At 68.0% G+C, this 224849-nt stretch carries 226 protein-coding genes, 3 tRNA genes and 7 pseudogenes (2 of these 236 running past the window's edge); 118 read left to right on the top strand and 118 right to left on the bottom strand.

Annotation, left to right across the window (positions count from 1 at the left end; translation table 11 throughout):
- The 4 genes from B4V04_RS13920 to B4V04_RS13905 all read right to left on the bottom strand — a co-directional run.
- Nucleotides 1–176: the 5' portion of a TenA family protein gene (locus B4V04_RS13920; protein WP_498232341.1), read on the bottom strand. It extends 562 nt beyond the left edge of the window; the window shows 176 of its 738 coding nt (coding positions 1–176); it begins with the start codon at nt 174–176; its stop codon lies off the left edge, out of view.
- Nucleotides 173–832 carry a thiaminase II gene (gene tenA, locus B4V04_RS13915; protein ID WP_498232340.1) on the bottom strand — a complete coding sequence of 220 codons (660 nt, stop codon included), beginning with the start codon at nt 830–832 and terminating at the stop codon, nt 173–175. Before tenA ends, B4V04_RS13920 begins: the two co-directional genes overlap by 4 nt.
- 143 nt (nt 833–975) lie before the next feature.
- Entirely contained in the window at nt 976–1527 is a 552-nt protein-coding gene (locus B4V04_RS13910) for a hypothetical protein (RefSeq protein WP_498232339.1), read from the bottom strand.
- A complete protein-coding gene (locus B4V04_RS13905; RefSeq protein ID WP_498232338.1) occupies nt 1524–2837 on the bottom strand; it encodes an NRAMP family divalent metal transporter in 1314 nt (437 codons plus the stop codon). Before B4V04_RS13905 ends, B4V04_RS13910 begins: the two co-directional genes overlap by 4 nt.
- Before the next feature lie 163 nt (nt 2838–3000).
- On the opposite strand from B4V04_RS13905, the gene B4V04_RS13900 reads away from it, so the two are divergent.
- The 5 genes and pseudogenes from B4V04_RS13900 to B4V04_RS13880 all read left to right on the top strand — a co-directional run bounded on the left by B4V04_RS13900 (nt 3001) and on the right by B4V04_RS13880 (nt 6631).
- Nucleotides 3001–3930, top strand: a complete 930-nt coding sequence (locus B4V04_RS13900) for a thiamine-phosphate synthase family protein (RefSeq protein ID WP_498232337.1) — start codon at nt 3001–3003, stop codon at nt 3928–3930.
- Between the two features lie 48 nt (nt 3931–3978).
- Nucleotides 3979–5340 carry a bifunctional hydroxymethylpyrimidine kinase/phosphomethylpyrimidine kinase gene (gene thiD / locus B4V04_RS13895; protein WP_498232336.1) on the top strand — a complete coding sequence of 454 codons (1362 nt, stop codon included), beginning with the start codon at nt 3979–3981 and terminating at the stop codon, nt 5338–5340.
- A 68-nt stretch (nt 5341–5408) separates the two neighbouring features.
- Nucleotides 5409–5507 (top strand): annotated as a pseudogene (locus B4V04_RS13890) (DUF7568 family protein); the annotation flags it as partial.
- 71 nt (nt 5508–5578) lie between these two features.
- Nucleotides 5579–5973, top strand: a pseudogene (locus B4V04_RS13885) (DUF7567 family protein).
- An 82-nt stretch (nt 5974–6055) separates the two neighbouring features.
- Nucleotides 6056–6631 (top strand): hypothetical protein, encoded by a 576-nt coding sequence (locus tag B4V04_RS13880; RefSeq protein ID WP_498232335.1) that lies wholly within the window; start codon nt 6056–6058, stop codon nt 6629–6631.
- 13 nt (nt 6632–6644) lie between these two features.
- On the opposite strand, the pseudogene B4V04_RS13875 reads toward B4V04_RS13880, so the two are convergent.
- Together B4V04_RS13875 and B4V04_RS13870 are read right to left on the bottom strand one after the other, a co-directional pair.
- Nucleotides 6645–6893, bottom strand: a pseudogene (locus B4V04_RS13875) (RING finger protein); the annotation flags it as partial.
- Between the two features lie 177 nt (nt 6894–7070).
- Nucleotides 7071–8687, bottom strand: a complete 1617-nt coding sequence (locus B4V04_RS13870; RefSeq protein ID WP_498232334.1) for a sodium:solute symporter family protein — start codon at nt 8685–8687, stop codon at nt 7071–7073.
- A gap of 524 nt (nt 8688–9211) precedes the next feature.
- Between B4V04_RS13870 and B4V04_RS13865 the strand changes: the two genes are divergently transcribed.
- Entirely contained in the window at nt 9212–10678 is a 1467-nt protein-coding gene (locus tag B4V04_RS13865; protein WP_498232333.1) for an FAD-dependent oxidoreductase, read from the top strand.
- Between the two features lie 732 nt (nt 10679–11410).
- Here the strand turns inward: B4V04_RS13865 and B4V04_RS13860 are convergent.
- Nucleotides 11411–13576 carry an alkaline phosphatase PhoX gene (locus B4V04_RS13860; protein ID WP_498232332.1) on the bottom strand — a complete coding sequence of 722 codons (2166 nt, stop codon included), beginning with the start codon at nt 13574–13576 and terminating at the stop codon, nt 11411–11413.
- Between the two features lie 249 nt (nt 13577–13825).
- The gene (locus B4V04_RS13855; RefSeq protein ID WP_498232331.1) at nt 13826–14245 is read right to left on the bottom strand and encodes a hypothetical protein; all 420 of its coding nucleotides are present in this window, start codon (nt 14243–14245) and stop codon (nt 13826–13828) included.
- Between the two features lie 347 nt (nt 14246–14592).
- Here B4V04_RS13855 and B4V04_RS13850 point away from each other — a divergent pair, with 347 nt between their 5' ends.
- Together B4V04_RS13850 and B4V04_RS13845 are read left to right on the top strand one after the other, a co-directional pair.
- Entirely contained in the window at nt 14593–15075 is a 483-nt protein-coding gene (locus B4V04_RS13850; protein ID WP_498232330.1) for an arsenate-mycothiol transferase ArsC, read from the top strand.
- Between the two features lie 258 nt (nt 15076–15333).
- Complete coding sequence (locus B4V04_RS13845; RefSeq protein WP_498232329.1) at nt 15334–16101, top strand: halo transducer protein; 768 nt, start codon at nt 15334–15336, stop codon at nt 16099–16101.
- Between the two features lie 47 nt (nt 16102–16148).
- Here B4V04_RS13845 and B4V04_RS13840 read toward each other — a convergent pair whose 3' ends face one another.
- From B4V04_RS13840 to B4V04_RS13815, 6 genes are read right to left on the bottom strand one after another with little or no spacing between them, the layout of a single operon-like run.
- Nucleotides 16149–17168, bottom strand: a complete 1020-nt coding sequence (locus B4V04_RS13840; RefSeq protein WP_498232328.1) for an AbrB/MazE/SpoVT family DNA-binding domain-containing protein — start codon at nt 17166–17168, stop codon at nt 16149–16151.
- Between the two features lie 2 nt (nt 17169–17170).
- Nucleotides 17171–17848, bottom strand: coding sequence for a phosphate signaling complex protein PhoU (phoU, locus tag B4V04_RS13835; RefSeq protein WP_498232327.1), 678 nt, complete (start codon nt 17846–17848; stop codon nt 17171–17173).
- On the bottom strand, nt 17845–18759 hold the full coding sequence (gene pstB / locus B4V04_RS13830) for a phosphate ABC transporter ATP-binding protein PstB (RefSeq protein WP_498232326.1): 915 nt from the start codon (nt 18757–18759) through the stop codon (nt 17845–17847). The genes phoU (B4V04_RS13835) and pstB overlap by 4 nt, the downstream gene beginning before the upstream one ends.
- The gene (gene pstA / locus B4V04_RS13825) at nt 18756–20324 is read right to left on the bottom strand and encodes a phosphate ABC transporter permease PstA (protein WP_498232325.1); all 1569 of its coding nucleotides are present in this window, start codon (nt 20322–20324) and stop codon (nt 18756–18758) included. The genes pstB and pstA overlap by 4 nt, the downstream gene beginning before the upstream one ends.
- On the bottom strand, nt 20321–21445 hold the full coding sequence (gene pstC, locus B4V04_RS13820) for a phosphate ABC transporter permease subunit PstC (RefSeq protein WP_498232324.1): 1125 nt from the start codon (nt 21443–21445) through the stop codon (nt 20321–20323). The genes pstA and pstC overlap by 4 nt, the downstream gene beginning before the upstream one ends.
- A 44-nt stretch (nt 21446–21489) precedes the next feature.
- Nucleotides 21490–22656, bottom strand: coding sequence for a substrate-binding domain-containing protein (locus B4V04_RS13815; protein ID WP_498232323.1), 1167 nt, complete (start codon nt 22654–22656; stop codon nt 21490–21492).
- Nucleotides 22657–23133: 477 nt separating this feature from the next.
- Between B4V04_RS13815 and B4V04_RS13810 the strand changes: the two genes are divergently transcribed.
- Complete coding sequence (locus B4V04_RS13810; RefSeq protein WP_498232322.1) at nt 23134–23313, top strand: DUF7511 domain-containing protein; 180 nt, start codon at nt 23134–23136, stop codon at nt 23311–23313.
- A gap of 212 nt (nt 23314–23525) precedes the next feature.
- Here B4V04_RS13810 and B4V04_RS13805 read toward each other — a convergent pair whose 3' ends face one another.
- The 3 genes from B4V04_RS13805 to B4V04_RS13795 form a co-directional block, all read right to left on the bottom strand.
- Nucleotides 23526–23831 (bottom strand): DUF8036 family membrane protein, encoded by a 306-nt coding sequence (locus B4V04_RS13805; RefSeq protein WP_498232321.1) that lies wholly within the window; start codon nt 23829–23831, stop codon nt 23526–23528.
- Nucleotides 23832–23862: 31 nt separating this feature from the next.
- Nucleotides 23863–24138 carry a winged helix-turn-helix domain-containing protein gene (locus B4V04_RS13800; RefSeq protein WP_498232320.1) on the bottom strand — a complete coding sequence of 92 codons (276 nt, stop codon included), beginning with the start codon at nt 24136–24138 and terminating at the stop codon, nt 23863–23865.
- 116 nt (nt 24139–24254) lie between these two features.
- Nucleotides 24255–25670: a ferritin-like domain-containing protein gene (locus B4V04_RS13795; protein WP_498232319.1), complete on the bottom strand. Its 1416-nt coding sequence runs from the start codon at nt 25668–25670 to the stop codon at nt 24255–24257.
- Between the two features lie 327 nt (nt 25671–25997).
- Between B4V04_RS13795 and B4V04_RS13790 the strand changes: the two genes are divergently transcribed.
- Entirely contained in the window at nt 25998–26993 is a 996-nt protein-coding gene (locus B4V04_RS13790) for an AbrB/MazE/SpoVT family DNA-binding domain-containing protein (protein WP_498232318.1), read from the top strand.
- Nucleotides 26994–27014: 21 nt separating this feature from the next.
- Nucleotides 27015–27234, top strand: a pseudogene (locus B4V04_RS13785) (hypothetical protein); the annotation flags it as partial.
- Nucleotides 27235–27367: 133 nt separating this feature from the next.
- On the opposite strand, the gene B4V04_RS13780 reads toward B4V04_RS13785, so the two are convergent.
- The 3 genes from B4V04_RS13780 to B4V04_RS13770 form a co-directional block, all read right to left on the bottom strand.
- A complete protein-coding gene (locus B4V04_RS13780; protein WP_498232317.1) occupies nt 27368–27586 on the bottom strand; it encodes a DUF7837 family putative zinc-binding protein in 219 nt (72 codons plus the stop codon).
- Nucleotides 27587–27673: 87 nt separating this feature from the next.
- A complete protein-coding gene (locus B4V04_RS13775; protein ID WP_498232316.1) occupies nt 27674–28648 on the bottom strand; it encodes a DUF3179 domain-containing (seleno)protein in 975 nt (324 codons plus the stop codon).
- Nucleotides 28645–29004, bottom strand: a complete 360-nt coding sequence (locus tag B4V04_RS13770) for a winged helix-turn-helix transcriptional regulator (RefSeq protein WP_498232315.1) — start codon at nt 29002–29004, stop codon at nt 28645–28647. The genes B4V04_RS13775 and B4V04_RS13770 overlap by 4 nt, the downstream gene beginning before the upstream one ends.
- A gap of 62 nt (nt 29005–29066) precedes the next feature.
- Here B4V04_RS13770 and B4V04_RS13765 point away from each other — a divergent pair, with 62 nt between their 5' ends.
- Nucleotides 29067–29300 (top strand): isochorismatase family protein, encoded by a 234-nt coding sequence (locus B4V04_RS13765; protein ID WP_498232314.1) that lies wholly within the window; start codon nt 29067–29069, stop codon nt 29298–29300.
- Nucleotides 29301–29346: 46 nt separating this feature from the next.
- On the opposite strand, the gene B4V04_RS13760 is transcribed toward B4V04_RS13765, so the two are convergent.
- Nucleotides 29347–30645 (bottom strand): RNA-guided endonuclease InsQ/TnpB family protein, encoded by a 1299-nt coding sequence (locus B4V04_RS13760; RefSeq protein ID WP_498232313.1) that lies wholly within the window; start codon nt 30643–30645, stop codon nt 29347–29349.
- Nucleotides 30646–30896: 251 nt separating this feature from the next.
- Here B4V04_RS13760 and B4V04_RS13755 point away from each other — a divergent pair, with 251 nt between their 5' ends.
- The 3 genes from B4V04_RS13755 (at nt 30897) to B4V04_RS13745 (ending at nt 34298) form a co-directional block, all read left to right on the top strand.
- A complete protein-coding gene (locus tag B4V04_RS13755) occupies nt 30897–32435 on the top strand; it encodes an ATP-binding protein (RefSeq protein ID WP_498232312.1) in 1539 nt (512 codons plus the stop codon).
- Between the two features lie 112 nt (nt 32436–32547).
- Nucleotides 32548–33696 (top strand): DUF3179 domain-containing protein, encoded by a 1149-nt coding sequence (locus tag B4V04_RS13750; RefSeq protein WP_498232311.1) that lies wholly within the window; start codon nt 32548–32550, stop codon nt 33694–33696.
- A complete protein-coding gene (locus B4V04_RS13745; RefSeq protein ID WP_498232310.1) occupies nt 33693–34298 on the top strand; it encodes a hypothetical protein in 606 nt (201 codons plus the stop codon). Before B4V04_RS13750 ends, B4V04_RS13745 begins: the two co-directional genes overlap by 4 nt.
- 263 nt (nt 34299–34561) lie before the next feature.
- On the opposite strand, the pseudogene B4V04_RS13740 reads toward B4V04_RS13745, so the two are convergent.
- Nucleotides 34562–35346, bottom strand: a pseudogene (locus B4V04_RS13740) (TSUP family transporter).
- A gap of 179 nt (nt 35347–35525) precedes the next feature.
- Here B4V04_RS13740 and B4V04_RS13735 point away from each other — a divergent pair.
- The 4 genes from B4V04_RS13735 (at nt 35526) to B4V04_RS13720 (ending at nt 37803) form a co-directional block, all read left to right on the top strand.
- The gene (locus B4V04_RS13735) at nt 35526–36041 is read left to right on the top strand and encodes a redoxin domain-containing protein (protein WP_498232309.1); all 516 of its coding nucleotides are present in this window, start codon (nt 35526–35528) and stop codon (nt 36039–36041) included.
- Between the two features lie 130 nt (nt 36042–36171).
- Nucleotides 36172–36603, top strand: a complete 432-nt coding sequence (locus tag B4V04_RS13730; RefSeq protein WP_498232308.1) for a hypothetical protein — start codon at nt 36172–36174, stop codon at nt 36601–36603.
- Between the two features lie 3 nt (nt 36604–36606).
- Nucleotides 36607–36888 carry a hypothetical protein gene (locus B4V04_RS13725; RefSeq protein WP_498232307.1) on the top strand — a complete coding sequence of 94 codons (282 nt, stop codon included), beginning with the start codon at nt 36607–36609 and terminating at the stop codon, nt 36886–36888.
- A gap of 3 nt (nt 36889–36891) precedes the next feature.
- The gene (locus B4V04_RS13720; RefSeq protein WP_498232306.1) at nt 36892–37803 is read left to right on the top strand and encodes a sulfite exporter TauE/SafE family protein; all 912 of its coding nucleotides are present in this window, start codon (nt 36892–36894) and stop codon (nt 37801–37803) included.
- Nucleotides 37804–37851: 48 nt separating this feature from the next.
- Here B4V04_RS13720 and B4V04_RS13715 read toward each other — a convergent pair whose 3' ends face one another.
- Nucleotides 37852–38295 carry a VOC family protein gene (locus B4V04_RS13715; RefSeq protein ID WP_498232305.1) on the bottom strand — a complete coding sequence of 148 codons (444 nt, stop codon included), beginning with the start codon at nt 38293–38295 and terminating at the stop codon, nt 37852–37854.
- Nucleotides 38296–38398: 103 nt separating this feature from the next.
- Here B4V04_RS13715 and B4V04_RS13710 point away from each other — a divergent pair, with 103 nt between their 5' ends.
- The 3 genes from B4V04_RS13710 to B4V04_RS13700 all read left to right on the top strand — a co-directional run bounded on the left by B4V04_RS13710 (nt 38399) and on the right by B4V04_RS13700 (nt 40970).
- Nucleotides 38399–39859 (top strand): dihydrolipoyl dehydrogenase, encoded by a 1461-nt coding sequence (locus B4V04_RS13710; RefSeq protein ID WP_498232304.1) that lies wholly within the window; start codon nt 38399–38401, stop codon nt 39857–39859.
- A gap of 68 nt (nt 39860–39927) precedes the next feature.
- Nucleotides 39928–40512 (top strand): hypothetical protein, encoded by a 585-nt coding sequence (locus B4V04_RS13705; protein WP_498232303.1) that lies wholly within the window; start codon nt 39928–39930, stop codon nt 40510–40512.
- A gap of 101 nt (nt 40513–40613) precedes the next feature.
- Nucleotides 40614–40970 (top strand): DsrE family protein, encoded by a 357-nt coding sequence (locus B4V04_RS13700; protein WP_498232302.1) that lies wholly within the window; start codon nt 40614–40616, stop codon nt 40968–40970.
- Between the two features lie 39 nt (nt 40971–41009).
- On the opposite strand, the gene B4V04_RS13695 is transcribed toward B4V04_RS13700, so the two are convergent.
- Nucleotides 41010–41279, bottom strand: coding sequence for a HalOD1 output domain-containing protein (locus tag B4V04_RS13695; protein ID WP_498232301.1), 270 nt, complete (start codon nt 41277–41279; stop codon nt 41010–41012).
- Between the two features lie 143 nt (nt 41280–41422).
- Here B4V04_RS13695 and B4V04_RS13690 point away from each other — a divergent pair, with 143 nt between their 5' ends.
- Nucleotides 41423–41728: a putative quinol monooxygenase gene (locus B4V04_RS13690; RefSeq protein ID WP_498232300.1), complete on the top strand. Its 306-nt coding sequence runs from the start codon at nt 41423–41425 to the stop codon at nt 41726–41728.
- 20 nt (nt 41729–41748) lie between these two features.
- Here the strand turns inward: B4V04_RS13690 and B4V04_RS13685 are convergent, their stop codons facing one another.
- From B4V04_RS13685 to B4V04_RS13665, 5 genes are all read right to left on the bottom strand, one after another.
- Complete coding sequence (locus B4V04_RS13685) at nt 41749–42468, bottom strand: SDR family NAD(P)-dependent oxidoreductase (protein WP_498232299.1); 720 nt, start codon at nt 42466–42468, stop codon at nt 41749–41751.
- Nucleotides 42469–42536: 68 nt separating this feature from the next.
- Nucleotides 42537–44060, bottom strand: coding sequence for a carotenoid oxygenase family protein (locus B4V04_RS13680; protein ID WP_498232298.1), 1524 nt, complete (start codon nt 44058–44060; stop codon nt 42537–42539).
- Between the two features lie 80 nt (nt 44061–44140).
- Entirely contained in the window at nt 44141–44569 is a 429-nt protein-coding gene (locus tag B4V04_RS13675) for a dCTP deaminase/dUTPase family protein (RefSeq protein WP_498232297.1), read from the bottom strand.
- A gap of 98 nt (nt 44570–44667) precedes the next feature.
- A complete protein-coding gene (locus B4V04_RS13670) occupies nt 44668–45957 on the bottom strand; it encodes an MFS transporter (RefSeq protein ID WP_498232296.1) in 1290 nt (429 codons plus the stop codon).
- Nucleotides 45958–46237: 280 nt separating this feature from the next.
- Nucleotides 46238–46312, bottom strand: a tRNA-Val gene (locus B4V04_RS13665).
- A gap of 83 nt (nt 46313–46395) precedes the next feature.
- Between B4V04_RS13665 and B4V04_RS13660 the strand changes: the two genes are divergently transcribed.
- Complete coding sequence (locus B4V04_RS13660; protein ID WP_498232295.1) at nt 46396–46917, top strand: hypothetical protein; 522 nt, start codon at nt 46396–46398, stop codon at nt 46915–46917.
- 42 nt (nt 46918–46959) lie between these two features.
- On the opposite strand, the gene B4V04_RS13655 is transcribed toward B4V04_RS13660, so the two are convergent.
- From B4V04_RS13655 to B4V04_RS13620, 8 genes are all read right to left on the bottom strand, one after another.
- The gene (locus B4V04_RS13655) at nt 46960–47241 is read right to left on the bottom strand and encodes a DUF7553 family protein (RefSeq protein ID WP_498232294.1); all 282 of its coding nucleotides are present in this window, start codon (nt 47239–47241) and stop codon (nt 46960–46962) included.
- A gap of 135 nt (nt 47242–47376) precedes the next feature.
- Nucleotides 47377–47910 carry a cob(I)yrinic acid a,c-diamide adenosyltransferase gene (locus tag B4V04_RS13650; protein ID WP_498232293.1) on the bottom strand — a complete coding sequence of 178 codons (534 nt, stop codon included), beginning with the start codon at nt 47908–47910 and terminating at the stop codon, nt 47377–47379.
- Nucleotides 47907–48146, bottom strand: a complete 240-nt coding sequence (locus tag B4V04_RS13645) for a glutaredoxin family protein (RefSeq protein ID WP_498232292.1) — start codon at nt 48144–48146, stop codon at nt 47907–47909. Before B4V04_RS13645 ends, B4V04_RS13650 begins: the two co-directional genes overlap by 4 nt.
- Nucleotides 48147–48193: 47 nt before the next feature.
- Nucleotides 48194–48592, bottom strand: a complete 399-nt coding sequence (locus tag B4V04_RS13640; RefSeq protein WP_498232291.1) for an acyl-CoA thioesterase — start codon at nt 48590–48592, stop codon at nt 48194–48196.
- Between the two features lie 91 nt (nt 48593–48683).
- Complete coding sequence (gene phoU / locus B4V04_RS13635; RefSeq protein ID WP_498232290.1) at nt 48684–49358, bottom strand: phosphate signaling complex protein PhoU; 675 nt, start codon at nt 49356–49358, stop codon at nt 48684–48686.
- Between the two features lie 132 nt (nt 49359–49490).
- Nucleotides 49491–50870, bottom strand: coding sequence for an MFS transporter (locus B4V04_RS13630; RefSeq protein ID WP_498232289.1), 1380 nt, complete (start codon nt 50868–50870; stop codon nt 49491–49493).
- Nucleotides 50871–50945: 75 nt separating this feature from the next.
- Nucleotides 50946–51638: a TetR/AcrR family transcriptional regulator gene (locus B4V04_RS13625; RefSeq protein ID WP_498232288.1), complete on the bottom strand. Its 693-nt coding sequence runs from the start codon at nt 51636–51638 to the stop codon at nt 50946–50948.
- A 196-nt stretch (nt 51639–51834) separates the two neighbouring features.
- Nucleotides 51835–52029 carry a cold-shock protein gene (locus B4V04_RS13620; protein ID WP_092566404.1) on the bottom strand — a complete coding sequence of 65 codons (195 nt, stop codon included), beginning with the start codon at nt 52027–52029 and terminating at the stop codon, nt 51835–51837.
- Between the two features lie 153 nt (nt 52030–52182).
- Here B4V04_RS13620 and sdhC point away from each other — a divergent pair, with 153 nt between their 5' ends.
- From sdhC to B4V04_RS13590, 6 genes are all read left to right on the top strand, one after another.
- A complete protein-coding gene (sdhC, locus tag B4V04_RS13615) occupies nt 52183–52608 on the top strand; it encodes a succinate dehydrogenase, cytochrome b556 subunit (RefSeq protein WP_144796692.1) in 426 nt (141 codons plus the stop codon).
- A gap of 1 nt (nt 52609) precedes the next feature.
- Nucleotides 52610–52981: a succinate dehydrogenase/fumarate reductase transmembrane subunit gene (locus B4V04_RS13610; protein ID WP_144796694.1), complete on the top strand. Its 372-nt coding sequence runs from the start codon at nt 52610–52612 to the stop codon at nt 52979–52981.
- Between the two features lie 7 nt (nt 52982–52988).
- The gene (locus tag B4V04_RS13605; protein ID WP_498232287.1) at nt 52989–53879 is read left to right on the top strand and encodes a succinate dehydrogenase/fumarate reductase iron-sulfur subunit; all 891 of its coding nucleotides are present in this window, start codon (nt 52989–52991) and stop codon (nt 53877–53879) included.
- Nucleotides 53880–53931: 52 nt separating this feature from the next.
- Nucleotides 53932–55761, top strand: a complete 1830-nt coding sequence (locus B4V04_RS13600) for an FAD-binding protein (RefSeq protein ID WP_498232286.1) — start codon at nt 53932–53934, stop codon at nt 55759–55761.
- Nucleotides 55762–56026: 265 nt separating this feature from the next.
- A complete protein-coding gene (locus tag B4V04_RS13595; RefSeq protein ID WP_498232285.1) occupies nt 56027–56245 on the top strand; it encodes a helix-turn-helix domain-containing protein in 219 nt (72 codons plus the stop codon).
- A 76-nt stretch (nt 56246–56321) separates the two neighbouring features.
- A complete protein-coding gene (locus B4V04_RS13590; protein ID WP_498232284.1) occupies nt 56322–56957 on the top strand; it encodes a uracil-DNA glycosylase in 636 nt (211 codons plus the stop codon).
- A 77-nt stretch (nt 56958–57034) separates the two neighbouring features.
- On the opposite strand, the gene B4V04_RS13585 is transcribed toward B4V04_RS13590, so the two are convergent.
- Entirely contained in the window at nt 57035–58210 is a 1176-nt protein-coding gene (locus B4V04_RS13585; RefSeq protein ID WP_498232283.1) for an NAD-binding protein, read from the bottom strand.
- Nucleotides 58211–58333: 123 nt separating this feature from the next.
- Between B4V04_RS13585 and B4V04_RS13580 the strand changes: the two genes are divergently transcribed.
- The 6 genes from B4V04_RS13580 to B4V04_RS13555 all read left to right on the top strand — a co-directional run bounded on the left by B4V04_RS13580 (nt 58334) and on the right by B4V04_RS13555 (nt 62888).
- On the top strand, nt 58334–59629 hold the full coding sequence (locus B4V04_RS13580) for a potassium channel family protein (protein WP_498232282.1): 1296 nt from the start codon (nt 58334–58336) through the stop codon (nt 59627–59629).
- Nucleotides 59626–61026, top strand: coding sequence for a cation:proton antiporter regulatory subunit (locus tag B4V04_RS13575; RefSeq protein WP_498232281.1), 1401 nt, complete (start codon nt 59626–59628; stop codon nt 61024–61026). The genes B4V04_RS13580 and B4V04_RS13575 overlap by 4 nt, the downstream gene beginning before the upstream one ends.
- 22 nt (nt 61027–61048) lie before the next feature.
- The gene (locus B4V04_RS13570) at nt 61049–61333 is read left to right on the top strand and encodes a ubiquitin-like small modifier protein 1 (RefSeq protein ID WP_498232280.1); all 285 of its coding nucleotides are present in this window, start codon (nt 61049–61051) and stop codon (nt 61331–61333) included.
- Between the two features lie 39 nt (nt 61334–61372).
- Nucleotides 61373–62413: a deoxyhypusine synthase gene (locus tag B4V04_RS13565; RefSeq protein WP_498232279.1), complete on the top strand. Its 1041-nt coding sequence runs from the start codon at nt 61373–61375 to the stop codon at nt 62411–62413.
- A 62-nt stretch (nt 62414–62475) separates the two neighbouring features.
- Complete coding sequence (locus tag B4V04_RS13560) at nt 62476–62676, top strand: hypothetical protein (protein WP_498232278.1); 201 nt, start codon at nt 62476–62478, stop codon at nt 62674–62676.
- Nucleotides 62676–62888, top strand: coding sequence for a DUF8015 family protein (locus B4V04_RS13555; protein WP_498232277.1), 213 nt, complete (start codon nt 62676–62678; stop codon nt 62886–62888). Before B4V04_RS13560 ends, B4V04_RS13555 begins: the two co-directional genes overlap by 1 nt.
- A 22-nt stretch (nt 62889–62910) precedes the next feature.
- Here B4V04_RS13555 and B4V04_RS13550 read toward each other — a convergent pair whose 3' ends face one another.
- The 3 genes from B4V04_RS13550 to B4V04_RS13540 form a co-directional block, all read right to left on the bottom strand.
- Nucleotides 62911–63945 carry an MsnO8 family LLM class oxidoreductase gene (locus B4V04_RS13550; protein WP_498232276.1) on the bottom strand — a complete coding sequence of 345 codons (1035 nt, stop codon included), beginning with the start codon at nt 63943–63945 and terminating at the stop codon, nt 62911–62913.
- Nucleotides 63946–64101: 156 nt separating this feature from the next.
- Nucleotides 64102–64278 carry a 50S ribosomal protein L37e gene (locus B4V04_RS13545; RefSeq protein ID WP_144796717.1) on the bottom strand — a complete coding sequence of 59 codons (177 nt, stop codon included), beginning with the start codon at nt 64276–64278 and terminating at the stop codon, nt 64102–64104.
- Entirely contained in the window at nt 64275–64517 is a 243-nt protein-coding gene (locus tag B4V04_RS13540) for an LSM domain-containing protein (RefSeq protein WP_498232275.1), read from the bottom strand. The genes B4V04_RS13545 and B4V04_RS13540 overlap by 4 nt, the downstream gene beginning before the upstream one ends.
- A 312-nt stretch (nt 64518–64829) precedes the next feature.
- On the opposite strand from B4V04_RS13540, the gene B4V04_RS13535 reads away from it, so the two are divergent.
- The 3 genes from B4V04_RS13535 to B4V04_RS13525 all read left to right on the top strand — a co-directional run bounded on the left by B4V04_RS13535 (nt 64830) and on the right by B4V04_RS13525 (nt 68280).
- On the top strand, nt 64830–66182 hold the full coding sequence (locus tag B4V04_RS13535; protein ID WP_144796721.1) for a ribonuclease J: 1353 nt from the start codon (nt 64830–64832) through the stop codon (nt 66180–66182).
- Complete coding sequence (gene idsA3, locus B4V04_RS13530) at nt 66179–67225, top strand: geranylfarnesyl diphosphate synthase (protein WP_498232274.1); 1047 nt, start codon at nt 66179–66181, stop codon at nt 67223–67225. The genes B4V04_RS13535 and idsA3 overlap by 4 nt, the downstream gene beginning before the upstream one ends.
- A gap of 128 nt (nt 67226–67353) precedes the next feature.
- On the top strand, nt 67354–68280 hold the full coding sequence (locus B4V04_RS13525; protein WP_498232273.1) for a DMT family transporter: 927 nt from the start codon (nt 67354–67356) through the stop codon (nt 68278–68280).
- A 90-nt stretch (nt 68281–68370) separates the two neighbouring features.
- Here B4V04_RS13525 and gdhB read toward each other — a convergent pair whose 3' ends face one another.
- The 4 genes from gdhB to B4V04_RS13505 form a co-directional block, all read right to left on the bottom strand.
- The gene (gene gdhB, locus B4V04_RS13520) at nt 68371–69654 is read right to left on the bottom strand and encodes a glutamate dehydrogenase GdhB (RefSeq protein WP_498232272.1); all 1284 of its coding nucleotides are present in this window, start codon (nt 69652–69654) and stop codon (nt 68371–68373) included.
- Nucleotides 69655–69656: 2 nt separating this feature from the next.
- Nucleotides 69657–69800 (bottom strand): rubrerythrin-like domain-containing protein, encoded by a 144-nt coding sequence (locus B4V04_RS13515; RefSeq protein ID WP_144796729.1) that lies wholly within the window; start codon nt 69798–69800, stop codon nt 69657–69659.
- Nucleotides 69801–69992: 192 nt separating this feature from the next.
- A complete protein-coding gene (locus tag B4V04_RS13510; RefSeq protein ID WP_498232271.1) occupies nt 69993–72866 on the bottom strand; it encodes a bacterio-opsin activator domain-containing protein in 2874 nt (957 codons plus the stop codon).
- Between the two features lie 324 nt (nt 72867–73190).
- Complete coding sequence (locus B4V04_RS13505) at nt 73191–73658, bottom strand: peroxiredoxin (protein ID WP_498232270.1); 468 nt, start codon at nt 73656–73658, stop codon at nt 73191–73193.
- Between the two features lie 79 nt (nt 73659–73737).
- Between B4V04_RS13505 and B4V04_RS13500 the strand changes: the two genes are divergently transcribed.
- The 3 genes from B4V04_RS13500 to B4V04_RS13490 are packed head-to-tail and all read left to right on the top strand — an operon-like array spanning nt 73738 to nt 77444.
- Nucleotides 73738–75912, top strand: a complete 2175-nt coding sequence (locus tag B4V04_RS13500) for a histidine kinase N-terminal 7TM domain-containing protein (protein ID WP_498232269.1) — start codon at nt 73738–73740, stop codon at nt 75910–75912.
- A gap of 54 nt (nt 75913–75966) precedes the next feature.
- On the top strand, nt 75967–76875 hold the full coding sequence (map, locus tag B4V04_RS13495) for a type II methionyl aminopeptidase (RefSeq protein WP_498232268.1): 909 nt from the start codon (nt 75967–75969) through the stop codon (nt 76873–76875).
- Complete coding sequence (locus B4V04_RS13490; RefSeq protein WP_498232267.1) at nt 76875–77444, top strand: HIT family protein; 570 nt, start codon at nt 76875–76877, stop codon at nt 77442–77444. Before map ends, B4V04_RS13490 begins: the two co-directional genes overlap by 1 nt.
- 18 nt (nt 77445–77462) lie before the next feature.
- Here the strand turns inward: B4V04_RS13490 and B4V04_RS13485 are convergent, their stop codons facing one another.
- Genes B4V04_RS13485 through B4V04_RS13475 form a run of 3 tightly spaced genes read right to left on the bottom strand, consistent with a single transcriptional unit; the run spans nt 77463 to nt 79914 of the window.
- Complete coding sequence (locus B4V04_RS13485) at nt 77463–78227, bottom strand: amino acid ABC transporter ATP-binding protein (protein ID WP_498232266.1); 765 nt, start codon at nt 78225–78227, stop codon at nt 77463–77465.
- Nucleotides 78227–78979, bottom strand: coding sequence for an ABC transporter permease (locus tag B4V04_RS13480; protein WP_498232265.1), 753 nt, complete (start codon nt 78977–78979; stop codon nt 78227–78229). The genes B4V04_RS13485 and B4V04_RS13480 overlap by 1 nt, the downstream gene beginning before the upstream one ends.
- Nucleotides 78980–78981: 2 nt before the next feature.
- Nucleotides 78982–79914, bottom strand: coding sequence for an ABC transporter substrate-binding protein (locus B4V04_RS13475; RefSeq protein ID WP_498232264.1), 933 nt, complete (start codon nt 79912–79914; stop codon nt 78982–78984).
- Nucleotides 79915–80154: 240 nt separating this feature from the next.
- Between B4V04_RS13475 and B4V04_RS13470 the strand changes: the two genes are divergently transcribed.
- Both B4V04_RS13470 and B4V04_RS13465 read left to right on the top strand, forming a co-directional pair.
- Complete coding sequence (locus B4V04_RS13470; protein WP_498232263.1) at nt 80155–80904, top strand: TOBE domain-containing protein; 750 nt, start codon at nt 80155–80157, stop codon at nt 80902–80904.
- 67 nt (nt 80905–80971) lie between these two features.
- Nucleotides 80972–81097: a hypothetical protein gene (locus B4V04_RS13465; RefSeq protein ID WP_498232262.1), complete on the top strand. Its 126-nt coding sequence runs from the start codon at nt 80972–80974 to the stop codon at nt 81095–81097.
- A 42-nt stretch (nt 81098–81139) separates the two neighbouring features.
- On the opposite strand, the gene infB is transcribed toward B4V04_RS13465, so the two are convergent.
- Nucleotides 81140–82933 (bottom strand): translation initiation factor IF-2, encoded by a 1794-nt coding sequence (infB, locus tag B4V04_RS13460; protein WP_498232261.1) that lies wholly within the window; start codon nt 82931–82933, stop codon nt 81140–81142.
- 206 nt (nt 82934–83139) lie between these two features.
- Between infB and B4V04_RS13455 the strand changes: the two genes are divergently transcribed.
- From B4V04_RS13455 to B4V04_RS13445, 3 genes are all read left to right on the top strand, one after another.
- Nucleotides 83140–83385: a PRC-barrel domain-containing protein gene (locus B4V04_RS13455; RefSeq protein ID WP_123112653.1), complete on the top strand. Its 246-nt coding sequence runs from the start codon at nt 83140–83142 to the stop codon at nt 83383–83385.
- A complete protein-coding gene (locus tag B4V04_RS13450; RefSeq protein WP_144796747.1) occupies nt 83385–83843 on the top strand; it encodes an NOB1 family endonuclease in 459 nt (152 codons plus the stop codon). Before B4V04_RS13455 ends, B4V04_RS13450 begins: the two co-directional genes overlap by 1 nt.
- Nucleotides 83844–83956: 113 nt before the next feature.
- Complete coding sequence (locus B4V04_RS13445) at nt 83957–85057, top strand: DUF2891 domain-containing protein (RefSeq protein ID WP_498232260.1); 1101 nt, start codon at nt 83957–83959, stop codon at nt 85055–85057.
- Here the strand turns inward: B4V04_RS13445 and uppS are convergent.
- Nucleotides 85054–86025 carry a polyprenyl diphosphate synthase gene (gene uppS, locus B4V04_RS13440; RefSeq protein ID WP_498232259.1) on the bottom strand — a complete coding sequence of 324 codons (972 nt, stop codon included), beginning with the start codon at nt 86023–86025 and terminating at the stop codon, nt 85054–85056. The two genes, B4V04_RS13445 and uppS, sit on opposite strands and share 4 nt — an antisense overlap.
- A gap of 64 nt (nt 86026–86089) precedes the next feature.
- Here uppS and lwrS point away from each other — a divergent pair, with 64 nt between their 5' ends.
- The 4 genes from lwrS (at nt 86090) to B4V04_RS13420 (ending at nt 88043) form a co-directional block, all read left to right on the top strand.
- Nucleotides 86090–86458 (top strand): LWR-salt protein, encoded by a 369-nt coding sequence (gene lwrS, locus B4V04_RS13435; protein ID WP_498232258.1) that lies wholly within the window; start codon nt 86090–86092, stop codon nt 86456–86458.
- A 44-nt stretch (nt 86459–86502) separates the two neighbouring features.
- Nucleotides 86503–87156 (top strand): HAD family hydrolase, encoded by a 654-nt coding sequence (locus B4V04_RS13430; protein ID WP_498232257.1) that lies wholly within the window; start codon nt 86503–86505, stop codon nt 87154–87156.
- Nucleotides 87157–87217: 61 nt separating this feature from the next.
- On the top strand, nt 87218–87547 hold the full coding sequence (locus B4V04_RS13425; RefSeq protein ID WP_498232256.1) for a PadR family transcriptional regulator: 330 nt from the start codon (nt 87218–87220) through the stop codon (nt 87545–87547).
- Nucleotides 87548–87572: 25 nt separating this feature from the next.
- Nucleotides 87573–88043, top strand: coding sequence for a CopG family ribbon-helix-helix protein (locus tag B4V04_RS13420; RefSeq protein WP_498232255.1), 471 nt, complete (start codon nt 87573–87575; stop codon nt 88041–88043).
- Between the two features lie 42 nt (nt 88044–88085).
- On the opposite strand, the gene B4V04_RS13415 is transcribed toward B4V04_RS13420, so the two are convergent.
- Both B4V04_RS13415 and B4V04_RS13410 read right to left on the bottom strand, forming a co-directional pair.
- Nucleotides 88086–89066, bottom strand: coding sequence for a hypothetical protein (locus B4V04_RS13415; protein ID WP_498232254.1), 981 nt, complete (start codon nt 89064–89066; stop codon nt 88086–88088).
- Nucleotides 89067–89069: 3 nt separating this feature from the next.
- The gene (locus B4V04_RS13410) at nt 89070–91343 is read right to left on the bottom strand and encodes an AAA family ATPase (RefSeq protein WP_498232253.1); all 2274 of its coding nucleotides are present in this window, start codon (nt 91341–91343) and stop codon (nt 89070–89072) included.
- A gap of 139 nt (nt 91344–91482) precedes the next feature.
- Here B4V04_RS13410 and endA point away from each other — a divergent pair, with 139 nt between their 5' ends.
- The 3 genes from endA to B4V04_RS13395 all read left to right on the top strand — a co-directional run bounded on the left by endA (nt 91483) and on the right by B4V04_RS13395 (nt 93658).
- Nucleotides 91483–92670 carry a tRNA-intron lyase gene (gene endA, locus B4V04_RS13405; RefSeq protein WP_498232252.1) on the top strand — a complete coding sequence of 396 codons (1188 nt, stop codon included), beginning with the start codon at nt 91483–91485 and terminating at the stop codon, nt 92668–92670.
- 103 nt (nt 92671–92773) lie between these two features.
- Nucleotides 92774–93376, top strand: coding sequence for an LURP-one-related family protein (locus tag B4V04_RS13400; protein ID WP_498232251.1), 603 nt, complete (start codon nt 92774–92776; stop codon nt 93374–93376).
- A 72-nt stretch (nt 93377–93448) separates the two neighbouring features.
- A complete protein-coding gene (locus B4V04_RS13395) occupies nt 93449–93658 on the top strand; it encodes a hypothetical protein (protein ID WP_144796770.1) in 210 nt (69 codons plus the stop codon).
- Nucleotides 93659–93697: 39 nt separating this feature from the next.
- Here B4V04_RS13395 and serS read toward each other — a convergent pair whose 3' ends face one another.
- Both serS and B4V04_RS13385 read right to left on the bottom strand, forming a co-directional pair.
- A complete protein-coding gene (serS, locus tag B4V04_RS13390) occupies nt 93698–95068 on the bottom strand; it encodes a serine--tRNA ligase (RefSeq protein WP_498232250.1) in 1371 nt (456 codons plus the stop codon).
- A 76-nt stretch (nt 95069–95144) separates the two neighbouring features.
- Nucleotides 95145–95654 carry a DUF8162 family protein gene (locus B4V04_RS13385; protein ID WP_498232249.1) on the bottom strand — a complete coding sequence of 170 codons (510 nt, stop codon included), beginning with the start codon at nt 95652–95654 and terminating at the stop codon, nt 95145–95147.
- Nucleotides 95655–95772: 118 nt separating this feature from the next.
- On the opposite strand from B4V04_RS13385, the gene B4V04_RS13380 reads away from it, so the two are divergent.
- The 5 genes from B4V04_RS13380 (at nt 95773) to yciH (ending at nt 102207) form a co-directional block, all read left to right on the top strand.
- A complete protein-coding gene (locus B4V04_RS13380; protein WP_498232248.1) occupies nt 95773–97149 on the top strand; it encodes a dihydroorotase in 1377 nt (458 codons plus the stop codon).
- A gap of 172 nt (nt 97150–97321) precedes the next feature.
- On the top strand, nt 97322–98311 hold the full coding sequence (locus tag B4V04_RS13375) for an AAA family ATPase (protein ID WP_498232247.1): 990 nt from the start codon (nt 97322–97324) through the stop codon (nt 98309–98311).
- A gap of 6 nt (nt 98312–98317) precedes the next feature.
- A complete protein-coding gene (locus B4V04_RS13370; RefSeq protein ID WP_498232246.1) occupies nt 98318–99460 on the top strand; it encodes a DUF58 domain-containing protein in 1143 nt (380 codons plus the stop codon).
- Nucleotides 99457–101781 (top strand): transglutaminase TgpA family protein, encoded by a 2325-nt coding sequence (locus tag B4V04_RS13365; protein ID WP_498232245.1) that lies wholly within the window; start codon nt 99457–99459, stop codon nt 101779–101781. The genes B4V04_RS13370 and B4V04_RS13365 overlap by 4 nt, the downstream gene beginning before the upstream one ends.
- 132 nt (nt 101782–101913) lie before the next feature.
- On the top strand, nt 101914–102207 hold the full coding sequence (gene yciH / locus B4V04_RS13360; RefSeq protein WP_004596695.1) for a stress response translation initiation inhibitor YciH: 294 nt from the start codon (nt 101914–101916) through the stop codon (nt 102205–102207).
- Nucleotides 102208–102331: 124 nt separating this feature from the next.
- Here the strand turns inward: yciH and B4V04_RS13355 are convergent, their stop codons facing one another.
- On the bottom strand, nt 102332–103165 hold the full coding sequence (locus B4V04_RS13355) for a geranylgeranylglycerol-phosphate geranylgeranyltransferase (protein ID WP_498232244.1): 834 nt from the start codon (nt 103163–103165) through the stop codon (nt 102332–102334).
- Nucleotides 103166–103321: 156 nt separating this feature from the next.
- On the opposite strand from B4V04_RS13355, the gene B4V04_RS13350 reads away from it, so the two are divergent.
- Together B4V04_RS13350 and B4V04_RS13345 are read left to right on the top strand one after the other, a co-directional pair.
- The gene (locus B4V04_RS13350; protein ID WP_498232243.1) at nt 103322–104365 is read left to right on the top strand and encodes a disk-shape morphogenesis protein volactin; all 1044 of its coding nucleotides are present in this window, start codon (nt 103322–103324) and stop codon (nt 104363–104365) included.
- Between the two features lie 116 nt (nt 104366–104481).
- On the top strand, nt 104482–105093 hold the full coding sequence (locus tag B4V04_RS13345) for a helix-turn-helix domain-containing protein (RefSeq protein WP_498232242.1): 612 nt from the start codon (nt 104482–104484) through the stop codon (nt 105091–105093).
- A 46-nt stretch (nt 105094–105139) separates the two neighbouring features.
- On the opposite strand, the gene B4V04_RS13340 is transcribed toward B4V04_RS13345, so the two are convergent.
- Nucleotides 105140–106363: a TIGR04347 family pseudo-SAM/SPASM protein gene (locus tag B4V04_RS13340; RefSeq protein WP_498232241.1), complete on the bottom strand. Its 1224-nt coding sequence runs from the start codon at nt 106361–106363 to the stop codon at nt 105140–105142.
- Entirely contained in the window at nt 106360–106794 is a 435-nt protein-coding gene (locus tag B4V04_RS13335) for an Htur_1727 family rSAM-partnered candidate RiPP (protein WP_498232240.1), read from the bottom strand. The genes B4V04_RS13340 and B4V04_RS13335 overlap by 4 nt, the downstream gene beginning before the upstream one ends.
- Nucleotides 106795–107065: 271 nt before the next feature.
- On the opposite strand from B4V04_RS13335, the gene B4V04_RS13330 reads away from it, so the two are divergent.
- Entirely contained in the window at nt 107066–107821 is a 756-nt protein-coding gene (locus tag B4V04_RS13330; protein WP_498232239.1) for a helix-turn-helix domain-containing protein, read from the top strand.
- A 77-nt stretch (nt 107822–107898) separates the two neighbouring features.
- A complete protein-coding gene (locus tag B4V04_RS13325) occupies nt 107899–110316 on the top strand; it encodes a heavy metal translocating P-type ATPase (RefSeq protein ID WP_498232238.1) in 2418 nt (805 codons plus the stop codon).
- 475 nt (nt 110317–110791) lie between these two features.
- Here the strand turns inward: B4V04_RS13325 and B4V04_RS13320 are convergent, their stop codons facing one another.
- Nucleotides 110792–111628, bottom strand: a complete 837-nt coding sequence (locus B4V04_RS13320) for a YihY/virulence factor BrkB family protein (RefSeq protein WP_498232237.1) — start codon at nt 111626–111628, stop codon at nt 110792–110794.
- 368 nt (nt 111629–111996) lie between these two features.
- Between B4V04_RS13320 and B4V04_RS13315 the strand changes: the two genes are divergently transcribed.
- A complete protein-coding gene (locus tag B4V04_RS13315) occupies nt 111997–113385 on the top strand; it encodes a DUF389 domain-containing protein (RefSeq protein WP_498232236.1) in 1389 nt (462 codons plus the stop codon).
- Here B4V04_RS13315 and B4V04_RS13310 read toward each other — a convergent pair.
- Nucleotides 113374–113769 (bottom strand): hypothetical protein, encoded by a 396-nt coding sequence (locus B4V04_RS13310; protein WP_498232235.1) that lies wholly within the window; start codon nt 113767–113769, stop codon nt 113374–113376. The genes B4V04_RS13315 and B4V04_RS13310 overlap by 12 nt on opposite strands.
- A gap of 119 nt (nt 113770–113888) precedes the next feature.
- Entirely contained in the window at nt 113889–114119 is a 231-nt protein-coding gene (locus tag B4V04_RS13305) for a DUF1328 domain-containing protein (protein WP_498232234.1), read from the bottom strand.
- A 116-nt stretch (nt 114120–114235) separates the two neighbouring features.
- Here B4V04_RS13305 and B4V04_RS13300 point away from each other — a divergent pair.
- A pseudogene (locus B4V04_RS13300) lies at nt 114236–114589 on the top strand (universal stress protein); the annotation flags it as partial.
- 373 nt (nt 114590–114962) lie between these two features.
- Nucleotides 114963–116969 carry an SLC13 family permease gene (locus tag B4V04_RS13295; RefSeq protein ID WP_498232233.1) on the top strand — a complete coding sequence of 669 codons (2007 nt, stop codon included), beginning with the start codon at nt 114963–114965 and terminating at the stop codon, nt 116967–116969.
- Between the two features lie 54 nt (nt 116970–117023).
- Here the strand turns inward: B4V04_RS13295 and B4V04_RS13290 are convergent, their stop codons facing one another.
- From B4V04_RS13290 to B4V04_RS13280, 3 genes are all read right to left on the bottom strand, one after another.
- Entirely contained in the window at nt 117024–117869 is an 846-nt protein-coding gene (locus tag B4V04_RS13290) for a universal stress protein (RefSeq protein ID WP_498232232.1), read from the bottom strand.
- Nucleotides 117870–117929: 60 nt separating this feature from the next.
- Nucleotides 117930–119231 carry a TIGR00341 family protein gene (locus B4V04_RS13285; RefSeq protein ID WP_498232231.1) on the bottom strand — a complete coding sequence of 434 codons (1302 nt, stop codon included), beginning with the start codon at nt 119229–119231 and terminating at the stop codon, nt 117930–117932.
- A 429-nt stretch (nt 119232–119660) separates the two neighbouring features.
- A complete protein-coding gene (locus B4V04_RS13280) occupies nt 119661–122432 on the bottom strand; it encodes a cation-translocating P-type ATPase (RefSeq protein ID WP_498232230.1) in 2772 nt (923 codons plus the stop codon).
- A 397-nt stretch (nt 122433–122829) separates the two neighbouring features.
- On the opposite strand from B4V04_RS13280, the gene B4V04_RS13275 reads away from it, so the two are divergent.
- On the top strand, nt 122830–124716 hold the full coding sequence (locus B4V04_RS13275) for an SLC13 family permease (RefSeq protein ID WP_498232229.1): 1887 nt from the start codon (nt 122830–122832) through the stop codon (nt 124714–124716).
- A 719-nt stretch (nt 124717–125435) separates the two neighbouring features.
- Nucleotides 125436–125795 (top strand): hypothetical protein, encoded by a 360-nt coding sequence (locus B4V04_RS13270; RefSeq protein WP_498232228.1) that lies wholly within the window; start codon nt 125436–125438, stop codon nt 125793–125795.
- Nucleotides 125796–125843: 48 nt separating this feature from the next.
- On the opposite strand, the gene B4V04_RS13265 is transcribed toward B4V04_RS13270, so the two are convergent.
- From B4V04_RS13265 to B4V04_RS13240, 6 genes are all read right to left on the bottom strand, one after another.
- The gene (locus tag B4V04_RS13265) at nt 125844–126377 is read right to left on the bottom strand and encodes a DUF7974 family protein (RefSeq protein ID WP_498232227.1); all 534 of its coding nucleotides are present in this window, start codon (nt 126375–126377) and stop codon (nt 125844–125846) included.
- Nucleotides 126378–126450: 73 nt separating this feature from the next.
- Entirely contained in the window at nt 126451–127788 is a 1338-nt protein-coding gene (locus B4V04_RS13260) for an ABC transporter ATP-binding protein (RefSeq protein ID WP_498232226.1), read from the bottom strand.
- Nucleotides 127785–128876 (bottom strand): ABC transporter ATP-binding protein, encoded by a 1092-nt coding sequence (locus B4V04_RS13255; RefSeq protein WP_498232225.1) that lies wholly within the window; start codon nt 128874–128876, stop codon nt 127785–127787. Before B4V04_RS13255 ends, B4V04_RS13260 begins: the two co-directional genes overlap by 4 nt.
- Entirely contained in the window at nt 128876–129961 is a 1086-nt protein-coding gene (locus tag B4V04_RS13250) for an ABC transporter permease (RefSeq protein WP_498232224.1), read from the bottom strand. Before B4V04_RS13250 ends, B4V04_RS13255 begins: the two co-directional genes overlap by 1 nt.
- A gap of 3 nt (nt 129962–129964) precedes the next feature.
- Complete coding sequence (locus B4V04_RS13245) at nt 129965–130915, bottom strand: ABC transporter permease (protein WP_498232223.1); 951 nt, start codon at nt 130913–130915, stop codon at nt 129965–129967.
- A gap of 38 nt (nt 130916–130953) precedes the next feature.
- A complete protein-coding gene (locus tag B4V04_RS13240; RefSeq protein WP_498232222.1) occupies nt 130954–132684 on the bottom strand; it encodes an ABC transporter substrate-binding protein in 1731 nt (576 codons plus the stop codon).
- Nucleotides 132685–132975: 291 nt separating this feature from the next.
- On the opposite strand from B4V04_RS13240, the gene ggt reads away from it, so the two are divergent.
- The 5 genes from ggt to B4V04_RS13215 all read left to right on the top strand — a co-directional run bounded on the left by ggt (nt 132976) and on the right by B4V04_RS13215 (nt 138990).
- A complete protein-coding gene (ggt, locus tag B4V04_RS13235; protein WP_498232221.1) occupies nt 132976–134634 on the top strand; it encodes a gamma-glutamyltransferase in 1659 nt (552 codons plus the stop codon).
- 210 nt (nt 134635–134844) lie between these two features.
- On the top strand, nt 134845–135957 hold the full coding sequence (locus B4V04_RS13230; RefSeq protein ID WP_498232220.1) for a branched-chain amino acid ABC transporter permease: 1113 nt from the start codon (nt 134845–134847) through the stop codon (nt 135955–135957).
- Nucleotides 135954–137345 (top strand): branched-chain amino acid ABC transporter permease, encoded by a 1392-nt coding sequence (locus tag B4V04_RS13225; RefSeq protein WP_498232219.1) that lies wholly within the window; start codon nt 135954–135956, stop codon nt 137343–137345. The genes B4V04_RS13230 and B4V04_RS13225 overlap by 4 nt, the downstream gene beginning before the upstream one ends.
- Before the next feature lie 131 nt (nt 137346–137476).
- Nucleotides 137477–138289 (top strand): ABC transporter ATP-binding protein, encoded by an 813-nt coding sequence (locus tag B4V04_RS13220; RefSeq protein ID WP_498232463.1) that lies wholly within the window; start codon nt 137477–137479, stop codon nt 138287–138289.
- The gene (locus tag B4V04_RS13215; protein WP_498232218.1) at nt 138286–138990 is read left to right on the top strand and encodes an ABC transporter ATP-binding protein; all 705 of its coding nucleotides are present in this window, start codon (nt 138286–138288) and stop codon (nt 138988–138990) included. Before B4V04_RS13220 ends, B4V04_RS13215 begins: the two co-directional genes overlap by 4 nt.
- Before the next feature lie 188 nt (nt 138991–139178).
- On the opposite strand, the gene B4V04_RS13210 is transcribed toward B4V04_RS13215, so the two are convergent.
- The 5 genes from B4V04_RS13210 to B4V04_RS13190 all read right to left on the bottom strand — a co-directional run bounded on the left by B4V04_RS13210 (nt 139179) and on the right by B4V04_RS13190 (nt 144012).
- Nucleotides 139179–140564, bottom strand: coding sequence for an ABC transporter substrate-binding protein (locus tag B4V04_RS13210; protein ID WP_498232217.1), 1386 nt, complete (start codon nt 140562–140564; stop codon nt 139179–139181).
- A gap of 216 nt (nt 140565–140780) precedes the next feature.
- Nucleotides 140781–141719, bottom strand: coding sequence for a lipoyl synthase (gene lipA, locus B4V04_RS13205; protein ID WP_498232216.1), 939 nt, complete (start codon nt 141717–141719; stop codon nt 140781–140783).
- 98 nt (nt 141720–141817) lie between these two features.
- Nucleotides 141818–142411, bottom strand: coding sequence for a cysteine hydrolase family protein (locus B4V04_RS13200; protein WP_498232215.1), 594 nt, complete (start codon nt 142409–142411; stop codon nt 141818–141820).
- Entirely contained in the window at nt 142404–143288 is an 885-nt protein-coding gene (locus B4V04_RS13195) for a YqcI/YcgG family protein (RefSeq protein WP_498232214.1), read from the bottom strand. The genes B4V04_RS13200 and B4V04_RS13195 overlap by 8 nt, the downstream gene beginning before the upstream one ends.
- 67 nt (nt 143289–143355) lie before the next feature.
- Nucleotides 143356–144012 carry a helix-turn-helix domain-containing protein gene (locus B4V04_RS13190; protein ID WP_498232213.1) on the bottom strand — a complete coding sequence of 219 codons (657 nt, stop codon included), beginning with the start codon at nt 144010–144012 and terminating at the stop codon, nt 143356–143358.
- 344 nt (nt 144013–144356) lie between these two features.
- On the opposite strand from B4V04_RS13190, the gene B4V04_RS13185 reads away from it, so the two are divergent.
- Nucleotides 144357–144542 carry a hypothetical protein gene (locus B4V04_RS13185; protein WP_498232212.1) on the top strand — a complete coding sequence of 62 codons (186 nt, stop codon included), beginning with the start codon at nt 144357–144359 and terminating at the stop codon, nt 144540–144542.
- Between the two features lie 51 nt (nt 144543–144593).
- On the opposite strand, the gene B4V04_RS13180 is transcribed toward B4V04_RS13185, so the two are convergent.
- Both B4V04_RS13180 and B4V04_RS13175 read right to left on the bottom strand, forming a co-directional pair.
- Nucleotides 144594–146078: a sodium:solute symporter family protein gene (locus tag B4V04_RS13180; RefSeq protein ID WP_498232211.1), complete on the bottom strand. Its 1485-nt coding sequence runs from the start codon at nt 146076–146078 to the stop codon at nt 144594–144596.
- The gene (locus B4V04_RS13175; RefSeq protein WP_241662512.1) at nt 146075–146359 is read right to left on the bottom strand and encodes a DUF3311 domain-containing protein; all 285 of its coding nucleotides are present in this window, start codon (nt 146357–146359) and stop codon (nt 146075–146077) included. The genes B4V04_RS13180 and B4V04_RS13175 overlap by 4 nt, the downstream gene beginning before the upstream one ends.
- A 176-nt stretch (nt 146360–146535) precedes the next feature.
- On the opposite strand from B4V04_RS13175, the gene dnaG reads away from it, so the two are divergent.
- A complete protein-coding gene (gene dnaG / locus B4V04_RS13170; RefSeq protein WP_498232210.1) occupies nt 146536–148104 on the top strand; it encodes a DNA primase DnaG in 1569 nt (522 codons plus the stop codon).
- Nucleotides 148105–148143: 39 nt separating this feature from the next.
- On the opposite strand, the gene B4V04_RS13165 is transcribed toward dnaG, so the two are convergent.
- The 4 genes from B4V04_RS13165 to gatD all read right to left on the bottom strand — a co-directional run bounded on the left by B4V04_RS13165 (nt 148144) and on the right by gatD (nt 151883).
- The gene (locus B4V04_RS13165) at nt 148144–149148 is read right to left on the bottom strand and encodes a prepilin peptidase (protein WP_498232209.1); all 1005 of its coding nucleotides are present in this window, start codon (nt 149146–149148) and stop codon (nt 148144–148146) included.
- 99 nt (nt 149149–149247) lie between these two features.
- Nucleotides 149248–149463, bottom strand: coding sequence for a hypothetical protein (locus tag B4V04_RS13160; protein WP_498232208.1), 216 nt, complete (start codon nt 149461–149463; stop codon nt 149248–149250).
- 24 nt (nt 149464–149487) lie between these two features.
- Nucleotides 149488–150579, bottom strand: a complete 1092-nt coding sequence (locus tag B4V04_RS13155; RefSeq protein ID WP_498232207.1) for a GNAT family N-acetyltransferase — start codon at nt 150577–150579, stop codon at nt 149488–149490.
- A complete protein-coding gene (gene gatD / locus B4V04_RS13150; RefSeq protein ID WP_498232206.1) occupies nt 150576–151883 on the bottom strand; it encodes a Glu-tRNA(Gln) amidotransferase subunit GatD in 1308 nt (435 codons plus the stop codon). The genes B4V04_RS13155 and gatD overlap by 4 nt, the downstream gene beginning before the upstream one ends.
- A gap of 115 nt (nt 151884–151998) precedes the next feature.
- Here gatD and deoC point away from each other — a divergent pair, with 115 nt between their 5' ends.
- Nucleotides 151999–152637 (top strand): deoxyribose-phosphate aldolase, encoded by a 639-nt coding sequence (gene deoC / locus B4V04_RS13145; RefSeq protein ID WP_498232205.1) that lies wholly within the window; start codon nt 151999–152001, stop codon nt 152635–152637.
- Nucleotides 152638–152751: 114 nt separating this feature from the next.
- Entirely contained in the window at nt 152752–152976 is a 225-nt protein-coding gene (locus B4V04_RS13140; RefSeq protein ID WP_498232204.1) for a hypothetical protein, read from the top strand.
- 299 nt (nt 152977–153275) lie between these two features.
- Here B4V04_RS13140 and B4V04_RS13135 read toward each other — a convergent pair whose 3' ends face one another.
- Entirely contained in the window at nt 153276–154127 is an 852-nt protein-coding gene (locus tag B4V04_RS13135) for a universal stress protein (RefSeq protein ID WP_498232203.1), read from the bottom strand.
- 177 nt (nt 154128–154304) lie between these two features.
- On the opposite strand from B4V04_RS13135, the gene B4V04_RS13130 reads away from it, so the two are divergent.
- On the top strand, nt 154305–154472 hold the full coding sequence (locus tag B4V04_RS13130; protein ID WP_498232202.1) for a hypothetical protein: 168 nt from the start codon (nt 154305–154307) through the stop codon (nt 154470–154472).
- 9 nt (nt 154473–154481) lie between these two features.
- Here B4V04_RS13130 and B4V04_RS13125 read toward each other — a convergent pair whose 3' ends face one another.
- The 3 genes from B4V04_RS13125 to B4V04_RS13115 are packed head-to-tail and all read right to left on the bottom strand — an operon-like array spanning nt 154482 to nt 157152.
- Entirely contained in the window at nt 154482–155336 is an 855-nt protein-coding gene (locus B4V04_RS13125; protein ID WP_498232201.1) for an ABC transporter ATP-binding protein, read from the bottom strand.
- Nucleotides 155324–156127 carry an ABC transporter permease gene (locus tag B4V04_RS13120; RefSeq protein WP_498232200.1) on the bottom strand — a complete coding sequence of 268 codons (804 nt, stop codon included), beginning with the start codon at nt 156125–156127 and terminating at the stop codon, nt 155324–155326. The genes B4V04_RS13125 and B4V04_RS13120 overlap by 13 nt, the downstream gene beginning before the upstream one ends.
- Nucleotides 156127–157152, bottom strand: coding sequence for an ABC transporter substrate-binding protein (locus B4V04_RS13115; protein ID WP_498232199.1), 1026 nt, complete (start codon nt 157150–157152; stop codon nt 156127–156129). The genes B4V04_RS13120 and B4V04_RS13115 overlap by 1 nt, the downstream gene beginning before the upstream one ends.
- A 226-nt stretch (nt 157153–157378) precedes the next feature.
- Between B4V04_RS13115 and B4V04_RS13110 the strand changes: the two genes are divergently transcribed.
- Both B4V04_RS13110 and B4V04_RS13105 read left to right on the top strand, forming a co-directional pair.
- Nucleotides 157379–158290, top strand: a complete 912-nt coding sequence (locus tag B4V04_RS13110; RefSeq protein WP_498232198.1) for a 1,4-dihydroxy-2-naphthoyl-CoA synthase — start codon at nt 157379–157381, stop codon at nt 158288–158290.
- A gap of 69 nt (nt 158291–158359) precedes the next feature.
- Nucleotides 158360–158728, top strand: coding sequence for a cupin domain-containing protein (locus tag B4V04_RS13105; RefSeq protein WP_498232197.1), 369 nt, complete (start codon nt 158360–158362; stop codon nt 158726–158728).
- A gap of 49 nt (nt 158729–158777) precedes the next feature.
- Here B4V04_RS13105 and B4V04_RS13100 read toward each other — a convergent pair whose 3' ends face one another.
- On the bottom strand, nt 158778–159329 hold the full coding sequence (locus B4V04_RS13100; protein ID WP_498232196.1) for a hypothetical protein: 552 nt from the start codon (nt 159327–159329) through the stop codon (nt 158778–158780).
- Nucleotides 159330–159736: 407 nt separating this feature from the next.
- Between B4V04_RS13100 and B4V04_RS13095 the strand changes: the two genes are divergently transcribed.
- Together B4V04_RS13095 and B4V04_RS13090 are read left to right on the top strand one after the other, a co-directional pair.
- On the top strand, nt 159737–160066 hold the full coding sequence (locus B4V04_RS13095; protein WP_498232195.1) for a hypothetical protein: 330 nt from the start codon (nt 159737–159739) through the stop codon (nt 160064–160066).
- Between the two features lie 70 nt (nt 160067–160136).
- Nucleotides 160137–162911 (top strand): AAA domain-containing protein, encoded by a 2775-nt coding sequence (locus B4V04_RS13090; protein ID WP_498232194.1) that lies wholly within the window; start codon nt 160137–160139, stop codon nt 162909–162911.
- Nucleotides 162912–163330: 419 nt separating this feature from the next.
- Here B4V04_RS13090 and B4V04_RS13085 read toward each other — a convergent pair whose 3' ends face one another.
- On the bottom strand, nt 163331–164419 hold the full coding sequence (locus B4V04_RS13085; protein ID WP_498232193.1) for a phosphoribosylaminoimidazolesuccinocarboxamide synthase: 1089 nt from the start codon (nt 164417–164419) through the stop codon (nt 163331–163333).
- 160 nt (nt 164420–164579) lie between these two features.
- Between B4V04_RS13085 and B4V04_RS13080 the strand changes: the two genes are divergently transcribed.
- On the top strand, nt 164580–165167 hold the full coding sequence (locus B4V04_RS13080) for a tRNA (cytidine(56)-2'-O)-methyltransferase (RefSeq protein WP_498232192.1): 588 nt from the start codon (nt 164580–164582) through the stop codon (nt 165165–165167).
- Nucleotides 165168–165191: 24 nt separating this feature from the next.
- Here the strand turns inward: B4V04_RS13080 and B4V04_RS13075 are convergent, their stop codons facing one another.
- Nucleotides 165192–166673: an ATPase domain-containing protein gene (locus B4V04_RS13075; RefSeq protein ID WP_498232191.1), complete on the bottom strand. Its 1482-nt coding sequence runs from the start codon at nt 166671–166673 to the stop codon at nt 165192–165194.
- 150 nt (nt 166674–166823) lie between these two features.
- On the opposite strand from B4V04_RS13075, the gene B4V04_RS13070 reads away from it, so the two are divergent.
- The gene (locus B4V04_RS13070; RefSeq protein ID WP_498232190.1) at nt 166824–168416 is read left to right on the top strand and encodes a PAS domain-containing protein; all 1593 of its coding nucleotides are present in this window, start codon (nt 166824–166826) and stop codon (nt 168414–168416) included.
- A 31-nt stretch (nt 168417–168447) separates the two neighbouring features.
- Here B4V04_RS13070 and B4V04_RS13065 read toward each other — a convergent pair whose 3' ends face one another.
- On the bottom strand, nt 168448–169446 hold the full coding sequence (locus tag B4V04_RS13065) for a hypothetical protein (protein WP_498232189.1): 999 nt from the start codon (nt 169444–169446) through the stop codon (nt 168448–168450).
- Between the two features lie 197 nt (nt 169447–169643).
- Here B4V04_RS13065 and B4V04_RS13060 point away from each other — a divergent pair, with 197 nt between their 5' ends.
- From B4V04_RS13060 to B4V04_RS13030, 7 genes are all read left to right on the top strand, one after another.
- Nucleotides 169644–170168, top strand: coding sequence for a transcription factor (locus B4V04_RS13060; protein ID WP_498232188.1), 525 nt, complete (start codon nt 169644–169646; stop codon nt 170166–170168).
- The gene (locus B4V04_RS13055; RefSeq protein ID WP_498232187.1) at nt 170168–170863 is read left to right on the top strand and encodes a DUF2110 family protein; all 696 of its coding nucleotides are present in this window, start codon (nt 170168–170170) and stop codon (nt 170861–170863) included. The genes B4V04_RS13060 and B4V04_RS13055 overlap by 1 nt, the downstream gene beginning before the upstream one ends.
- A gap of 4 nt (nt 170864–170867) precedes the next feature.
- Nucleotides 170868–171632, top strand: a complete 765-nt coding sequence (locus B4V04_RS13050) for a DUF5803 family protein (protein ID WP_498232186.1) — start codon at nt 170868–170870, stop codon at nt 171630–171632.
- 84 nt (nt 171633–171716) lie between these two features.
- On the top strand, nt 171717–172409 hold the full coding sequence (locus tag B4V04_RS13045; RefSeq protein WP_498232185.1) for a competence/damage-inducible protein A: 693 nt from the start codon (nt 171717–171719) through the stop codon (nt 172407–172409).
- Nucleotides 172410–172716: 307 nt separating this feature from the next.
- Nucleotides 172717–173871 (top strand): ATP-NAD kinase family protein, encoded by a 1155-nt coding sequence (locus tag B4V04_RS13040; RefSeq protein WP_498232184.1) that lies wholly within the window; start codon nt 172717–172719, stop codon nt 173869–173871.
- An 82-nt stretch (nt 173872–173953) separates the two neighbouring features.
- Nucleotides 173954–174304, top strand: a complete 351-nt coding sequence (locus B4V04_RS13035) for a 4a-hydroxytetrahydrobiopterin dehydratase (RefSeq protein WP_498232183.1) — start codon at nt 173954–173956, stop codon at nt 174302–174304.
- Nucleotides 174305–174421: 117 nt separating this feature from the next.
- Nucleotides 174422–174904, top strand: a complete 483-nt coding sequence (locus B4V04_RS13030) for a hypothetical protein (protein WP_498232182.1) — start codon at nt 174422–174424, stop codon at nt 174902–174904.
- Between the two features lie 53 nt (nt 174905–174957).
- Here B4V04_RS13030 and B4V04_RS13025 read toward each other — a convergent pair whose 3' ends face one another.
- The 6 genes from B4V04_RS13025 to idi all read right to left on the bottom strand — a co-directional run bounded on the left by B4V04_RS13025 (nt 174958) and on the right by idi (nt 178841).
- A complete protein-coding gene (locus tag B4V04_RS13025) occupies nt 174958–175866 on the bottom strand; it encodes an ATPase (protein WP_498232181.1) in 909 nt (302 codons plus the stop codon).
- A complete protein-coding gene (locus B4V04_RS13020; RefSeq protein WP_498232180.1) occupies nt 175863–176198 on the bottom strand; it encodes a DUF5827 family protein in 336 nt (111 codons plus the stop codon). Before B4V04_RS13020 ends, B4V04_RS13025 begins: the two co-directional genes overlap by 4 nt.
- Nucleotides 176199–176353: 155 nt before the next feature.
- Complete coding sequence (gene sod / locus B4V04_RS13015; protein WP_498232179.1) at nt 176354–176953, bottom strand: superoxide dismutase [Mn]; 600 nt, start codon at nt 176951–176953, stop codon at nt 176354–176356.
- 294 nt (nt 176954–177247) lie between these two features.
- A tRNA-Ser gene (locus B4V04_RS13010) sits at nt 177248–177331 on the bottom strand.
- A 55-nt stretch (nt 177332–177386) separates the two neighbouring features.
- The gene (locus tag B4V04_RS13005; protein ID WP_498232178.1) at nt 177387–178142 is read right to left on the bottom strand and encodes a DUF2064 domain-containing protein; all 756 of its coding nucleotides are present in this window, start codon (nt 178140–178142) and stop codon (nt 177387–177389) included.
- A gap of 102 nt (nt 178143–178244) precedes the next feature.
- Complete coding sequence (gene idi, locus B4V04_RS13000; protein WP_498232177.1) at nt 178245–178841, bottom strand: isopentenyl-diphosphate Delta-isomerase; 597 nt, start codon at nt 178839–178841, stop codon at nt 178245–178247.
- A gap of 175 nt (nt 178842–179016) precedes the next feature.
- Here idi and B4V04_RS12995 point away from each other — a divergent pair, with 175 nt between their 5' ends.
- Nucleotides 179017–180423 (top strand): ATP-binding protein, encoded by a 1407-nt coding sequence (locus B4V04_RS12995; RefSeq protein ID WP_144796948.1) that lies wholly within the window; start codon nt 179017–179019, stop codon nt 180421–180423.
- A gap of 162 nt (nt 180424–180585) precedes the next feature.
- A complete protein-coding gene (locus B4V04_RS12990) occupies nt 180586–180966 on the top strand; it encodes a DUF7987 family protein (RefSeq protein WP_498232176.1) in 381 nt (126 codons plus the stop codon).
- A gap of 97 nt (nt 180967–181063) precedes the next feature.
- Here the strand turns inward: B4V04_RS12990 and B4V04_RS12985 are convergent, their stop codons facing one another.
- Complete coding sequence (locus B4V04_RS12985; protein ID WP_498232175.1) at nt 181064–182065, bottom strand: sulfurtransferase; 1002 nt, start codon at nt 182063–182065, stop codon at nt 181064–181066.
- A gap of 36 nt (nt 182066–182101) precedes the next feature.
- Nucleotides 182102–182740: a class I SAM-dependent methyltransferase gene (locus B4V04_RS12980; protein ID WP_498232174.1), complete on the bottom strand. Its 639-nt coding sequence runs from the start codon at nt 182738–182740 to the stop codon at nt 182102–182104.
- A 107-nt stretch (nt 182741–182847) separates the two neighbouring features.
- Between B4V04_RS12980 and B4V04_RS12975 the strand changes: the two genes are divergently transcribed.
- The gene (locus B4V04_RS12975) at nt 182848–183462 is read left to right on the top strand and encodes a GNAT family N-acetyltransferase (RefSeq protein ID WP_498232173.1); all 615 of its coding nucleotides are present in this window, start codon (nt 182848–182850) and stop codon (nt 183460–183462) included.
- Nucleotides 183463–183471: 9 nt separating this feature from the next.
- Here the strand turns inward: B4V04_RS12975 and B4V04_RS12970 are convergent.
- From B4V04_RS12970 to B4V04_RS12960, 3 genes and pseudogenes are all read right to left on the bottom strand, one after another.
- Nucleotides 183472–184021: pseudogene (locus B4V04_RS12970) on the bottom strand (TspO/MBR family protein).
- A 25-nt stretch (nt 184022–184046) separates the two neighbouring features.
- A complete protein-coding gene (locus tag B4V04_RS12965; RefSeq protein ID WP_498232172.1) occupies nt 184047–185087 on the bottom strand; it encodes an AI-2E family transporter in 1041 nt (346 codons plus the stop codon).
- Between the two features lie 66 nt (nt 185088–185153).
- The gene (locus B4V04_RS12960; protein WP_498232171.1) at nt 185154–185750 is read right to left on the bottom strand and encodes a DUF6149 family protein; all 597 of its coding nucleotides are present in this window, start codon (nt 185748–185750) and stop codon (nt 185154–185156) included.
- Between the two features lie 130 nt (nt 185751–185880).
- On the opposite strand from B4V04_RS12960, the gene B4V04_RS12955 reads away from it, so the two are divergent.
- The 5 genes from B4V04_RS12955 (at nt 185881) to B4V04_RS12935 (ending at nt 189526) form a co-directional block, all read left to right on the top strand.
- The gene (locus B4V04_RS12955) at nt 185881–186462 is read left to right on the top strand and encodes a DUF1684 domain-containing protein (RefSeq protein ID WP_498232170.1); all 582 of its coding nucleotides are present in this window, start codon (nt 185881–185883) and stop codon (nt 186460–186462) included.
- 111 nt (nt 186463–186573) lie between these two features.
- Complete coding sequence (locus B4V04_RS12950; protein ID WP_498232169.1) at nt 186574–187812, top strand: NAD(P)/FAD-dependent oxidoreductase; 1239 nt, start codon at nt 186574–186576, stop codon at nt 187810–187812.
- Between the two features lie 140 nt (nt 187813–187952).
- Nucleotides 187953–188168 (top strand): DUF7979 domain-containing protein, encoded by a 216-nt coding sequence (locus tag B4V04_RS12945; RefSeq protein ID WP_498232168.1) that lies wholly within the window; start codon nt 187953–187955, stop codon nt 188166–188168.
- Between the two features lie 82 nt (nt 188169–188250).
- Nucleotides 188251–188670 carry a DUF7124 domain-containing protein gene (locus B4V04_RS12940; protein ID WP_498232167.1) on the top strand — a complete coding sequence of 140 codons (420 nt, stop codon included), beginning with the start codon at nt 188251–188253 and terminating at the stop codon, nt 188668–188670.
- A gap of 109 nt (nt 188671–188779) precedes the next feature.
- Complete coding sequence (locus B4V04_RS12935; protein ID WP_498232166.1) at nt 188780–189526, top strand: MogA/MoaB family molybdenum cofactor biosynthesis protein; 747 nt, start codon at nt 188780–188782, stop codon at nt 189524–189526.
- Here B4V04_RS12935 and trpG read toward each other — a convergent pair.
- From trpG to B4V04_RS12905, 6 genes are all read right to left on the bottom strand, one after another.
- The gene (trpG, locus tag B4V04_RS12930) at nt 189523–190140 is read right to left on the bottom strand and encodes an anthranilate synthase component II (RefSeq protein WP_498232165.1); all 618 of its coding nucleotides are present in this window, start codon (nt 190138–190140) and stop codon (nt 189523–189525) included. The two genes, B4V04_RS12935 and trpG, sit on opposite strands and share 4 nt — an antisense overlap.
- Nucleotides 190137–191789, bottom strand: a complete 1653-nt coding sequence (gene trpE, locus B4V04_RS12925; protein ID WP_498232164.1) for an anthranilate synthase component I — start codon at nt 191787–191789, stop codon at nt 190137–190139. Before trpE ends, trpG begins: the two co-directional genes overlap by 4 nt.
- Nucleotides 191786–192430 (bottom strand): phosphoribosylanthranilate isomerase, encoded by a 645-nt coding sequence (locus tag B4V04_RS12920; protein WP_498232163.1) that lies wholly within the window; start codon nt 192428–192430, stop codon nt 191786–191788. The genes trpE and B4V04_RS12920 overlap by 4 nt, the downstream gene beginning before the upstream one ends.
- Entirely contained in the window at nt 192430–193491 is a 1062-nt protein-coding gene (trpD, locus tag B4V04_RS12915; RefSeq protein ID WP_498232162.1) for an anthranilate phosphoribosyltransferase, read from the bottom strand. The genes B4V04_RS12920 and trpD overlap by 1 nt, the downstream gene beginning before the upstream one ends.
- Before the next feature lie 125 nt (nt 193492–193616).
- Complete coding sequence (locus B4V04_RS12910; RefSeq protein WP_498232161.1) at nt 193617–196082, bottom strand: DUF2309 domain-containing protein; 2466 nt, start codon at nt 196080–196082, stop codon at nt 193617–193619.
- Nucleotides 196079–197581 carry a proton-conducting transporter transmembrane domain-containing protein gene (locus B4V04_RS12905; RefSeq protein WP_498232160.1) on the bottom strand — a complete coding sequence of 501 codons (1503 nt, stop codon included), beginning with the start codon at nt 197579–197581 and terminating at the stop codon, nt 196079–196081. The genes B4V04_RS12910 and B4V04_RS12905 overlap by 4 nt, the downstream gene beginning before the upstream one ends.
- Before the next feature lie 285 nt (nt 197582–197866).
- Here B4V04_RS12905 and B4V04_RS12900 point away from each other — a divergent pair, with 285 nt between their 5' ends.
- On the top strand, nt 197867–198883 hold the full coding sequence (locus B4V04_RS12900; protein WP_498232159.1) for an amidohydrolase family protein: 1017 nt from the start codon (nt 197867–197869) through the stop codon (nt 198881–198883).
- 35 nt (nt 198884–198918) lie between these two features.
- Here B4V04_RS12900 and B4V04_RS12895 read toward each other — a convergent pair whose 3' ends face one another.
- From B4V04_RS12895 to B4V04_RS12885, 3 genes are all read right to left on the bottom strand, one after another.
- Nucleotides 198919–199392 carry an Lrp/AsnC family transcriptional regulator gene (locus B4V04_RS12895; RefSeq protein ID WP_498232158.1) on the bottom strand — a complete coding sequence of 158 codons (474 nt, stop codon included), beginning with the start codon at nt 199390–199392 and terminating at the stop codon, nt 198919–198921.
- A 93-nt stretch (nt 199393–199485) separates the two neighbouring features.
- Nucleotides 199486–200109, bottom strand: coding sequence for a universal stress protein (locus B4V04_RS12890; protein WP_498232157.1), 624 nt, complete (start codon nt 200107–200109; stop codon nt 199486–199488).
- Between the two features lie 75 nt (nt 200110–200184).
- On the bottom strand, nt 200185–201468 hold the full coding sequence (locus B4V04_RS12885; RefSeq protein WP_498232156.1) for a tRNA pseudouridine(54/55) synthase Pus10: 1284 nt from the start codon (nt 201466–201468) through the stop codon (nt 200185–200187).
- A 115-nt stretch (nt 201469–201583) separates the two neighbouring features.
- Between B4V04_RS12885 and B4V04_RS12880 the strand changes: the two genes are divergently transcribed.
- From B4V04_RS12880 to B4V04_RS12865, 4 genes are all read left to right on the top strand, one after another.
- On the top strand, nt 201584–201970 hold the full coding sequence (locus B4V04_RS12880; protein WP_498232155.1) for a DUF5830 family protein: 387 nt from the start codon (nt 201584–201586) through the stop codon (nt 201968–201970).
- 598 nt (nt 201971–202568) lie between these two features.
- Nucleotides 202569–202769 (top strand): type II toxin-antitoxin system HicB family antitoxin, encoded by a 201-nt coding sequence (locus B4V04_RS12875; RefSeq protein WP_498232462.1) that lies wholly within the window; start codon nt 202569–202571, stop codon nt 202767–202769.
- A gap of 133 nt (nt 202770–202902) precedes the next feature.
- On the top strand, nt 202903–203697 hold the full coding sequence (locus B4V04_RS12870; RefSeq protein ID WP_498232154.1) for a S1 family peptidase: 795 nt from the start codon (nt 202903–202905) through the stop codon (nt 203695–203697).
- 1010 nt (nt 203698–204707) lie between these two features.
- Entirely contained in the window at nt 204708–206384 is a 1677-nt protein-coding gene (locus B4V04_RS12865) for a tryptophan--tRNA ligase (protein ID WP_498232153.1), read from the top strand.
- Between the two features lie 83 nt (nt 206385–206467).
- On the opposite strand, the gene B4V04_RS12860 is transcribed toward B4V04_RS12865, so the two are convergent.
- A complete protein-coding gene (locus B4V04_RS12860) occupies nt 206468–206818 on the bottom strand; it encodes a DUF5518 domain-containing protein (RefSeq protein ID WP_498232152.1) in 351 nt (116 codons plus the stop codon).
- 112 nt (nt 206819–206930) lie between these two features.
- On the opposite strand from B4V04_RS12860, the gene B4V04_RS12855 reads away from it, so the two are divergent.
- Complete coding sequence (locus tag B4V04_RS12855; protein ID WP_498232151.1) at nt 206931–208955, top strand: ATP-binding protein; 2025 nt, start codon at nt 206931–206933, stop codon at nt 208953–208955.
- A 4-nt stretch (nt 208956–208959) separates the two neighbouring features.
- Here B4V04_RS12855 and B4V04_RS12850 read toward each other — a convergent pair whose 3' ends face one another.
- The gene (locus tag B4V04_RS12850) at nt 208960–209904 is read right to left on the bottom strand and encodes an acetamidase/formamidase family protein (RefSeq protein WP_498232150.1); all 945 of its coding nucleotides are present in this window, start codon (nt 209902–209904) and stop codon (nt 208960–208962) included.
- Between the two features lie 183 nt (nt 209905–210087).
- Between B4V04_RS12850 and B4V04_RS12845 the strand changes: the two genes are divergently transcribed.
- The 7 genes from B4V04_RS12845 (at nt 210088) to B4V04_RS12815 (ending at nt 215467) form a co-directional block, all read left to right on the top strand.
- Nucleotides 210088–211551 (top strand): lamin tail domain-containing protein, encoded by a 1464-nt coding sequence (locus B4V04_RS12845; protein WP_498232149.1) that lies wholly within the window; start codon nt 210088–210090, stop codon nt 211549–211551.
- On the top strand, nt 211548–211844 hold the full coding sequence (locus tag B4V04_RS12840) for a DUF3006 domain-containing protein (RefSeq protein ID WP_498232148.1): 297 nt from the start codon (nt 211548–211550) through the stop codon (nt 211842–211844). The genes B4V04_RS12845 and B4V04_RS12840 overlap by 4 nt, the downstream gene beginning before the upstream one ends.
- 135 nt (nt 211845–211979) lie before the next feature.
- The gene (locus tag B4V04_RS12835) at nt 211980–212996 is read left to right on the top strand and encodes a DUF7351 domain-containing protein (protein ID WP_498232147.1); all 1017 of its coding nucleotides are present in this window, start codon (nt 211980–211982) and stop codon (nt 212994–212996) included.
- Between the two features lie 177 nt (nt 212997–213173).
- On the top strand, nt 213174–213767 hold the full coding sequence (locus B4V04_RS12830) for a cupin domain-containing protein (protein WP_498232146.1): 594 nt from the start codon (nt 213174–213176) through the stop codon (nt 213765–213767).
- A 164-nt stretch (nt 213768–213931) separates the two neighbouring features.
- Nucleotides 213932–214621, top strand: a complete 690-nt coding sequence (locus B4V04_RS12825) for a cupredoxin domain-containing protein (RefSeq protein WP_498232145.1) — start codon at nt 213932–213934, stop codon at nt 214619–214621.
- Between the two features lie 222 nt (nt 214622–214843).
- Entirely contained in the window at nt 214844–215110 is a 267-nt protein-coding gene (locus B4V04_RS12820) for an AbrB/MazE/SpoVT family DNA-binding domain-containing protein (protein ID WP_498232144.1), read from the top strand.
- A 3-nt stretch (nt 215111–215113) separates the two neighbouring features.
- Nucleotides 215114–215467 carry a type II toxin-antitoxin system PemK/MazF family toxin gene (locus B4V04_RS12815; RefSeq protein WP_498232143.1) on the top strand — a complete coding sequence of 118 codons (354 nt, stop codon included), beginning with the start codon at nt 215114–215116 and terminating at the stop codon, nt 215465–215467.
- Between the two features lie 192 nt (nt 215468–215659).
- On the opposite strand, the gene B4V04_RS12810 is transcribed toward B4V04_RS12815, so the two are convergent.
- From B4V04_RS12810 to B4V04_RS12780, 7 genes are all read right to left on the bottom strand, one after another.
- Nucleotides 215660–216199, bottom strand: coding sequence for a PIN domain-containing protein (locus B4V04_RS12810; protein WP_498232142.1), 540 nt, complete (start codon nt 216197–216199; stop codon nt 215660–215662).
- Entirely contained in the window at nt 216200–216520 is a 321-nt protein-coding gene (locus B4V04_RS12805) for a hypothetical protein (RefSeq protein ID WP_498232141.1), read from the bottom strand.
- A gap of 179 nt (nt 216521–216699) precedes the next feature.
- The gene (locus B4V04_RS12800) at nt 216700–216993 is read right to left on the bottom strand and encodes a chorismate mutase (RefSeq protein ID WP_498232140.1); all 294 of its coding nucleotides are present in this window, start codon (nt 216991–216993) and stop codon (nt 216700–216702) included.
- A 15-nt stretch (nt 216994–217008) separates the two neighbouring features.
- Complete coding sequence (locus B4V04_RS12795; RefSeq protein ID WP_498232139.1) at nt 217009–217920, bottom strand: shikimate kinase; 912 nt, start codon at nt 217918–217920, stop codon at nt 217009–217011.
- 110 nt (nt 217921–218030) lie between these two features.
- Nucleotides 218031–218672 carry a hypothetical protein gene (locus tag B4V04_RS12790; protein WP_498232138.1) on the bottom strand — a complete coding sequence of 214 codons (642 nt, stop codon included), beginning with the start codon at nt 218670–218672 and terminating at the stop codon, nt 218031–218033.
- Nucleotides 218673–218725: 53 nt separating this feature from the next.
- Entirely contained in the window at nt 218726–219187 is a 462-nt protein-coding gene (locus tag B4V04_RS12785) for a hypothetical protein (protein ID WP_498232137.1), read from the bottom strand.
- Nucleotides 219187–220539 (bottom strand): hypothetical protein, encoded by a 1353-nt coding sequence (locus tag B4V04_RS12780; protein ID WP_498232136.1) that lies wholly within the window; start codon nt 220537–220539, stop codon nt 219187–219189. Before B4V04_RS12780 ends, B4V04_RS12785 begins: the two co-directional genes overlap by 1 nt.
- A 235-nt stretch (nt 220540–220774) precedes the next feature.
- Between B4V04_RS12780 and B4V04_RS12775 the strand changes: the two genes are divergently transcribed.
- From B4V04_RS12775 to B4V04_RS12755, 5 genes are all read left to right on the top strand, one after another.
- Nucleotides 220775–221233: a DUF5796 family protein gene (locus tag B4V04_RS12775; RefSeq protein WP_144797058.1), complete on the top strand. Its 459-nt coding sequence runs from the start codon at nt 220775–220777 to the stop codon at nt 221231–221233.
- Entirely contained in the window at nt 221230–221469 is a 240-nt protein-coding gene (locus B4V04_RS12770; RefSeq protein WP_498232135.1) for a DUF7508 domain-containing protein, read from the top strand. The genes B4V04_RS12775 and B4V04_RS12770 overlap by 4 nt, the downstream gene beginning before the upstream one ends.
- 106 nt (nt 221470–221575) lie before the next feature.
- A complete protein-coding gene (locus B4V04_RS12765; protein ID WP_498232134.1) occupies nt 221576–221926 on the top strand; it encodes a ferredoxin in 351 nt (116 codons plus the stop codon).
- Nucleotides 221927–222009: 83 nt separating this feature from the next.
- Nucleotides 222010–222094 (top strand) — tRNA-Leu (locus tag B4V04_RS12760).
- Between the two features lie 246 nt (nt 222095–222340).
- Nucleotides 222341–222655 carry a HalOD1 output domain-containing protein gene (locus B4V04_RS12755; RefSeq protein ID WP_498232133.1) on the top strand — a complete coding sequence of 105 codons (315 nt, stop codon included), beginning with the start codon at nt 222341–222343 and terminating at the stop codon, nt 222653–222655.
- A gap of 143 nt (nt 222656–222798) precedes the next feature.
- Here the strand turns inward: B4V04_RS12755 and B4V04_RS12750 are convergent, their stop codons facing one another.
- The gene (locus B4V04_RS12750) at nt 222799–223251 is read right to left on the bottom strand and encodes a MoaD/ThiS family protein (RefSeq protein ID WP_498232132.1); all 453 of its coding nucleotides are present in this window, start codon (nt 223249–223251) and stop codon (nt 222799–222801) included.
- Between the two features lie 158 nt (nt 223252–223409).
- Between B4V04_RS12750 and B4V04_RS12745 the strand changes: the two genes are divergently transcribed.
- Nucleotides 223410–224849: the 5' portion of a nitric-oxide reductase large subunit gene (locus B4V04_RS12745; protein ID WP_498232131.1), read on the top strand. Its footprint extends 852 nt past the window's final position; the window shows 1440 of its 2292 coding nt (coding positions 1–1440); the start codon lies at nt 223410–223412; the stop codon falls past the right edge of the window.

Genomic DNA, 224849 nt, shown 5'->3' with positions numbered 1-224849 from the left:
ACGAGGTATTCGGTGAAGACTGCCTCGGAGAGTGTGCCACGACTGAGTTCGCGGGTGAACCGATGGCCGACGGCGTTCGTCCACTCAGGTTCGGCACGCTCCCGTAGCCAGTCGGTGAACCGAGGGTCGCTGACGGTGGCCCGGTAGTCGTCGTATCTCTTCGGGACGTCGGTCATAGGTCCCACTCCTCTTGCGTGTAGGCCATCTCCCAGAACCGATACTCGAGCTTCGCGCTGGTGAGGAATGCCGCCCTCATAGCGTCGTGTTCACCGGGGAACTGTTCGGCACTCCGGTCGACAAAGTCACGACACCAGCTCGTCGCTTCGCGGAACTCGTCACTGGTGTACATCTCGATGAACGGCGTGTACCGGTGTTCACCCGAGGCGAGCGACGCCATATGCTCTCCGACGTCGAGGTAGCCCTGCATGCACGGATATAGTGCGGCCGCGATCTCTGCAATCGAGCCCTCGTACGCCGTCCGGATCAAGAAATTCGTGTAGGCCACGCACGTGGGTGCTTTCTCGACTGCTTCGAGCTCGCTGTCGGAAATCCCGTAGTCGGCCGCAAAGCCCCGGTGGAGATCCATTTCGTGATCAAGCACCTGGTGGGCTACGCTGAGTAAGTGCGTCATCGTCTCCTCGTTGGTAGCCTTGGCGCCCGCGAGCGCGAACAGCCGAGCGTAGTCTTGGAGGTACCGGTAGTCCTGTTTGATCCAGTGTTCGAATGCTGCTTCGTCGAGCGTTCCCGTCGCGAGTTCACGGACGAATGGGTGATCCTTCTGGGCCGCCCAGATATCCTGTCCCGCCTCTAAGAGCGTATTGCTGAATGGCACTAGCGAGCCGTACCGTCTGAGAGGAAATATAACTTGCCTATATTAGCAGGTTATATTCTCAGCGGTGGCAATCGCTCCGAGCCGATGCCTGTCGGCGATGTCACTGTTGGACGATACAACAGTTCCTGCGTCTGTTCCGAGGGTCAGTCCAGCTCGACCGTCCGATCGGCCCAAGACCGTAATTCCGACAGGGCTGTCCGTTCCTGACGTGACACCGAGTCGTCCGTTCCGAGTTCATCAGAATCGAACGCGTTGAGAACAACGCACGTCGCGAGATCGAAATATCCCGTGAGCTGTTTCACTTCGACGGATTCGTGCTGGAGTGGAATAGTCGCATCATTGATAAAAACCGCAGTTGGATCCGGGGCGGCCTCAAGGAGTGCGAGACCGCGTTTCGTGTTATCCTTCGCAAGTGCGACCGCCTCCCCCTCGTCGGTCCCTTCCGCACGAGGGGCATACGCGTCGAGGACGCCGTGCCAGGTATCGCGAGGAATGGTCGTGAAGCGGTCCATCCGACCTCCAAGGATCCGGCCGTCGTGTTCTAATTCGGGCGCGAACTCCAGAACCACAAGCCCATCAGTGCCGTGCCGGTTTAGCCAGGCCTCGAGGGCACGGGCTGTGAGGCGAGTCTTTCCGGCCTGGGAGGGTCCGACAATCAGTGTCGAGCCGGCCAGCGGGAACGGAGGCTCGGTCACGCCAGAGACACCTCTTCGCGGACGTATTGTCCGAGGAGGACGAGCGTCGCAGCAGCGAGAACGAGCGCGAATGCAAGCACGAATCCGGAGAGTAAATCCAGGCCGGTCGCGATCTGCTCTCTGACGAAGTTCGCCGCGAGACCACCCGAAACGGTGAGCAAGGCGAGTCCGCCGAGGTTTGCGAGCGCCGAGGGTGAGCTGCCGACACTCTCGGCGTTCAATAAATAAAGGACGACGGCGATGGCGAAGGGGGTTCCAACCGTCCCAAGAGCCAGAACGAGGACGAGTTGGCCGATAACCTCACCGCCGATGAAGGCACCGGGCACCGACAGCACGGCAAAGACCGCGAGGAGCACCCGATAGCGGGTATCATCGACGGTTGTTCCCCAGCCGAGTTTATCGGCAACGAGGAACGGCGGAACGATGGTGTTGCCGCCGAGCGTCGAGACGGCGGCGGCGCCGAGACCAAGCAGGAACAACCACTTGGCGGCCGGGCCGACCAGCGGTCCGAGCGCCTGGGCCGCCCCGACGGTCGTCAGATCCGGGTCGGTGAGCGTGCTTGCTGTGACGAGAAAGATGGCGGTGCTGTAGATGCCGAACGCGACCAGCATCGACGCCAAAATGTCCACTGTCGCGAGGTCATAGTCACGCTCAGTCCAGCCCCGGGCACGCATCGTGTAGGAGTGCATCGTGATCAGCGTGATGTGGACGGCACCCCCGAGAATGCCCGCAGCGACCAGTGCGCTGCCGCCGGGCAGCGTCGGGACCAGCCCTTGGGCGGCCTGGCCGACATCGATCGAGACGACGAACAGTGAGGCAACGAACGCCAAGACAACCGCGGTGACAAGCAACTTTGCGAAGAGCTCAACGAATCGATATCCCCGACCAGCCAGCCCCACCACGAGGATCCCGCCCCAGACGATACCCCACAGGCGGGCGTCGATCCCCGTGATCGTCGCCGAAACTGACGCGACAGTCTTCATGATGACAAGCTGGGCGACACCAGCCGCGATGACGACGTCCGCGACGAGGATCCACGCCCAGGTCGTTCCAAGGTGATCCTCGACGACGCCGACAATCCCTCGCTCGGTGAGCAGCCCAAGCCGCATCGCGAGGTACTGCGCCAAGGCACCGGCGAACGCGGAGAGCACGACGACCCAGAGAAGCTGGTAATCGAAGATCGCGCCTGCCGTGATGAGACTCGCCATCGTCGCTGGACCGGCGGCAATCGCCCCCGCGACCCAAGACGGCCCCATCGCGCCGAGGTACTCGCGGACTGTCCCGGTGCCACGGAGGTATTCTTTAGTCATACAACCCGAGAATACTACCCCTAATAAAAAAGTATCCCTCTGCGGACACCAGAGGACCGGTCTGGCTCCGGTAGCACGCAATGCGTCCGGGACCGACACGAACCGGAACCGCCGTCAGTCACAGGTGGGTACGATTTAATACGAGTCGCTTGGTCCGACCCGTATGTCACTTCACCTCCCGAGCGAGATCGTCGTCGAGCGGGTTCTCCCCACCATCCGCGTCTGTCTCGCCGGTGAACTGGCTTCGCGTGGAATGACCCAGCAAGAGGTGGCGGAACACATCGGCGTCTCTCAGGCCGCCGTCTCGAAGTACATCAGCGGCGACGTGGCTGTCGAAGACCGCATCGAAGCCCACCCACTGACCGACGAGACAGTCACGCGTATCGCCGAGGGATTCGCTTCCGGACAGATGGACGGGTATGAGGCACTCGCCGAACTGCTCGCGCTCGTACGGGCGTTTGAGGACCGGGGCCCGGTGTGTGAACTGCACGAGGAGGCGATGCCCTCACTCGCCGGTCTCGGCTGTGATCTCTGTGTCCGTGGCACCGACGAGCGCCTCGCCGCAGAGCGGGAGGTCTTAACGGACGTCCGAACGGCAGCACGCGTCCTGGCGACGACACCGGGAATGGCGACGTACGTCCCCAACGTCGGGACGAATGTCGGCCGTGCGCTGCCCGGTGCAAGCGACGCTACAGAAGTTGCTGCGATTCCCGGCCGGATCTACGCCGTGGACGGTCGTGTGGAGATTCCAGCGAACCCGGAGTTTGGGGCGTCGCGACACGTCGCAACGGTCGTGCTGGCTGCGATGGCTCGAGACGAGAGGCTGCGTGGCGCGGTCAACATCGCAACCGACGACGAGCTCCTTTCGCTGGCTCGGGACCGTGGGCTTGACCCACTCGAGTTCGACGCCGAGTACGACGACCGCACCCAGCGACTCTTGGACCGGTTCACGTCTCAGGAGGCCGTTCCGCGGATCGTCTATCACCGCGGCGCATTCGGAATCGAACCCATCACCTACGTCCTCGGGGAGACGGCGGAAGATGCCGCTCACCTTGCGGTCTCGCTTTTCGAAGCAATCCGTGAGACCGAATGACGCTGGCATGACCATTACCGATTTGTACTTGTCGGTTATATTCCGGATATGTCCACATTTCGACGGCCGGCCCCGGTCGAACTCCCCCAGATCTTGACGATTGCTGGGAGTGACTCAGGCGGTGGCGCCGGTGTTCAAGCGGACCTCAAGACGATGGAGGCACTCAACACCTTCGCGACGAGTGCGATCACGAACGTCACGGCACAGAACACTGTCGGCGTGGAGTCGATCCACCCTATTCCGGTTGAAGAGATCAAAGCCCAAATCGAGGCGATCCGCGGCGACTTCGAGTTACAGGCCGTCAAGACGGGTATGTTGGGTGTTGAACCCGTGGTAGAGACAGTCGCGTCGTACGCTGCTGAGATGGACGTTCCCTTCGTCGTTGATCCCGTTATGATCGCTACCTCGGGAGACCGATTGCTCGACCATGACGCTGAAGCTGCCTATGAGGAGCTGATCGCTGCGTCGACGGTCGTGACGCCGAACGCTGACGAAGCTGAAATACTTACGGATATTCCGATCGAGGATCCAGACTCGATGCAGACAGCAGGACAACGGCTCGTGGAGATGGGAGCCGACACGGCACTCATAAAAGGGGGGCATGTCGGCGACGAGCATGTCGTTCGAGATATTATCGTAACTCAGGACGAAGTAACCACCCTTGAGCACGCGAAAGTAGACTCGGACGCGACACACGGTTCGGGGTGTACACTCTCGAGTGCGATCGCGGCTCGACTGGCTCACGGAGAGGAGATCCCGGACGCGGTCAAATCCGGCGTGGAGTTCATGACTCGTGCCATCAGATACCCGCTCGACGTTGGCGAGGGACCGGGGACGGTCCACCACCTTTCGAATATTCGGGAGCGGTCAGCCAGACAGCCCACACAGGAGGTGGTCGAGTCCATCGTGCAGCAGTTGGTTTCGGCCGACGTGTCGACGATTGTGCCGGAAGTTGGGATGAACGTGGTCGGGGCCACGCCCTACGCAGAACGGCCGGAGGAGACTGTCGCCGTCGAGGGACGGATCGCCCGGACGATGGACGGCATCCGTGCGACTCGAGGGACACGTTTCGGTGCGTCAAGCCACGTCGCCCGCTTCCTACTGTCGGCGCGGGAATACGATCCGGGTCTCCGGTTTGCAGCGAACCTTCGGTTTGACGATGCTATCGAGGGAGCCTTGGAGGAGATTGATGCCAACGTCATCGAGATCGACCGTTCGAACGAACCGGAACCGGAAGAGGAGGGATCGACCATGGGCTGGGCGGCCGAGCGCGCCTTCGAGCGGAATGAGACCACGCCGGCGGTTGTCTTCGATCGAGGTGACGTGGGGAAGGAACCGATCACGCGCCTGCTCGGAAAAGACGGCGCTAAGCTCGCAACCCGTGCACTCTCGATAGCAGGGAGATCATGAATCGACCGCCATCTCGGGTACGTCTCTAATAAAGCGGGATTAGGACAAATCCCACCAAGTCTCACATCGAGCAGGCACCTGATGGAGCGAAGGTACAGCGCTGGTACGACTGTCCGGACTGTGGGTACGAAGCCCCCTCGCGTATCGTCTACGGCCCTGAACGCTGAGAACGTTACACGCAGGGTGTTTTTCGGCCGGGGCGGAGAGAGTGACCCGGTCGAACCGGGTCGGTCCAACAATGAGTCTCGAAGTACTCGACCGACACAGCGAGGCACTGTTCGAGTTCCTCTGGTGCCCCGTCTGTGGGCAAGAAGTGTTCACCCACATTCCCTTCGAGGGAGTGTTCTGCAAGAACTGTAACACGCAGGTCGTTCTCCGGGAATCCCAAGAAAACCGTGGCTACGAGGAGGCTGTGCTCGCGTGCTTCGACACCGACTCGGCGTGGAACTTCACGTCGACGAGAAGCTCCGTCGCGACCTGCCTGACGGCTCGGCACGGGTGAAACTCCTCGGCGCACCGGGAGCCTACAAAGTCGACTGGTGGAGTCCAGCACCCGGGGAGGATTGGGAGCCAGTCGAGCATGGTGAATTCGACGACGTGGAGGAACCAGACGAGGTGTCACATCTCGCATAGCGGATTTTAATCCCGCTACGACTGGGTAATGTTGTTTCTGCGCCGGCGATGGGTGCCGGCGCACACGCGCCGGGGAGTATCGATGTCGACACGGAGTCAACTCCGATTCGTCCAACGAGTCGAACAGACCGATGAGACAGAGGGCAGTGCCGACCGCGTCGCGCAGGTGTACCGGCATTCGGACGGGTACCCCGAGAGCGTCCTCCGGGATCTCGCACAGCTGAAAGCGCTGCTCGATGCGACCCGCGCAGAGCGGGGACCGGGCTACACGGCGGCGACGTTCATGTTCCTCGACAAGCTCTCGACGGTCGACCTCTATCTGGATGGCGACCCAGATCGAACGATCGACGCGGCTCAGCCAGCGGATCTCCTTGAGCCGTCCAATATGGAGCATCTCGACCAGCCGCTGTTCCTGCTGGGCCACGGCGTCGAGAATCCGGCCGACGGCATCCACGGCGACGAGGAGTACCTCTACGTCGTGGAACTCCCGACGGAGAACCCGTTCGACGAGCCGACCGAGTGGACCGTCAAGGTGAGCGGCCACTCTACATTCCCGCGCTGGGACGGTCCGACCGACGAGGCCTTCGAGCGGGCCAGCTGGCAGTTCAAGGGCCTGCTGGAGCACGCGCTCGAAGAGCTGGGGGCTGAACCGGTCTGAATACCGAGCCCACTCAGAGGATGCCGACGACGAGCAGCAGCATCGTGACCGTGCTGCCCCCGGCCAGCCACTTGTTCTCCATCGCCCTTTCGTGAAGTGGCATGTCGGCGTACTTCTCGGGGAACGCCTCGAGATTCTGTTCGTCGTAGAAGTACTTCGTCTTCAGCGCGAACCGTTCCCTCACCGCACAGCCCGGACAAACCGGCTTGCGCTCAAGCCGTTCGGTCCTGATCTGATTATCGCAGGCGCTCGCCCCGCAGTGTAACTTGGAGTGTCTCTCGACAAAGAAGCACTCGAATTTGAGATGTTTCTGCTCTGTGGACCGTTCGGAGTCAAGTCCCGAGACAGTTGCCCTGTTCATCTGTAGACGAAGCTGGGTTGGCTGGGCCAATTGCCAACATCGAATGGAGGACTCTCTTGAAGGGCTAACTCTAGGAGGTCAGTCCCCCGATCCTTCGACTGAAACGCGATCGTCGTCCTCACTATCGGCAGCAAAAGCCCGGTCCCAGCGGTCGATAAGGGTGTTGTCGGCAGACTGAGCCAGAGTTATCACGACAAGTACAGCGAGGCTGACGGCGGTCGAAACTGGATAGACGACGAAGAAGCTTTCCATTATCCCACCTACGAACAGGACGAGATACGAGCCAAATCCGACGACGAAGGCTGCCTCAGCGGCTCGCTGGCTGCATTCCCGCCAAAGATATCCTGCCAGCAGTGGTGCTGTCACCCCGCTCAGCAGACCGGTGATTCCCATTTGCGTAATAATCGTCAAATGTGACGGCCGCGCCATGGCGATATACAGCGCTATTGTTGCAGTGAGGACAACGCCAGCTCGCGCAGCCCACACGGAACGCCGTTCGACTGCCGACGGGGTTTCTCCAGCTTTGATTTGCGCTGGCGTGACATTCCCTCGCCAGTAAGCCTCGACACCGTACTTGTATACGTCGTTCCCGACAATGGCCGCGACCCCCTGTAGTAGAGAGTCAGTCGTTGTCAGAATAGCGCTTATCACCCCGACTGTGATCGCGATAGCGACGATGTTCGGGAAGGCATGGGCGAGATACGCCGGGACAGCTGCATCGGCGAACTCAAGGTTCGGGTTGAGAGCGTATGCATATATACCGACCCACTGCATGAAGGCGCTGCAGAAGAACAAGCCGATCCCGGAGAATAAAACAAACTCTCTGAGCTCTCTCTTGTTCTGTACGGCGAGAACCCGGTTGAGGAGATGTGGTAGGAGGATGAAAGCGAGCCCAAGCCACGCGATGGACGACACGGCGATTGGTCCGCCGAACAGTGCTGGCAATGTCTCCGAGGTGAACCACCCTGTGTTCGCTCCTTCGGCAGCCGCAGCTTGGACGGCGTTGCCGAGGAAGTTCCAGCCGAATACCCAAATCCCGCTAAAGAACACGATGACTGCGATTAGCATCATGATGATGCTCTGAAGGAGGTCCGTTAGGATCGTGCTTCGCATCCCACCCCCGGCAACGTAGACTGCAGCAATCGTGATCGAAACTCCGATCCCCCAAATGTATGGAAGCCCAAAGATCCGCTCAAACAGCGTTCCAGCGCCGATGATCTGACCGGCGACATAGAAGGCCAGTAGCAACGAGATGATCCCAGTTGCGATCCGGAGGAATGGACTATCGAACCGATTTCCGAGCCAATCCGGCAACGTGAGGTCGCGTTGCCCACCAAGTCCGCCGATCTCGTAGAATCGCTTTGAAATCAACGCGATGCCGATAAACGGAAGACCAGTAAACACCGCGATCCACCAGAGTGCGGGTGTACCCGCAGAGTACGCGAACCCGGGGACGCCGATGAACATATTTGCGGACGCGTAGGTCACGCCGAAACTTAGGCCGATCCACCACGCCTTGAGTCGGCCGGCACCGATCGCGTAATCGTTCAGGACTTCGGTATTTCGGTACCCGTCCAAGCCGATCAGCAGCAACACGCCGCTGTAGAGTGCGAACAGGATGACGCCGAACACCAGTTCCACGTTCGTCGAGATGATATTCGCTTCCGTCGCCTGTAGCAAGGGAAGGGTGATCATGCGGTCTCACTCTCGTTTGACGAGGCACTCTTTCCGGGATATAGCCTAAACGTCAGCCATGCCCCGATGAGCATCTGTCCGATAATCACGATCCATACAAATTGCCAGAATGGGATCATTGTTGCTAGTACGAATGAATGGTCAAGAGGAACTGCACTAAAGGGGATGACGGTGGCAACTACTGAGGCCGTCCATTCGAACTGCCACCGAGCGTGAGTTCTCGGATCTCCAGAAAAACAAGGATTCATCGATTAATCTGAACCAGCGCGGGTTTCGACAACATGACCTTTCGTAAAATAGCGATATTGATATCGATCCGACATACAACGAGTGCTTATAGCCGGCAGTAACACTCGTGAGGGGCTCCGACGCAGGCGACTGACTAGAGCTGCCCTAATCAGTGCTTGTCTGGAGATAGAACGCTCCTTGTGTCCGGATGACTTAGATTATTCGTCCCATAGATACCCGTAACATTCCCGGTGAACGAAATACGGCTATCTACGGGGAGACTGACGATTAACGAGATGACTGCTGATAGAACTGCTGATGTCGTCGTTGTTGGGGCCGGAATTGGCGGACTAGTCACTGCAGTTGAGGCCGCGGAGCAGTCCCCGGATTCAACTGTGGTCGTTCTCGAAAAAGGCGACCGGGCTGGCGGAACCTCGCTACTGAGCGGCGGAACGTTCTACTGCTACGAGACGGTCGAGGAACTGGAGGAACGCGATCCCAAGGGTGATCGTGAGCTACAGGAGCTCGTGGTCCGTCGCCACGACGAGGGATGGGAGTGGCTCGAGGATCACGGTATCCCGCTCGAGGAGAGCACTGACGATTTCGAGGGTGTTCTCCCGGGCAACGAGGAGGTCGTCCGCCAGAAATCGGTGTCGAAGACGGTCGAGATGCAGGTGTTAATCGACGAGCTTGTCGATTCACTGCGAACGGCCGGCGGCGAACTCCTACTGGAGACGCCGATGCGGTCACTACTAACCGACGACGCCGGTGACATTACCGGTGTCCGTGCGGCCCACGTCGACGGTGACGCCTTTACTATCGAGTCGCCGAACGTTGTGCTCGCGACGGGTGGTTACCCTGCAAACGAGCGCCTCGTCGAACAGTCCTTCTACACAGAGAACTCCGAAGACCTGTGGCTTCGGGCAGCAAAGTGGTGTACGGGTGATGGTATCCGTGCCGCTGAGGAGATTGGGGCCAAGCACAGTCAGGGACACAACGAGTTCTATGGCAAGTCGATGCCCTCCGCCCCTGCTGAGTTCACCCCATTCGAATATCCCGACGTCTCATCCTATTACGGGCCGTTTGCGGTCGCCCTGAACGAACGCGGTGAACGATTCGCCGACGAATCGGATTCGATTCACGAGAAGTCTGTTATTCACGCGGCCGCTCGAGAAGGATATGGCCGATTCTTCTATGTCCTCGACGAGGAGCTTGTGGACTCGACAATTCGTCCCCACAAGGAAGATAACATTAGGGACATGCTGGACACCCAGCGGGAAGCTGGTGGTCGAGTCGAAGCCGTCGATTCATTCGAAGAACTCGCCACTGTTCTCGATGAATGGGGCGTCGACGGCGACCGAGCGGTCGAAACACTCGGGTCGTATAACACGGCGATCCGAACCGGCGAGAGTGAGCGGCTCGACTATCCCCGAACGAACAACCGGCGCACGGTCGACACGCCGCCGTTCTACGTGACGCAGGTCCAGCCGTCGATTACGCTAACGATGGGTGGTCTCGACGTAGACCTTGAGATGCGAGTCCTTAGACAGTTCGGCAGTAGCTCGACGTTCGACCACGGTGGTATCGAACAGGAAACCGTCTTCGAGGATCCCATCGACGGATTGTATGCCGTCGGTGCGGATGTTGGAAACGTCGGCGCGATCACGACAATGGAGGCCGTCAGTCCGATGACGGCAAATACGGTGTTCGGCATTATTGCCGGCCGAAAGGTATCTGATGCTGTTGATACGCTAACCGAGTAGCTCTCATTGCCTTACTATTCACGTTCGCACTCTCAACTCGGCAAGGTGAAAACTCAAAAGAAATAGAGTAGCAACTGGTCTAGCTTCAGCCAATCAAGCCGCTTGCTGCGGGGTTAGTCGATACCAGGTTCGGTTTCTCCCGAATATTCTTGGCCGCCACCAATGTATTTCCATTCAAGATACCGACATCGGAGCTACAGTTCGAAAAGTTCGATCGGCTCCCCATTCAAGTGAGTCCCATGTCCCTCGAAATGAGAGGGGTATCCGACACCCTTTGTGGATGCAATATAGCAGATTCAGTCATAACGGTGTTGGCCAAACTATCCTTTTAAACTCGGAGGTTCGGGATGTGTTCCGTGAGCAGCAGGGATATGAAGAAATGATGGCGGGGATACAAGTTGGAACTCGAAACGGTTCGAACATGTTTTCGCCTCAAACGATCTTGAAGTAAGAAGCTGCTCCCACTCGACTACCACTACGAGCAGGTCGAAACATAGCGGTTCAACGCGCTTGGAAGATCTACCGGCGTCAGCATACCCGTAGTCGCCTGTTTCCACCGTATCATCCGTCGAGATGACGAGGTCACCGATTCGACAGTAGCTAGGAGCAAGTTTCTGTTGTGGAAAACATCGGCTCAGACATCAGAAAAAGTCTGAGATGCGCGTTGATCGACACACCGGTCTCCATTAGCCCCTATTGACAAATCCTTGAGAGGCCGTCACAGTATCGAATCTATTGATTGCTGCCGCGACCGTTTCCGTGGCTCGGTGGGCCGTTACGTCCCGGTGGATCGCCACCGGGTGGCCCACGCCGATCGGTGTTTTCGGGCTCGTAGACGTACATCGCGTCGTTCGGATAACTCCGATTACCACCCCGCCAACCATCCTCGCAGAGGAGGACACGGCCGTCGCGCATCGCGTAGACGTTGTCGACGTTGCGTAACGAATCGTCGACATCTTTCATAGCCTCCTCGCTGGTGAAGTCGGGTCCGACAACGACCGGCTCGAGTGTCGAGACGTCGTACCGAGGTCCGAGCTCAGCGCGGTAGACGACACCGCCATCGACGCGGTCGAGCGCGATGTCGCCGCCGTCGTTCGTCGGCCCGGCCAAGTCGTCGTTGAACTCGGAGATGCCGAAGTAGATGTAGTCGCCCGGTTTGGCGTCGTCGACGCTGTCGACGCCCTCGGCCTTGTTGAACTCGATGGAGGCGCCGATCTCCTTGGCCGCGGCGCGCGTCTCGATGAAGGGCACTCGCCGGAGCTCCTCGTCGACGCCGTTCGGACCCTGTTCCTCGTACTGCTCGGCCCACTGGAGAATCTCCTCGTCGGAGAGATAATCCTGATTGCCGTTCGAGATAACTTCGAGGTCGGCCTGCTTGATGACCTCCTCGGTGACCTCGTCGCCTTCGCTCCAGTCGGCGTGACTCTCGAGGTAGTCGACCTGGGTGACATCGTCGTATTCGCCGATCCAGGATTCGATCTCCCGATTCGAGGCGCGTCCCATCGGGAGCCACTCGACTTCGAGGGGAACTTCGGCCGGTGACTTTCCGGAGGCGGCCTCGTCGTTGGTTATCTTTGGCGCGTAAAGTATCCCCGCGATATCCATCGGGTCCCGGTAGCTCGAAATCGGCCGGTCGGCGACAAACTTGTAGATGCCCTTGCTGTCGCCGTCCGAGCAGCCGTAGGCGGTCCGCTCGTCGGGCAGGATATTGGGCGCTTCCCACGCCGCCCGGCCCATCACGTAGTACTTGACGGGTTCGAGATCCTCGGGGTCGCCGGTCGGGTTCCGGATATCGACGTGATAGCCGTAGCGGTACGGGTTGGGGTACTCGTCTCCGATCGGTTCGAGTGGGTTCCCGTCGCCGGCCTCGACCGGATCGGCGCCGAGGTAGTAGGCGAGGTGTTCGACGCCGGTCATGTTCCAGTAGCCCTGGACGTACCAGCCGTCGACCTCGTCGTACTCGTTGACGGCGGTCTGGATCTCGCTGGGATTGGGGCGGTTCCAGAAGTAGCCCGCCCCCCGCAGTCTCTCGCCGTCGCCGGCCTCAACGATATCGCCGATTGTTCCCGTGAGGTTCGCGCGGGGGTGGGCGTAGTTCTCCTCGGAGGACAGCGGCGTCTGCCACGGACTGAGGTCGCCGTAGCAGTTGATGCGGGTCCCTCCGATCTCGCGGAACGCAGCCGTGTTGACCGTGTTGATCGCGTTCTCAGGGTCGGCCTCCCACTCACCGTCTTCGTTCTGCAAGAGGGGTGTCCGCATGATGTTGCCGGGGCTATTTTCGTCGTTCGTGAAGAGGAACCCCTCGGTCCCGTCGTCGTCCGTCGCGACGAAGTGGTTGGCATCGGGGTTGTACCCCGAGTCGCCGTAGGTCGTCCCCGCAAAATTCTCGGTCGTGACATCCCGTCCGTCGGGCGTCTGGGTGATTCCCCAACGTTCGGCGCCGCCGTTGATCGGTTCTCGCTCTTGAATCAGATACTCGAAGTCGCCGTCAACGGCGAAGACGCCGTCCTGTTGTTCCTCGACCGGCGCCGGCGACTCGGTGAAATCATCGTTCTGCCCATCAAAAGCAAACTGGAAGCCCTTGTAGTAGCCGACTCCAGCCTTGTCGTACGGTTTGGGGTTGTCGCGACTCGGGTGCTGGACGCTGATCAGAAGCGAGCCGTCCTCGAAGACGAACGGTCCGGTCATCTCCGCGCCGAACGCCGTCGTCGAGAACCGTTTGAGGTCACCGACGACACTCGGTGCCCCTGGTGTCTGCGTGTCATCGTCATCTGTCGAGTCCGCGGGGCTGTATCCTCGATAACTATCCTCCGCTCCACTTGCGACACCCGTGACGCCCGCACCGACCAGGCTTGCGATAGAGGCCTTCATCAGGTGCCGTTTGGATTTATCAACCATCCAAGTGCGAACCCACGTCCCAGCGTAAAACCCGTTTATAATAGGTCAACACCGCCGTTCAGAGCGGTTCCAGTTACTATATAGGAGACGGGACGGGGTCGGACCGCTCCCCTACGGAATTGGCTTGGCGAGCGGGCGCACTTCGCCCGTCGTGCCGCCACTTGCTCCTTCGAGATGTGGACAGTTCCGGCACTGGCCGTCTGTGGGGGCGTTCCGTACGTCAACCGAAAACGCGTCCGATCGTCCGTCTCAGCGGTCGGTCTCCGTGTCCTCCATCTCCGCGACCTTCCGACGGATATTGGTGGCTCGCTTCTGGACCCGTGAGACGTACCGCTCGATCTTCCCGGGCTGGATGCCCATGAACGAGCCGACCCACTGGCGGTCCGCGTACGGCTGCGTGAGGAGATACGCCGCAAGCGTGTCCCGGCCGGCCTGAATGATAATCGGTGGGACGCCCCGATCGCCGGTACCCGCCTCCTCGAAGCCGTTGACGTCGAAGTAGATGTCGGCGTAGAGCTCGGCGATTTCAGCGTCGTCGAACTCGATCCCCTCGTGGCGGGGCGCCTCAAAGCGGTAGCGTCCGTCGTCCGATTCAACGATGCGAACGTCCATGACGTACTGCCGGTGGGTCCCGATCGACTTCCCATCGATCCGTTCTGTCGAGGCCATACGCGTGGCTCCGGTACGACCATCAATAAATCTCAGTAATGGTTGTCAATAGCCGTTGGGAACCCTCTACTCGGGCACGTTGCCATCCGGAACGCGATTGAGGCGTGCGGCAGAACTCCCCGAGAAGCGATTCGAAGACGGTCACGAAATCAAAGGCTACGCGGTGGGATAGTTGAGGCGTATGACCGGGGAACCGACGTTGGGAACCGGTCGAAGGAGTTGGATCAACTCCACGGTCTTTCAACTCGGACGACCCGGAGCTCACAGTTATTTCCAACCGAGCCGGGAACGGTATCCAGATCGCTATACCGCTCTATAACACTCAATATCGGTTCCAAGTAACGATTATGGTGATACCCTCTGCATATCCAGTCGTGACCAATCACAGCGCTCGGCTGGACTACCGGATCGCATTCGTCTGTGTCCAAAACGCAGGGCGGAGCCAGATGGCGGCGGAGTTCGCAGAGCACGAACGCGACGAACGTGACGCAGGCGATCGGATCGATATCATCACTGGCGGGACACGGCCCGCCGACCACGTTCACGATGTCGTCGTTGAGGCGATGCGTGAACTGAACATCGAACTCGGCGACCGAACGCCGCGAGAGGTGACGTCCCACGAACTACAGGCGGTCGATCTGGTCGTCACGATGGGTTGTTCGGCGTCGGACGTCTGCCCGGCGACGTGGAACGGCGAGAGCCGCGATTGGGGACTCGACGATCCACACGGTCAGTCTCCCGAGGACGTACGCGAGATCCGCGACGAAATTGAGGAGCGTGTCGTCGCCCTGTTTGACGAACTCCTGTCGAAAACGGCGTCTGCGGAGTAACGCGGATGCGGAATAACTCAGGCGACGATCGGTGCCAGCAGATCCCTACCGGACCACCAGCCGGAGGCGGGAATTATGACTGAAGCGAAATCCGACGACGACTCGGTGAAGCTCGACGGACTGCCCGTCGAACGGGCGGTTGATAGCGTCATTGTTGACGAGGAGAATTCAGACGAGGTCCGAGAGACGCTCGCGCTCGTGGCCCAGGATGGCGTCGTCCGCCGGGCGGCCGTCGATGACGCGGTCGCGAACGCGTCGATGGTGGCGACGACCGCCGAGACGCGAGTAGAGCTCGCGACCGAAAAGCTGGACAGCGCACGGGAAACCGCCACTTCAGTCTCGGATCTGGATCTCGTGTCGGCACGCATCGACAACTTCGACGCACGTCTCAACGCTATCGAAGAACGAGCAGACCGTCTCGGTGACGCCATACAGAAGGTCCTCTCGATGAAGGAGGACGGCGATCTCTACGAGATCGCGCGACGGATCAGACGGGTTACGAATGCTGCTATCGAGGTCCAGCGTGCCGCCGATGACCTTCAGTTCGAGCTCGACTCATTCGAAGAGTGGCTCACCGACACTGATCGACGCGACGAGGAGCTCTCCGCCGACGTCGATGCACTCGCGGAGTCAGTGAACGAGCTTGAGGACATCGTCGAAAGACTCGCTGTCGACGACAGCGAACCCGAGAGCGAGGCGGCGCACACGTGGGCCGCAACGATGGTCCGGCACCGTGTCGTGTCGTTGATGATCGCGGATCTCCGAGCGGAACGAGCGGCGCTTCGAGCGTGGGCCGAGCGTGAAGGCGGTACTCCGCCGTCGGACATCGAATCCCGACTCGACGAGTTTCAGGCCAGTCACGAGGCCGTCGGGGAACGGCTCACCACGCATGCCGAACCCGGGTGGACCGACCGGTTCGAGAACCAGTTGACCGCGCTCAACGACGCGCTCGAAACGATGGAGCCGCCGGTCGCATGGGCCGAGGTCGAAGCCGTTGTCGAGGAACACCGCCCCGCAGTCGAGTAGCGAACGGAGTCTTCAGAACGGCATCCACCGTTCGGGGGGTCAGATCGTCAGATATCGATATTTTCGGCGCGTATCACAGTTCTCGCGGCGGTATCGGCCATGGATCGACCACAATTCGCGGTCCATCCCAGGTAAGAGAGCGCGTTGGACAGCACGACCGCTGTGGCGACCGATTCTGTAACAGACCCATCGTATAGACGTTGTTCGAGCGCTTCAATGCCCTCGGTGGCATCGTCACATCGATCCCTCGCCTGTTGGACCTTTACCGTGTCGCCGTCGAGGACAGCGGTTACCGCGTCATCAACGGCGCACGCAACATCGTCGGCCACCGAGGACACGTTTTTGGCCACCTCGTCTGCGGGCGGCTCGGGTAGTTTTTCTCCGGTGGTCGCGATCCTAACAGCCTGATCGGCGACGATCTCCAGACGATGGGCGATAGCGTAGTAGGTGAACAGCTTGGGTCGGGAGACACCCAGTGCGTCGAGCTCGGCGTGGGAGACCAGTGACCGCGAGAAGTGTCGAGTGACCATCTCCACTGAGCGGCGCACTTCATCGGCACGGTCACAAATTCTCGTGTGTGTGTCCGCAGCGTCAACGAAGGCCTCGGTTGCGTCACGGAGTAGTGAAACAACCACGTACTGGAGCTGAACTATCGACTGGCAGACAGAGACAGACGAGGTATCCAAGAGGTGTCCGATCCTAATTTCCTCGCTTGACTCACTAAGAACGTTCATTCCGACGACATTCCTAGTTGTGGACTGTACGGCTTTGCGCTCTGCGTCGGAGAATGTGTCCGCCGGACGTAGTGTTATCGTCTCGAACCCGACTGCATGAGCCGTTCGAACCGCACGCTTGACGGCTTCAGTACCGCCGCCGTCGATATCGACCGTTGCTTCGTCCAAGCAGTCGACATCCATACCCGAGGACCGGATGAGGACCGACCCATCACGATGCGTGTACAGCTGCAGTTCCATGCCAACCTCGAAGCCGTTGTTCGTCGCCCACGCCTTCGGAATTGAGACGGTGAACGTGCCGCCGCCGACCTCCTGCAGCTTTCTGGTCTCCATGGTCAGTAGATCAGCTCGGGGTCACCGTCGTTCATGTACAGCGTGCGCGCAGCGATATTGACGGCGTGATCACCGATTCGTTCCAGATCACGGATCGTGAGCAGCAACCGCGACACGTCGTCGAGCAGCTGTTCTATGTCCCAGCGGTCGGGGTCACCGGCGATCAGCTCGCGCACGACGGCTTCGCTAGCATTCTGACACGCCGCGTCGAGTTCGTCGTCGCGGTCGGCGATCGCACGACACGCCTCGGAATCGGCGTCGACGTACGCGTTGACGGCCGCCCGGAGCTGACTGGAGGCGGTCTTGCCGATATTTTGTATCCGGACTTCTGCGATGATTTCTGAGCTGCCGGCGAGGGCGTAGCGAGCGAGGTTCGTCGCGAGGTCACCGATCCGCTCCAGATCGGTAAGGATCTTGAACGACGCAGCGACGAAGCGGAGGTCCGAGGCGACGGGCTGCTGGAGCGCGATCAGGTCGATGCAGTCGCCCTCGAGCTCGAGGTATCGTTCGTTGATGCGGTCGTCGTCCTCGATCACCTCGCGAGCCAGCCCGTGGTCGTCGCTTTCGAGCGCTTCGAGCGCCCGCAGGAGCTGACTCAGCACGCTTCTCGCCATCGACTCGACGTCGGCCCGCAGTTCGTCGAGCGACTCGCGGTACCCTTCTCGAGGCACGGCGATCACCCGAACTTCCCGCTAACGTAATCCTCGACGCGCTGACTCTCGGGGTTCTCGAATATCTTCTCCGTGTCGTCGTACTCGACGAGCTCGCCGCCGGTCAGAAAAACCGCGGTCTGGTCGGAGATGCGGGCGGCCTGTTGCATGCTGTGGGTGACGACGACGACCGTGTAGTCTTGTGCGAGGTCTTCGATGAGGTCTTCGATCTTTGAGGTGGCGATCGGATCAAGGGCTGAAGCCGGCTCGTCCATGAGGATGACCTCCGGGTCGACGGCCAGACACCGGGCGATACAGAGGCGCTGTTGTTGACCGCCGGACAGCCCGAGCGCGTTGTCGTCCAACCGGTCGTTCACCTCCTCCCACAGCGCGGCCCGTTCGAGCGACCGCTCGACGAGCGCCTCCTCGCGGTCGGGCTCCGCGCGCCCCGTCAGCTTGGCGAGCAATCCGGTCTCGATATCGCCGTGTTTCCGCGGTCCGTAGGAGACGTTCTCGCGGATCGACTTGGGGAAAGGGTTGGGACTCTGAAACACCATCCCGACCCGCTTGCGAAGTTCGACGAGATCGGCGCCGTCCTGGTAGATGTTCTCGCCGTCAAGCTCGACCGTCCCATCGACGCTGGCGGCGCGGATGCGGTCGTTCATCCGGTTGAGACACCGGAGGAACGTCGATTTCCCGCAGCCAGACGGGCCGATGAGTGCCGTCACGCTCTGTTCGGGAATGTCCATCGAGACGCTCTTCAGCGCGTGGTCGTCTCCGTAATGAACGTCAAGATCCTCGATGGCGAGTTTCGTCTCGCCGCCGGCCTCGTAGCTCGTCCACTCCGGACGCGTTTCCTCGACAGTCTCCCCAGCGGTCGTGGAGACTCCCTGGCTGTCCGTGCGGTTCGCCGTGGTCTCTGCGGTCTCTGTCTGACTCATTGGTGAAGTTTCCGTCTAAAGTAGTAGCGCGTCGCAATTCCGATCGCGTAGAAGACTAACACGACGAGCAGCAGCGTCAGCGCCAGTCCCCACGCGTATTCCTGTGGGTTCTGAATGTTTCCGCTCAAGCCCGCCGTGATGAGCGCGTACAGCTGATACGGTAGCGCGCTCGTCGCCTCCAACAACGCGGGGTTGCTGACGAACGGTGGTGACGCGCTCAGCTGAAAGCCGCTCAACACATTGGGGGCAGCCGATTTCGCCGGGAGGACGCCACCGCCCATGGTCAGCAGGATAGGGGCGGTTTCGCCGGCGATGCGCCCGACACCGAGGATAACGCCGGTGGTCACTCCCGGAATCGCCGCGGGGAGGACGACGCTGCGGACCGTCTGCCACTTGGAGACGCCGAGCGCCGCGCTGGCGTCGCGGTACTCGTCGGGTACCGCCAGTATCGCCTCCCGGCTTGTGATCAGCACTAACGGCAACAGCATGAAGCCGAGCGTCAGCATCCCGGCTATCAGCGACTTCTGGTTGCCGAATCGAGGGATCAGGAAGGCGGCGCCGAACAGTCCGAACACGATGCTCGGCGTGCTCCAGAGGCCGTTTGTCGCCACCTCGACGGCCCCCGTGAACCTCCCCTGTTCCGCGTACTCGCTGAGAAACACTGCGGCGCCGACACCGGTCGGCACAGAGAAAAGGACGGCACCGATGACCAACCAGACCGTCCCTACAAGCGCGGGGAACACGCCCGCAGTGTTGGCCAACAGCCCGGCACCGTTGGTCAGGAACGGCCAGCTGATGAGAGCTGCACCCCCGACGCCGAAGCCGTTGAACAGTCCGGGGAGTCCTTTCACCGTGACGAAAGCGACGAGCCCCACCAGCACGGCCAGTATCGAGCAGACGACGAGGTAGATGAGTACGTACGCACCGACATTGCGCCCCCGAGCACCGAACCCGCCGTACGCTTTCGCCGCGCTCCAACCGGCTACCAGCGAGGCGAACATCACGACCGCGGGAACGACGGTGTCGCCGAACAGCGTCGCGTTGTACCCGGCGAGAACCTGCTTCCACCCGGGACCGACGACACCGGTGATGAGCGATAGTCCACAGAGGCCGGTGACGGCCCCGGCAGGCATCGTCGATCCGATATCTTCGCGGGGGAGCGCGGTCGTCGCGAACGCAACTCCACCGAGGACTACCCCGACTCCGAGCCGGCCGCCCGTTCCGAGCCCAACTGCTCCCGACACGATCGCGCCCGCGGCGAACCAGATCCCCGTGAACGCAGCTGCGGCGACGATCCCCGCGCTAGATTGGGGTGCCACGTCAACGTACCCGAACCGTGAGGCGACCCCAAAGCCGATGACTGACGCTCCGAGCGCGAGTAGCACCGCGCCAAACGCCACCAACAGTTCGAAGCCGGCAACAGGGTCGTCGATCGCGACGACGCCCAGCAGTGCAGCCAAGCCGACCGCAAACGCGACTCCGGAGAGCCCGACCGCAGTTCCGGCGGCAGCCTCGTACAGCGTGCGGTCGTCCCGGACGAGCACACTCTGGGGCGCGCGGCTCATTCGACACCTCCCAGACGGCGACGCATTCGCGCCTCGATGTACTGCGAGCCGAGACTCAGACACAACACGGTCACGAACAGGACGACGCCGGCGGCGAACAGCGCGCTCTCGTGAACGCCGTTCGCGCTGCCGTAGCCGCGTGCGATGAGTGATGTGAGCGTCTCGTAGCCGTAAAAGACGTTCACGAGTGGCTCGCTGATCCGCGGAATCCCGGCCAGCATCACCGTCGCGGCCATCGTCTCGCCGATGGCTCGACCGACACCGAGGAGGACGGCCGATGAGACACCCGAAAACGCCGCAGGGAGCGTGATCGAAGTCATCGACTGCCAGTCAGTCGCCCCGAGCGCGAGCGACCCGTTTTTCATCACGTCCGGAACGCTCGTCAGCGCGTCCTCAGCCACCGAAACGACCGTCGGCAACGCCATCAGCCCGACGACCATGCCGACGAACAGGTACGTTGAGCCGCCGTTGAGGTCGAAGGCTCCGCTCGCCCACGGGTTGATGACGGTGAACCCGATGAACCCGTAGACGATCGAGGGGATTCCCGCCAGAATCTCGATGCCCGGCTTGACGAGCTCTCGAACACGCGGCGGTGCGATTTCAGCGATGAACAGCGCCGCGGCGACGCCGAGCGGAGCCGCCACGAGCGTCGCGATGGTGGTCACCATCACTGTCCCGTGAATCATCGGGAGCAGCGAGTAGCGAACGGGCTCCGAGACGGCGTCCCAACGGGCCTGTGTGAACATTCCGAGTCCCGGAACGGAGACGCCGAACACGCTCGTCGTCTCGTACTGAAACGCCGGAATCGATTCGGCGAAAATGAACACGACGATGAGCCCAAGGGTCACGAGCGTCACCGTCGTCATCGCGAAGGTGACCGCACGGGCGACGAGCGCCTGATGACGCGCCCAGCCGTAGCCCGTGGCGATCAGGAACGTGCCGAGTGGAACGGCGGTCCACGGCGACGCCAGTAGGAACCCGACGAACGCGGCCAATAGCGACCCCATTGACACGAGGACCACTGCCAGCGCCTCCGGGTCGGTGTCATCGACGAACTCCTGCGTTCTGGTCAGCCGTCGCTCGATGCTAGCGCGCCAATCGGTTTGGGGGGTTAGTGACATATAATGGGGTCGGACCGCGAAGCGAAGTCCGCGCGGCCGAGGAGTTACGCCTGATTGGGGAGCTTCTCGCGTTCGGCCTTGATGTCGGAGGTCGGCAACGTGATGTAGTTGACGTCCTCCACGAACGTCTTCTGGCCGAACTCGGTCAGGAACATGTTGAGGAATGCGGCCTCACGCATGTCCGTCCCCTCGGGCGTCTCTTCGTTGATCCGGGTGTACATGTGTAGGTCCCGGTTCAGCGGGTACTCGGAGTCGAAGATGGTTTTCTCGGCGTCGGGGTCCGGGCGGAAGACGGTTCCTTCGAAGTCGATCGCGATCGCCTGAATCCCCGACCCGGAGAACGCCAGCGCCATGTATCCGATGGCGTTGTCGTTGTCCTGCAGAACCTGCTGGACCTGCTGGTTCTGCCCGAGGCGCGTGTCGACGTCCATCGGCGCGTCGGCGTCACCGAGCATGTTCAGCCGGAACGACGTGTCCGTCCCGGAGCCCTCGGCGCGGCCAACCACGTAGATCTCCTGATCGGGCCCGCCGACCTCGCTCCAGTTGGTAATGTCGCCCTGGTAGATACCACGGATCTGCTCGCCGGTGAGCTGGTCAACGCCGGCGTCGTAGATGGCCTGACTGACGAACACCGGCTGGCCGTCGCGGCCGACGACGTGGTCGACGTAGTTCGCGTCGCGCTCGTCCTCGCTGATGTCGAGCTCCGCCGTGATGGGTCCGGAGGAGTTCCCGATGTCGACGAGCCCGTCTCGAACCGCCTCGCAGCCGGTCCCTGAGTGGCTCAGCGCCACGCGGGTGGCGAACGGCGGGTTCGACCGTTCACCGGACGGCTCGAAGCCGTACAGGCTGGCGAAGTAGTCGGCGATATTCATGTCGGTGTCGATCTGGTCCCACCCGGCGACCGACGACTCGTCGTTGGAGCCCCAGTATTCGCCGTCGCTCGCCGGCGAGTTCGAGTTCCAGTAGGAGCTCCCCTTGTTCGAGATGGGGTACACTGTCGAGGACCCCTCGGCCGTCACCGTCGCCGGCCCCGACGAGCCGGAATCTATCGTATTCCCTTCATCGCCCCCGCTTCCACCGTCTGCGCCATCCTCACTGCTATCGTTGTTGCCACTGCACCCCGCGAGACCGGCCGCCCCGACGGCGGCCGTCGTGAGCAGATACTTTCGGCGTGATACCGTGTCCGCCTGACGCCCCGAATCACGTGACATCACATGACCGCAGGTGGGGCTCTATTAAACAGGTTTATAATAGGTTACTATACTTATATATTCTGAGCATGTATTGGTACTATCAAGCAGTATCAGTTGCTACCGATATAGACCAGTACATAGTCAACTGAACGATTTGATGAACAGTCTGTAAGGCTTGTTCAATATTCCAGCCGCTGTGTTCCCACTCTGTAGCTGAGCGATGATCAATTCAAGTGTACGAATCCAGAAGTTCAGAGTTATACAGAAGTGAACAGAAAGGAAGGCATCACTGTATTCTGATCTTTTCAAACTGAGGCTCTAGGTAGAACAATTTATGTTTTAATTTGAGTATTTCTTCAGTATATCGGTATAAGAGACAATTAGCAGCCATTTTATCGGTGACAGAAGACCAGGTGATCAAATCACGAAGATGAATCCACTCACACTCCCAGCAATCGCTTGTGGTGCCCGAAAGAGCAGATCGACAATGGGCGGATGACAGCGTCACAAACGGAGGGAGAACCAGTACCAGCTCTTCAGCTGACTATTGTTCGATATGATGATATTTCTGATCGTGTTACGATTCATCTACCTAATTTGGCTGGGATCGAACAGATGGAAACCTGGATTTCAACAGATATCTCCCTAGTGGCTGATCTCTCGATGAGGCGGTAATGATACATAGATCATAAATATCGGACTTATTCCAGCGATCTTTCCGGGGCCAACTCACCATTTGGCTCCGTTTGGCTCTGTTGAACCCCTATTATTCAGAGATAAATTGGACTGAAACAGCTGGTCGCTGAAGGATGCGAATTCACCGTCAAGAGTCCTACCAGACCACATAGATATTCCGAAAGTCATGCGAGATACAACACGCGAGCCGGTCAGTCCAGCGTGATCCATGTCAGAAACCCGATTGCGAGGGTTTCGAGGACGTGAAACAGCAGCATTACACGCCACACGATCACCGGGACCTGTGTGGCGAACCACGCCGACAGCGTAGGATCGACGATATAGTAGTACAGTGCGATCCCGTTCTCGCCGAGCAACAACAGGGCGAACAGCAGGAGTCCAAGTGCGTGTTTGGAGTGGAGTTCCAAGTAGTTGCGGCCCCAGACGGAACTCAATACCAACAGTAAGACAACGTTCACCCCGGCGGCGACGCGTGCCAGATCGAAGAGGAGCGTCACCGGTCTCCCCCGCGTGTCGTGTGTGTCATGATTATTCGATTTGGTCCGTGATCGTCTCGACTGTCTCCCAGTTCTCCCGAACGGTGTCGGAGGGCAGATACACCGCACCGTACTCCTCGCCACTGGCTCGCACGACGCCGTTTTCCGCCAGCACGTCGAGGTGGTGCCGGACCGTGTCGTAGTTCAAGTCCAGTGTTTCCGCGAGTTGGTTCGGGTTCCGCGGCTGCTCGCGGAGTGCCCGCAGGATTGCCACCCTGTTTGGGCCGCCACGCGTGCCCGAGAGCACGTACCAGAGGACGGCCTCCATTGTCCATTTATTGGGTACGTGCTGTCGTAAGACCATCGATGTCCCAACGGACAGGCGAGGAGTGTCGGGCCGCGCGGCCCTAGACGGTCACCGACGGTACGTTCGGTGGGTTGGGATCACTCCTCAACGATAAACTGACCGGCGATATCGACGACCTCATCCATCGTCTTCGGCTTATCCACGCCGTCCGGGAACGGACTGGACGCGTTCACCTCGTTTAGCAGCGCGGCGTGGCGTGCCTCCACGCTGTGGATCCCGATGGCGGCCGAGAAAACGTCGTCATTGGAGACGCTGGGTGCGGCTCCCTTGTAAGCGGCGACCCCCGTATTTTCAAGCGCTTTTGCGACGCCAAGGAACTCGCTCGGCGTACCGTAGCCGAAGTCGTAGGTGGCCTCTGAAACGGGATCGCCACCGAGGTCTTCGACGGTCTGCGAGATGGCGTCAACGTGGGCTGCCTCATGCGCACCGACCGTACGCAGGTGATCGGGCAGCGTCGATTTGACCTCGTCACCGAACTCCGAGAGCGCTTCCGCGTTCATGATCTGCTCGTCGCTGAACTGCTCACGCCCGCTTCGGTAGAACGCGTTCTCAAGGTGTTCAAGCGTCAACGCGTAGTTCAGCACGTCGATATCGCTCGTTCCGTCGTCGCTTTTCCGATCGGCGGTCGGCCGGTCGTTGCCCGTCTCGTAGACGCTCGGGTCCACATCGCTCGTGACGAACCCACCCGCGATCTCCAACACCTCGGAGATGGATTTCGCCTCGTCGACCCCTGCGGGGAACGGCGAATCCCCATTGACGAGGTTCAGGAAGCTCGCGTGACGGGCCTCAACGCTGTGGATGCCGGCCGCCGCACCCAGCACGTCGTTGTTCACGATCTGCGGAGCGGCGCCGGCGTAGGCGGCGACGCCCGTGTTCTCAAGCGCCTTCGCGACGCCAAGGAACTCGCTCGGCGTCTCGTAGCCGAAGTCGTACTCCCCTTCGGCGACAGGGTCGCCGTTGAGGTTCTCAACCGTCTTCGTTAGCGCTTCCACGTGGGCCGCCTCGTGGGCACCGACGGTCCGGAGGTACTCGGGCACCTCCATCCGGACTTGTTCGCCGAACGTCGAGAGCACGTCAGCTCCCATCAGTTCGTCATCAGCGAACGTCTCCCGCCCGTCTCGGTAGAAGGCGTTTTCGAGGTGTTCCAGCGTTAACGCGTAGTTCAACAGCGGCACGTCCGGAGCCACCATCGGCTCAGGGCTCTCAGTCTCCGTCTCGTTCGGTGTGTCCATCTCGTCGTCGCTGTCCATCCCGGCGCTTTCGTTCATCTCGTCGTCGCCGCTACCGTCGTTACTCGAACAGCCAGCTAGGCCGACGGCCGCCGCGGCTGCCGTCCCAGCGAGGAAGTTCCGTCTCGTCCGCTCGTCGTCCGCTCCAGGTAGTCGGGTCATTGCTCCATCCCAGTCGACGCCCCCATCTCCCTTGAATATTTTCAGAATTGTTACATAAATTCGACGGAGACGGGACGGTGGTGCGGGGGAACTCTCTCCCAAATTCGTTCCAATTGGTCGCAGTCACACAGCCTATCTGACCACAACAGTCTGCTGATCTCCACCGACGAGGTCTCTGACACGATGTAGTTGGATCAGCGTTGTTTGTCGGTATGTGAATCACCAATACTGAGCAAAATGGGGCTCAGATATCACTGGTAGGGAATTTCAACAGAGTCGCCACGTTCTCTATATATTGGCCAATACCCTTCATATAGATCATAGTAGCAATTAAATCGGTTGCTGGAGTCCCCTGTATGTATTCCGACCTTGCACCAAATCAAGGAGCCTCAAAGCATGAATGTACACATCTCAGCTAATCAATAGCATATGGAAACACGGAAAGCACAGATCACCGGGGGATCTACGTTTACAGTTTCGCTTCCGAAAGAGTGGGCGAGGAGTATTGGATTAGAGTCAGGAGATACGCTTCAACTGTATCCGCGCGAACAAACACTGATAATCAAACCGGCAGAGAAGAACGGACATTGGGACACTATCGTCGATATTGACCACTATTCGGAAACTCAGCTTCGAAGAGCCATTCAAGCGGCATATACTACTGGTTTTAACCAGCTTACGCTCGCTGCCTCCACAGATTTGAATCAGAACCGGAGAGTGATTTCTGCGACAGCTCGAGAATTTATCGGGCTCGAAACACTCGAATCCACAGAGAGCCAAGTCACGCTCCAGAGTCTTCTTGATTCAGCAACGGTTTCCGTCGAACAGTCGACGGTCCAAATTCAGCAAGCTGCACTCTCTATGCACAAGGATGCAGTTACCGCATTGATCGAACAAGACGATAGTCTCGCGGAACACATTACTAAACAGGACACTCAAGTTGACCGATTATATGCAATGATCACTCGGCACTTTCAGCGGTCTCTAGTCAGTCTGCGAGAAACCGAAGAACTCGAATTAAATCAATCTGATCTCTATGATTATCAGACGACCGCACGACAACTCGAGCGAGTTGCCGACCACGCAGAAAAAATCTCGAATCTTGCCGTCCGATTAGAAAATCCACTGCCAGACGATTATATTGGCGAGATAGAGATGAACGCTGAAGAGTCTCGGAACATCGTCGAACAGGCCACGAGTACGATCATCGGAGATGCAAACATCGAAACTGCTCACAGAGCATTGGATAATCGTGATGAACTCACTGCGGAGCTTGAGAACCTCGAACGCAAACTCCACCAACAAAATATCCCTGAAAGTCACTTGATCGCGTTGACGCTGGACAGCATCACAAGAACAGCAGAATACGGTGGCAATATCGCTGAAACCGCACTCCAGACTGCTGCCCGACAGAAACAGCTCTGAAGGGAATTCACCAAAGAAGGCAATATCCTGTTTAACTCGGAGAAGACCATTCTGTGTCGTCGAACCCGCCAATGAGGAGGAGATGGAGGCAGACGGAGACAACGGGTCCCAAGCGTCGCTCGCCAGCGAGCGGGCACTCGCGAGCATCGAGCGCGTCAGCGACGACCTGCAGGAGAAAGTCGAGCAGTTCGAAGAACGCGAGGACGCGCTTCGTAAGCGGTTTCAGGACACGATGGCCTGAGGCCGTAACGGTTGACGCAACTGTATATTTTGTTTTGTTGATTGGAAGTGAAATAATAGAGAGATAGAGGTGTCCACGGACAGAAACAAAAGAGGGCCAAACTGAAATCTATCGTTTCCAACACGATCCAGCCTTACTGCTTGTCGCCTTCGTTTTCGCTTGCTTGAAGTTTTATAACCTCATCGCATGTTGGACACTCAGCAAAAACACTGATATCCCCGTCTGCTCGTTCGTATTCAATAAGTTTCCATGCCTGTGAGATATCACGAGTACAGGTAGGACAATGACCAAGCGAGGGTGGATTATTGGTCATAGAGGAGAGGAGGGGAGCGTGTGCCTCTGATTCCTCCATCAGATACTGAGATTTAAGTGATATTAAATATGGTGTGTAAATGCGCCGCCTGTGACAGTCCGGCGATTACAACGCACCGCGATACGCTCACAACGAGTAGAACGAACGAGGCCCATGGTCGTCCTGCCACGCAAACGCGTAGAGACGGCGGGTTTCGACACGCCGGAGCCGGCGGCCGTCGTCACTTTCGCCCGTTGTGAGTGTCCACGTCGTGCCATCACCTCTGACCGAGCCGCTCTCAAGTCGAAGTTCGAATTCCGGCTGCTCGAAGGCGTGAAGACCGTCGTCGGTCGCAAGGACAATAACATCAGTTTTACCCACAGTTGCCTCCACGACGCCGCCGGCCGCCTCGACGACGGGCAGCGGGAAGCCTAGCGCGCCGCCGTCGGCCGGCGTCACGCCGAGGACGACCGTTTTCGGATCGAGATCGTCCCGATTCCACTCGCGCTCCGGACCCTCGCCGCGCATCCCGCGGAGCCCGAACACGTCGCCTTCCTCGTACGACTCGTAGCCTGAGGGGTCGTAGCCGTTCGCCGCGGCCGACCCCTCGGACTCCGGCTGGAGCACCACCCCGTCGGGGTGGGCCTCGCGGAAAGCCGCGTAGGTGGTCATCGGCCCGGGTCGAACGCGGAGCCGCTCGCCGACGAGTTTGCCCGCGATACACTCACCGGTAGACTGCTTCCACTCCGAGTCGGTCTCGTGGTCGTACAACACGAGATCGTCGTCGGCCAACTTCCCGGAGACACCGAAGGTGAGCCGTCGTCCGTCGACGATCGCCTCGTACACGACTCCGCTGCCACAGATCGGACACCACGTGACAGCGATCGGGGCCTCCCCGCCGTCGGCGGTCTCAACCGCGTCGTTGACGACTTCGTGGTAGTTGAGGATACGAATCGGGTAGGCGCGAGCTAGCGACGCCTCGGCGCCGGGCTCGACGATCAACACCTCGTCGTCGAGATCGCCGAAGTACTCCTCCCCGAACGTCGGGCCGTCGATGCTCGGGATCGCGTCCTTCGGGAGGACTGAAATCACGTTCATCGCCGACTTGCTCGAGTCGTTCACTGGTCCTCCGGAGCGGTGAGATGTTCTCGCCCCCAGTCACGCATGGCGGTGATCACGGGTTCGAGCGACCGCCCTCGGTCGGTCAGCGAGTATTCCACGCGGAACGGCTTCTCGCTGACGACGGTCCGGTCGATGAACCCGTGCTCTTCGAGGTCTTCGAGGACGTCCGACTGGACCTTCCCTGAGATCCCGTCGACCTCCTCTTTGAGCGCGTTGAATCCCAGCGGCCCGTTCTCCAAGAGTCGGTGAATGACGACCGGATGCCACTTTTTACCGATCAGCGTCGCAGTCGTCGTGATCGGACACCAGTCGCTGCCCGCACACCACACCTCCAGGGGCTCGGTATCGGTACTCATACCCGATTCACGGACTGCACGGAAATAAAGGTACATTTGGTAAGTAGGTGAGGTAACGAAACTTGACACACCGATCGGTAAACACGATCGTGCTCGCGGGGATGGGTGCGAATCTCTGCGTGGAGTCACACCTGCGCGACGCCGTTGAGAACGGCTTCGAGGTGCTGACCGTGACGGATGCCACGGCGGCCGCCGGCGAGGAGGCGCTTCAGACGGCGCTCACGAACTACGGGTTCATCGCCCACGAGACCGCCGAGACCGGCGACGTCGTCAAGCGGCTGGCAGCGGCAGAGTAGGGTCAGCGTCGTAAGAGAACTCGGCTACGCGGCGTCTTTCCACACGTCAGTAACCCACGACTGAAGTCGTGGGCTTGTCAGTGGACTCCCCTTCTGTCGTCGAATCGACGCTGGCGGTGAATCCGCCGTTCAGGTTCAGCGTCCCTGACGTCAGCGCACACTGACAGGGTGCGCCTCCATCCGAAGACATCTGCCCCGAATGGAGTCGTTTCATCAGTTTCCGAGCGATATTCTTGCTCGCGTTGTAATCCGCGTTCAGTTCGTACTCGCACTTCTCACATACGAACTGGTGTTTCGATTGTCGATTCCTCCCGTGTGTAAAGCCGCACTTCGAACACCGCTGGCTCGTGTACGCCGGACCCACCTGCTCGACTTCAATATCGAGCAGCTCGGCTTTGTACTCGACGTACTCGTACAAGCGGCGGAACGCCCACGCGTGGAATCGCTTCGCACCAGCCATTCGATCCCGGATATCCGTCAGATTCTCGAACGCGACGTGCGTACATCCGTGATCGCGAGCTTCGTCGAGAATCTGGTTCGAAGCACGATGGAGTTCATCCCGCATCCAGCGGTGTTCTCGGTCGTCCATCGACTGGATCGACAGGTGCGCCGACCGCGTGCCCGTCTGCTGCATTGACCCGCGGGTCTTCTCGAACTCGCGGCGTCGATGATTCATCTCGTCGGCGTTCCCGATGAACGCGCCTGTCGACGTCACCGCGAGCGAACCGTCAACGTTCAGGTCAACGCCAAGGACTGTTCTGTGCTCGGCGTTAGAAGCAGCCGCGGACTGCTCGTGTTCGTCTGTGGTGTGGCGCATTCGCGTGTGGAGGTAGAACGCCTCAGTCGAGCGGTCGTACTGAAGCGTGGACATCCGAAACTCGTAGTCCTCGTTCAGCAAGTACTCGCCGATCGGTGTCTCCTCAGGATCATCAGGAAGTACGTACTCACACTCGACGCGCCCGTTCACTGTTGAAAGAGAGACGTGGTCGCGGTGGAACGTCGCGGAGCGCTTGTCGTAGATGACGCTCCACGCGTCGAAGTGCGGTTGACTGGTGTTTTCGCCGTTTTTGAGTCGGGCGACACCACTTTTTGTGGCTTCGATAGCGCGTCGAATCCCCTTCTGGACGAGGTTCGCAGTCAACTCCGTCTCGTCCCGAAGTCGGTCGTAGAGAGCGTTCTCGGCTTGTTGTTTCGAGGTAACGCAATGGTCGTCCGGGTGTCGCCACGCCCATTCCGCGGTCGTGTTCGCACAGTGGAGGAACTGCTCTTTCGTCTGATGGAGGTCGTCGCACCACCCCTCGGGCACGTCAAGTTTGACTTTGACGGTGCGAATCACATCCCCCATCTACATTTCACATATTAATCTATTTATTCATAAATTCTGCGGCTGGTAGTGGGGAGTCAAGTTGCTATCGCCCGTTGGTTCTGACGAGTAATGTCGGATTCCTCCCACGGCTGAAGCCGTGGGCTTCCTCCTCGTTCCTCTGTGAGTCGTCTGTGGTCGACAGACGTCTGATCGATGCGACTCCTCACGAGGTAGCGCGGTCGGGTCACACAACCGGTACACTTCTTTACAAACGGACAGTAACCGAACGTATGGACCGACCGTCTCCGAGCGACCGTCTCGCGTTTAAATCCGAGGGCGTCGTGATAGCGGTCGTCGCGTTCGGGCTGACGCGGGGGACGGTCGCCGACCTGTTGGTGGCAGAGCGGGGGTTCGCGACGGAGGTGAGCGCGGTACTGGTGTTAGCGGTCGGATTCGGCGTCGTCCTATACGGGATCAACCTCGCGGTCAGCGCCCGGGACCGGACGTACACCCGGACCGTCCTCGTCTGGTTCCTCGGCGGCGCCGCGGCGGTCGGACTCGTGCTCGGACCGTTGCTGATTACGTCGTCGTCGGGAGACGCCACCGCCACAGCTGCCGCCGTCGGCATCGTCGGCGGCGGCGCAGGACTGCTCGTCGGGATCCGCGGCGCGGAGACGGACCGACGGCAGGCCACCGTGGACCGGCAGATCGAACAGGCGCGACTCCTCAATCGGATCCTCAGACACGAAGTCCGGAACTCCGTCACGATCCTCCGGGGTCACTCGGAGATTCTGTTCGAGGAGCGCGAGGAGACCGCCGACCGGAGCAAGACGGCAATTACCGACGCGATCTCGCGGATCGAACGGGCAGTAGACGAGACGCGGTTCCTCACCGTCGGCACGGTCGACGGCGGTAGCGCGCTCGGGCCGGTACGGCTCGACGAGGCGCTCCGGAGACACGCGGAGCGCACCGGTCGGGACGCGTCGGCGGTGGCGGTCTCGTCGGTGACGATCAGAGCGGACCGATACGTTGACCGGCTGCTCGACGAACTCGTCGCACTCCCTGATTGGGCGGACACCGGCGCCGATCCCCTCGCGGTCGACGTCGGGGACCGGTACGTCGAGCTGTCCGTCACGGCCCCCGGAGCGTGGCTCAGCGCTCGCGAGCGCGACGTGCTCGTCGAGGGGATCCCCGAACAGGAGCGGAACGACGTGGACTACGGCGTCCCGGTCGTCCGGCTCCTCGTCGCGAGATACGGCGGGGATATCAGCGTCGACGACACCGGCGAAGCGACTACCCTCCGGGTGCGGCTCCCGCGGACCGGCCGAACCGGCACGGGCGACGACACGCCGGGACTCGCGAGCGGGACGCTGTGGCGGACGCTCGGCATCGGGCTGGCGGCCGGCGTCGCGATGGGCGCGTTCTTTCAGGCGACGACCGGAACGCTGCCGGTGATCGGCGCGCTGTACGGGGCGTCCGTCTCGTCGGTGGGGTGGGTCGCGCACCTGTTCCACAGCGCCGTGTTCGCGACCGTGTTCACCGTGGTCCGCTCGGAGATATCCGGCAGGCTGCTCGGTGAATCCGTCGGGGCCAGCGTCGCCGCGGGGATCGCGTACGGGCTCTTCCTGTGGTTCGTCATGGCGGGAGTAGTCATGAGCCTCTGGTTGAACGCCGTGGGAGTCGCGACGCCGCTCCCGAATCTCGGCCCGGCCTCGCTCGTCGGTCACCTCCTCTGGGGCGGACTTGTCGGTGCGCTCTCGACGACGCTTCCGCCGCTTCCAGACCGGCAGACGATCCGGGACCAAGTGTTGGCAGCCATCGGTCGATGACGGGTTGAGCACCACTCGACGGTCAAGCACTTTCTCGGCTCGGTCGAACCGCCCGTGCGCTCTCGACGCACGATCTGAACGCTGTTAACATCCGTTGACTCCGATTTATTGTATGGTACTGATTGACAGACGAACACTTCTTGGTGCTCTCGGGGTTGGGATATCGTCGGTTTCGGGGTGTCTCGGATCCTCCGACGCCGGCGCCGAATCTGGGTCGATTGACGACGGCTCTGACGGATCGACCGGTTCGGCTGCCGAGGGGCCGCCGACGGTCGAGCGGTCGCTCCCGGCGGCGTACACGGCCGAGGAGCTCGAAGAGGCGAGCCGGTCCGGCGGGCCGCCGCCTGACGGCATTCCCGCGATCGAGGACCCGCAGTTCGCCGATGCGACGGACCCGCCGGCGTTGCTCGACGACGGCGATCCGGTGTTCGGTGTCGTCCTCGGCGGCGAGGCGAAAGCGTACCCGCAGTCGATTCTCGTGTGGCACGAGATCGTCAACGACGTTATCGCCGGGACGCCGGTCTCCGTGACGTACTGTCCGCTCACCGGCACCGCACAGGGCTTCCACCGCGGCAAGACGACGTTCGGGGTCTCGGGACAGCTGATCAACGCGAACCTCGTCATGTTCGACCGTGCGACGGAGGCCTGGTGGCCGCAGATGCTCGCGACGCGGATCACCGGCGACGACCCCGGAGAGCACCTGCAGGAGTTCCGGGTCGTCTGGACGACGTGGGAACGGTGGCGCTCGGCTCATCCCGAGACAGTCGTGCTCACCGACGACACCGGATTCGCCCGGAACTACGGCAGCGATCCGTACGGCGGGTACAACCCTCGAAACGGGTACTACGTCGGCGATTCCTTCCTGTTTCCACCGCTCACGGAGGACAACCGGCTCGCCCCGAAAAACGTCGTGATCGGGATGCGGTCGGCGAACGGCGCCGTCGCCGTCCGCAAGGAGACGCTCCGCGAAGAGCGGATCATCGAGTTCGAGCTCGGTGCCATCCGCCACGCGGCCGTCTACGACGAATCGCTCGACACCGGGTACGTGTACCGGACCGAGGGTGGCGCGGAGAGCGGTGGGGAAGAAGGGACCGATAGTGCCGACCTCGAAACCGCGACACTCTCGTGGGCGGACGGGGACGTCGTCGTCGACGGCACCGTTCACGCTCCCGACTCGCTGCCGTTCGCGCGGGAGATCGTCTTCGACGCCATGTGGTTCGCTTGGTACGGCTACTACCCGATGACCGATCTTCACCGATGAGCGCTCGCAGCACACGTCCGACGTTTTACGATGTCCTCGGAAACATCGACGGGGCGGTGCGACTGGTCATCGGTCGCCGCGATAGCGCGGCGGTCATCGCCGCCGTGACAGTCGGCTACTTGCTGGCGTACCTCTGGGCGACGGGCGATCTGTCCCTTCGCACGGGGGTCGCCCCCGGCGTACTCGTGATCGACGACCCGCTCGGTCGCCTGTTCGCCCGGACCGGTCCGGCGTCGTTCGGCGCGATCGCCTCGGTCGACACCGGCATTGTCCGGCTGCTTCTCTCGCCGGTCAACGTAGCGATCGGCGGTTTCGTCGCCGGCCTCGTCGGGATCAACCTCGGGATGACGTATCTGGCGGTTCGACGGCCCAAGGCGTGCGGGATCGGAGCCGGGTCGGGCCTGCTCGCGTCCATTCCCGCCCTCCTCTCCGGGACGGTCTGTTGCGGCCCGGTCGTGCTGCTCGCGATCGGCGTCCAAGCGACGGCCGTCGTCCTGACGGCGTTCGTCTGGCTATTACCGATGGGGGTTGCGCTGCTTCTCGCCAGCCTTGCGTACGTCGCAACGAAGATCAATCCGGGACGGCCGATCAAATCTGGATGACCGATCGGGATCGGGACGACCGAGAGAGTCGCTCCGTCTCCGCCGCCACGAGCGCTATCCGCTGACTGCTCCTGTGGCGACGAGACTCCAACCGACGGTCGCTCCCGCGGCGACGAGCATCATCGTCAACGGGCGCGTCGAGCGCTCGCGGTGCGCTGATCTCGGGCGGTGTCACGTTCGCAACCGTGGTCGTCGCGGCCGTAACGATTCGGTGGCGGCTAAATCGATGAATGCGGCGGAAGGGGCGATATCGCCGCCGGCGGTCAGAGGATTCCCGCGCCGCCGAGGATCAGCCGGACGCCGATGACCGTCAACAGCCCCAGGACGACCCCGTGCCGGAGGCGTTCGCTCACGCGCTCACGGAGACGTTTTCCGACCGCGACGCCCGCGACGGCGGGGACCGCGGCGGCGACTGATGCGAGGACGAGACCGAAATCCGGGTAGAGCCCGAGCGCTCCAGCAGCGCCAACTCGCAGACCGTTGATGCCGACGAACACGAGCGCGACGACACCGACGAACAGCCCGTGTGAGAGGTCGAAACTCCGAACGAACGCGACGAGCTGGACTCCCACGTTCGTCGCGCCGAACAGGACACCGGAGACGACGCCGACGATCGCCATGACGAGCGGCGTATCGGCGAACTCCCGCTCGCTCACGACAGCGAGGGACGGTAACGGGACGGCGTGCTGATTCGTCGCGACGAAGCCGAGCGAGACGAACCCGAGCAGGATCCGGAGCGGGGGTTCCGGGAGCCGGTCGAGGAGTGCCATCCCGAGGAGAGTGCGATGAGAGCGGCGACGAGCAGCGGCGCGAACCGGATCCCGCACGTGCGAAGTTCCTCGCGGGTGAGATCGCCGACGAGCGCGAGATTGACGGCGAACATCGGAATGATCATGAACGTGACGGCGGTCGCGGGATCGAGCGTCGCGGCGAGTACCATGGTCCCAACGACGGCGAATCCGAACCCTGCGACCCCGTTGACGGCGCCCGCGACCCCGACGACGACGGCGATCGTCGCCACCAGTTCGACGGAGAGCGCGAGGGTCATACGCCTGAGATGACGCGGTTATTCATAAATAACCGCTGACTGTGTAGTGCCGAGACACGGGCGCGAGGTCGGCCGTGTGCTGACGGCGGCTCTCGGGCTCTCGGATACGTATTGAGGTGTGTGCGATCACACCGCACGATCGGCCGAGACTCATACCCGTCGGCCGTCGTTATTCAAGTATGCTCCAAACCGGACAGACGGCGCCGACGTTCGAGCTTCCCGGTGCGGGCGGCGGACGAATCGACACGCACGGGCTGGCCGAGTACGCCGACAACGGGTGGGCGGTGGTGGTCGTGTTCTACCCGTTTGACTTCCACCCCGTTTGCACGAGCCAGATGTGTACGCTCAGAGACAGCGAGACGCTGTCGTTGCTGGAAAACACCGTCGTGCTCGGAGTCTCCACCGACGGCGTCTACAGCCACCGCGCGTTCGCCGAACAGCATCGGATCGATTTTCCGCTCCTCTCGGACAGCGACGGTCGCGTCGCAGAGGCGTACGGGGTGCGAGCCGACGAGATCGATGACCACCGCGGGGTCGCGCGGTCGGCCCTCTTCGTGGTCGATCCCGACCGTATCGTCCAGTACGCGTGGCGAAGCGAGGAGACGGGCGACGAGCCTGACCTCGAAGCCGTCAAGCACGCCGCGCGGTGTCACGGCGACGAGTGCGAACTGCCGGACGGGAAGTCGTATCTGTGAGGTCATTCGTCGGAATCCATTACCTACGGGTAACCCGGTTACCGACTCGTTCGCGCGCCTTTATCCGATAGTCTCGCATCTAGGTTACTAGAGGTAACCTGCGTCGGCTCGCCGGCGCGTGTCACATATCATGGTAAGCATACTCACCGGACTGATCGCTGGACTGATCGCGACCGTTGTCATGACGATGTTCATGATGACGATGGGAGACGACTCGCCGCCGCCGACCGCCGTCCTCTGGGCGAAGTACGTCGGCGACGAGGGGCCCGAGGCGTACATGAAACAGGGTATGCTGCTCCACATGCTGTACGGGGTCGGCGCTGGGGCTGCCTTCGCAGTCGGTGCGACCGCACTCGGGCTCGCTGTCGGCGCCGGTGCCCTCGTCGGGAGCGTCCTGTGGGGACTCGCCTTCGGGCTCGTCCTGATGGTCGGCGGAATGATGTTCTGGATGCGCATCGTCCTCGCAATGGAACCCGACCCGAAGACGATGGCTGCGTTCGGCTTCTTCCACGTCGTCTACGGCGTCATACTGGGCGCGGGAATCGCGCTGCTCCCGGTGTAAGGCGTGGGCACGAACACGAACGCGGACGGTCGTGGCCCGGGATGCCTGCGCGACGACCGCCCGGTACACAGCTGTACCGCGGCGGCCGGATCGGCGGTCGGTCGCGGGATAGAGGCGACCGTTCGACACGCCGCGTTCTGGACGGCGATCGCGTTCCCGGCGACGTACGTCGTCGGGAGCGTCGACCCCGTCGCGGCGGCGCTGCCGGTCGGCTGGCTACCGCTCGCGATCGCGACGCATCTGCTGCTGCTGTGGGTCGGGCACGGCGCTCACCATCCGGAGTAAGCGATGCCAGGCGTACTCGCACTAGCGACTGGGGTCGACCCGCTGCCGCTGCTCTCGGCGGTGTCGGTCGATCGAATCCTCGATCACTGGTGGGTGTTCCCCGCGTCGGTGCTGTTCTCGATGATCGCTATCGCGGCCGGCGTCTCGGGCGCGCTCTTCTTCAGCCCGTTCTTTCTGTTGGCCGTCGGGCTCAGCCCCGCGCAGGCGGTCGGCGCAGGCCTGATGACCGAGGTGTTCGGCATGGGCAACGGGCTCCGGTCGTATGTCAAACAGGGCGTCGTCGACTACGCGACCGCAAAGTGGCTGCTGGTCGGCGCGCTCCCGGCGATCGTGATCGGCTCGTTCGCGGCACATTACGTCCCAGACACGCTGTTGCGTGGCGGGTTCGGCGTCGGGTTGTTCGTGCTCGGCGGGTTCCTGTTGTACTTCGACTCCCCGGAGGAGACCGAGCCCGGCGAGCGGGAAGGGGAGTTCCTCGAAAAGAAGAACGCGGAGTGCGGTACCACCATTGTCAACGCCAGCGACGGCGAGCGGTTCGTCTACCCAACCTGCTGGCGCCCGCCGGGCGTCGCGCTCGCGGCGCTCGGCGGAGCGATCACGGGATTGATCAGTGCCGGCCTCCCCGAGATCGTGACGACCCAGCTCGTGGCGCGGTGTCGGATGCCGCCGCGAGTCGCCGTCGCCACGTCGGTGTTCGTGCTCGCGATCGCCGCGGTCGCCGGCGCCGCCGTCCACGCGCTGGCGGCGACGCCGGTCTGGTACGTGGTGGTCTGGTCGATCCCAGGGGTGCTCGTTGGTGGAACGGTCGGCGCCCGCGTCGGCAAGCACGTCCCGAGCGGACTCATGGAGCGCGGGTTGGGCGTCGTCTTCGGGATCGTTGGCGGGATCGTCCTCGTGACGACGTTCGGCGTCTGAGACGCGACTCGAGGGGAACCGACGGCGCTCGGGTCGCGATCCGGGCAATCACTCCTCCGGGGCCATCCCCTTCGCCACGAGTTCCGCCAGCGCGGTCGCCGACTTCTCGAGGTCGGAAAGCCTCATCCCGTCCCGGACGTGGTCCGCCTTCGTGAACTGGACCTCTTCGTACGCGACGACCTGTAGCCGGTTCCCCCACGGGTCGCGGAAGTCGAGCCCGCTCGTGTCGAGCGTCTCGACGCCGTGCTCGTCGAGCGCGCGCCCGACGTGCCGGTGGTCGTCGATCGTGCCGTCGCCGTTCGCGTCAGCCGCGGTCTCCATTAGCGCTAGGAACTGGTCGCCCATGTCGAGGAAGACGCCGGCGTCGGAGCGGCCACGTACCTCGAACTCGAACACCGACCCGTAGAACTCCGTCGCCGCCTCGACGTCGCCGACCGGCAGTGCGACGTGATTAATCCCGACGAGCCGAGCGGCAGAGTCGTTCTCGGACATGCGTGATTTCTCGGGAAGGCGACGTAATACTCCGTCGCCGAGCGGTCGTGTATCGCGGGCACCATTGCGGACTTTGATGGCGTTGGGCACCGTCGTCGGGGCCATGCAGGAGTTCGACTTTCTCGTGATCGGGTCGGGGTCCGGACTGGACGTGGCGAACGCGATGGCCGGCCGGGGGAACTCGGTCGCGGTCGTCGAGGAGGGGCGGCTCGGCGGGACCTGTCTCAACCGCGGCTGCATCCCCTCGAAACAGCTCCTCTACCACGCCGACGTAATGGAGACGATCGAGGGCGCCGGCGCCTTCGAGATCGACGTCGAGGTCAACGGCGTCGACTTCGCGGAGATCGTCCGGAAAGTGAACGAGGACGTCTCGGAGAGTTCCGAGTCCATTCGTCGGGGGCTCTCCTCGTCGAACGCTCACGACCTGTTCGAGGGGACCGGCCGGTTCGTCGACGACCGCACCGTGGAGATCGTCGACGGCGACGACGTGGGCGCCACGCTGCGGGCCGACATCGTCCTCGTCGCGACTGGCACCCGTCCCTCGATCCCCCCGATCGAGGGGATCGAGGACGTGGACTACCTCACGAGCACGGAGGCGCTCCGGTTGGAGACGCCGCCGGAGCACCTCGTAATCGTCGGCGGCGGCTATATCGCGGCCGAACTCGGCCACTTCTTCGGGACGTTCGGCAGCGACGTGACTATCGTCGGCCGGCGCGAGCACCTCCTCCCGGAGGCGGACGCGGAGGTCGGCGCGGCGTTCACCGACCGCTACGCCGACCGGTTCGACGTGTACACCGGCTACGAGGCCGTCGCGGCCGACGAGACGGACGGCGAGGTGACCGTCGAAGCCCGCCCGTACCCCGAGGCCGACGCGGTCCGCGCGGGCGGCGAGACGGTCGGCGCGCCCGACGAGGCAGAGAGCGTGACGGTCTCGGGCGACGCGCTGCTCGTCGCCGCGGGCCGGCGCCCGAACACCGACGCGCTGAACCTCGGCGCGACCGGCGTGGAGACGGACGAGGACGGGTTCGTCGAGACCGACGAGTACCTGCGGACCGACGCCGAGGGGGTGTGGGCGCTCGGCGACGTGGTCGGCGAGTACCTGCTGAAACACAGCGCGAACCACGAGGCGAAGGCCGTGATCCGGAACCTGCTGGGTGACGAGCCGGAACCCGTCGACTACTCGGCGATGCCGTTTGCGGTGTTCGCCTCGCCCGAAGTGGCTGGTGTCGGCGTGCGCGAGCAGGACCTCCGCGAGGCTGATGTCGAGTACGCCACCAACACATACGCGTACGACGAGACGGCCCGCGGCAGCGCGATGCACGCCGACGGGTTCGTGAAGGTGCTCATCGACCTCGACGGGAACATCGAGGGGTGTCACATCGTCGGCCCCGAGGCGTCGAACCTGATCGAGGAGGTCGTCGTCGCGATGACCGCCGGCTCGGGGACCGTCGCGGACATCCGCGACGCGGTGCACATCCACCCCGCGCTCTGCGAGGTCGTCGACCGGGCCTTCTCGGGGCAGTTCTCCAGGGGCGGCGGCCACGACCACCACCATCACGGCTGAGCGGCGGCGGTCGCTCGCCTCCGATCGGATCGGGGAGACGTTTTGACGCTCGCCCTCCAACGATCCCCATGGTCCGATCCCGAAACGCCACCCGTCGGCGGTTACTGACCGGCGGCGTCGTCGCGCTCGGGCTGCTAGCCGGCTGTTCCGACCGCGGCGCGGACGACACTGGCGGGGCAGAAGGCGTCGGCGACGGGGACGACACAGACGACGGGGAGGGCACGGAGGAAGCCGATGAGACCCCCGGCTCGGACGACGGAACCGGGACTGACGGCGGCGAGGACCTCGATCTCCGGGAGGCGAACGTCGTCGACGTCGCCGTAGAACCGACCGACGCTGGGTACGCCTTCGACGTGACGCTGCACCACGACGACGACGGTGAGGAGGGGTACGCGAACTGGTGGCAGGTGGAGCGGCTCGACGGCTCCCGGCTCGGTCGGCGGGAGCTGCTCCACGCGCACTCCGAGCAGCCGTTCACGCGGTCGGACACCGTCGCGGTCCCGGACGAGGTGACCTGCGTCGTCGTCCGGGGTCACGACGAGACGCACGGCTACGGCGGGGTCGCCGCCGTGGTCGATCTCGACCCGGGAGCGGTGCGTACGGTCGACCAGGGAACTGACCCGCGGTCGGTCAAAGCGAGCGACTGTCCGTGAGGCGCCGGGCTATCTGTGTCACGTCATCGCATGCCGAATCGGCGTTCCGGACACACACCCGCGGGTGGGTTTTGTACGGGTGACGTTTATAAACGGACACGATGGCAAAAGCAGCAATCGTGATTCTCGCCGGCAACGAATCGCACGCCGACTACGGCCGCCTCGCGAACGCGCTCGAGGCCGCGAAGGAGTTCGCCGAGACCGAGGGCGACGAGCTCGAGCTCATCTTCGACGGCGCCGGGACGCAGTGGATCCCGGAGCTGGAAGACGAGGAGAGCGACTACCACGAGCTCTACCAGGCAGTCCGCGACGACGCCGCGGTGTGTGACTACTGTTCCGGCGCGTTCGGCGTCGAGGACGCCGTCTCCGACGCCGGCCTCGTCACGCTCGACGACCACGACGGTCACCCGAGCATTCGCTCGCTCGTCGACGACGACTACGAGATCATCACGTTCTGAGCGGCCGTCGCCGTTCGGACCGCCTCGCGGACGTGAGCGCTACAGTTTGACGAACCGCGCGCTACCGCTCTGTTCGACCGTGATGCGGTACCCCTCGTAGCTGAACGTGATCTCGACCTGGGCCTCCGGGATCGGGGGATTCGAGAACACGTGCTCGAGGATGTGATCGACTTGGGTGTACCCGGGCGTCAGTTTCTCCTGATCTTCCCCTTCGAGATCGGCCACGATCTCCACGACCTGAGCGACGGGCTCCTGTCTGTCCGTCTCCAACTCCCGGTGGATGATTTCGTCGTTGATCTGGTCGCTCATGATTTCTGGTACTATCCGCTGATTATAAATTAGTAAGGATACCCCAACGGGTAATCAAAAGAAACGGACGCGCGTCCACCTGCCCGAACCGGTCGCCAGCGCGGCGGAGATTTATGCATTTCCCCCGCGGATCGGGGACCGCAATGATCGTCTTACACGCCGTCTTCCCGCTCGATCCCGACACGCGAGACGAGGCGCTCGATATGATCGCCGAACTCGCCGAGAAGTCGCGCGCCGAGCCGGGGATGATCGACTACCGACCGGCGGTCGACGTCGAGGACCCGAACGTGGTCCGCTTCTTCGAGCGGTACGAGGACGAGGCCGCGTTCGAGGCGCACTCGCAGACCGACCACTTCCAGGAGTTCGAGGCGGCGCTCCCCGACCTCCTCGCCGGTGAGCCGGAGGTCACGCGGTTTGAGGTCGAGTCGGCGGACGAACTGGAGCTCTGACGGAGGGCTCGCGGCCCTTTTTAAATAAACTCCGAGGGATTCGGCCCGTTCGTGACGTGGACCTCGAACGGCTGCGTCCCGACGTCGTCCCGCTCGACCAGGTGCCAGTACGTCTCGGCCAGCTCGTCGGGATCGAGGAACGTCTCCGCCTCGCGGTCCGGGTCGCGCTCGCGGGCGCCGGACGAGTCGATCTGCCCGTCGATCACGACGTGCGCGACGTGCACGCCGTCGCCGCCGAACTCCTGCGCGATGTCCATCGCCATCCCGCGGGCGGCGAACTTCGCGGCCGTGAACCCGATCGCGCCGCCGCGGCTGCGCACCGCCGAGGTCGCGCCGGTGAAGATCACCGTGCCGCCCCCGGCCGCGAGCATGTCGTCGACGGCCTCCTGCGAGCAGACGAACGCACCGCGGCCGTTGACCGCCCACGCCTCCTCGAACGCCTCGACGCTCGTGTCCATGAGCCCGGTCCACGACGCCGCGCTCGCGTGGTTGACGAGGACGTCCACCGGTCCGAACGCCTTGCGCACCGCCTCGAAGCCGTCCCGGATCGCCTCGACGTCGGTCAGGTCGGTCGTGACCGCCAGCCCCTCGCCGGGGTCGGGGAGGTCGTCCGCGAGCTCCTCGATGTACTCCGTCGAGCGGGCGAACAGGGCCACCCGACAGCCCTCCGCCGCGAACTTCCGCGCGAGCGATTCCCCGAGTCCGGGACCGACCCCGGCGACGACTGCCGTGCGAGTCATACCCGCGCTACGGACCGCCGGGTGAAAACGGTGGTCGCTCCGGCGGCGGGCGTCACCGCGGTCCGACCTCACCCGCCCGCCGCCGCCCGGAGCTCCGGGAAGTACCGGCCGTGGAAGTCGAACGGGACCGCGTGCGGCAGCGTCGCCCGGGCGCGCTCCGCGAACGTCGCGCCGTCGAGGACGAGCAGGCGCGACCGGTCGGCGTCGACGTCGAGCGCGACCGTCAGCACGACTCCGTCGTCCTCGCGCTCGCCGTCGGGCGCCGGCACGAATATCGGCTCGCCGAAGTAGTCGCCGCCCGCGTCGAACGTCTCCACGGTCCCCGCCTCGGCGTCCAGCTTCAGGATCCGACGGGCCCACTCGGTGACCGGCGTGTCCATGCCCATCGCGTAGACGTACCGGTGCTCGCGACACCACCGCGCGGGCGACGCCGTCGGCAGCGCGCTGCCGTCGTCGTAGAGGGTCTCGCGGGAGATCGTCGCGTCGTCACGGTCGCCTCCGGTCGCGCCCCCGCCGTACCTCTCCGTCCCGGTCGCCGTCCCGACGTCGACGGTGAATCGCTCGATTCGACCGGCGATGGCGCCCATCTCGCCGGCGCGGACGTTCTCCAGGTACAGCGAGTCGATCGCGGCCGCGTCCGGGACCGTCTCCAGGTCGAAGACGACCTCGCCCCCGCCGTCGCGCTCGAAGGCGTTGACGTGGTGGAAGCCGAAGAGGGGGTCGGCGACCGGCTCCGCGACGACGTCTCCCGTCGTCCGGTCCAGCACGACGATACGGGTCCCGCGCTCGGGCTCCCACTCGAACTGCTCGATGAACGGGGGCTGTCGCCCCGGCTTCAGAAACCGACGCGGGTCGAGCCGGAGCGGGAACTCCGTCAGCACGACGTACCGCGGCGTGAGCGCGAAGCTGTGCATGTACGCCGGCCGGTCGGTCTCGACGCTGCCGACGTGGCGCCGGTCCCCGTCGGCGGTCCACGCGGTGACGTGGTACCGGCTCGTCCGCCCGAACTCGGTGTCGACGGTGACGAGTGCGCCGGTCGCCGGGTCGCGCTTGAAGTGGGCACAGGAGAGCTGGCCGCTCGGCGCGTCGCCCTCGCGGTCGGCGTACCCCGTCGTTTCGAGCGTGTTCGGATCGAACCGGACCCCGCGCGGCGACTCGGTCAGCGCGACGTACGCGTCGCCGACCCGCTCGGCGACGATGTTCGCGTTGTCGTACGGCTCGGCGAGGAACGTCGCCAGCCGCGAACGGAGCGTCGTCTCGCCGGTGGCGAAGCCGCCCTCGAACTCGCCGCTCGTCGCCGCCTCGTACGCGTCCGTCCGGAGGAAGCGGTTGCGGTAGTGGACGGCGTCGGTGTCGCCGTCGCCGTCATCCCCGGTCACCGAATCGGCGGTGTCCCCCGGATCGAAGGTGAATCGGTACAGCATCGCGAGTCCGTCGAACCAGTGGTCCACCTCGCTGCCGTCCGGGAACGAGAACGCCCCGGGACCGTTTCGGATCAGGCTCCCCCGGAGCCACGTCGGCAGGTCGCCGCGCACCGGAATCGACGCGGCCGTCTCCTCGCGGAGCGAGTGGAACCCGGCGTGCGAGTTCATGACAGTCACCCGGGGCGCGGCGGGCTAAGGTCTGACGGCGACGCGAGCGCGGTCGGGCCACCGACCGCAGCGCGGACGGCTCACGCCGGGTCGGCGTCGACCACCGTCGAGATCCGGGCGTTCTCCTTGATCCGGATCCCGGCGTCGCCGACGGACAGCGGGACACGCGGCAGTTCCGCGACGCGGAGCGTGGGGTGGAAGGCACCTCGCTCCAGCAGCGCGTCCCGCGTCTGGACCGTGAACCGCAGGTCGCTCCCGGCGATCGACTCGTTGTGCTCGACGAGGTACGTGCCGGCGTCGAGCGACCACCACCCGTACTCGTCGTCGGGGTCGCGCTTCTCGCGCTCGCGCGGCTCGGTCGCGGCGGCCTCGAGCTCGCCGCCGCCGAAGTCGACGCGCCCCGGCCCGGTGATCTCGTAGACCTCGGCGACGGTCAGGTCGACGCCGTCGCCCTCGGTCTGGGTCGGTTCGTGTACGAGTCCGTCGATGTGGATCGCGTACGACGACATCGGTGAGTCCCTTGCCGCCGAAGCGACCTAAAGGCACGCGGCGCCGTGAGCGACGGGGCGCCGCACGTGATCGGCGGGGCCGGCGCCGCGATCCCGTCTCAGTCGGCGATCCGGTCCGCGGGGTCCCCGGTCGCGGCCGCGCGGCGCGACTGGACGACGAACAGCGTCGTGGCGAAGGCGATGAACGCGGCCGCGAGCAGGAACCCGGTCTCCGTCGTCGTGAAGTCCATCGTCGTCCCGACGATGACCGGGCCGAGGACCTGCCCGACCTTCCAGGAGATGGAGCGCAACGACATGGCGCTCGCGACCGACTCGTGGCGCTCGCCCTCGTCGACGAACAGCGACATGCTCGCCGGCAGCCGGATCGAGTCGGCGACGCCGAGCAGCGAGTACGCGCCGAACAGCGCGAAGAAAGCGCCGCCGAGCGTCTGCGAGTCGCCGAGGTACGACACCGTCACCGGCGACACCGTCCCCTCGAAGTACGCCGCCAGCGGGACGGCCGCGGTGCCGACGCCGTACAGGAGCGCGCCCAGCGCGACGAACCCGTGGCGGCGGCCGTACCGGTCGGTGAGCCCGCCGACGAACCCCTGCGTGACCGCCTTCGTCGCCTTCCCGCCGGCCATGATCCAACCGATGGCGAACGCCGAGATGTCGAACGACGTCCGCGCGTAGATGGGGAGGAAGATGATCACGGCCATCTTGCCGACGCTGAACGTGAACCGGAACACGACCAGCGATCGGAGCATCGGGAGCGCGAGCAGCGACCGAAACGTCTCGATCCCGCCCGACTCCTCAGGGCTCTTCTGTCCGCCGGGATCGTCGCGGAGGAAGCGCCACACCAGCAGGAACGCCCCGAGCGTGATGAGCGAGAGGACCGCGTACGCCTCGGTGAACCCGTAGGCGTACAGCAGGTAGCCGCCGAGGAGGTCGCCCGCGAGCGACGAGACGGAGGCGAACTGGTTGTACGAGCCGAGCCAGAGCCCCTGGTCGTCGTCGGGGCTGATCTCGCCGATGACCGTCGCGCCCGTGATCCACAGCAGGCTCGCCCCGAGCCCCTGCACCATCCGGACCAGGATCACGTGGACCGGGCCGTTCACGAAGACGAAGCCGAGGAAGACGGCGACGTTTAGCAGGAAGCCGGCGAGCAGATACCGCTTCGCGTTCCCCGTGTCGACCGCGCGGCCCAGCGGGAGCACGACGACCAACTGGACGAGAGCGAAGGAGGCTCCGAACAGCCCCTCGACGAACCCGGTGGTCCCGAACAGATCCGCGTACAGCGCCAGCGCGATGAGGATCGTCGAGTACGCCTGACTGCGCGCGAAGGCGGTGCCGGCCAGCGATCCGAACTCCGCGTCGCGCAGGAGCCGCACCGAATCTCCGAGGGCCATGAATCGCGGTGGGCGGTGTAGCGGGTACGGGTATAAAAGGTCGAGAGACCCGGCGGCGGCTGCTGGATTCGGAGGCGGATTGGGCGCGTCAGCCGCGTCGACACCGAGCCGTCGCTCAACGCTCCTTCAGACGCAACAAGAAACCTGATGGGTTGGGGCGGATTCGAACCTCGGTCGCTCCGTTCGCTGTCGCTCACTTCGCTCCCTGCTTCGAATCCGCGGCACCATCTCGTCGACGTGGACCGCTCGCTGTCGCTCGCGGTTGCGGCGTCGACAGAAATGGGCTGGGGCGGATTCGAACCGCCGACCTGCTCCGTGTGAAGGAGCCGTCATAACCTGGCTAGACCACCAGCCCGCTCGTGTCGAGGTATCCGACCTCCGGACTTAAGGGTTACTTTGTCGCGAGGATTCATTCCCCGAGCGCCCCACGATCCGCCCATGACCCACGAGCTCCGATTCCTCGAACGCGTGCGACAAGGCGTCGCGAGCCTGCTGCACCTCCCGCTGTCGGCGTTCGGGCTGTACGCGGAACGGGAGACGCCCCGCGACCAGTACGCGCTCACGCTCCGCGAGCCGTACCCGCTCGTCGAGGCGCAGCTTCACCGGCTCGGCTTCGTCCGCAACCTCGTCTCCTCGCTGAAGTTCCGCGACTACGCGACCCCGCCGGAGACGTCGGTCGCCAGCTGGGTGCGCTATCCCGACGGCGCGCTCGCGAGCGACGACCAGCTGCACCTCGCGCTGTTCGTCGGTCCCGACCGCTCGACGACCGACGTGTACGCTCACTGGGAGCCGTCGTGGATCCGCCACCCGATCCGCCACTACCGGGCGAACGACGTCGACGCCGAGGAGGGGGTCGAGCGCACCCGCGCGCTGTTCGAGCGGGAAGGGGTCGAGTACGCGGTACGTCCGGCGGGAGCGCGGCTCGCCGTCGACGCCGAGCGCGACTCGACCGGACGGTGAAATAGCGCCGCGAAGGATCTTAAAAAGGCGCGGGTCGAACGCCTACTCGTCCTCGGCGGCGTCGTGGCCGCGGTACTCCTTCACGCGCTTGCGGGCCGATCCGACGGCCTCGCGGGCCTCGCCCTCGGCGCGTTCCTCGAGCTTCTTCAGATCGGCTTGGAGCTTGTCGAGTCGCGACGCCTCGGGCTCCGGCTCGTCTTCGCCGCGGCCGACGAGGTCCTTCACGCGGGCCTCGACCGGCTCCAGCTCCTCTTTCACGCCCGCCTTCGCGTGCTCCGCCGCTCGACCGAGGTAGTACCGTGCGTCTTCGAAGTGCTTGCTCATATTTGTCCTTTGGAGGGCGACGGATATATTCTTTGTGGCCGCGCGGAGGCGACAGGATTGTGCGCCGACACTCGATCGCCGCTGCTCGCCGGTCCGTCTCGTCGTCGACGCGGAGGAGGCTCCCCCGCGGACCCGTCAGTACGAGGGCGACTCCTCGGGCTCGCCGTCGCGCGCGTTCGCGACCCGGCCGAGCGTGAACAGCAGGTCGGAGAGGCGGTTGAGGTACGAGACCACCGTCTCGTTGATCGGCTCGGAGCGCGCGAGCTCGACGACCCGGCGCTCCGCGCGGCGGGTCACGGTCCGGGCGTGGTGGAGGCGCGCGCCCGACTCGCCGCCGCCGGGGAGGACGAACGACGTCAGCGGCTCCAGCTCCTCGTCGAAGGCGTCGATCCGGTCCTCGAGACTCTCGACCAGCTCGGGCTCGACCTGCGGATCGTCGGGTTCCGGGTCCGGGTTCGCGAGGTCCGCCTGCACCACGTGGAGGTCGTTCTGGACCGTCTCCAGCAGGTCGTCGAGGTCGTCGTGCCCGGTCGGGCGCACGGTCCCGATCAGCGCGTTCGCCTCGTCGACGGTCCCGTACGCCTCGATCCGCGGGCTGGACTTCGACACCCGACTCATATCTCGGAGGTCGGTGTCGCCCTGGTCGCCGCGTCCGGTGTAGATGGTCATGCGAGGGTCCGGTCGACGTACTCTAAGATGTTCGCGCTCTCGGCCATCGTCACGCCGCGGTCCTCGTCGATCAGGACCGGGACGCCGCGCTGGCCACTGACACGCTTCACTTCGTCGCGGTCGGAGTGGAGCGCGTCCACCCACTCGGTCTCGTACTCGATTCCGGCGTCGTCGAGCGCACCGGACACCTTCTCGCACCACGGACAGCCGTCGAGCGCGTAGAGTCGGATCGCCATGACCGACCGAACGGCGCGCGGCGGCAAGAAGGTACGGCCTCGGCGACCTACAGCTCGTGGTACGACGCCATCCCCTCGCGGAACGCCGGCGGGACCGGCGCGGGCTCGCCGGAGTCGGGGTCGAGGCTGACGAGCGTCGCCTCGCCCTCGGCGACGACCGCGCCGTCGACCCGCAGCTCGTGCGTCATGGTCACGCTCGAGCGACCGATCTCGGCGACGTCGAGCTCGACCGCGACGGTCCCGTCCGTCAGCTCGACCGGCCGGCGGAAGTCCAGCGAGAGCGACGCCAACACCGTCGACACCCGCGAGAGGTCGGCGTCGAGGACGTCGCGGAAGTACTCCGTCCGGGCCTGTTCGACGTACGTCGCGTAGACGGCGTTGTTGACGTGGCCCATCGCGTCGATGTCTCGGAATCGGACGTCGATCTCGGTCGCGTACGTGCTCATGTCGGGTCCTCCGCGGGAGGCGGTATGTAGGCGTCGGGATCGGTCGGCGGCCGCGTCCGGCGTCGGTCGATGAAAACGGAGGGAGCCGTCGTCAGTACAGCAGCTCGTCGTCGTTCTCGATCATGTACAGCGACCGGGCGGCGATGTTGACGGCGTGGTCGCCGACGCGTTCCAGGTCGCGGATCGTGAGGAGGAGCCGCGAGACGTTCCGCATCGTCCCCTCCACGTCCGCCTCCTCGCGGAGCTCGTCGCGTTCGATGAGGTCGCGGACGACGAGTTCGCTCGCGGCCTCGCAGGCGGCGTCGAGGTCCTCGTCCGCCTCGGCGACGGCGTAGCACAGCTCCGGGTCCGACTCCGCGTACGCGTCCATCGCCTCGTCCAGCATCGCCAGCGTGTCGTCGCCGATGCGCTGGACGTCGACGTCGGGGAACACCTCGCGGTCGGCCTGCTTGGCGTATCCGCCGAGGTTCGTCGCCAGGTCCGCGATCCGCTCGAGGTCGGTGATGATCTTGAACGAGGCCGCGATGAACCGCAGGTCGCCCGCCACCGGCTGCTGGAGCGCGATGAGGTCGGTGCACTGCCCCTCCAGTTCGAGGTACAGGTCGTTGATCTCGGCGTCGCCGGTGATGACCTCCTCGCCTAGCGCGGCGTCCTGGGTCTCCAAGGCGTCGAGGCCCATCCGGAGCCGCTCCGCGACGAGCTCGCTCATGTAGAGCACGTCGTCGCGGAGCCCCTCCAGCTTCGACTGGTACTGTTCGCGTGGCATCGTCTTGGCGTATTCGCCTCACCGGACGTATAAAAACACGTCGGCGACCGAACGATCGGTTTTCTCCCCGGCCGGCGTGCGACCGTCGCGATCGCGGTCGCACGCGCTCCCGCATCGGGGAGTCGCTGTCGACTACGACTCCGCGTCGATCGCGTCGTCGGCGGTGTCCGCCGAGTCGTCGGCGGTGCGCCCCGGGAGGAACGTCCCGGTCTCGCGGCGGACGCCGACGAGCAGCGCCACGCCCGCGGCGAGCGGCATGACCGCGCACGCGGCGTAGATCGGCGCGAAGCCGACCGTCTCGATCAGCGGCAGCGACACCATCGGCCCGAGCCCGCCGCCGACGTCGCCGAACACGTTGTTCGTCCCGGAGGCCCGCCCCATCCGCTCGTCGGGGGTGAGGTCGGCGAGCAGCGCCATCATCGGGCCGCTCGTGCCGCCCTGTCCGGCGCCGATGAAGACGCAGGCGAGCGCGAGGTCGACGACCGACCCAGACCGGGCGAGCAGCAGGAACCCGACGCACGAGACGACGAGGAAGGTCAGCAGGATCGGCGTGCGCGACTCCCGCGTGTCCGAGATCCGACCGCCGACGAGCATGAAGAAGGCGGCGGAGAGGACGGTCCCGGCCATGAACAGCCCGGAGGTCCCCTGCGGGGCGAGCCCGAACAGCGAGATGTCGTTCTCGCCGAGGAACAGCACGAGCGTGGAGAACAGCGCGCCGATGTACGCGAACAGGAGCCCGAAGTTGACCAGCCCGACCGTGAGCGCCGGGACCGCGGTGTCGACGTCCCACGGCTTGATCGAGTCCCCCGAGCGGTCGTCCGTGACGTGCGTCTCCGGGACGTACCGGTGGGCCACGACGCTGGCGGTGAGCGCGAACGCGGCGGCCACGACGAACGCGGCGGCGTTGCCGGCCAGCGACGAGACGATCCCGCCGAGCACGAGCCCGGCCGGGAACCCCATCGTGATGCCGCCGCGGACGACGCCCATGTTCGTCCCGCGCGACCCGCTGTCGGAGAGGTCGGCGGCGATGGTGTAGGCGGTCGCGAACACCGCGGCGGAGCCGAACCCCCAGAGAATCCGCGCGAGGAGGAACCACGTCTCGGGCGCGACGACGACCGACAGCGGCGCGAACCACCAGTCCGGACCGATCGCGACGGCGCCGACCGCGAACCGCGGCAGCGACGCCGCGAGGGGACGGAGCGACTCCGCCGGCGGCATCGCGAGCGCGACGACGTACCCCAAGGTGGCGATCCCCTCGACTAAGAGCCCGTACACGAACGGCTTGCGCGTCCCGTACCTGTCGACGAGGGCCCCGGCCGGCGCGTTCGCGACGAGCCGCACCCAGCGGTTCGCCGAGAGGATGACGCCCACCATGAACGCCGAGATGCCGAGGACGGCGCCGAGGTTCGGGAGGATCGGGAAGACGACGCCGCCGCCGAACCCGACGAAGAACGTGCTGGCGATCACCGCGAGCAGCACGGTCGGCGGGCGGTCGAAGCCGAACCACCCCATCTCAGGGGCCCCTCGGGGACGCAGGATCGCTCCCGCGTCGCGGCGAGTTCCGCCCGCACCGCGCCGCGACGGCGGTCATTCCCCCTCGTCCGCGCGGTTCATCTCGGCGATGCCGTCTTCCAGCGAGGGGAGCGCCACGTCCTCGACGAGCAGCGGCTCGACGATCCGCTGGAGGGTCGCCTCGGCGACTCGGCGGGTGTACGTCGGCTCGGGGAGGTCGTCGATGTCGACCGCGTCGTCGCCGTCACCGCCGGTGAGCGTGATCTGTCGGGTCCGCGCGCCGTCGAGGGTGGCGACGACGAGCGCCGCCGTCTCCCCGACGTCGACCTCGCGGAACGTTCCCGCTTCGATCCCCGACTCGAGGATGTCGGCGACGGTGCCGCGGAGCAGGCGGTCGCTCCTGACGAGCTGCTCGCGGATGCGCTCGTTGAACGGCCCCTGCGTCCTGAGTTCGAGGAGGGCGATGTGGAACGCCTCGCGGTCGACGGCGTCGGCCTCGAAGACGAACCAGCCGACGAACCCCGCGAGCCGCTCGACCGGGGGGTCGTCGGCGTGGGCGCGGATCCGCGCCTCCGAGTCGGTGATGACGTAGTCGAGGAACGCGACGAGTAAGTCCTCTTTCGTGTCGTAGTGGTAGTGGAGCAGCGACTTGCTCTTCGAGCACTCGTCGGCGATGTCCTGCATCGTCACGTCGGCGTAGCCGTGGGCGCGGAGCGCGCGGTAGACCCCGTCCATGATCTCCTCGGCCGCGCTCGGCTGGTCGCTCATTGACTGACCGGTCAGTCAGCAACTGATAAATCCCTAACGGTCGGGGTCCGAACGGCCGGTTCACGGGTCGCGATCGACTCCCGTTCGAGGACCGCCGAACCGCGCTCTCAAACCGCCCGCGGTCCGCGAACGCGGCGGTCGCTCACGGGTGTAGAACGGTCGAAAAGCCGATACAACCTTGAAACGTCGCCGGCGGTTACAGACGGGTGACGTTCGTGGCGCGCGGACCCTTGTCCGCCTCCTCGATGTCGAACTCGACTTCCTGACCTTCCTCGAGGTCCGGGCCGCCGACGTCCTCCATGTGGAAGAACACGTCCTCGTCCGCGTCGTCAGTCTCGATAAATCCGTAGCCGCCGGTGTCGTTGAAGAAGTCAACCTTCCCTTTCGCCATTGCGTCCGTAAGAGCGAGAGGAGTACGTAAAAGGCTTCCGCGAACGAGGCCGCCGTGCTACTCGTGATCATATCACGATACGGCAGGGGTCCGTCGGGGTCGATCCCGCCGTGTTAGAAACTACTATACGACCCCAGTGCGGAACCGTTAGACATGAGTCAGTCGTACAATCGAGGCCTCATCGAGGACTTCAGTCGGTGGCGGGAGTTCGAGGCGGGGATGTGGGCCTGGATCTTCCATAAGTTCACGGGGTGGGTGCTCATCGGTTACCTGTTCACCCACATCGCCGTGTTGAGCACCGGAATCCCGGCTGCGGGCGCGGGCGAGGCCGCGATCATGGCCGGAGAGGACGTGTACACCCAGACGATCGTCAGCCTCGAGAGCCTGCTCTTAGTGCGGCTCCTCGAGGTCGGCCTGCTCGCGGTGGCCGTCTTCCACATGCTCAACGGCACCCGACTCCTCCTCGTCGACCTCGGCGTAGGCCTGGACGCACAGGACAAGAGCTTCTACGCGTCGCTGATCTTGACCGGAGCGATCACCGTCGCGTCGGTGCCGACGTTCATCGCGGGGGCATTCTGAGATGGCGGAGCGCTACTCCTCGTTCAAGTCGGGCGGCCGGATGTGGCTGCTCCAGCGGATCACGGCGGCGTTCCTGCTCGTCGTGTTGGCCTTCCACTTCTTCCTGCTCCACTTCGTCCACCACGCCGACGAGGTGTCGTTCCTCGCCAGCTCGGCGCGGATGGAGCAGATCAGCTACTACTCGCTGATGATCCTCTTCCTCGTGACGGCGACGTTCCACGGGGTCAACGGGGTGTACAACGCCCTCGTCAACCAGGGGCTCACCGGCACCAAACGCACCGTCATCAAGTGGACCCTCGTCGCCGCGAGCGCGGTCCTGATCGTTCAGGGCGTGCGCACCGCGAACGCGTGGGCGGGAATCGGACTCTACTGAACCGACCATGAGCACACAGATACCCAAGCAGACCGAGGAATCGAGCGAGACCGAAGCAGAGGCCGAAGCCCCCTCCAAGGGCGACGAGCGGCGGACGGAGAAGCGCCGCCGGGCCGCGGAGGAGCGCGCCCGTCGGCAGGCCGAGGAGGCCGAGAAGGCCGCGGCCGACGAGGAGACGATCGAGCTGAAGGTGTTCCGGTACGACCCCGAGGTGGAGGGGAAACAGGAGCCCCGGTTCGACACGTTCCACGTCCCGTTCACCAAGGGGATGACCGTCCTCGACGCGCTGATGTACTCGCGGGACAACTACGACTCCTCGCTCACGTTCCGCCACTCCTGTCGGCAGGCCGTCTGCGGCTCGGACGCCATGTTCGTCAACGGCGGCCAGAAGCTGGCGTGTAAGACGCAGATCGTCGACCTCGAGGAGCCGATCCGCGTCGAGCCGCTCCCGCACGCCGAGGTCGAGAAGGACCTCGTCGTCGACATGGAGCACTTCTACGACCAGATGGAGGCCGTCGAGCCGTACTTCCAGACGAACGAGTACCCCGACGGCGAACTGGAGGAGCAGCGCCAGACGCGGGAGAACCGCGAGAAGGTGAAGATGTCGACGCGCTGTATCTGGTGTGGCGCCTGCATGTCCTCGTGTAACATCGCCGCCGGCGACAACGAGTACCTCGGGCCCGCCGCGATCAACAAGGCGTACCGGTTCGCCATGGACGAGCGCGAGGGCGAGGACATCAAGCAGAAGCGGCTGGAGATCATCGAGCAGGAGCACGGCGTCTGGCGGTGTCAGACCCAGTTCTCCTGTACCGAGGTGTGCCCGAAGGACATCCCGCTCACCGAGCACATCCAGGAGCTGAAGCGCGAAGCGGTGAAGAGCAACCTGAAGTTCTGGTAGCGGCGGGAGACACCCTCAAGGGACTACGGAACCAACGAAATACCATATCACAATGCACGAACACGACGTCATCGTTGTCGGCGCCGGGGGGGCGGGACTCCGGGCGGCGATCGCGGCACAGGAAGCCGGGGCCGACGTGGCCATCGTCTCGAAACTCCACCCGGTCCGCTCGCACACGGGCGCGGCCGAAGGCGGAATCAACGCGGCGCTGCGCGACGCCGACTCCTGGCAGGACCACGCGTACGACACCATGAAAGGGTCGGACTACCTCGGCGACGCGCCGGCGGTCGAGGCCCTCTGTAAGGAGAGCCCGGAGGAGGTCATCCAGCTGGAACACTGGGGGATGCCGTTCTCCCGCGAGGAGGACGGCCGCGTCTCCCAGCGCCCGTTCGGCGGGCTCTCCTTCCCCCGGACGACGTACGCCGGCGCCGAGACCGGCCACCAGATGCTCCACACGATGTACGAGCAGGTGGTCAAACGCGGCGTCACGGTGTACGACGAGTGGCACGTGATGGACCTCGCCGTCACCGACGAGGAGGACCCGGCCGACCGCACCTGCCACGGCGTCGTCGCCTACGACATCCAGAGCGGCGAGGTGAGCGGCTTCCGCGCCGACGGCGGCGTCATCCTCGCGACGGGCGGGATGGGCCAGGTGTTCGACCACACCACCAACGCGGTCGCGAACACCGGCGACGGCGTCGCGATGGCGTACCGCGCGGGCGTCCCGATGGAGGACATGGAGTTCATCCAGTTCCACCCGACGACGCTGCCGTCGACGGGGGTCCTGATCTCCGAGGGCGTCCGCGGCGAGGGCGGCATCCTCTACAACGAGAAGGGCGAGCGGTTCATGTTCGAGCACGGGTACGCGAACAACGACGGCGAGCTCGCCTCCCGCGACGTCGTCTCCCGCGCCGAGCTGACCGAGGTCAACGAGGGGCGCGGCATCGAGGACGAGTACGTCCACCTCGACATGCGGCATCTGGGCGAGGAGCGCATCCTCGACCGGCTGGAGAACATCCTCCACCTCGCGGAGGACTTCGAGGGCGCCGACGGGCTCACGGAGCCGATGCCGGTCAAGCCCGGCCAGCACTACGCGATGGGCGGCATCGAGACGAACGAGTTCGGCGAGACCGTCATCGGCGGACTGTACGCCGCCGGCGAGTGCGCCTGCGCGTCGGTCCACGGCGCGAACCGCCTCGGCGGCAACGCGCTCCCGGAGCTCATCGTCTTCGGCAAGCGCGCCGGCCGCCACGCCGCCGGCGAGGACATGGGCGAGGCCGAGATCACGACCGGCAAGGACGGCGAGTGGGAGCCCGCGGAGTACGAGTTCGAGGTCGAGGTCGGCGAGACCGGCGGACAGGGCCCCGCCGCGGCCGACGGCGGCGCGGTGGCGTCCGACGCCGAGAGCGTGCTCGGTACCGCCGTCGAGCGCGCCGAGGACTACGTCGAGGAGCTCCTCGCGCGCAAGGGGCGCAACCACGCGGAGATCCGCTCGCAGGTCCAGGAGACGATGACCGCCAACGTCAACGTGTTCCGCGAGGAGGGCCGGCTCGAGGAGACCCTCGGCGACCTTCACGAGGCGCGCGAGACGTACAGAGACGTCGCCGTCTCCGACCCGTCGCGGACGTTCAACACCGACCTGATCCACACGATGGAGACGCGGAACATCCTCGACATCGCCGAGGCGCTCACGATGGGCGCGCTCGCGCGGAAGGAGTTCCGCGGCGCTCACTGGCGGAAGGAACACCAGGAGCGGAAAGACGAGGAGTGGCTCAAACACACGCTCGTCTCGTGGAACGACGGCGAGCCCGAGCTCTGGTACAAGCCGACTATCCTCGAGGGCGAGGACAAGACGTACGAGCCGAAGAGTCGCTCGTACTGAGCCGTCGGACGCGACGCGAGGGCTACGATTCGGTCGTTTCGCGGCCGTCGCTCCGACACGATCGTCCCGGATCGTTCACGATTTCCTATCCGTCGTCGGTCGAAACGACCGGCGCGTTTCGGCATCGATGCCGACTACGCGTCGGTCCCGCGATCACTGTGTTCCCGTTTTCAGGCGGTCTAAACCGACTCAGGGCCTCTCTGGAGGATTTCGACGATCGTTGAATAGGGGATTTATTATCGTCGAACTCGACGCTTCGGACAAGATGATAGAGACACGCACCGCGGCGCCGGCCCTACCGCCGGAGCTGCAGTCCCCCCGCGCGAAGCTCGTGTACCTGTACCTGACGACGAACGGCGACGCCACCGTCTCGGAGATGGGCGACTCGCTCGGAATGAAGAAGATCTCGCTGTACAGCATCCTGAAGACCCTCAAGCGGGAGGGGATGGTGGACTCCGACGGCGACACCTACGAACTGAACTGATCCGGCTCGTTCGCAGCTTCTCGACGACCGGCGCCCCCAGCGGAGCGTTTAGGGGCTCGCGGGACGCAGTGCGTCCGTGGACGCGAACCAACAGGAGCTCCGGAACCCGTTCGGGATGGACACGGCCTGCGAGAACTGCCCCGAGCTGTGCGACGCGCGGGAGCGCGTCGTCCACGGCTACGGCGACGTGGGCGCCGAGTTCCTCGTCGTCGGAACCGGGCCGACCGCGGCCGCCGAGGAGAACGGCGTGCCGTTCACGGGGTCCGGCGGCGGCGAACGCGTCCAGTCGATCTTCGCCGATCTCGGATTCGTCCGGTCGCCGCCGGACGCGGCGGAGCCGGACGTCCAGAACGTCTTCTTCACGGGCCTGACGCGGTGTCGACACCCGGACCGCGAGCCGACCGACCGCGAGGTCGACACCTGCGAGCCGTTCCTCAACGCGGAGATCCGGATGATAAACCCCCAGATCATCGTCCCCGTCGGGGACCGACCGCTCCGCGAGCTCGCGGTCGAGTACACGACGCGCCGCCCGGACTCCTTCGACGTCGACGCCGAGCACGCGACGACGATCCGCGGGCGGGGGTTCGAGCTGGTGCCGATGAAGGAGCCGACCGAGATGACCGACGCCGAGGCCGACGCCTTCCGCGAGCACATGCGCGAGAGCGTGTTGAGCCGGGACTACCGGCAGACCAAAGGGCGGCAGAGCCGCTGAGAACCGAATCCGGGTCGTCGCGACCCGCCGGTGTGGCGGTCGCTCGTTCGACGGCCCGCCGGCGCCGCGACCCGCCGTCAGTCGTCGAGGTCGACGTCGTCGAGGATCCCCTCCGTCGCTTCCCGGCTGTCCGCGCCGAACGCGCAGTCGATGAGGATGTGACCGCCGAGCGTCGACGGCGAGATCACTTGGTCTGCGCCGGCGCGCCGGAGCTTGTCCACGTTCTCCCGCTGGGTCACCGCCGCGACGATCCGCACGTCGGGGTTGAGCTGGCGGGCGGTGAGGATGGCGAGCGCGTCTCGCGCGTCGTCCTCGGTGGCGACGACGACCGCGCGGGCGCCGTCGAGGTTGACCCGCTCGAGCGGCTCAACGTCGCTGGGGTCCGCGGTGTACACCGGGATCTCGCGGTCGGCGAGCCGCCGGGCGGCCGTCTCGTCGGGCGTCACCACGGCGTAGTCGACGCCGTCGCGCTCGCCGAGTTCTTCGAGTATCGGTTCCGTCAGGTCCCCGTAGCCGAGCACGAGGACGTGGTCGTCGAGGAGGTCTATCTGTCTGTCTGTCATCTTTCCGAGCGCCTTGGAGAGCTGCGCCTCGATGGCGGGCGTGAGGAGGACACCGAGCGCCACCGCGAACGCGGCGACGTTCATCACGAGCGAGGAGAGCACGAACAGCTGGGCGATGTCGGCGTCCACGCCGGCGCGGGGACCGATGTCCCCGTAGCCGACCGTGGAGGCGGTGACGACGGTGAAGTAGAAGGCGTCGACGATCGTCTCCACGCCGTCGAACTGGTCGCGCAGCGCGTAGGTTCCGACCGTCCCGTACGAGACCGCGGTCACGAGCGCGGCGCCCGCCGCGAGCTGCGTCGGCGACGGGGAGAAGCGCCGGTCGAACCGCCCGCGGTTGTAGACGAGCGCGGGCACCGACAGGACCGACAGCGCCACCAGCGGGAACGAGAGCACCGACGCCTGCATCAGTCCCTGAATCGCGGTCAGCGGCAGCAGGATCGCCGTGGAGTGCCAGCCGACCCGGTAACCGTTCTTCAGCGCGAAGCCGCTCCCGAGCATCGCGAAGCCGGTGATCGTCCCGGTGAACCCGACCGTCTGACGGACGACGTCGGGGACGAGCGGGGCGAGCGGCCCGTCGACGCCGAGCCCGCCGATCTGGGCAAGCCCCGCGAGGATCGACAGGACCGCGACCGCGAACGTCAGGGCGATGGATGCCCGTACGGTCACCCAGTCGCGGGTCAGCTCCATACCGGCCCGTCGCCGAGGTTTAACTTAAACCCCGCGAGGGCGAAGCGGTGTCGGCGTCGAGGGCGGCCGCGACGCGGTCCCCGCGCCGACAGGGGTTTAAGCGCACCGCCGAGTGTGGGGCGTATGTCACTGCCCGTCGAGATCGTCTTCGGGATCTACCTCGGGATCATCACGGGGATCCTGCCCGCGCTGGTCTCCGGGGTGCTCGGTTTCGTGTTCAAGTACGTCACCGGGGTGACGATCCCCGGGCTCGGGGTCGTCGTCCTCGCGCTCGCGATCGCCGGCATCAACGGCGGCCTGCTCGCCCTCAACGACGAGACGATCCGCTCGTCGGAGCGCGCGCCGGCGATCCTCACGGCCATCGTCGTCATTCTGATGATCTCGCTGTACGCGCACGCCCAGGGGGACAAGCTCGGCGCCACCGTCCCCAAGCGGCTCTCGCTCCAGCAGCTCCGCGACCGGACCCTCTCGACGGACGTCGTCGAGCTCGTCGGCGGTCGGGGACGAGTCACCGTCGACGTCGCCGGCGAGGTGAACGACATGGAGGGGTACCCGCCGCTGCCGGCCGAGACCCGCCGCGCGATCGTCGACGGCGAGTGGACGTTCCCGGCCGACCTCCCGCTCGTCGAGCTGGAGGACCGGTTCGCGGAGCGGCTCCGGACCGAGCTCGACCTGGCCGACGTCGCCGTGCGGATCGACGAGCGCGCCAACGCGACCGTGGCCGCGGCGCCGCCGACCGGCGCGCTGTCGAAGCGGGTCCCGCAGGGGAAGCGCGCGGTGTCGGTTCCGGCGCTCGTTCCGACGGGGATCGCCCGCGGCGACGTCGTGCGCGTGCTCGCGTCCGACCTCAGCGTGGACGGGACCGTGCTGGCCGCCAGGACGAGTGGGAAGCCGGAGCCGGGCGCGTCGAAGTCGGCGACTGACCCGGGGGAAGCGGGAGGCGATCCGCTCGGGACCGAACGGACCGACGCCGAGCCGCGAGGGGACGGCGACCCCCGAACCGACGGCGGCGAGGCGCCCGCGGCCCCGCCGGCCGCCAGCGCTCCGACGACGACCGGGGGGGAGGGACGGGTGACGGTCGCCGTCGACCGGTCGGAGGCGAGCGCGCTGCTGCGCGCGGGTCGGGGACGCGTCCTCGTCCTCTCCCGCGGCACGCGCCGGGAGTACGAGCTCACGACGCTGCTGCGCCGCGCGGGGAAGCGGTTCCGCAAGGTGTCCGTCGTCCCCGGCGGCCCCCTCGACGGCCACACGATCGGCGAGGTGGGCGTCCGGGAGGCGTACGACGTCGCCGTCCTCGCGGCGCGTCACGACTCGTGGACGATCGCGCCGAGTGGGTCACAGCTCCTCTCCGCCGAGGACGAGCTGTTCGTCGTGGGAAGCCGCGACGCGCTCGACCGGTTCGCGGAGGTCGCGCGATGATCGCGGCCGCGGAAGCGAGCGCGGCGGTCGCCGCGGACGCGGGAGTCGTCTGGGGGTTCCTCGCCGCCGTCGCGCCCCCAGTCGACGTCGGCTTCGCGCGTCCGCGACAGGCGGCGATCACGCTCGTCACGTTCGCCGTCCTCTCGATACTCGTCGCCGGCGGGGCCGCGCTGACGTACCGGTGGTACTTCCGCGACGAGATCCCCGAGGGGGTCACCGTCCTGCTCGGGGTCTCCGTCGTCGCGCTGTACCTCAACACGACCTCGCTCGGCGCGATCGCGGTCGGCGACAGCCCGGCGCTACTCGAACCGGAGAGCGTCTTCTTCAACGTCGTCTCGCTCGGCGTCGCGGCGGTGTTCGCCCCGGGCGGGCGGTACGTCGGCGACCGCCTCGCGGTCGACGTGTTCGCGCTCTCGGGGGCCAGGCAGCTGGAGGGCGAGCTGAGCGGCATCGTCCGAGCGGTCGGGCGGTTCACGGCCGTCACGCTCCCGTCGGCCGAGGATATCGGGGACATGGACACCTACGACCCGGTGTCGCCGGAGAAGAAGGCCGAGATGGCCGAAAAGACGCTGCTGTTCGCGCGGAAACTCTCCGGCGAGGAGCTCCGCGAACGGCTCGTCGAGCGGGTGAAAAGCGACCACGGCGTCGGCTACGTCGACGTCGACGTCACGGACGACGGCGAGATCGAGTACTTCGCGGTCGGCTCGCGCGCGGCGGGGCTCGGCCCGACGCTCGCACCGGGGTCGGCCGCGGTGGCCGTGGCCGCGGACCCGCCGAACAACGCGACCGCCGGCGACGCGGTCCAGCTGTGGCGCACCGAGCCGGAGCCGAAGCGGGTCGCCACGGGCGAGCTCCGGGGCGTCGCCGGCGACGCGGCGACCGTCGCGCTCGACGAGTCCGACGCCGAGGGGCTCACCGAGGAGGAGTCCTACCGGATCGTGACGCTCCCGTCCGAGCCGCAGGCCGACCGGGAGTTCGCCTCCCTGCTCCGGAACGCCGACGAGACGATGGCGGCGATCACGGTCGGCGCCGGCAGCGCCCTCGCCGGGAGCACCGTCGGCGACGTCGAGGTCGTCGTCGCCGCCGTCCGCCCCGAGAACGGATCGGTACAGCCGATCCCGCGGCGCGCGTACGCCTTCGGCGCCGGCGACCTGGTGTACCTGGTCGGTCGACCCGACGCCCTCCGTCGGTTCGAGGCCGACGCCGCCGGCGAGCGGGCGGATCCGTCGAGCGTCACTCCGACGCCCGGCTCCGCCTCCGGACGGGAGGAGGCCGAACCGCCCGCGGACGACACCGAGACCGACGACGAGGATCGGGACGAAACCGCGACCGAGTCGGACGACGGGGATCGGACCGATCCCGAAATCGAACCCGGCGAGGGGACGCAACGCTCTTGAGGCGTCCGTGCGGGGTTCGCGTATGGAGTGGAAGCTGTTCGCGGACCTCGCCGAGACCGCCGGCGGCCGCAACGTAGAGATCGAGGCGTCGCCGGGCGATACGGTCGGCGACGCGCTCGACGCCCTGCTCGACGCGCACCCCGACCTCCGGGACCGCGTGCTCGAGGACGGCGCGGTGGCCGACCACATCAACGTCCTCCGGAACGGGCGGAGCGTCAGCCACGACGACGGGTTGGAGACGACGCTGGAGGAGGGGGACGAGCTGGCGCTGTTCCCGCCGGTGAGCGGGGGATCGGTCGGGCGATAGATCGGTCGTTTCAAACGGTCGCGCGTCGCATCACTCGGCATGAGCGACGGCGACGACCACGGCGACGACCCGCACCGCGAGGAGTTCCACGAGGACCCGGTCGGGCACACGCGCGCGACGGCCGACATGACGGTCGGCGAGCTGGTCGAGGGGTACGGCGACGCCGGGATCGGCGCGGCGTCGGTCAACGAGGCGGGCGACGTGCTGGCGGAGATGTTCGGGAACGAGGACTGCACCGTCTTCCTCTCGTTGGCGGGCGCGATGGTGCCGGCCGGGATGCGCCGGATCGTCTCCGACCTCATCCGCGACGGGTACGTCGACGCGCTCGTGACCACGGGCGCGAACCTCACCCACGACGCGATCGAGGCGATCGGCGGGAAACACCACCACGGGCGGACCCACGACCCCGAGAAGAGCCTCCGCGAGCACGACGAGGGGCTCCGCGACGAGGGCGTCGACCGCATCTACAACGTCTACCTCCCGCAGGAGCACTTCGCCGCGTTCGAGGGCCACCTCCGCGAAGAGGTGTTCCCGGCGCTCGAGGCCGACCCGGACGCCGAGGAAGACGGCGCCGTCTCCATCGCCGACCTCGCGCGCGAGCTCGGTCGCGCGAACGCCGCGGTCAACGAGCGCGACGACGTGGCCGAGGACCCCGGCGTCGCCGCCGCGGCCTACGAGTGCGACGTGCCGGTCTACTGCCCGGCGGTACAGGACTCGGTCCTGGGGCTCCAGGCGTGGATGTACGCGCAGACGGCCGACTTCACGCTCGACGCGCTCGCCGACATGACGGAGCTGACCGACCTCGCGTTCGAGGCCGACGACGCCGGCTGCCTGCTCGTCGGCGGCGGCGTCCCGAAGAACTTCACCCTCCAGACGATGCTCGTCACGCCGCGCGCGTACGACTACGCGGTCCAGATCACGATGGACCCGGAGGCGACCGGCGGCCTCTCCGGCGCCACGCTGGAGGAGGCACGGTCGTGGGGGAAACTGGAGAAGGACGCGCGCAACGCCTCCGTCTACGGCGACGCGACCGTCATGCTGCCGATGCTGATCGCGGCCGCTCGCGAACGCGTGGAGTAGTCCAGATCATTCGTAATTACATGTAATTAGATTTTTTACCCGGGAGCCCCTGATCCGGCGTAATGACCGACTACACCACCATCTCGCTGCGGAAGGAGTTCGTCGCCGACGTCGAGGAGTACATCGAGGACGAGCCGTTCGGCTCGGTGAAGGAGTTCGTGAAGCACGTCGTCGTCCAGGAGATGGAGTCGGACGACGAGATCAGCGAGGCGGAGGCCCGCCGTATCGGCCAGCGGCTTCGGGACCTAGGGTACGTCGACTGATGAGCGTCGCCGACGGCGGCCCGATCGACCTGCCCGAGCGCGTGGACAGGGCCGACGCGATCCTCGCCGGTATGCCGCTGCTGTTCGTCGGCGGGTACGGCGCCGCGGCGGCGGTGGTCGAGGGGTGGGTGGTCCCCGTCGCTATCGCCGCGCTGGCGTGTGCACTACTGATGCTCGACGGGCTGGTCCGGAACCCGCCGCGCGCTCGGTGAGCCGGACGGCGACGCCGGCGCGTTAGTTTCTCGGCTCCAGCCCGACAGCCTCGGCCAGCAGCGCGTGCGACTCCAACGCGTCCTCGTGGTCGGGGACCGTGTGCTGGATCATCACCTCGTCGACGCCGACGCGGTCGGCGAGCTGTTCGAGCAGGCCGGCGATCGTCTCCGGGCTCCCGGAGATCGACCGCGGCCACTCGTCGGCGTCGAGCGTCGCGGGCGTCGGCTCCGGGACGCCGCCGAGCTCGTCGATCGCCTCCGCGACGCTCGGCGTCGAGTCGCCGAGGTCTCCCCGTTGCATCCGCCGGAAGGTCGCCTCCGCGGGGGCGCGGCGGCGCGCGGCTGCCGCGTCGCTCTCGGCGGCGACCGCGTTGACCGCGACCGTTCCCGTCGGCTCGTCGGGGCCGCCGGGGAGCGCGCCGGGCTCGAACGCCTCCCGGTAGGCCGCGAAGGCGCGCTCTGCGAACCCGGGACGGATGAACCCGGCGAAGCAGTACCGGAGCCCGAGCTTGCCGGCGATCTCCCCGCTCGCCGGGCTCGACCCGAGCACCCACGGGACCGGGGGACCGTCCCCGGAGCGCGGGACGCCGAGATCGGCGTACTCGTGCTCGTCCGGGTAGTCGTCGTAGAGGTGGCTCACGAGCGCGCGGATCCGCTCTGCGTGGTCCTCGTTCGGGTTCTCGACGCGGCGGCTCGTCCCGAGCGCGCGGTCGGCGGCCGGCGGACCGTTCGCCCGGCCGACGCCGGCGTCGACCCGCCCCGGTGCGAGCCCGTCGAGCGTCCCGAACGACTCGGCGACCTTGAACGGGCTGTAGCGGTTGAGCAGGACGGCCCCGCTGCCGATGCGGATGTCGTCGGTCGCGCCCGCCAGCCGGCCGAGGAGCACCTCCGGGGTCGTCCCCGCGAGGCGGTCGGTCCGGCCGTGGTGCTCGGCGACCCAGAACCGCGAGTACCCCAGTCGCTCCGCCTGCTCGGCGGCCGCGACCGTGTTCGCGAAGGCGTCAGCGGCGGTCCCGTCTTCCGGGACCGGCGAGAGGTCGACGACGGAGAGGTCCATGCCCGGGCTCGGCGACCGCCGGTAGTAAGGGTTCGGCCGGCGGCGGAATCGTGGGGTTCAGCCGGCGGCGGAATCGTGGGGTTCGAGGGGTCCGCCGCGACCGGAGCCGACGCTACGGGAGTCGAGCGGAATGGAGAGATCGAGAAAGCGTCGTCGTCAGTGGTCGCCGGTCTTCGACTGCCACGCGTAGTCGCGGCGCTTCGCGGACTTGCCGAAGCCGCAGGAGGAGCAGCGCTCCTTCTTGACGTGGTAGGACTTCTCGCCGCAGCGGCGGCACTTCACGTGAACCGTCTTGTTCTTCTTCCCCTGAGAGGGCGTTCCGGAGCCGGTCATGCTTTGATGGTGACGACGTTATCGCCGCGTATAATCGTTGTGTCTTCGATCGCGACGGCGAACTCGCCCTCGAGGTCGTCGTCGACGCGGTCGCCGACGTCGGCCTCCGGTTCGATGACGACGTTCATGTGTTGGTCGTAGCCGGCTAAGATTCCGTAGTAGGTCGTCCCGTCCTTCAGGTGTACCGTCACTGGCTCCTCGAGCGACGCTTCGAGCACGTCGAGGGGTCGTCCACTCATTGTACGTATCGCCGCCCGTCGCGGTAATAAAAATACCGGGACACGAAGGGGACCGGTTGGGTGAAAGTCCGTTCTCGCGCGGCGAGACGGTCGGGTACCGCCGTGTTACCGGTCGGCGCGGGCGCGACCGAACCCCGGTGTTTTTAACACGGGCTCCTGTATCTCGGGACACCACACTCCCGCGGGACACGGTGAGCCGACGTCGGCTCGGCCGTAGCGGGGCCTCAACGACGCGCGGTCGGACGAAGCGCTGACGGCTCCTTGCGGGGTTTCAGTGATGGACGCCGTTCAGGCGTTCGATATACACAAACCATGGAAATCGAAATTGCGACACTCGGCGGTTACGAAGAGGTCGGTCGACAGATGACGGCGGTCCGCGCGGGCGACGACATCGTCATCTTCGACATGGGCCTGAACCTCAGTAAGGTCCTCATCCACGACAACGTGGAGACCGAGAGCATGCACAGCCTCGACCTGATCGACATGGGCGCGATCCCGGACGACCGCGTCATGAGCGAGCTGGAGGGCGACGTCCAGGCGATCGTCCCCACCCACGGCCACCTCGACCACATCGCGGGCATCCCGAAGCTCGCCCACCGGTACGACGCCCCGATCGTCGGCTCCCCGTACACGATCGAGCTGGTCAAACAGCAGATCGCCGACGAGGGGAAGTTCCAAGTCGACAACGACCTCGTGAAGATGAAGGCGGGCGGCACGATGGCGATCGGTGACTCCGAGCAGGTCGAGATGGAGTTCGTCAACGTCACCCACTCGATCATCGACGCGATCAACCCGGTCCTCCACACCCCCGAGGGCGCGATCGTCTACGGCCTCGACAAGCGCCTGGACCACACCCCCGTCATCGGCGACCCGATCGACATGGACCGGTTCCGCGAGATCGGCCGCCAAGACGAGGGCGTCCTCTGTTACATCGAGGACTGCACGAACGCCGGCCGGAAGGGCCGGACGCCCTCGGAGTCGTACGCGAAGAAGCACGTCGAGGACACGCTGACATCGATGGAGGACTACTCGGGCGGGATCGTCGCCACGACGTTCTCCTCGCACATCGCTCGCGTGAAGACGCTCGTCGAGTACGCCCGCGAGATCGGCCGCCAGCCGGTCCTGCTGGGCCGCTCGATGGAGAAGTACTCGGGCACCGCCGAGCGGCTCGACTTCGTCGACTTCCAGGGCGACGTCGGCATGTACGGCCACCGGAAGTCCGTCGACCGCGCGTTCAAGCGGATCATGAAGGAGGGGAAGGGGAACTTCCTCCCCATCGTGACGGGTCACCAGGGCGAGCCGCGCGCGATGTTAACCCGCATGGGCCGCGGCGAGACCCCGTACGAAATCGACGACGGCGACAAGGTCGTCTTCAGCGCCAGCGTCATCCCGGAGCCCACCAACGAGGGCCAGCGCTACCAGTCGGAGCAGCTCCTCCGGATGCAGGGCGCGCGCCTCTACGACGACATCCACGTCTCCGGCCACCTCCGCGAGGAGGGCCACTACGAGATGCTGCAGGCGCTACAGCCCCAGCACCTCATCCCGGCCCACCAGTCGCTGGAGGGGCGCTCGCCGTACGTGAACCTCGCCACCTCGCAGGGGTACAAGCTCGGACGTGACATCCACGTCACGCAGAACGGCAACGTCATCCAACTCGCCGAATGACGAGCGAGACGAAGGAGGCGCGGGTGCTGGACGCCATCCGCGAGCGGCGCGAACTGGTCAACGCCGCTATCGACGAAGAGCTGCCGGTACAGCACCCGGAGCGCCTCTACGAGGCGACGCGGTACATCCTGGAGGCGGGCGGGAAGCGGCTGCGCCCGACGGTGGCGACGCTCGCTGCGGAGGCCGTCGCTGGCGTCGAGCCGATGAGCGTCGACTTCCGCGAGTTCGCCGCCCTCGACGGGACCGAGGTGGACGTGATGCGCGCGGCGGTCGCCATCGAGGTGATCCAGTCGTTCACCCTGATCCACGACGACATCATGGACGAGGACGAGCTCCGGCGCGGCGTCCCCGCCGTCCACGAGAAGTACGACACGTCGACGGCGATCCTCGCCGGCGACACCCTCTACTCGAAGGGGTTCGAGTTCATGACGGAGACGGGCGCCGCCCCCGAGAACGGGCTGGAGGCGATGCGCGTGCTCGCGTCCACCTGCACGCAGATCTGCGAGGGGCAGGCGCTCGACGTCTCCTTCGAGTCCCGCGACGACATCCTCCCGGACGAGTACCTGGAGATGATCGAGCTGAAGACCGCGGTCCTCTACGGGGCGTCGGCGGCGACGCCGGCCGTCCTGCTCGGCGCCGACGACGAGGTCGTCGACGCGCTGTACGAGTACGGGATCGACTCGGGGCGGGCGTTCCAGATCCAGGACGACGTGCTCGATCTCACCGTCCCCTCCGAGGAGCTCGGCAAGCAGCGCGGCTCCGACCTCGTCGAGGGGAAGGAGACGCTGATCACGCTCCACGCGCGACAGGAGGGCGTCGACGTCGACGGGCTCGTCGACGCCGACACCCCGGCCGAGGTCACGGAGTCGGCCATCGAGGACGCGGTCGCCGCCCTCGAGGAGGCCGGCTCGATCGCGTACGCCCGCGAGACGGCCGAGGACCTCACGGCGCGGTCGAAAGAGCACCTCGAACTGCTCCCCGAGGGCGGCTCCCGGAGCCTCCTCGAGGACCTCGCTGACTACCTGATCGTCCGCGGCTACTGAGCGGGTCGGCGGGCCCACGCGGCCGTCCGGCTCGTCCCCGGACGGCCGCGGCGGAACGGCTCCGATCCCGATCCGGCGGTCCCGTCCGCAACGGACACCGCTTTATCCTCGGTCGCCGTGTTCCCTCCGTGTCCCGGTACCGAGACGTCGTCCTGTTCTTCACGCTCGCCTTCCTGTGGGGCGGTTCGTTCGTCGCCATCGAGGTCGGCCTCGACTACTACCCGCCCGTGCTGTACGCCGCCTACCGGTTCGACGTGGCGGCGCTGGTGCTGGTGTCGTACGTCCTCCTGACGGAGGCGGGACCGCTCCCGAGCACGCGCGGCGACCTGGCCGCGATCGGCTTCAGCGGGGGGCTCTCCGTCGCCGCCAACAACTCGCTTTTGTTCGTCGGCCAGCAGTACACGACGAGCGGCATCGCCTCCATCACCTACAGCCTCGTGCCGATCGCGACCGCGGCGGTCGCGGCCGCCTGGATCGGCGGCTCCGACCTCGACGCGCGGGGCGCGCTCGGCGTGGTGCTCGCGTTCGTCGGCGTCGGCCTCGTCGCCCAGCCCGACCCGTCGAACCTCGCCGGCGGCGTCACGATCGGCGTCGGGCTCATCTCGGTCGGCGTGATCGCGGTCGCGGTCGGCAGCGTCGGGCTCCGCACCGTGGAGACGAGCTTCTCCAGCATCGCGCTCACGGGGTGGGCGATGCTGTTCGGCGCCCTGTTGATCCACGGGCTCAGCGCGGGGCTCGGCGAGAGCCAACAGCTCCCGGTCGCGGAGCTCCCGGCGGTCGGTTCGCTGCTGTTCCTCGGCGTGTTGTCCTCGGCGGTCGCGTACACCATCTACTTCACGCTGCTCGACCGGCTGGGAGCGTTCGAGATCAACCTCGTCTCCTACGTCGTCCCCGTCGTCGCGACCGTCGCCGGCGCGCTCCTCCTCTCGGAGCCCGTGACGCCGCTGACGGTCGCCGGCTTCGCCGTCATCGTCGTCGGGTTCGCGCTCCTCAAGCGGCACGCGATCGCCGACGAGGTGCCGCGGCTCCTCTCGCGGGTCGGCGGGCTGTTTTGAACCGTTCGTCGAAATCCTATCCTTCAGACGCGATCTCGTCCGATACGGCCAAGCGCTGAAGATCGCGCGTGTACGAACGTGCGGGGACCGTCACGGCCAGAGCCCGCGCGTCTCGTGAGCTTCCGCGATCCGCGATAGCGCGACGATGTACGCCGCGTCGCGCCAGGTCACGTTACGCGCCTCGAACTCCTCACGGACGCCCTGCCAGGCAGCCAACATTTCCGTTTCCAGCTCATCGTGAACGCGGTCCAGCGACCACGCGCGCCGGTTGATGTCCTGGAGCCATTCGAAGTAGCTCACCGTCACGCCGCCGGCGTTAGCCAGAATATCCGGAATCACCGGGAGATCCCGCTCGGCGAAGATCGCGCTCGCCGCGCTCGTCGTGGGTCCGTTCGCACCCTCGATAACGATGTCCGCCGCGACGTCGTCGGCGTTCTCCGCCGTCAGGACGTTTCCGATCGCCGCCGGAATCACCACGTCCACGTCGAGCTCCAGTAGTTCGCCGTTGGTCAGCGTCTCCGGGGCCCCGTGTGTCAGCACCGCCTCCGGCTCTTCGTCGTGAGCGGGAATCGCGCGCGTATCTACTCCGTTCGCATCGTAGATGGCGCCGTTGACGTCACTCACGGCGACGACGTTCGCCCCCCAGTCGTCGAGTAGCTTCGCCGCGTTCGCCCCGACGCTCCCGAAGCCCTGCACGGCGACGTCGGTCGCCGCGATATCCTTCTCGTAGTAGTCGATGGCCTCCCGGGCGATGATCGCGACGCTCCGACCGGGCGCCGAATCGCGCCCCTCGCTCCCGCCGACGACGGGCGGTTTCCCCGTGACGACCCCCGGAATCGTTTCGCCCTCTTGCATCGAGTAGGCGTCCATCAGCCACGCCATCGTCTGCGGATCCGTACCCATGTCGGGCGCGGGAATGTCTTTCGTCGGGCCGATGACGGACCGGATCTCGTCGGTGAACCGGCGCGTCAGCTGTTCCTTTTCCGACTCGCTGAGGTCCTTGGGGTTGACGGCGATACCGCCCTTCGCACCGCCGAAGGGGATGTCCATCACGGCGCACTTCCACGTCATCCACATCCCGAGCCCGACACACTCCTCGCGCGTCACGTCGGGGTGGTATCGAAGCCCGCCCTTGAACGGCCCCCGGACGCTGTCGTGTTGCGCTCGATACCCCGTGAACAGCTCCACCTCGCCGGTTTCCCGTTCGATCGGAACGGTGACCTCGTGGACCCTCTTGGGGTGCTTGAGTCGCTCGATGACGTTCTGATCGATGTCGAGGTGATCGGCTGCCTGCTGGAGCTGGCGGCGCGCCGTCCGTAACGCGGACTCCGGTTCGCTCGATTCCTCGTCGCGAGCTGTTGCTGTCGAGGCCATCGCTACTCTATCGGCATGCGTCGGTTCCGCATCTCCCCGGCACAGTCGGGACACGTGCCCGGACTGGTTTCCGAAAGCACGACCTTGCCGCATTCAAAACACTCGTAAGGCGATTCCGCGGCCGAATTTTGGGAGGCGTCTCTCATGGTGATCTGAGAGTCCCGGCGGTCTCTCGCAGGGCACTCTATCAAAACGGAGTGGGTACAGGAGGGAATAGTCGGTAGTTGAGTATGAACCCGGTAGGCGTACAGGGTTGTTTATAATACAACCCGATGGACAACGAGAGTCCGGTGAACTACCGGGCCGGCAGTGCTCCGGCATCGATATTTCCGGCGGGTTCAGTCCGTGGAGTGAGTAACGACGGGCGAGTGATCGTCGATCAGCGCCGTGAACAGCTTCCGTTGTGCGGTTCGGATATGCTGATAGAAGGCTTGGGGGGAGATGTCCAGCGAGTCCGACACGGCCTCCCCGGTCGCCTCCCGCGGGGACTCGAAGAACCCGCTGTAGTACGCCGTCTCCAGGACTTCCAGCTGTCTGGCAGTCAGTTGATCGAGCACCGACGCGTAGAGTCCGTGTTCGGACGCCTGTTCCCGGGTCTGTTTCGACGTGAGCGTGACGTCGCGGAAGCGCCCGCTGATGAACTGGGTGACGTCTCTGACCTCGACGCCGTGAGAGAGGTCGATAACCAACTCCGTGTTCGATCGTGAGGCTGTCGCACCTCGGAGGACGGCGCCGTGGTCGGCGAGCTCCGTCGCGAGAAACGGCTCGGAGAGCCGGAGCCGCACCACGCCGCCGGAGTCGCCGCCGCGGATCCGCCGTACGTCCTCGACGATGCGGAGGCCGTCCGCCGCGTCGACGACGGCGTCGAGCGGCGCGTCGTCGACGGTGACGAAGACGTAGTTTCCGCTGGCGGTCTGTTGGACGCCGCCCTCGTAGGTGAGCGTGCAGTCGGCGGCCTCCGCCAACCGCGTCAGCACGAACGACGGATCGGTGACCGCGTACTCGACCCGAGTCATCGACGTGGTGAGCAGTGCGCGCTTGCGCTCGCTCGCGCTGATGGCGGCGGCGATCGTCTCTCCCAGCTCCGCGAACACGGACTGGATTGTCTCACCGAAGGCGTCCGGCGCGGTCGCATACACCGTCAGAACGCCGTACGAGAGGTCGTTGTACACCAGCGGGATGCTCAAGACGGAGAGCAGGTCGCGTGAAATCGCGTCCTTGCGCCACGAGGCCGCGCGAAGGTCGGCCGCGACGTTCGAGACGAGCGTCATCGATCCGGATGCCGCAGTCCGGCCTGCCGGCTCGACGTTCTCGGCGGCCACGGGGAACGATTGCGTATCGAGGTATCCCCGATCCGCGCCGGCCCACGCCTGCGGCGTCACCGTCTCGCTCGGCCCGTCGAGCGTGCCGATCCAGGCGAACTGGAAGCGGCCGTCGGCGGTGAGGCGGTCACAGACGGTGTGATCGATCTCCTCCCTGGTCTCGGACTGCACGAGCGCCTGATCGATCTCACGGATGGTCTCGTTGATCTGGTTGAGCGCGGTGAGCTGGTCGTTCTGTCGCTGGAGTTCGCGGTCCTGTTCGCGGAGCTGCGACTCGCGGTCGACGCGGTCGAGCGCCGCCTCAGCGGTCGCCGCGAGGAGGTCGGTGAGCTCTCGCGTGACGTCGTCGAACACGCCGATCGCCGTCGAGCCGACGACGAACACGCCGTGGTTGCCGAGCGGGATGTACGCCGCACTCCGAAGGTCGGTCGCGACGTTCGCGAGGCGGTCCGCATCGTGGACGTCCGCGAAGAAGCTGGCCTCGTTCTCGACGAAACTGTGACTGACGAGGTCGTTCCCGTCCGCGTGAACGGCGGGCAGCGGGCCGTGGGCGTTCCGCATCGACTGCGAGTGGACGACGGGCTGGAGGTGATTATCGTCGGCGTCGAAGAGGTAGACGGCGCTCGCGTCGAGGCCCAAGACGTCCGCGGTGTCGTCGACGACGTGCTGGGCGATCTCCTGGTGCGTCTCGGCGTAGAGGAAGTCCCGTGCGGTCTCCTGGAGAGCGGCCAGCGACCGTTCGCGCTGCTTTCGTTTCGTGACGTCCCGACAGCTGTACAGCAGCGTCCCGTCCTGAATCGCGACTTCGCGGACGTTCACCAACAGCGTGTGTTCGCGGCCGGCCTTGTCCGTCGCCGTCGTCTCGATGTTCTTCAGGACGCCCTCGCCGGCGAGCTTCTCGCGGTCGAAGAGGTCCTCGCCGAGCAGGTCCTCGATCGTCCCGATCTCCCGGATCTCGTCGGCGGTGTATCCGAAGATGAAGTGCGCGTTCGGGCAGACGTACGTGTATTCGCCGTCCTCGTCGGTCATGAGGACGGTATCGGTCATATTGTTGAGCGTGACGCGGTGGAGCTCTTCGGAGCGTCGGAGCTCCCGTTCGAGGTCGACGCGATCGGTGATTTCGACGCTGTCGACGATGATCGAGACGAGCTCGCCGCGTTCGTCGGTGACCGGCTGCACGGAGAGTTCCAGAACGCTGGAGCTCGTTGCAGCGTCCTGGATGACGACGGCGTGCCCGAACTCGCCGTCTCCGGCCGCGCCCACGAGCCGACGGATATCGTCTCTCGTTTGGCTGTCGTCGGGCCACCAGGGGAGCGTCCAGAACGGGTCGCCGACGACGGCGCCGGCGTCCGCGTCCACCATGTCACGGGCGGCTTGGTTGACGCGCGTGAGCGTCCCCTCGGGGTCGAGCACCCACGTCGCGGACCTGGTATCGTGGAAGATGGCGTCGAACTGTCGCGCGCGCTCGCGCCGCGTGGCCGAGCGCTGAGCCCTCCGGATCGCCCGCTCGGTTCGCAGTATGGCGTCGGAGACGGCGTCGTCCGACGGGTCGCTGACGGCGATGTAATCGGTCACGCCGGCTTCGATGGCCTCGCTGGCAAGTCGCTCGCTGCCGTCGGCCGTCCCCAGAATCACCGGTAGCGTCGTCGACGTATCGCGGATGTGGCGGACAAGGCCGATCCCAGTCGTTTCGGCGAGAGTCTCGTCTGTAACGACGCAGTCGACGGTCGTCTGTCGAAGCTTCTCTCGAGCCGCCGCCGCCGTCGATACGTCGTGGACCGTCGCCTCGAATTCCTCGCGGAGAGCGCCGGCGTATGACGTTATCCACGGCGTGTCGCCGACGACGACGACGGTGGACGCGTCGAGGACACTACTTGTCGTGGAGTTCATGTGCGGAGCTGAAGGCGCCAATCACAGAGTTCGGTACCGCGCGGGACGGGCCGTCGATATTCTCAGATACACTTCGGCCAAACGAGCTCACTCTCATTTAATGTTCAACCCCCCTGTTGAAATCGTTAACTGTTGATTTTATGAGATCGCCCCGATCGGGATAAGGGGGATAAACGACAAAAGCGCCGACACTGCTGTGAGCGATGTATTCCAATAGAGGTCGGTGTGGACCGTGCGGTATGCGGATCCCCTGTATTGGCCGAAGTCGGATCTGTGCCCCAGTAGGCGGTTCGACAGATGCGGTCGGACAGTACGCCGTCGAACTCAGCCCTCCAGCGCGGCGATGTCCTCGACGATCTCGACGGCGTGGTTCTCGGGGGAGACACCCTCGTACGCGAGGACGACGGTGCCCTCGTCGTCGAGCACGTACGTGTTCCGGAACACCCCGTCGAAGGTGTTGCCGAACATCTGCTTCTCGCCGTAGGAGTCGTACGCGCTCGCCACCTCGCCGTCGGGGTCGGAGAGCAGCGCGAACGGGAGGTCGTACTTCTCGGCGAACGGCTCCAGGTCCTCGACGGGGTCGTCGCTGACCCCGACGACGGCGATATCGGCCCCCTCGAAGGCGTCCCACTCGTCGCGGAAGCCGCACGCCTCGGCGGTACAGCCCGGCGTGTCGGCGCGCGGGTAGAAGTAGACCACCGTGTACCGCGCGTCGGCGGGGTCGACGGTGACCGTGTCGCCGTGCTGGTCGGACAGCGTGATCGGGGGTGCGGATTCGCCCGGTTCGAGCATATCTCCCGTCGTTTCGGCGGCGTCTTAGGGCGTTCGGTCCGGTTCACTTTTACCCGATACCGTCATGCTACCGGTATCGATGGTGTGGCAACCGACACCGTACACGGCCCCGTTGCTCGTGGCGGCGCTCGCCTCGTTCTCCTTCGCCGCGTACGCCGCGACGAACCGGGGGCGAGGGGACGGCGCGCTCGTCCGCGCCTTCGTCGGCGTCGCGCTCGGGAGCGGGGCCTGGTCGCTGGCGTACGCGGCCCAGCTGTCGGCGACCGCGCTCGACGCGACCCTCTTCTGGAATCGGTTCGTCTGGGTCGGCATCGGCGTCCTCGCGGTCGCCTGGCCCGCGTTCGTGCTCGCGTACGTCGACCGAACGACGTGGCTCCGGCCGCGCCGGTTCGCGCTCCTCTGTCTCGTCCCCGCCGCCGCGGTCGCCGGCGCCCTCCTGCTCGGTCCCGACGCGCTGTTCTACCGCGCCCCGTCGCTCGCCGACGCCGGCGGCTACCTCGTCATGGAGTACGCCCCGACGCCGCCGCTCCTCGCGTTCGTGGCCTACTCGTACGCCGTGAACCTGCTCACCTTCGCCCTCCTCGGGTACGCGGCGCTCACCAGGGAAGGCATCTTCCGTCGGCAGGCGACGCTGCTGCTCGTCGCCGGCGTCGCGCCGACCGCCGCCGGCGTCCTCGGCGTCTGGGGGGCGCTCGGCCCGGCGTTCGTCGACTTCACGCCGGTGACGTTCGCCGCCACGTCGGGGGCGATCGGCTGGGTCGTGTTCAGACACCGGCTCCTCGACCTCTCGCCGGTCGCCCGCGACGCCGTCTTCGCGAACCTCTCCGACGGGGTCGTCGTCGTCGACGCGACGGGACGGATCGTCGACGCGAACGAGCCGGCGAGGGGGCTGTTCCCGTCGGTCGCGATCGGACGCGACGCCGCGGAGGCGTTCGGCTCCGCTCCGGGCGTCGTCGAGGCGGTGTCGGGCGACCGGACGAAGGGCCCGCGCGAGCGGGAGCTTTGGGTGACTCTCAACGACGGGGGGAGTCATCGGTTCCTGACCGTGGACGTCCACGCGATCGACGGCGCGGGTCCCGGCGCGCCGCCGCGCGAGGGGTCCGGCGGCACCGTCCTCCTCTTCCGAGACGTCACCGAACGCGAGACGCTCCAGCGCCGGTACCGGACCCTCATCGAGAAGTCGCCGAACGTCGTCGCCGTCTGCGGCGCCGACGGCCTGCTCCGCTACGTGAGCCCGTCGATAGAGCGGCTGCTCGGCCACGATCCCGCCGAGATCGAGGGGCGACCGGTCGTCGATCTGGTCCACCCCGACGACAGGCTGGAGGCGCAGCGCGCGTTCGAACGCGCGTTCGAGACGGGCGAGCCGCAGCCGCTCGACCACCGGATCGCGCACGCCGACGGGAACTGGCGCCGGTTCGAGACGACCGTCGAGCGCCTGTTCGACGACACCGAGGAGGTCGTGATCACCGCGACGGACGTGACGGAGAGCCGCCGCTACGAGCAGCGTCTCCAGGTGCTCAACCGCGTGCTGAGACACGACCTGAAGAACGACACGAACGTGATCGGCGGCTACGCGGACCTGCTTCGCGATCACGTCGACGAGGAGGGCGACGACTACCTGGACGTCATCGACCGAAAGGTGGAGACGCTGACGCACCTCAGCGACCAGGCCCGCGAGATCGACGTGGCGCTCCACAGCGAGGCCGGACAGACGACCATCGACCTCGCGCGGCTGGTCGACCGCCTCTGTGCGTCGCTCGAATCGTCGTTCCCGCACGCGACCGTGACGGTCTCGACCCCGGACGCCGCCATCGCGAACGCCGACGAGCTGCTCGAGTCCGCGGTCCGGAACGTGCTGGAGAACGCCGTCGTCCACAGCGACCGCGAGCGGCCGACCGTCGAGGTCGATCTCGAGGCCGCCGACGGCGGGTATCGGATCGAGGTCGCCGACGACGGTCCGGGCATTCCGCCGGTCGAGCGGGCCGTCTTCACGGAGGCGCGCGAGACGGCGCTGGAGCACGCGAGCGGGCTCGGCCTCTGGCTCGTCCACTGGATCGTCACGGAGTCGGGCGGCGAGCTCGACATCGACACGCGGGAGCCGACCGGGACGGTGGTGACGATGTGGCTCCCGGCGGCCGAGGGAGAGAGTGAAGAGGGGGCCGAGGCGGGCGAGGCTGCGCCCGGAGCGGCGACCGACGCGGATCAGGTCGCGGCCGACGGGGAGGGCACGTCCGCGACGGACGCCCGGGACTGACGCCGTCGCCCTCCCTCCGCAACCTCTTTGCGGTCGCTGACCGAACCGACTGCCATGAGTCACGGATCCCTAGACGACGACGCGGTCGAGAGCTACCGGGAGGCCGGCGCGGTGTTGGTCGAGGCGACGAACGAGGCCCGCGAGATGGTCGAGCCGGGGCGGACGCACCTGGAGGTCGCGGAGTGGACGGAGGACTTCGTCCGCGAGCAGGGGGCCGGGCTCGCGTTCCCCGTCAACATCAGCGTCGACCCGGAGGCGTCGCACGCCACGCCGGGCCGCGACGACGACACCGAGTTCGGCGAGGAGATGGTGTGTCTCGACGTCGGCGTCCACGTCGACGGCTACATCGCCGACGCCGCGGTGACCGTCGACCACACGGGCACCCCCGAGCTCGTCGAGGCCGCCGAGATGGCGCTGGAGGCCGCGGTCGACGAGGCCGGTCCGGGCGTCGAGGTCGGCGTCGTCGGCGCGGCGATCGAGGACGTGATCCGCGGCTACGGCTACACCCCCGTCCTGAACCTCTCCGGGCACGGCGTCGAGCGCTACGACGCCCACACCGGCCCGACGGTCCCGAACCGCGGCGTCGACCGCTCCGTCGAGCTGGAGCCGGGGCAGGCGGTCGCGATCGAGCCGTTCGCGACCGACGGGCGCGGGAAGGTCGGCGAGGGAACGGAAGAGGAGATCTTCGAGCGGCAGGGGTCCGGGAGCGTGCGCGACCGCCGCGCGCGGCAGGCCCTCGAAGAGATCGAGGCGTTCGACGACCTCCCCTTCGCGGCGCGGTGGCTGGAGGGCGACCGCGTCGAGATGGCGCTGCGTCGGCTGAAGCAGGCGAACGCGGTGAAGGGGTACCCCGTGCTGAAGGAGGCCGACGACGCCCTCGTGAGCCAGGCGGAGCACACCCTGCTGATCACCGACGACGGCGTCGAGGTGACGACCGCCGGGATCCACGGCTTCGACGACTGATGGACCGGATCTACGCGCCGTGGCGGATCGAGTGGGTCGAGCGCGAGTCGGACCCGATCGACGGCTGCCCGTTCTGCGTCCTGCCCGAGCGCGAGGACGCCCGCGAGGCCCGGGTCGTCGCCGAGAGCGACCGCAACTACGTCCTGTTGAACAACGCGCCGTACAACCCCGGCCACGCGATGGTGATCCCGGACGAGCACGTGGAGGACCCGACCGACCTCGACGACGCGACCCTGCTCGATCACGCGCGCCTGAAGGCGGCGACGCTGGCGGCGTTGCGCCGCGACGTCGACCCCCACGGGGTGAACACGGGACAGAACCTCGGCGGGGACGCCGCCGGCGGCTCGATCGAGCACCTCCACACCCACGTCGTTCCGCGGTGGAACGGCGACACGAACTTCATGCCCGTGACCGGCGAGACGAAGGTGATCGTGGAGGCGGTCGACCGCACGTACGGCCACCTCCACGCCGGCTTCGCCGCCGGCGACGACGTGGTCGATCCGGGCGACGCCGACGGGGGCGACCCGGTGCGGCTGTCGTTCGGAGTCGGCGACGCCGACGACGCCTGACCGTCGGCGGCGACGCCCTCAGTACACCAGCTCCCCGGAGATGAACTTCCGGGTGCGCTCGTCCGACGGGTCCTCGAAGATCCGCTCCGTCGGGCCGACCTCGGTGACCCCGTCGTCGAGCAGCACCGCGACCCGGTCCGCGACGCGCTCCGCCTGGTGCATGTCGTGCGTCGCCACGACGACGCCGATCCCGCGGTCGCGGGCCTTCGCCATCGCGTCCTCGATGACGGCGGTGTTCCGCGGGTCGAGGTCGGAGGTGGGCTCGTCGAGGAGGAGGACGTCGGGGTCGTACGCCAGCGCCCGGGCGAACGACACGCGCTGCGCCTCGCCCCCGGAGAGCGACGCGGTTCCCTGGGCCGCCTTCTCGGAGAGCCCCACCACGTCGAGCGCGTCGCTGACGGCGTCGGCGGGCTCGTGCAGCCCGACGAGCGACCGGAGCTGGGCTTGGACCCGGTCCGCCCACGGGCGGCGGATCCGCAGGCCGTACTCCACGTTGCGCGCGACGGGCGCGTCGAAGAGGCTCGCCTCCTGGAACACCATCCCGACCCGCCGCCGCAGGGCGAGCCGTTCGGACTCCTCGGCGGTCCACACGTCGGTGCCGTCGAGCGCGACGGCCCCGTCGTCGGGCTCGAGCGAGAGCGCGAGCGTCCGGAGCAGGGTCGATTTCCCCACGCCGGAGGGGCCGATGACCGCGACCACTTCGCCGGGGTCGACGGACAGCGAGAGGTCGCGGAACACCGTCTCGTCGCCGTACGAGCGCGAGACGTCCCGGAGCCGGAGCATCAGCGGTGCACCCCCTGATCGCCGAGCCGGATCACGACCGCGTTGACCGTCAGCACGAGCGCGACGAGGACGGCGCCGAGGATCATCGCGGTGCCGTACTGCCCCTGTCTGGCCTCCAGTTGGATCGCGGTCGTCAGCGTCCGCGTCTTCGAGATCCCGTCCGCGCCCGTGATGTTGCCGCCGACGATGAGCACGGAGCCGACCTCGCTGATGGCGCGGCCGAACCCGGCCAGGATCGCGGTGGCGATACCGTACCGGGCTTCCTTGAGGACGACGAGCGCCACGTCGACGCGCGTGCCGCCGAGCACGCGGGCGGCGTCGCGGACGTTCCCGTCGACGCCGGAGATCGCCGCGAGGCTGATCGCCGTGATCGGCGGCGTCGCGAGCACGAACTGCGACATGATCATCGCCTGCTTCGTGAACACGAGTTCGAGCGCACCGAGCGGCCCCTGGTTGGAGACGGCGAACAGCACGAGGAGGCCGACGACGACGCTGGGAAAGCCCATCCCGGTGTTGATCACCGACTTCGCGAACTGCTTCCCCGGGAAGTCGGAAAAGCCCATCACCACGGCGATCGGGATGCTGAACAGCGTGCTCAGCGCCACCGCCGTGAGGCTCACGTACAGGGAGACGTAGATGATGCTCCAGACGTAGCCGTCCCTGAACGGGAGGTCGAGGAGGGCCGAGAGGTCGGCGGCGACCGGTCCCCCGAGAAGGGCCGGCAGCAGCGGTGCGACTGAGTCGAGCGGCACGCTCACCCGTCGGTGGAGTTCCCACTCCAACCTTCCGGAACGTACTGCTGGAAGTCGGGGTCCTCGGAGACCGCCCTTGGGAAGAACAGCTGCTCGCCGTTCATCTGGTAGTCGGAGATCGCGTCTTGGGTCCCGGGACTGGTGATCCAGCCGATGTACGCCATCGCGAGGTCGTAGTTGGCGTTGTCGTGGACGCCGGGGTTGACGGCCATGATCCCGTAGGGGTTCGCGAGGATCTCCGGGCCGTCCTCGATCGGTCCCTGCACGAGGATCGTCAGGTCGACCTCCGAGCGCTGCGAGATGAACGTCCCGCGGTCCGAGAGCGTGTACGCGCCCTGCTGGTTCGCGTTGTTGAGCGCCTCGCCCATCCCGGCGCCGATCTCCTGGTACCAGTCGCCGCCGGGCTCGACGCCCGCGGCCTCCCAGAGGTTCAGTTCCTTGGTGTGCGTGCCGGAGTTGTCCCCGCGCGAGACGAACGGCGCCCCCGCGTCGGCGATCGCCGTGAGCGCCTCGGTCGCCGACTCCATCCCCTGGATCCCGGCCGGGTCGCTCTCGGGCCCGACGATCACGAAGTCGTTGAACATCAGGTCCCGGCGGTTGACCCCGTACCCGTTTCGCAGGAACTCGTCTTCGAGTCCGCGGGCGTGGACCATCACCACGTCGGAGTCGCCGTTCCGGGCTGACTCGAGGGCCGCGCCCGTCCCCTGCGCGACCGCGTCGACGGTCACGCCGTACATCTCCTCGAAGTCGCCGTGGATCGCGTCGAGCAGCCCCGTGTCGTAGGTGCTCGTCGTGGTCGTGAGCGTCAGCGTCTCGCCGGCCACGGCGGCTCCGTCCGATTCATCCTGGCTCCCGCCCAACTGCCCGCAGCCGGCGGTGCTCGCTACCGCCCCCGCGCCGAGCGCGGCGACGAACCGTCGTCGATGTATCGGCATGGACACACCGTTGAGCTGATACTAAATATAGTTTCTGCCGCGCGGGTAACTCCGATCGGTTACTCGACCCCGTGCGGAGCAATCAGGACGGGCCGTCGAAGCCGAGTCGGTGGCCGATCGAGTCCCGCTCTCGGTCGGGACCGAATCGGAAGACGACCGGAAACGGTTACGTCGTCGTTCCGAACGTCGACCGCGACGGGGAGGGAAAGCGCCAACTCCCCCCGGAACGACGGCCTCGGTATGGACGAACGCGGGGAGGAGAGCGCGGCCGAGGAGAGCGCCGCCGGAGCGGGCCGCGGCAGCGCGGCGCTCATCGAGGGCGACGCCGAGTTCGACGGGCGCGACGCCGCGCTCCTCCGGGCGGTCCACGAGACGGGCTCGGTCGCGGGCGCGGCCGGCGAGCTGGGGCGCTCGCGGGCGCGGGCGCTCTCGCGGATCGAGGGCCTGGAGGAGGCGTTCGGTACCCTCGTCGAACGCCGGCGCGGCGGCTCCGGGGGCGGCGGGAGCCGACTTGCGTCTGGCGGCCAAGCGCTCCTCGACCGCTACGACCGGCTGCAGGCCGTGCTCGCCGCGACCGCGAGCGTCCCCGAGACGGTGCTCGACGGGGCGGTCGCGAGCGTCGACGGCGAACTGGTCGACGTCGACACCGGGGTCGGACGGGTCCGAGGGCTCCACGACGGTGCGGCGGTCGGGGACAGGGTGCAGGTTCGAATCGGCGCCGACGCGGTGACCGTTTATAAGAGCGACGTCGACGTGGACCCGGACGCGACGAGCGCCCGGAACCGCCTGCGCGGCGAGGTGGTCGGGATCGACGCGGGCGAGACGGTGTCGACGGTCGGGGTCGTGGTGGACGGAGTGGAGTTTCAGGTGTTGATCACGGCGGAGAGCGCGGAGCGATTGGGATTGTGCGAGGGCGACGACGTGGCGATCCGCTGGAAGGCGACCGCGACGCGGGTGGTGGAGCACGTGGGGCGGTCCGTCCGGGAGTGAGGGCGTCAGTCACGGTGCACCGGGGCGTCGGTAACGGTTATAACCCGGCCGTGCGTAGTGACAACGTATGTCACACGACGTGCCGACCGAAGAGACCCGGGGGCGTCGGTGGTGCGAGACCTGCCGTCTCAGCGTCGAGCCGGTCGCGGGCGACCGCGGGCTCGAGTGTCCGAGCTGCGGCGAGGCGCTCTGAGGGCTCGACCACGAGAGGAGGGGGTCCGCGGCGGCGATCGACTCACTTCCCCCAGAAGGGGTCCCGCTTCCGCTTGGTGTCGAGGTACGCCGCGAGCGCCTCGCGCTCGTCGGCCGTAATCTCCTCTTTCAGCTCCTGTTCGAGGATCTTCGCGTGCTTCTCGGGGACCTCCGTCCAGAGGGTGTCGCCCTCCTCGATGCCGCGCCCGACGGTGGGGCCGTCGATGGCGATGCTCACGCGCTCGCCGGCGCGCGCCTCGTCGACGTCGTCGCCCTGTTTCTGGATCCCGGAGAGCTGGCCGACGCGCTCGAACTCGTTGCCCTCGAACATGCCGACGTTGCGGTTGTTCTGGAGCGTCCCGGAGATGATCTCGACGCCGACGACCGCGGGGTCGTTCTGGCGGAACGTGTGGTCGGGGAGGATGCGGAAGCGCGCGGGGCGGACGACCTTGTCCAGCACCGTCTCCTGCTGCGCGCGCTGCTTCTCCTCGACGAACGTCTCGTAGTCCTCGATCAGCTGGTAGATGACGTCGTTCGTGAACAGCTTCACGTCGGCGTTCTCCAGCTCCGTCTCGGCGTTCGCGAGGAGGTCGACGTTGAACCCGAGGATGGCCTTGTGCTCGTCCTGATTCGCGGTCTCGGCGACGGCGATGTCGCGCGGCGCGATGTCGCCGACCTCGGCGCGCAGGATCGGCACCTCCGCCTCGCGGAGCGCGTTCGCCATCGCCTCCAGCGAGCCGAGCGTGTCGGCCTTGACGACGACGCCGTCCTCGGCGGTCTCCACCTCGATCTCGGCGAGCTCGGCTTTCACCTCCTCGACGACCTCCGCCTCCGGGCGGTCGCGGACGACCCGGACGGGCGCGCCCGCCATCGCCCGGTCGAGGTCCGGCGCGGCGATCTTCACCCCGGCCGCGGCGCCGACCTCCGCCACCTTCTCGAACTGCTTCTCGGTGCGGATCTCCTCTAAGGGCCGCGGCTGCAACAGCGCCCGGATCTCGGTGACGATCGGCTCGTCCTGCCCGCCGACGACGATCTTGTCGCCGTTGCGGACCACGCCGTCGTACACCACCGTGTCGATGGTGGCGCCGAACCCGCGCTCGTCTTTCACCTCCAGCACCGTCCCCTCGCCGGGGCCCTGCACGTCGATCTCCATCTCCTCTTTCATGAACCGCTGCGAGAGGCCCATCAGGACGGTGAGCAGGTCGGGGACGCCCTCGCCCGTGAGCGCCGACAGGGGGACGACGCCGATGTTCTTCTGGAAGTCCTGCACGCGCCAGTAGAGGTCCGCGGAGAAGCCGGCGTCGGAGAGCTGGCCGATGATCTCGTAGAGGTTCTCGTTGAGCATCGACTCGGCGCGCTCCGACTGCGCCGCTAAGCTCTTCTGGATCGGCTGGCCGTCTTGGGGGTTCCACCCCGGCGTCGTGTCCACCTTGTTGGCGGCGACGACGAAGGGGGTCCCGGTGCGCCGGAGGATGTCGATCGCTTCCTCGGTCTGCGGCTGGAAGCCGTCGTTGACGTCGACGACGAGCACCGCGATGTCGGCGAGCGCGCCGCCGCGGGCGCGCAGCGTCGAGAAGGAGTGGTGGCCCGGCGTGTCGATGAACAGGAGGCCGGGGAGGTCGAAGTCGGTCGGGTCGATGAGCTCGCCCGCCATCCCGGAGATGGTGTCGAGCGGGATGTCCGTCGCCCCGATGTGTTGGGTGATCGCGCCGGCCTCGCCCTCGCTGACGGCGGAGCCGCGGATCGTGTCGAGCAGGCTCGTCTTGCCGTGGTCGACGTGACCCAACACGGCGACGATCGGCGTCCGAAGGGTGTCCGCGTTTGTGTGGTCGGTCATAGGTGATCGCCCCGAGAAGGTCGGTTACCCCGTATTCCGCCCGGGCGTCAGTTAAGCCTTTCAAAATGCGCCCGGACGGCTCGCTCGGTTCGAGGCCGACTCGCTCGGCGATTCCCGGTCATGATTCGTCTGCGATCCCGGTCATCGTCCGTCGCCCGTCGGACGCCCCCGTGGCGTTTAAGACCGTTGCCACGGACGGTGAGCACATGGTAGACATCCTCGCGGAGAACCTCTCCGGGAAAGCGGTGATGAGCTCGGACGGAACCGAACTCGGCGACCTGTACAACATCACGATGGACCTGAAGTCCGGCGAGCTGAACGATCTGCTCGTCAGCCCGCACGAGCACCTCAGCCCCGAGCGGTCAGGGTTCGACGTCGACGAGATGGGCCGACTCAAGGTACCGGTCGGAAACGTGCAGGCGGTGAAAGACTACATCGTCGTCGCCCGCTGATGGAAGTCCTCGACACCTCGGCGTTCATCCACGAGTACACCACCGACGACGACGTCGTCTCGGTGCCCGAAGTGCACGAGGAGCTCACCGGCGAGGGGGCGCTCCGCTTCGACGCGATGGAGGGGTCGGGGATGGCGATCCACGTCCCGGCCCCGGAGGTCATCGACAACGTCCGGCGCGCCGCGCGCGGGTCGGGGGACGACGCGGAGCTCTCCGACACCGACACGCGGCTGATCGCGACCGCGCTCGAGCTGAGCGCGACGCTCGTCACCGACGACTACGCGATGCAGAACGTCGCCGAGCGGCTCGACCTCGACGTCGAGCCCATCGCCAGGGACGGGATCACGGAGGAGCGCGAGTGGCGCTTCCAGTGCGTCGGCTGCAACCGCACGTTCGACGAGAACAAGGAGCGGTGTCCGATCTGCGGCAGCGACCTGACGCGGAAGAATCCGGCGTGACCGGGCTCGGCGTGACTGTCTCCGTCTAACGCCTGTCTCGCGCGACGGATCTCGAGTGCTACCCTCTCTCACGCCACCGACCGATTGAACAGGCGGCCCGCCGACCTCCCGACGTGAACGCATTCGAGACGGTCTCGGCGGACGCGCTCCGGGCCGGCCGGGCCGACGCGCTCGACGACGCGGTCGCGAGCGCGCTGGCCGCCCACCCGCTGGACGGGATCGAGACCGAGTACCCGCACTATCAGGGGCGGGTGGAGGGACCGGAGGCGCCGCCGCGCCCCTCGGAGAAACACCCCGTCTTCTACGGCTGTTTCGACTGGCACTCGGCGGTCCACAGCCACTGGGCGCTCGTGCGGCTGCTGCGGCTCGTGCCGGACCATCCGGACGAGGCCGCGATCGAGACGGAGATCGAGGGACGGCTGACGCCCGAGGGGGTCGCGGACGAGGTCGAGTACCTCGACGAGAACCCCGGCTTCGAGGAGCCGTACGGGTGGTCGTGGCTGCTGCGACTCGCCGCCGAGTTGCACCTGTGGGACGACCCGCGCGCCGACGCGTGGCGCGAGACGCTCCGTCCCCTCGAAGAGCGGATCCGCCGGAGGACCCGCGAGTCGTTCCTCGAAATCGATCGGCCCCAGCGGGTCGGCACCCACGGCAACACGGCGTTCGCGCTCGCCGGGACCCTCGACTACGCGCGGGTTGTCGGCGACCCCGACCTCGGACGCGAGGCGACGGCGACCGCGCGCCGGCTCTACGCGGACGACACCGCCGCCGTCGTGGGCGCGGAGCCCGTCGGCTGGGACTTCGTCTCGCCCGCGCTGACCGAGGCGGACCTGATGCGCCGCGTCCTCGATCCCGACGCGTTCGCGGCGTGGCTCGACGCGTTCCTTCCGGACCTCTCGGGGCCGCCGCACGACGCGTTGCTGACGCCCGTCGACGTCGAACCGGACGAGAGCGACGGCGCCGCGATGCACCTGATCGGCCTCAACGTCTCCCGGGCGTGGTGTCTCGCGGGGCTGGCCGACGCGCTGGCTGGGCGGGACGGACCGGCGGCGACTCGGCTGCGAGCGCCGCTGGACGCGGCGGCGCGCCGGCACGCCGAGGCGGGGGTCGCGGACGTGCTCACCGACGACTACGCGGGCTCGCACTGGCTCTCCTCGTTCGCGCTGTACCTGCTGACGCGGAACGAGGGCGGGATCGCGCCGGGGGCGGGTTAGTTCGCGCCCTTCGACTCCTGGGAGTCGCCGTCGACCGGTCCGACGGACTCGTTCTCGGCGATCCCGAGGGCGTCGTCGGAGAGGTCGCTGCCGTCGAGCCGCGGGACGCGCCCTCGAAGCCGCCGAGCGACGGCCCGCGCCTCGGCGATCTCCACCTCGGCCACCGCCCGGACGAGCGCGGCGGCCCGCTCCGCGCGGGCGCGCTGCCACGACTCCTCGCGGGACTGATACGTGCGGATCGCGCGGAGGAACTCGCGCTGGGAGAACTCCGGCCAGTAGGGCGCACAGAAGTAGACGGCGGCCTCATTTCCGTTCGCGTGCCACGGGAGGAAGTTCGAGGTGCGCTCGTCGCCGCCGGTTCTGACGATGAGGTCGACGTCGCGGACCGGGCGGTCGTACAGTCGGTCCTCGACGGTCTCGACGTCGACGTCGGCGGGGTCGAGGTCGCCGGCGTCGACGTCGGCCGCGATCGTCCGGGCGGCGTCGAGCAGCTCCGTCCGGCCGCCGTACGCGAGCGCGACGTTCAGCGTGAAGCGGTCGTTGTCGGCGGTGCGTGACTCGGCGTAGTCGACCGCGTCGCGGACGCGGGGCGGGAGCCGGGCGACGTCGCCGATGGCGCGGACGCGGACCCCCTGCTCGTGGACGCGGTCGGCGTCGGCGAACTCCCGGAGCTTGCGCTCCAGCAGGTCGAACAGCGGCGCCAGCTCCTCGTCGGGCCGTTCGAAGTTCTCCGTCGAGAAGGCGTACAGCGTCAGCTCCGCGACGCCCAGGTCCGCGCACCAGTCGAGCACGCGCTCGGTGGTGTCGGCGCCGGCGCGGTGGCCGTCGGGGGCGTCGTCGCCGCGCTCGCGGGCGTACCGCCGGTTCCCGTCCTGGATGATCGCGACGTGGGCCGGCACGTCCTCGATCTCGCGGCGGAGGTGGCGGCGGTAGGCTCGCTCGCCGAGGTCGCGGAGACGGTCCAGCATACGGCCGATCCGACAGGACCGAGGGATATGTACTTTTACCCTCCGACCCCGCAGATCGCACCCGATGGACGCCGCCTACGTCTTCGCCGTCGCGTTCCGGCTCGACCCGGACGGCGCGGCGGTCGATCCCGACCGGTTCGAGGCGACGATGGAGATCCCCGCTCCCGAGCCCGGCGCGGACGGGTGGGCGTTCTTCCGCGACCGACTCTGGCGCGGCGAGATCGGGGACGAGTCGTCGTTCCGTCGCCTCGCGAGCGACCGCCTCGGCGTCGAGGTCACCGAGGCGTCCTTCCGGGAGCTCCGGACCGACGAGGCGTACCTCGACGCGCTGAAACGCGAGGTCGCCGCGGACCTCGGTCGCTTCAACGCCGACTCGGTCGACGAGGTCCTCCGCAAGTACCTCGGCTCGTCGATCCACGTGCGAGGGGAGTGAGACCCCACAACGCACTTATCGGTCCGGCGCCTACTGGCGCGCCCATGGCGGTCGTCGACTACGACTTCCACCTGTTCGACCTCGACGGCACGCTCGTCGACGCGGAGTGGTCGTACACCCGGACGGTGTTCGACCGCGTCGGCGACCGGCTCGGTCGGCGCTTCTCCGACCGGGAGGCGTACGTCCTCTGGCACGGGCTGGGCGGTCCCCGGGGCGGTACCCTCCGCGAGATCGGCGTCGATCCGGACGACTTCTGGCCCGCGTTCCACGCGGTCGAAGACCCGGGCGCTCGCGCGGAGGCGACGTACCTCCACGACGACGCCGCCCGGCTGCTCGACCGCGTCGACGACGCGGGCGGGCCGACCGGCCTCGTCACGCACTGCCAGCGGTTCCTCGCCGAGCCTGTCCTCGACCGGCTCGACCTGGACGGGCGGTTCGACGCGGTGGTCTGCTGTACCGACGAGACGGGCTGGAAGCCGGACCCCGAGCCGATCGAGCTGGCGATGCGCGAGCTCGGCGTCGACCCGGGGGCGGACCGGGGCTACTACGCCGGCGACGGCGAGAGCGACGTGGGCGCGGCGTGGAACGCCGGGCTCGACGCGGTCCACGTCGAGCGCGTCGGCCACGAGGACCGCGGGCGGTGCGTGCTCGGCGACCGGCGCGTCGACCGGCTCGACGAGCTGCTGGCGAGCGGGTGACTCCTCCCCGCGCCTCGCCCGCGACCGAAACGGACGTGAGGCGGCGCGCGTTAGCCGACCCATGACGAAGTGGTTCCACAGCGGTCGCCGGCGCGACCTCTGCGCGCTGCTGTACGACGCGGGCGAGCTGCGGGCGCAGTCGCTGAAGAACCGGCTGGAGAACCACTACGACGAGCGCATCGATCCCGGTTCCTTCTACGCGACGCTCCGCTCGCTGGTGGAGTCCGGGTTCCTTGACCGCCGGACGGAGGGGATCGCCGACGTCTACGCCCTGACCGACGCCGGCGAGCGCGCGCTCCGTGACCACTACGAGTGGCTCTCCGAGCGCGTCGGCGACCCGAAGCCGACCGCGGGCCCCCGGTCGGCCGACGACCCCGACCTCAAGGATTAACAACAGAGGGGGCGTGGATTATTACATGACGGTCGTCAGCGTCTCGATGCCGGAGGAGCTGCTTGAGCGGATCGACGGGTTCGCGGACGAACACGGCTACACGGGGCGCAGCGAGGTGGTCCGGGAGGCCTCGCGGAACCTCCTCGGCGAGTTCGAGGACGCCAAGCTGGAGGAGAGGGAGCTGATGGCGGTGGTGACCGTACTCTTCGACTACGAGACCACGAGCGTCGAGGAGCGGATGATGCGGCTCCGCCACGAGCACGAGGGGCTCGTCGCCTCCAATTTCCACAACCACGTCGGCTCCCGCTACTGCATGGAGCTGTTCGTGCTGGAGGGACGCCTGGAGGAGATCTCCGCGTTCGTCGGAAAGATCCGGGCGACGAAGGACACGCTCACCGTCGACTACAGCGTGACTCCGGTCGACGAGTTCGGGGGCGAGGGCGAGGCCGCGGACGGCGGCCACGGACACGGTGGGCACGGACACGCCGACGAGTAGCCGGGGGCGCGCCCGGGCGGTCGGCACGCGGATCGGTCCGGCTCACCCGTCGAGCACGACGCCGACGAGCGGCACCGCGACGCCGACGACGTAGCCGGCGAGGTGCGCGAACACGTTGCTGCCGAACGGGACGACCACCAGCGACCCGATCACCCCGGCGGCGGCGACGCTCGCGCCCGTGACGTACAGCAGCTCCCGTTCGGGGGGCAAATCGAGCCCGACCACCCGCGGCCGGCCGACGCCGGCGTAGAGCCCGACGGCGACGAGGGCGGCGCAGACCGCGAACAGGGACCCGACCGCCGGCAGCGACGGGAAGTAGCCGACGCCGCTCGGGGCGAGGTACGCGAGCGCGAGCGACCCGAGCGCGGCGACGACCGCCCAGCGAGCGTCGACGCCGACGGCGGGACCGGCGGGGGCGTCCCCGTCGTCCCCGTCGGGATCGCCCTCCTCGCCCGCCTCGGTCGCCAGCGCGGCGAACCAGACGACGACCACGTAGCCGAGGAGCGCGCTGTTCACGTCGGAGAAGCCGGCGGTCGGCGCGTTCGTGAGGCCGCCGAGCGCGACGATCGTCGCCCACGCCGAGGCGAGGGGGACGACCGCGAGGTACACCGCGGCCGCGCCGAGCAGCCGCCCGCGCCACCCCGCGACGACGGAGAGCGGGTACGCCACCGCGACGAGCAGCCAGTAGTTGACGAGGTTGTCGAGGAGGTGCGCGGGGCTCGCGTGGACGAAGCTCGACGCGAACGCGGTCCACAGCGCCCACCGGCTCTCGAAGACGCCGCCGGTCGCGAGCGAGAGGCGCCAGGCGTCGGTCCCCGGCGTGAGGCTCACGGCGACGAGCAGCGCCGGCAGGGGAACGGCGACGAGGAAGAGGTCCCGCGGGGGCTGCGCCCGGACCGCCGCGCGGACGCTGGCGAGGAGCCCGCGGAGCGTGGGCGGGTCGGGAGCGGGGTCGCCGTCGGTCGCCGGACCGTCGCCGCCTCCCGCGTCGTCGCCGTCTCGCGAGTCCCCCTCGGCGCTCATCGCTCAGGGCGTCGCCGGCCGCACCGTCTCCAGCGCGGCCGCGAAGTCGTCGCTCGTGATCCCGACCTCGTCCGCGTGGTCGTTCGCGGCCGCGCCGTGCTCGTCGGCGACGCGTTCGATGGCGACGAGGGCGGCCTCGCGGCACAGCGAGGCGATCTCCGCGCCGGAGTACCCCTCCGTCTCGTCGGCGAGGCGCTCCAAGTCGACTCCCTCCACGAGCGGCTTCTCGCGGGTGTGGACGTCGAGGATCTTCCGGCGCGCCTCGCGGTCGGGCTCGGGCACCTCGATGTGCGTCTCTAGTCGCCCCGGCCGGAGCAGGGCGGGATCGAGCGCCTTCCGCCGGTTCGTCGCCGCGAGCACGACGAGGTTCGGGTTGTCGCTGGCGCGGTCGAGCTCCGTGAGCAGCTGTGAGACGACGCGCTCTCCGACGCCCGAGCCGTCGCCGCCCGCGCCGTCGCGGTCGGCCGCGATGGCGTCGATCTCGTCGAAGAAGACGATCGCGGGGGCCGCCTGCCGGGCGCGGTCGAACAGGTCCCGGACCGCCTTCTCCGACTCGCCGACGTAGCGGTCGAGTAGCTCCGGCCCCGCGACCTGAATGAAGTTGACCCCGCTCTCGCCGGCGATCGCCCGCGCGAGCAGGGTCTTCCCGGTTCCCGGCGGGCCGTGAAGCAGCACGCCCGTCGGCGGGTCGGCATCGGCGGCGTCGAACAGGGGCCCGTAGGTCAGCGGCCACGTGACGGCGCGCTCCAGCTTCTCCTTCGCCGCCGAGAGCCCCCCGACGTCCGAGAAGACGGTCGTGGGCTGCTCGGCGACGTACTCGCGCATCGCGCTCGGCTCGACGTTGGCGTGGGCGGCCTCGAAGTCCGCCTTCGAGACGGTCACGTCGTCGAGCGCTTTCGCGTCCGACTCGCGGGCGCGCCGGAGCGCCGTCATCGCCGCCTCCTGCGCGAGCCCCTCGATGTCGGCGCCGACGAACCCGTGGGTCCGGCTCGCGATCCGGTCGAGGTCCACGTCGTCGGCGAGCGGCATCCGGCGCGTGTGGACGTCGAGGATCTGGCGCCGGCCGGATTCGCCGGGGACGCCGATCTCGATCTCGCGGTCGAACCGGCCGCCCCGGCGGAGCGCCGAGTCGAGGGTGTCGACGCGGTTCGTCGCGCCGATGACGATCACGTCGCCGCGGGCGTCGAGCCCGTCCATCAGCGAGAGCAGCTGGCCGACGACCCGGTTCTCCACGTCTCCGCCGTCGTCGCGCTTCCCGGCGATCGAGTCGATCTCGTCGAAGAAGATGATGGCGGGGGCGGCCTCGCTCGCGCGGTCGAACACGTCGCGCAGGCGCTCCTCCGACTCCCCCTTGTACTTCGACATGATCTCCGGCCCGTCGACGGTGATGAACTCGGCGTCGACCTCGTTGGCGACCGCGCGGGCGATCAGTGTCTTCCCGGTCCCCGGCGGCCCGTGGAGCAGGACCCCCTTCGGCGGGTCGATGCCGAGCCGGGTGAACACCTCGGGCTCGGAGAGCGGGAGCTCGATCGTCTCGCGCACGAGCTCCAGCTCCTCGTCTAACCCCCCGATGTCCTCGTAGGTCGCGCCCGCGGTGTGGTCCGCGGGGGGAGCGGTCCCATCACCCTTCGGTCGGGCGTCGCTTCCGGGCGGCGTGGCCCGGTCCGAGCGGGAGCGGTCGCCGCCGGCTGACGTGTCGGTCGTCCCGCGTCGGCCCTCCCGGTCGGCGTCGTCACGGGCCTCGGAGCGCGCGGGCCCGTCGCCCTCCCCGTCCCCGTACGTCACCGAGACGTCGGTCCGGTTCGTCACGCGCACCGTCCCGGCCGGGTCCGTCTCGGCGACGACGAACCGGAGGCCGCCGAGCCGCTCGACGTGGACCGCCTCGCCCTCGGTGACGGGGCGGTCGCGGAGGTCGCGGGCGAGCGCGCGCTCGACGACCTCGCGGCTCACGTCGACGTCGATGAGCCGCGCCGGCGCCGCGAGGACGACGCGTTCGGCGTCCTCGACCGTGACGGGCGCGACGGTGACGGTGTCGCCCACCTTCACGCCGGCGTTCGCGCGGGTGTCGGCGTCGATGAGGACGGAGCCGTCAGCCGCGTCGGGGCCGCCGGGCCACACCTTCGCGACGGCGACGCGGTCGCCGCGGATCTCGACGGTGTCGCCGCTGAGGAGGCCGAGCCGCTTCCGGGCGGGTTCGGGGAGCCTGGCGATCCCCCGGCCCGCGTCCCGCTTCTCGGCGGCACGCACCGTGAGCCGGAGGCCTGCGGAGTCGTTCATGGGCTCCGTACTCGCCGATGACCCTTTACCCTTGTCCGGGGAGGGCCGAGGGAGGCGCGATACGCGCCTCGCTCCCTCCCTCGGCCCCGCCGCACCGCCGACCGCAACCCCCTTACCTCGGCCGGGCCCGCCTTCGGGTATGCAACCGACAGGGCACCTGCGCGGCGACGCGGTACACGTCGCCGGCGACGCCCGCCAGCGCTTCTACGACTCCCGGGGCTACGGGCGCCCGCTCGACGGGAACGAGATCGCGCTCTCGCGCGTCGAGGCGGCCCACCTCCTCTTCCGCGGCGACCTCTCCGGCGTCGCCCTCGCCCCCGACGCCGACCCGGTCGACTTCGAGCGCTTCTTCGTCGAGAGCGCGGCCGCCGCCGACCGGTTCGCGGTGCGGTACCTCGTCTACTCGGACCTCCGCGACCGCGGCTTCTACCTCTCGCCGGCCCGCGAGCCGTGGCCCGGCGGGGCCGCGGACGTCGCCGACGCGGTCGATTTCGTCGCCTACGAGCGCGGCTCGACGCCCGACACGGGGAACGTGGAGTACCCGGTGCAGGTCGTCGGCGAGCGCGAGTCGCTGCCCGCGGCCGGGCTCGCCGGCCGCACCCTCGCGGTCGTCGACGAGGAGTCCGACATCACCTACTTCGCGGCGACCGAGGGGGAGATCGCGGGCGCGACCGACTACGACCCGCCGGACCGGCTCGACGGCGTCCTCCTCGCCGACCGCGTCGTCGTCTGGGACGCCCCCGAGGCGCTCTACGAGCGCGGCTTCTACGGCCAGCCGCTCACCGGCCGGGCCGCGGCGGTCGAGGGCGCGATCCAGCTCTCGCTCGTCGAGGCCGCGTCGCTCGCGGCCGACGGCGTCCTGTCGCTGTCGGCGTCGGTGGGAGCGGCGGGCGAGACCGCGAGCGAGGGCGTCGCGGGCGGGAGGGCGCCGGACGGCCCCGCCGCCGCGGTCGTCGCCCGCGGCCGCGACGTCGAGGGCGAGCGGTTCGACCGCCGGCTCGCCGTCTACAAGCGGCTCCGCGCGGCCGACACCGTCCCGAAGACCGGCTTCAAGTTCGGCGCCGACTTCCGGACGTACCTCGACGTGGAGACGGTCGAGGACCTGCCGCACTCCGAGCACCTCGTGCGCGTCGTCGACGCCGACCACCGCTTCTCGCCCCGCGAGCTCTCGCTCGACGTGCGGCTCGCGGGGGGCGTCCGCAAGGAGATGGTGTTCGCCTTGACGGCGGTCGGGAGGGACGCCGACGGCGACGCCCCCGGAAACGCCGGCGACGCGGTCCGCGACGCCGACGTCGAATGGCTCTCGATCACACGGTTGACGCCCTGATTGGCGGGCGGCTGACGCCCCGACGGGCGCCGGCGGGGCCACCCGCCGCCGCCCCGGAGAGACGAGCGGAACCGTTTTCCGACGCCTGATTCTCTTGCCGGCCATGAGCGATCACTCCGTGTTCCCCTCCGACTCGGACGCCTACGACATCTCCACGGTCGACCTCGACGACGACCGCTACGAGGTGAAGCAGTCGGCGATCCGGAACAAGTACGCCGTCCGCGACAGCGCCGGGAACGTCGTCTTACGCGGGAAACAGAAGATGTTCAAGCTGAAAGAGGAGTTCCCGTTCGTCACCGGCGACGGCGACGACGCCTTCTCGGTGAAGGCGGGCGGGATCGTCGACATCGGCGGGAACTACGCCATCGTCGACTCGGGCACCGGCGAGGAGGTCGTCGTCCTCGACGAGGACTACTCGCTGTTCGTCGAGAACTGGACGATCCGCGACCCGGAGACCGGAGAGGCGCTGGCGACCATCCGGTCGAAGAGCAAGCTGATGGCGGGGCTCCGGCACCTGATCTCGGCCGCGAACCTCGTCCCGAACAAGTACGAGATATTCGACGCCGACGGCGGCCACGTCGGCGACATCGAGGGGAAGTTCTCGCTGCGCGACGCCTACACGGTCACCATCGACGACGCGAGCGGCGTGCCGAAGGAGGCCGTGGTGGCGGCCGCGTGTATCCTCGATGCTCTGGAGAACCAGTAGCGGTTTCGAAGCGACGCCCGAACGCGGTCGGAAGAGGAAAGAGCTATACTCGGATGCGCCGAGCGTCCGTCCATGCAGCTGCCCGAGACGTTCGATCGATCGCTGGCGCTCCGCCAGTCGGCCGTGTACGTCGTGGCGTTCTGTGCGGTGTTCGCCCTCGTCTCGTACGTCGCCGAGGGGAGCATTCCGCTCGGCGTGGCGACCGGCTTCGTGATGGCGGCCGTCGCGATCGGCTACTACGCGTGGAACGGGGAGCTCGGCGTCCCCCCGCAGGAGGAGTAGCCCGCCCGGGGGAGCCCGAGACCGGACGCGGCGCGCCGCCTACTCGCCGCCCAGCTTCGTCTCGCCGACCGCGTCGTGGCCCTCGATGACCTCGGTCCCGCCCATGTACGGGCGCAGCGCCTCGGGGACGGTGACGGTGCCGTCGTCGTTCTGGTAGTACTCCAGGATGGCGACGACGATCCGCGGGACCGCGAGCCCCGAGCCGTTCAGGGTGTGGAGGTGCGCCGCCGACTCGTGGTGCTCCTCGCGGTAGCGAATCTGCGCGCGGCGCGCCTGGAAGTCCTCGAAGTTGGAAACCGAGGAGACCTCCAGCCAGCGGCCGCCGAGGTCTGGTCCCTCGTCCATGTCGTCGGCGGGCGCCCACACCTCGATGTCGTACTTCTTCGCCTGCGTGAACCCGAGGTCGCCGGTACACATCTCCAGGATGCGGTAGGGGAGCTCGAGCCGGCGCAGCACCTCCTCGGCCTCGTCGACGAGGCCCTCGAAGCGCTCGTCGCTCTCCTCGGGGCGCACGAAGTTCACCATCTCCACCTTGTTGAACTGGTGGACGCGGACGATCCCGCGCGTCTCGGTGCCGTGCTCGCCCGCCTCCTGCCGGAAGTTCGGCGTGTACGCCTGGTACTTCAGCGGGAGGTCCTCGCCGAGCAGGATCTCGTCGCGGTGGAGGTTCGTCACGGGCACCTCCGCGGTCGGGAGCAGCCAGAGGTCGTCGTCGTCGTACTCGTCCTCGTTCGACCCCTCGACCCGGTAGGCGTCCTCGGTGAACTTCGGGAGCTGTCCGGTGCCGCGCATCGACGCGGAGTTGACCGGGATCGGCGGGAACACGTCTCGGTACCCCTGCTCGCGGTGGACGTCGAGCATGAACTGGATCAGCGCGTGCTCCAGCCGGGCGCCGTCGCCCTTCGCGACGTAGAAGCCGGCCCCCGCGACCTTCGCGCCGCGCTCGAAGTCGAGGATCTCGAGGTCCTCGCCGAGGTCGTAGTGCGGCTCCACGTCGCCGGGAAGCTCCCGGAGGTCGTCGAACCCCTCGCGTCGCCGCTCGACGTTCTCCGACTCGTCGGCGCCAACCGGCACCGACTCCTGCGGGATCTGCGGGAGTTCGAGCAGTGATTCCTCCAGCTCGGCCTCCAGCTCGTCGGCGCGTTCCTCGACCTCTTGGAGTTCGGCCTTGAGCTCCTGGGAGCGCTCGATCGCCTCGTCCGCCTCCTCGTCCTTGCCGGCCTGTTTGAGCTCCCCGATCGTCGAGGAGACCTCGTTGCGCTCGTGGCGCAGGTCGTCGCCGCGGCTCTTCAGCTCCCGCCACTCCTCGTCGACGTCGAGTATCCGGTCGAGGTCCACGTCGACGCCCTTGTTGTCGAGCGCCTCGCGGACGACCTCGGGGTTCTCCCGGACGAACTGTCGAGACAGCATTTAACGGGGATTCCGCGGGGCGACCCAAAACCGTATCGGAGCGTCGGTATCGGTTGGCACGGGGCGTCGGCGGGGATCAGTATCCGCCCGGCAGCGCCATCCCGACCGCGAGCGCGGCCAGCGGCACCGCGGCGACGACGGCGTACCACACTCCGGCGGCGACGAGGAGGAGCCACGTGGAGGCGCCGTACCCCGCCGGGTCCCAGTCGACGCCGAGCCGCGGGAGTCCGGCCCCGGCGACCGCGGGGGCGACGAGCCCGACGAGGATCCCGCCGAACAGCGCGGTGTCGAGGAACCCCTCGCTCCAGCCGGGCCCCGCCGAGTCGACGAGCCGGACCGTCAGGACGACGCCGACGAGATAGGGGACCGAGAGCGCGAGCGCGACGCCGACGTAGGAGGGGATGAGACGCCCGGCCGGCGGGAGCGCGACGAACAGCGCCCGGAGCCGCGCCGAGAGCAGGAAGGGGGTCCAGCAGACGGCGGCGACGAGTCCGGGGAGGGCGAACAGCGCGAGCGTCCAGAGCCAGCCGATAGCCGTGTCGACGGCCGCGGGTACGGCGCCGACGCTGACGGGACCGAGGACCATACGCCGTCTCTCGCCGGACGTGTCAAACGCTTTGTGGTGGCGGGGTCGCGGCGGATCGAGCGGGTCCCGCGCTTTCGCGGATCACACGCTTTAAGCGTCGCGCCGCGAGCGCGTACGCATGCTCATCACCGGCGCGGAGCTCGCCGACGGACGCGTCCGCGACGTTCGGATCCGAGACGGAGCCATCGACGCGGTCGAACCGACGAACGCGGGGCTCGACCCCGACGCGGGCGAGCGCGTCGTCGACGCCCGCGGGCGACACCTCCTGCCCGGCGCCGTCGACGTCCACGTCCACTTCCGGGAGCCCGGCGGGAGCCACAAGGAGACGTGGACCTCCGGCTCGCGGGGCGCGGCCGCCGGCGGCGTGACGACGGTCGTCGACCAGCCGAACACCTCGCCGCCCACGGTCGACGGCGACGCGTTCGACGAGAAGGCCGAACTCGCCGCCGAGTCGCTCGTCGACTACGGGATCAACGGCGGCGTCACCGCCGACTGGGACCCCGAGGGGCTGTTCGAGCGCCCCCTGTTCGCGCTCGGCGAGGTGTTCCTCGCGGACTCGACCGGCGAGATGGGGATCGCCGTCGACCTGTTCGAGGACGCCCTCGCCGAGGCCGCCGCCCGCGGCGTCCCCGTCACGGTCCACGCGGAGGACGAGACGCTGTTCGACGCGAGCGCGCTCGACGGCGACCTCGGCGGCGTCGGCACCGCGGCGAACGCCGACGCGTGGTCCGCCTACCGGACCGCCGAGGCGGAGGTCGCCGCGGTCGAGCGCGCCCTCGACGCGGCCGCCGAGAGCGACGCGCAGGTGCACATCGCCCACACGTCGACGCCGGAGGGGATCGACGCCGTCGTCGCGGCCCGAGAGTCCGAGACGGAGGGAAGCGGAGACGAGGAGGCGACGGCGGGCGCCGCTCCACCCACCTGCGAGGTCACCCCGCACCACCTGTTCCTCTCGCGTGAGAACGCCGGCCGGCTCGGGACGTTCGGCCGCATGAACCCGCCGCTCCGCTCCGAGGAGCGCCGAGCGGGAGTCTTCGAGCGCCTCCGCGACGGCGACGTCGACGTCGTCGCCACCGACCACGCGCCCCACACCGTCGCCGAGAAGCGGCGGGGGCTCGCCGACGCGCCGAGCGGCGTGCCGGGCGTCGAGACGCTCTACCCGCTCCTCCTGGAGTCCGTGCGCAAGGGGGAGCTGACCATGGAGCGCGTCCGCGACGTCGCCGCCGCCAATCCCGCGTCGATCTTCGGGATCGAGGCGAAGGGGCGGGTCGCCGAGGGCGCCGACGCCGACCTCGTCCTCGTCGACCTGACGAACCCGCGGGAGATCGAGGCCGGCGCGCTCCACGGCGCCTGCGGCTGGACCCCCTTCGAGGGGTTACAGGGCGTCTTCCCGGAGCTGACGCTCGTCCGCGGCGAGGTCGTCTACGAGCGCGACCCGGTCACGGGCGCGGAGTCGTTCGGCGAGCCGGCGGGGCGGAACGTCCGGGAGTCGTAGCGTCCGCTCCGAGTCCGGATCGCCCGCGTACCGGCGGTGCCGCTCGGCGGAACGCATATGCCGTTGCTATCCTTAGCGAGGCCATATCGATGGTCGTGGGTATCCTTGGCACGGGACGGGGTAGCGAGGCGGGCGTACGGGCGGCCCGGACCGCCGCGCGACGGACTCCGACATGACGGACGCCGCGGAGACGGGCCCGACCGGGGTCGACGCCGACGGAACGGGCGAGGCGGAGCGGCCCCCGATGGCGCTCGACGAGGTCGCCGCGCTCGCGGAGCGCGTCGGCGACAACGTCGAGGCGGTGATCGTCGGGAAGCGTGCGGCGGTCGAACACGTCGTGGTCACGATCCTCGCCCGCGGCCACCTCCTCGTGGAAGACGTCCCCGGCGTCGGGAAGACGACGCTCGCGAAGGCGGTGTCGCGCTCGATCGACAGCTCGTTCAAGCGCGTCCAGTTCACGCCGGACCTGCTCCCGGCCGACGTCACCGGCGTCAACGTGTTCAACCAGCGGACGGACGAGTTCGAGTTCCAGCCCGGGCCGGTGTTCGCCAACGTCGTCCTCGGCGACGAGATCAACCGGGCGCCGCCGAAGACGCAGTCGGCCCTGCTGGAGGCGATGGAGGAGGGGCAGGTGACGACCGACGGGGAGACGCGGGCGCTCCCGGACCCGTTCTGCGTGATCGCCACCCAGAACGACGTCGAGCCCGGTCAGACGTACGAGCTCCCGGTGGCCGAGATCGACCGGTTCACCAAGAAGATCCGGCTCGGCTACCCGAGCACCGAGGACGAGGCCGAGATCATCGGGCGGATGGCGGGCGACCACCCCGTCGACGCCGTCGAGCCGGTCGCGTCGATCGAGGAAGTTCGGCGCGCCCGGGCCGCCGTCGCCGACGTCGACGCGACCGAGCCGGTCCGGGAGTACGTCGCGCGGCTGGCGACGTACACGCGGCGGAACGCCCGGCTCGGCGTCAGCCCGCGGGGGAGCCTCGCGCTGCTCCGGGCCGCGCAGGCGCGCGCCGCGCTCGACGGCCGCGGGTACGTGATCCCCGACGACGTGCAGGCCGAGGCGCCGACCGTGCTCGCGCACCGCGTCCGCTCCGACTCCGGGACCGACGGGGCGGAGGTGGTCGAAGACGCCCTGAACCGGACGAGCGTGGAGTGATCGCCCGTGTCCTCGCCGACCCTCACCCGACGCGGTCGCGTCGTCGCCGCGGTCTGCGTCGTCGGCGTCGGCATGGCGCTTGCGGCCGGCGGGCGGTCGCTGGAGGCGGTCGTCCTCCCGAGCGCGGTCGCGCTCGCGGCGGGGTACGTCCAGCTCGCCCGGATCGAGGAGCCGGCGGTGAGGCGGGAACTCCCGCCCGACGGGTTCGTCGGCGAGACCGGCGAGGTGCGGCTCGCGTTCCGCGGCCGGGGACCGAGCGGTGAGGTGTCGCCCGCGTACGTCGCCGGCGTCGACGACGCGCTCGACGACGGGCTGGAAGGACCCGAGGGGACGATCCGCGCCTCCGTCGGCGACGCCCCGGCGACGTACCGCGTCCGCTACCTGCGACGGGGGGAGCGGCGCTTCGGCCCGGTCGCGGTGACCGCGAGCGACGTCCTCGGGCTCTTCGAGCGGCGGGCGGTGATCGAGGCGGACGACGCGGCCCTCGCGTACCCGGCGTGCCGCGAGATCCCGACGTGGTTCCGCCGGGCGCTGTACGCCGACGACGCCGTCGGGGCGAGCCGGCGGCGAGAGGAGTTCGACCGGCTCCGGGAGTACGCGCGCGGCGATCCCCTCCGCGACGTCCACTGGCCGGCGACGGCGAAACACGACGAGCTCGTGGTGAAGGCGTTCGCCGCCGAGACGGAGCGCGGTCGCGTGTCGATCGCGGGCGAGACCGCCGGCGGGAGCGGGAGACCGAGCAGGGTCGAAAGCGCGGCCGATCGGGGCCCCGACGACGACCTCGCGAGCGCGGCCGCCAGCCTCGCGCTGGCGCTGCTGGACGACGGCGTGCCGGTCGACCTGACGCTCCCCGGCGGCGAGGTCTCGGCCGATCCGGGCGCGCGGGGACGGCGGGCCGTCCTCGAACTGGCCGCGCGGACCCGCGCCGGCACGGTCGGCGTCGAGGACGCGGACGTCCGGATCGTCGCCGACGAGCGCGGCGCGCGGTACCGCGTCGGCGACCGGGCGGTCCCGTTCGACGAGGTGGCCGGGGCGACGGTTCGCGGGGCGGCCGGCGGTGTGACGGACGCCGGCGAAGGGACGGCGGCCGGAGCGGCCGCGGTCGACGGCGGAACGTCCCCGGACCGAAGCGAGGTGATCGACCGATGAAGGGCCACCCGCTCGGCGGCCGCGGCGGGTCGGACCGAGGCGGGACGTTCCGGAGCCGCGGCTCGCGAGGAGCTGGCGACGACGGGGGAGCCCCCGACGACGGCGCTCTCCGCGGGTGGCTGCGGGCGGTCGTCGAGCCGCCGGTGCTCGGCGTCGCGGTCGTCACCGCGGCGTACCTGTCGGTGTTCCTCGCCGCGACCGACGTCGTCGGCGGGACGGGCCGGGTCGCGGTCGCCGTCGCGGTCGCCGGCGCCGCCGGCTTCCTCCTCGCGCGGTACGTCGGCGAACGGGCCGCGCTTCGGCTGACCGTTATCCTGTTCGCCGCGACGCTCGCGGGGTACTACTTCGCGATCCCCGCGAGCCAGCGCGCGCTGTTCTCGGTCGAGCGAGTCGCGATCGACGTGGTCTCGCTGTTGACCGGGCTCTCGATCCTCCGCCTCGCGCTCGCGGACGTGTGGGTGCTCGCGGTCGCGCCAGTGCCGACGTTCCTCGTCGGCTACCTCGTCGGCCGCGGGCGACACGTCGCGGCCGCCGGGGCCGCGGGCGGCACGCTGGTGTTCCTCGTGCTCACGGGCGACGCGGGCGAGACGACCACGCTCGCCGGGGTCGTCGGCGTCGCGCTCGCGGCCGGCCTCTCGACGCTGTCGATCCCGGGCGGGATCCGGGACCACGGCGACACCCTCGCGACGGTGTTGGCGGCGATGGTACTCGTGAGCGCGACGCTCACCCTCCTCCCGGCCGGCGCGGCCCAGCCGTGGGGGATCGACCGCGGCACCCCGACGCTGGAGTCGTCGATCGAGGCGGACGACGAGGTGGAGGTCGTCGGCCCGACGCGGCTCTCGCCCGAGGTCCGGTACACCATCGAGAGCCCGGTCGCGGCGAACTGGCACGCCGGCGCGTACGACACCTACACCGGCGACGGCTGGGTGCGGTCCGGCGAGCAGTCGCCGCTGGAGGGGCCGCTCGACGGGCCGCCCGGCGACGCGACGAACGCGACCGTCACGATCACCGCCGAGACCGAGTCGCCGTCGCTGCCGGCGCCGTGGCAGGTCGTCGACGTGCGCGGGCCCGCGGCCCAGACCGCGCGGGTGGACGAGCACGGGACGCTCCGGCTCGCCGAGCCGCTTGGGGCGGGCGAGTCGGTCACGGTCGAGAGCCGGGTGCCCGACGCCGACCCCGCGGCGCTCCGGAACGCGAGCGCCGACTACGACCCCGCGGTCGAGGAGCGGTACACCCAGCTCCCCGAGAGCACGCCCGACCGGGTCGGCGAGCGCACCGAGGAGATCGTCGCCGAGGCGGGCGCGGAGAACCCGTACGACCGGGCCGTCGCGATCGAGCGCTACCTGCGCGAGGAGTACGAGTACTCGCTGAGCGTCCGGAAGCCCGACGGCGACGTGGCCGACGCCTTCCTCTTCGAGATGGACGCCGGCTACTGCGTCTACTTCGCGACGACGATGACCGCGATGTTACGCTCGCAGGGGGTCCCGGCGCAGTTCGTCACCGGCTACTCGGAGGGCGAGCGCGTCGGTGAGGACCGGTACGTCGTCCGGGGGCAGGACGCCCACGCGTGGGTGAAGGCGTACTTCCCGGGTCACGGGTGGGTCGCGTTCGACCCGACCCCGCCCTCCGAGCGCGAGGACGTCCGGACCGCGCGCCTCGCCGACGCGCGCGCCGCGGGCGACGGGGACGTCGACGTACCGGCGTCGGAGCCCGAGTCGGGGACCCCGGCGATCGTTCCCGAGTCCGGGAGCCCACCGACCGCGCTCGAGGGGACGAACGACAGCAACGGGACGGCGGCGACCGGCGACGCCGCGGACGGAGACGCCGCGGCCGGCGAGGGGGCGATCGGAGCGAGACAGGAGGGGCTCACCCGCGGCGCGGTGAGCGGCGAGGCGCGGCCGAGCGGGGACGACTCCCCGCTTCCGTCGGGCGAGACCGTCGCGTACTGGCTGTTCGCCGCCGTGATCGCCGTCACCGGCGCCCGGCGCTTCGGCGTCGGCGAACGGGCGCGCCGCGCCGCGCGGCTCCGGCTCCCGTGGGTCGGTTCCGACCCGTCGACGGACGCGCGGCGCGCGTTCGCCGACCTGGAGTACCTGCTCGCTCGTCGCTACCGCGAGCGCCGCGCCGGGGAGACCCCGCGGGCCTACCTCGACGCGCTCCGGCTCCGGGGACTCGACGAGCGCGCTCTCGCCGTCGGCGAGACGTACGAGCGGGCGGCGTACGCCGGGACGGTGACGCGCGCGGAGGCGGACGAGGCGCGCCGAACCGTCCGGCGGCTCGCGCTGGAGGCGACGCCGGTCCTCGGCCGGCTGTTCGACTGAGGCGTCCGGACGGCGCCGACCCCCGTTCGCGCGCTCGATCCGGTCGCTGGCCCGAGAGAACGGGCGACGGACGTCCGACGCGGCCGCACTCCCGACACTATTTAATACGGTCACCCTGTAGGTTCGACCGTAATGTCGGAAGTCTGCTCGACGTGCGGACTGCCCCAGGAACTCTGCGTCTGCGAGGACGTCGCGAAGGAGTCCCAGCAGATCAGCATCCGCATCGACGAGCGCAGGTACGGTAAGGAGGTAACGGTCATCGAAGGATTCGACCCGAAGGACGTCGACCTGAGCTCCCTCTCGTCGGATCTCAAGTCGAAGTTCGCCTGCGGCGGCACCGTCGAGGACGGCGCCATCGAGCTGCAGGGGAACCACTCGGGCCGCGTGGAGGACTTCCTCCGCGACAAGGGCTTCAACGTCGCGTGACCGTCACCTGACCGTCCGCCGTCGAGCGATTCACGGATCCGGTTTTTCGAACGATCCCGTCCGGCGAGCCGCGGCTCCGTGAGCCGAGGCGCTCCCGCGAGCCGCGGTGTGCGCCCCGCGGTCTTCAAACGAGCAGCGCCGCCCGGCCGACGACGAACGCGGCCGCCGCGAGGAAGGTGCCGTACTTGAACCGTCGCTGCGCGCTCGCCGGGTCGCCGAACCCCTCGTAGCAGGCGTACAGCATGACCGCGTCGGCGACGGCGACGAGCAGGAGGTAGACGCCGCCGAAGGTGCCGGCGAGGTAGGGCACCGGGCTCGCCGCGACGGCGACGAGGAGGGCGGCGGCGCCGACCCACAGCGCGCGCTCCTCGCCGACCGCGATCGGGAGGGTGCGGAGCCCCTCCTCGCGGTCGCCGGCCACGTCCTCGACGTCTTTGATCACCTCGCGGGTGAACGTCGAGAGCCCGGCCAGGAGCGCGAGGACGACGACGTCACCCGGCGCGCCGACCGCGGCCCCGCCGAACAGGAACGTCGAGCCGACGAGGTAGGAGACGAGCGCGTTGCCGAGCCCGGGCGTTCCTTTAAATACCGTCGTGTAGGTGACGAGCGCGACGAGGTTGACGGCGGCGATGGCGATCGCCAGCGGCGGCAGGAGGGCCGCGAACGCGACGGCGACGAGGAACCAGACGGCGGCGACGGCGAGCGCGCCGCGCGCCGAGACGGCGCCGCGCGGGATCGGGCGGTCCGGCCGGTTGACGGCGTCGATGTCGCGGTCGAAGTAGTCGTTGATCGCGTTGCCCGCGGCGACCGCGAACGCGGTGACGACCGCGGCGACGGCCGCGGGGGCGACGGCGCCGCCGACGCCGGCGACGAACGCGCCCGTCCCCGTGAGGACCGCGGCGGCGACGCAGTTCGCCGGCCGCGCCAGCTCCGCGACCCCGCGCGCTGTGTCGTTCACGTCGTCTCCGTCCACCGCCGCGCGGCACATAAACGACCCGGGATTCGAGCCGGGCGATCGCGCCGCTCGCTCTCCCGAGGGGGATCACGGCCCGCGATTCTCTCGGCTCGGAATCGGCCACGAACGTTTATGAAGTGCGGAATGAAACGAGGGTGTATGGCTAAGGGCCTTGACGTCGGCACGATGAACATCCTCTCCGGACGACAGGAAGGCGCGGAGACGGTGTTCGTACAGCAGCGGAACTCGTTCGTCGAGATCGAGTACAGCGACATGGCCGAGCAGATGCTCTCTCGCAGCGACGTCCTCCACATCCGCAAGGACGACAAGGTGTACGTCGTCGGCGACGACGCCTTGAACTTCGCGAACATCTTCAACAAGGAGACGCGCCGCCCGATGCAGCACGGAATCCTCTCCAGCGACGAGGCGTCCGCGATCCCGATGATCAAGCTCATCACCGAGCAGGTGGTCGGCGAGCCCTCGAAACCGAACGAGCGGCTCTTCTACTCCAGCCCGGCCGACCCGATCGACTCCGGACTGACGACGCTGTACCACGAGAAGACGCTGGAGTCGATGCTCGGCGACATGGGGTACGACCCCGAGCCGATCAACGAGGGGATGGCGGTCATCTACTCCGAGCTCGCGGACAACAACTTCACCGGCCTCGGGATCAGCTTCGGCGCGGGGATGACCAACGTCTGTCTCGCCTACTACGCGGTGCCCGTGATGAAGTTCTCCATCGCCCGCGGGGGCGACTGGATCGACGAGCAGACCTCCCAGGCCACGGGGACCCCGGTCGACAAGGTGACGAGCATCAAGGAGGACGACTTCGAGCTCGACTTCCGCACCGACGTCGGCGGCGTCGAGGGCGCGCTCGCCATCTACTACGAGAACCTGCTCGACTACGTCATCGAGAACATCACCCGCGAGGTCGACGAGGAGGACGTCGAGGAGGGGCTCGACGTGCCCGTCGTCGTCACCGGCGGCACCTCCAGCCCGAACGGGTTCAAGGACCTGTTCGCGGACCACCTGGAGGACGCGAACATCCCGTTCTCGATCAGCGGCGTGCGCTCGGCCGAGGAGCCGATGTACAGCGTCGCCAGCGGCGCGCTGGTCGCGGCCCGCTCCGAGGAGGGCGAGGCGGCCGACGAGGGCGCCGAGGAGCCCGCGGCCGAGGAGGCCGCGCCCGAGTCCGAGGACTGAACGATCGCCTCCCGACTCCGAGCGAACCGCACCCCCTGACCCCGCCGCCCGACCCCGATTTTTCGATCCGTGAGGACGCGCCGAACAGCTAAGCCGACTGCCGACCGACTGACCGTATGGTCGAAGTCGCGGGCGACGACGGCGATCGACGACTCCGCGTCGACCTCGAGGTCGACCCGTCCGGCGATTGGGACTGCCCGATCGTCTCGCAGTCGGAGCGCGCGGGCGACGTCACCGTGAACGCGGTCGGCGACGAGTGCACGGTGGAGGTCCAGCCCGCCGGCGAGGAGGGGATCCGCCGGGACCGCGGCGAGGTCACCGACGACTGCCTCTGTCGCGTCTTCCAGGAGTTCGGTTACGTCCCGCACGTGCGGCGGGCCGACGAGGGGACGGTGCTGGTCACGTCGTACGTCGACGACCGCGACGCCGTCCGCGAGGTGGTCGCCGCGCTCAGAGAGCGGCTCGACCGCGTGCGGCTGGTCCGGCTCGCCGTGGTCGCGGGCCCCGAGTCGACGGAGCAGGCGACCGTCGACCTGTCGGCGCTCACCCCGAAGCAGCGGGAGGGGATGGAGCTCGCCGTCGTCCGCGGCTACTTCGACGCCGACGCCGACGTCTCGCTCGGCGAGCTCGCCGACGAGGTCGGGATCAGCAAGTCGGCGCTCTCGCAGCGGCTCCGGACCGCGCAGGCGAAGCTCGTCACGGACGCCTTCGAGGGGGTCGACGACTGACCGCCGGTCGTCTCGGGCGCACCGGAGTGCCATGGGTCCGGCCCGATCAGTCCGCCGCCGACCCGCCGCGGATCCGCCGCAACGCCTCCGCGCCGTCGCGCTCCGCCTCCGTGAGGTAACACTTCGGATCGGGCGCGAACGGGTCGCCGTGCGCCGAGAGGGCGCGGAGCCGCGAGCCGCCCCGACAGACCCCCTTGTACGCGCAGTCGGCGCACCGCCCGGTGAGCCGCTCCTCGCGGTTACGGAGCCCGGCGAGGAGCGGGTTCGACTCGTCGCTCCAGATGGCGCCGAACGAGCGGTCGCGAACGTTGCCGGGCGAGTACCCCTGCCAGAACTGCGTGAGGTGGACGTTGCCGACGGGGTCGACGTCGGCGACGCGCTCGCCGGTCGGGTCGCCGCCGTTGCGCCGGAGGTGGTCGTAGATCAGCCGGGCGCGGTCCGTCCCGATCTCCCGGTCGGCGTACTCGACGAGGTGGCCGGCGTCGGCGTAGTTGCCGACGAGCAGCGTCTCGATCTCCTCGCCCGCCGCGTGGTACTCGCGGGTGAGGTCACAGAGGTCGGTGACCGCCTGCCGGGTCGCCTCCGGGCTCAGGTCCACGTCGGCGATCTCGGCGCCGCGCCCGCCGTAGTCGAGGTGGTAGAAGCAGAAGCGGTCGACGCCGACGTCGACGAGGAGGTCGACGACGCCCGCCAGGTCCTCGACGTTGTGCTCGGTGATCGTGTAGCGGAGCCCCGTCTTGAGCCCGACGTCGAGACACGCCTCGATGCCTCGGACGGCGGCGTCGAACGCCCCCTCCTCCCCGCGGATCCGGTCGTTGCGCTCGGGGAGCCCGTCGACGGAGACACCGGCGTACTTGAGCCCCGCCGCCTTCAGCTCTCGGGCGTTCTCGCGGGTCAGGAGGGTCCCGTTCGTCGAGAGGACGGGCCGGATCCCGGCGTCGTCGGCGTAGGCGACGAGCTCCGCGAGGTCCTCGCGGACGAGCGGCTCTCCCCCGGAAAAGAGGAGTACCGGCACGCCGAACTCGGCGAGGTCGTCGATGAGCGCCTTCCCCTCCGCCGTCGACAGCTCGTTCGGCGCTCCCTCCTTGTCGGCCGCGGCGTAGCAGTGCTCGCAGTAGAGGTTACACCGCTTCGTCGTGTTCCAGACGACGACCGGGCGGCGCTGCTTGTCGTCCGTGATCTGCGGTTCCTTCGACTCCGCCGCGGCGTCGTACCGGAGCCCGTCGCTCTCGGCGTCGAGCCCGCAGAGGAGCTTGCTGACCGAGATCATCGGTCGCCCTCCGGGGACGGAGCGTCGTCGCGAGCCGGATCGGGGTCTCTCCCGTCCTCGACCGGCGCGCTACCGCAGGCGACGGTGGGCGTCCCCTCGGTCTCCTCGTAGACGCGCGGCTCGACGTCGCCGTCCGGAGACGCTGCGTCGTCGGAGGGGGTGGGCTCGCCGTCGGTCTCCCGACGCTCCGCCGCCAGCGACTCGGCGGAGTACCGGTGCGTCTCCTCGGCGGGGCAGACCCACACGTCGCGGGCGTACCAGGCGAAGAGCTTGCTCGCCTCCTCGTGCGCGACGTCCGGCGTCGGCGCCGCGACGGTGCCGACGTGGCGGAGCGGGTCCGCCTCTTCCTCGCGGACGAACACCTCGAAGCGTCGGCCGTCCGCCGAGCGCGGGCCGCCCGATCCGGCGGTTCGGTCCGTCTTCTCGACCATACCCCGCGTAGGACCGACCCACCGAACCCGCTTTCGAGGGTTCTCACGGGGGCGAAACCCGCCCGAACACGTTCGGATCCCGGACGAGTAAACCGTATGCAGATATAGCAAATCTCGATCCGCGGCCGAACCCGCGAGCGAGACGCACACAGATCCGACCGCGATCGAGGAGTTCGGCCGCGACGGGGTCGAAATCGGTCTCACACCGCTCGGCGCGGACAGCGACGCACCGGGGCCACCAGTTATGTCCGGCCGCCGCCTAGCGGCCCCCATGCGCGAACTCGTCTTCGCCCTGGAGTACGAGCCGGGGCGCAACCGGGTGGCCGACGCCCTCGCGGCCCACCCCGGGACGCGGGTGCGGTCGCTGTCGCTGCACGCCACCGACGACCACCTCTGGCGTGTCGACCACGCGACCGGCACCTCGGACGCCCTCGCGGCCGTCGAGGCCGCCTTCACCGACGGCGACTACTACGCCGACTGCCTCGCGACCGAGGACTGCGGCGCGACGCAGACCACCCGCGTCCTCGACCGGACCGACGACACCCTCGTGCTGTACACCGACTGGGAGCCCACGCCCGTCTGCGCGTCCGTCCCGCACATCGCCCGCGATCACCTCGGCGACGGCGTGCTGTTCGAGACCCGCCACGAGGGACGCCACTACACCTGGCGGCTCATCCACTCCGGCGAGGGCGACGTGGGCGCCTTCTTCGACGCGCTCCGGGACGCCGTCGGCGACGCCGCCCGAACGGAGCTGCTCAGGACGGCGAACGCCTCGGCGGGCGACGAGACGCGGGGCGACGCCGGCGGCGTCGGGCTCTCCCCCGAACAGGAGGCCGCGCTCAGGGCCGCGGTCGAACACGGCTACTACGAGTCGCCGCGGGCGGTCGACGCCGGCGAGCTCGCGGCCCACCTCGACGTGCCGCGGTCGACGCTCACCTACCGGCTCCGCCGGGCCGAAGAGCGGTTGGCGAAGGCGCACGTCGCCCGGTCGGTCGCGGGCGACGCCGCGCCCGCGTCGTTCGACTGACGGGCTCGGAGCGGCCGACGAGTGCCTTGGAAATTTCCAACCAAGGCTTATCGATACGAGGCCCCTCCCTCGACGTAATGAGTGACGAGCCGGACGGACGCGGAGACGCACAGGGGGACGAGGCCGTCGATACCGGCGCGGACGGCGGACGACGCGAGCTGACCGCCGAACTCGCGGTCCCAGAGATGGACTGCCCCTCATGCGCCGGGAAGGTCGATAACGCCCTCGGGCGCCTCGACGGGGTGACCGACGTCGCGCTCAACCCCACCGCCGGGACCGCGACGGTCACGTACGACGCCGACCGCGCGGACGAGGTCGACGTGGTCGCCGCGATCGAGGGCGCCGGCTACGAGGTCACGGGCGGCCGGTCGAACGGTGACGGGTCCGCCGACGGCGAGGGCGGCGGGGACGCCGACGCGGGAGCCGGCGTCGCCGTCGCGCCCCCCGCCGAGGTCTGGACGACGCCGCGCGCGAAGAAGACGTGGCTGGGCGCGGTCCTCGTGGTCGCCGGGCTCCTGTTCGAGTTCGTCCTGACCGCGCAAAATCCCGTCGTGGCGAGCGTGCTCGGCGCGCCGCTCACGCTCGCGGACGTCCTGTTCGTCGGCGCGGTCGCGGCCAGCGGGATCCCCGTCGTCCGCGGCGGCTACTACTCGGCGCTGAACCGGAGCCTCGACATCGACCTGCTGATGGGGACGGCGATCCTCGCCGCGACGGGGATCGGCTACTTCGTCGAGGCCGCCACGCTCGCCGTCCTCTTCAGCGTCGCCGAGCTCCTGGAGGACTACGCGATGGACCGCGCCCGCGACTCCCTGCGCGAGCTGATGGAGCTGTCGCCGGACGAGGCCACCGTCAGGCGAGACGGGAGCGAGACGACCGTCCCGACCGACGACGTCGCCGTCGGCGAGACCGTGATCGTCCGGCCGGGCGAGAAGGTCCCGCTCGACGGGACGGTGACCGAGGGCGAGAGCGCGGTCGACGAGTCCCCGATCACCGGCGAGAGCGTCCCCGTCGACAAGGCGGTCGGCGACGAGGCGTTCGCGGGGTCGATCAACGAGGAGGGGTACCTCGAGATCGAGGTGACCTCGACCGCGGGCGACTCCACCCTCTCGCGGATCATCGAGCTGGTGCAGGGCGCGCAGGCCGAGAAGACCGAGACGGAGCGGTTCGTCGACCGCTTCGCGGGGTACTACACGCCGGTCGTGGTCGTCCTGGCGATCCTCACCGCCGCGGTGCCGCCGCTCGTCATCGCCGACCCGGTGACCGTCGACCTCGCCGGCTACCCGTTCGTCTTCGCCGCGGACTGGGGGACGTGGTTCGTCCGCGGGCTCACGCTGCTCGTGATCGCCTGTCCCTGCGCGTTCGTCATTTCGACGCCGGTCTCGGTCGTCTCCGGGATCACCAGCGCGGCGAAGAACGGCGTCCTGATCAAGGGCGGCAACCACCTCGAGGCGATGGGCGAGGTCGACGCCGTCGCGCTCGACAAGACCGGGACGCTCACGAAGGGCGAGCTCGCGGTCACCGACCTCGTCCCGCTCGGCGACGCCGACGAGGCGACGCTGCTCCGGCGGGCCGCATCGTTAGAGCGGCGGAGCGAACACCCTATCGCGGCCGCGATCCGCGACCGCGCGGAGCGCGCTGAGGTGACCGACGGCGCGGAGCCGACGGACTTCGAGAGCCTGACCGGGAAGGGCGTCCGCGCGGAGATCGACGGCGAGACGTACTACGCCGGGAAGCCGGCGCTGTTCGAGGAGCTGGGCTTCGACCTCTCGCGCGCCCGCGCCGAGACCGACGGCGGGGTCGTCGCTGAAGGCGGTCCCGACGCTGCCGACACCGCCCCCGGCGAGTTCGCCGAGGGGGCCCTCGACGCGCTGGAACACGAGGGGAAGACCGTCGTGCTCGTCGGAACGGCGAGTTCACTGACCGGGGCGATCGCCGTCGCCGACGAGGTGCGGCCCGACTCGAGGCGGGCCGTCGAACGCCTCCGCGAACTCGGCGTGGAGCGCGTCGTGATGCTGACTGGCGACAACGAGGGCACGGCGCGGGCGATCGCCGAGTCGGTCGGCGTCGACGAGTACCGCGCCGAGCTCCTCCCGGAGGAGAAGGTGGCGGCGGTCGAGTCGCTGCAGGCCGCGTACGGAGAGGTGGCGATGGTCGGCGACGGGATCAACGACGCCCCCGCGCTGGCGACGGCCGACGTCGGCGTCGCGATGGGCGCCGCGGGCACCGACACCGCCCTGGAGACCGCCGACATCGCGCTGATGGGCGACGACGTGGCGAAGCTCCCGTACCTCTACGCGCTCTCGCACACGGCCAACGGGGTCATCCGCCAGAACGTCTGGGCGAGCCTCGGCGTGAAGTTCCTGCTCGCGCTGGGCGTGCCGCTGGGGCTGGTGAGCGTCGCCGCCGCGGTCGTCGTCGGCGACATGGGGATGAGCCTCGGCGTCACCGGCAACGCGATGCGGCTCTCCGGGATCGAGCCCGAGTCGTACGAGTAGCCGGCCGGCGCGAGGTCGGCGACCGCAACGCGGACCAACATGAACTATTATTAAGGAAGGGCGTCTCGGGGGAGACGTGCCACCCGTAGTACACGACTGACGCAGGCTCGGAATCGGCGGCGCCGCGCCCCGAGGGTCCGAGTACGCGCGAGACGAGCATCGAAGAGGAGACGCCGGACCGCGACGACGACCTGCCGACCGCGGCGGAGGCGATCGCGCAGAGCGCAGCGGCGTTCGACGCGACGGACGACGGGCGACTCCCCAACGGGATCGACCGATGGAACGCCTACGCGGGGTCGTGTCACGTCGACGACTGACCGCCTCCCGGTCCGCGGCCGACCCGTCGGTTTTAATCCGCGAAGCGACTACCGTCGAGCGGCCGATGACGATCCACCGCTCCGAGCTGCCTCGGCACCAGCGATGACGAGCCCTATGAGTACCGAGGCCATCGCTCTTCGACGCGGACAGTTCCCGGTCACTCGTCGGGACGCTCGTCGACGTCGACGGAGTCCGCCAAAACGGCGTTCAGAGCCGCGCCGGCGAGGAGCACCAGACCGCCGACGTACAGCCACGTCAACACCAACAGGACTCCGCCGGCGACGCCGTACAGCCTGACGCTTTGGGAGGTCGAGATGTACAGTCGGAGACCGACGGCGCAGAGCGCCCACGCGACCGCGGCGAGCGCCGCCCCCGGAAACGCCTGCGAGAGCGTGGTCTCCGGGGCCGAGAACCGGTAGTACATCGGCAGAAATCCGCCCAGGAGCACGAGGCAAAGCAGCGGGGCGCTGACCGCCCTGACGACCGAGACGTCCGTCGCGACCGTCAGCGCGACCACGAGCAGCGAAACGGCGGGGACGACGACGATGATCGTCGCGAACACGATCAGGCTGTCCAGGACGGTCTCGAGCAGCGAGTGCTCGTGGCGCACGTTCTGAATCGTCTGGAACGACACGTTGATCGCCTGCACCAGTCGCAGCGAGCTCCACAACAGGATCAGGCCGGCGATGACGACCGCCCGTCGTCGGTCCGCGTCGTCGCCGACGAGCGAATCCAACGAAGCGGCGAGCGCTCCGGCGTCGACTCCGGACACGGCCCCGAAGAGCTCGACGGCGGGACCGAGCCACCCGACAGACGAGAGGCCGATAAACGCGAACAACAGCAACGGTACGAGGGAGTTGAACAGGTAAAAGGCGACGCCCGAAGCGACGATGCCGATCTCGTTTTCCCGTGCGACCGCGACGACCGCCGCCGCGAGCTCTCGTACCGACGCGCGGGAGAGGCCTTCCGCGTCGTCCGGTCCCGACGGCTTCATGCGCCGACGGAGGCTCCGTATTCAGTCATCGAGCACGTCGAACGAGGATCGGGGCCTCGCGGTCGACGGCGGGCGTCGATCGACCGGTGTCGCGAGTGACGCGGTGTCCATGCGGGTAGTGGCGGGGACGATCGGTTAGTTATACTGTTGCAAAATCCCCGAGGCGTCAGTAATTCACGACTGGAGGGCCCCGGTCTCTCCGCGGGCCGCGAGCGTCCGGACCGGTTTTTTTCCGTGTCGCGAGTCTCGTTTCGACCCGAGACCGTTCGGGCTTCCGCTCAATTTCGGCCCGTTCGATCGACATATGTTCTCCGTTACTGACCTGTAGCAGGTGATTACTAAAGCGCATCTGCCGAGATCGACCGACAGTGAGACTCGTTCAGGTCTTCGTTCCGAGTGACGACCGCGACGCCGTCAGAGAGACGCTCTCGGAGATGGACGTGGAGTTCGTCTTCACCGACGCGAACGGTCGTCGAGACGGGTATCTGGCGGAGATTCCGGTCCCGTCGGCCGCCGTCGACGTGGTCCTCGACCGGCTGTACGACGCGGGACTCGACGAGGACACGTACACCGTCGTCACGGACCTCGAACGGGCGACGGTGCCCAACGTGGACGAGTTGGAAGACCGGTACGTCGAGGGGCCGAAAGGGAGGCGAGGCGCCCCGAACGTCGAGATCCGTGAGCGCGCGGAGGACCTGACGCCGGACACCGCGACCTACCTCGCGTTCGCGATCGCGAGCGCCGTCGTCGCGGTCGGCGGGCTCCTCTTGGACTCCGCCATCGTGATCGTCGGTGCGATGGTGATCGCCCCGTTCGCCGGGTCGACGCTCTCCGCGAGCGTCGGCGCCGTCGTCAGCGACTACGACATGGTCGTCGACAGCGCCACCTCACAGGTGACCGGGCTCATCGTCGCGTACCTCGGCGCGGTCGTGATGAGCGTGTTCCTACAGCGGAGCGGGTTCGTCCCGTCGACCTTGGACGTCGGGACTATCGGACAAGTGGGCGCGTTCGTCACTCCGAACCTCCTGACGTTCGCTATCGCCGTCTCCGCCGGGTTCGCCGGTGCGCTCGCGATCGCGACCGATCTCCCCGTCTCCCTCGCCGGCGTCGCCGTCGCGGCGGCCATCGTCCCCGCGGCGGCCGTGGCCGGCATCGGCACGGCCTGGGGCCAGCCGCTCGTCGTCGCCGGCGGAACCGTCCTGCTCCTGATGAACATCGTGTTCATCAACCTCACCGCGTACCTCACGCTCGTCGCGCTCGGCTATCGCTCGTCGGTCATCCGCACCGTCCGGGAGAACGCCGCCGTCTCGCTGCGATCGGGGGCGTTCGCCGTGATCGTCCTGCTTTTCGCCGTCGTCGTCGCGGTGACCGCCGTCGGCACGTACCAGCACCTCGTCTTCGAGCAGGAGGCGAACGACGGGGTCCAAACGGTCCTCGACGGCGAGGAGTACAGCGACCTGGAGCTCGCCGAGGTCGCGACCGAGTACAACGACGCGGGCGCCTTCAGCGACGAGGTCGCGGTGACGGTGACCGTGGGGCGCTCGAGCGATCTCGAATACGAGGGACTGGCGACCGATCTCCGGGCGGAGATCGACAACCGGACGGCTCGGTCGGTCCGCGTCGACGTGCGGTTCGTCGACTACCAGCGCGCGCCGGCCACCGGCGACGCCGAGCGGGGCGCGTGGTGGCCGTTCGACGAGTGGAGACCGTCGCTCGACCGGTGGGTGCCGGTCTCGGCGAGGCCCTCAGTCGCGTAACCGTCGCCAGAGGCTCCGGCACTTCCGGCGGAGCTTGGTGAGGAGCGACCCGATCCGACGCGAGCCGGTGAGGAGCCGCAGCGCGCGGATCGAGCGACCGGCACGGAGCAGTCGAAACGGCCGGAACCACGGGACTGCGGTGAGGACGAGCAGCCAGTTCGAGCGGACGAACTCCGCCGGCCCGCTGTCCGACCACCGATAGAGGAGCGCGAGGTCGAGGAGGAAGACGACGAGGAGCCACTGCAGCGCGCCGCGGATCGCCTTCTCGGTCCGCCCGGAGACGACGAGCAGATCGGCGCCGACCGCGAGGTCGGCAACGAACAGCGCGATCCAGGCGATCGCCGCGAGCTCGACGAACGGCGGCCACCAGCGTTCGGCGTCCATCTATCGGCCGCCGGGCAGTCGGGGTTCGAACCGCGTTCCCGGGCCGACCGCGGGCCTCGCGGTGCCGAGACCCGCGTTCGCGGTCTCTCTATTTCCGCTCGCCACCGTCGGGGGCCCTCTCAGAGCAGCACCGAGATGATCGCCAACACGAGGAAGACGATGACGAGCCACTTCGCGGCCGCCATCGACACCCCGGCGACCCCGCGTGCGCCGAATATCGCCGCCACGATGGCGATGACGAAAAACACCACCGCCAGTTCGAGGAAGTCGCCCGAGAACTGGAGCGGCGAGACGTCGATCCCCGACGACGCCAGGTGGCCGACCGACGGTGTGAGCGCGGTGACGTCCATACGGGGAGTGACGGGGCCGCTCGATTAGTTATGAGGGTTGCAAAGCCGGTAAGGTCGGCTTACTCGGCGGATGGGCCGGGGAGCGGGCGAGCCGGAGCGACGGGCAGAAGTTGCGACTGATGGTGATGCCGACCCACGATCGGGAGGGGGTGTCACGATACCTCATCGGGAGCGTCACGGAGAAGGTCGTCCGTCTGTCTATCGTCTCTGTCCTCACAGCGCGGATGCAGCCCGACGAACAACTGGTGTTCCCCTACGAGAACATCCTGATCCCGACTGACGGGAATGCCGGTGCGGCCCATGCTGCCGAGTATGGCCTCTCACTTGCAGCGGTTCTCGATGCGACTGTTCACGTGCTGTCTGTCGTCGACGATACGTCTCTGGGTCTGGACGTTCGCTCCGCGATTTCGGGACATGAACGTGAGCAGGTTGCGACCGACGCCGTGGACGACGGCTACGTTACCGAAGAGCGTGCGAGTAAATCACCCCGCAATGAAAATAACAGATCCAGATCATTTTCCTGGAGCCGTGCAAGGACGACCTGCGCCAGCGAGAGCGCGACGTTTACCATCAGTGGGGCTGGAAGCTAGGGTTACTTGATTGTCGTGTGTCCATACGGGAGCACCTCGTTCTATCTATTAAAATCAATTAAAAAATTCAAAACGTGTGGGCTAAATGCGACGGTGTTCAGTCTCGTACAGGCAGTTGAACAGCTCGGCGTCGCACCTGAACACACTCAATTCGAGGGGTTCGGACGATTGGAACGTAGGATCGAGCATCTGGACCCGGGAGAGAACCCAAATTCTATGTAATCGCCAAGCAATCTTCGTGGACAACGAATAAATGAGTCCTCTCTCATTCTTCTTCTCTTTGAGCGCCGGATGGCCACTACAGCTCCTCCCCGGACAGTTGCCTGTCTCGATCGACGTGATCGTCGTACTGGCGATCATCGCCGTCGTCTTCGTCCTCTTCGTTACCCAGCCAGTACCGATCGACGCCACCGCAGTCGGCCTCATGGTGGCACTCGTCCTCCTCGGCGAGTGGACGGGCGTGTCGCCGGAGCAGGGGGTCTCTGGATTCTCGAACCCCGCGACGCTCACCGTGCTGGCGATGTTTGTCCTGAGCGAGGGCGTCCGACGGACCGGCGTTATCCAGATCCTCACGCGAAAATTGATCGCGTTCGCAGGGGACGACGAGTTCCGGCAGTTGCTCGCCACGGTCACGCTCTCCGGGCCGCCGGGAGGAGTCGTCAGCAACGTCTCGGTCGTCGCCGTGTTGATACCTGCGATAATGAACCTCGCCCGGCAAACGAAGACGTCGCCCTCGAAACTCCTGATCCCACTATCGTTCGCCTCGATGCTCGGCGGCATGCTCACCGTCGTCGGGACGATAACGAATCTCCTGGCGAGCGAGGTGTGGGTCCAGGTGGGTGGTCCCGACGCACAGCCGTTCGATCTGCTCGAGTTCACGCACCTGGGCGCGATCGTCTTGCTCGTGGGGATCGTGTACCTGCTCACCCTCGGTCGATACCTCACTCCGGCACGGATCGAGCCGGCGGAGTCGCCCACCGACGCGTTCGGCATGACCGACTACCTCACAGACGTCGTCGTCATGGAAGACTCGCCGCTCGTCGGTTCTCGGGCCGAGGAACTGAGCGAGCAGGACCTCGATCTCGACGTGTTCCAGATCGTCCGAGGTAACCGGACGCTCGCCCGCGGAATCGGATCCGAACGCATCCGGGCCGGCGACGTCCTCTCCGTCAGGGCCGACCAGGAAACCCTCCAAGAAGTCATCGAGCGGGACCACCTGCAGCTGTTACCGGAGGTCTTGGAGGCGGCCACGGAGGACGATGCGTCCCTCCCGCCCGGCTTCTCGCCACGGCGTCACGGCTGGCAGCCGCCCGACGCGGAGCGTAGCGACTCTCTCGCCGAGAATGAGACGTCTAGCGAAGACACAGAAGAGGACGGCGACGAGACGGATGGAGAAGCTCCCGACGAGGAGATCGAACTCACCGAAGTCGTGCTGTTGCCCGGGCCCTGGTCGAGTCGGCGCAGCGGTGTCGCAGACTTCGAGCGCGACTACGACGTGACAGTGTTGGCGATCCGGCGCGGCGACGAGGTGATCCGCCAGCGACTCCGAGAGGTCCGATTACAGGCCGGCGACGTCATCCTCGTCCAGGCACTCGATCAAGTGCTCGATCGCATCGCGAGGGACACGAACGTCGCCATCGCGGGCGAGGACAGGTGGGAGGACTTCGACCGGTCGAAGATCCCCATCGCGTTGGGGATCCTCGCCGGTGCTCTCGGACTCGCGGCACTCAACGTCCTCACACTCATGGTGAGTGCATTGACCGGCGTCGCAGCGATGTTCTTCACGGGTATCCTCACGCCCGAGGAGGCATACGAGGCCGTCGACTGGGAAGTGATTTTCATGGTGGCGGGTGTCATCCCGCTCGGTATCGCGGTCGAGGCGTCCGGGACGGCGGCCCTCATCGCCGACCTTGTCGTTTCCGTCAGCGGTCTCCTTCCCGTGATCGCGGTTCTGGGGCTGTTCTACCTAGGGACTGCGATCATCACGGAAATGATCAGCAACTCTGCCAGCGTCGTGTTGTTGCTACCGATCGGGGTCGAGGTTGCTGGCCAGCTCGGCGTCAACCCCTTCGCGTTCGTGATGGCCGTGACCTTCGCGGCCAGCACACCGCTACTGACCCCCGTCGGCTACCAGACGAACCTCATGGTCTACGGTCCAGGCGGGTACAAATTCACGGATTTCGCACGCGTCGGCGCACCGTTACAGTTGATACTAACTGTCGTGACGACTGTTGGCATCGCATTTTTCTGGGGCCTGTGACTTTAGAACGGACGTTCGGATGCCTGTGGCCTTGGGGAGTATTCGTTGACGAATCTATTTCACAGAGATCACAGGTACATCAGCACGGCGAATTACACGTTCGGTAACACTACCGAGAAGGAACCGACGTATACCCTTCCGACCGTGAGTCCCCATTACGATACAATCGACATCGTGCTCCTCCGCATATCTGACGATCTCAAGATAGGGCGGGCCATTCAGGATCGACGTTTCAGTCGGCAAGTACGTCGACGATTGGATCTGCTCGAGGGCGAGGTCTAGCGCCTTCTCACCGATTTCCTCGAGCGTTTCTCGTAGTCTCCGGACTCTATCACCGTTGATTATCTGTCCCGTCTCGACGACGTAGATGACGTGCAGTGTCGCGTCGACCGATCTCGCCAGTTCACCCGCATGGTCAACGGCCGTAAGTGCACACTCGCTGCCATCGGTTGGAACGAGTATTGAGCCGATGTCTGGATCGATAACCGTTTCTTCGTGAACGGTCATGACCGGTACGGGAGACTCGCGTAGGGTTAGTTCTGCGACGCTCCCGAGGACAGCCCGGCTGAGTCCACTTCTGCCCCGAGTTCCCATCACAATACAGTCGATACCGTGTTTGTCTGTGTAGGTGAGGAGCTCTTGATGAATTGACGTTTTCTTTTCAATGACCGCCCTCGTAGCCTCGACATCAGAAGAAGCAGCCAATTCGACAGCCGTTTGTACTGCTTCCTCGCCGCTTCGGTCGGGGGCATTGACACCATCGGTGGAGGGTTGGTCGTGTTCGAGGACGTGAATCACGTGTAGTTCCGCGTCAAACTGATCGGCAAGTGTAACAGCTGCTTCAGCCGCGGTCGACGAGGCTTCACTGCCGTCAGTCGGTAGTAGAATGCGTTGGTACATGATTTTATCTAACTGAGCTATTGGACGTTGTCGAGATAAACGGTTATCCTATCCCCGGTATTACCCCGGTTCTTGAACGGTTAGGTATCGAACCTGTACAGCTACGTTGCGACCTGCGATCTCATCAATTCGGGTGTTCAAACGATCACCCAGTTCCGGTGGGGCTTCTCCTCGAGGGGCACCGATCAAGATAGTTACCTTGGAGGGACGCTGGGCGAGGAGATTCTCCGAATATTCGAACTGGACCTCGAGTAGAACGAACTCTGAATAAACCGGTTCATCGAGAATTGATTGGATATCATTTTGAATCGATTGCTCGGAAGTGGCAGTCTGATACGAGGAGAACGTAACAGTTCCGAGGAATGCAGAAAGAATCAAAATGCTAATCAGGAGAATGCCAACGCGTTTGACGAATGTCTTTCTGGTCTGCTCCATACGGAACCATTTCTCAGGCCGGTATCCCATATACCAGAGCACAAGAAGTGCGGCGAGATTGATCGACAGGACGTTAACGAGGAGCAACACACCGGAGCCCACGGCGAGTGCCGTATTCCCCCACGCGATGGCGATCCCGACCGTCGCTGCGGGAGGGACGAGTGCCACTGCAATCATGACGCCAACTAGTGCGGATGAGAGTCCCGAGGCAAGGCTAATCACTCCAGCGGCACCGGACCCGAGGGCAACCATGAGTGACAGGACGTCCGGGCGAAATCGTTCTCGTATTTGTGAGATAGATAGGATATCTAATCCAGGTGGGACGAGATTCCCTGTTCTGATGAGAATCGCGAAAAGAGCGGCACTCGCTATTGTGAGTATGGCCCCGATGATCTGCAGCTTGACACCGTCTCTAAAGAGGTCGCGGTCCCGGAAGACCGTGCCAACGCTTGTAGCCATTGCGGGGCCAATGAGCGGTGCGATCACCATCGACCCGACGACGACTGCAGCAGAATCCAGAAGCAGTCCTGCTGTCGCAATAATCGCACTCACGATTGTCATGCCAGCATATATCGGCATGGACGCTGGGACGAGCTCCTCAGCAGCGCTTTGGAGTTCTTCGCGGGCGATCTGCTCCGGACTCTCTTCATCTTCCGTGAATCGTTCCTCGAGTCGGTCGTAATCGCGTGAAACAACGGTTTGCGTCTCGACTGTCACTGTAATCGCGTCGTCGTTTATGCCCGTTTCCCGGAGACGATCCAGAATGGGTTCGACAGCGTTCGTCGGGAGCGGAAAATGAACGGCACAGGTGTATTCGCGGTTGCTCGTCTCATCAGTGAGCGTATAACTGATGCCTTCATCGTCCAGAATATCGAGAACAGCGTCCTGCTTCCCTACAGGGACAGTCACAAAAACGAGCCGAGCCATGGGTGCTACAACTCGCCCATACCCGATAAATGGTCTCCCGTCTGGTTGTGCCCCCTACCGGTATCGAAGGGTGCCGACTGTTCTGAGCCGAATCTGGCGTTGGACAACGGGATCGAACACGCATTCGTGACGGAAAGTCACCTCTCACGGCGTAACCTTTGTGCGCCTGCCACGAGGCTGTAGAGACAGAATACTGTGGATTCGAACGTCGATGAGATACTGGCACAAGCTCTCGGAATTAAAACACAGAAATACAGATCGTCCTTTATCAACGATACCTGTAGAATCGATTGCCGGACGTAGCTCCGCTACGTATTGACCTCCCTCCGCCTCAGACAAGGAAGTCCCAGAGTTGACTTCGAAAATGCTCGGTTCCGTACCTTCGAGTCCTGAAACCTCCCTCACCCTGAACCGCGGTGTCGGGGAATCTCATCGACCGACGTCGGTTTCATCGGTCGTTCGATCCCGAAAGAACGCGTCTTCGAGTCGAGTCCCCCACTTCGGGGTCCCGAACCGACGGCGAAACTCCAAAACGACCTGTCCGGCGCCGAGGGGTAGTAGACTCATTCCGAGCACGACGAGCCAGCTTTCGAGACCGAGGGGGGCGGTGCTTAGTGCCAGCGAAACTCCCGGCAGGTAGACGGTGCCGATCACCAGCAGAGCAGACAGGCCGAGGGCACCCCAGACGTACGTGTTCTCGGTGACCTCGTTGCGCACGATGCCGGACGCGAGTTCCCGCATGTTGAACACGTGCCAGAGCTGGGCGAACGCCAGCGTGAGGAACGACATGGTGACGACCTCTTCGGTCCCCATGCCGCCGGCGTACATGCTGCCCCCGATCACAAACGCGCCAACAGTCGCGACTGCGATCATCGTTCCGTACAGCCCCAGTTCGGTCCAGTGCGTTCGGGTCAGGATCGACTCGTCGGGATCCCTCGGCGGCGTGTTCATAATTTCCTTGCTGCCTCCGCACGCCCCCAGTGCGAACGCCGGGAAAATGTCCGTCACGACGTTGAGAAAGAGGATCTGCAGCGGGAGCAACGGCAGCGGAAAGCCCAGCAGTGCCGCGATCAGAATGGCCAGCAGTTCGCTAAGATTACAGGACATGAGGTACAGCACGAATTTCCGGATGTTCCGGAAGATGATCCGACCCTCCCTGATGGCGTGATAGATACTCGTGAAGTTGTCGTCCCGGAGGATCATGTCCGCCGCCTCCTGGGCCACCTGCGTTCCCCGCTGGCCCATAGCAACGCCGATGTCGGCCCGCTTCAGCGCCGGCGCGTCGTTGACTCCGTCGCCAGTCATAGCCACGATCGACCCGACCGCTTGGTGGATCGCGATCAGGTCGAGCTTGTTCTCTGGGGCGACGCGCGCGAAGACAGACGCATTCGCGAATCGCTCTCTATCTTCCTGGGATAAGTTCTCGGGGCCGTCGAGTTCGCTCCCCTGGATGACCTCGTCGTCTTCGGGGTCCATCAACCCGACACTCCGGGCGATGTTTCTGGCCGTCCCGGGGTGGTCACCGGTCACCATGACGATTCGCAATCCCGCATCCAGACAGTTCTTAATGGTCGATTTGACCTCCTCGCGTGGTGGATCGATCATGGCGACCAACCCGAGCAGCGACAGCCCCTCGTACGGAGGATCGTCCGTACTCCCGACGTCCTTCCTGGCGAGAGCGAGAACCCGCAATCCGTCTTCGGCCATGTTTTCGCTCTTCTGAATCCACTCTTCTTTGTCGCGGTCCGAGAGCGCCTCGGTGCCGTCACCGGTCACCAGCCGGTTTGACGACTCGACGACCGCCTCCGGCGCACCCTTCACGGCGACCCTGTAGCTCCCGTTTAACTCGTGATAGGTCGCCATCATCTTGACGGACGGATCGAACGACACCTCGCGAGCTTCGGGCATCGATTCGAGGAGTTCGCTCCGATCGACGCCGCCCTTCAATCCAGCTACCAGGAGGGCAGCTTCCGTCGGATCACCCGTCACAGCCGTCTCGCCATCCTCCTCGGTCACGGAGGCGTTGTTACAGAGGACTCCCACCTCCAGAGCCTCCTGCATGGCAGAATCTCGTGGGTCGTCGTGCTCCTCGTCACCATGCTGGAACGTCCCTTCAGTGTCGAGTCCGGTTCCGGTGACTGCGACCGAACCGTTGGCTAACTCGTACCGGCTGACTGTCATCTCGTTCTCCGTCAGCGTGCCCGTCTTGTCGGTACAGATGACGTTCGTCGATCCCAACGTTTCGACGGAGCCGAGGTTGTTGATCAGGGCATTGCGGTCCGCCATCCGCCACATCCCCCGCGCGAGCACGAGCGTGGCGACGACCGGTAGCCCCTCCGGAATGGTCGCGATAGCCAGTGCGATGGCCGTCTCGACCATCAGATACAGATCCTGTCCTCTGAGCCAGCCCGAGACGAGGACGATCGCAGCCACGACGAGCAGGAACGGAACGAGCTTCTTCCCGAGGCCATCGAGCTTCTGCTGGAGCGGCGTCTTCTCCTCAGCCTCTCCTTGAAGGGACGCCGAGATCTTACCGAGTTCCGTGTCCATCCCCGTGGCCACCACGATCGCTTCGGCGGTCCCCCGCGTCACGTTCGTCCCCTTGTAGAGCATGTTCTCCCGCTCGGCGAGGGGCACGTCTTCCTCAAGGGCGTCGCTCGTCTTTCCGACGGGAACGGACTCGCCGGTGAGTGCCGATTCGTCGGCCTGGAGCTTGGAGGGCTCGATCACTCGCAGGTCGGCCGGAACGACGTTCCCGGCGTTGAGGAGCACGACGTCTCCCGGTACCAGCTCTTCCGCGGGAACGTCCCTCACCTCCCCCTCGCGCCGAACGCGAGTCTCGATCTCGACCATCTCCTGGAGGCTCTCCATTGATTTGAGCGCCCGCATCTCGGTGACGAACCCGATGAGTCCGTTGATGAGGAGGACGACGAAGATAGCGACACCCTCGATGTTCTCGTTCAATGCAAAGGCTGCCACACCCGCCACCGCCAGCAACAGGACGATGAAGCTCTTGAACTGGTCAACCAGAACCCCCAACCAGCCCCGTTGTTCGGCTTCGCGCAGCGCATTCGGGCCGACCCGTTCACGCCGTGTTTCGGCTTCGTCCTCGCTCAGACCCGCGTCTACAGAGACATCGTAATGCGCTACGATCTCATCAGACGATTTAGCCCACGGCGTTTGAATCGGGTGGTCATCCATTTCCAGAGGAGAAGTCCCTGTGAGTAGCCATGGTCGATAACACTAAAAAAGGCGGTGTGAGTCACACCCATGATCTCCTGCCACGAAAGTAGAACAGTGACGAGAATCCAGACATTCCGTGTCTTGGTACGGCCGTGAGTGGGGAACTGCCGTACACAAGTATACTGAGTGACGGAGCGAGAACTATCGAGGCTGGGCGTTTGCACAGCCTCCGTGTATTTCTACCTGTGTTAGCTGAGCACCGAGGATACAGAGGCGCGAACCGTACTACTATGTCGGCACCACAAGAATTTAATCCCGGTTGATCGTGACGACCGTACTTCACAACTCCGTACCGGCACCGCTGGTACTACTCCAGCAGCTTCCTGTACAACTGCCGGTTTCGGTCGACGTACTCGTGGTTCTTGCAGTCGTCGTCATCGCGCTCGTCCTGTTCATCTTCCAGCCGATTTCGATCGACACCACCGCGATCGCCCTGATGGTCGTGTTGATCCTCCTCGGTCCGTGGACGGGCGTCTCCCCCGAGGAAGGCGTCTCGGGCTTCTCGAATCCCGCGACCCTCACTGTGCTGGCGATGTTCATCCTGAGTGAAGGGGTGCGACAGACCGGCGTCATCCAGATACTCACGCGAAAGATGGAGACGTTCGCGGGCGACAGCGAATTCCGCCAACTCCTCGCGACGGTCGGACTGGCCGGCCCGTCAGCGGGTTTCGTCAACAACACGCCCATCGTCGCAGTGCTCATCCCGGCCGTCACGAACCTCGCCCGAAAGACCGGCACCTCGCCGTCGAAGCTGCTGATTCCCCTCTCCTTCGCCGCGATGCTGGGCGGCATGCTCACCGTGATCGGCACGTCGACGAACCTGCTCGCGAGCCAGATCTGGGCGCAGGTCGGCGGCCCGACCGCGGAACCGTTCTCACTGTTCGAGTTCACGCAGCTCGGCGCCGTCGTGCTGGTCGTCGGCATACTGTACCTCCTCACGGTCGGTCGGTATCTCACGCCAGCCCGAATCGCGGCCGAGGGGACCCCCACGGACCAATTCGGCATGGCTGACTACCTGACCGACGTCGTCGTCCACGAGAACTCCGACCTCGTTGGCTCGCAGGTACGGGAGGTGCGACGCGGCGACCTTGACATGGACGTGTTCCAGATCGTGCGCAACGGCCGCAGCATCGTGCGCGGCCTTCCCACCGAGCGGATCCGCGCCGGCGACGTCCTCTCGGTCAGAGCCAGCCAGGAGACGCTCGAACAGGTCATCGGGGACGAACACCTCGATTTCCTGCCGGAACTCCTCGACGCCGCAACGGACGGGGACGAACCGCTCCCCGAAGAATTTGTGCCCGAGCACCACGCGTGGAACCGACCGTCGGCGACACCCGATCCGGCCACGAACGACGACGAGAGCACGGAAAACGCGGAAGAAGCCGAGGACGAAGTTTCGCTCACGGAAATCGTGTTGCTCCCCGGGACGTGGTTGAACAGACGAAACGGCGTCGCGGGATTCGAGCGAAACTACGACGCGACCGTGCTTGCCGTCCGCCGGGGGAACGAGGTGATTCGTCAGCGCCTCCGGGACGTGCGCCTGCAAGGCGGTGACGTGTTACTCGTCCAGACGAGCGAGGACGTCCTCGACCGACTCCGAGATGACAGCAATATCGTCGTCTCCAGTGACAGACGCTGGGAGGATTTCGACCGGACACGGATTCCAATCGCACTGGGCATCGTCGCCGCCGTCGTCGGACTGGCTGCCCTCGAGTACCTCCCGATCATGGTCAGCGCGCTCGCCGGCGTCGTCGCGATGCTCTTTTCAGGTATCCTCCGCCCCGCGGACGCCTACGAGGCCGTCGATTGGGACGTCATCTTCCTGCTCGCTGGCGTCATTCCCCTGGGAATCGCGTTCGAAGCGTCCGGGATCGCGGATCTGATCGCGTCGGGCATCGCCGCCGAGGGCACCGTGCTGCCGCCGCTCGTGATGCTCGCGGTATTCTACCTGGGAACCGCGATTATCACGGAAATGATGAGCAACAACGCCAGTATCGTATTGATGCTCCCCATCGCCGTGGAGGTCGCTGGTCAACTCGGTGTCAACGCCTTCGCGTTCGCCCTCGCGGTAACGTTCGCCGCCAGCACGCCACTACTCAGTCCCGTCGGCTACCAGACGAATCTCATGGTTTACGGCCCCGGTGGGTACAAATTCACCGACTTCGCGCGGGTCGGCGCCCCGTTACAACTGATACTGACCGTCGTGACGACGGCCGGCATCGCGTTCTTCTGGGGCCTGTGACAACATCGAGACTCCGATCCGTACTGGACACCGGTGTCGCTCACTGCAGCCACCCCTACGAGTCCCTCACACGACAACGAGGGTGTTGATTCGATCTGCACCCGTTGACGAGAGACTCCTCGTCATTATGAGCGAGGAGTTCGTGGTCTGGGAGTTCGTATTCGTGTACCTCCGGCTACCCCGAATAAACGCGTCCGTCAATCGAGGTAAACTCGGTACGAAGGAGGTACAGCCAGTACGGAGACTCGGTCAACGATCGAAGCCGTTCGGATTTTGGGCAGGTACTGATAGCCCCGATAAATCCGGTGTAGTCTCAACTTCCACGACGTGTTATTGATATCGCGGATAGAGATTTACGAATCAGGGCGCGTTCGGTCGGATCGACCGACGGGCTCGCTTCGGGGAGCGCGTCGCTCGGCGAGGGGGTCCGCCGTCCCCGCTGCCGTTCAGAGCGGGGCGTCGATAGCGGCGTTCGCTCGCTCGATCCCCGCGAGCGCCTTCGGGTCTATCGCCGCGACCGCCGCGTCGTCGTATCCCCCCGATCCTCGCTGACCAGAGTCTCTCGAACCTCCGAGAGCGCGGACGCGACGTCGAAGAGCCGGTCGTCGGCCGGTTCCTCCTCGCCGTCTTCCGCGGCCGCGACCGCGGGCGGTTCAGATCCCGCCGCCGAGGACCGCGGATTCCGAAGCCGTCATCCCGCTCGCTCGTGAACGGCGGGCATGGACGAGCAATCGACAGAGGAGTACACGCGACTCGTCGAGGAGAACGGGCTCGCGCTCCTGTTCGCGAATCGGGTGCGGGCTCGGATCGTCGCGACGCTGTTCTACGCCTCCGAACCGCTGTCAGTCGAGCGGATCGCCGCGGGCGCCGGCGTCGATCGGACCGTCGTCCACGAGGCGCTCGACGGGCTCGAACCGTTCGGGATCCTCGACGTCGACCGCACCGAGGGTCGCGATCCGGACCGGTACGCGCTCGACGAGTCGGACGAGCTCGTCGCGTCGCTTCGGACGGTCGCGGAGCTCGCGACGGAGCGGTACCACCGAGAGGAGATCGACATCCCCAGCGACGCGGACGAGTAGGCCCGCGGTCCGACCGGCGGCGGGCCCGTTGCGGGCCCGCTGCGGCGGTCACTCGATCCGAACGGTCGTCTCGTCGTAGACGCCCTTCGCGGCGGGGTCCTCGACAGCGAGCCCGGCGCTGATCGTGTGTTCGCCGCGTTCGGCCGGCTCCCAGTCCGTCTTCGAGACTTGAAAGCTCTGCTGCCAGTTCCGGGTGAACCGCCTGCGCTCGCCGCGGTCGAGCGTGAACCGCGTCTCCGACTCCGGGAGCGGTTCGGGGACGTGCGAGGCGTCGCGGTGGCCGTCGACGTGCCACGTCCACGGGACCGGCGACCGAGTCGTAACGGTCACCGGGACCGGCAGCGGATTCCGGAGTTCGACCGCGACCGGCACCGGCTCCCCCCGTTCGTACACGGTCGCCGGCGTGTCGACGCTGACGGAGACCGCCCGCCGGTGGAGACGCGCCGGGATCAGCCACCGGGTCAGCGTCGCCGCCGGGAGCGTTCTGGCGGCCCGAGGGCGGTGGCGCTCGGCGGACTCGTTCGGTCGGAACGGGTCGTCGTCGGAGCGGTCGACCCCGTCCCGCCGGCGTGTTCGGCGCATGAGTGAGGGTACCCGTCGGGAGGAATAAGCGTGTCGTCGGGGTCACACCGAGGGCGACGCGAATCGAGCGAGTTCAGTCGTCGCCGCTCGCCGCCGACCCCGCGGTCGTCCCGTCGCCGGTCGTCGCTCCGTCGTCGGTCGGCGTCCCGTCGTTCGGCCCGCCCTCGTAGGCGGGGTCGAAGAGGTGGCACGCGACCCGGCCGGCGTCGGTCTGACGCAGCACCGGCTCGTCCGTCGAGCAGGGCGTCTCGAACGTCTCGCTCAGGAGGGCCTCCGCGTCGGCGAACTCCTCGTCCGCGACCGAGCGGAGCGCCTCCTGAACCACCCGCTCCGCGTCGGGGTCCGACAGCGACGACGGCAGGTCGAGCTCCTCGCGGAGCGCCGCCGTGAGCGCCTCCTCGTCGGCGTCGAACGTCTCGACGGCGATGTCCTCCTCGCGGGCGCGGTGCCGGAGCGACATGACCGCGCGCCACTCCTCTTGTTCGAACTCGTAGTCCGACGGCGGGATGACCCGCGGACACCGCGTGTGGAACTTACACCCGGAGGGCGGGTCGATCGGGGAGGGGACCGACCCCTCCAGCAGGATCCGGTCGCCCTCCCACAGGGGGTCGGGTTCCGGGATCGCCGACAGCAACGCCTCGGTGTAGGGGTGTTGCGGCGGCGCGAACAGCTCCTCCGGCGTCCCGAGCTCGGCGATCTTCCCGAGGTACATCACGGCGATCTCGTCGGCGATGTGCTCGACGACGGAGAGGTCGTGGGCGATGAACAGGTACGCGATCCCCAGCTCGTCCTGCAGGTCCTCCAGCAGGTTGAGGATCTGCGCCTGCACGGACACGTCGAGCGCCGAGACGGGCTCGTCGCAGACGATGAAGTCCGGGTCCACGGCGAGCGCGCGGGCGATCCCGATCCGCTGGAGCTGCCCGCCCGAGAACTCGTGCGGGTAGCGGTTGGCGTGGCTCGCGTTGAGCCCCACCCGTTCGAGCAGCTCCTTGATGCGGGCGTCGCGGGTGACGTCGCCCTCGATCCCGTGGATATCGAGCGCCTCGCCGATGATGTCGTTCACCGTCAGGCGCGGGTTGAGGCTCGACTGGGGGTTCTGGAAGATGATCTGCATCTCCTTCCGGAGGTCGCGGAGCTCGCTGTCGGAGAGCGTCGTGATGTCCTGCCCCTTGAAGTACACCGAACCGGCCGTCGGCTCGCGGAGCTGGAGGATCGACCGGCCGATGGTGCTCTTCCCGCAGCCGGACTCGCCGACCAGTCCCAGCGTCTCCCCCTCGTTGATCTCGAAGGAGACGCCGTCGACCGCCTTCACGTCCTTCTGCCGGCCGAGGAGCCGGTCGATGAAGTCGCTCTCGGACGTGTAGTACTTCTCGAGCCCCTCGACGCGGAGGAGCGGCTCGGATCCGCTCATCGGTCGCTCACCCCCGCGGAGCTCGACGCGTCGTCCGATCCGGGGAGATCTTCCTCGCCGCGGACGGTGATCTCGTAGTCGAGCTCCCCCGTGAGCTCGCCGGTGTGCGCGAGACACGCCGCGGTCTGCGCGTCGCTGTTGATCGGGTCCGCGGGATCGCCGGTGTCGACGTCGACGAGCCCCGGCTCCACGCGCGTGCACGACTCCTCGGCGTACGGGCATCGGGGGTGGAAGTTACACCCCGGCGGCATCTCGATCAGGTCCGGCATCCGCCCGGGGATCGTCTGCAGCCGCTCGCGCTCGTCGCCGATCCGCGGGATCGAGCTCATCAGCCCGACGGTGTAGGGATGTTGCGGGTCGTAGTACACGTCCTCGACCGGCGCCATCTCCACGGGGTGGCCGGCGTACATCACCATCACGCGGTCGCAGAACTCGGCGACGACGCCCAGGTCGTGGGTGATGAGCTGGATCGCGGTGTCGTACTCGGTCGCGACCTCCTCCAACAGCTCGAGGATCTGCGCCTCGATGGTGACGTCGAGCGCGGTCGTCGGCTCGTCGGCGATGATCAGATCGGGGTCACACGACAACGCGATCGCGATCACGACGCGCTGTTGCATCCCGCCGGAGAACTCGTGGGGGTAGTCGCTGTACCGCTCGGCCGCCGACGGGATCCCCACCGACTCCAGGGTCTCGATGGCGCGCTCGCGGGCCGCCGCCTCGTCGAGGCCGAGGTGGTACCGGATCGCCTCAGCGATCTGCTCGCCGACCGTGTACGAGGGGTTCAACGCGGTCTCGGCGTCCTGGAAGATCATCGCGATCTCGTTGCCGCGGAGCGAGCGCATCTCCTCTTCGTCCATCTCGAGGAGGTTCTGCCCCTTGAACCGGATCTCGCCGCTCTCGATGACGCCGGGCTCGTCGATGAGGCGCATCAGCGCGAGGCTGGTGACGCTCTTGCCGGCCCCGCTCTCGCCGACGACGCCGAACCGCTCGCCGGCCTCGATCCGGTACGAGAGGTCGTTCGTCGCCTTGACGACGCCGTCGTCGGTGTAGAACCGCACGTTGAGGTCCTCGACTTCGAGCATCGCCATCAGTGGAGCCTCCCCTGGTCGGAGTCGGTCTGGTCGCCCTGCGGGTCGAACGCGTCGCGGACGCCGTCGCCGACCAGGTTGATCGCCATCACGAAGACGAAGATGGCGAGCCCCGGGAACAGCCCGGCCCACCAGCGACCGCGGGCGATCGCGTCCTGCTCGACGTTGAGCATGACGCCCCACTCCGCGCTCGCCGGCGACAGCCCGAGCCCGATGAACCCGAGCGCCGCGGCGACGAGCACCGTGGTGCCGATGCTGAGCGTCGCCTGCACGATCACCGGCGCCATCGCGTTCGGCAGGATGTGCCGGACGATGATCGACCGGTCGCGGGAGCCGAGCGCCTTCGCCGCGGTGACGTACTCGTTCTCCTTCACGCTCAGTATCTCGCCGCGGATGATGCGGGCGTACGGGAGCCATCCGACGACGACCAAGGCGAGGATCATCTCCCAGTAGCCGCGGCCCAGCACCGCGATGACCGCGATCGCGAGCACGATGAACGGGAACGCGTACAGCATGTCGACGATCCGCATGATGAGCTCGTCGATCTTACCGCCGTAGTACCCCGCGATCGAGCCGAGCGGGATCCCGACGAGGAGCGCCATGGCGACGGCGATGAAACCGATCGAGAGGCTCCAACGGCCGCCGTACATCACCCGCGAGAGGATGTCGCGTCCGGCCCAGTCGGCGCCGAACAGGTAGAGCCCGGTCGGCGGCCACGTGAGGACGTTCTCGAGCGTCGGCTCTCGGTACCCGGTGATCACGTCTTGGTTCGCGGGATCGGCCGGCGCGAGCGAGAACGGCTGGACCGTCTGGCCGGCCAACACCGGGAAGCTACTCGGGAGCTGGATGGGCCGGGAGAACACCGCGAGCAGGATCATGAAGGCGATGGTGGCCGCGCCGAACAGCGCGAGGCGGTTCCGCTTGAACCGCATCCACGCGTACTCGAGGCGCCCGCGTCCCTCCTCCGACTGGAGGTCCGGCTCCCACGAGGAGAGCGGGTCCCGGGACTCGACGCGGTCGACGTCGAATCCGCTGACCCGTATTCGTCCGCGTTCCGTCGTCCGCTGTGAGGTTTCGCTTGACATTATTTAGTATCGGATTCGGGGATCGAGGTACGCGTAGAGCACGTCCGCGAGGAAGTTCGCGAGTATCACGGCGACGCCGATGAGGAGGACGATCGCCTGGATGACCGGGAAGTCGCGGTTGCCCACTCGGTTGACGAGGAGGCGCCCGATGCCCGGATACGAGAAGACGATCTCGACGACGACGGAGCCGCTGATGATGAACGCGACCTGGATCGCCGCCACGGTGACGACCGAGATCAGCGAGTTCCGGAGCACGTGTTTCCGCACGACAGTCCGCTCCGGGAGCCCCTTGGCGCGCGCCGTTCGGACGTAATCCTTGTCGAGCTCCTCGACCATCGAGGACCGCATCAGTCGCATCAGCAGGGCGGTGGAGCCGGTGCCGATGGTGATCGCGGGCAACAGCGTGTACACGATCATGTCGTAGCTGAGGATCCCCTGGCCGGTCGGCGGGAGGACGGGGAACAGATCGAGCCAGGTCGCGAAGATCAGGATCAACAGCAGGCCGAGCAGGAAGTTCGGGATGGCGATCCCGAGCAGCGCGAAGACGCGGCTGGCCTGATCGATCTTGGTGTTGCGGTAGTACGCCGCGATCACGCCGGTGGGAATCGCCGTGACGAGCGTGACGCCGAACGCCATGATCCCCATCACGAGCGTGTACGGGAGCCGGGTCATGATCTCGTCTATCACCGGGTCGCGGGTGATGATCGACCGGCCGAAGTCGCCGGTCGCCGCGCTGGTGACCCAGTCGATGTACTGGATGTACACCGGCTGATCGAGGCCGTATTCGGCCCGTATCTCCATCTCCGTCTGCGGATCGAGGTCCGTGAACAGCGTGATGAAGTCGATCGGGTCACCGGGGATGGCGTGGACCATCCCGAAGGTGAGCAGGGAGATCCCTAACAGCAGCGGGATAGTTATCAGACCGCGTTTGAGTACGAATCGTTGAAGGCTCATCGAGGTGAAATGAGAGGGCTATCGGGTGTTCGGGGCCGTTACTCCGCCGGGTAGACGATCTCGCCGAGGTGCGGCTTGTACAGCGTGTTGTACCGGTTGCTCGAGTTGGGGTGGGGACTCCACTGATCGATCGACTCGATGTTCGACGGGTTGAGGACGTCGATCTGGTCGCCGGTCCACATGTTCGCCATCGGGACGTCCTGCGCGACGAGCTCCTGCAGGTCCTGGTAGATCGGGAGCCGCTCGTCGGCGCCGAGCGTCGTTTGACCCTCCTCGATCAGCGAGTCCATCTCGTCGTTCGCGTAGAGGTTCCAGTTGAACCCGTCCGGGACGTGCTGACTGGAGTGGAGCAGCTGGTTGACGTGGCCGTCGGGGTCGGAGCCGCCGGTCCAGCCGATTCCGACGACGTCCGTGCTGGCCGCGGCGCCCTCGGGGTCGAGCAGGAACGGGACGAGGTCGTCGAACGCGCGGACGTCGAGCTCGGCGTTGAAGTACTCCGTCTCGTCCATCGTCTGTTGGATGATCTCCATCCACCGCTCGCGGGTCCGGTTGACGTTGGTGATGAACGAGACGTCGAACGGCGCCTCGATGTCCTCCTCCTCGAACGCCTCGCCGATGAGCCGGAGGCCCTCCTCCTCGTCCTGACCGACGTACTCGTCGAGGAGGCGCTGCTCGTGCTCCTCGTCCCAGAACGCCCCGAGTCCGGGGCTGATCGGGGCCGCGAGCTCGGTCGCGTAGCCGCCGAAGACGGCCTCGATGACGTCCGACTTCGGCAGGAGTCGGGTCATCCCGCGCCGGAGCTTCTCGTTCGTGAACGGGCTCTGGTTGACCGGGTACGAGATGAAGTCGAACCCGACGGCGCTGCCGGTGACGACCTCGCCGGTCTGGTTCTCCCACTGGTCGAGCTCGAACGGCGCCGCGTTGTCGATCATGTCGAGCTCGCCGGCGGCCATCGCCTCCTCCTGAGAGACCTGTTCCGGGATGACCCGGAACGTGACCTGGTCCCACGGCGCCGTGCCGGGGTACTCGTCGCCGTCGTACCAGTAGTCCTCGTACGGGACGAGGACGGCGCGGTCCTCGGCCGAGAACTCCTCTAACTCCCACGGGCCGGTCCCGAGGGTCTGCTCGGTGAAGTCGTGCTCGTCCTGCTCCGGGTTCTCGCTGATCGCGTCCGTCTTGCTCGTGAGGATCGGGACGGCGGCGAGGTCGTTCAGGAACGGCGCGTGCGGGTCGCTCGAGGTGATCTCGACCTCGTAGTCGCCGAGGACCTCGACGTTCTCGATGAACGAGACGTCGGCGTCGTTGGTCGTGCCGCTCGTCCGGTTGATGGAGAACGCGACGTCCTCGGCGGTGAACTCGTCGCCGTTGTGGAAGGTGACGCCCTCGCGGAGCTGGAACCGGAAGGTGGTGTCGTCGACCTGCTCGTAGTCGGACGCGAGCTCGCCCCGGACCTCGGAGAGATCGAAGGTCAGCGCGACCAGCCGCTCGTACGCCATCGTCCCGATGACGGAGTTGGAGGTCGCGTCGGTGATGATCGTCGGGTCGAACGTGCCCGGGTTCGCGGCGGCCGAGGCGACGAACTCGTTCGTGCCGTCGCCGCCGTCGCCGCCGTCACCGCCGTCACCGCCGTCCCCGCCGTCGCCGCCGTCACCGCCGTCGTCGCCGCCGACACAGCCCGCCAGACCGACGACGCTCGCGCCGCCCATCGCGGCGAGAACTCGTCGGCGAGTCGCTGCCGATCGCGTCTGTCCGTTGTCGGAATGAGACATACCCACACGTACTCGTGGTGTGTTAAAAACCATTCTATTCTTTACCGCAAACCACCGTCCGTACAGTAATCGGCCGGTTCCCTTTCGATAAGCAGAAATGACACGATCGATCACCGAATCTGTCGATAACGCGAAAGAACGATCAACGCGAGTGTCGGTACCGCGGATCGATGAGCCGCACACCGCCCGCTGGGGAGCCGCGAGCGGCCGGCAAAAAGAGCCGCGGCCGATGGCGAGCCGACCGGATAGATCCGGTCCGATATTTATAATCCGGGGCGCCGGATGGGGGGTATGGAGCCAGACCTGGACCGGTTCACGTCTCGGCGGTCGACGGTGTACGGCCAGCGCGGCGTCGTCGCCACAAGCCAGCCCCTCGCCAGCCAGGCGGGGATCGAGACGCTGCGCGAGGGCGGGAACGCGTTCGACGCGGCCGTGGCGACGGCGGCCGCGCTCAACGTCGTCGAGCCGACGTCGACCGGGCTCGGCGGCGACGTGTTCGCGCTGTACCGCACCGCCGACGGCGACGTGGGAGCGATGCGCGCCTGCGGCGGGGCCCCCGCCGGCGCGACGATCGAGAACGTCCGCGACGCCCTGCGGGAGGACGACGACGTCTCCTCGTACTACCCCGACGACGGCGGCTACGCGGTCGACGACACCGACGAGGCCGGCATGCCGTTCTACGGCCCCCATGCCGTCACGGTCCCGGGCACGGCCCGCGGCTGGGAGGCGACGATCGAGGAGCTCGGGCGGCTCACCCTCTCCGACGCACTCGAGCCGGCCATCCGGTACGCCACCGAGGGGTACCCGGTCTCGGAGGTCATCGCCTCGTACTGGGCCGGCGCGGAGGAGCTGTTCACCGACGACCACGCCCGGGAGGCGTTCCTGTTCGACGGCGAGGCGCCCGAGGTCGGCGAGACGGTCACGCTCCCGCGGCTCGGCGAATCGATGCGGAAGATCGCTGAGCACGGCGCCGACGTGGTGTACGAGGGCGAGATCGCCGAGGCGATCGCCGATGAGGTCCGGTCGCAGGGCGGGTTCATGACCGTCGACGACCTCGCCGACTTCGAGGTCGAGTGGCCCGAGCCGATCTCGACGACGTACAACGGCGCCGAGGTGTACGAGCTCCCGCCGAACAACCAGGGGCTCGTCGCGCTGGAGGCGCTCAACATCGCGAGCGAGCTCGGCGCCGGCGAGTACGACTACGACACCGCCGACCGCGTCCACTACTTCGCGGAGGCGTTGAAGTTAGCCTTCCACGACGGCCACCGCTACATCGCCGACCCCGAGTACGAGGAGATCCCCCCGCTCGGGTCGGCCGACTGGGCGGCGGAGCGGGCGGCCGGCGTCGGGCCGACCGCCGACCACGACGTCTCCTTCGGCGTGCCGAACGCGAACGCCGAGGACGCCGACACGGTGCTGCTCACCGTCGCCGACGACGAGGGGAACGTCGTCTCGTACATCAACTCGCGGTTCGCCGGCTTCGGCTCGGGGCTCGTCGCGGGCGAGACGGGGATCGCCCTCCAGAACCGCGGCGCATCCTTCTCGCTCGACCCCGAGCACCCGAACAGCCTCGAACCCGGCAAGCGCCCGTTCCACACGCTGGTCCCCGCGATCGTCCGCCTCGACGAGGACGACTGGGCCGCCTTCGGCGTGATGGGCGGGTACATGCAGCCGCAGGGGCACGTGCAGGTCATCTCGAACGTCGTCGACTACGGTATGCCGCTCCAGCGCGCGCTCGACGAGCCGCGGTGGCGGTACCGCGAGAGCGGCGAGCTGGGCGTCGAACCGCACTTCGACCCCGACGTCACCGCGAAGCTGGTCCGGAGGGACCACGACGTCAGAACGCTCTCGCCGGTCCAGTTCGGCGGCGCGCAGATCGTCCGGAACGAGGACGGCGTCCTCTCGGCCGCCACCGAGCCTCGGAAGGACGGCAACGCGCAGGGGTACTGACCGAGAGCGAGCGTCTGGCAATCGACGAACGGGCGTCTGGCGACCGACGAACCGTCTCCGTCGACGCGGTCGCCGTCTCCCGACCCGACGCGCTTGTGGTTATATCCCTCAGATACGACTTATGTGTCTAAATACGGCATACGTCGGCCGATTTTGGGTAGAAAACGTCTTATAGGTTGATTCATACGATTTGATGAGGAGTGTTATCACGTGAGTGTTTCTGAAACGTACGTCCGATACCGACAAACCCTCAGCGAGGAACCGCTCGCCATCGGGGTCCTGCTCGTGGCCCTGTGGATGGCGTGGTCGCTCGTCTCGGGGCTGCTGACCGGGGGGGTCCAGATCAGCAGCCTCGCGTCCCTCGTCTGGGACGGGTTGCTCCGGGGGTTAGTCATCGGTCTGGCCGGCATCGGACTCTCGATGACGTACAGCATTCTCAACTTCGCGAACTTCGCGCACGGCGACTACCTGACCAGCGGGGCGTTCGCCGGGATGGCGACCAGCTACCTCATCGCCGGGATCGGCGAGAACAGCGTCGGCGCGCTCCTGCTCGTCGGCGCGGGCGGGTCGGTGTTCGGCGGCGCGCTCGGTATCGGCGTCACGACGTCGCCGATCGCCGTCGTCTTCGGGGCCCTCGTCGCGGGGGTCGCCACGATCGCGCTGGCGCTCGCAATCGACCGGTTCGTTTATAAACCGATCCGTAACGAGAGCGGTATCGCGCTGCTGATAACCAGCATCGGGGTCGCGTTCGCGCTCCGGTACCTGCTCCAGTTCGTCTTCGGCGCCGGCGTGCGCGGGACGACCGCGGCGGGATCGGTCCCGCGCGTGAACGTCCCGGCGATCGACGGGACGTTCCGGGTGTCGGCCCACGACATCGCGCTCGTGGTCGTCGCGGGCGGTCTCATGCTCGGCGTCCACCTGTTGCTCCAGCGGACGAAGCTCGGCAAGGCGATGCGCGCGATGTCCGACAACGAGGACCTCGCGCGGATCACGGGGATCCCGACCGAGCGGGTCATCCGCACGACGTGGATCGTCGGGGCCGGGCTCACGGGCGTCGCGGGCTACATGTTCGTCCTCTGGAAGGGGACGCTCGGGTTTAACGACGGGTGGCTGCTGCTGCTGCTCGTGTTCGCCGCGGTCATCCTCGGTGGGATCGGCTCGATCTACGGCGCGATCGGCGGCGGGATCGTCATCGGTCTGACCGCCTCGCTCTCCGTGATCTGGATCCCCTCCGAGTTCGGTCGCGCGGCCGCGTTCATGGTGATGATCGTGATCCTACTGTTCAAGCCTGAAGGCATCTTCAGCGGGAGGACGACGGCATGAGCGCCGGAGACCTTCGCGGGCGGTTTGAGGGGCTCTTCGAGCGGGACGGGACGCTCGTCCTCGCCGTCCTCGGTGCGCTCTACCTGACGTACATCCTCGCCGGAGTCGCGTTCGGATACGGTCTCCGGGGACAGCTGAACTCGATCGCGAACCTCACGTTCTACATCGGCGTGTTCGGTATGCTCGCGCTGGCGTTGAACCTCCACTGGGGGTACACCGGGCTGTTCAACATCGGTATCGTCGGCTTCATGGGAATCGGCGTCTACGTGACCGCAGTGGTCTCGAAGCCGCCGGTCGCCGAGGGCGGCGCGGCGCAGGTCGGCGGGTTCGGGCTCCCGCTGTTCGTCGGCGTCGTCGCCGGCGTGGTCGTGGCAGGGCTGTTCGGACTGCTGGTCGCGTTACCCGCCCTCCGGCTCCGGGCGGACTACCTCGCCATCGTCACGGTGGCGTTCTCGGAGATCGTTCGGTTCACGATGATGTCCCGGACGTTCCAGACGTTCACGGTGCCGGACACGATCAGCTTCTCCGTCCTCGGTAACGAGGTGCTCACGCTGGATCCGACGGCGGACACCGTCGGGCTCGGCGGGGGCGGCGGACTCATTCTGAACTACACAGATCCGCTCGAGGCGCTGCTGCGATCCCTCTTCCTCTGGGAGCCGTACCTCGGCCTGATCGCGTTCGTCCAGCGGAACTTCATCCCGAACAACCCCAAGCCGGTGCTCGACGGGGTTGTGTACGGTGTCGTCCTTCTGATCGGCGTCGGGCTGTTCTATCTCCTGCTCTCTCGGACGGGGAAGTCCCCGTTCGGGCGCGTCCTGAAGGCGATCCGCGAGGACGAGGACGTCGCGAACGCCCTCGGGAAGGACACCGACCGGTTCAAGCTCACGGCGTTCGTGCTCGGGGCCGCGCTGATGGGGCTCGCCGGGATCCTCTGGTACTCGGGTCGCGGGAGCGTCACGCCGCCGTCGTTCCGACCCAACATCACGTTCTTCGTCTGGATCGCGCTTATCATCGGGGGCGCGGGCTCGAACACCGGGAGCTTCCTCGGCGGCGCGATCTTCGCCGGACTGCTGTACGAGGGGCCGCGGTACTTCAAGAACCTCGTCGAGGCCGCCTTCGAACTGGGCTCCGCGCCGCGGAACTTCGGCGAGGCGATGGCGGGATTCGCGTCGCTCGATCCGATGCCGTTCATCCTGTACACGCTCGACAGCGTCAGCCAGCTGCGGCTGGTGATCATGGGCGTGGTGCTCATCTGGCTGATGCACAACCGGCCGGAGGGGCTGCTCGGACACCGCAAGGAGACGGCGTCGAGCGTCGACCTCGCGCGGCCGGGAAGCGGCGGATCGAGCGGGCAGCCGGCGGCCGCCGACGGGGGTGAGGATCGATGAGCGAGACCGACGAGTCCGCCGCGGGCGACTCGAAGCCGGTCGGAGACGCGGCGGCGGACGACTCCTCCTCGTCCGCCGCGGACGACCCCGCCGCCGACGGGTCGTCGCCCGAGACCGACCTGACCGAGGTGATGGGTTCCGAGGCCGACGTCCCGAGCGGGGACGACGGGGGCCGGTACGCGCCCCTCGAAGTCGAACAGCTCCGGAAGGAGTTCGGCGGGATCACCGCCGTCGACGACGTCAGCTTCGACGTCGAGGAGGGGACGCTCACCGGACTCATCGGGCCGAACGGCGCGGGGAAATCCACGACGTTCAACCTCATCACCGGGATGCTCGATCCCGACGAGGGAACGGTCCGGTTCAACGGCGAGGACATCACCGGGCTCGAACCCCACGAGATCGCGAATCGCGGGCTCGCGCGGACGTTCCAGATCGCCCGCGAGCTCGAGGAGATGACCGTTCTCGAGAACATGATGCTCGCGCCGAAGGGGCAGGTTGGCGAGTCGCTGTGGCGGTCGATCATGCCGATCACCCGCGAGGCGGTGCGCGACCAGGAGACCGAACAGCTCGAACGGGTCTGGGAGGTGCTCGACTTCTTCGAGATCGATCACCTCGCCGACGAGTACGCCGGGAACCTCTCGGGCGGCCAGCGGAAGCTGTTGGAAATGGCCCGAGCGCTCCTGACCGACCCAGACGTGCTGCTCCTCGACGAGCCGTTCGCGGGCGTCAACCCGACGCTGGAGAAGCGACTGCTCGAACACATTCACGAGCTGCGCGAGCGGGGGTACACCTTCCTCATCGTGGAACACGACATGGACCTCATCATGAACAACTGCGAGCGGGTCATCGTCATGCACCAGGGCCGGATTCTGGAGGACGGAACGCCGGCGGAGATCAAAGAGAGCGAGGAGGTCATCGAGGCGTACCTCGGAGGTGAGGTATGAGTCTGCTCGAAGTCCGCGACCTCGACGCCGGCTACGGCGACCTCCAGATCCTCACCGACGTCGACCTCGACGTCGACGACGAAGAGTACGTCACCATCGTCGGCCCGAACGGGGCCGGCAAGTCCACCGTCATGAAGTCGGTGTTCGGACTGACGACGCATATGGGCGGGACGGTGACGTTCGACGGCGAGGACATCAGCGGGACGAAACCCGAGGACGTGATTCACAAGGGGTTGGGGTACGTTCCCCAGAGCGAGAACGTCTTCGCGGAGCTCGACATCGAGGAGAATTTAGAGATGGGCGCGTACATCCTCGACGAGGTGCCACAGGACGCGCTCCGAACGGTGTACGACCGGTTCCCGATCCTCGAGGAGCGGAAACACCAGCGGGCGGGGACGATGAGCGGCGGTCAGCGCCAGATGCTCGCGATGGGACGGGCGTTGATGCTCGACCCGGAACTCCTACTGCTCGACGAGCCCAGCGCGGGGCTCGCGCCCGACCTCGTCGACGAGATGTTCGACAAGATCGACGAGATCAACGAGGCGGGCACGGCGGTCCTGATGGTCGAGCAGAACGCCAAGGAAGCGCTCAGACGCTGCGACCGCGGGTACGTGCTCGCGAACGGGCAGAACCGGTTCGAGGACGAGGGGACTGCGCTGCTGAACGACGAGGAGGTCCGCCGGGAGTTCCTCGGCGGGTAGTCGGTCGCGTCGCCTACCGACCGCCGGTCCGCGGTCCGATTTTTACGAGACGGAGCGGAAGGCGCGAAAGCGACGCGTCGCTCGCGAGCGAGTCGCGCGTCCGAACCGCACCGCTTCTCGGTCGGATCGTCTGAAAAAACGGGAGTGCTCGGCCGGCCGCCCGATAGGCGCGTCGGCTCCGATCGCGGTCAGTTCCCGCTGGTGAGCGCCTGCTCGATGACGCTGGAGTACGACGACTCGCCGATGTTGAAGCTGATCTGGTCGTACACCTCGCCGTCGAACTCGTCCTCGAACACGCTGCTGAACCGCTCGGAGAGCTGTTGTCCGTAGTCGTTGTTGACGTACAGCGTCGCGGCGGTCTCCGCTTCGAGTCGCTCTGAGGCGACCTGGGCCATGACCCGGCCCTGGAGCTGGTCGCTCGGTGCCGTCCGGAAGATGTAGTCGTCGTCTTCGAGGTTCGTCACCGAGAGCGCGGTGCTGGACGGCGAGCAGCCGACGACCTCGTTCGGGATGAACACCTCCTGTGAAACCGGCACGTTCACGCCGGACGAGGCGGTCCCGCACACCGCCGGAACCCCCGCGTTGATCAGCGACTCGGCGCCGCTGATACCCTGGTCGGGCGAGGTGTTCGTGTCCTCGAACTGGGCGTTCACGGTCAGGTCGAGGTCGGAGTCGTTCACCTGCTGGGCCGGCAGCTCCGCCGCGCGGATCATCGGCTGCCCCGTCGACGCCAGGTCACCCGTCTCCGGCAGCAGGATTCCGACGCTCACCTCGCGGCCGAGTCCGCCGGGCGAGGAGTCGGCGGACGGGCCGGCTCCCTCGGGGTTCGAGCCCTCGAAGTTCTGCGTCTCCTGGACCTCGACGGAGTCGGCGTCCTGGCCGGCGAACTCCCAGATGGAGTACGCTGCCGACGCCGGGTCGCCGTTCTCGTCGAAGTTGACGGCGCTCGACGCCCCCTGGTAGTTGATGTCCTCGCCGTTTGCGACCGCCTCGACGGCGTCGAGGAACTCACCCGGCCCGTACTCGGTGCCGCCGGGGTTCGCGATGCGACGGAGCTGATCGCGGATCGCGGTCCCGTCGTTCTCGCCCGCCGCGACGTTCGCGAGTATCAGCGCGGCCGCGGAGTCGTACGACTGCGAGGTGAACACGCCCGGCGACTCACCGTACTCGTCTTGGAAGAGGCCCTCGAACGCCTCTTGATTCGGGCCGCCCGCCGCCGGCGCGGTCCCGGTGACGTTGTTCATGTCGTTGCCGACCTGCCCCGGCAATGAGGGGTCTTGGAGCCCGTCGGGAATGAGGATCTCCTCCGCCCCGTCGGACGCGGCGTAGTAGTCGCGGAACAGCTGGATCCCGCTCTCCGGGTAGCCGATGACGGTGAGGAGATCCGGGCCGCTGCCGCCCGACCCGCCGTCGCCGCCGTCGCCGCCGTCCCCACCGTCATCTCCGTCTCCGCCGTCGTCTCCGTCGCCGCCGTCGCCACCGTCTCCGGTGTCCGCCGAACATCCGGCGAGTCCGATCGCGCCGGCGACGCCGACAGTCTTCAGCACGTCACGCCGTCGTTTGTGGTATGACATACCCACTCATATAGAGTCCACTTTGATAAGTATATCCCTGTCAACTCTCACACAAGTCTTGTCAATAACTCTCATATAAGGTATATTACTTCGATCCGGGACGGGGGCGCATTTCGCGGCCGTCGTACCCGTTTTCATACGTGATCGATGCGGCCCCCTCGGGCCGCCTCGACAGGTCAGTTCCGCGAGAGATCGTCGCCGGCCGAGGTCGCCCCGTCAGTCCCCGCCGGCGGCGCGCGCGTGCCGCCGGGCGTCCTCGGGCGAGCGGCCCTCGCGGAGCAGCGCCTCGACGAACAGCTCGCCGGCCTTGTACGACGAGCGGACCATCGGGCCCGAGGCGCAGTAGAGGAAGTCGAACTCCTCCTCGGCGACCGCGCGCCACGTCTCGAAGGCGTCCGGGTGGACGTAGTCGAACACGTCGAGGTGCGAGCGCGACGGCCGGAGGTACTGTCCGAAGGTGACGACGTCGACGCCGACCTCGCTCAGGTCGCCGAGCGTCCGATACACCTCGTGGGCGTACTCGCCGACGCCGAGCATGAGGCTCGTCTTCGTGTGGACGTCGGACTCGCGGTCCACGCGGTCGAGCACCCCGAGCGACTGCTCGTAGTCGGCCCGCCTGTCGCGCACGGGCCACTGGAGGCGCTCGACCGTCTCGACGTTGTGCGCGATCACGTCCGGGCCGGCGGCGACGATCCGGTCGATCGCCTCCGGGTCCCCCTGGAAGTCGGGGATCAGCGTCTCCACGAGTATCTCCGGGTCGCGCCGCTTGATCTCGCGGATCGTCTCGGCGAAGTGCGCGGAGCCGCCGTCCGCGAGGTCGTCGCGGTCGACGGAGGTCAAGACGACGTAGTCGAGCCCGATCTCGACCACCGCCTCGGCGACGTTCGCGGGCTCGTCGGGGTCGAGCGGCTCCATCCCGCCCGTCGCGACGTCACAGAAGTTACAGCCCCGCGAGCAGCGGTCGCCCATGAGCATGAACGTCGCGGTGCCGGGGCCGTCCCGGCCGGACCAGCACTCGCCCATGTTCGGGCAGTTGGCCTCCTCGCAGACGGTGTGGAGGTCGCGCTCGCGGAGGCGCTCCTTGATCTCCGTGAACCGGGAGCCGGACGGGGGTCGCGACTTCAGCCAGTCCGGCTTCCGACGACCGCGTTGCATACCCGAACCACGGCGGCCGGGTGCAAAAACGTGAGGATCGCACGGGGTCGTCGTGGCGGACCGGTCGCACCCGGGGTCGCCACGCGACGGGCCGGCGCCTATCGGAGGTCGTCGGCCTCGACGACGGTCGCGAACTCGCCGTCGAGGTGCGCGAGCGCGACCCGGTGAGAGGTGTCGGCGTCGATCGCCTCGCCGTCATAGGCCTCGCGGGCGTGCGTCGCGGTGGCGTCGGCGACAACGCGAACGTCGTAGCCGCGGTTCTCGGCCTCGCGGGTCGTCGTGGAGACGCAGTGATCGGTGGTGAGACCGCAGACGACGAGCGACTCGTGGCCCGCCTCGCGGAGCCACGCGTCCAGTCCCGACTCGAGGAACGCGCCGTTGACCGACTTCTCGAAGGTCTCCTCGCCGTCGACGGGCGCCGTCTCCGGCTTCCACCCGAACCCCGGCGCGTCCGGGCGGAGCGGGGAGTCCGGCTCCGTCGAGGCGTGTCGGACGTGCGCGATCGGGCGGTCGGCCGCGCGCCATCGGTCGAGGAGGGCGCTCGCGACCGCCTCCGCGTCGGGGTTGTTGCGCTCGCCCCACCCCGGCTCGTCGAAGCCGACCTGGAAGTCGATCAGGACGAGGACCGCGTCGTCGTGGGGCGCGGAACCGCCCTCCGAGCGGACCGAACCGGCGCCGTCGGGCTCAGTCATCGCCGAGCCCCGAGGTGACGGCCGCGTCCGCGTCGGGCCCGGACGCGCTGCCCGAGTGGCGCGACTCCGCGAACCGGCGCCAGGCGCCCGGCTCCAGCAGCCCCTCCGGCGCCTTGGGATGCTCGCGGGTCGGCCGCAGGGGACAGGCGTCGGGGCTCGCGTCCCCGTCCTCGCGGAACAGGTACTGCGTCCACTCGCGGTCGCCCTCGACGCCCCAGTCGCCGAGGTCGGCGTGGGGACAGACGCCGTCGTACTCCGCCATGCGCCCGCGGATCGCCTCCCGCGCCCCCTCGCCGGCCTCCGTGTCGGCGGTGAGCCCCTCGAACACCGCCCGCGGTTGGAAGGTGACCTCCAGCCCGACGGGCGAGTACCGGCTCCGGCGCTCGTCGTAGAAGGGCGCTCGCGAGGTCGGGAACAGCGGCTCGCCGCCGAAGCAGAACTCCCACCGCGCGGTGTCGGGGTCGGTCGGAATCCCATCTGGCCACGGCGCCGGGTCGTGGACGTGGAGGAACTCGAGGACGTTCCACAGTCGCTCGTGGTAGTGGGCCTCGCCTCGGTCGCCCTCGGGCCGGAAGAACACCGCCAGCGGGGCGCGGTCGGCGTGGTCGTCGTACGTGTCGAGGTACTCGACTAGGACGTCGCGAAGGCGGAGGAGCGCGGCGGGGTCGGTCGTCGACTCGCAGGCGGCGTAGAGGAGGTCGCCCTCCCGTTCGGCCTCGATGCCGAAGTAACAGGGGAACGGCGAGCCGTCGCGCTCGCCGAGCATCGACTCGCGGAAGGTGCGGTAGTGCTCGCGCAGCCAGGCGGGGGCGTCGTCGAGCCGACCGCGGAGCGCCGCTTGATCCAACAGCACGCCCTCGGTGCCGGGCTCGTTCATGCCGGCAGTCGGTGGCAAGCGGTCTTTTGACTTTCGTCGCCGGCGGCGAACGTACCGGAGACCGGACTCACCGGCCCTCGTCGCCGACCGGGAGCGTGTACGTGACCAGCGCCACGATGGCGCGTCGGAGGCGCTCGGTGACGGCCTGGTCGGAGATGCCGAGCTCGTCGGCGAGCTCCTTCGTCGTGCACCCGCGGGGAATGTCGTAGTACCCCATCTCGATCGCGAGCGTGAGCGCCTCGAACTGCGGCTCGGTGAGGCCGTACCACGGCTGGACGTCCGGCTCCGAGGGGTTGTACACGCGGGTCACTTCCAGGTTGATCCCGGCGTCCCCGCAGCTGGTCGAGAACGCGCTGAGCGACTCGTGGGTCGGAAACCGGACCTCGAACGTCCACGACGTGGCCGACCCGACGGCGCTCAACATCTGCCCGTCGTTCGCCTGCACGGCGTCGACGAGGTGGTCCCGGTTCGCGTCCCAGTCGAGCGTGAACAGCGTCCGGTCCTCGAAGGCGTCGATCGCCGTGGCCTGCTCGACCGACGAATGGCGCCGAACGCGCTCGACGAACGACTCGCGGGTGGAGTCGTGGATCCAGAACAGCGGAACGGAGGCCTCGCCGAGCGGAACGAGCGTCTCGAGCTCGACGGTGGAGTTCCCTTCGACGGGAAGGATCTGACCGAGTTCGAAATCGCTTGACAGGACGCGGAACTCCACGATTACGCTCATCAGTTGGCCTCGGTGATCCGTTTTCGATTGCCCCTTATAGAGGGCGAGCTTGGTATATCAGGGTTTGGGCGATGGCGGGGACGCAGCGGAGCGGTTCGAGCCGCGATCGCGCGAAGGGTTCACTCGCGACCGCGCACCGGCGGTGGCGGCCCGTCATTATAAATAGCCACTGTACTATCAGTAGTGTAGTTGAACCGAGTCGGCCGGTTCGATCCACGCATGTATGTTAGTGAGAGCGGCGCTACCCTCGATCCGTTTGCTCTTGGTCCGAGTTCGGAGGCGTCTCCGACGCGGTCCGATCGGGCGGAGACGTCGGGCGGCGGAATCGACGGGACGCGATTCGCATGAGCCCCGGCGACGACTCGCCGACGGCCGAGGCGGAGTTCCGCGACGAGCTGCGGGCGCTGCTCCGCCGCGCGCACGAGGAGGGCGTTGACGTCGAGGGCGGGTGGGACTGCCGAAACGGCCCCGAACACCCCGACTGGGACGTCGTCGTCTCCCAGGTGCGGAAGTCGACGGTCTCGGAGTAGCCGGTCGCCGCTCGCGCTCGGACCTCGAGTCCGAGCCGGATCCGTCCGATCTCAGTCCCCGGCGACGGCGAACCGAGAGGCGTCGCCCTCCGCGGTCGGCGCGGTGAGCAGGGAGACGCCGACGGTGAGGAGCGCCGACAGCGCCATCAGCCCGAGCGCGACGTCCCAGCCGCCGGCGACGGCGCGGGGCAGCGTCGGGACGAAGCCGACGACGGCCGACAGCACCACCGCGAGGTACGCGAGCTGCGGGACGAGCACGCCGACGATCATCCCGGTGCGGGTGGTCCGGTCCCAGTAGAGCGCGCAGATCACCGGGAGCGCCAGCAGCGCGAACCCGGAGAAGGCGGTGCTACCGACCTCGATCAGCGTCCCCGGCCGGAACAGGCTCGCGGCGAACGCGAGCAGCGCGAACGCGGCGACGCCGATCCGCGCGACCCACGTCTCCCGGCGCTCGGAGGCGTCGGCGTTGACCACGGGCCGGTAGAGGTCGCGGGTGAAGTACGACGACCCGGACAGCAGCATCGAGTCAGACGAGGACATCATCGCGGCCATCGCCCCGGCGATCACGAGCGCGGCGAACCACGCCGGCGTGTACTCGTTCAGCACGACCGGGAGCACGTTCGCGCCCTCGGGCACGTCGACCGGCATCCCGGCCGCCCACGCGCCGAGCATGAACGCGGGGACGAACAGCAGGAGGACGAGCACGGGCCACAGCGCGAACGACCGCTTCAGCGTCTCGCCCGACTTCGCGACGAAGAACCGCTGGTTGATCTGCGGGAACATCGTCACGCCGAACGCGATGGTGATCGCCGTCGAGACGATGAACCCGACCGAGTAGGTGCCGCCGCCGAAGCTCCCGAAGTCGGGGCGGGCGTCGAGCATCGCGCCCGTCGCCGCGCCGACGCCGCCGACGGCCGACACAACCCAGACGGCGGCGAGCCAGACGACGGAGAGCATGAACAGCCCCTGGATCGTGTCGGTCCACGCGACCCCGCGCATCCCCGCGAGGACGACGTAGAGGATCATGAACGCCGTGATGAGCGCCGCGCCGCCCCAGTAGGGGACGACGCCGTCGGTGAGGCCGACGAGCGCCTCGCCGGCGCCCATCTGCTGGAGCATGACGTACGGGAACAGCCAGAGGAGGCTCACGCCGGCGACGAGCGCCCGAAGTCCGGTCGAGCCGAACCGGTCGCCGAGCATCTCCCCGAGCGTCACGTAGCCGTTCCGGTTGCCGATCAGCCACTGCTTGTAGCCGATGACGTACCACAGCACCGCGAACAGCACGCCGTCGAGCGTCCCCATCACGATCAGCCACTCGGGACCGGCGGCGAACGCGAGGTTCGGGCCGCCGAAGAAGGTGAACGCCGACAGCAGCGTGGCGAAGGTGGTGAACAGCAGCACCACCGTCCCGATCGACCGGCTGGCGAGGTAGTAGTCCTCGGCCGTCGTCTCGGAGACGCGGTAGGCGACGAGTCCGACGGCGAGCGCCAAAAAGAGGTAGCCGACGACGATCCCGAGCGAGAGCCCGAGCGTCACGGTCGGTCACCCCCGGCGGCGGGACCCCTCGCGTCGCCCCCCGCGCCGCGGTCCTCCCCGTTCGCCTCGGGGCGCAGGCCCATCCCGCGCTCCCACGCGCCGCTTCGGGCGAACCGCGAGAACAGGACCGCGCACAGCCCGAGCCACGCGACGTGCCACCAGATCCAGACCGGAAGTCCGGCGACGACGCGGTCGACGCCCCACAGCGGCCACGGAACCGCGAACGCGACGAGCAGCGCGAACGTCGGAATCCACACGATATCTCTCCGAGGTCGTCTCATGTCGAACGATAACGACTTTGAACGCATAAATCTTATCGAAACAGTTCAGTATGGGTTTTTGTAGAATATATTTCTTCAAAGCTCCCCGACGGAGGCGGGTGCGATAACTATTTTCGGCGACGCGCACAACAGCGCACGGGCGGCGAACGCCGCCCGATCATCACCATTCACCCATCATGAAAGACACAGAGAAATACCTGATACACGCCACCATCGCGGCGGACGGCGTCGTCGAGCGGAGCGACGTCGTCGGCGCGGTGTTCGGCCAGACGGAGGGGCTCCTCGGCGACGAGCTGGACCTCCGCGACCTCCAGGAGTCGTCGCGGGTCGGCCGGATCGACGTCTCCGTCCAGTCGGAGAACGGGCAGTCGTTCGGCGAGGTCACCGTCGCGTCGAGCCTCGACAAGGTCGAGACCGCGATCCTCGGGGCGGCCCTCGAGACGATCGACCGCATCGGCCCCTGCCAGGCCTCCGTGGAGGTGACGAGCATCGAGGACGTGCGGGCGGCGAAGCGCCGCGAGGTCGTCGAGCGCGCCAAGGAGCTGATCGCCGGCGGCTTCGAGGAGACGAGCCTCGCGAGCGACGACATCCTCGAAGAGGTCCGCGAGGCCGCCCGCGTCGAGGGGATCGTCGAGTACGAGGGACTCCCGGCCGGCCCCCGCGTCGGCGACTCCGACGCCGTCATCGTCGTCGAGGGGCGCGCGGACGTGCTCACGCTGCTCGAGTGCGGGATCAAGAACGCGGTCGCCGTCGAGGGGACGAACGTCCCCGACGCGGTCGCCGACCTCACCGCCGACCGGACGGTCACCGCGTTCCTCGACGGCGACCGCGGCGGCGAGCTCATCCTCCGCGAGCTCGCGCAGGTGGGCGACGTCGACTACGTCGCGTTCGCGCCGCCCGGCGAGTCGGTGGAGGACCTCGACCGCAACGCCGTCTTCGAGGCACTCCGCGGGAAGGTGCCGTACGACACCCTCGACGACGAACCCAACCTCCGCGAGGCGGCCGCGGACGACGAAGGCGCCGGAAGTGCCGGGCGTGAGAGGGAGGTCGACGACCGAGAGCCCGAGGGCGAAGCCGAGGACGCCGAGTCCGGGGCGCCGGCTCCCGACACGCCCGGTGCGTCCGATCCCGACGCGTCCGACTCCGACGCGTCCGACCCCGACGATCCGGGGACCGACGGCGTCGTCGCCGGCGCGGCCCGAGACGAGACCGAGAGCGGCCTCGTGGAGGCCGTCGAGAAGGCGCCCGCGACCGCCGCAGAAGACGGGGTCGCCGAGGACGAGAGCGGCCCCGAGTCAGTCGAAGTCGACGTCGTCGACGCCGAGTCGACGCCCGCCGAACCGACGGACGAGGGGTCCTCGGAGGCGGCCGACGCGGAATCGGGAGCGGAAGCCGACGAGGGGGCGGCCGACCCGTCCGACGACGTCCCCGTCGACGACGAGCCGCGGTCGATCGAGGAGCACGTCCAGGAGGTCGTCGACTCGGGGAGCGACCGCGCCCGCCTGCTCGGCGACGACCGCGGCGTCCTCGCGGAGGTCGACGCCGCCGCCGCGTTCGACGCGATCGAGTCGGCCGAGACGGCGCCGCACACGGTCGTCGTCGACGGCCGGATCGATCAGCGCTTACTCGACGTGGCGGCCCAGCGCGGAGTCAGCGAGCTGCTCGGGCGCGAGGTCGGTGAGTTCGTGAAACGGCCCGTGGGGACCCGCGTGCTCACGGTCGGCGACCTCCGCGCCGGGAGCTGAGACCCGCGGCGGCCGGCGACCGCCTCCCGCTCCGCCGGCTCAGACCAGTCCGACGACGCCGAGCAGCGCGAACAGCGCGTCGCCGAACGTCAGCGAGACGACGAGCCCGACCGTCATCGGGACGACGAACGGCATCCCGGGCGACACCAGCACGCTCTCTTTCCGGGCGACGACCGCCAGCCCGCCGCGGAGCGTCTCGGCGTCGGTGCCGTACGCCCCGCGGTCTATCTCCGCGAGGAACCGATCGGCGGCCCACGGGTCGTCGAACGCCGCCGGTCCGGAGTCCGGCTGAGCGGCCTCGCCCTCCGGTTGCGCCGCGACCCCGCCGTCGGTCCGCGGGCCGACGTGGGTGCCGCCGTCGGTCGGATCGAACGTCTCGCCGACGCTCTCCGGGTCGCGGAGGCGGTCCGGGTCGGCGCGCAGGTCCGCGAGCGTCAGCCCGCGCCACCGCAGGTACATCCGGAGCGCGTCGAGGTCCAGCCCGCTTCGGGTCTCGCCGGCGTCGTCCTCGAACAGCCGGCCGTGGCGGTCCGGCAGCGACTCCGTCGCCACCGGGCGCGCGAGGAACGCGTTCGCCGAGAGCTCGCCGCGGAGGAGATTGAGTCCGGCGAGCCCGAGGGGATAGGCCAGCCCGAGCAGCACCGTGTTCGTGAGGACCGTGAGCGAGAAGACGCCGATCTGGGTCTCGACGAGCGGGAGCGTGACGCCGGCGACGCCGTACTCCGGGAAGGTTGGAAAGAGGAGCGCGAGCGCGATCAGCGCCTTCGCGTCCGCCCCGCCGAACGCGCCGAGGTACCAGAACGCGTAGCCGAGCGGCGCGACGAACAGCAGGCTGATCGCGGCCTGCACGACGAACAGGCGCCCCGAGACCCCCGCGAACGGCCACGTCGACGCCGCCTCCCAGACCAGCAGCAGCGCGCCGAAGGCGTACAGCGGCGGCCAGATCCGGTTCGGGAGGCGTCGGGTCCGGACGTCCCGCAGCGCCGCCCACGCGAAGACGGGAACGACGAGCAGGCGCAGGAGGTCCGGCAGCGTGGCGACCATGTCCCCACGGCCGCCGCGGGCGTAATTAGGCGTTCGGGTTCGGGTATCGCGATCGATAGCGCCGGGGAACGCGGACGGTATCGACCGCTCTCGGAGCGCTCACGGCCCCGCTCCCGCGTCGCGGTGGAGGTAGAGGTACGCGAGCACGGGGAGGATGGTGAACGCGAGGGTCGCGACCGCCCAGAGGGGCGCGTAGCGGCTCCCGCGTGCCCTCGCGTCGCGGTAGATCCACGCCGCGGCGGCGACGACGACCCCGTAGACCACGAGCGTGAGCGGGAGCGACCACGGCAGGGCGACCCCGGAGAGGAGCGTCATGGTACCGACTTCGGCGGGCAACGCTTATAACTCGCCCGTGAGGTCGGCCCGCATGACGAAGTCGGGCTCGCCGGCGACCGGCACGCGGTTCGCGCCCGTGTCGCTCACGTGCTCGACGGTCTCGGGGATCAGGACCCGCGTGGCGTCGGCGTCGACCGCGGCCGCGTCGGCGGCGATTTCCTCGTAAAGAGCGCCCGCCGCGCCGACGTCGCGCCACGCGGCGGCGCCGTACACGGCGACGCGCTCGGGGGCGTCGCCCTCGTCGTCGGCCGGGCGCTCCGAGACGCGGGTGCGGACCGCGAAGCCCGCGAGCGCGTCCGCGTCGGCGACGGCCGGTAGTCGGTCCTCGTCGGCCGCGACGCGGAGCCGATCGCGAGTGAGTTCGGAGCAGGCCCACGACTCCCCGTCGTCGAGCGCGAGGCCGCCGAGGTGGTCGCGGGCGTCGCTGTCGGCCCAGAGCGCCCACGCGGCGTTCGGATCGGGGTCGTCGAGGGCGCGGAGCCCGTCGGTTTCGGGGTCGGGGTCGCCGGCGTCAGTCTCCGCGTCGTCGCCGGCGCCCCCCGCGTCCGGCTCCGGCCGCGCGAACCGGAACTCAGTGGCGGGCTCGAAGCCGACCGCCCGCGACTGGCCGAGCCCGGCGACGTTCCACGAGAACACCATGTTCCGACAGACGGTCGCGCCGCGGTCGCGCGCCCAGTCGAGCGCGGCGGTCGAGAGGGCGGTCCCGACGCCGAAGCCGCGGGCGGCCGGGTCGACGCGGATCCCCTGTCCCCACGCCTCCCACTCCGTGAGCAGGGCGCCCTGGATGCAGCCGACGACGGCCTCGGGCTCACCGGGCACGGCCGCGCCCGTCCCGTCGCCCTCCACGAGCGTGTCGCCCTCGCTCCGGTCGTCGCGCTCCGCGACCGCTCCGCTCCCGGCGATCGCCTCGGGCGGGAGCGTCGCGACGAACGTGCCGCGGTCCGGGTCGTCGGACGCGGCCCACTCGGGGAACACGCGCGGGATGTAGTCGGCGTGGCGCTCGCCCCACGTGTCCCGCGTGAACGCGGCGACCGCGTCGGCGTCTGCGGGGCGGGCCTCGCGGACGACGACGGTCGGTCCGGCGGGGGGCGTCATCGCCAGGGCTGCGACTCCTCGGTGAGCTCGCCGGCGAGGTCGCGGCCCATCGCCTCGGCGGGGTCGGACAGGTTCGCGAGCGCCCACATCAGTTTCACCTTCGCGGTGCCGGGAAGGGTGTCGCCCGCCTCGACGACGCCCGCGTCGAGCAGGTCGCGACCGGTGTCGTACACGCGGTCGCAGACGCGACCGGAGAGGCATTGGCTCGTCATCGCGACGACGGTACCGCCCTCGACCAGCTCCTCGATCCGCGGGATGAGGTCGGTGTGGACGTGGCCGAGCCCGGTCCCCTCGATCACGACGCCGTCCTTGTCGTCGAGGTAGTCCCACGCGGCCGGGTCCATGCCGGGCGTGAACTTCGCCAACTCCACGTCGGCGTCGAGGTCGGGGGCGAGGTCGGCGGCGTCTTCGCCATCCGCGTCAGGCCCGCGCCCCCGCGGGAGCGGCTCGCGGTTCCACTCGATGGCGGCGTCGGCCGCGTCGCCCTCGGCGCCAGCCTCGGCCGCGGCCTCGTAGTCGACGACGCCGAGGGGCCCGGCGCCCACCGTCTCGAAGGCGTCGCGGCGGGAGGTGTGGTTCTTCCGGACGCGGGTGCCGCGGTGGAGCGCGCAGGCGTCGTCGGACTGGGTCGCGTGCATGCAGACGAGCGTCTCCGCGTGGTCGGCCTTCGCGGCCTCGACCGCGCACACCGCGTTCATCACGTTGTCCGAGGAGGGGCGGTCCGCGGAGCGCTGGCTCCCGGTGAACACGACCGGGACGGGGGCGTCGAGCATGAAGGAGAGCGCGGAGGCGGAGTACTGCATCGTGTCGGTGCCGTGCATCACGACGACGCCGTCGGCGCCGGCCTCGACCTCCTCGGCGACGGCCTCGGCGAGCTCCCGCCAGATGGCCGGCTCCATGTTCTCCGAGAGGATGTTGGCGACGACGCGCCCGCGGTAGTTCGCGCGGCCGGCCAGGTCGGGGACGGCCCGCAGCACGTCCTCGGCGTCGAACTGGGCGGTGACCGCGCCGGTCCGGTAGTCGACGGTGGAGGCGATCGTCCCGCCGGTCGAGATGAGCGAGATCGTCGGCAGGTCGTCGTCGAAGGTGATCTCGGAGGCCTCGCCGCCGCCCGCGTCGGCCCCCTCGTCGACGTCGCGGGCGCCCGATTCGAGCACCTCCGCGTCGGCCGCGTCGCGGTCGACGCCGACGTTGTACCCCCCGTCGAGCTTGACGACGAGGTGGTCGCGAGTCGTCGAGGGGAGCAGTACGCCCTCGTTCGTGACGTCCCCGCGCTCGACGCGGACGCGATCTCCCGGTTGCATACCACCCGCTTCCCCTGCGGCGGACTTGAATCCAACCGTTCGGCGGCGGGGCCGCCCCGGGTCGGCGCGCGTCTCGGTCGGTACGTCTTTTACCGGTCGCGCAGACCGTGAGCCCATGGACCGCGACGCGTTCGCCGCCAGCATCGACCACACCGTGCTCGGCCCGAAGACGACGTGGGAGGACGTCGAGACCGTCCTCGCCGAGGCGGCCGACCACGGGATGAACGCCTGTGTCCCGCCCTGCTACGTCGCCGAGGCGGCCGACTACGCGGACGCGCCGTCGACGATCGCGACCGTCGCGGGGTTCCCCCACGGTCAGCACGCGCCGGAGGCGAAGCGGGACGAGGCGGTCGGCGCGTGGAACGACGGCGCCGACGAGATCGACCTCGTCATCAACGTTGGCCGCCTGAAGGCCGGCGAGGACGACGTCGTCGCCGCCGAGGTCTCCGACGTGGTCGCCGCGGTGCCGGTCCCGGTGAAGGTGATCATCGAGACCGCGCTCCTCTCCGACGACGAGAAGCGCCGCGCGTGCGAGGCCGCCGTCGAGGCCGACGCCGACATGGTGAAGACGTCGACGGGCTTCGCCGACGGCGGCGCGACCGTGGCCGACGTGGAACTGATGAGCGAGTACCTCCCGGTGAAGGCCTCCGGCGGCGTCGGCTCCTACGAGGAGGCGAAAGCGATGCTCGACGCGGGCGCGGCGCGGATCGGCGCCTCCTCCGGCGTTGCGATCGTCCGGGGATACCCCGAGTGACGGCGGTCGGCCGCCGCTCCGGAGCGTCCCGGACTCCCCGCGCCGGCCCCGCCCGTTCTCTCGCCGTGGGAATCCCGTCGTGAGCATTTATTTACGGAACGCCTACCGAGGGGTATGAGCCATTCCCGCGGATCACCGCGTCTGGACCTCGACACGGCGTTCAAGGCGTTCGGTGCGATCGGCATCGCGATCTCGGTCGCGCTGGTCGTCCTCGTGCTCGCGCTGACGAACCCGTTCGGTGGGTACGTCGACGTCTCGCCGGCCGTGTACGGGAGCCTGCTGTCGGCGGGCCTGCTCGCCGCCGTCGGCTACGCGACCTACGCGCTGCGGCGCCGCTGAGCGGTCACCGAACGCTCCGACCGGGAGGGCGACCGAGGCGAGTCGCATCGACGCCAGTGCGGATTCGGACCAGGCGTATTCCCGTAGACGTCCGGCCGAACCGCTCGCCGAGGTCCTCCCACACCCCGTGTCGATTCGACGCTGCTGCGACGGCGAACCCGGCGTGGGGCGGTCGGTCGTACGGGACGCTCCTGAGACGTAGTTGTGCACGTGCTATACAACAGTACTGAGCGCCTGCCAACAGTGTAGAGCACCTGTCGCCGACGCGGCCCACGGCTCGTCCGCGGCGCGCGACGGGGTTACGCCGAGCGCGGCGGCGGCACGAGGAAGACGTTGCCCGTCGCGCGGGCGACCACTTCCTCGGAGACGCTGCCGAGCAGCAGTCGGCGCAGCCGGCTCCGACCGCGGGAGCCGAGCAGCAGCGTGCTCGGGTCGTGTTCCGCCTCTGCGGCGAGGATCTCGTCCGCGGGGTCGCCCCGGCGGATCTCCGTACGGGCGTCGAGCTCCAACTCGTCTAGGCGGTCGGTGAGGTCGTCGAGGCGGTCTTGCGGGTCGGCGCCCTCGCTCGTGTCGTCTTTCGGCGACTCGACGTGGACCAGCGTGACCTCCTCCGTCGCGTGCCGGAGGTACTCGAACGACCGGAACGCGCGCTCGGCGTTCTCGGAGAAGTCCGTCGCGAACAGCGTTCGCTTGAACAGGTGTCGGCGGACCGTCTCGGGCTCCTCGACGCCGCGCTCGATGCGGTCGACGAGGAGGGGCACGACCGTCGTGCGTGCGAGGTTGCGCGCGGTCGACCCGATCACGCGGTTCTCGAGCGGGCTCTTCCCGCGCGAGCCGACCATGATCAAGTCGGCGCTCACGGAGCCTGCGATCCCGTTGATCCGGCGGTGCGGCGTCCCGCGGACGACGTGCGTCTCGACGTCGAACCCGGCGTCTTCGACCGTCGAGCTGTAGCGGCGAAGCGCCTCCTTCCGGCGCTTCTCGAACCCCATCCCGGGCATCCCCGAGTGGACGTTGGAGGGCACGACCGTCACGAGGTGGATCCGGTCGACGCCGATCCGTCCGAGGCAGTTCAGTCCGGTCTCCGACTGGATCATCGACTCGCTCGCCGTCGAGAGGTCGGTCGCGAGCACCGCCGACTTCCCGGTCATCGTCCCCACCCCGGCCGAACCATCGCGCGACGGCCACCAATATTTCTCATATTATACAATACTGTTGCTCGCATTATAAAACGCTCGGTCGGTTCGGATCCGGACGAGCCGGCGCGAGCGGCGTGCGGTGCGCCCCGAGTCCGGAAGTATAACGGCCCGGAGAGCGAACCGGTGTCCATGAGCGACGAGTCGATCGAGGCCGCGGTCGAGCGGTTCCTCGACGAGACCGAGTCCGCGCTGGACGACTACGACCAGGGGTACGCCGACGCCGACGCGACGCTGTCGGTGGTGCGGACCCACATCGACGAACTGGCGGTCGCCGTCGACGAGGCGGACGGGGAGTAGGACCGCGATCTACGGCCGCGCCCCGATCAGTTCCCGTACCCGAGCCACGTGCTCCCCGAAGGCGGGGTCGCCGCGCTCGCGGGGCCGGTCGACGCCGACGTCGACCACCTCTGCGACGCGGCCCGGCTCGGCGGCCATCACGACGATCCGGTCGGCGAGCGTCACCGCCTCGGCGACGTCGTGGGTGACGAAAAGCACGGTCTTCCCGGTCGACGCCCACACGTCGAGCAGCTCCCGCTGGAGCATCTCCCGCGTCTGCGCATCGACCGCGCCGAACGGCTCGTCCATCAGGAGCAGCTCCGGGTCCACGGCGAGCGCCCGCGCGATGGCGACGCGCTGTTTCATGCCGCCCGACAGCGACTTCGGGTACGACTCCCGGAACTCCGAGAGCCCGACGAGACCGAGCATCTCGTCGATCCGCTCCGCGCGCTCCGCCTCGGACCGGTCGCTCCGTTCGAGCCCGAACCCGACGTTCTCCTCGACCGTGAGCCACGGAAACAGGTGGTACTCTTGGAAGACGACGCCCATGTCGGTCGTCGGCTCGGTGACCGGGGTACCGGCGACCCGGACCTCCCCCTCGGTGGCGTCGGTGAGCCCGGCGATGACCCGGAACAGGGTCGTCTTCCCGCAGCCGGACGGGCCGACGAGACAGACGAACTCGCCGCTCTCGACCGCGAAGGAGACGTCGTCGAGCGCGCGGACCGGACTCCCCTCGCCGTCGTACGTCTTCCCGACGGCGTCGACGACGACACCGGACTCCTCGGTGGTTCCGCCCGCTGCGGCGCCTCTCTCGGACGCGCTGCGGTCGTCCTCGGTCGTCGCCGAATCCCCGTCCGACATCGACGCCTCGTTCACGCCCGCCACACTAACACCCTCCGTTGGACGGCGCGGAACGCCACGTCGACGAGGAGGTACATCAGGCTCAACACGAGGATGTACGCGATCACCGTGTCGACGAGGAGGTTGTTGCTCGCGCGCAGGATCTCGCGGCCGACGCCCGGCACCCCGAATATCTCGGAGGCGACCACGAGCATCCAGCAGCGCCCGAGACCGGTCCGGACCCCGGTGAGGATACCCGGCAGGGACGCCGGGAGGACGATCGACCGGACCGCGTCGAGGTCGCCGCGGACCCCGAGCGTGCGACCCACGTCGAGCAGGTCCTCGGAGACGCCCTCGACGGCCTCGTACGCCGCGTAGTAGTTGATCCAGAAAGCGCCCACGGCGATGATGAAGGCCGCGCCGGCGTCGTTGATCCCGAACCACGCGATCGCGAAACCGATCAGCGCGAGCGGCGGGACCGGCCGGAGCGTCCTGACGAGCGGCGCCGTCACGTCGTCGAGCAGCCCGCTCCACGAGAACGCGACGCCCGCGGCGACGCCGAGCCCGGTGCCGACGACCGTTCCCGGGACCCAGTGCCGGATACTCGACCACAGCGCGGTCGTCATCGTCCCGGAGGCGAGTTCCTCGGCGAAGGCGTCGCCGACCGCCGCCGGCGACGGCAGCACGTACGCCGGCTGCGTGAGCGAGGCGAGGTGCCAGACGACCACGAACCCGACGACGCCGACGGCACCGCGGAGGAGCCTCCGCGGGTCGTCGAGGCCGAGGCCGGCGCGCAGTTCGTCCCCGTCGAACCGGCTGCCGGTGTCGGTCGCCATCAGAGCGAGTCGTACACCTCGAAGTCGAATATCGCCTCGTTCGACAGCCGTTCGTCGATCTGCCCGTTGTTCGCCGCGAACTCGGAGAACACCGGGGTCGCCTCGGCGATCGACCGGGGGTCGGTGACGAAGTTCGACAGCGGCGAGTCGAGCGCGCGTCGGGCGCGGTCCGCCGGCATCCCGATCCCCGACTCGACGTGTCCGGCGGTCGCGTCCGGGTTCTCGTCGATGAACTCGGTGGCGCGGGCGTGCTGCTCGACGAACTGCGCGGCTAGCGGCGACTCGCGGACCGCGTCGCTCATCAGAGTGACCGCCGCGGGCTGACCGGGGAGGATCTCCGCGGCCGTCCGGAGCATCGTGACGGACGACCCCTCCGCCTGCGCGATCGTCGGCACCGGCTCCATGATCGAGGTGCCGTCGATCTCGCCGTTAGCGATCGCCTGCCAGACGGCGCTGGCGCCGTTGATCTCGACGATCTCGACGTGATCGTTCGACTCGGGGTCGACGCCGGACTCCCGGAGCCAGTAGCGGAGCAGCACGTCCGGGACGCTCCCCTGCGGGAAGGTGCCGAAGCGGAACGGCCCGCCGTTCCCCTCGGCCCACGTCGCGAACGCGTCGCCGCCCTCCGCCTCGAAGGTCTCGTGGAACGACTCCTCGGCCATGATCCCCATCGGCTCGCGGATGTTCGCCGTCGTCACCTGCGCGGGGATGTCGCGGTCGATGACGATCATCGCGGGCACGATCCCGAACATGGCGACGTCGATGTCGCCGCTGCCGAAGGCCTGGACGATCGCCGGACCGTCGGTGAACTCCTTCCCGGTGACCTCGGCGTCGACCTCGGAAAAGTACCCTTCGCCCTCCATCACGTACCACTGGAGGTCGGGGTAGATCGGCATGTGCGCGACCGTCAGTTCGTCGAGCCCGCCGCCACCGCCGCCGAGACAGCCGGCGAGTCCGAGCGTCGCGGAGGCGCCGGCGGCGGCGAGAAAGGACCGACGCGAGGTCGGCGCGCGTGTTCCGTGCATACAGTATAAACGGGCTCCCCGGGCAACACCCCCGCGTCACCAGCAACGAAGGCGTATTCCGATGACGGTCGAGAGTCGGGCGAAACGGAGAATACGGACGTTTGAGTGGTTCGGCCACACACCTAGTCGAAAGCGGCCTCTCACAGGTCGACGCAATATTTACTCCGGGGCGCGGCTACGCGGCGCATCCGCCGCCGTTTATGCGGTCGGCCGTCAATTGCGGCGCATGGTCTCGGAGATCTTCGACCCCGACGCGTGGGAGCCGGTCACGGACGAGTTCGACGACGTCACCTATCACCGCGGCGTCGACGTCCCGGCGGTCCGGATCGCGTTCGACCGCCCCGAGGTCCGGAACGCGTTCCGACCGGGCACCGTCGACGAACTGTACGCCGCGCTCGACCACGCGCGCAAACAGGCCGACGTGGGCTGCGTCCTCCTCACGGGCAACGGGCCCTCCGAGAAGGACGACGGCTGGGCGTTCTGTTCCGGCGGAGACCAGTCGGTGCGGGGCGGCTCCGGCTACGAGTACCGCGACGGCGACGAGGCGGGCGACGAGGACGACCCGCTCGTCAAGGAGGCGCGCGCCGGGCGGCTCCACATCCTGGAGGTCCAGCGGCTGATCCGGTTCATGCCGAAGCCGGTCGTCGCGGTCGTCCCCGGCTGGGCGGTCGGCGGCGGCCACTCGCTCCACGTCGTCTGCGACCTGACGCTCGCCAGCGACGAGCACGCGAAGTTCCTCCAGACCGACCCCGACGTCGCCTCCTTCGACGGCGGGTTCGGCTCCGCCTACCTCGCGAAACAGATCGGCCAGAAGAAGGCCCGCGAGGTGTTCTTCCGCGGCAAGACCTACTCCGCGGAGGAGGCCGCGGACATGGGGATGGTCAACGAGGCGATCCCCCACGAGGAACTGGAGGACGTGGCGCTGGAGTGGGCCGACGAGATGACGCGGAAGTCGCCGACCGCGATGCGCATGCTGAAGTACGCGTTCAACATGACCGACGACGGGATGGTCGGCCAGCAGGTGTTCGCGGGCGAAGCGACCCGCCTGGCGTACATGACCGACGAGGCCCAGGAGGGCAGAGACGCCTTCTTAGAGAAGCGCGAGCCCGAGTTCCGCGACCACCCCTGGCACTACTGAGGCCCCGAGAACCCGCGACGCACCGCTGCGCCGCCGTCGTTTATATACGCGAAGCACGCAGCGAGACCCATGGAGAAGGTGAACCTCGCGAGCGCGTTCGCGTCGATCGACGAGCGGTGGGACCCCCACCTCGCCGGCGAACTGAACGGGCAGGCCGTGAAGCTCGCGAAGGCCGAGGGCGACTTCGTCTGGCACAGCCACGCCGACGCCGACGAGCTGTTCTTAGTCACCGACGGTCGCCTCCGGATCGAGTTCCGCGACCGCGACGACGTGACCTTAGAGGCGGGCGAACTGCTCGTCGTCCCCCGCGGGACCGAGCACCGCCCGGTCGCCGAACCGGAGGCGCACCTGCTGCTGTTCGAGCCGGCCGGCACGCGGAACACGGGCGACGTCGAGAACGAGCTGACCAGAGAGGAGTTGGAGCGCGTCGACGGCTGAGCGGTCGGGGGTCGCGACGGTTCCGGGGGTGCCGCCGCGACCGCCCGACTCAGTGGAACCCGCGGTCGACGTCGTCCTCGTCGATCAGGTCCTCCAGCTCGGCCGAGAGCAGCTCCTCGGCCTCGTCGAACGTGTCGGAGAGCTCGTCGAGCTCGTCCGGCCGCCCGTCGAACCGGTAGTCCATGGGGCCGAAGGCGGACGAGTCGACCGCTTCCATCACGTCTTCGAACAGGTGGTCGGCGCTCGTCGGCGCCTCCGCGTGGACCTTCAGCGTCTCGCGCAGCCGCGTCGCGACGTCCTTCGCCGCCTCCTCGTCCTCGGGCGGCGATTGGACCGCGAACCGGCCGGCCGACTCCTCGTTCGGGAGGAGCGGGTCGAGCTCGTCGTCGACTTTGCGAGCCACCCGCGCGCCGACGCCGCGGAGGTCGCGGGGGTTCTTCGCGTACGTCTTCAGGTGGTAGACGCCGACGTTCGGGTGGCCGAAGTAGAGGTCCTCGCCGAGTCCCTCGCGCCGGGAGCCGGCGACGGCCCGCCAGCCGTCCGGGTCGGTCGAGTCGCTCGCGACGTCCGCGAGGATGTCGTCCCAGTCTCGGACGCGCATGTGTCGACGTAGCGTCCTCGGCGGCTTGAGAATGTCGGTCGTTGAGGTGCGTCGACGCCGACACCCGCGAGCCCGGATTCGCGACGGTGACGCGCGGTTCCACCCGATACGGGGGTCCTCTCACACCCGCTTCGCTCGAACGGTCGCGTTCGAGCGCCCGCAACGAGCGATTTCTGTTTCGCTCCGGCTCCGATCCGGCCCCGATCGTTTCTGATACAGTTCTGAAACGATCTCAGAAAACCGCTAGACTGCGAGGGGCCGTAATTGATAATTTTTGAAATGTATGACTACTTTCAGGACGGTGGCCACATTTATTTCCCGCTTCGTGGAATCCCTACTCCGACCCGAGGGGGAACAAAGGAATGATGTGTGCGTCGTGTGATACTCGGCAGGCCCGCCGGCGGGCCGTGATCGACGTTCACGACGGGCTGGTGCTCGGCGGCTACTGTCGGACGTGCGAGCGGACGCACTTCGGCGAGGCGCTCGAACACGGCGACTGGGACGGCGAGTCGCGCTGTCTGCTCTGCGGAGACGGAGGGCGGTTCGCGCTGGCGCTGCGCGAGATCGAGTACGTCGAGACCGCCGCCGGGGAGACCCGCCACGAGACGTTCCCGATCGACTCGGAGACGCCGCGGCTCTGCGAGGCGCACCTCGGGGACGTCGTCGGCCTGACCGCGGAGACGGAGACCCAACAGCTCCGTCTCCCCGAGGTCGACCCCGTCCGCCACTCGCCGTGAATCGCCACGCCGACCTCTCCGTCGACACCCCCACCGACAGCGTTTTTCGAGCCCGCCGCCGATGACGGCCGTGAACGTTCGGGGGCCGATCCTCTCCGTCGGAGAGTCACGAACGGTGTCGACGTCGTACGGGGACCGGGAGCTCCGCGAGCTCCGGATCCGGCCCGAGCGCGGCGCGGCCGACCCGGTCGACGTGACGCTGTGGGGGAAGTGGACGGAGACCGCCGAACACGCCGAGACGGGCATGGAGCTGCTGGTCACCGACGCCGAGGAAGACGAGTTCGGCGGCGAGATCGGGTACGCGACCACGGGCGACTCGTGGGTCGTGCTGGAGCCCGACTTCCTCGTCGACGTGACCGGGATCCGGTCGTGGGTGCAGTGCCCGCGGATGTACTACCTGAACAAGCTCTCCGGCATCCCGCTCAACTACCCGGTAGTCAAGGGGACGATCGTCCACGAGGTGTTCGGCGACCTGCTCCGCGGGATGGACCTGGAGGAGTCGGTCGCGGACCGCGTCGAGGAGGCCGGGCTCGAGCTCGGCCTGCTGGGGTACGAGCCCGAGGAGGTCGCCGACGAGGTGCGCCGCAACGCGGCCGCGATCGAGGGGTGGCTCGCGCAGGGGACGCTCTCCGACGAGGACACGTGGCGGTCGGAGTTCACCCTCGTCTCGCCGACGTTCGGCCTGAAGGGGCGCGCCGACGCGCTCCGGCGCGGGACCCCGGTGGAGCTGAAGACCGGGAAGAACACCAAGCGGGAACCGCGCTTCCACGACAAGATCCAGGCGGCCTGCTACGCCCTGATGCTCGACGAGCGCGGCGTCGACCCCGACATCGGGACGCTGCTGTACACGAAGAACACCGCTCTGGACCGCAACGAGGAGTCGGGGGACCTCGCGCCCGCCAAGGAGTTCTCGGTGGGCCGGGGGCTGCTGGAGTTCGTCGTCCGCGAGCGCAACGCCCTCGCGGCGATGGAGTGGCGCGCGCTCAACGACCCCGGCGAGCGCCCCACCGTCCCGACGGGGTACGAGGCCGACGCGAAGTGCCAGTACTGCTTCGAGCAGGACACCTGCATGGTCGTCTCCGGCCGCCTCGACCAGGAGTCGAAGGCGGGGTCGGTCGGGACCCCGGTCCCCGAGGAGGAGCGCGACTACTTCGACCGCTTCTACGTCGCCTTGGAGGAGGAGCGCCGCGAGACCCACGCCGAGTACCGGAAGCTGTGGGAGCAGACCCCCGAGGAGCGTGCCGCCGACGACCGCGCGCTCATCGACCTCGAACCGGTCTCGCAGACGGAGATCGACGACGCTCGGTGGGAGCTCCGCGCCCGGAAGCCCGGCGACGCCGTCTCCAAGCTCCGCGAGGGCGACGTGGCGCTCGCCAGCGACGGCGACCCGATAGGGGGACACGCCGAGCTCGGCCGGATCGCCGAACTGGGCGACGAGGTCGTCGTCGAGACCGACGAGCCGGTGGAGCTCCGACGGCTCGACGTCTACCCCTCCGAGATCTCCGTCGACCGCTCGCTCACCGCGCTCCACGACGCGATCTTAAAGGGAAGCGATCGGCGGAAGGACGTGCTGTTCGGGCGGCGCGAGCCGGAGTTCCGGACGGAGAGCGAGCGACCGGCGGGAACGCCCGGAAGCGGCGACGCCTCCGGGGCGTCCGACGCCCCCGACGCCTACATCGGTAACAACGCGGCCCAGAACGAGGCCGTCGAGCTCGCGGTCGACGCCGAGGACTGCGCGCTGATCCACGGCCCGCCGGGCACCGGGAAGACGTACACCATCGCCCGGACGATCCGCGCGCTCGTCGCCGAGGGGAACCGGGTGTTGCTCTCGGCGTTCACCAACCGCGCGGTCGACAACGCCCTCGAAGCCCTCCGCGATCAGGGGTTCGAGGACTGGGTCGCGTCCTCGCGACCATATGGAGCCGGTGAAACCGGCGGAATCCTCCGCGTCGGCAGCGAAACGGGAGTCCGCGGCGACATGCAGGACGTGCGCCTCGTCCAGCGCGGCGACCCGAACGCGAAGGCCGCCGAGCTCCGGGACGCCCCCGTCGTCGCCGCCACCACCGCGGCCTGCGGCTCCCGCGTGATGCGCGAGTGCGAGTTCGACGTGGCGCTCGTCGACGAGGCGTCACAGCTCACGGAGCCGGGGACCCACGCCGCGATCAACCTCGCGGACCGGTTCGTCCTCGTCGGCGACCACGAGCAGCTCCCGCCCGTCGTCCGCGCCGAGAACGACCTCAAGACCTCCCTCTTCCAGCGCCTCATCGAGGCGTACCCCGACGCGAGCGTCATGCTCGACCGCCAGTACCGGATGAGCCAGCGCATCCAGGCGTTCGCCTCCGCGGAGTTCTACGACGGCGCGCTCCGCCCGGCGACCCCGGAGGTGGCCGGGCAGACCCTCCGCGACCTCGGCGTCGACCCCGCCGACCTCCCCGACGGCCTCGCGGGCGGCGTAAACTTCGTCGACCCGGACGGGACCCGCGACGGCAACCGGAACGTCCGGGAGGCCGAACGCGTCGCGGAGGTCGTCGACGCCTACCTCGGGGCCGGGGTCGACCCCGACGACGTCGGCGTCATCGCCCCCTTCCGCGCGCAGGTCGCGGAGATCGACAAGCGAACTCCCGTCACGGTCGACACCGTCGACCGCTTCCAGGGCTCCTCGAAGGAGGTCATCGTCGTCTCGCTGGTCGCGACCGGCGACCTCGACGGGCCGATATTCGAGGACCACCGGCGCATGAACGTCGCGCTGACGCGGGCGAAAAAGCAGCTGACGCTCGTCGGCGACGCCGAGGCGCTCGCCTCGGAGCCGTTCTACGAGCGCATGCTCGACTGGGCGCGGCGGTAAACGGGTATCGGCCCGATTCGTTTACACCGGCGAGCGACAGCGCAGATCGGTTATAAATCGGTGCGGTGGCGCGTGCCTGCGAGGCCGCCCCGCGGCCGAGCAGCACGCGCGAGGGACGCCGCGAACGCCCGTAGGGCGTGAGCGGCGAGGCTGGGGAGGCGTGAGGTTGCCGTGCTGTGCGGTGCGGGGCGGGACTCAAAGGGGCAGTCGCGAGGACGGCGCAGGCGACGTAAGCACCGCAACGAAGGAGCGTAGGCGACTGAGTGAGGAGCGCAGCAAGCGTGCGCCGTCCTCGCGGCTGGGGCTTTGGAGGTGTTCACCGCGACGTCAACGATTTATAAATAAAGAGGCACGTTCGCGTCCCGTCAATCGCGAGGGTTCCGCCGACCGTTCTCGGCGGCGTCAGCGGTCGCGTTCGCTTATAGATCGTCGACCGCGTCGAGCGCCGCCTCGATGTCGGGGACGTCGAACCACTCCCGGCCGGCGTAGGCGTTCGTCCCGGCGGCGTACAGCTCGGAGACCGCGTCGACGACGGCCGGCGGGAGGGGTTCGGGATCGCGCTCGCACAGCTCGCGCCAATCGTCGATCTCGCGGCCCGCGACCGCCGCCTTCGCCTCCTTCACGGCGTCGACCCACTCTGGGTCGTTCGCGCGGTACCACTGCCTGACGACCTCCTTCGAGATCCCGCGGCCGCCGTACGAGAATCGGTTCTCGTCGAACGTGCCGACCACGTCGGCGACGCGGAGCTCGCCGTCGGCGTACAGGCACTCGATCTTCCCGTCCTCGTGGGCGAAGCCGGCGGCCTCGGCGCGCTCGGTGACGACCTGATTCACCTCGCGCGCGAGCGATTCGAGGGCGTCGACGTCGGCGGCGCCTGCGATCCGGTCGGCCTCGTCGCGGGTCAGGTAGCGGTCCTGCTCCTCGTACTTCGTGGAGAACTCCACGACCGGCTCCGGCAGGTCGACCGGCTCGTCGGGCCACTCGTCGCCGGCGATACCGGAACTCGCGTCGAGGCCGAAGTCGGCGGGGTCGGCGCGCCGCCGCAGGCTGGAGCCGACCGGCACGCGGTTCCGGAAGACGACCTCGAGCGGGACGAGGTAGTTCTCCCCGCCCGCGGCGTGGAAGGCGTCGTAGTCGTAGCCGGCCTCGGGCCCCTCGTACGGCAGGTCGGGAACTTGCGTCAGATCGATGGCCATCTCCGTCGGCGGGGCGGTCGCGTCGGCGAGGGGGACGGGCTCGGGTTCGTCCCCTCCCTTCGTTTCCGCCTCGTCTGTCCCCTCCTCGCCCGGATCGACGACCCCGCGGTAGTGAGTCGGGACGCCCTCGTCCTCCAGCAGTTCGAAGTTGAACGCGCCCATCGCGCAGAGGCTCGCGCCCTTCCGCGGTATCGCGTCGGGCATCTGCCCCCAGTCGAACACCGAGTACGCGTCCGTGAAGACGAACCGACCGCGGCCGAGCGAGTCGGCGGTCGCGGGCTCGTCGACGCGGAACTCCTTGACGCTCGTCATACCTCACCCGGTGACCGCCTCCCCCATGAACCTTTCACTTACGTGGTCACCTCTCGGGGTCAGTCCATCCAATGATCCAAGAACGTGGCACAAAACCGGGGCGAACCGGCGACGCAGTCGCATCGAAAGGACCACACGCGTCGCGGGCGCATCGCCGTCCATGCACGAGGCGCGCGAGGTCGTCGTCCTCCGGTACGGCCATCGGCCCGGACGCGACGACCGCATGACGACGCACGTCGGGCTCACGGCCCGGGCGCTCGGGGCGGACCGCGTGATCCTCCCCGACAACGCCGGCCAGTCCGCGGAGACGGTTCGGGACATCACCGACCGGTTCGGCGGCCCCTTCGCGGTCGAACTCCGGGAGGACCAGAAGGCGATCGTCCGGGGGTTCGAGGGCGTCGTCGTCCACCTCACCATGTACGGCGAGCGCGTACAGGACGTCGAGGGGGAGATCCGGGAGGCGGTCGGGCTCCCTGATGCGAGCGAGGATCCGGCGGCCCCCCGCGACCTCCTCGTCGTCGTCGGCGGCGAGAAGGTGCCGTGGGCGCTGTACGAGCGCGCCGACTTCAACGTGGGCGTGACGAACCAGCCGCACTCGGAGGTCGCCGGGCTCGCGGTGTTCTTGGACCGGCTGTTCGAGGGCGCGGAGCTGGACCGCAAGTGGGCCGACGCCGACCGCGAGGTGGTTCCGGAGGCGACCGGGAAGACGGTCGTCGACGCCGACGAGGGCGAGGACGAGTCGGACTGAGGGCCGGAGTCTCGTCGCCGCGGCTCACTCCTCGTCGGCCCGCTCCAACCCCGACGCGTCGTCGACGACCTCCGGCGTTCCGCTCAGGATGCCGCGCAGCCCCGTCATCGGCTCGCCGACCGAGACGCCCTCCTCGGTGATGCGGAACTCGCGGATCGTCCGCTCGAAGTCGCTCGTCCGCTTCTTCAGGACGCCGATCGCCTTCCGCATCTCGCCCTGTACCTCCAGGTGCCGGAGGAACACGATGTTGTCGGCGAGGTAGCTGATGTTCTCAACGGTCGCCTGGAACTGGCCGGTGATGTTCCGCGTCTCGTCGATGAAGATGGAGGTCGCCCCCATGTTCTTGAGGTACCGTCCCAGCGCGTGCATCTGCTGGAGCATCATCCCCTCCTCGCCGCGGAGCGTGAGCCGATACCCGGCGATGCCGTCGACCATCACGATGTCCGCGCCGCGCTCCTCGACCTCCTCGCGGACCATGCGGGCGAACTCCTGTGGCGACCGCTCCAGCGCCTCCACCTCGTTCACCTGGAGCGTCCCCCGCTCGATCATCTCGTCGACAGGGATCCCGACGGCGCGGGAGCGCGTGAGGAACGTCTGCCGGTTCTCCTCGAACAGGTAGATGACGGAGCGCTCGCCCCGCTCGGCGGCCTCCTTCATGAACTGCGTGCTCAGCGTCGTCTTGCCGACACCCGTCGGCCCGCTGACGATGCTGACCGTCCCGCGTTCGAGCCCGCCGTGGAGCAGGTCGTCGACCCCCTCGATCCCCGAGGAGATCTGTTCGAAGTCGAACTCGCCGGTGTGCTTCCCGGGCTGGAGCGCCGGGTACACCTCGATGCCGTGGTCGGTCACCCGGTAGGCGTGGTCGCCGCTCTGCGTCGACGAGCCGCGGAACTTCGGCACGTCGATCGTCTTCCCGTACTCCTCCGCGCCCAGCCGGATCGACCCGTCCGTGATGAACTCCAGGTCGTCGGTCGGCAGCGAGGCGGTGTTCTGGACGGTGAAGGCCACGGTCACGTCGCGTTCTTTCAGAAATCGCATGAATCCGACGACCTGCTTGCGGAACTGGTAGTCGTCGGACAGCAGGAACCGGAGCTGGGTCAGCGGGTCGACGACGACGCGGTCGGGGTCGACGGCGGTGACGCCCTCCACGATCCGCTCGGTGAGCGGTTCGCTCTCGACCTCCGACGGCGCGAACACCTCGTACGACTGATCTTCGGTGAACACGTCGGCGCCCGGACTCAGGTCGAGGAACTCGATCGCGTCCGTGTCGAAGCCCAGCGCGGCCGCGTTCGCCTCGAGGTCGCGGACGTCCTCCTCTAAGTTGATGAACAGCGAGGTCTCGCCCTCGTCGACGCCCCGCTGGAGGAAGTGGAGGCTGAGGATCGTCTTCCCGCTGCCCGCCTGACCGCGGATCATGTAGCTTCGCTCCGGGATCAGCCCCCCGAACAGTATCTCGTCGAGGCCAGGGATGCCGGTCGACACGCGCTCGGACAGTGACGCAGCCATGTCGTCGGCTCCGTGCGCCGGGTAGTTAAATCTGGATAGGTTCGAGACCCCATATTGTCAATTATCGAACGGCAAACGGCCTGAACGAGTGGTATAGGAGTTTGCTAAATGGGTAACTCTTAGTGGCAGTGCGTTCACCGTTCACGGAAGATGGACACGGGCCCCGAGGGGCTCGCCGACGGTGCGCCCTCCGGAGGCGGCGGCGTCGACGCGTCCGCCGAGGAGGCCGCCGACGCCGGACCCGCGGACCGGATCGACGACGCCCCGGACGGAGGCGCGCCTGAACCCGACCGGGAGCCGCGGGTGTTGCTGTTCATGCGGCCGGGTCGCGACCGAGACCTGGTGTCCGAGGTGCTGAGCGGTCGGTTCCAAACCCACGCGACGACCGACGTGGAGTCGCTCGAATCGACGTTCGACTGCTGCGTCTTCGACGCCCACGAGTTCAACCGCGTCGCCGGGTCGATCCAGCGGCGGCGGGAGCTGGCCGCGCCCGTCTTCCTCCCGTTCGTCCTGCTCGTGAGCGACGACGCGGGCGGGCCGACGGCGGAGAACACGTGGGACTACGTCGACGACGTCATCGAGCTGCCGGTGCGGAAGCGGGCCCTCCGAATCAGGGTCGGCAACCTCGTCGAGCGGCGGCGCACCTCGCTCCGGCTCGCGGCCCGCGAACGGCGGCTCGAAGAGACCGTCGAGGACCTCCGGCTGAAGGAGCGCGCGATGGACGAGGCGCCCGTCGGGATCACGATCGCCGACGTCGACGGGAGCGGCGAGGGAGACAACCCGCTCGTGTACGCGAACGACGAGTTCGAGGCGCTCACCGGCTACGGCTCCGAGATGTTCGGCGCGGACTGCCGGTTCCTGCAGGGCGAGGACACGGATCCGGAGACGGTCGCGACGCTCCGGCGGGCGATCGACGAGGAGCGACCGGTCGCGGTCGACGTCCTGAACTACCGCCGCAACGGTCAGAAGTTCTGGAACCGGCTCACGATCGCCCCGATCCGCGACGAGGAGGGGGCGGTCACGCACTACGTCGGCTTCCAGACGGACATCACGGAGCGGAAGATCCGGGAACGACGGCTGGAGGTGATGAAACGCGTGCTCAGCCACAACCTCCGGAACAAGATGAACCTCATCACGGGGTACACCGAACTGCTGCGGCGGGACATCGACGACGAGGAGGCGCTCGACTCGCTGGCAGTCATCGACCGCACGGCGGACGACCTGATGGGGATCGCCGGGGCGGTCCAGAAGCTCGATCACACCCTCTCCGACTCCGCGTCGGAGGGGGACGAAATCGGGCTCCGCGACCGCCTGATCGAGCTGCGGTCGCGGGTCCAAGACCGGTACCCCGAGGCGACGGTCTCCCTCTCGGTACCCCCCGACGACCCGCTGGAAACGACGATCGTCGGCCTGACGACGGCGATCGAGGAGGGGATGGAGAACGCCGTCAAGCACAACGACGACCCGAACCCGTCGGTCGAGGTCCGCGTCGAGCGGGAGTCGGCGGAGTGGCTCGCGGTCGAGATCGCCGACGACGGGCCCGGCATCCCGGACCACGAGACGCGCGTGCTCGAGCGGGGCGAGACGTCGCTGTCGCACGCCGACCGGCTCGGGATCTGGCTGATGTACTGGGTCGTGAGCAAGGCGGGCGGGGACTTCTCGGTCGACACGTCGAGCGAGGGGACCACGCTCCGGATGGTCGTGCCGGCGCGCCCCCGGGACGGGACGCTGAGCACGGGGTGAGACGGCGGCGAATCCCGGAGTGGCCGGGAACTCAGAGCGACCGCTTCGACCGTAACAGCGCGAGCCGGAGGCGCGCCTCCTGGCGGCTCGTCCCGCGCACGCGCCCCGTCTCGGCGTCCGCCATCGACGCGAGCGACAGCCGGTCGAGCAGGGGCGGCCAGTCGGCGGCGCCGGCCGCCTCGCCCGCGAAGGCGACCGCGTTCCCGAGTCCGTCGCGCTCGGCGCTCCCGAGCCGCGCCACCGCGGTGTCGGCGTCACGGCGACCGCCGCCGACGTAGAGCCGGTCGCCGACCGCGGCGGGGAGCCACGCCGGCAGCAGGAGCAGCCACAGCAGGACGCCGGCGACGGTGTACGCCCGCGGCGGGATCCGATTCCCCTCGGGCTCGTACCCGTGGATCCGGTTGACGCGCCGGTCGGCGGCGGTCCGGTCGGCCCGGCGCCCGACGAGCAGCGTCGCCAGCAGCGCGACCGTCTCGACGAGCCCCAGCGCCGGCAGCAGGGCCGTGGTGACCGCCGCCTCCCGGCTCCCGAGTCGCACGAGCGCGTGGCGGAGCGCGGCGTCGCGGTCGGCTGCCGGGAGGGAGAGCAGCCGCGTCGAGACGACGAGACGCGCGCCTCGGTAGCCGTCCGCCACGGCGACGTTGGCCGCGTCGGCGCGGACGACCGTCACCGCCGGGGCGTCGACGCCGACCTCCCCGGCGAGTGTCGCGACGCGGTCGGCGACGAAGTCGGCCGGGCGGTCGTCGAGCTCGGCCTCGGGGAGCCGCGCGATCCACCGGTCGACGACGACCGGGCCGACGAGGGCCGACCCGCCGAGGCCGAGGACGACCGCGGCGAGCGCGGCGGCGGCGACCGGCGGGGCCCCGCCGAGGGCGGTCGGGTCGACGACGCCGAGGCCGACGGGACCGAGCGCGACGGCGAGGGGGATCAATGGCGCCGCGGCGAGCAGGACCGGAACCGCCGCGAGCGCGAGCGCGCCGACCGCTCGCCTGAGGCGCACTCGGTCGCGCCGCCCGTCGGACTCGCTCATTACGCACGAGTGGTGCGAGGGGCGGCGTAAAGCTTTGCCGAAGCCCGCGGCGGCGGTCGGTCCCGCGGCGGCGGTCGATCCCGCATCGGAGACCGTCGGGCCGCCGGGGGCGGCGGTCGGATCCCGGGCCGCACCGGTGTCCGACGACGGTGGCCCTTTCGGAGCTTTTAACCCGATTCCACCACCAAATTCGGGTAATGGCTTTTGAGGATCTACTGAACGACCCCGTCATCCAGAAGTACCTCCACGAGCTGGTGGGGCCGACGGGGATGCCGGTCGCGGCCGCGCCGCCCGACGGCGAGGTCACCGACGAGGAGTTGGCGGAGGAGCTCGGACTGGAGCTCAACGACGTCCGACGCGCGCTGTTCATCCTCTACGAGAACGACCTCGCCACGTACCGCCGGGTGCGCGACGAGGACTCGGGGTGGCTCACGTACCTCTGGACGTTCCACTACGACAACATCCCGGAGAACCTCGAGGAGGAGATGTACCGGCTGCTCGAGGCGTTAGAGGAGCGCGAGGAGTACGAGCGCACCCACGAGTTCTATCTCTGTGAGGTGTGTTCGATCCGCTTCGAGTTCGGCGAGGCGATGGACTTCGGCTTCGAGTGCCCCGAGTGCGGCTCCCCGGTCGAGGCGATGGACAACGACCGCCTCCGCGAGGCGATGGACCGGCGCGTCGAGGAGCTCCGCGACGAACTCAACGTGGACGTGACCGGCTGATGGTCGTCCTCGCAACCAAGTGCTACGTCGACGGGGACGCCCGCGACCGCGCGCTCGACGGCATGGGATCGCTCGTCGCCAACGACGTCGGCGAGCTGAGCGTGGAGTGGCAGGTCGGCGTCCGCGACGACGGCTTCGTGCAGGTGGACGTGAACGGCGAGGACGCCGAAGTGGCCCGGAACGTGCTCGCGGAGACGTGGGGCGAGATCGTCGCCCACGACGGCGGCCTGGAACCGGGCGAGGAGTACGTCGGCACCCTCGAGTCGTGGGACGACGACGGGTTCGTCCTCGACGCGGGCGTCGACGTGCGGGTCCTCGCCGACGAGATCGGCCTCGGCAGGGGGTCGCCCGCGCAGGTCGTCGAGCGGTTCGGGCTCGTCCAGCACCTCCCGGTCCGGTTCGTCTACGGCGGCGACGTCGGCGACCCGGACGCGGAACCGAGCCGCCTCGCCGACGCAGAGCGCGACCGCCTGTACGACTGGCAGCGCGGGAACGGCCGGGTCAACGTCAACTCGGCGACCCGCGGCGAGGTGCGCGCGACGGTGAACCGCGCGGGCCACGCGCAGGACATCGTCACCGTGGAGCGGCTCGGCCTCTTAGAGCAGAGCATCGTCTGCACCGAGAACACCGACCCGCCGGGGTTACTCGCCGCGATCGGTTCGTACCTCCCGGCGGAGATGCGCTGCGTCGTCTGAGCCCGTGAACCGACGATTCGCCCTCGCGGTCGCCGTCGTCGCGCTGCTCGCCGTCAGCGCGGGCTGTCTCACCTACGTCAACGACGGCGGCGAGGTCGCGAACGAGACCCTCGACGCGGAGCCGCCCCACGAGTACGAGTTCGACGCGGACCGCGACGCCGCGTTCAACCTCTCGACCGGGAATCAGTACGCGGCGGTGTACGACGTCTCCGACGTCGAGGAGCTCCGGCTGTACAGGCAGACACCGTACGCCGGCGACCAGCCGCTGGAGTTCGAGGCGTTCCGGTATCAGACCGCCGACGGCGAGGTGCTCAACGGCACCGAGTTCCGCGCCCGCGGGGGCGTGATCGACCGGACGCCCGACGAGACGTGGGTCCGCTTCCCCGGGGAGATGGGCGAGGGGAAGGTCGCCTTCTCGGCCGCCGGCTCGCCCCGGCGGTTCACCACGCTCGCGTACGTCGACGGGTCGTACGCGGTGACGCTCCCGCCCGGGTTCAGCACCGACTTCCCGGTCGTGGGGCACGTCGCGCCGCGCGACCACGAGGTCGAGACGGTCGACGGCCGCGACCGGATCACCTGGGAGTCGGTGGAGGGCGGGTCGGTCGTGGTCCAGTCGTACCGCGAGACCGACCTGCTCGTCTTCGGCGTGATCCTCGCCGTCGCGCTCGTCGCGGCGGTCGTCGGGACCGCCTACTTCCGGCGCCAGCTGGAGGCGCTCCGAGAGCGGCGCCGGGAGCTGGGGCTCGGCGTGTACGACGACGAGGAGTAGCCGGCGGCGGGCCCTCCCTCAGACAGGGACGGCGGGACCCGCCGAACGCGGGTGCTTTTGAGTGCGCGTCGCCTTGAGAGCGGTATGAACGCCGCCGTCGTCACCGTCGGGGACGAGCTCCTCGTCGGCGACACCGAGAACACGAACGCGACGTGGCTCTGCGATCGGCTCGACGAGCGCGGGGTCGTCGTCCGCCGCGTGACCGTCGTCCCCGACGAGGTCGGCGAGATAGCGCGCGTCGTCAACGAGTACCACGCCGAGTACGACGCCGTGGTCGTCACCGGCGGGCTCGGCCCGACGCACGACGACGTGACGATGGACGGGGTCGCGGCCGCCTTCGGCCGGGGGCTCGAGCGGAACGAGGAAGCGGCGGCGTGGCTCGCCGAGCGCGGGTACAGCGCCGACGACCTCGCCGCGGAGACGACGCACCTGCCGGCCGACTGCCGCCCGCTCGCCAACGAGGCCGGCGTCGCGCCGGGCGCCGTCGTCGAGTCGGTGTACGTCCTCCCCGGCGTCCCGACCGAGATGAAGGCGATGTTCGAGTCGGTCGCCGACGAGTTCGACGGGACGCCGACCCACACCGTCACGGTCGACGTCGACGAGCCGGAGAGCGCCCTGCTCGACCGGTTCACGGAACTGCAAGAGGAGTTCGACGTCAGCGTCGGCTCCTACCCCGGCGAGAGCGTCCGGGTGAAGATCACGGCGACGAGCGCGGCCGAGGCCGAGCGCGCCGCCGAGTGGGTCCGGGAGCGGTCGACGCTGGTCGAGTCGCGGTGAGCGGACCGGGACGCGATTCGGAGGAGAAGGGAACCGGACTCGGTTGGGCGACTACCGGTACAGGTACGCGAGCCACACGGCGGTGACGCCGAGGCTCGCGAGGAGCACGGCGGTCGCGGTCGCGTCGATCGGGAGCGGCTCGGTCACGGCGGCTTCGAGGAGCATGGACGACGGTTGCTCCGGGGGCGTCTTAAGTATTGAACTTCCAGGCTCGGCGGCGGTCGGAGCTCCGCCACCGCCCGCGGGCCCCGGGCGGGCGCGGCGCCGAGACGCGCCCGCTTAAGTTTCCGCCGCCGTAGGTCGGACCATGCACGTCGGCTTCGTGATGAACCCGGTGGCCGGGATGGGCGGCCGCGTCGGCCTCAAGGGCACCGACGGGAAGGTCGCGGAGGCGATCGCTCGGGGCGCGGAGCCGCGCGCTCCCGACCGCGCGCGGCGGGCGCTAGAGCGGCTCGCGGCAGTCGCGCCGGAGGCCACCGTCTCGACCGCGGCAGACCCGATGGGCGAGCGGCTGGTCAGGGGGGCCGGGTTCGACCCGGTCCGCGTCGTCGACCCGTTCGGCGACGAGCGAAACGAAGACCGCGAGCCGCCCGGCCCCACGGAGACGACCGCGGCCCACACCGCGCGCGTCGTCGAGGCGTTCGTCGCGAGCGGCGGGGACGACAGCGAGGGGGACGACAGGAGGAGCGCCGTCCCGGTCGACCTCGTGCTGTTCGTCGGCGGCGACGGCACCGCGACCGACGTGGCGGCGGCGCTGGAGGCGGCGGACAGCGAGGTCCCGATGCTCGGCGTCCCCGCCGGGGTCAAGGTGTACTCCTCCGTGTTCGCCGTCTCGCCGGAGGACGCGGCCGAGGTCGCGGCGACGTTCTCGCGTACCGAGCGCCGCGAGGTGATGGACATCGACGAGGACGCCTACCGCGAGGGGGAGGTCCACCCGGAGCTCCGGGCGGTCGCGCGCGTCCCCGTCGCCGACGACCTCCAGTCGTCGAAACAGACCGCGAGCGGGACCGTGGAGTCTCTCGCCGAGGGGGTCGCCGAGGACATCCGCGAGCGCGACGGGGAGGGCGTCGCCTTCGTGCTCGGCCCGGGCTCGACCGTCGGCGCGATCAAGGCCGAGTTGGGGTTCGAGCCGTCGCCGATCGGCGTCGACGTGTGGCGTGACGGCGAGGTGGTGCTGCGGGACGGGACGGAGCGCGAGATCCTCGACGCGCTCGGCGAGGAGAACGTGATCGTGGTCTCGCCGATCGGCGGGCAGGGGTTCGTCTTCGGTCGCGGGAACCCGCAGCTGTCGCCGGCGGTGATCCGGCGGTGCGACCTGCGGATCGTCGCCTCGCGGGCGAAGCTCGACGACGTGCGCGCGCTCCGGGTCGACACCGACGACCCCGACCTCGACGACGAGCTCGCCGGCTGGGTCCGGGTCCGCGTCGGGAAGTTCGAGACGCGGATGATGAAGATCGTCTGAGAGCCCGGTCGACCGCGAGCGAAGGCCGCGCGGCCCCCTCCGCCGCGGAAGGTACAAGCCGCTCGTCGCACAAGGGTGGTGCATGCCATCACCGCTCGCGGACCAGCCGGTCGAACCGTCGGAGGAGGGCGACGAGCCGCTGACCGACGACGAGTACGCCGAGTACCTCGCCGAGCTCGGGGACGCGTGGGAGGTCGTCGACGACCACCACCTGGAGGCGACGTACGAGTTCGACGACTTCGCGACCGCGCTGGCGTTTACCAACGACGTCGGCGAGCTCGCCGAGGAGGAGTGGCACCACCCGGACCTGCACCTGTCGTGGGGCGAGGTCGGCGTCGAGATGTGGAGCCACGACATCGGCGGGCTCCACGAGTCCGACTTCGTCATGGCCGCGCGGATGGATCGGATCTACGACGGGTACGGCGACGACTGAGAGCTCGCCCGCCGGGACGACCGCGCCCGCCGGGACGACCGCGCCCGCCGCCGATCCGACAGCGGAGCCGGCGCGGCAACGGACGGCTTTAAAACCCTCCCGGCGAAAGTGCTGGCAATGAGCGCGAACGTCTTCCTGGTCCCGATAGACCCGGAGAACTTCGACCGAACGGTCCGGTCCGCGGTCGATCTCACCGAGTACGACGACCGTCCGGAACCCCTCGCGGACCTCGACGAGGCCCGCCTGTGGGCGGTCGACGACGAGAGCGGCAACGGCTCTACCTTCGAGCGGATGGAAGAGGGCGACCTCCTGCTGTTCTACCACGACGGCGAGTACCTCGCGACCGGCCGCGTCGGGGCGACCTTCGAGGACGGGGACCGCTGGGTCTCCAGCACGTTCTGGACCGCGTTCCCGACGACCCGCGTGTACACGGTCACCGACTTCGCGGCCGTCTCCGCGCCGAAGCGCGCCGTCAACGCCATCTTCGACTACTCCGCCTCCTACACCCCCGGCTTCATGCGCGTCGCCGACTCGCGGGTGAACGCCGAGCTCTCCTCCATCGAGTCAGCGATCGACCACTACACCAAGCGGAACGCCTGAGCGCGCCGCCTCTTTTCAGATAACCGCCGGATCCGATCCGTGCCCGTCCCCGGTCAGACCGCCTCGAACAGCGCCTCGTACGCGGTCTCGTAGCGCGCCGCGACCCGCTTCGGGTCCCCGCGTGCCTCGCCGCCGAGGGCCGGGAGGCCGACCGTCGCCACCGGCTCGATCATGTCGGTCACGGTCCCCGTGTGCTCCTCCATCGTCCCCTCGCGGGGGCTCCCGGAGGCGACCGCGCGGGCCTTCGCGTACCGGTCGCCCGCGTAGATCCGCGCCCGTCCGGGGTCGACGACGGCGACCGCGTCGGGCGTCACGGGCCCGCCCCGCGGGAGCGGGCCGGCGACGTCCGCGTACGACTCGACGGCGACGGGGACCGACGTCGCCGCGACCCGCTCCGCGAGCCGGTCGAACGCCGGGAGGTAGTCGGCGGTCATCACGTCGTTGAACGCCGCCACGTCGTCCACGCGGGTCGCGTCCGCGAGCGGGAGCCGCTCCGAGAGGTCGTCGGGGAGCAGTCCCGCGTCCTCGGCCGCGCCGTTGACGACGAACCGGCTCCCGTCCGCCCCGGTGACGCGGTCGCAGAGGAACGTGCGGTCCTCGTCGCCGAGCATCCCGGTCCGTCCGGGCGTCGGACGCCAGAGCCGGTGGAGGGGGTTGATCGACTCGGGCGCGACCGCCTCGGGGCGACGCTCCCCGCCGACCGCGGCGAGGAGTCGCGTGCTCGCGGCGGCGAGCCGCCGCGCGTCTTTCCCGTAGAGCCGGCCGCCGTCGGTCGCGATCCGGTAGTCGTCGTGGTCGAACCAGCGGTCGTTGCCGGCGCGGGGTTTGACGCCGACCGCGTCGCCGGTCCGCTCGGCGAGGCTCGCCACCAGCCCCGTCGAGAACGTCGTCTTCCCGGCGTCGACGCGGGCGCCGCCCGCGACGAGCAGGACCGGCGCGCCGTCGGATCGGCTCCCGCTCACGCGTCCCCGTCGCTCGCGTCTTCGCCGCGACCCTCCTCGGCGCCGGTGTCTTCCTCGTCGACCGCGTGCTCGGCGACCCCGTAGTAGCCGGGGCCGTCCTCCTCCAGCGGCTCCGCGATGACCATGTCCTCGGCGTGGCTCATCACCCACGGGATCGCCCAGTCGATCAGCACCGCCTCGGTGTCGGCGTCGACCTGCGCGTCCGGCTCTAACCCCTGTAGGAGCCGGGCGATCTCGGGAACGGTGTACATCAGGTCCGGCTCGAACAGCTCGGCCGGCTCGTAGAACTCGCACGGATAGGTCGCGTCGAACGTCGACTTCGGCTCGGGCATGGCCGGCGGTACGGCGGCGGCTCCGTAAACGCTGCCGATACGGCGGCCGGCGAGCGCGGGCCGACGACTTCCACGCGCGGCCTCGCGGCTCTCGGCGCGAAGCGGTCGAAAAAACGTCGGGATTCGACGCGCGGTCGGGCGCGTCCGGCGGACCGTTACTCGAAGAGCTCGACGGCCTGTTCGTAGCGGCTGGCGGGCTCGTCCCAGTCGACGACTTCGAAGAAGTTGTCGACGAACTCGCCGCGGGCGGGGCCGTAGTCGTGGTAGTAGGAGTGTTCCCAGACGTCGAGCGCGAGGATCGGGTGACCGCCCCAGATCGCGCCCTGGTCGTGCTTGTCGACCACGACGTTGCGGAGTTGGTTCGAGAACGTGTCGTACACCAGGAGGGCCCAGCCGGAGGCGCCGGAAGCGGCGGCCTCGAACTCGCCCTTCCAGGCCTCGTAGGAGCCGAAGTCCTCTTCGATCCGGTCTGCCAGAGCGCCCGAGGGCTCGTCGCCGCCCTCGGGCGACATGTTCTGCCAGAACAGGTCGTGGAGGATGTGGCCCGACGAGTTGTGGGTCACGTTCCGGATGGCGCCCGCGGACGAGGAGAAGTCGTGCTCCTCGCGGTTGGCCTCGAGCGTCTCCTCGGCCGAGTTCCAGCCGTTCACGTACCCCTGATGATGGGTGTCGTGATGCCATTCGAGCACCTGCTCGGAGATGTGCGGTTCCAGCGCGTCGTAATCGTACGGAAGCGGATCGAGTTCGTAGCTCATCGTTGTATCACCTACACCTAACATGTGTTGGAAACCTGTTAAAGATAATGAGGTAGATGATACCACACGTCACCGGACGTGAGTGTCACCCGGAAATTCGGTACGAGGGCGGTACGATTGCGGTTCAGGCCGATCGGCGACGGTGCGTGTCCCCCGGGGTCGCCGGCGTCCCTCGATCGGGCGTAACTGGAAAGGGTTTCACCCCGAAGTCGGACGGGAATCGGAATCACGCGTCGCTCTCTGCTTCGAATTCCTGCACGAAACGCGCGCAGCGCGGAGTGCGCTGCGCGCTCACGGTGGGACTGGGATTCGAACCCAGGAAGCCGTGAGGCTACCGGTTTTCAAGACCGGCGCAATAGGCCGCTCTGCCATCCCACCACGTCCCGACGCTCGGCGTCGTTCGACTAAGTGGTGTCGGTCCGCGGTCCGCGAGTCAGTCTCGCACCACGCGCTCCTCGCCGTCCTCGACCACCACGTCCAGCCCGTGTTGGTGGACGAACGCGGCGGTGTAGTCGGGGACGACGCGCTCGGCGGCGAACCGCGCGCGCAGCAGTGGGACGGCGTCGAGCAGGTCGTCGCCGTCGACCATCGAGGGCGAGGGCTCGAGGAACTCCACGTCGAGGTCGGCGTCGCGGCCGCGCGCGGCCAGCGTCGGGAGGCTCGGCGCCTCGAAGGCGCCGTCGAAGTCGATCGGCGCGGTGAAGCCCGCGTAGTAGGTGCGCCCGCGGGTGGAGGGGCCGAGCACGACCTCGTTCGTCCGGAGCTTCATCGCGGCCGAGTCGATGACGGTGCGCGAGAGCAGCGGCGCCTGCGGCTCGACGACCGCGACGGAGTCGGCGTTCTCCTCGCGGAGCAGGTGCGTGACGGTGTTTCCGGCGCGCGCGCCGAACGACGACCCGACCTGCCGCTCGAAGCGGGCGTCCTCGGTGCCGCCGAGGGTGTCGGCGACGAGCGTGCGCAGCTCGGCCTCGGGGGCGGTGTCGGTGCGGTGCTCGGCCGGGAGGTCGTCGTCGACCGGGTAGTTGACGAGGAGCTCGCCGCCGGAGCGGTCGACCGCGAGGACGGCGTCGCGGAACAGGGCCTCGTAGAGGTCGGCGGCCTCGGCGGTCGAAAGCGGCGTCGACTCCGCGATCCCGGTCGCGACGAGCCCCTCGCGGGGCGGCTGCGCCATGACGACGACGACGGTCATACCGGACCGAGTCGCCCGCGCGCCTTCAACTCGCCGTTTCGGGGCGGAACCGACGGGCGGGGCGAAAGCAGCGGGCCGCCCGGGGGCGGCGCGGCGGGCCGCTCAGGAGAAGTCGCGCCGCATCGCGATCTCGAACCACGGACAGAGCCGGAGCTGGCGGTACAGCGCGGGGTTCTCGTGGAGGTGATCGTAGTCGACCCACAGCATGCCGCCGATCTCCTCCTCGTCGGGATCGAGCGAGGTGTCGTCGAGGGTGACCTTCAGCACCGAGCAGACCTCCCACTCGACGCCCTCGTTGGGGTAGTAGCGCTTGTACTCGAACTTGTCCGTCACGCGGAGGTCGTCGTACTGGTCCGGCGTGATCCCGAGCTCCTCCTCGAGGCGCTGTTCCGTGGCGTCCTCCTGCGTCTGCCCCTCGACCGGGTGCGAGGCGACGGTGCCGTCCCAGTGGCCGTCCCACAGCCGCTTCGTCGGGGCGCGCTGCGCCAGCAGGATCCGCCCCTCGGCGTCGTACACGAGGCAGGTGAACGCCCGGTGGCGGATCCCGTCACCGGTGTGCGCGTCGAGGCGGTTCACCGTTCCCTGTTCGGCGTCCTCGGGGTCGACGGCGATCACGTCCTGGAGCGCGTTCTCGTGGTCCGCGTCGTCGTCGGCCTCCCCGGAGGGGTCGCCGGGGGCGGTCGCGTCCTCTAAGCTCATGCCAGGTAGGTCGAACACCAGGGCTAATAAGCGTTCGATACGTCGGCAGCGGCTCGGCGCCGCGGCGACGCCGCGCCCGGCCGGAACCCCGATCGCCGCCACCGGGAGGCGGAACACCCCCGACGACGGACGCGGTTCGACGCGCTTAACCGCGTCCCGCGGCTACGTCGCGCGGATGAGTGACCCGGCGCTCGACGTCGTCGAGTTCGTGCTGACGACGCACCTCTACACGGAGAACCGCGACCTCGACGAGAACGATCTGCCCCCGCGCTTCCGCCAGGTGTTCTGGTCGGACGACGCCGCCGAGGACGCGCCGGGCGGCGTCGAGCGACCCCTCAAGGCGACGAGCGAGACGACCCGAACCGCCACCGGCGTCGAACACCCGTGGGACGCCGTCTCGGAGCTCCTCTTCACCCAGCGCACCGAGTTCTCGGGGGAGATTTCCCTGACCCAGCCGGCGATGGCGCTGGAGTGGTACCGCGACCACGCCGACGCCGACCGGATCGCGGAGAACCCGACGATCGTCGCCGCGCTCGAGCTCGCCGAGGACCTCGACGCGCCCGTGACCCACGAGGAGGCGCGCGACAGCGTCCGGCCGATCCAGGCCGACCGCGTCTGGATCGACGCCCTGCTGGAGGAGTACTTCGACGAGGACGAGGACGGCGAGATGCTCGACCTCGTCAACGTGCGGGCCCCCGAGGAGATCGAGACGACGCTCGCGGACCTCGTGCTGACCGGCGACCAGGAGGGTGAGATCCAGAAGATCGTGAAGGCGATCGAACACCGCGAGTACCTCGCGAGCATCGGGCTCCGAGAGATCGGGAAGCTGCTGTTCGTCGGCCCACCGGGGACCGGGAAGACCACCGTCTCGCGCGCGCTCGCCCACGAGCTGGGAATTCCGCTCGTCGAGGTGAAGATGTCGATGATCACGAGCCAGTACCTCGGCGAGACGGCGAAGAACGTCGAGAAGACGTTCGAGGTCGCCAAGCGGCTCTCCCCGTGTATCCTCTTCATCGACGAGTTCGACTCGGTGGCGAAGACCCGGCGCTCCGACGAGCACGCCGCCCTCAAGCGCGCGGTCAACACCCTCCTCAAATCGATCGACGAGGTGTCGCTCGTGCGCGACGAGGTGCTCCTCATCGGCGCGACGAACCACCCGGACCAGCTCGACGCGGCCGCGTGGCGTCGCTTCGACGAGATCGTCAACTTCCCCAAGCCGGACCGCGACATGCGCGCCGACATCCTCCGGGTCGTCACCCGCGAGATGCAGATCGCCGACTTCGACCCCGACGAGGTCGCCGACCGGACGAGCGGGCTCACGGGCTCGGACCTCCGGATGGTGCTCCGCGAGGCCGTCCTCGGCGCGCTCACGGAAGACCGGATGACGATCACGCAGGAGGACGTGATGGAGGCCGTCGAGGACTTCGAGGAGCGCGACAACCTGAAGAACATGGACATGATCGACGGCGAGGGCGCGGAGGTGCTCGGCGAGACGGACTCCGGCGAGCAGGACCACACCCACGACGACGAGGGCGAGAGCGCCGCCCACGACCACGGCGCGCACAGCCACTCGCACGACTGAGGCGCCGTTGAGCGGTGCTTTTTGCGGGAAGGTTAGGGGTGATTCAGTCTGTCTCGGCTGCGGTCAATACAAAGAGTGCATACACCGGATAGTTCGAATAATCGTGACTTGAAGATCCGGAGTTTGCCCGCACTATTTATGAGCCCGATGTGATTTTGAAATATGGTACCTTCCGAGAGCGTAGACGACGACCAATATTTCGGTGGACGAAGAGGTGTCGTAGCTCTCGCGGTTGCGTACGTGGCGGCAGGACTCGGGTTGTTCTACAGTCTCGCTACGGAGTCGATAGACCTTTTCAGTGGCGTTCTTGTCGCTATCGTCGTTTTGGTAGGGCTATCACTGTATATCCTCTATAGACGGGAGGGATTAGTGACAGCCGAGAACAAACTCATTGGTATCTTCGTTCTGGTCGCAATGGGGCTCTTGTTTGGACTCCTTGAGTTCACCAACCTACCGTCAGAGATCGTCTATGGGATAGTATTCGGGGTCGGTGTCGTTGTTCCCGGTTTACTTCTACAGTACACTGATTACGGGAGTGATTGATTGCTTCAAGTGTTCTATTCGCAGTCTTCTTCCGCCCGGCTGTTTCAGTCCACTGCTAGCTAAAGGATAGGGTTCCAACACTGCCGACGAACCCGACTTACGCGAACGTGTCGACGACCGTCCCGGTGTCCTCGCCGGTGGTGTAGTAGTAGCCGTTCTCCTCCGAGAGGCTCCCCCAGTCGGCCCAGCTCCCCTCGTAGTTGCGGACGTCGTCCCAGCCGAGCTGGTCGAGGACGAACCAGCCGACCGACGCCCGGATGGCGGTCTGGCAGTAGGCGACCGCGGTCTCGTCCCGCGAGAGGCCGGCGTCGTCGACCCACAGCGTCTCCAGCTCCTCGGGCGTCCGGAGCCGGCCCGCCTCGTCGTCGATGCTCTGGACGAAGTTGAGGTTGGTCGCGCCGGTGACGTGGCCGAAGCGGTCGAGGTCGCCCCGCTCGTCGACGCCCCAGTACTCCTCGGGCGAGCGCATGTCGAGGATCTGGACCGCCGCCCCGTCCTCGTCGACGTTGTCGGCGAGGAACTCACGGGTCGCGACGACGTCGAGGTTCAGCTCGGGCTCGTAGGTCGCCTCTTGCGGCTCGGGCGCCTCCGAGACCGTCTCCCCGCCGGCCGCGTCCCAGACGGTGAACCCGCCGTCGAGCAGGCTGACCTGCCCCTCGTGGCCGAGCGCGTTGAGCGTGTAGATGGCGTACGTCTCCCAGAGGTTCGAGTCGGCGCCGTACACCACCACGTCGTCGCCGCGCTCGATCCCCGCCTGCGAGAGCGTCCACGCCATCACGTCGGGAGAGACCTCGAAGCCCTCGGGAGTCTCCTCGGCGTAGCTGTCTAGCATCTCGGAGTCCGGGAAGTGGTGCGCGCCCGGGATCCGCGCGTCGAGGAACGCCTCCTCGTCGCGGACGTCCAGCAGGCGCACGTCGTCGAGGTTCTCGTCGAGCCACTGGCCGTCGACGACGGCGTCGAACTCGGCCGCCGCGGGCGTCGTGTACGCCGCCGGCGGCTCGCTCTCGGTCGAGCCGAGGCAGCCGGCCGTCGCCGCAAGCGCCGCGCCGGCCGAGGCCAGTACCGATCGTCTGGAGGTCCGCGTCTGTCGGTCTTGCATCCGACCCGGCGTTGTCGCCCTCCCGCGATAACCCTGTTACCCGAGGTCGGTTTTACCGTCGGCTCCGACGGCAGACGCGTCGGCGTCGCCGACACCGGACAGATTTGCGACGCCGACGACCGTGTAGCCGAAGCCGCGATCGACGATCCGGGGGTCGAGCCCGGCGTCGTCGAACGCGGCGGCGAGGTCCGACGGCGTTCGGAACCGCGACGACATCCCGATCGCGCGCTCGGCCGCGACGACGGCGCGCCCCAGCGGATGCTCGGGGTCGAACTCCCGGACCACGAGCGCTCCGCCCGGCGCGAGCACCCGCGCGGCCTCCCGGATCGCGGCCTCCTGATCTGGCAGGTGGTGGAACGCGTCGACGATCGTGACCGCGTCGACCGACGCGTCTCGGAACGGGAGCCGTCCCGCGTCGCCGGCGACGCCCGAGAGCCCGCGGGCGTCGCGGGCGCGAGCGAGCATTTCGAGCGAGACGTCGACGACGGTGATGTCGGGGCCCGTCAGCGCGGCCGCGGCGCGTCCGGACCCCCCACCGACGTCGAGCAGGCGGTCGATCGGCCGCGTCGCGTGGTCGAGCCCCGCGGCCAACGCCTCGCCGTTCGCCGGCGGCATGACGCGGTCGTACAGGGGCGCCGTCAGGTCGAAGAAGCGGACGTCGCCGAGGCCGTGCATGGTCGCTCTCGGCGGCGACGGTAGTTAAAAACCGGTCCCGGCGAGCCCTCGTTCACGTATCCGCGCGAGCCCCCGTTCATTTATCGGCGCGAGCCGTACCGGTCGGTATGGAGTACGCGCTCGTCGGCGACCCGGGCTCGGGAGCGACCCTGCGGCTCGACTACCGAGCGTTCGCCTACGCCGGCAAGTTCGTCGTCGGCGCGCCGGGCAAGGCCGTCCTCCGGACGCCCGACGGCTCGCCGGCGGTCCCGGAGTGGGAGCCGGACGAGCCCCTCCCCCCGACCGTCGAGGCGAGCGAGTTCGACGACGACGTGGTCGCGGCGATCTCCTTCTCGCCCGACCGGACCGACCCCGCCTGCTGCCGCCTCCGGTACGTCACCGTCCACGTCGCGTGCCGCGGCGAGGGGCTCGGTCCGCGGCTCGTCGACCGGACCGTCGAGCGGCTCGCCGCCGACGGCTACGACCGCGTGCGGATCGCCGTGAACAACCCGTTCGCCTACGCGGCCCTGTACAAGTGCGGCTTCGCGTACACCGGCGAGCGGACCGGGATCGCCGAGCTGGAGTTGGAGCGACCGGCGACCGAGCCGGCCTCGGAGGGGGAGTCGGGCGGAGAGCGGTACCGCGCCGGGCTCCGGGCGTTCCGCGAGGAGGACCGCGACCTCGACCCGCGCGAGCGCCGGTTTATAAATGATCGGCTCGAGGAGGGGTCTGAGTCCGACTGATCGAAGGGATCAGTTCAGCGCCCAGATCCCGTAGTTGAGCGCGGTCGCGAAACAGACCCACGCGAGGTAGGGGACCAGCAGGAGGGCGGCCCGGCGGTCGACGCGGTCGAAGGCGCGGATCGTCGCGACGACGAGGGGGAGGGAGCGCGGCGAGCACGGCGAGACCGAGGTCGGCGCGTTCGAGTCCCCAGAAGATGGGCGACCACGCGACGTTGACGCCGAGCTGGACCGCGAACAGCCCGAGCGCGACCCGGGCGTCGCGGGCGGTCCGGGCGTCCCGGTCGCTCCCCGGTCCGTCCCCGACGCCGCCCGCGTCGCGGCCGCGGACGTACACGAGCGCCGCGGCGATCCCGAGCAGCGCGTACAGTATCGGCCAGACGACGCCGAACGCCCAGTTGGGCGGGTAGTACGCCGGCAGCTCCAGTCCGGCGAACCAGGCGCTCTCGGTCGCGGTGAAGGGGACGCCGACCGCGCCGATCAGGTTGACGGCGACAGCGGCGGCGACGATCAGGAGGGCGTCCCGGCGGTCGGGGAGCCGGGATCGGATGGCGGTTGCCATGAGTCGCCGTAGGCGACTCTCCGGCTTAAATCGCGTCGTAGTCCTCCCGGAACGTCTCCAACGTCGCCGCGAGCACGCCGATGACGATCGGGCCGACGAACAGCCCGGTGAACCCGACCGAGTAGATCCCGCCGAACACGCCGAGGAGGATCACCGCGGGGTTCAGGTGCGCCTGCTGGTCGATGACGATTGGTCGGGCGTAGTTGTCCACCATCGCGATGACGAACACGCCGTACAGCGCGAGCAACACGCCGGCCGTGACCTGGTCGACGGCGACGAGGTACGCCGCGGCCGGCCCCCAGACGAAGAACGCCCCGATCAGCGGCAGCAGCGCGAGCACGGCCATGACGAACGTCCAGAAGACGACGTTCGGAATGCCGACCGCCCAGAGCCCGACGCCCGCGACCAGCGCCTGCAGCAGCGCGACGACGATGTGGCCGATCACCACGCCGCGGGTCATCGCGTCGACGCGGTCGACGAGGTCGGCGGTGACCTCCGCGGGAAGCGGGCTCGTGTCCCGTATCCAGCCCACGAACGCCGGTCCGTCGAGCAGCGTGTAGTAGACGAGAAACAGCGCAAGCGAGAGGCCGACGGACGCCCGAAGCGCCGTGGTGACGACCCCGCTGACGCCGCCGAACAGCGTCTCGACGAGTAGCTGTCCGGCCATCGCCAGCACCTCGCCGACGTCGATCTCCTGACCGGTCAGCGCCGCGAGGTCGGCCTCGACCGCGCTCACGTCGATGTCCGTGTTCCCGCGGGCGATCTCGGTCAGGTCTCGGACGAACACCCACGAGATGTACGCGAGCGGGATGATGACGGCGACGACGGACGCGAGAATGAGCGAGACCCCCGAGAGCATGCGACCGAGCCGGCGCGACACCGACTCCCGAACGTGGCCCGCGAGGCGGTCCCGGAGCCACCGCGAGAGCCGCACGTGGAACGGGTAGAGGACGTACGCGAGGATCGCCGACGCGACGACGTACTCGACGAACGGGAGGATGACGAACAGCGTCAACAGCGCGACGGTGCCGATGAGAAGGAGGAGAAACGATTGGCCGCGGTTCATGTCGGCCGCTCTCGCCGCCGGAGTATAAACGTGGGCGGCTCCCGAGCGGATCGTCTCCGGGCTTCGTTACGCGCTCGCCTCGTCCTCGTCGATCCCGGGCGCGGCCGACGGGTCGACGTCCTCGGGCTCCTCGGTCTCGCCGCCGACGACCGTCTCGCCCTCGTCGGTCTCGACGTACACGTCGTCGGCGAAGCCGGCGAGCGCGTTCTCGTACTCCGCGGTCTCCAGTCGCGCCGGCGTCTCGGGGGCGTCGGCGACGCCGTCGGCGGGTCGGAAGTCGCCGAGAGGGTCGTCGATGGTGATCCCGTGGTCGGTGAAGAACTCCTCGTAGCGCCGGTAATGCTCCTCCAACTCGTCGCCCGGGATCTCCATCATCTCCGTCCAGCCGTGGTTGAAGAAGTCGAAGTTGGCCTGCACGTGGGTGATCTCGCGCGCCTCGGCCTCGGGGAAGCCGGCCTCCAAGGCCGCGACGTACGCGTCCATGGTCGCGTCGAAGAAGTCGTCGAGGTGCTCGCGGCGCTCCTCCCGGCGCTCCTCGTCGGCCTTGTTGAGGAAGATGCTCGTGTGGAGGTCGACGAGCTTGTCGTTCGCGACGTCGCCGACGACCGGCGTCGTCAACGCCTTCTTCGCGGCCCAGTGGCGGATGTTCTGCCGGATCTTCATACGCCTCGTTGCGTCGGCACGGCCTTGAATCTGTGGCGTTCCCGACGCGTGGGAGCCGGCGAGACGACGGCGGCCGCCCGCGAGAACCGACGCAAGTGTTATTGTATAGAACGCACAATACTAAGGTGAGATGAACGCGACCGAGACCGGCGACTGGGCCGAGCGGATCGAACGGGAGCGTCGCGAGAAGGAAGAGCAGTTCCGCGAGTCGGTGCGGTCACCGATGCCGATCGAGATGCGCGGCGACGCGTTCCCCGGGCTCGCACACTACGATCCGGACCCGGCGTACCGGTTCGAGCTCCCGCTCCGCGAACACGACGAGAAGGAGACGATAACCGTCGAAACCACCGCCGACGGGGAGCAGACGTACCGGCGGTGGGGGGAGTTCCGATTCGAGATCGACGGCGAGACGCACTCGCTGCAGGCGTACCGCCCGACGGACGGCTCGGACCGGTTCTGGGTGCCGTTCCGCGACCGGACCAACGGCGAAGAGACGTACGGCGCGGGGCGGTACCTCGATCTCATTCCCGATCGCGACCGCGTCGACGGCGAGTGGACCCTCGATTTCAACGTCGCGTACAATCCCACCTGCGCGTACAACCACGCCTACGAGTGCCCGCTGACCCCCGCGGAGAACTGGCTCGACGTCCGGATCGAGGCGGGCGAGCGCGATTTTCCCGCCGAGCCCGCCGGCGCCGGCGACCGCGACTGAGCGTCTCGACCGCGGCGGGGAACGGGCCCGTCGGAGGACCCGAGCGTGAGAATATCACAGTTGTCAACGCGGATGACAACCCGTATTAACCCCGAATCCGAACGCCCGCACATGAGCGATTCGTACGTGATCGTCGGGGACGGTATCGCGGGTGCGTCCGCGGCCGAGACGCTGCGCGAGCAAGCGCCTGACGCCGATATCACGGTTCTCACCGACGAGGGGGAGTCCCTCTACAATCGGATCCTGATCAAGGAGTACGCCAAGGGGAAGCTCCCCGAGGCGCCCATCTCGATCCACCAGGAGGAGTGGTACGACGAGCACGACGTCGACCTCCGGCTCAACACCGTCGTCGTCGACATCGACGTCGAGAACGACGCGGTCCACACCCACGAGGGCGAGACGTTCGAGTACGACTCCCTGCTGCTCGCGATCGGCGGCACTCCCCAGCAGCTCCCGGTCGAGAACGCGGACGCGGACGGGATCCACCACTTCTGGACGTTCCAGGACGCCCGGCGGATCAAAGAGAGCGTCGAGGGCGCCGAGAAGGCCGTCATCGTCGGCGCCGGGCTCCTCGGAATCGACTTCGCGGCCATCTGCGGCGCGCAGGACGTCGAGGCGAAGTACCTGATGCGCGGCGACGCCTGGTGGCGCTACGCCCTCTCGACGGAGGGCGCGGAGATCATGCACGAGGCGATGCGCGAGCGCGGCGTCGAGCCCGTCTTCGATTCCGGGGTCGACCACTTCGAGGTCGACGACGAGGGCCGCGTCGAGGCCGCGGTCGACCCGAACGGCGAGCGCTACGAGTGCGACTTCGCGGGCGTCGCCATCGGCCTGAACTTCAACACCGAGCTCGTCGAGAACAGCCCGCTGGAGGTCGAGGACGGTATCGTCGTCGACGAGTTCATGCGCACCAACGTCGACAACGTGTTCGCGGCCGGCGACATCACCACGTTCGACGACCTCGTCCTCGGCCAGCGGGCGAAGAACGGCTCGTGGGGGTCGGCGAAAGAGCAGGGGACGATCGCCGCCCGCAACATGCTGGAGTACGGCAGCGAGGAGTTCCGGTGGGTCTCCTCGTACTCGATCACTCACTTCGACTTCCCGTTCCTCTCGTTCGGCCACCCGACTCTCGGCGACGACTCGGTCGAGGCGACCACCGCCGACGGCGAGTGGCGCCGCGTGGCCCTGAAGGACGGCAAGGTCGTCGGCGGCGTCCTCATCGGCGACCTCTCGCCGCAGTCCGCGTTCAAACAGCTCATGCGCGAGGGCCGCGACGTGAGCGGCCAGACGGAGCTCCTCATGGAGCCCGGCTTCTCCGTCGACGACCTGGCGGCGACGACAGAGCAGTAACGCGGGTCGCTCGCTCCGTCCTCGACGATTCCGTTTCTCCGCGCGCTCCGTCCTCCGAATCGCCCGTTTCTCCGTCTCGCCCGTCCCAGACGCTCGAAATCGACGCAACGTTTATCATGATCTATGATGTGTGTTACCGTATGGCACTCAGAGAGACGGGGCGACGGGTCCGGCTCCGCCGCACCGGCTGGATCCCCCCGGACACGCGAGTCCGTCACTACGACGAGCTCGGCGAAGACGCCCAGATCCTCGTCAGAGAGCTCGCCGACGGACCGAAGACGGCGCCGGAGCACGCCGACCTCGAAGACGGCGACTTCGTGAAGTTCACCGACTACTACCAGGTCCGCACGCGCTGAGCGTCGGAGACGCGACGTCGGCCCCTCCCGAACGCCACCCCGGAAGCGAAGTTGTTTTCGCCCGCCGCGAGAACACCGATCCATGGACAGTGGCGGATCTACCGACATGACGCTCGCGTTCGAGCTGGAGGCGCTGAAGGCGCTCGCGGACCCCAACGACGTGTTCAACAACGCCCGGCAGTGGACGGAGTACGTCGGCGTCGTCAGCGAGAAGCCGACGTACGTCGTCACCAACTTCACCCGCAAACACCGCGTCCGTCAGGACTTCTTCTCTGGCCCGCGCGGCGTCGAGGAGAGCCTGGAGAACATCGCCGGCCAGTTCGACACGGACCGGCACGTCTTCGTCGGCGTCGACGACGAGGACGCGGCGGTCGCCGAGGCCACCGGTTGGGAGTTCCTCCACGTCGAGGACGCGGCCGAGGCCGCCGGCTGGATCCTCGCGGCCGACGAGCCGGACGAGGAGGAGACGCCTGAGGAATCGTCGCGGGACGATTGGCCCTGAGTAGGCGTCTATCGACTGCGAATCGGGACCCGGCGACGGGACCGAACCCGCCGACGGTCGGCTCTCGCGTCGGGGAGGTGTTTTCACCGTCGACGGGAAACGTGGTGTCATGAGCGACGCGCACGACCACGAGGAGGGAGAGGGTCACGACCACCACGACGGTGATCACGGCCATCACGACGGCGACCACCACGCCCACGACGGCGACGGTGATCACGGCCATCACGACGGCGACCACCACGCCCACGACGGCGACGGTGATCACGAACACCACCATCACGACGCCGAGTCGGTCGCGGTCGCGGTCGTGACGGTGTCGTCCTCGCGGTCGCTCGACGAGGACCCCTCCGGCGACCACGTCGCCGCCGCGTTCGAGGACGCCGGCCACGAGGTCGCGGTCCGCGAGCTGGTCCCCGACGAGTACGACAGCGTGCAGGGGACCGTCGACCGGCTGGCCCGCCGCGGGGACACCGACGTCGTCGTGACAACGGGCGGCACCGGCGTGACCCGCGACGACGTGACGCCGGAGGCGGTCGACGGCCTGCTCGCGAAGGAGCTCCCCGGCTTCGGCGAGCTGTTCCGCCGGCGCTCGGAGGCCGAGATCGGCACGCGGACCATCGGCTCGCGGGCGACCGCCGGGATCGTCTCCGCCACGCCCGTCTTCTGTCTCCCCGGCTCCGAGAACGCGGTCCGGCTCGGCGTCGACGAGATCATCCTCCCCGAGGTCGGCCACCTCGTGGGACTCGCCGGGCGCGGCGCGGACGAACCCGAGGAAGAGGAGACCGCGGAAGGAAAGGAAGCGGAGGACGGCGGCGAGTCGGCTGACGGCGACGAGACGGACGACACCCCTCGCTAGACCGATTCGAGGAAGTTCCGGATCAGGTCGTGGCCCGCCGCGGTCAACACGCTCTCCGGGTGGAACTGCACGGCCTCGATCGGGTGCTCGCGGTGGCGGATCCCCATCACGATCTCGTCGCCGTCGTGGTCCGTCGTCGCCGTCACGGCGAAGGCGTCGGGGACCTCGGTGGCGGCCAGCGAGTGGTACCGGCCGGCGCGGAACCCCTGGTCGAGCCCGGCGAACACCCCCTCGCCGTCGTGCTCGACCGGGAACGCCTTGCCGTGGATCGGTTCGGGGGCGTGGCCGACCGTCCCGCCGTACTCGTACACGGCGGCCTCGAGGCCGAGACAGACGCCGAGCGTCGGGACATCGGGCGAGAGCTCCCGGAGCACGTCCGTCGTCACGCCCACGTCGCGCTCGTTCTTCGGGTGACCGGGGCCCGGACTGATGAGGATCGCGTCCGGGTCGGCGTCGCGGACCGCCGCCAGCGACGCCGTGTTCTTGAACACCTCGACGTCTATCGGCTCCGCCGCTCCGCTCCCGCCGCCATCGCCGCCGAGCGTCTGGTCGGAGACGTACTCGACGAGGTTGTACGTGAACGAGTCGAAGTTGTCGACGACGACGACCCTCATTCGTCGACCTCCGTGCCGGCGTGGAGGGGATCGTCCGAGGGCGACTCCTCGTCCCGGATCCGGTCGATCGCGGCCAGCACGCCGTCCATCTTCTGCTCGGTCTCCTCGTACTCGGCGGCGGGGTCGGAGTCGGCCACGAGCCCGGCGCCCGCGCGGACGGTGACCGCGGTCTCGTCCGTGTCGCTCGCGCCCGGCGGCGACTCGTCGAGCGTCGCGGTCCGGATGACGATGGCGAAGTCGGCGTCGCCGGTCCACGCGTAGTAGCCGACGCCGCCGCCGTACGCCTCTCGGGGGGTCGTTTCGAGTGCCTCGATGATCTCCATCGCGCGCACCTTCGGCGCGCCCGTGAGCGTGCCGGCGGGGAACGTCGCGCGCGTCGCGTCGAACGCGTCGGCGTCGGCCGCCATCGTCCCCGTCACGGTCGACTCGATGTGCTGGACGTGGCTGTACTTCAGCACGTTCATGAACTCCTCGACGCGGACCGACCCCGCCTCCGAGACGCGGCGCACGTCGTTGCGCGCGAGGTCGACGAGCATCGTGTGCTCGGCGCGCTCCTTCGCGTCGGCGAGCATCTCGCCGGCGAGCCGGCGGTCCTCGACCGGGCTCGTCCCCCGTGGACAGGTGCCCGCGATGGGGTTCGAGACGATCCGGTCGCCCTGCACCGACACGAGCGTCTCCGGGCTCGCGCCGACGATGCTGCGGTCGTCGTGGCGCAGCACGTACATGTACGGCGAGGGGTTCACCTCGCGGAGCGCCGCGTACAGCCCCAGCGAGTCCACCTCGCCGCGGAGCTCCCGGCTCCGCGAGATCACGCCCTGGTAGATGTCGCCGTCGAGAACGTGGCGCTTGGCGGTCCGGACCGCCTCCTCGTACTCCTCTCGCGGCCCGGCCGACTCCGACTTGACCCGAATCCCGTCGGTCTCCGGCGACGCGGCCTCGCGCAGTTCGGCGCTCACCCGCTCCGCCTCGGCGACGAGGTCGTCGTAGACGGCCGCGGGGTCGTCGTCGACGCCGATCACCGGGGTGAAGACGAGCTCGGCGCTCCCCTCCTTCTCGTCGAAGACGACCGTGCGGGTCGTCAGCGCGAACTCGGCGTCGGGGAACTCGGTCGCGGGGCGCTCGACGCCGACCTCCTCCAGCCAGAGGTCGTAGACCGCCTCGTACGCGAGGAAGCCGACGAACCCGCCGGAGAGGATCTGCCGGTCGGTGTCGGGGAACCCGCGCAGGCTCACGTCGGGGAACGCCGCCCGGATCCGGTCGACCGCGTCGCCCGCGTCGGGGCCGATATCCCCCTTCGATCCGTCTCCGACGAACTCCGCCGCGGGCCCGAGCCGGGTCACGTCGGTACGGTCGGGGTGGACCGAGACGATCGCCTCGGGGTCGTAGCCGACGAACGAGTAGCGGGCGTGCCGGTCCGCCTTGCCGCCCGACGTGAACGCGCCGTCCGGGTCGCTGGAGGCGACCTTCTCGCCGGACTCCAACAGGAAGCCGTACGGTCCGTCGCCGACGAGCGTCGCGTACGCCGCGAGCGGGGTCACGTCGGCGTCGAGCGTCGCGGACGCCCGGACGACGACCGGCTTCTCCGCGTCGGCGGCGAGCTCGACGAACTCCGCCTTCGAGCGGTCGAGCGGGGTCCCCTCGTCGCTCATGCGAGCTCCATCTCCCGGCCCGCGTTGGCGACGAAGCGGGCCACCGCGTTGTGGTCCTTCCGGCCGTCCGACAGCTCGACGCCGGAGGCGACGTCGACGGCGTAGGGGTCGGCGACGCGGACCGCCTCGGCGACGTTGTCGGCCGTGAGCCCGCCCGCGAGGACGACCGGCGACGTGAGCCGGTCCGCCAGCTCCCCCGTCTTCGCCCAGTCGTGGGTCTCGCCGGTGCCGCCGGCGCCCGCGTCGTCGGTGGAGTCGATCACGAGCGCGTCGGCGACGGCGTCGAACTCCTCCGCGCGGACCGGGTCGTCGGCGTCGACCGCGAGCAGCACCTTCCGCTCGGTCTCGGCCCGGACGAACCGGATCTCGTCGGCGGTCCACTCCCCGTGGAGCTGGAGCGCGTCGGGGCCGATCGTCCGGACCAGCTCGACCGCGCGCTCGGCGGAGTCGGGCATCGTGACGAGCGTCGCCGTGACGAACGGCGGGACGTCGGCGAGCAGCTGTGCCGCCGTCGCGGGGTCGACCTCGCGCGCGGAGTCGACCGGCACCTCCGAGATCACGCCGACCGCGTCGGCGCCCGCGTCGACCGCGGCCCGGAGGTCCGCGCCGTCCGTGAGCCCGCAGATCTTCACCCGCGCCATCAGTCGTCGTCCTCCGAGTCCGCGGTCCGCGACGGGGCGGCCCTCTCCGCCGAGCCCTCTTCCTCCCCGCACAGCGCCGCGAACTTCTCGGCGGCCGCGCCGGAGTCGATCGCCTCGGCGGCGCGCTCGACGCCCGCCGAGAGCGTGTCGGCCTCGCCGGCGACGTAGATCGCCGCGCCGGCGTTCGCTAAGATCAGGTCGCGCTTCGGCCCCGTGACGGAGCCGTCGACGATCCCCCGCAGGTCGGCCGCGTTCTCCTCGGGCGTCCCGCCGGCGACGTCTTCGATCGGCGCGCGGTCGAGTCCGAGGTCCTCCGGTGCGATCGTGAACTCGGTCACCTCGTCGCCGACGACCTCCGCGGCGACCGTCTCGTCGTGGATCCCGATCTCGTCCATCCCCGCGCCGTGGACCACCAGCGCGTGCTCGACGGGCATGTGCGCGAGCGACCGGGCGATCGTGCCCACGAGCTCCGGGTCGTAGACGCCGAGCACCTGCGCGTCGGCGCCGGCGGGGTTGGTGAGCGGGCCGAGCACGTTGAAGATCGTCCGCATCCCGAGCTCCTTGCGCGGGCCGATGACGGCCTTCATCGCCGGGTGGAAGACGGGCGCGAGCATGAACCCGATCCCGTCGGCCTCGATGGCGTCCTCGACCGCCGGGGGCTCGGCCTCGACGTCGGCGCCAGCGACCTCCAGCACGTCGGCGCTCCCGGACGAGGAGGAGACGGAGTAGTTGCCGTGCTTGGCGATCGGGACGCCCGCGCCCGCGGCGACGATGGCGGCGGTCGTCGAGACGTTGATCGTGTCGTAGTCGTCGCCGCCCGTCCCGCAGGTGTCGACGAGGGGCTCCCGGTCCGGCTCGATCGTCCGGGCGGCGTCGCGCATCCCCTGCGCGAAGCCGGCGATCTCGGCCTCGGTCTCGCCCTTCGCCCGGAGGGCGGCGAGGAGGGCGCCGATCTGCGCCTCCGTGGCCTCCTCGAAGACCAGCCGCGCGGCCTCGCGCGACTCCTCGACAGTCAGATCCGCCCCGTCCGTCACGCGTTCGACCGTGTCGTTGATATCCATAGTGTTCACCGATGTATTACTTCGCGTTGTGATGTACAAGTCTGTACACCGGTTTAACGCTGTCGGCGCGATGTCACTCGGTCACGCGGGGCACGGAAGGAACCGGAACGGGGCCGCTAAGCTGGTCAGTCGTCCGCGACGGTGGGAGCGGCCGGCTCGGTCGGCGCCTCCGGTTCGAGCGGGGATTCCGGTTCGGTCGACCCCTCCGGCTCGGCCGCGGCCGGCTCCGAGGCCGGCGCCCAGCTCAGGTCGCGCTCGTACTCGAACGCGCGGTGCTCCCGCGTCGGGTCGACGACCGTCAGCGAGAGCCAGCCGTTGTCCAGCAGTTCGGCCACCTCGCCGTGGTCGGCGAGGACCTCGGTGACGCGGTCGACCGGCGCGTGGACGACCGTCGAGAGACGGAGCGGCTGGTGGTACGGGGCGTCGTCGGCGGCCATCAGCGACTGGCGGGGGAGCCCGGTCATCAGGTCGCCGCCGTTGCCCTGGTAGACGCCGACGTTGCCGACGGGGTTCTGCGTCGCCTTCGACCCGCTTCCGTACACCGCGTTGTCGACCGTCGAGAAGTAGTACTGGGCGTTGATCCACTGGGTGACGACCATCGGTCCCGCGAGGATCGCCTCGAGCGCGTCGCCGTCGGGGTCGGTCGACCAGTCGTACGAGTGGAGGAAGGCGCGGCCGTCGAGGTCGAGGTCGCTCGTCAGCTCGCGCGGCCCGACGACGAAGCCGGCGTTGCCCGCCAGCCCCCACTCGGGACGCGTCTCGGCCCAGTCGCCGGCGCGGCGCTCGGTCTCGTCGACCCCCGTCGCGGGGTCGGCGCCCATCGATTCGGCGCGCTCGGCGGCCGCGCTCTCGCGGGCGGCGTCGAGGTCCGCACGCAGTTCCGCGAGGTCCTCCGCGTGGCTCTCGGGGACGTCGCCGTAGATCTCGATCTCGTCGGTCGTCGTGTTGTGCTCGCCGGCGAGGAAGACGGTGTCGTCCGGGACCTCGAAGCCGCGCTCGCGAAGCGCCGCCTTCACGTCGGGGTCGGCGCAGATCGCGGCGAGGACGCGGGCGTTCGGCCCGCCGGGGTTGCCGGCGCACGCGCCGCAGTCGAGGCTCGAGTCGTAGGGGTTGTTGGTCGTCTCGCTCGCGTGCCCGGTGAACACCACGAACCGGCCGAACTCCTCCCAGCCCATCAGCTCGAAGGCGGTCGCGGCGTACTCCACCTTCTCCTCGCGGGTCAGCCCGATCGGGAGGTCGCCGGCGTAGGCGTGCTGGTGGTGGACGGTCTGCTCGCAGAACTCGCGGTCGTCGGGCACCGCGTCGTCGGCGGCCCCCAGCAGGTCGCGGACGCGGCTCGGCACCAGCGTGCGGGCCGCGAGCGCGAGGCCGTACCCGCTTCCGGCGCTCTCGACGAAGCCGAAGGCGCTGGCGGGGTTCGTCTTCAGCTTCTCGACGACCTCGCCCGCGACCCCGCGGACGCTCGACCGACGGTCGTGACGCGCCTGCCCGTCCCTGTCCGTCGGGACCTCGCTGATGCGGTGCTGCGCGTCGAGGATGGGCGGGCAGGCGTCGGTCGAGACCTCGGCGTCGTACCCCTGATACTCCATCGGAACGCCGAAGAAGCCGGCGTACCCGTGGGTCTCGTACTCGCCCTCGTCCTCGACGTGACGCCGGATCACCTCCGAGCGGGTGTCGATACAGAACACCAACTGCGCGTCGGGGCGGGCCGACGGTTCGCTCTCGGCCGACGGTTCGCTCTCTGCCAGCGACCGACTCTCGGCGGCGACGCACCCGACGACTTCGGAGCGGTAGCTCGCCTCCCACGCGCTCAGAAACGCCTCGGCGAGCTCGTCAGCCGGGGCAGCGTCGGCGCTCTCGGGGCCGGTGGACGGCTCGACGTCGACGCCGAACCCGTCGAGGAGCGCGAGGCGGACCGCGACGTAGTCCGCGAGCGTGATCGGGCACGCCGACTGCCACGCCCCCTCGTCGTCCGCGCGTTGTTTGACGAAGCCGGTCCATCCCGGGAGCGCGGCCAGCTGCTCCTCGAAGACGGGGACCCACTGGCTCTCCGGGTACGGCTCAAGAACGGTTTCGATGGCTTCGGTCGGGGTCTGGGGGAGCGACGCGAGAATCCCCTCGTCCGGGACGTCGGCGTCGTGCGCGGCCACCCCGCGGAAGGCGGCGTAGAAGCCGTCGCCGCGGTTCGGCATCGGCCACGCGGCGCCGCCCTCGTCGAGGAACGCCGACAGCCACTTCGTCAGCACGTGGTCGACCCGCTCGGCGTCGTCGTCCGGCGCCGGCGACTCGACCGACGTGTCCAGGCGTTCGAGCAGCGTCTCCGGGTCGGCGTCGTAGCCGCGGTCGGCGAGCTCCGACTCGAGCAGCTCGCGGTCGATCCGGCCGTCGTCGAGCGCCGCCCGGAACGCCTCCCGGCTCGGGTAGCCGCGCCCGCCGAACAGGTCGGCGGCCTGCGTCACCGCCTCGCCGAACGGCATTCCTTCGAACCCCGAGAGGGGGTTGGCCGTCACGAACGAGTGGATCGGCCAGACGGACCCGACCGTCGTCGCCGCGTCGTCGATGGCGTCGTGGATAGTGGATTCGGTACTCATTGGACTCCTCCGCTGTCGTACTCCTCGGCGTTCGTCAGCACGGTTCCGGACCGCGGGTGCCCCCAGTTCAGGAGCGCGACGTAGAGGCGGTGGCTGCGCTCGTGGGCGCCGGTCTCGATCGCGGCGTACGCGCCGAGGAAGGCGGCGGCCACGAGCCAGTGGAGCGCGGTCAGCTCGGTCGGCGCCGTGACGACCGGGAGCCCGGTCAGGAGCGCCGAGACGCCCCGATAGACGAGCGCGTACACGGTGATCGCCGGCAGGAAGACCAGCAGGACCGCCCCGTAGCGGACCGACGCCGGAAGCGACGCGTGCCGGACCGCCCCGCGCGCCGCGTGGAGCGTGGTGAACACTACGAACAGGACGAGCAGGAGGCCGCCGTCGACGCTCGTTCCCTTCCCCGTCAGCAGCACGAACGCCGCGCCCCCCGCCAGCCCGGTCGCCAGCGTCACGGCGGCGTCGGCGACGCCGGAGCGGTCCGCCCCGCGCGACGTCGTTTCTGCCGGGCTCGTCCGTTCGACCTCACCGCCCGCGCCGAGGAAGTGGTACGCCTTGTAGAAGCCGTGCAGGATCAGGTGGGTGATCGCGGCCCCGAAGAACCCCAGCCCGGCCTGCATGATCATGAAGCCCATCTGTCCCACCGTCGAGCAGGCCAGCTTGCTCTTGACGTCCGGCCGGACCGACTTGAGGAGCTTCCCGAGCAGCGCGCTGGTCGCCCCGACCGCGACGATCGCGAGCATGAGGGTCCCGTCGACGGTGACGACCGGCGCGAAGCGCAACAGCAGGACGCCGCCCGCGTTGACGAACCCGGCGTGCATCAGCGCCGACGCCGGCGTCGGAGCGGTCATCGACGAGAGCAGCCAGCCGTGGAACGGAACGAGCGCGGACTGGATCATCGCGGCGAGGACGAGCGCGACGGCGGCGACGAGCCACAGCGGGCCGCCGAGCGCGTCGGCGGCCGCCGCGACGCCGGATATCGTCGTCGCGCCGGTCGCCCACCAGAGGGCCGTCAGCGCGACGCCGAGGAGCGCGCTGCTAGCGACGAAGTAGCGCAGGGCGACCGCCGCGGCCGCCCGCGCCTGCTCCCACTCGTCGACGATACCGATCAGCCTCGCCATCACCAGCCCCATCGCCAGCCACAGCAGTCCGAACAGGGCGAGGTGGTCGGCCGCGACGAGCGCCATCACGGTCACCTCGAAGCCGAACGCGGCGTGGAAGAACCGCGTCTCGTGGGCGCTCCCCGCCATGTAGCGGCGCGAGTAGCTGTGGACGACGCCGCCGAAGAAGGCGACGACCACCCACAGCAGGACAGTGAGTCCGTCGACGGCGAGCACGCCGGGGACCTCCGGCGCGAAGCCGAATCGGACTCGGGCGACGAGGACCGCGAGGCTCGCGGCGAACAGCGACCACGCGAGCCGCGTGAGTGCGACGGGCGCGAACGGCGTCTCCGCCGTCGCGTCCGGGAGCGCTCCGACCGTCGTCTTCGAGGTGGATTCCGACATCGTTCAGTGCGTCCGACCACTCGGCAGCCGAGGCGGGACCGGCGAACCGTTGTTGGTCGTCTTCACCCGTCTGAAGAACAGATTGCCTATTAAATCTACTTATCTTCACAAATCGTTCGATATAACCACATTATAGAACATTATAATTATCTCCGCCGTCCGAGGAGAGGGGAGGAGACCGCCGATCCCTCGCGGCCGATTCGCCGCCGGACCGCCGCACCGTTCCCGAAGCGTTCGAAATCCGCGTTCAGAAAACCATATCGTGATCCGAGTCGGAGTGCCCGCATGGAGGAACTCACGGGGACCGTCCTCGCCGGGGAGTCGTTCCGGCCCGTCCGCGGCCGCGTCGTCGTCGAGGACGGTCGGATCGAGGCCGTCGAGGAGACGGATACCGAGTCGACCGACATCGTCCTGCCGGCGTTCGTCAACGCCCACACGCATCTCGGGGACTCCGTCGCGAAGGAGGCGGCCGTCGGGCTGACGCTCGAGGAGGCGGTGGCCCCGCCGGAGAGCCTGAAACACCGGCGATTGGCGGCCGCCGACCGGGCCGACCTGGTGTCGGCGATGCGCCGGACGCTCCGGTTCATGCACCGGACCGGGACCGTCTCCTGTCTGGACTTCCGCGAGAACGGTGTCGCCGGGGCGCGGGCGCTCCGCGAGGCGGCGGATCCGGTCGACGTCGACCCGTTCATATTCGGGAGCGACGACCCCGCGGTCCTCGACGTCGCCGACGGCTACGGGGCGTCCGGCGCGAACGACGACGAGTTCGCGGACGAGCGCGCAGCGTGCGAGGACTGCGGCGTCCCGTTCGCCATCCACGCCGGCGAACCGGACGCGACCGACATCCACCCGGCGCTCGACTTAGAGCCGGACCTGCTCGTCCACATGGTGCACGCCGGCCGGGAGCACCTCGAACGCGTCGCCGACGAGTCGGTCCCCGTCGCCGTCTGCCCGCGCGCGAACGAGGTCCTCGGCGTCGGCACGCCGCCGGTCCGGGAGCTGCTCGACCACGCGACGGTCGCGCTCGGCACGGACAACGTCATGCTGAACCCGCCGTCGATGTTCCGGGAGATGGCGTACACGGCGAAGCGGTTCGACGTGACGGCCCGCGAGGTGCTCCGCATGGCGACCGCCGCCGGGGCCGAGGTCGCCGGCCTCGACTGCGGCGTCGTCGAGCCCGGCCGCCGGGCGGCGCTCCTCGTCCTCGACGGCGACTCGGACAACCTGGCCGGTTCGGAGGACCCGGTGCGGGCGGTCGTCCGGCGCGCGACCGCGCTCGACGTCGAGCGAGTCGTCGCCTAGGGGTCGAGCCGTCGTTTAGAGGTCGGCGCCGGCGTCTATGGATCGGCCTCGGCGTCGAATTTGCCGAACGGCGTCGTCTCGTGGCTCCGGACGAGCACCTCGTCCGCGACGGTGAGCCCCATGTCGAGGAGCTCCTGTGCCACGGGCGTGATGTCGTCGTCCGACTCGCCGACCGCCGTCACGAGGAGGTTCTGCTCGCCGGTGACCAGCTCCTGTACCGAGATGACGCCGTCGATATCGAGGATCGCCGGGAGCATCTCGCCGCGCTCGGGGATCGACGCGGTGCAGTAGAGCAGCATCCGGAGCGGATACCCCGACTTCTGGTAGTCGACGTCGGCGCTGTACCCCTTGATTATCTCGTCCGACTCGAGGCGTTGGATGCGTTTGCGGACGGTGCTGTCCGACGTCCCGGTGCGCTCCGCGATGTCACCGGACGAGGCGTTTCGGGCGTCCTCCTGTAACGCGTACAGGATCGCCCGGTCCACGTCGTCGATCGCTTCGTCTGTCATACCGGGTCCTCGGTGGCATAGCCACTTTACTTTTTTATATTGGTTTTAAATAGAGTGCGTGGATTCCCGGATCGGCCTCGAGTACGACGCGGCCTACGCCACGTCGAGCGGCGCCTCCCCCTGCGCCTCGACGACGACCACGGGGACTTCGGCGTCGTCGATCACGGTGTCCGTCGTGGAGCCGAACACGAACCGACCGACGGTGCCCGTGGTGGGCGCGCCGACGACCACGAGGTCGTAGTACGGGGACTGTTCGACGATCGCGCCCGCGGCGGTGCGGTCCTCGACGAGCCAGCGGTCCACCCGGTCGAAGTCGCCGAGGCGGCCGCGGGCGGCCGAGAGGAGCCGGTCTCCGGCCGCGGCGTACTCGTCGGCGTCGGCGTCCTCGCGGTCGCCGACCGGCGTCGCGTCCCCGTCCACGAGCGCCTCGTCGGAGGGGACGACGTGGAACAGTTCGAGCCACGCGCCGGTCGCGTCGGCGATCTCGCGGGCCACGTCGACGGTCGCTCCGGTGTGCGGGCCGGCGCCCACGGCCACGAGGATCGAGGACACGCGGTCCGGCCGCGCCGCGCGGTCGATACCCTTCAGACGGGCGTGCGCCGCCGTCGTCGTCGACGCGACCGCCTCCCTGACGGCCGGCTCGACGACGGGCTCCCCGACCCCGTCGCCGACCGACGGCGCCTCGGCGCTCGCCTCGTTCGCGTCGCTCCCGTGCATACCCGCACGTCAGACGCGCGTCAGATAAATCCCGTTGGTCCGCGGCGGATCACGCTCGAACCGAGCGCGCGGGCGTCACTCCCTGAAGAACTCCTCGCGCTCGAACGGCTCGTCCTCGCCCTCGACGGCGACGACGTCGAGCGCGGTGACCTCGGCGCCGACGCCGAGCAGCCCCGCGAGGCTCGGCTCGGTGCGCCCCTCGTCCCCCGAGATCAGCTCCTTGATGTAGAGCCCGCCGGCGCCGTGGACCTCGACGGTCGCGTGGCGCGAGTCGTCGAGTTCGGCGGTCGCCTCGTACACGTCGCGCTCGCGGGTGAGGCTCGCGCGCCGGTGGTCGACCCGGTTCGGGGTGTACTGCTCGATCGTCGTCCCCTCCAGCTCGTCGACCGCCTCGGCGAGGGCGGCTGCGTCGACGTCGGCGTCGAAGGTCACCTCGGCGCGGTAGCGCTTCGTGGCCTCTAGCTCCTTCACGCGCTCGACCATGTCGTAGCTCGCGAGCCGGAGCCCCTCGACCTCGACGGCGCCGTCGGCGAAGGCGTTGATGTCCGACTGGAGGCGGTCGACGTCGACCCGGCGCCGGCGCGGCTCCTCCACCTCGATCACGAACGGGCGGCCGGTGCCGAGCATGAGCGCGTCGACGTCCTCGCGGCCCGCGCCGTGGAACGTCGCCTCCGTGCCGTCCATCACGTCCTCGACGATCGGCGCGGTGTACTCCTCGACGCTGTCGTCGTAGAGGTAGCCGGAGCCGCCGCAGTGGTCGCAGGGGTCCGCGCCCCGTCGGCCGGAGCCCTTGCACTCGCGGCAGGGCCACTCGGTTTGCGGGATGTCGCGCTCCAGCTTGCGGTACCGCCCGTAGACGAACGTCGAGTTCACCTTCGCGTCGATCTCGTCCTCGGCGAGGTCGATCGTGAACTGCACGTCCGGGCGGTCGAAGGAGACCTCCGCCCCCGTGAGTCGGCCGAACCGCTTGCCGACCTCGCGGTTGAACTCCGACTTGAACGGCTCGCCCGCGTCCTCGTCGAGCCCGGCGTCGGCGCGCAGCAGCGCCTCGTTCTCCTCGATCAGCGGCGGCGGGCGCGTGCCGACGTTGTACGTGGCGAACTCGATCCCCTCGACCGCGTCGGCGGCGCGCTCGGCCCACGCGTCGAACTCGGTGCAGCGGCCCTCGCACACCCAGCAGTCCGCGGTGTCGACCGACTCGTGGTCCTCGTCGTCGCGCAGGGCGAGCGCGGTGCGCAGCGCCGACCCGCGCTCGGCGTTCGACAGCCCGAAGCTCCGGTCGGCGACGAGCCGCCCGAGACAGGCGTCGCACACCGGTCCCGTCTCGGTCGCCCGCGCCGCGACCTCCAGTACGTCCATACGCCCTCCAGCGCCCCGCGTGGTAACTGTCTTACTACATCGCGGGCGCCGAGGATCGCGGGAGGTTCGGGGGCCTCCCGGCCGACTTAAGAGGGTCCGAGTCGTTTCGCCGGGCGTGAACGAGTCGGCGTCACGGGAGGAGAAGCTGGAGCTCGGCGTCGAGCTGCTCGCGCACCTCGAACACGAGGAGCTGGCGCTCCCCGACGCCATCGACCGGATCGAGACGGTGACGACGAGCCCGGCGCTCACCCGCGACATCCTCGACGCCGCCGAGAAGCGCGGCGTCATCGAGCGCGAGAACGCACGCCTCAAAGTCCAGCGCGGCGGCACCTACGTGAACTACGACAGCCAAGTGATCCAGCGAGAGGGCGAGTTCGAGTGTCGTCGGTGCGGGACCGGTATCACCACCGGTCACTTCGTGAAACTCGACGCGGGCGAACTCGGCCCATTCGGCTCTTCCTGCATCCGAAAAGTGACCGGGCGGGACGACGACGGGGAGTGAGCGCCGCGGTCTCGACGTGCATTTATAAATGATAGACCGCGGTGGCGCGTGCCTTCGAGGCCGCCTCGTGGCCGAGGAGCACGCGCGAGGGAGTCGGACCGGCGCGGCCGCGCCGGTCCGACGAGGCTGGGGAGGCGTGAGGCTGCGGTCGCTGTGCGGGCGGGACTTGAAGGGGCAGCCGCGAGGACGAAGCACGGCGTTCACGAGAGCGAAGCTCTCGTGAGCCAATCAGAACGCTTCGCGTTCTGATGACGATGTAAGGACCGCAGGGAACGAGCGAAGCGAGTGACTGAGGACCACAGCGAGCCGCGCGAGTCGTCGCGGCTGGGGCTTCGGAGGTGGTCACCGCCAATCCGAGATCAATCTATTGGCTCTGTTGAATCTTCTATTGATGACATTTTCTCGACGCCCTGCTGAATACAGAGCGCGAGTCGGTCACGAGGCTAGAGAGTCCTCGCAGGTGTCGTCACGCTTCGTCGAGAGGGGCGCCGAATGCTCATGCGACCAGTCGCCCAACATCGAGTACGATGGCCAGTTCGACTCGCGACGACAACGGTCACGACGCCGAGATCAGTCTCTGGCAGGAGGACGACTGTAGATCGCAAAGAACGTAGAGACAGGCGTCACGACACAGGGCGGGTCCAGAGCGGCAGATCTAAAGAACTCGTCTACGCAGTGGCACTGCAAGAGCGTGAGCGGGAGGCGTGCAATCGGCGAGAAACTCCGCGCGGCGAGAATCGATTCCGCCGACAAAACCACGTGGGAGCGCGAACCGCCGGACGTCCTCGACCCCGAGTGACTCCACGGGTTCTCCCTCTGGTCGATGATTGTTGAATCTGTGAACTGCTGTGGGTCTCTCCAGGGTCCTGTATCCAGCAGCATCGGTGTTTGTTCAGCGACGGCCTTTTTCATCGGCCGTCTCTCTATCCGGTATGCCGAACCGACGTGCAGTCCTGAAATCTACCGCCGCGGGTGCCCTCGTCGCGGTCGCAGGGTGTGTCGACCGAATCGGAGAGAGCATCCCTGACACCGAGGCGGGACCCGACCCGTTCCAGGCCGACGATACAACACCACAACCACTCGACGATACGGCAGTCGAGCAAGCCGGCGAGGTCGGCCGACAAGTTCGCGAGTCGGTCGTCTATATACAGACGGAACTCGGCCGCGGCGCCCTCGCCAGCGGGACCGGGTTCGTGTATGGCGATGGCGATCACGTCATCACCAACGCCCACAACATCCAGGGGTCAGAGACGTTCGATCTCTGGACGTTAGATGGCGAGGCGTACGAGGCCGAGGTGGTCGACTACGTGGCGGATCGCCAGCCCGACGTGGCGCTGGTGCGTGCCGATGGGCTCGACCTTGACCCGCTCGACAGTGGGTCAGCAGAGGATCTCGAAACCGGCCAGCCCCTGCTCCAAGTTGGCCACCCATCGCTCATGGGCAACTGGGTGATAACTGCAGGTTCGATGGCCTCCTCGAGTCGGTTTCGGTCGGGGCTCCAGACACACGTCCCCGGGATGCAGGGCAACAGCGGCTCGCCACTCGTGACCCTGGATGGGCAGGTCGTTGGCCTTACGTACGGTGCAACGTCTCCAGACCTGCGCGCCCCGGACGAACCACCGGCGGGGCCGCCATCCGATGCCGCCAACACTCGCCTCGTCGGACGGATGATGTCGCTACACGTGTCGATCGAGGCCGTCAACGAACAGTACACGGCGTGGACCTGACGAATCGCCTAGCGCTCTCACCGTCTGTGCTCCGATGCACTGCAGCGGCGGTTCTCGAGCCGGACGATCTTCGAGTTCGATCCTTCGGCGGGCGCCGTCGGCTGGGTCGGCAGCACCTTCCCACGATCGGCCGCGGTGCAGACGTGTTCTCAAGAATTAACCAACACATCCCAAACCCCCCAAACGTTGTTGGTTAAGATATGCACCGATAAGCTGGCTCAACCGATCGCCATCCAGCATCACATACCACTAAACCCGAGCGTTTGCAGGGCGCACCCACCAGAAGCTGGATTGGTCCGACGATGTGGTAGTCCGACAGGAACCGCTGGCGGCTGGAAAATCGGTGTGGTCTGGGGCTCGGCCCATGTATACCGACTACACCACCGGGTCTCGCAGGTCGCTACTGACAGCGGCTGAGGAATTCCCCGAGGCTTTGCTGTACACAGGGCGCGAGTCGGTCACGAGCGGGTGATCAGAAACGAGACGTTCGGGCCGATCGATACAGAGGAGGTATTGGTCGGCGAGGAAGCGTCCCGTTCTCGTTCTGGTTAGTCCAAGGGGACGAAATCGGTGTTTCCGCACTGGTTGCACGTCCCTTCAGTTCCGACTGGGTGCCAGCCGTCGTCTATCTCGTGTAGCGGATACGTTTCCCCGCAGTTCGAGCATTGTCCCAGTTTTGGCGGTGCACCGCCTGGGGAACCCATACTGTTGTTGTGATTATCTTCGATACAATATCAAATATTTTCCGTTCAATATGCCACACAGAAATACCGAGATCTGAACGAGTGGCATACCGTGACCGCGTTCTGAACTTATCCTCTGTATCTCGCACGCAGTTTGTCTCAGTTCTTAAGCATTTCAACAGAGCCAGTCAGTTATAAATAACCGATCAAACTGAACGCGACAGCATCTCCGACGCCAGTCCCGCCACCACCCGAGTCTCCACCGTCGCATGCCACGCCCTGACGCGCAAGCGAACGGTTTTTGCGTCGACCGACGGGAGGAGACGTATGGACGAGGACACCCCCGAGGAGACGGGGCCGTCGACGGCGGGCGGTTCCCGCGACGAGACCCCGGGATCGCCCCGCGCCGACGGCGGGACGGAGCGCGCGGACGGACCGACCGAGGACGTCGCGCTCGACCCGTGGGGGTCGGCGTCGGTCGGCGACTACGCGGACTTATTCGAGGAGTTCGGCATCGAGGCGTTCGACGACGTGTCCGACGACGTGGTCGACCCGCACTACCTGATGCGTCGCGGCGTCATCTTCGGGCACCGCGAGTACGACGCCGTCGCCGAGGCGATGGCGAACGACGAGCCGTTCGCCGCGCTCTCCGGGTTCATGCCCACCGGCGACCCCCACATCGGCCACAAGCTCGTCTTCGACGAGATCATCTGGCATCAACAGCAGGGCGGTGACGCCTTCGGCCTGATCGCCGACCTCGAGGCCCACTCCGCGCGGGGGATGTCGTGGGACGAGATCGACGAGCACGCGCGCAACTACCTGCTCAGCCTGCTCGCGCTCGGCTTCGACGCCGAGGAGGGGGAGCTGTACCGGCAGTCAGACAACCGCGCGGTCCAGGACCTCGGCTTCGAGCTGGGCTCGAAGGCGAACTTCTCGGAGTTCGAGGCGATCTACGGCTTCGACGGCGAGACCAACATCTCGCACATGCAGAGCGTCGTCACCCAGACCGCGGACATCCTCTACCCGCAGCTCGTCGACGAGCCGAAGCCGACCGTCATCCCGGTCGGCCCGGACCAGGACCCGCACGTCCGGCTGACGCGCGACCTGGCGACCCGCGTGCGCTACTTCAAGGTGACCGAGGCGTTCGCGAGCTTCGAGCTCGACGACGCGGAGCGCCAGCTCGTCCGGGCCGCCTACGACGCGCTCGCGGCCGACGTCGACGACGCCGAGACCGACGTGCGCTGCGAGGACGCCGCGGCGTGGCTCGCCGACTACGAGCCGCCCGAGGTGGACGCCGCGGACGACGGCGACGGACCGACCGGTCCCGACCTCGCCGCCGCCAAGCCGACGGCCCTCGACAAGCTCCGCGCGGGCGGCAAGGAGCCGCTCCGACCCCGCGTGCGCTTCTTCGACCGCAACGCCACCGACGAGGCGTTCGAGGCGCTGATCGAGGCGGTCGACGGCGAGAAGCGCGTGTTCGAGGGCCACGTCGACGCCTTCGACCTCACCCGCGGGGAGGCCGAGTCGCTGGCGCGCGAGGTCGAGATCGACCACGACGGGTTCGGCTTCCGGCAGCCCTCCTCGATCTACCACCGCTTCATGACCGGGCTCACCGGCGGGAAGATGTCCTCGTCGATCCCGGCGAGTCACATCTCCCTACTCGACGACCCCGAGGACGGCTACGACAAGGTGAAGGCGGCCACCACGGGCGGCCGCGACACCGCGGAAAAGCAGCGCGAGCTCGGCGGCGAGGCCGACGAGTGCCCCGTCTACGAGCTGTACGCCTACCTGCTCGCGGGCGACGACGACGAGCTCACGAAGACGGTGTACTCCGAGTGCGTCACCGGCGAGCGCCTCTGCGGCGGTTGCAAGGAGCAGGCCGCGGGACTCATGCGCGAGTTCCTCGAGGACCACCAGGAGAAGCGCGCGGAGGCCGAGGCGCTGCTCGACGACCTCGACATCGACCTGGACTCCGACCGGCGCGGGACCGGCGGCGAGCACTGATCGCTGGACTCCGCCGGCCCGAGCGCGCGCCGGCCCGACCTCCGGCCAGCGACCGACCGCTGCCGCCCGGACGCGTCGCCGCGCTACAGCTCCTTGTTCAGGTAGATACCGGCGACGCCGCCGAGGGCGCTCAGCGCCACGGTGTATCCGATGGCGACCGCGACGATAGCGAGCACGAGCAGGCCGCCCCCGATCGCGACGCCGAAGTCGCCGCCGAGCGAGAACACGACGAGTGCGAGGACGACGACCACGGCGAGCGGGAGCGACGCGATCAGCCCGGAGAGCGCGCCGATCCGGAGCCCGTCGCCCGTCTCGCCGCCCTCGAGGTAGCCCGCCAACGCGCCGCCGAGTACGGGCGAGATGCCGGTGAACGAGAGCAGGACCGTCGCTATCGCACCGATCAGCGCGTTGAGGTAGGTGTTGTCGGTGTTCATGCCAGACGTGTCGTCGGCCAGTGACATAAGACCAGAGGCCGCGGACGCGGCATGCGGTTCCCCGGCCGATCCGAGCCGATAGTTTATGAGGCGGGCGGTGCCTGTCACGTGTATGGCCGAGCAGGAGACGATCCACGTCGCGGACGTCAGCGAGGGGATCGGCGGCGACGCGACGGCGGATCCGGGCACCCCGGTGGAGCTCCCGGTCGTCGACGTGCTCACCGGCCGCTCGTTTATCACGGGGAAGAGCGGGTCCGGCAAGAGCAACACCGCGAGCGTCGTCATCGAGAACCTCCTCGACAACGGGTTCCCGGTGATGATCGTCGACACCGACGGCGAGTACTACGGGCTCAAAGAGGAGTACGAGATCCTCCACGCCGGCGCCGACGACGAGTGCGACATCGTCGTCTCCCCCGAACACGCCGAGAAGCTCGCCAATCTGGCCTTGGAGCAGAACGTCCCGATCATCCTGGACGTCTCCGGCTACCTGGAAGAGGAGACCGCCAACGAGCTCCTCTTAGAGGTCGTCAAGCAGCTGTTCGCGAAGGAGAAGCGCCTCAAGAAGCCCTTCCTGCTCGTCGTCGAGGAGTGCCACGAGTACATCCCCGAGGGCGGCGGGATGGACGAGACGGGCAAGATGCTGATCAAGGTCGGCAAGCGCGGGCGCAAACACGGCCTCGGCATCGTCGGGATCAGCCAGCGCCCCGCCGACGTCAAGAAGGACTTCATCACGCAGTGCGACTGGCTCTGCTGGCACCGGCTCACCTGGGACAACGACACGAAGGTCGTCGGGCGCATCCTCGGCTCCAAGTACGCCAGCGCGGTCGAGGACCTCGGCGACGGCGAGGCGTTCCTGATGACCGACTGGGACGAGTCGATCCGCCGGATCCAGTTCCACCGCAAGGAGACGTTCGACGCGGGCGCGACCCCCGGACTCGACGACTTCGAGCGCCCGGAGCTCAAGTCGGTCTCCAGCGACCTCGTCGGCGAGCTCCAGTCGATCTCCGACGAGGAGGAGCGCCGCGAGTCCGAGATCGCCGACCTCCGGCAGGAGCTCGACAAGCGGGACCAGCGGATCGCCGAGCTCGAACGCGAGCTGGAGGAGGCGCGCGACCTGAGCAGCATGGCCGACCAGTTCGCCCAGGCGCTCCTCGGGAAGGCCGAGGCGCCCTACCGCGGCGGGAGCGGAGGTCCCGCGGTCGGCGGGGGGCGATCCGCGCCCGACGGCGGGAGCGGTGGCACCGGGGGCGGCGAGAGCGACGGCGACGACCAGTCCGTCCTCAAGTCGTACGACGAGGCGGTCGCGGCGACCGTTGACGGCGACGAGGCGGCGGACGCCGACACCGACACGGACGAGACCGCGGCGGACGCCGGCGACGCCGACGACGCTGACACGGCCGCCGCCGGCGACCCCGAGGCCGACGACGCGCCGCCCGACGACGTCGAGCCCGTGACGCGCGCGGACGTCGCCGAGAGCGCGCTCCGCTTCGACGACGCCGTCGAGCTCGGCACCCGAGAGGCCGTCATCGAGGAGCTCCGCGGCCGGATCGAGGCGCTCCCGGAGCTGTCGCGCGGGATGCTCCGCCACTACCGCCGCGAGGGCGTCAGCGACCCCGTCGCCGCCCACATCGACGCCGGCGGCGACGGCGACTCCGGACACGCCTACAGCCGCCATCGTCCGGTCCGGCGGGCGGGGCTGATCCGGCACGCCGGTCGCGGCCACTACGCCTACGCCGTCCCCGACCTGATCCGCGAGGCGTACGCCGACCGGCTCGACGAGGAGAGCGTCCGCGAGATCGTCCGGGCGGTCGAGACCGCCTTCGTCCCGCCGGCCGAGCGGAGCTACCCCCCGGACGCCGACCCGACCGAGGTCGACGTCGGCGTCGGCGACGACCCGTCGGAGATCGCTCCCGGTGACGAGGGCGTATCGGCCCGCGAGGGGCGTGACGCCGGCGGCGACGGTGGTGCCGTCGACTCCGACGGCGACGGTGGTGCCGTTGACTCCGACGGCGACGGTGGTGCCGTTGACTCCGACGGCGACGATCGAGACGCCGCGGGGAGCACGGACCGACGGACGAGCGCCCTGAGCGACGCCGCACGCCGCCTCGCGGAGCGCGGTCGCACCGCCGACGAGTGACCGGTCAGAACGGGACGGAGAGGTGCTCGCTCGGCACCGCGTTCCGCGCGGTCACCTGCGGGTCGACCACCTGGCTGATCTCCAGCCCGCCGACGAGACTGGAGAACAGGTACGCCTCCGTCCGGGAGAAGTTGTGCTCGTTCGCGAGCAGCCGCACGACGTCGCGGTTCGCGAGTTCGACCGCCGCCTCCATCGTCTCGGCGCTCGCGATCGCCTTGACCGCGTCGCCGGTGTCGACGAGGGGCCGGTCGAGCAGGACCTCGGGGGATTCGATCACAGAGACCGTCGCGTCGATCTCGGTGGCGATCTCCGCGCCGGTCCCGCACATCTCGCCGTCGGCCATCGCGGCCTTCGAGTCGCCCATCGCGAGCATCGCGCCCTCCTGGAAGACGGGGAAGTACGCGGTCGTCCCGGTCGTCATGTCGGTCGTGTCGAGGTTGCCGCCGTGGTCGTCCGGCGTCAGCGTCGACACCGGCTCCTCGGCGGTGGCGACCCCGATCGTCCCGATCACGGGATCGATCGGGACGTCGATCCCCTCGAACTCGATCCGGCCGCCGCCCGTGCCGTCGCCCTCCCCGGCTCCGTCGCTCTCGGCGTTCACCTCGGTGATCCGCGTCGCCGGGTGTTCGATGTCGGGATCGTCCTGCAGGAGCCCGAACCCGGGCGCCGTGAGGACTCGCCCGCGGTCCTCGGCGACGCGCACGTCCTCGATCTCGACCGCGAGCACGTCGCCGGGGCTCGCTCCCTCGACGGCGATCGGGCCGGTCGCGGCGTTCACCTCCTCGGGGATCGCGTCCAGCAGGTCGTCGTCGGTCCGGATCGCACCGTTCAGGCTGTCGATCGTCTCGATCGTGAGCGACTCGCCGTCGGCCGCCTCGTAAACGGGGTCCATCTCCGGAGCGAACTCGTAAACGTGGCCGTCGCGGTGGGAGATCACTTCGCGTGACATGTCGGGCTCGACTCGGGGGCGAGAGGACAAAAATCCCGGCGCGGACGCTCCGTCCGAACGGGACGGCCGAACGGAACCGGCGAGACGACGGTGCGGAACGCGTCCGTCACTACCGCGGCTCCAAGTAACGGATTTGTTTCACGTTAGATCAACTTTACAAGTCAACGTCTCGCACGAGAAATAATGACGTCTCCTCGGGAGCTATCCCGTGTCCTTCTCATCGCCGTCCTCGTCGCTCTCGCCGGCTGCACGGGCGCGTCGCTCGGCGACCCGACGCCCGCCGGACCGACGCCTGATACCGGGTCGACCCCCGACGGCGGGTCGGACGCCTCGACGGCCAACGGCTCGCTCGAAGTCCACTACATCAACGTCGGCCAGTCCGTGAGCACGCTCGTCGTCGGACCGGACGGCGAGACGATGCTCGTCGACACGGGCCACTACAACGACGACGGGGAGCACGTGCTCGAGTACCTCCGACGACACGACGTCACGCAGATCGATCACCTCGTGACCACGCACAACGACGCGGACCACATCGGCGGGAACGCGGCGATCATCGACTACTACGAGACGGAGGCCGACGGGATCGGGGCCGTCTACGACCCGGGGATCGCGGCGAGCACGCAGACGTACGGCGAGTACCTCGACGCGATCGAGGAGCACGACGTGACGCTGTACGAGACCCGCGAGGGCGACTCGATCCCCTTCGGCGAGGTCACGGTCGACGTGCTCGGTCCCCCGGAGCCGTACCTGGAGAACGAGGCCCGCAACGAGAACAGCGTCGTGCTCAAGTTCACCCACGGCGAGACGAGTTTCATGCTGTCCGGCGACGCCGAGGACGACCAGGAGGCGTACCTCGTCGACGCGTACGGCGAGGAGCTCCGGGCGACGGTAATGAAGGCCGGCCACCACGGGTCGAGCAGCTCCTCGAGCGGGGCGTTCGTCGACGCGGTCGACCCGCGGGTCGCGGTCGTCTCGAGCGCCTACGACTCGCAGTACGGCCACCCGCACGAGGAGGTGCTCGAACGCTTCGCCGACCGGTCGATCCCGACCTACTGGACGGCGACGCACGGCGACGTCGTCTTCGTCAGCGACGGCGCGAACGTCTCGATCCGGACGCAGCGCGACGCTCCGACGGACCCGCTGTCGCTCCGCGACGGCGACCCGGTCGAGCCCGGAACGACCGGTGAGGTCGTCGAGCGGGCGCTGATAGGGGGTGACGGGACTGTCGCCGTCACCGACGGCGGCGACGGCACGGACGACGCGGGCGACGCGGACGAGAGCGGCGACGACGAGACCGGCTCCGATTCGAACGGCACGCTCGCGGTCGCGGCGATCAACGCGGACGCCGCGGGAGACGACCGAGAGAATCTCAACGACGAGTACGTCGTCTTCGAGAACGCGGGGGCGGAGACGCTCGACCTGTCGGGGTGGACCGTCGAGGACGAGGCCGGGAAACGCTACGCGGTGCCGGACGGCGTGACGCTCGCCCCGGGCGAGACGCTGACGCTCAGGACGGGAAGCGGAACCGACACCGACGACGAGCTCTACTGGGACGCCGGCTCGCCGGTCTGGAACAACGGCGGCGACACCGTGATCGTCGAAAACGCTACGGGGGACCGCGTCCTTGCGGAGTCGTACGAATGACGCATATCGATCTCGCGGACGGGACGTACACGGCGGTCGTCGACGCGATCGAGGACGGGCTCGCGACCGTCTTCTTCGAGTCGGACGGCGAGGAGACGGGAAACGCCGTCGTCGACGCCGACCGACTCCCCGAGGCCGGGCGACACGCGGACGCGATTTTGGACGTCGAGATCGAGGACGGATCGATCGCGACCGCCACGTATGATCCCGAACGCACCGAGACCCGTTCCGAAGCCGCGCAAGACCGGTTCGACCGGTTATCGAACCGACCGCCGAGCGACGATCGGGAGTAGGAGGTCGGTCGCTCGAATCGTCGCCGCCGGCCGGGACGCGATGTTCCGCGACCGCGCCGCAGTCGCAGAGACGCTGTCGGGCGTCGCTCCAGCTTTCTCAGCCGCCCGCTGACGGTCTGGAAGTACACTTAATGAGTGTGGGCGTGTATCGCTAACATGGGACAGACTAGATTCACTCCCGATCTCGAACTGGACGGGCTCTCCCCGGAGGAGGCGTTCGCTACTCTGGGGAACGAAATTCGGTTAGCGATCATCCGCGTGCTCTGGCGGGCGGGCGCTGTCTACGAATACGACGACGGCTCTGACGCCGTCGGGACGATGTCGTACTCCGAGTTGCAAACCGAGATCGATATCGACGATAACGGGAAGTTCAACTACCACCTCGCGAAACTCTCTCCTCAGTTCGTCCGACGGACCGACGACGGATACCGGTTGAGCAGCGCGGGGAAGCAGATCGCCAGAACGGTGATAGCCGTTTCCGGAGCGGGACGTCTCGGGTTTTCCCGGGATCTCGGTGAGAGCTGCCCGTTATGCGGGGCAGCCGTTGCGGTTAGCTACGAGGACCAATGGCTCCGGGTCAGCTGTACAGAGTGCTACGGGCTGTTCGGTGACCAGGCGCCGACCGGGACGCTCTTCCTCACGAACTTCCCGGCGCCAGGTCTGACGACTCGCGACCCTGAGAAAGCGCTCGCGGCCGGACTCTATCGGTGTGCGCTGGACATCACCTATCTGATGTACGGCATCTGTCGCGAGTGTGCCGGGCAGATCTCGTCGTCGGTGACGGTCTGTGATACGCACGAAGCGACGGACGGCCAGTCCTGCGCCACCTGCGGAACACCGTTCCCGGTTTGGGCGGACATGAAGTGCGATTCCTGTGGGTTCGCTAAGCGGTTACCGGTCGAGATGTTCGCGACCGGTCTCGTCTTGGCGACCGAACTGACGGGCAATCCCGAACTAGACATCGACTCACCGACGGTCGACGAGGCCATCGAACTGCTCCGAAACAACGTCGAAACCGACGTTTCGACGGATCCGCTCCGCGTCTCACTTCGTATCGAGGTCGAGACGACGGCGGTCACTCTCGCGTTGGACGACGGGATGAATATCGTTGAGTTCGACCGAGAACCGCGGACTGACAGCGTCGTTTCGTGATCCAGATACGTCTCGTCCTCTCGGAGAAATATTATTCTCCTAACAAATAAGCCCGACCCGGACGATCGCATTAGTCGCTCGTCTCGGGTCGGAATCCAGCGACCGGCGTCCGTCACGCGGGGTTCCCGGGGCGATATCGAGCGGCGAAGCGGACGCTACCGGAGGTGACGACCGACCATGACAAGGAAATCGACGTCGACCAGTGAGGGTGTTGGCGGAGACGACTCGATAACGACGGCAGAGCGCGGCGGACAGGATCGCATCCTCGATTGGGGCGGTTTCCCTGGCCGCTGGGAGATCACGCGTTCGACGGCGGACACGGACGGCGAACTGTTGGAAATGCGATTCGATATCGAAACCGTCCCCGAGGAGGGCCCGTTCGTCCACACGCATCCACACGCCGAGGAGCGCTACGAAGTGGTTTCAGGTGTGCTGGAGGTGTACGTAGACGGCGAATGGACGGAGGTAACGGCCGGTGAGGAACACACCGTCCCTCCGGGCACGGCCCATACGTTCAGGAACGCAACTCCCGTCGAGATCATAAACGTCCACGAGCCCGCGCTACGGCACGAGGCGTTCTTCCGGCGGTTCCATCGGCTCGTCACGGAGCGGGGAGTGTCGTTACCGCCGGAGGGATTCAGCGACGTCCTGCTGTTGGCGATGCTGACGACGGAACACGAGGAGGACATCTACGCGGTGAGCCCACCGCATTGGGTGTTCAAGGTCCTGACCGTCCTCGGACGTGCGTTGGGGTACCGCCTACCTGACTAACCGAAACCGCAGATGCCACCGGTGACATCCAGCAGTGCGATTCGAGACACGCAATGACACGATCATCAGACCATCGAACGGAGAGGTCAGACGCGTCGGACGGTCGACGGATATGCCGACGCAGAACCGTCCTCAGAGCGACCGGACTCGGCGCGACACTCCCGATGTTCGGAGGGACCGTCGGGGCGCGAGGGAGTCCCTCTGAACCGCGGGGCGACCGAGGTGAGACCGGAGATCCCAGCCCGCCGACTATCCACTCCCACTTCGGCTATTCGGGGACGAGTGACGACGAGATTCCGAACCGGTTGGAACCGGACGAGACCGTCGGGCTCCACGTCGACGAGGACAAGATCGACGATTCGAAGCTTCCGGCCCTGACGGTCGAGTTCGGCGCGTTCCACTTCGCTCCCGCGGGGCTCCACGTGGAACCCGGGTCGATCGTCGAATTCGATTTCCACACGCCGGAGCACACGGCGACGGCGTACCACCCGGGTCAAGAGCGCCAGCGACGCGTCCCCGACGGCGTTCCGGCGTTCTCATCGACTGTCAACGAGCACCACGGGTTCTGGCTGTATCGCTTCGAGGAAGAAGGCGTATACGACCTGTTCTGTGCCCCGCACGAATGGGGCGGGATGGGCATGCGAATCGTCGTCGGGGACGATCCCGGAGATGTCGTGCGGGGTCCCGGCCGTCCACCGCTTCCGATGACCGCCGCGCTCCTCGGGACGGGACTAGACGGAGATATCGGTCATCCGGAGATGGAACCGCAGAACATCGTCGACAACGGGCCAATCTCCGGTCACGACCTGGATATCGGACTCGAGGTAACGATAACGGCCCCGAGTTCACCCTGATATCCAGTCCGTTTTGGCTCCCGTTTTCTGTGAACGAGTGGAACCGAGTGAGAGGGGTGGTCCCACTCGGACCGACCGCCGATGATTGACTCCGGATCGAGGATATCGTCCTCCCAGAGCGGGACGTGAAACCCGCACAACTCGTCGAGACAGAGGGCTCCGATGTGCGTCGGCTCTTCTCCGAGCGAAAAGAATATACATATGAATATGATATGAATACGCATGAGCCAGAGCGAGGAACGTAAGGTCGGTGAACGGGGGCAAGTCACCCTCCCGAAAGAACTGAGAGAGAAACTGGGTATCCACGGCGGGGACGAGGTACTGGTTCACGAAGAGGACGGGAAGATCACCATCGAAAAACCGCTGTCTCGTGAGGAACTCGCTGAGGGGTACCGACGACGCGCAGCAGAATCCGAAGCCCTCGCGGAGGAGATGGACGGTGTGTCTCGCGAGGCCGACGAGTACCTCGGTGATGTTCCCGAGTGGTAATCGATGGACGTTCGCCGCGGAGACATCGTCATCGTCGAGCTTGACCCGACAGAGGTGTCAGAGCAACGGGGAACACGACCGTGTCTAGTCGTGCAAAACGACGTTGGGAACGAGAACGCGCCGACGACCATCGTCGTCCCGTTCACGACCTCGCGAGGAGACGAACTGTACCCGTTCGAGGTACTCGTCTCGGCTGCCGAGTCTCCGCTCCGAGAGGACTCGGTCGCTCTCTGTAGTCAGATTCGCACGGTGTCCATCGAGCATCGTATTAATACCAGTCTCGGCTCCGTGCCGGCGTCCCGTATGGAGGAAGTGGACGAGGCACTCGAATACAGCCTCGGTCTGAGAGAACTCTAACGGCTCTCCCGCTGTTCCACTTTGTTCAGGTAGCTGAAATTCACGATGGATTCTCGGGAATGGTGTCCAATAACACGTCCAATACGACAGAATTCAGGATACAAAGGACGTGTCCCGATGGCATATTTAAATGATCTGGCCTTGCTCCATGGAGAGTCGTTCCGATCGGCTAGCGCGTGTCTAACGAGTCGATCACTTCGGATCGGGTTGCTCGTTATCGCGTTGCTGTCGAAGCGTGGACCGCGCCCGCTCGACGTAGGAGTTCGACGACCAACTGCGAGCGTCACTCATCTCGGCCAAGAACTCGTCGGCAGCGTCAGGCGAGATCGCGTCGTTGCGAACCAGCGCGGTGAGGAGGATGGGCGTCGTGACGAGGCGGGTCTCGGCTAGCGAGGCGTGGACGAGCGCGAGTCGATTGAACTCGTCACAGAGCAGTTGCACGGCGTCGATATCGTTCGCCAGCGTGACCGCCGCGTTCTCGCCGTCGTCCAGCGGGAACGTCTCGTCCAGTTCGACGGAACGAGTCTCGAACGCAGAGCTACGGTCGAGAACCGCCTGTGCCGCCTCACCGGATGCGTCGTCGTAGGACGCAGTCTCGGTGAGTTCGTCGATGACCTGCTCTGGGACGACCACGCCGTGCGAATCGAGGAGAAGGTCGAGTGGATTCGGTGAGGTGCCCGCCACCGTCCCGAGGCTTACGAGAGCCGACGTGTCGGCGACTATCAGAACCATCTACGAGTCGGCCAGCTCCTCCGCGACCTCGTCCACGAATTCGTCGGTCAGTTGCTCTTTCAGCAGTCGGAAGTTGGCGGCCTCCTCGTGCCCGACGAGGTCTTTCAGTTCCTCGAACGTGATGTCGTCGTCGTAGAAGGCCTCCGCGATCTCCTGTTTCATCTCGTCGGAGTGCGCGGCGTCCCGCAGGTAGTCCCGAAGCGCGGAGATGAGGATGTCCGTCCGATCCGTCTCGAACACCGCAGCGAGCGCGTCGGCCCGATCTACCAGTCCCCTCGGTGCACGAAACTGAACGCGCTTCTTCTTAGACTCGGAACTCATATGTGTACATTGTGAGTATGGCGGCAAAACGCTTGCCCCCCTTGTCACTACCACATCCTTCGGAGCCACCGAAGTCGGACGTGGTGTTTTTCATCGAGCCTGAATCGAAAGAGCAGCTATTCGAAGTGTGTTTTGAGAGCTAAACTGATTCTGTACGGCTTGTAACGTCGGATTTCGAGCTATCGACTCTCTCGCTGTTCGACCTTGTTCAGCTCGATCAGCAGCCGGAAGATCGCCTTCACGAGGTTGGCGTCGACGTCGAAGCGCTCGGCGTTCTGGCCGGCGCGCTCCATCACGCGCTCCTCTTGGCCCTCGTCGGTCGTCGGGAGGTCGCGCTCCTCCTTCACGGCCGCCACGGTGTCGGCGACGTACGTCCGGCGGGCGATCAGTTCGACGATCTCTCGGTCGATGTCCTCGATCTCGCGTCGCAGTTCGTCGAGGCTCCGGTCCTCCGCGTTCGGTGTGTCACTCATTGGTAGATGGTATGGTCACTCGACGGTCGCGCCGTCGTTCCGTGTGGTCGTTCGCCGCAGCGCTCCGGGGCGGTCGCTCCACGCGTCGGCGACCGCGTCGAGGTCGGTCTCGGGGTCGGTCGGGTCCGCGACGGCGACGACGCTCGGGCCGGTACCCGACAGCGACACCCCGGTCGCGTGGGGCATGGCCTCGACCGCGGGGTCGGCGTCGAACCCGAGCGCGGCCGAGAACGCGAGCCCGTTGACGGTCATCGCCTCGGCGTACCGGCCGTCCAGCGCGAGGTCGGCCACGAGGTCCGCCATCGGCGCGACCGCCTCGCAGCGGGCCACGTCCGCGTCCGCGCTGTAGGCGCGCTCGGGCGGGGTCCACACGAGGACGTCCCAGTCGACGGCCTCGCGCGACCGCAGCTCGTCGGCGTCGTTGTCGGTGACGGTCACGCCGCCGAGCATCGAGGCGGTCGCGTCGTCGAACGCGCCGGTGACGGTCACGCCCGCCTCGCGGGCCGCGCGCACGCCGAGCCGGCAGGCCTCCAGCCGGGTGACGTCGGCGGCCGGGGCCGCCGCGTCGCCGGCGCCGTCGCCCCCCTCTCCCACCGTCAGCCCGAGCGCGTCGCAGGTCGCGAGCACGGTCGCGTTGGCGGCCGCGCTGGAGCTCTTGAGCCCGGCCGCGAGGGGGACGTCGCTGTCGGTCCGAACGGTGCCGCCCTCTCCGTCTCCCCACCGGTCGGTCGCGAGCGCGACGCAGCGCTCGATCAGGGCGGTGTCCGCGCCGGGGTCCTCGGCGATGGTCCCGTCGACGCCCTCGGCGTCCGGGTCGAGCGCGACGCTGGCGCGGGTCTCGACGTCGAGACCGAAGGCCGCGCCGGTCCCCGTCGCGAGCGCGTTCAACACGGTGCCGGCGCCGAGCGCCGCGGCCCGTCCCTCCATGCACTCACGGCTCGCGAGCGCGGACAAAGAGGTAGCGATCACGGCGAGACTCTCGGCGCCGCGACCGTCGAAGGGCCTCGCGTGCGCTCGCGAGACCGGGGACGGCCGGCTCAGACCGGATCGGCGGTCCGAACCGCGGCGTCGACCGCGTACCAGTCCGCGTCGGCCGGGACGTTCGTCTCCCGGCTCCGGAACGAGATCGAGACGTCGAACCGCCGGGTGCCGTCGTCGAATCGGTCCTCTGACGGGAAGCGTCGAGTGACGTACGCGCGGCCGACCGAGTCGCGGTCGGGTGAGCTCGGGCGCGTCGCGTACGCGTCGGCCCGGAACTCGACCGTTCCGTAGGTGAAGCGCCCCCTGTTCTCGACGGTGAGCCGCGCGTCGACGGTCGTCTCGTACCCCTCGTCGGTCACGTCGAGCACCTCGGCGCTCGTGACGACGAGGCCGGAGCCGTCCGGCCCGACCTCGTCGGGAACGGGCTCGTCGGGAGCGGGCTCGTCGGCGGTCTGATCGGTACTGTCCCGGTCGGCTTCGGACTGACCGCCGTCGGTCTGGGCGGCGGCCGAGTCGTCATCGTCGTTTGTCGCCGAGCCGTCGTCGGACTGGCCGTCGTCTTCGGGCGTCGAGCCGTCGTCTTCCGCGCCCGTTCCCGCATCCCCGTCGGCGCTCCCGTCCGACTCCACGAGACAGCCGGCGAGCAGGCCGGGGACGGCGGCGGCGAGCAGTCGCCGCCGGGAGAGCGGGCGCCTCATGGGCTCCCCCTCTCCGCCGCCCCGTTTAAGAGTGGATATCGGTCCCGCATCGGTCACCCCGTCACCGACCCGAGCGCGCCGGCCGCCGCGCCGACGACGGCCGAGACGACCGCGGTCGTGAGCGTCGGTCCGAGCGCGTCCGCGATCCCGTGCGCCTGCGTCGCGGCCTCGCCCTGCGAGGCGACGACGAGGACGACGACGACGATCCCGTATATCAGCGCGCCGACCCCGCCGCCGACCCCGGAGGTCGCGGCCGCCTCCCGGACCTCGTACGCGCGAGACCCGAACAGCACGCCGAGGACGCCCGCGAGGAGCGGCGCCCCGACCAGGGCCGCGGCGGTGGCCGCGAGGTACGACTGCGCGACGAACACCGGGGCGAACCGTGCGGTCTCGCCGGTCGCGGCCGTCGCGAGCGCGGTCTCGGTCCAGCCCGTCCCGACCGCGGCGACGAGGCCGACGCCGACGCCGACCACCGCGAACACCGCCGCCGTGAGGCCGACCCCGTTCGCGTTCATCAGACCACCACCCACCCGTCCGCCAGCCGCCCGTGCCACCCGGCGCGCTCCTCCCAGGCGTCTCCCGAGAACCCGGCCGCGAGCAGGAACTCGCCGGCCCGGACGACGTAGCCGTACTGGACGCCGGCGTGCTCGTCGAACCCGTAGCGCTCTCCCTCCGCCTCGTGGTGATAGAGCCGATGCCAGCGGGCGGGGGCGTCGTCTACCGAGTCTCCACCGTCGCCGGCGGACGAGTCTCCACCGTCGCCGCCGGCCGATCGGTTCCCGGAGAAGTCCGAGCCGGCGACGGTCGCCGCGGGGTCGATCGGCGCGCGGCCCTCCGTCGACGCGTCGTCGAGGACCGCTTCGAGCCGTTCGCTCGCGGTCTCCGTGTCCGGGTAGCGCTGGACGTACAGGGGCGTCCCGTCGAGCTCGTAGGCCCACCCCTCGAACGTCTCGCTCGGCCGGTTCCCGGCCGGCGGGCGGGCGGCGAACGCGACGAACAGCTCCTCGGTCCGGTCTTCGGGGCGGGGGACCGGTCCCAGTCGGGCGCGGAGCTCCTCGCGTCGGTCCGACCCGAACGCGCCGCCGTATATCCGCGGGATCCGGGACCGGTCGTACCGATCCTCGTCGTACGGCTCGTGTGCGAACGCCGCGAATCCCCGGCTCGCGAGCGCGACCTCGACGAACGCGGTTCCCCGGATCTCCCGTCGCCGCTCGTCGCTCTCGGGGAGCGGATACAGCAGCCGGTCGAGCAGGCGGTTGTGGATCGGGTCCCGGGAGAACGCCTCCGCGACGTAGGTCGCGGTGCCGATGCTCGCGAACCCCCGGCGCATGCGGTCGAGTTCCTCAAGAAAGCGGTCCACGTCGTTCCGGGGAGCGATCGTCCGGAGCTCCTCGACGTGGCGCCGCGCCCGCCCGCGGATCCGGGCCTCCGGGCGGAAGTGCGGCTCCAGGGCCTCGGCGGCGCGCTCGGCGGCGGCGCGCGCGGCCGCGTCCAAGCGGTCGGCCATCGCGAGGGTCACCGCGTCGTTCGCGTCGGCCTCCGCGCGGACGGAGTCCACCGCGTCGACGACGTTGGCGATCGCGTCGCGGTAGGTCGCGACCGCGTCGGGGTACTCGGTCGCGAACCAGACCGCGTCGTCGACGACGTTCCGGGTCGCGACAGCGAGCGCCTCGTTCTCGGGAGCGGGGTCCTCGACCTGCTCCCCGTCGCCGCCGTCCGTCTCCCCGTCGCCGCCGTCGCCCGCGTCCGGAGGGCTCTCGTCCGGGAGCGCGGCGGGATACTCGACGCCCCGCACGCCGAGACACCCCGCGATCCCGGCGGCGAGCGCGGTTCCGGCGCCCAGCAGTCCCCGTCGCGTCCGTTGCATGGAATACCTTCCCGGCGGCGGGGACTTAAATGTGGGACGCCGATTCTCGGGACTGAGGGCGCCCGTAGTCGATCGCCCCGCGACAGTCGACCGGTCGGTCGACGCGAGCGCCCCGCCGCCGTCTGCGCTCCGCTCGCCCTCTGCGCCCCGCCGGCCGTCCGCTCCCCGCCCGCCGTCCGCTCACCGCCCGCCGCCGAGCGCGCCCCTTTTGAGGCGGGCGACCCGAGCGTCGCGTATGTCAGCGCCTTCACGCAGCGACGTCCCGCCGACGTCGATCGGGATCGACCTCCGCGAGGAGGGAGTCGTCGTCGAGTACCTCGACGGCCGGACGACGCTCTACCGCGGCGCCCCGGACGCGGTCGAGGGGTCGGTGACCGCCGGCCCCGGCAAGGAGACGCACGTCCTCGTCACCGACCCGACGGAGACCGAGGGCGTGATGACGTACGTCAACGACTACAACACCGACGACGAAATTCTGGAGGAGTCCGGCGTCGGTCGCGTCCTCGTCGAGGAGGGCGAGCGCGACGAGGTGTTCCCCGGCGTGATCGTCGCCCGAACGAACCAGCGCAACGAGGTGATCGCGGACCCCGAGATCGCCGGCGGCCGCGTGTTCGTCTTCGTCGAGGACGGCTGGACCGAGGGGAGCTTCGAGATCGTCGAGGGCCCCGAGGACGGGCTCGACGCGCACCGGTGAGCCTCGCGAAGCCCTGGCGCGACCTCGACCGCTCGACGGTCGGGAGCGCGCCGAGCCGCTACGCGCTGTACGAGCTCGGCGACGCCGACGGCGACACGGTGGGGTTCGGCGCGGGCGTGCTCCGCGACGAGCTGAAGGAAGCGCTCGCGTACGGGGACGCGGAGCGGGTGCGGTGGGAGCTCGCCGACTCGGCCGAGCACGCGGAGCGCCTGCTCGCGGAACACGTCGAGGAGTAGCCGAGAACGGGGAGCGCGACCGCCGCGGGCGACCCGCTCGCCGGGAACGACCCGCTCGCCGGGAACGACCGACAGACGAAAGTCCGGCGGTCGCCGACGAGTAGCCATGAGCGACGAGGCGGACGCCGACGACGAGGTGTTGCGCGCGAGCGACATCGGCGGGGAGGGGCCGCCGATCGAGGAGAAGCCGTACAAGATCGTCTTCGAGGCGAACAAGTGCTTCGGGGCGGGGAAGTGCGCCGAGGTCGCCGACAACTGGGTGATGGACGTCCAGAGCGGGATGGCGAAGCCGCGGTCGTACTACATCGGCGAGGACGAGTTGGAGGAGAACGTGCGGGCGGCAGAGGTGTGTCCCGCCAAGAAGGAACGGGGCGTCATCCACGTCGTCGACCGACGCACGGACGAGGAGATCGCGCCGAACCCGCACGGCGACGGGACGCTCTCCGTCGACTGGTAGCGGGTCGCCGTCGGCCGACCGTCCTCCCGGCGACGCCGCCCATCCGAAAGGGGTTTCACCCCGCCGCCGGAACCGAAATCCGGGCGGGGGTGGCTGAGCCTGGCCAAAAGCGGCGGACTTAAGATCCGCTCCTGTAGAGGTTCGAGGGTTCGAATCCCTTCCCCCGCATGCTGTCGCGAGCACCCCGCGAGCGCCGCGTCGGAGCAGTTCGCGAACATGGATACCCGTAAACGGGCTCTGTCGATATCCCAACGGGCGATATAGGCCGATCCGCCGACCGTCGCGGCGGGGAGACGACGTCCCTGACAAAAATGTCAGACACTCGTCCAAATATATTCGGTGCAAAGACTTTGTTACTTCACAATCGATCCCAGTTGTCCGGAGAGACACCGCAAATCTTGTCACACAACCGTTATGAATATTAAATCGAGTAGGGACGGAGATGTCCCTGTATACAAAGTCGATCTGTACGAGGCCACCGACCGATCGACGAGCAATGTAGTGGTCAGCAGTATCGCGGACTTGACTGACCGAGACCCGAACGACCTCGACCCGTTGTGGGACAGCGTGGATCCGGAAGCGTTGGACTCGTTCGTGGACCACGCGAGCGAATACTCGACTCCGTACCGACTCTCCTTCCAGTATCAGGATCACACGGTCGACATCGTCGAGAATCGGTGGCTTCGGATCACTCCAACGGAAGAAGTACGCTCGTCTGCGAGCGATTAGCGTCCGACGGTACGGCTCGGCTGGATTTCTCGACTGCGAGCGACGCTCCGTAGACCGATCTCTCCGCGCTCGTCACGGCTGGTGCGCGGCCGGAACCGCGTCAGAGGAAGGGGAGTTCGACGGGACCGCGCGAACGGATCGACCTAACAGCAGAACATGAACGGGTAGACGAGCGCGACGCGGTCGCCATCCTCCAGCGTCGTGTCGAAGCCGTTCTCGTTCTCGTTGAAGTGGCCGTTCACGAGGATCCGGGCGTACGCGATCGTCTGCTCGCCGAGCGGGTTCTTCGTCCACGTGCCGGGGAGCTCCTCGGGCGTCGGCGCCCACCCGCTGTGGGTCGCGTCCGCCTCGGTCTCGGCGATGAGCATGTCCTGTAGCTCCGGGTACTCCGCGAACAGCTCGTCGAGGAACTCGCGGAGCGTGTCGCCCGCGAACGTGTACTCGAACTCGTACTCGCCCAGTTCCGTGCGGACGTGGCCGGTACAGCGGACGGTGACGGTCGTCTCCGCCTCGGTCTCGGACTCCGCGGCGGCGTCGCCCGCGTCGTCCGTCGCCTCCTCGGCGGCGGCCTCCGCCGCCTGCTGACTCGATGACATACCCCTTCGTAGGGCGTTCCCGGGCGTAAGCGCCGCCACGAACATGTTCGCGTACCGGTTTCGGCTCGGCGACCTCGGCGGGCGTCCCGGCTCGCGGGAACGGCGGCCGAACATGTTGCCGCTAAACTGATAGGGCGAGCGGGGGCAATCCCCCGCCGATGGAGCTCACACGGAAGACTATCGCGAAGGTCATCGTCGCGGCGTTCCTGCTCAACCTGGTCGTGATGGGCGCCGGGGCGTGGTTCGCGTATCAGGAGGCGCCGCCCATTCCCGAGGAGGTCGTCGGCCCCGACGGCGAGGCGGTCGCGACCGGCGAGTCGATCCGGGACGGGAAGGCGGCGTTCCAGCAGTACGGACTGATGAATCACGGGTCGATCCTCGGCAACGGCGCGTACTACGGCGAGGACTACACCGCCGACGCGCTCGACCTGAAGGCCGAGCACATGCGCGAGTACTACGCGCGGGAGGAGTACGGGACGGGCTACGACTCGCTCGACGCCTCTGAGCGGGCGGGGATCGACCAGACGGTCCGCGAGGACCTCGACAGCCCCCACGGCGGCGGGGCGATCGAGTACTCCGCCGCGGAGGTGTACGCCCACGAGCGGGTGCGCGAGACGTACGTCGAGCGGTACCACGAGGGCGATCACGACCGGGGCGTCCCCGTCGGGATGATCGAGTCCCGCGAGGAGGCGGAGGACTTCGCCGACTTCGCGCTGTGGACGGCGTGGTTCTCCCACACCGACCGGCCCGGCTCCGACAACTCCTACACGAACGAGTGGCCCTACTCGCCGCCCGCCGGCAACGACGCCACCGGCGCCGCGATGGTGTGGAGCGTGATCGCGATGGTGCTGCTCGTCGGCGCGGCCGGCGCCGCCATCCTGCTGTACAAGTCGGTGAAGCTCCCGGAGCCGTCGGCCGAGGGCATCTCGGTGCCGGAGCCGGGCGACGTGAGCGTCTTCCCGAGCCAGCGCGCGGCGCTCAGGTTCGTCCCCGTCGCCGCCGCGCTGTTCCTCGCGCAGGTGTTGCTGGGCGGGTTGCTGGCGCACTTCTACATCGAACGCGCCGGCTTCTTCGGGGTCGAGGAGCTGTTCGGCGTCCACATCCTCCAGCTGCTCCCGTTCGCCATCGCGAAGACGTGGCACATCGACCTCGGCATCCTCTGGATCGCGTCGACCTGGCTCGGCGCCGGGCTGTTCCTCCCGCCGCTCCTGACCGGCCACGAGCCGAGGAATCAGGCCCGGTACGTCAACGTCCTGCTGGGCGCGCTCGTGGTCGTGGTCGGCGGCGGGATGGCCGGCATCTGGCTCGGCGCCAACGGCTACCTCCCCGGCGAGCTCTGGTGGCTCCTCGGCAACGAGGGGCTGGAGTACCTCGAGGTCGGGAAGGTGTGGCAGGGCGGCCTGCTCGTCGGGTTCGTTCTCTGGGCGGTCCTCGCGATCCGGGGGCTCAAACCGCTGCTCGACCGCGAGCCGATATACGGGCTCGCGCACATGATCCTCTACGCCGGCGGCTCGATCACCCTGCTGTTCGTCGCGGGCTTCCTGTTCACGCCGTCGACGAACATCGCCGTCACGGAGTTCTGGCGGTGGTGGGTCGTC

It is taken from the genome of Halorubrum sp. B52 (assembly GCF_059752555.1).
Note: the sequence above shows the minus strand (reverse complement) of the source record. Positions and strands in the feature narration are given on the sequence as shown.

Coding starts and splice junctions, on each gene's coding strand:
- B4V04_RS13720 (WP_498232306.1), top strand. CDS start 36,892: ATGCCAGGCGTACTCGCACTAGCGACTGGGGTCGACCCGCTGCCGCTG.
- B4V04_RS13710 (WP_498232304.1), top strand. CDS start 38,399: ATGCAGGAGTTCGACTTTCTCGTGATCGGGTCGGGGTCCGGACTGGAC.
- B4V04_RS13385 (WP_498232249.1), bottom strand. CDS start 95,654: ATGGTCCTCGGTCCCGTCAGCGTCGGCGCCGTACCCGCGGCCGTCGAC.
- pstC (WP_498232324.1), bottom strand. CDS start 21,445: ATGTCACTAACCCCCCAAACCGATTGGCGCGCTAGCATCGAGCGACGG.
- B4V04_RS13490 (WP_498232267.1), top strand. CDS start 76,875: ATGGACCGGATCTACGCGCCGTGGCGGATCGAGTGGGTCGAGCGCGAG.
- B4V04_RS13175 (WP_241662512.1), bottom strand. CDS start 146,359: ATGAGACGACCTCGGAGAGATATCGTGTGGATTCCGACGTTCGCGCTG.
- B4V04_RS13345 (WP_498232242.1), top strand. CDS start 104,482: ATGGTCGAAGTCGCGGGCGACGACGGCGATCGACGACTCCGCGTCGAC.
- B4V04_RS13085 (WP_498232193.1), bottom strand. CDS start 164,419: ATGACGAGCGTCAAGGAGTTCCGCGTCGACGAGCCCGCGACCGCCGAC.
- B4V04_RS13645 (WP_498232292.1), bottom strand. CDS start 48,146: ATGGCGATCCGACTCTACGCGCTCGACGGCTGTCCGTGGTGCGAGAAG.
- B4V04_RS13690 (WP_498232300.1), top strand. CDS start 41,423: ATGATCGTCTTACACGCCGTCTTCCCGCTCGATCCCGACACGCGAGAC.
- deoC (WP_498232205.1), top strand. CDS start 151,999: ATGGACCGCGACGCGTTCGCCGCCAGCATCGACCACACCGTGCTCGGC.
- map (WP_498232268.1), top strand. CDS start 75,967: ATGAGTCACGGATCCCTAGACGACGACGCGGTCGAGAGCTACCGGGAG.
- B4V04_RS12950 (WP_498232169.1), top strand. CDS start 186,574: ATGAGCGATTCGTACGTGATCGTCGGGGACGGTATCGCGGGTGCGTCC.
- ggt (WP_498232221.1), top strand. CDS start 132,976: ATGGAGCCAGACCTGGACCGGTTCACGTCTCGGCGGTCGACGGTGTAC.
- B4V04_RS13305 (WP_498232234.1), bottom strand. CDS start 114,119: ATGGACGTCACCGCGCTCACACCGTCGGTCGGCCACCTGGCGTCGTCG.
- B4V04_RS13030 (WP_498232182.1), top strand. CDS start 174,422: ATGAGCGCGAACGTCTTCCTGGTCCCGATAGACCCGGAGAACTTCGAC.
- B4V04_RS13560 (WP_498232278.1), top strand. CDS start 62,476: ATGACCGACTACACCACCATCTCGCTGCGGAAGGAGTTCGTCGCCGAC.
- B4V04_RS13475 (WP_498232264.1), bottom strand. CDS start 79,914: ATGCCGATACATCGACGACGGTTCGTCGCCGCGCTCGGCGCGGGGGCG.
- B4V04_RS13465 (WP_498232262.1), top strand. CDS start 80,972: ATGTCACACGACGTGCCGACCGAAGAGACCCGGGGGCGTCGGTGGTGC.
- B4V04_RS13675 (WP_498232297.1), bottom strand. CDS start 44,569: ATGTCGTCGTACGCGATCCACATCGACGGACTCGTACACGAACCGACC.
- B4V04_RS13655 (WP_498232294.1), bottom strand. CDS start 47,241: ATGAGCAAGCACTTCGAAGACGCACGGTACTACCTCGGTCGAGCGGCG.
- thiD (WP_498232336.1), top strand. CDS start 3,979: ATGTCCACATTTCGACGGCCGGCCCCGGTCGAACTCCCCCAGATCTTG.
- pstA (WP_498232325.1), bottom strand. CDS start 20,324: ATGAGCCGCGCGCCCCAGAGTGTGCTCGTCCGGGACGACCGCACGCTG.
- B4V04_RS13310 (WP_498232235.1), bottom strand. CDS start 113,769: ATGGACGCCGAACGCTGGTGGCCGCCGTTCGTCGAGCTCGCGGCGATC.
- B4V04_RS13410 (WP_498232253.1), bottom strand. CDS start 91,343: ATGAACGACTCCGCAGGCCTCCGGCTCACGGTGCGTGCCGCCGAGAAG.
- B4V04_RS12785 (WP_498232137.1), bottom strand. CDS start 219,187: ATGAACGCGAACGGGGTCGGCCTCACGGCGGCGGTGTTCGCGGTGGTC.
- B4V04_RS13340 (WP_498232241.1), bottom strand. CDS start 106,363: ATGATCTCGGTCAGCAAGCTCCTCTGCGGGCTCGACGCCGAGAGCGAC.
- B4V04_RS13045 (WP_498232185.1), top strand. CDS start 171,717: ATGAACGCCGCCGTCGTCACCGTCGGGGACGAGCTCCTCGTCGGCGAC.
- B4V04_RS13055 (WP_498232187.1), top strand. CDS start 170,168: ATGGTCGTCCTCGCAACCAAGTGCTACGTCGACGGGGACGCCCGCGAC.
- B4V04_RS13640 (WP_498232291.1), bottom strand. CDS start 48,592: ATGAGCACGTACGCGACCGAGATCGACGTCCGATTCCGAGACATCGAC.
- B4V04_RS13580 (WP_498232282.1), top strand. CDS start 58,334: ATGTCACTGCCCGTCGAGATCGTCTTCGGGATCTACCTCGGGATCATC.
- yciH (WP_004596695.1), top strand. CDS start 101,914: ATGTCGGAAGTCTGCTCGACGTGCGGACTGCCCCAGGAACTCTGCGTC.
- B4V04_RS13770 (WP_498232315.1), bottom strand. CDS start 29,004: ATGAGTACCGATACCGAGCCCCTGGAGGTGTGGTGTGCGGGCAGCGAC.
- B4V04_RS13780 (WP_498232317.1), bottom strand. CDS start 27,586: ATGGAGGAATCAGAGGCACACGCTCCCCTCCTCTCCTCTATGACCAAT.
- B4V04_RS12935 (WP_498232166.1), top strand. CDS start 188,780: ATGAGCGACGCGCACGACCACGAGGAGGGAGAGGGTCACGACCACCAC.
- trpG (WP_498232165.1), bottom strand. CDS start 190,140: ATGAGGGTCGTCGTCGTCGACAACTTCGACTCGTTCACGTACAACCTC.
- B4V04_RS13325 (WP_498232238.1), top strand. CDS start 107,899: ATGAGTGACGAGCCGGACGGACGCGGAGACGCACAGGGGGACGAGGCC.
- B4V04_RS13545 (WP_144796717.1), bottom strand. CDS start 64,278: ATGACCGGCTCCGGAACGCCCTCTCAGGGGAAGAAGAACAAGACGGTT.
- B4V04_RS12885 (WP_498232156.1), bottom strand. CDS start 201,468: ATGGACGTACTGGAGGTCGCGGCGCGGGCGACCGAGACGGGACCGGTG.
- B4V04_RS13365 (WP_498232245.1), top strand. CDS start 99,457: ATGAAGGGCCACCCGCTCGGCGGCCGCGGCGGGTCGGACCGAGGCGGG.
- B4V04_RS13285 (WP_498232231.1), bottom strand. CDS start 119,231: ATGGCTCGGCTCGTTTTTGTGACTGTCCCTGTAGGGAAGCAGGACGCT.
- B4V04_RS13755 (WP_498232312.1), top strand. CDS start 30,897: ATGGACCGACCGTCTCCGAGCGACCGTCTCGCGTTTAAATCCGAGGGC.
- B4V04_RS13455 (WP_123112653.1), top strand. CDS start 83,140: ATGGTAGACATCCTCGCGGAGAACCTCTCCGGGAAAGCGGTGATGAGC.
- B4V04_RS12865 (WP_498232153.1), top strand. CDS start 204,708: ATGGACGAGGACACCCCCGAGGAGACGGGGCCGTCGACGGCGGGCGGT.
- B4V04_RS13335 (WP_498232240.1), bottom strand. CDS start 106,794: ATGGTCGAGAAGACGGACCGAACCGCCGGATCGGGCGGCCCGCGCTCG.
- B4V04_RS13510 (WP_498232271.1), bottom strand. CDS start 72,866: ATGAACTCCACGACAAGTAGTGTCCTCGACGCGTCCACCGTCGTCGTC.
- B4V04_RS13625 (WP_498232288.1), bottom strand. CDS start 51,638: ATGAGCGACCAGCCGAGCGCGGCCGAGGAGATCATGGACGGGGTCTAC.
- B4V04_RS13555 (WP_498232277.1), top strand. CDS start 62,676: ATGAGCGTCGCCGACGGCGGCCCGATCGACCTGCCCGAGCGCGTGGAC.
- B4V04_RS13855 (WP_498232331.1), bottom strand. CDS start 14,245: ATGGCCTCGACAGAACGGATCGATGGGAAGTCGATCGGGACCCACCGG.
- B4V04_RS13060 (WP_498232188.1), top strand. CDS start 169,644: ATGGCTTTTGAGGATCTACTGAACGACCCCGTCATCCAGAAGTACCTC.
- B4V04_RS12920 (WP_498232163.1), bottom strand. CDS start 192,430: ATGGCGCGGGTGAAGATCTGCGGGCTCACGGACGGCGCGGACCTCCGG.
- endA (WP_498232252.1), top strand. CDS start 91,483: ATGCAACCGACAGGGCACCTGCGCGGCGACGCGGTACACGTCGCCGGC.
- B4V04_RS12855 (WP_498232151.1), top strand. CDS start 206,931: ATGGCCGAGCAGGAGACGATCCACGTCGCGGACGTCAGCGAGGGGATC.
- B4V04_RS12985 (WP_498232175.1), bottom strand. CDS start 182,065: ATGCAAGACCGACAGACGCGGACCTCCAGACGATCGGTACTGGCCTCG.
- B4V04_RS12995 (WP_144796948.1), top strand. CDS start 179,017: ATGAGTGACCCGGCGCTCGACGTCGTCGAGTTCGTGCTGACGACGCAC.
- B4V04_RS13605 (WP_498232287.1), top strand. CDS start 52,989: ATGAGCACACAGATACCCAAGCAGACCGAGGAATCGAGCGAGACCGAA.
- B4V04_RS13860 (WP_498232332.1), bottom strand. CDS start 13,576: ATGGTTGATAAATCCAAACGGCACCTGATGAAGGCCTCTATCGCAAGC.
- idsA3 (WP_498232274.1), top strand. CDS start 66,179: ATGACGAGCGAGACGAAGGAGGCGCGGGTGCTGGACGCCATCCGCGAG.
- B4V04_RS13130 (WP_498232202.1), top strand. CDS start 154,305: ATGAGCGACGAGTCGATCGAGGCCGCGGTCGAGCGGTTCCTCGACGAG.
- serS (WP_498232250.1), bottom strand. CDS start 95,068: ATGCTGTCTCGACAGTTCGTCCGGGAGAACCCCGAGGTCGTCCGCGAG.
- B4V04_RS13210 (WP_498232217.1), bottom strand. CDS start 140,564: ATGTCATACCACAAACGACGGCGTGACGTGCTGAAGACTGTCGGCGTC.
- B4V04_RS13870 (WP_498232334.1), bottom strand. CDS start 8,687: ATGATCACCCTTCCCTTGCTACAGGCGACGGAAGCGAATATCATCTCG.
- B4V04_RS13040 (WP_498232184.1), top strand. CDS start 172,717: ATGCACGTCGGCTTCGTGATGAACCCGGTGGCCGGGATGGGCGGCCGC.
- sdhC (WP_144796692.1), top strand. CDS start 52,183: ATGAGTCAGTCGTACAATCGAGGCCTCATCGAGGACTTCAGTCGGTGG.
- B4V04_RS13570 (WP_498232280.1), top strand. CDS start 61,049: ATGGAGTGGAAGCTGTTCGCGGACCTCGCCGAGACCGCCGGCGGCCGC.
- B4V04_RS13745 (WP_498232310.1), top strand. CDS start 33,693: ATGAGCGCTCGCAGCACACGTCCGACGTTTTACGATGTCCTCGGAAAC.
- B4V04_RS13705 (WP_498232303.1), top strand. CDS start 39,928: ATGGTCCGATCCCGAAACGCCACCCGTCGGCGGTTACTGACCGGCGGC.
- gdhB (WP_498232272.1), bottom strand. CDS start 69,654: ATGGCCTCGACAGCAACAGCTCGCGACGAGGAATCGAGCGAACCGGAG.
- B4V04_RS13815 (WP_498232323.1), bottom strand. CDS start 22,656: ATGTCACGTGATTCGGGGCGTCAGGCGGACACGGTATCACGCCGAAAG.
- B4V04_RS13270 (WP_498232228.1), top strand. CDS start 125,436: ATGGACGAGCAATCGACAGAGGAGTACACGCGACTCGTCGAGGAGAAC.
- B4V04_RS12945 (WP_498232168.1), top strand. CDS start 187,953: ATGGCACTCAGAGAGACGGGGCGACGGGTCCGGCTCCGCCGCACCGGC.
- B4V04_RS13350 (WP_498232243.1), top strand. CDS start 103,322: ATGGCTAAGGGCCTTGACGTCGGCACGATGAACATCCTCTCCGGACGA.
- B4V04_RS13535 (WP_144796721.1), top strand. CDS start 64,830: ATGGAAATCGAAATTGCGACACTCGGCGGTTACGAAGAGGTCGGTCGA.
- B4V04_RS13220 (WP_498232463.1), top strand. CDS start 137,477: ATGGGTTCCGAGGCCGACGTCCCGAGCGGGGACGACGGGGGCCGGTAC.
- B4V04_RS12975 (WP_498232173.1), top strand. CDS start 182,848: ATGGAGTACGCGCTCGTCGGCGACCCGGGCTCGGGAGCGACCCTGCGG.
- B4V04_RS12860 (WP_498232152.1), bottom strand. CDS start 206,818: ATGAACACCGACAACACCTACCTCAACGCGCTGATCGGTGCGATAGCG.
- B4V04_RS13620 (WP_092566404.1), bottom strand. CDS start 52,029: ATGGCGAAAGGGAAGGTTGACTTCTTCAACGACACCGGCGGCTACGGA.
- B4V04_RS13185 (WP_498232212.1), top strand. CDS start 144,357: ATGAGCCCCGGCGACGACTCGCCGACGGCCGAGGCGGAGTTCCGCGAC.
- B4V04_RS13155 (WP_498232207.1), bottom strand. CDS start 150,579: ATGACGCCCCCCGCCGGACCGACCGTCGTCGTCCGCGAGGCCCGCCCC.
- B4V04_RS12965 (WP_498232172.1), bottom strand. CDS start 185,087: ATGAACCGCGGCCAATCGTTTCTCCTCCTTCTCATCGGCACCGTCGCG.
- B4V04_RS13115 (WP_498232199.1), bottom strand. CDS start 157,152: ATGCACGGAACACGCGCGCCGACCTCGCGTCGGTCCTTTCTCGCCGCC.
- B4V04_RS13790 (WP_498232318.1), top strand. CDS start 25,998: ATGGAAACACGGAAAGCACAGATCACCGGGGGATCTACGTTTACAGTT.
- B4V04_RS13500 (WP_498232269.1), top strand. CDS start 73,738: ATGGTGTGGCAACCGACACCGTACACGGCCCCGTTGCTCGTGGCGGCG.
- B4V04_RS13420 (WP_498232255.1), top strand. CDS start 87,573: ATGACGGTCGTCAGCGTCTCGATGCCGGAGGAGCTGCTTGAGCGGATC.
- B4V04_RS13865 (WP_498232333.1), top strand. CDS start 9,212: ATGACTGCTGATAGAACTGCTGATGTCGTCGTTGTTGGGGCCGGAATT.
- B4V04_RS12940 (WP_498232167.1), top strand. CDS start 188,251: ATGGACAGTGGCGGATCTACCGACATGACGCTCGCGTTCGAGCTGGAG.
- infB (WP_498232261.1), bottom strand. CDS start 82,933: ATGACCGACCACACAAACGCGGACACCCTTCGGACGCCGATCGTCGCC.
- B4V04_RS13575 (WP_498232281.1), top strand. CDS start 59,626: ATGATCGCGGCCGCGGAAGCGAGCGCGGCGGTCGCCGCGGACGCGGGA.
- B4V04_RS13700 (WP_498232302.1), top strand. CDS start 40,614: ATGGCAAAAGCAGCAATCGTGATTCTCGCCGGCAACGAATCGCACGCC.
- B4V04_RS13200 (WP_498232215.1), bottom strand. CDS start 142,411: ATGACTGAGCCCGACGGCGCCGGTTCGGTCCGCTCGGAGGGCGGTTCC.
- B4V04_RS12830 (WP_498232146.1), top strand. CDS start 213,174: ATGACAAGGAAATCGACGTCGACCAGTGAGGGTGTTGGCGGAGACGAC.
- B4V04_RS13470 (WP_498232263.1), top strand. CDS start 80,155: ATGGACGAACGCGGGGAGGAGAGCGCGGCCGAGGAGAGCGCCGCCGGA.
- B4V04_RS13280 (WP_498232230.1), bottom strand. CDS start 122,432: ATGGATGACCACCCGATTCAAACGCCGTGGGCTAAATCGTCTGATGAG.
- B4V04_RS13075 (WP_498232191.1), bottom strand. CDS start 166,673: ATGGCTGCGTCACTGTCCGAGCGCGTGTCGACCGGCATCCCTGGCCTC.
- B4V04_RS12790 (WP_498232138.1), bottom strand. CDS start 218,672: ATGAGGCGCCCGCTCTCCCGGCGGCGACTGCTCGCCGCCGCCGTCCCC.
- B4V04_RS13320 (WP_498232237.1), bottom strand. CDS start 111,628: ATGAAGCCGTCGGGACCGGACGACGCGGAAGGCCTCTCCCGCGCGTCG.
- B4V04_RS13110 (WP_498232198.1), top strand. CDS start 157,379: ATGGTCTCGGAGATCTTCGACCCCGACGCGTGGGAGCCGGTCACGGAC.
- B4V04_RS12840 (WP_498232148.1), top strand. CDS start 211,548: ATGACGCATATCGATCTCGCGGACGGGACGTACACGGCGGTCGTCGAC.
- B4V04_RS12850 (WP_498232150.1), bottom strand. CDS start 209,904: ATGTCACGCGAAGTGATCTCCCACCGCGACGGCCACGTTTACGAGTTC.
- B4V04_RS13245 (WP_498232223.1), bottom strand. CDS start 130,915: ATGAGCCTTCAACGATTCGTACTCAAACGCGGTCTGATAACTATCCCG.
- B4V04_RS13260 (WP_498232226.1), bottom strand. CDS start 127,788: ATGAGCGGATCCGAGCCGCTCCTCCGCGTCGAGGGGCTCGAGAAGTAC.
- B4V04_RS13295 (WP_498232233.1), top strand. CDS start 114,963: ATGAGTCCTCTCTCATTCTTCTTCTCTTTGAGCGCCGGATGGCCACTA.
- B4V04_RS13290 (WP_498232232.1), bottom strand. CDS start 117,869: ATGTACCAACGCATTCTACTACCGACTGACGGCAGTGAAGCCTCGTCG.
- B4V04_RS13195 (WP_498232214.1), bottom strand. CDS start 143,288: ATGAACGAGCCCGGCACCGAGGGCGTGCTGTTGGATCAAGCGGCGCTC.
- B4V04_RS13515 (WP_144796729.1), bottom strand. CDS start 69,800: ATGAGAGACGCCTCCCAAAATTCGGCCGCGGAATCGCCTTACGAGTGT.
- B4V04_RS13120 (WP_498232200.1), bottom strand. CDS start 156,127: ATGGCGACCGACACCGGCAGCCGGTTCGACGGGGACGAACTGCGCGCC.
- B4V04_RS13005 (WP_498232178.1), bottom strand. CDS start 178,142: ATGACCGTCGTCGTCGTCATGGCGCAGCCGCCCCGCGAGGGGCTCGTC.
- B4V04_RS13450 (WP_144796747.1), top strand. CDS start 83,385: ATGGAAGTCCTCGACACCTCGGCGTTCATCCACGAGTACACCACCGAC.
- phoU (WP_498232290.1), bottom strand. CDS start 49,358: ATGCCACGCGAACAGTACCAGTCGAAGCTGGAGGGGCTCCGCGACGAC.
- B4V04_RS12775 (WP_144797058.1), top strand. CDS start 220,775: ATGTCAGCGCCTTCACGCAGCGACGTCCCGCCGACGTCGATCGGGATC.
- B4V04_RS12820 (WP_498232144.1), top strand. CDS start 214,844: ATGAGCCAGAGCGAGGAACGTAAGGTCGGTGAACGGGGGCAAGTCACC.
- B4V04_RS13190 (WP_498232213.1), bottom strand. CDS start 144,012: ATGAGCGTAATCGTGGAGTTCCGCGTCCTGTCAAGCGATTTCGAACTC.
- B4V04_RS13330 (WP_498232239.1), top strand. CDS start 107,066: ATGCGCGAACTCGTCTTCGCCCTGGAGTACGAGCCGGGGCGCAACCGG.
- B4V04_RS13760 (WP_498232313.1), bottom strand. CDS start 30,645: ATGGGGGATGTGATTCGCACCGTCAAAGTCAAACTTGACGTGCCCGAG.
- B4V04_RS12960 (WP_498232171.1), bottom strand. CDS start 185,750: ATGAAGATCCGGCAGAACATCCGCCACTGGGCCGCGAAGAAGGCGTTG.
- B4V04_RS13670 (WP_498232296.1), bottom strand. CDS start 45,957: ATGGCCCTCGGAGATTCGGTGCGGCTCCTGCGCGACGCGGAGTTCGGA.
- uppS (WP_498232259.1), bottom strand. CDS start 86,025: ATGCTGGACCGTCTCCGCGACCTCGGCGAGCGAGCCTACCGCCGCCAC.
- B4V04_RS13485 (WP_498232266.1), bottom strand. CDS start 78,227: ATGCTCCGGCTCCGGGACGTCTCGCGCTCGTACGGCGACGAGACGGTG.
- B4V04_RS13610 (WP_144796694.1), top strand. CDS start 52,610: ATGGCGGAGCGCTACTCCTCGTTCAAGTCGGGCGGCCGGATGTGGCTG.
- B4V04_RS12845 (WP_498232149.1), top strand. CDS start 210,088: ATGACGTCTCCTCGGGAGCTATCCCGTGTCCTTCTCATCGCCGTCCTC.
- B4V04_RS13880 (WP_498232335.1), top strand. CDS start 6,056: ATGTCGACACGGAGTCAACTCCGATTCGTCCAACGAGTCGAACAGACC.
- B4V04_RS13135 (WP_498232203.1), bottom strand. CDS start 154,127: ATGACCGGGAAGTCGGCGGTGCTCGCGACCGACCTCTCGACGGCGAGC.
- B4V04_RS13650 (WP_498232293.1), bottom strand. CDS start 47,910: ATGACCATCTACACCGGACGCGGCGACCAGGGCGACACCGACCTCCGA.
- B4V04_RS13695 (WP_498232301.1), bottom strand. CDS start 41,279: ATGAGCGACCAGATCAACGACGAAATCATCCACCGGGAGTTGGAGACG.
- B4V04_RS13400 (WP_498232251.1), top strand. CDS start 92,774: ATGAGCGATCACTCCGTGTTCCCCTCCGACTCGGACGCCTACGACATC.
- B4V04_RS12805 (WP_498232141.1), bottom strand. CDS start 216,520: ATGAGTTCCGAGTCTAAGAAGAAGCGCGTTCAGTTTCGTGCACCGAGG.
- B4V04_RS13565 (WP_498232279.1), top strand. CDS start 61,373: ATGAGCGACGGCGACGACCACGGCGACGACCCGCACCGCGAGGAGTTC.
- B4V04_RS13900 (WP_498232337.1), top strand. CDS start 3,001: ATGTCACTTCACCTCCCGAGCGAGATCGTCGTCGAGCGGGTTCTCCCC.
- B4V04_RS13595 (WP_498232285.1), top strand. CDS start 56,027: ATGATAGAGACACGCACCGCGGCGCCGGCCCTACCGCCGGAGCTGCAG.
- B4V04_RS13395 (WP_144796770.1), top strand. CDS start 93,449: ATGCAGCTGCCCGAGACGTTCGATCGATCGCTGGCGCTCCGCCAGTCG.
- B4V04_RS13810 (WP_498232322.1), top strand. CDS start 23,134: ATGACAGCGTCACAAACGGAGGGAGAACCAGTACCAGCTCTTCAGCTG.
- B4V04_RS13430 (WP_498232257.1), top strand. CDS start 86,503: ATGGCGGTCGTCGACTACGACTTCCACCTGTTCGACCTCGACGGCACG.
- B4V04_RS12755 (WP_498232133.1), top strand. CDS start 222,341: ATGAATATTAAATCGAGTAGGGACGGAGATGTCCCTGTATACAAAGTC.
- lipA (WP_498232216.1), bottom strand. CDS start 141,719: ATGCAACGCGGTCGTCGGAAGCCGGACTGGCTGAAGTCGCGACCCCCG.
- B4V04_RS12990 (WP_498232176.1), top strand. CDS start 180,586: ATGGTACCTTCCGAGAGCGTAGACGACGACCAATATTTCGGTGGACGA.
- B4V04_RS13415 (WP_498232254.1), bottom strand. CDS start 89,066: ATGAGCGCCGAGGGGGACTCGCGAGACGGCGACGACGCGGGAGGCGGC.
- B4V04_RS13660 (WP_498232295.1), top strand. CDS start 46,396: ATGACCCACGAGCTCCGATTCCTCGAACGCGTGCGACAAGGCGTCGCG.
- pstB (WP_498232326.1), bottom strand. CDS start 18,759: ATGAGTCAGACAGAGACCGCAGAGACCACGGCGAACCGCACGGACAGC.
- B4V04_RS12825 (WP_498232145.1), top strand. CDS start 213,932: ATGTTCGGAGGGACCGTCGGGGCGCGAGGGAGTCCCTCTGAACCGCGG.
- B4V04_RS12795 (WP_498232139.1), bottom strand. CDS start 217,920: ATGGAGGGACGGGCCGCGGCGCTCGGCGCCGGCACCGTGTTGAACGCG.
- gatD (WP_498232206.1), bottom strand. CDS start 151,883: ATGCAACCGGGAGATCGCGTCCGCGTCGAGCGCGGGGACGTCACGAAC.
- B4V04_RS12810 (WP_498232142.1), bottom strand. CDS start 216,199: ATGGTTCTGATAGTCGCCGACACGTCGGCTCTCGTAAGCCTCGGGACG.
- B4V04_RS12895 (WP_498232158.1), bottom strand. CDS start 199,392: ATGACAGACGAAGCGATCGACGACGTGGACCGGGCGATCCTGTACGCG.
- B4V04_RS13585 (WP_498232283.1), bottom strand. CDS start 58,210: ATGGAGCTGACCCGCGACTGGGTGACCGTACGGGCATCCATCGCCCTG.
- B4V04_RS13255 (WP_498232225.1), bottom strand. CDS start 128,876: ATGGCGATGCTCGAAGTCGAGGACCTCAACGTGCGGTTCTACACCGAC.
- B4V04_RS12900 (WP_498232159.1), top strand. CDS start 197,867: ATGGAGGAACTCACGGGGACCGTCCTCGCCGGGGAGTCGTTCCGGCCC.
- B4V04_RS13375 (WP_498232247.1), top strand. CDS start 97,322: ATGACGGACGCCGCGGAGACGGGCCCGACCGGGGTCGACGCCGACGGA.
- B4V04_RS12780 (WP_498232136.1), bottom strand. CDS start 220,539: ATGCAACGGACGCGACGGGGACTGCTGGGCGCCGGAACCGCGCTCGCC.
- B4V04_RS13750 (WP_498232311.1), top strand. CDS start 32,548: ATGGTACTGATTGACAGACGAACACTTCTTGGTGCTCTCGGGGTTGGG.
- B4V04_RS13425 (WP_498232256.1), top strand. CDS start 87,218: ATGACGAAGTGGTTCCACAGCGGTCGCCGGCGCGACCTCTGCGCGCTG.
- B4V04_RS13160 (WP_498232208.1), bottom strand. CDS start 149,463: ATGACGCTCCTCTCCGGGGTCGCCCTGCCGTGGTCGCTCCCGCTCACG.
- B4V04_RS13685 (WP_498232299.1), bottom strand. CDS start 42,468: ATGACTCGCACGGCAGTCGTCGCCGGGGTCGGTCCCGGACTCGGGGAA.
- B4V04_RS12870 (WP_498232154.1), top strand. CDS start 202,903: ATGCCGAACCGACGTGCAGTCCTGAAATCTACCGCCGCGGGTGCCCTC.
- B4V04_RS12905 (WP_498232160.1), bottom strand. CDS start 197,581: ATGTCGGAATCCACCTCGAAGACGACGGTCGGAGCGCTCCCGGACGCG.
- B4V04_RS13225 (WP_498232219.1), top strand. CDS start 135,954: ATGAGCGCCGGAGACCTTCGCGGGCGGTTTGAGGGGCTCTTCGAGCGG.
- B4V04_RS13100 (WP_498232196.1), bottom strand. CDS start 159,329: ATGCGCGTCCGAGACTGGGACGACATCCTCGCGGACGTCGCGAGCGAC.
- B4V04_RS13380 (WP_498232248.1), top strand. CDS start 95,773: ATGCTCATCACCGGCGCGGAGCTCGCCGACGGACGCGTCCGCGACGTT.
- B4V04_RS13680 (WP_498232298.1), bottom strand. CDS start 44,060: ATGAACTCGCACGCCGGGTTCCACTCGCTCCGCGAGGAGACGGCCGCG.
- sod (WP_498232179.1), bottom strand. CDS start 176,953: ATGAGCTACGAACTCGATCCGCTTCCGTACGATTACGACGCGCTGGAA.
- B4V04_RS13165 (WP_498232209.1), bottom strand. CDS start 149,148: ATGGTCGCCACGCTGCCGGACCTCCTGCGCCTGCTCGTCGTTCCCGTC.
- B4V04_RS13730 (WP_498232308.1), top strand. CDS start 36,172: ATGGTAAGCATACTCACCGGACTGATCGCTGGACTGATCGCGACCGTT.
- B4V04_RS12980 (WP_498232174.1), bottom strand. CDS start 182,740: ATGCACGGCCTCGGCGACGTCCGCTTCTTCGACCTGACGGCGCCCCTG.
- B4V04_RS13540 (WP_498232275.1), bottom strand. CDS start 64,517: ATGAGTGGACGACCCCTCGACGTGCTCGAAGCGTCGCTCGAGGAGCCA.
- B4V04_RS13550 (WP_498232276.1), bottom strand. CDS start 63,945: ATGGACCTCTCCGTCGTCGACCTCTCGCCGGTCCCGGAAGACGGGACC.
- B4V04_RS13105 (WP_498232197.1), top strand. CDS start 158,360: ATGGAGAAGGTGAACCTCGCGAGCGCGTTCGCGTCGATCGACGAGCGG.
- B4V04_RS12765 (WP_498232134.1), top strand. CDS start 221,576: ATGAGCGACGAGGCGGACGCCGACGACGAGGTGTTGCGCGCGAGCGAC.
- B4V04_RS12815 (WP_498232143.1), top strand. CDS start 215,114: ATGGACGTTCGCCGCGGAGACATCGTCATCGTCGAGCTTGACCCGACA.
- B4V04_RS13840 (WP_498232328.1), bottom strand. CDS start 17,168: ATGGAGACCAGAAAGCTGCAGGAGGTCGGCGGCGGCACGTTCACCGTC.
- B4V04_RS12800 (WP_498232140.1), bottom strand. CDS start 216,993: ATGAGTGACACACCGAACGCGGAGGACCGGAGCCTCGACGAACTGCGA.
- B4V04_RS13505 (WP_498232270.1), bottom strand. CDS start 73,658: ATGCTCGAACCGGGCGAATCCGCACCCCCGATCACGCTGTCCGACCAG.
- idi (WP_498232177.1), bottom strand. CDS start 178,841: ATGAGCTTAGAGGACGCGACCGCCCCCGGCGACCCCTCCGGGGAGGCC.
- B4V04_RS13035 (WP_498232183.1), top strand. CDS start 173,954: ATGCCATCACCGCTCGCGGACCAGCCGGTCGAACCGTCGGAGGAGGGC.
- B4V04_RS12750 (WP_498232132.1), bottom strand. CDS start 223,251: ATGTCATCGAGTCAGCAGGCGGCGGAGGCCGCCGCCGAGGAGGCGACG.
- B4V04_RS13735 (WP_498232309.1), top strand. CDS start 35,526: ATGCTCCAAACCGGACAGACGGCGCCGACGTTCGAGCTTCCCGGTGCG.
- trpD (WP_498232162.1), bottom strand. CDS start 193,491: ATGGATATCAACGACACGGTCGAACGCGTGACGGACGGGGCGGATCTG.
- B4V04_RS13140 (WP_498232204.1), top strand. CDS start 152,752: ATGAGCCATTCCCGCGGATCACCGCGTCTGGACCTCGACACGGCGTTC.
- B4V04_RS13265 (WP_498232227.1), bottom strand. CDS start 126,377: ATGCGCCGAACACGCCGGCGGGACGGGGTCGACCGCTCCGACGACGAC.
- B4V04_RS12910 (WP_498232161.1), bottom strand. CDS start 196,082: ATGAGTACCGAATCCACTATCCACGACGCCATCGACGACGCGGCGACG.
- B4V04_RS13905 (WP_498232338.1), bottom strand. CDS start 2,837: ATGACTAAAGAATACCTCCGTGGCACCGGGACAGTCCGCGAGTACCTC.
- trpE (WP_498232164.1), bottom strand. CDS start 191,789: ATGAGCGACGAGGGGACCCCGCTCGACCGCTCGAAGGCGGAGTTCGTC.
- lwrS (WP_498232258.1), top strand. CDS start 86,090: ATGGACGCCGCCTACGTCTTCGCCGTCGCGTTCCGGCTCGACCCGGAC.
- B4V04_RS13240 (WP_498232222.1), bottom strand. CDS start 132,684: ATGTCTCATTCCGACAACGGACAGACGCGATCGGCAGCGACTCGCCGA.
- dnaG (WP_498232210.1), top strand. CDS start 146,536: ATGAAAGACACAGAGAAATACCTGATACACGCCACCATCGCGGCGGAC.
- B4V04_RS13850 (WP_498232330.1), top strand. CDS start 14,593: ATGGTGATACCCTCTGCATATCCAGTCGTGACCAATCACAGCGCTCGG.
- B4V04_RS13845 (WP_498232329.1), top strand. CDS start 15,334: ATGGTGGCGACGACCGCCGAGACGCGAGTAGAGCTCGCGACCGAAAAG.
- B4V04_RS13070 (WP_498232190.1), top strand. CDS start 166,824: ATGGACACGGGCCCCGAGGGGCTCGCCGACGGTGCGCCCTCCGGAGGC.
- B4V04_RS13020 (WP_498232180.1), bottom strand. CDS start 176,198: ATGCCCGAGCCGAAGTCGACGTTCGACGCGACCTATCCGTGCGAGTTC.
- B4V04_RS13215 (WP_498232218.1), top strand. CDS start 138,286: ATGAGTCTGCTCGAAGTCCGCGACCTCGACGCCGGCTACGGCGACCTC.
- B4V04_RS13630 (WP_498232289.1), bottom strand. CDS start 50,870: ATGGGGTGGTTCGGCTTCGACCGCCCGCCGACCGTGCTGCTCGCGGTG.
- B4V04_RS13250 (WP_498232224.1), bottom strand. CDS start 129,961: ATGTCAAGCGAAACCTCACAGCGGACGACGGAACGCGGACGAATACGG.
- B4V04_RS12890 (WP_498232157.1), bottom strand. CDS start 200,109: ATGCACGGGAGCGACGCGAACGAGGCGAGCGCCGAGGCGCCGTCGGTC.
- B4V04_RS13065 (WP_498232189.1), bottom strand. CDS start 169,446: ATGAGCGAGTCCGACGGGCGGCGCGACCGAGTGCGCCTCAGGCGAGCG.
- B4V04_RS13600 (WP_498232286.1), top strand. CDS start 53,932: ATGCACGAACACGACGTCATCGTTGTCGGCGCCGGGGGGGCGGGACTC.
- B4V04_RS13080 (WP_498232192.1), top strand. CDS start 164,580: ATGCACGAGGCGCGCGAGGTCGTCGTCCTCCGGTACGGCCATCGGCCC.
- B4V04_RS12955 (WP_498232170.1), top strand. CDS start 185,881: ATGAACGCGACCGAGACCGGCGACTGGGCCGAGCGGATCGAACGGGAG.
- B4V04_RS13715 (WP_498232305.1), bottom strand. CDS start 38,295: ATGTCCGAGAACGACTCTGCCGCTCGGCTCGTCGGGATTAATCACGTC.
- B4V04_RS13800 (WP_498232320.1), bottom strand. CDS start 24,138: ATGGAGGCCGTCCTCTGGTACGTGCTCTCGGGCACGCGTGGCGGCCCA.